Source organism: Enteroscipio rubneri (assembly GCF_963929405.1).
Classification (GTDB): Bacteria; Actinomycetota; Coriobacteriia; order Coriobacteriales; family Eggerthellaceae; genus Enteroscipio; species Enteroscipio rubneri.
This window is the reverse complement of sequence record NZ_CAWVIN010000002.1, coordinates 476,511-707,196: the sequence shown is the minus strand read 5'-3', so window position 1 is coordinate 707,196 and position 230,686 is coordinate 476,511. Positions and strand designations below refer to the sequence as shown.

Annotated in this window: 204 protein-coding genes, 9 tRNA genes and 1 pseudogene (2 of these 214 only partly in view); 84 read left to right on the top strand and 130 right to left on the bottom strand. The window is 62.3% G+C overall.

Annotated elements, in window-relative coordinates; all coding sequences use genetic code 11:
- The 6 genes in view from ABGT83_RS06525 to era are tightly spaced (at most 41 nt apart) and all read left to right on the top strand, a layout consistent with a single transcriptional unit that may run on beyond the window.
- Positions 1-365, top strand: partial view of an RsmE family RNA methyltransferase gene (locus ABGT83_RS06525; RefSeq protein ID WP_346686545.1) — the 3' end only. The gene continues 547 nt to the left of window position 1, outside the view; 365 of the gene's 912 nt are visible here — the last part of the coding sequence; its start codon lies beyond the left edge, outside the window; the stop codon is at positions 363-365.
- Positions 365-1,660, top strand: a complete 1,296-nt coding sequence (locus ABGT83_RS06520) for a MiaB/RimO family radical SAM methylthiotransferase (RefSeq protein ID WP_103264609.1) — start codon at positions 365-367, stop codon at positions 1,658-1,660. Before ABGT83_RS06525 ends, ABGT83_RS06520 begins: the two co-directional genes overlap by 1 nt.
- 41 nt (positions 1,661-1,701) lie before the next feature.
- Positions 1,702-2,658, top strand: a complete 957-nt coding sequence (locus ABGT83_RS06515; protein WP_346686543.1) for a PhoH family protein — start codon at positions 1,702-1,704, stop codon at positions 2,656-2,658.
- A 5-nt stretch (positions 2,659-2,663) separates the two neighbouring features.
- Positions 2,664-3,125, top strand: a complete 462-nt coding sequence (gene ybeY / locus ABGT83_RS06510) for an rRNA maturation RNase YbeY (protein WP_103264610.1) — start codon at positions 2,664-2,666, stop codon at positions 3,123-3,125.
- 21 nt (positions 3,126-3,146) lie between these two features.
- Entirely contained in the window at positions 3,147-3,632 is a 486-nt protein-coding gene (locus ABGT83_RS06505) for a diacylglycerol kinase family protein (protein ID WP_103264611.1), read from the top strand.
- 13 nt (positions 3,633-3,645) lie between these two features.
- Complete coding sequence (gene era / locus ABGT83_RS06500; RefSeq protein ID WP_346686540.1) at positions 3,646-4,557, top strand: GTPase Era; 912 nt, start codon at positions 3,646-3,648, stop codon at positions 4,555-4,557.
- A 148-nt stretch (positions 4,558-4,705) separates the two neighbouring features.
- Here era and ABGT83_RS06495 read toward each other — a convergent pair whose 3' ends face one another.
- Entirely contained in the window at positions 4,706-5,878 is a 1,173-nt protein-coding gene (locus ABGT83_RS06495; RefSeq protein ID WP_346686538.1) for a CapA family protein, read from the bottom strand.
- A 285-nt stretch (positions 5,879-6,163) separates the two neighbouring features.
- Here ABGT83_RS06495 and ABGT83_RS06490 point away from each other — a divergent pair, with 285 nt between their 5' ends.
- The 3 genes from ABGT83_RS06490 (at position 6,164) to ABGT83_RS06480 (ending at position 8,861) form a co-directional block, all read left to right on the top strand.
- A complete protein-coding gene (locus ABGT83_RS06490; RefSeq protein WP_346686536.1) occupies positions 6,164-7,759 on the top strand; it encodes a PASTA domain-containing protein in 1,596 nt (531 codons plus the stop codon).
- A 10-nt stretch (positions 7,760-7,769) separates the two neighbouring features.
- Positions 7,770-8,537 (top strand): DNA repair protein RecO, encoded by a 768-nt coding sequence (recO, locus tag ABGT83_RS06485; protein WP_103264615.1) that lies wholly within the window; start codon positions 7,770-7,772, stop codon positions 8,535-8,537.
- A 75-nt stretch (positions 8,538-8,612) separates the two neighbouring features.
- The gene (locus tag ABGT83_RS06480) at positions 8,613-8,861 is read left to right on the top strand and encodes a TIGR03905 family TSCPD domain-containing protein (protein ID WP_346686533.1); all 249 of its coding nucleotides are present in this window, start codon (positions 8,613-8,615) and stop codon (positions 8,859-8,861) included.
- Here ABGT83_RS06480 and ABGT83_RS06475 read toward each other — a convergent pair.
- A complete protein-coding gene (locus ABGT83_RS06475; RefSeq protein WP_346686531.1) occupies positions 8,846-9,655 on the bottom strand; it encodes a C39 family peptidase in 810 nt (269 codons plus the stop codon). The two genes, ABGT83_RS06480 and ABGT83_RS06475, sit on opposite strands and share 16 nt — an antisense overlap.
- A gap of 203 nt (positions 9,656-9,858) precedes the next feature.
- On the opposite strand from ABGT83_RS06475, the gene ABGT83_RS06470 reads away from it, so the two are divergent.
- The 21 genes from ABGT83_RS06470 (at position 9,859) to hflX (ending at position 35,903) form a co-directional block, all read left to right on the top strand.
- A complete protein-coding gene (locus tag ABGT83_RS06470) occupies positions 9,859-10,548 on the top strand; it encodes a response regulator transcription factor (protein WP_346686529.1) in 690 nt (229 codons plus the stop codon).
- A gap of 20 nt (positions 10,549-10,568) precedes the next feature.
- On the top strand, positions 10,569-11,720 hold the full coding sequence (locus ABGT83_RS06465) for a sensor histidine kinase (protein ID WP_103264618.1): 1,152 nt from the start codon (positions 10,569-10,571) through the stop codon (positions 11,718-11,720).
- 276 nt (positions 11,721-11,996) lie between these two features.
- Positions 11,997-12,284, top strand: a complete 288-nt coding sequence (gene rpsO, locus ABGT83_RS06460; protein ID WP_103264673.1) for a 30S ribosomal protein S15 — start codon at positions 11,997-11,999, stop codon at positions 12,282-12,284.
- 146 nt (positions 12,285-12,430) lie between these two features.
- Positions 12,431-14,659: a polyribonucleotide nucleotidyltransferase gene (pnp, locus tag ABGT83_RS06455; RefSeq protein WP_103264619.1), complete on the top strand. Its 2,229-nt coding sequence runs from the start codon at positions 12,431-12,433 to the stop codon at positions 14,657-14,659.
- Between the two features lie 169 nt (positions 14,660-14,828).
- The gene (gene dapB, locus ABGT83_RS06450; RefSeq protein ID WP_103264620.1) at positions 14,829-15,605 is read left to right on the top strand and encodes a 4-hydroxy-tetrahydrodipicolinate reductase; all 777 of its coding nucleotides are present in this window, start codon (positions 14,829-14,831) and stop codon (positions 15,603-15,605) included.
- 86 nt (positions 15,606-15,691) lie between these two features.
- Positions 15,692-16,585 (top strand): 4-hydroxy-tetrahydrodipicolinate synthase, encoded by an 894-nt coding sequence (dapA, locus tag ABGT83_RS06445; RefSeq protein WP_346686527.1) that lies wholly within the window; start codon positions 15,692-15,694, stop codon positions 16,583-16,585.
- 191 nt (positions 16,586-16,776) lie between these two features.
- Positions 16,777-18,654, top strand: a complete 1,878-nt coding sequence (locus ABGT83_RS06440; protein ID WP_346686525.1) for a ribonuclease J — start codon at positions 16,777-16,779, stop codon at positions 18,652-18,654.
- A gap of 96 nt (positions 18,655-18,750) precedes the next feature.
- Complete coding sequence (locus ABGT83_RS06435) at positions 18,751-21,294, top strand: FtsK/SpoIIIE family DNA translocase (protein WP_346686523.1); 2,544 nt, start codon at positions 18,751-18,753, stop codon at positions 21,292-21,294.
- A gap of 13 nt (positions 21,295-21,307) precedes the next feature.
- Complete coding sequence (locus ABGT83_RS06430; RefSeq protein ID WP_103264674.1) at positions 21,308-22,360, top strand: helix-turn-helix domain-containing protein; 1,053 nt, start codon at positions 21,308-21,310, stop codon at positions 22,358-22,360.
- 133 nt (positions 22,361-22,493) lie between these two features.
- Positions 22,494-22,991 carry a YajQ family cyclic di-GMP-binding protein gene (locus ABGT83_RS06425; protein ID WP_103264624.1) on the top strand — a complete coding sequence of 166 codons (498 nt, stop codon included), beginning with the start codon at positions 22,494-22,496 and terminating at the stop codon, positions 22,989-22,991.
- Positions 22,992-23,006: 15 nt separating this feature from the next.
- Entirely contained in the window at positions 23,007-24,404 is a 1,398-nt protein-coding gene (gene rimO / locus ABGT83_RS06420) for a 30S ribosomal protein S12 methylthiotransferase RimO (RefSeq protein WP_103264625.1), read from the top strand.
- Positions 24,405-24,408: 4 nt separating this feature from the next.
- The gene (pgsA, locus tag ABGT83_RS06415; protein ID WP_346686520.1) at positions 24,409-25,662 is read left to right on the top strand and encodes a CDP-diacylglycerol--glycerol-3-phosphate 3-phosphatidyltransferase; all 1,254 of its coding nucleotides are present in this window, start codon (positions 24,409-24,411) and stop codon (positions 25,660-25,662) included.
- 241 nt (positions 25,663-25,903) lie between these two features.
- Positions 25,904-26,962, top strand: a complete 1,059-nt coding sequence (gene recA, locus ABGT83_RS06410) for a recombinase RecA (protein ID WP_103264627.1) — start codon at positions 25,904-25,906, stop codon at positions 26,960-26,962.
- Position 26,963: 1 nt separating this feature from the next.
- Positions 26,964-27,623: a regulatory protein RecX gene (locus tag ABGT83_RS06405; protein WP_346686518.1), complete on the top strand. Its 660-nt coding sequence runs from the start codon at positions 26,964-26,966 to the stop codon at positions 27,621-27,623.
- A 372-nt stretch (positions 27,624-27,995) separates the two neighbouring features.
- The gene (gene rny / locus ABGT83_RS06400; RefSeq protein ID WP_103264629.1) at positions 27,996-29,528 is read left to right on the top strand and encodes a ribonuclease Y; all 1,533 of its coding nucleotides are present in this window, start codon (positions 27,996-27,998) and stop codon (positions 29,526-29,528) included.
- 13 nt (positions 29,529-29,541) lie between these two features.
- Positions 29,542-30,642: an ATP-binding protein gene (locus ABGT83_RS06395; RefSeq protein WP_346686515.1), complete on the top strand. Its 1,101-nt coding sequence runs from the start codon at positions 29,542-29,544 to the stop codon at positions 30,640-30,642.
- 197 nt (positions 30,643-30,839) lie between these two features.
- Positions 30,840-31,184, top strand: coding sequence for a stage V sporulation protein S (locus ABGT83_RS06390; protein ID WP_103264631.1), 345 nt, complete (start codon positions 30,840-30,842; stop codon positions 31,182-31,184).
- Between the two features lie 7 nt (positions 31,185-31,191).
- Positions 31,192-32,562 (top strand): tRNA (N6-isopentenyl adenosine(37)-C2)-methylthiotransferase MiaB, encoded by a 1,371-nt coding sequence (gene miaB, locus ABGT83_RS06385; RefSeq protein WP_346686513.1) that lies wholly within the window; start codon positions 31,192-31,194, stop codon positions 32,560-32,562.
- A gap of 12 nt (positions 32,563-32,574) precedes the next feature.
- Positions 32,575-33,555: a tRNA (adenosine(37)-N6)-dimethylallyltransferase MiaA gene (gene miaA, locus ABGT83_RS06380; protein ID WP_346686512.1), complete on the top strand. Its 981-nt coding sequence runs from the start codon at positions 32,575-32,577 to the stop codon at positions 33,553-33,555.
- Between the two features lie 532 nt (positions 33,556-34,087).
- Complete coding sequence (locus tag ABGT83_RS13450) at positions 34,088-34,432, top strand: hypothetical protein (RefSeq protein ID WP_103264636.1); 345 nt, start codon at positions 34,088-34,090, stop codon at positions 34,430-34,432.
- A gap of 157 nt (positions 34,433-34,589) precedes the next feature.
- Positions 34,590-35,903, top strand: a complete 1,314-nt coding sequence (gene hflX / locus ABGT83_RS06375; RefSeq protein ID WP_346686511.1) for a GTPase HflX — start codon at positions 34,590-34,592, stop codon at positions 35,901-35,903.
- Positions 35,904-36,090: 187 nt separating this feature from the next.
- Here hflX and lexA read toward each other — a convergent pair whose 3' ends face one another.
- On the bottom strand, positions 36,091-36,729 hold the full coding sequence (gene lexA / locus ABGT83_RS06370) for a transcriptional repressor LexA (protein WP_103264638.1): 639 nt from the start codon (positions 36,727-36,729) through the stop codon (positions 36,091-36,093).
- A gap of 777 nt (positions 36,730-37,506) precedes the next feature.
- Here lexA and nrdR point away from each other — a divergent pair.
- The 7 genes from nrdR (at position 37,507) to ABGT83_RS06335 (ending at position 43,020) form a co-directional block, all read left to right on the top strand.
- Entirely contained in the window at positions 37,507-37,953 is a 447-nt protein-coding gene (gene nrdR / locus ABGT83_RS06365; protein WP_346686509.1) for a transcriptional regulator NrdR, read from the top strand.
- Entirely contained in the window at positions 37,953-38,405 is a 453-nt protein-coding gene (dut, locus tag ABGT83_RS06360) for a dUTP diphosphatase (RefSeq protein WP_187143266.1), read from the top strand. The genes nrdR and dut overlap by 1 nt, the downstream gene beginning before the upstream one ends.
- Before the next feature lie 226 nt (positions 38,406-38,631).
- On the top strand, positions 38,632-39,066 hold the full coding sequence (locus ABGT83_RS06355; RefSeq protein WP_103264642.1) for a MerR family transcriptional regulator: 435 nt from the start codon (positions 38,632-38,634) through the stop codon (positions 39,064-39,066).
- Positions 39,067-39,211: 145 nt separating this feature from the next.
- Positions 39,212-39,724: a hypothetical protein gene (locus tag ABGT83_RS06350; protein WP_103264643.1), complete on the top strand. Its 513-nt coding sequence runs from the start codon at positions 39,212-39,214 to the stop codon at positions 39,722-39,724.
- A 393-nt stretch (positions 39,725-40,117) separates the two neighbouring features.
- A complete protein-coding gene (locus ABGT83_RS06345; RefSeq protein WP_346686506.1) occupies positions 40,118-41,008 on the top strand; it encodes a DUF5996 family protein in 891 nt (296 codons plus the stop codon).
- Between the two features lie 195 nt (positions 41,009-41,203).
- The gene (locus ABGT83_RS06340; protein WP_103264645.1) at positions 41,204-41,770 is read left to right on the top strand and encodes a hypothetical protein; all 567 of its coding nucleotides are present in this window, start codon (positions 41,204-41,206) and stop codon (positions 41,768-41,770) included.
- Between the two features lie 395 nt (positions 41,771-42,165).
- Positions 42,166-43,020 carry a Ku protein gene (locus tag ABGT83_RS06335; RefSeq protein WP_103264646.1) on the top strand — a complete coding sequence of 285 codons (855 nt, stop codon included), beginning with the start codon at positions 42,166-42,168 and terminating at the stop codon, positions 43,018-43,020.
- 13 nt (positions 43,021-43,033) lie between these two features.
- Here ABGT83_RS06335 and ABGT83_RS06330 read toward each other — a convergent pair whose 3' ends face one another.
- Genes ABGT83_RS06330 through ABGT83_RS06320 form a run of 3 tightly spaced genes read right to left on the bottom strand, consistent with a single transcriptional unit; the run spans position 43,034 to position 44,235 of the window.
- A complete protein-coding gene (locus tag ABGT83_RS06330; RefSeq protein ID WP_346686504.1) occupies positions 43,034-43,573 on the bottom strand; it encodes a phosphatase PAP2 family protein in 540 nt (179 codons plus the stop codon).
- A gap of 9 nt (positions 43,574-43,582) precedes the next feature.
- Positions 43,583-43,756, bottom strand: a complete 174-nt coding sequence (locus tag ABGT83_RS06325) for a hypothetical protein (RefSeq protein ID WP_204600457.1) — start codon at positions 43,754-43,756, stop codon at positions 43,583-43,585.
- The gene (locus ABGT83_RS06320; RefSeq protein ID WP_346686503.1) at positions 43,753-44,235 is read right to left on the bottom strand and encodes an acyl-CoA thioesterase; all 483 of its coding nucleotides are present in this window, start codon (positions 44,233-44,235) and stop codon (positions 43,753-43,755) included. The genes ABGT83_RS06325 and ABGT83_RS06320 overlap by 4 nt, the downstream gene beginning before the upstream one ends.
- A gap of 41 nt (positions 44,236-44,276) precedes the next feature.
- Here ABGT83_RS06320 and ABGT83_RS06315 point away from each other — a divergent pair, with 41 nt between their 5' ends.
- The 4 genes from ABGT83_RS06315 (at position 44,277) to ABGT83_RS06300 (ending at position 47,631) form a co-directional block, all read left to right on the top strand.
- On the top strand, positions 44,277-45,449 hold the full coding sequence (locus ABGT83_RS06315; protein WP_418762805.1) for an Mbeg1-like protein: 1,173 nt from the start codon (positions 44,277-44,279) through the stop codon (positions 45,447-45,449).
- Positions 45,446-46,378: a prenyltransferase gene (locus ABGT83_RS06310; RefSeq protein ID WP_346686500.1), complete on the top strand. Its 933-nt coding sequence runs from the start codon at positions 45,446-45,448 to the stop codon at positions 46,376-46,378. Before ABGT83_RS06315 ends, ABGT83_RS06310 begins: the two co-directional genes overlap by 4 nt.
- Positions 46,379-46,572: 194 nt before the next feature.
- The gene (locus ABGT83_RS06305) at positions 46,573-47,010 is read left to right on the top strand and encodes a lipocalin (protein ID WP_103264455.1); all 438 of its coding nucleotides are present in this window, start codon (positions 46,573-46,575) and stop codon (positions 47,008-47,010) included.
- A 138-nt stretch (positions 47,011-47,148) separates the two neighbouring features.
- Positions 47,149-47,631 carry a hypothetical protein gene (locus ABGT83_RS06300; protein WP_346686499.1) on the top strand — a complete coding sequence of 161 codons (483 nt, stop codon included), beginning with the start codon at positions 47,149-47,151 and terminating at the stop codon, positions 47,629-47,631.
- Here the strand turns inward: ABGT83_RS06300 and gluQRS are convergent.
- The 25 genes from gluQRS to ABGT83_RS06175 all read right to left on the bottom strand — a co-directional run bounded on the left by gluQRS (position 47,572) and on the right by ABGT83_RS06175 (position 74,134).
- The gene (gene gluQRS / locus ABGT83_RS06295) at positions 47,572-48,588 is read right to left on the bottom strand and encodes a tRNA glutamyl-Q(34) synthetase GluQRS (RefSeq protein ID WP_346686498.1); all 1,017 of its coding nucleotides are present in this window, start codon (positions 48,586-48,588) and stop codon (positions 47,572-47,574) included. The two genes, ABGT83_RS06300 and gluQRS, sit on opposite strands and share 60 nt — an antisense overlap.
- Before the next feature lie 411 nt (positions 48,589-48,999).
- Entirely contained in the window at positions 49,000-50,364 is a 1,365-nt protein-coding gene (locus ABGT83_RS06290) for a phenylacetate--CoA ligase family protein (protein WP_346686497.1), read from the bottom strand.
- Between the two features lie 5 nt (positions 50,365-50,369).
- Complete coding sequence (locus ABGT83_RS06285; RefSeq protein WP_103264451.1) at positions 50,370-50,804, bottom strand: amino acid-binding protein; 435 nt, start codon at positions 50,802-50,804, stop codon at positions 50,370-50,372.
- Positions 50,801-51,430 carry an indolepyruvate oxidoreductase subunit beta gene (locus ABGT83_RS06280; protein WP_103264450.1) on the bottom strand — a complete coding sequence of 210 codons (630 nt, stop codon included), beginning with the start codon at positions 51,428-51,430 and terminating at the stop codon, positions 50,801-50,803. The genes ABGT83_RS06285 and ABGT83_RS06280 overlap by 4 nt, the downstream gene beginning before the upstream one ends.
- Complete coding sequence (locus ABGT83_RS06275) at positions 51,423-53,180, bottom strand: thiamine pyrophosphate-dependent enzyme (RefSeq protein ID WP_103264449.1); 1,758 nt, start codon at positions 53,178-53,180, stop codon at positions 51,423-51,425. Before ABGT83_RS06275 ends, ABGT83_RS06280 begins: the two co-directional genes overlap by 8 nt.
- 142 nt (positions 53,181-53,322) lie before the next feature.
- On the bottom strand, positions 53,323-53,766 hold the full coding sequence (locus tag ABGT83_RS06270) for an FHA domain-containing protein (protein WP_103264448.1): 444 nt from the start codon (positions 53,764-53,766) through the stop codon (positions 53,323-53,325).
- A 24-nt stretch (positions 53,767-53,790) separates the two neighbouring features.
- On the bottom strand, positions 53,791-55,164 hold the full coding sequence (locus ABGT83_RS06265; protein ID WP_103264447.1) for a D-alanyl-D-alanine carboxypeptidase family protein: 1,374 nt from the start codon (positions 55,162-55,164) through the stop codon (positions 53,791-53,793).
- A 1-nt stretch (position 55,165) separates the two neighbouring features.
- Positions 55,166-55,594 carry an ACT domain-containing protein gene (locus tag ABGT83_RS06260; RefSeq protein WP_103264446.1) on the bottom strand — a complete coding sequence of 143 codons (429 nt, stop codon included), beginning with the start codon at positions 55,592-55,594 and terminating at the stop codon, positions 55,166-55,168.
- The gene (locus tag ABGT83_RS06255; RefSeq protein WP_103264481.1) at positions 55,591-56,901 is read right to left on the bottom strand and encodes a phenylacetate--CoA ligase family protein; all 1,311 of its coding nucleotides are present in this window, start codon (positions 56,899-56,901) and stop codon (positions 55,591-55,593) included. The genes ABGT83_RS06260 and ABGT83_RS06255 overlap by 4 nt, the downstream gene beginning before the upstream one ends.
- 75 nt (positions 56,902-56,976) lie before the next feature.
- Positions 56,977-58,902, bottom strand: a complete 1,926-nt coding sequence (locus ABGT83_RS06250; RefSeq protein WP_346686494.1) for a VanW family protein — start codon at positions 58,900-58,902, stop codon at positions 56,977-56,979.
- Positions 58,903-59,299: 397 nt separating this feature from the next.
- Positions 59,300-59,950: a CDP-alcohol phosphatidyltransferase family protein gene (locus ABGT83_RS06245; protein ID WP_103264445.1), complete on the bottom strand. Its 651-nt coding sequence runs from the start codon at positions 59,948-59,950 to the stop codon at positions 59,300-59,302.
- 107 nt (positions 59,951-60,057) lie between these two features.
- Positions 60,058-60,450, bottom strand: a complete 393-nt coding sequence (locus ABGT83_RS06240) for a 4Fe-4S binding protein (RefSeq protein ID WP_103264444.1) — start codon at positions 60,448-60,450, stop codon at positions 60,058-60,060.
- A gap of 6 nt (positions 60,451-60,456) precedes the next feature.
- Entirely contained in the window at positions 60,457-61,545 is a 1,089-nt protein-coding gene (locus ABGT83_RS06235; RefSeq protein WP_346686492.1) for a nickel-dependent hydrogenase large subunit, read from the bottom strand.
- 1 nt (position 61,546) lies between these two features.
- A complete protein-coding gene (locus ABGT83_RS06230; protein WP_103264442.1) occupies positions 61,547-62,260 on the bottom strand; it encodes an NADH-quinone oxidoreductase subunit C in 714 nt (237 codons plus the stop codon).
- A 1-nt stretch (position 62,261) separates the two neighbouring features.
- A complete protein-coding gene (locus tag ABGT83_RS06225; protein ID WP_103264441.1) occupies positions 62,262-62,705 on the bottom strand; it encodes an NADH-quinone oxidoreductase subunit B family protein in 444 nt (147 codons plus the stop codon).
- 12 nt (positions 62,706-62,717) lie between these two features.
- Positions 62,718-63,596, bottom strand: coding sequence for a complex I subunit 1 family protein (locus tag ABGT83_RS06220; RefSeq protein ID WP_103264440.1), 879 nt, complete (start codon positions 63,594-63,596; stop codon positions 62,718-62,720).
- An 18-nt stretch (positions 63,597-63,614) separates the two neighbouring features.
- Entirely contained in the window at positions 63,615-65,531 is a 1,917-nt protein-coding gene (locus ABGT83_RS06215; RefSeq protein ID WP_187143249.1) for an NADH-quinone oxidoreductase subunit 5 family protein, read from the bottom strand.
- A gap of 313 nt (positions 65,532-65,844) precedes the next feature.
- Positions 65,845-66,648, bottom strand: a complete 804-nt coding sequence (locus ABGT83_RS06210) for an RnfABCDGE type electron transport complex subunit B (RefSeq protein ID WP_103264438.1) — start codon at positions 66,646-66,648, stop codon at positions 65,845-65,847.
- A 14-nt stretch (positions 66,649-66,662) separates the two neighbouring features.
- Entirely contained in the window at positions 66,663-67,259 is a 597-nt protein-coding gene (locus ABGT83_RS06205) for an electron transport complex protein RnfA (RefSeq protein WP_187143247.1), read from the bottom strand.
- The gene (locus ABGT83_RS06200; protein ID WP_346686490.1) at positions 67,256-67,963 is read right to left on the bottom strand and encodes an electron transport complex subunit E; all 708 of its coding nucleotides are present in this window, start codon (positions 67,961-67,963) and stop codon (positions 67,256-67,258) included. Before ABGT83_RS06200 ends, ABGT83_RS06205 begins: the two co-directional genes overlap by 4 nt.
- A complete protein-coding gene (locus ABGT83_RS06195) occupies positions 67,960-68,595 on the bottom strand; it encodes an FMN-binding protein (RefSeq protein WP_239926294.1) in 636 nt (211 codons plus the stop codon). The genes ABGT83_RS06200 and ABGT83_RS06195 overlap by 4 nt, the downstream gene beginning before the upstream one ends.
- The gene (locus tag ABGT83_RS06190) at positions 68,592-69,596 is read right to left on the bottom strand and encodes an RnfABCDGE type electron transport complex subunit D (RefSeq protein WP_103264437.1); all 1,005 of its coding nucleotides are present in this window, start codon (positions 69,594-69,596) and stop codon (positions 68,592-68,594) included. The genes ABGT83_RS06195 and ABGT83_RS06190 overlap by 4 nt, the downstream gene beginning before the upstream one ends.
- A 3-nt stretch (positions 69,597-69,599) precedes the next feature.
- The gene (gene rsxC, locus ABGT83_RS06185) at positions 69,600-70,919 is read right to left on the bottom strand and encodes an electron transport complex subunit RsxC (protein WP_239926292.1); all 1,320 of its coding nucleotides are present in this window, start codon (positions 70,917-70,919) and stop codon (positions 69,600-69,602) included.
- Between the two features lie 243 nt (positions 70,920-71,162).
- On the bottom strand, positions 71,163-72,629 hold the full coding sequence (locus ABGT83_RS06180) for an MATE family efflux transporter (RefSeq protein WP_103264436.1): 1,467 nt from the start codon (positions 72,627-72,629) through the stop codon (positions 71,163-71,165).
- A gap of 242 nt (positions 72,630-72,871) precedes the next feature.
- Complete coding sequence (locus tag ABGT83_RS06175; protein WP_346686488.1) at positions 72,872-74,134, bottom strand: RidA family protein; 1,263 nt, start codon at positions 74,132-74,134, stop codon at positions 72,872-72,874.
- A gap of 680 nt (positions 74,135-74,814) precedes the next feature.
- On the opposite strand from ABGT83_RS06175, the gene ABGT83_RS06170 reads away from it, so the two are divergent.
- Positions 74,815-74,891 (top strand) — tRNA-Pro (locus ABGT83_RS06170).
- A gap of 552 nt (positions 74,892-75,443) precedes the next feature.
- Positions 75,444-76,499 (top strand): selenide, water dikinase SelD, encoded by a 1,056-nt coding sequence (gene selD / locus ABGT83_RS06165; protein WP_103264433.1) that lies wholly within the window; start codon positions 75,444-75,446, stop codon positions 76,497-76,499.
- A 265-nt stretch (positions 76,500-76,764) separates the two neighbouring features.
- On the opposite strand, the gene ABGT83_RS06160 is transcribed toward selD, so the two are convergent.
- The 6 genes from ABGT83_RS06160 to ABGT83_RS06135 all read right to left on the bottom strand — a co-directional run bounded on the left by ABGT83_RS06160 (position 76,765) and on the right by ABGT83_RS06135 (position 82,363).
- Complete coding sequence (locus ABGT83_RS06160; RefSeq protein WP_103264432.1) at positions 76,765-77,004, bottom strand: DUF3343 domain-containing protein; 240 nt, start codon at positions 77,002-77,004, stop codon at positions 76,765-76,767.
- 3 nt (positions 77,005-77,007) lie between these two features.
- The gene (locus ABGT83_RS06155) at positions 77,008-78,150 is read right to left on the bottom strand and encodes an aminotransferase class V-fold PLP-dependent enzyme (protein ID WP_103264431.1); all 1,143 of its coding nucleotides are present in this window, start codon (positions 78,148-78,150) and stop codon (positions 77,008-77,010) included.
- Positions 78,151-78,185: 35 nt separating this feature from the next.
- Positions 78,186-78,815, bottom strand: coding sequence for a sulfurtransferase-like selenium metabolism protein YedF (yedF, locus tag ABGT83_RS06150; protein WP_103264475.1), 630 nt, complete (start codon positions 78,813-78,815; stop codon positions 78,186-78,188).
- A gap of 309 nt (positions 78,816-79,124) precedes the next feature.
- Positions 79,125-79,868, bottom strand: a complete 744-nt coding sequence (gene fdhD / locus ABGT83_RS06145) for a formate dehydrogenase accessory sulfurtransferase FdhD (protein ID WP_157938922.1) — start codon at positions 79,866-79,868, stop codon at positions 79,125-79,127.
- 239 nt (positions 79,869-80,107) lie between these two features.
- Complete coding sequence (locus ABGT83_RS06140) at positions 80,108-80,944, bottom strand: formate/nitrite transporter family protein (RefSeq protein ID WP_187143245.1); 837 nt, start codon at positions 80,942-80,944, stop codon at positions 80,108-80,110.
- 159 nt (positions 80,945-81,103) lie between these two features.
- Positions 81,104-82,363 carry a glycosyltransferase gene (locus ABGT83_RS06135; protein ID WP_346686486.1) on the bottom strand — a complete coding sequence of 420 codons (1,260 nt, stop codon included), beginning with the start codon at positions 82,361-82,363 and terminating at the stop codon, positions 81,104-81,106.
- Between the two features lie 135 nt (positions 82,364-82,498).
- Between ABGT83_RS06135 and selA the strand changes: the two genes are divergently transcribed.
- The gene (selA, locus tag ABGT83_RS06130; protein ID WP_103264429.1) at positions 82,499-84,022 is read left to right on the top strand and encodes an L-seryl-tRNA(Sec) selenium transferase; all 1,524 of its coding nucleotides are present in this window, start codon (positions 82,499-82,501) and stop codon (positions 84,020-84,022) included.
- Positions 84,023-84,033: 11 nt separating this feature from the next.
- Complete coding sequence (gene selB / locus ABGT83_RS06125) at positions 84,034-85,968, top strand: selenocysteine-specific translation elongation factor (protein WP_103264428.1); 1,935 nt, start codon at positions 84,034-84,036, stop codon at positions 85,966-85,968.
- A gap of 160 nt (positions 85,969-86,128) precedes the next feature.
- On the opposite strand, the gene ABGT83_RS06120 is transcribed toward selB, so the two are convergent.
- The 26 genes from ABGT83_RS06120 to ABGT83_RS05995 form a co-directional block, all read right to left on the bottom strand.
- Positions 86,129-86,225, bottom strand: a tRNA-Sec gene (locus tag ABGT83_RS06120).
- Positions 86,226-86,396: 171 nt separating this feature from the next.
- On the bottom strand, positions 86,397-87,275 hold the full coding sequence (gene amrS, locus ABGT83_RS06115; protein WP_239926288.1) for an AmmeMemoRadiSam system radical SAM enzyme: 879 nt from the start codon (positions 87,273-87,275) through the stop codon (positions 86,397-86,399).
- A complete protein-coding gene (gene amrA, locus ABGT83_RS06110) occupies positions 87,268-88,689 on the bottom strand; it encodes an AmmeMemoRadiSam system protein A (RefSeq protein ID WP_346686483.1) in 1,422 nt (473 codons plus the stop codon). Before amrA ends, amrS begins: the two co-directional genes overlap by 8 nt.
- Before the next feature lie 191 nt (positions 88,690-88,880).
- Positions 88,881-90,089, bottom strand: coding sequence for a putative ABC transporter permease (locus tag ABGT83_RS06105; protein WP_346686482.1), 1,209 nt, complete (start codon positions 90,087-90,089; stop codon positions 88,881-88,883).
- 41 nt (positions 90,090-90,130) lie between these two features.
- Positions 90,131-91,624 carry an APC family permease gene (locus ABGT83_RS06100; protein ID WP_346686480.1) on the bottom strand — a complete coding sequence of 498 codons (1,494 nt, stop codon included), beginning with the start codon at positions 91,622-91,624 and terminating at the stop codon, positions 90,131-90,133.
- Between the two features lie 123 nt (positions 91,625-91,747).
- A complete protein-coding gene (locus ABGT83_RS06095) occupies positions 91,748-93,049 on the bottom strand; it encodes a serine/threonine protein kinase (RefSeq protein ID WP_346686479.1) in 1,302 nt (433 codons plus the stop codon).
- Between the two features lie 69 nt (positions 93,050-93,118).
- A complete protein-coding gene (locus tag ABGT83_RS06090; RefSeq protein WP_346686477.1) occupies positions 93,119-93,538 on the bottom strand; it encodes an XRE family transcriptional regulator in 420 nt (139 codons plus the stop codon).
- A gap of 101 nt (positions 93,539-93,639) precedes the next feature.
- Positions 93,640-94,137: a DUF5067 domain-containing protein gene (locus ABGT83_RS06085; RefSeq protein WP_346686475.1), complete on the bottom strand. Its 498-nt coding sequence runs from the start codon at positions 94,135-94,137 to the stop codon at positions 93,640-93,642.
- Between the two features lie 212 nt (positions 94,138-94,349).
- The gene (nudC, locus tag ABGT83_RS06080) at positions 94,350-95,411 is read right to left on the bottom strand and encodes an NAD(+) diphosphatase (protein ID WP_346686473.1); all 1,062 of its coding nucleotides are present in this window, start codon (positions 95,409-95,411) and stop codon (positions 94,350-94,352) included.
- Between the two features lie 41 nt (positions 95,412-95,452).
- Complete coding sequence (locus ABGT83_RS06075; protein ID WP_103264421.1) at positions 95,453-96,313, bottom strand: aldo/keto reductase; 861 nt, start codon at positions 96,311-96,313, stop codon at positions 95,453-95,455.
- Between the two features lie 224 nt (positions 96,314-96,537).
- A complete protein-coding gene (locus tag ABGT83_RS06070) occupies positions 96,538-97,392 on the bottom strand; it encodes an aminoglycoside 6-adenylyltransferase (protein ID WP_346686471.1) in 855 nt (284 codons plus the stop codon).
- A gap of 185 nt (positions 97,393-97,577) precedes the next feature.
- Positions 97,578-99,251, bottom strand: coding sequence for an AMP-binding protein (locus ABGT83_RS06065; protein WP_346686469.1), 1,674 nt, complete (start codon positions 99,249-99,251; stop codon positions 97,578-97,580).
- 235 nt (positions 99,252-99,486) lie between these two features.
- Entirely contained in the window at positions 99,487-100,038 is a 552-nt protein-coding gene (locus ABGT83_RS06060) for a helix-turn-helix domain-containing protein (RefSeq protein WP_103264418.1), read from the bottom strand.
- Positions 100,039-100,089: 51 nt separating this feature from the next.
- The gene (locus ABGT83_RS06055) at positions 100,090-100,626 is read right to left on the bottom strand and encodes a 2-oxoacid:acceptor oxidoreductase family protein (RefSeq protein WP_103264417.1); all 537 of its coding nucleotides are present in this window, start codon (positions 100,624-100,626) and stop codon (positions 100,090-100,092) included.
- Positions 100,623-101,462, bottom strand: a complete 840-nt coding sequence (locus ABGT83_RS06050; protein WP_103264416.1) for a thiamine pyrophosphate-dependent enzyme — start codon at positions 101,460-101,462, stop codon at positions 100,623-100,625. The genes ABGT83_RS06055 and ABGT83_RS06050 overlap by 4 nt, the downstream gene beginning before the upstream one ends.
- 1 nt (position 101,463) lies before the next feature.
- A complete protein-coding gene (locus ABGT83_RS06045; protein WP_103264415.1) occupies positions 101,464-102,528 on the bottom strand; it encodes a 3-methyl-2-oxobutanoate dehydrogenase subunit VorB in 1,065 nt (354 codons plus the stop codon).
- A gap of 3 nt (positions 102,529-102,531) precedes the next feature.
- On the bottom strand, positions 102,532-102,738 hold the full coding sequence (locus ABGT83_RS06040; RefSeq protein WP_103264470.1) for a 4Fe-4S binding protein: 207 nt from the start codon (positions 102,736-102,738) through the stop codon (positions 102,532-102,534).
- Between the two features lie 92 nt (positions 102,739-102,830).
- Positions 102,831-103,592, bottom strand: a complete 762-nt coding sequence (locus ABGT83_RS06035) for a ParA family protein (RefSeq protein ID WP_346686465.1) — start codon at positions 103,590-103,592, stop codon at positions 102,831-102,833.
- Positions 103,589-105,370, bottom strand: a complete 1,782-nt coding sequence (locus tag ABGT83_RS06030) for an AMP-binding protein (protein WP_346686463.1) — start codon at positions 105,368-105,370, stop codon at positions 103,589-103,591. The genes ABGT83_RS06035 and ABGT83_RS06030 overlap by 4 nt, the downstream gene beginning before the upstream one ends.
- 122 nt (positions 105,371-105,492) lie before the next feature.
- Complete coding sequence (locus tag ABGT83_RS06025; RefSeq protein WP_103264412.1) at positions 105,493-106,077, bottom strand: helix-turn-helix domain-containing protein; 585 nt, start codon at positions 106,075-106,077, stop codon at positions 105,493-105,495.
- Positions 106,078-106,230: 153 nt separating this feature from the next.
- On the bottom strand, positions 106,231-107,202 hold the full coding sequence (glpX, locus tag ABGT83_RS06020) for a class II fructose-bisphosphatase (RefSeq protein WP_346686462.1): 972 nt from the start codon (positions 107,200-107,202) through the stop codon (positions 106,231-106,233).
- Between the two features lie 56 nt (positions 107,203-107,258).
- Positions 107,259-108,614, bottom strand: coding sequence for a transcription antitermination factor NusB (locus ABGT83_RS06015; RefSeq protein WP_346686460.1), 1,356 nt, complete (start codon positions 108,612-108,614; stop codon positions 107,259-107,261).
- 103 nt (positions 108,615-108,717) lie between these two features.
- The gene (gene fmt, locus ABGT83_RS06010; RefSeq protein WP_346686459.1) at positions 108,718-109,671 is read right to left on the bottom strand and encodes a methionyl-tRNA formyltransferase; all 954 of its coding nucleotides are present in this window, start codon (positions 109,669-109,671) and stop codon (positions 108,718-108,720) included.
- 2 nt (positions 109,672-109,673) lie between these two features.
- Positions 109,674-110,228 (bottom strand): peptide deformylase, encoded by a 555-nt coding sequence (def, locus tag ABGT83_RS06005; RefSeq protein WP_103264408.1) that lies wholly within the window; start codon positions 110,226-110,228, stop codon positions 109,674-109,676.
- A gap of 183 nt (positions 110,229-110,411) precedes the next feature.
- Positions 110,412-111,341: an SPFH domain-containing protein gene (locus tag ABGT83_RS06000; RefSeq protein WP_103264407.1), complete on the bottom strand. Its 930-nt coding sequence runs from the start codon at positions 111,339-111,341 to the stop codon at positions 110,412-110,414.
- Positions 111,338-111,766: an NfeD family protein gene (locus ABGT83_RS05995; protein ID WP_103264406.1), complete on the bottom strand. Its 429-nt coding sequence runs from the start codon at positions 111,764-111,766 to the stop codon at positions 111,338-111,340. The genes ABGT83_RS06000 and ABGT83_RS05995 overlap by 4 nt, the downstream gene beginning before the upstream one ends.
- Positions 111,767-111,915: 149 nt before the next feature.
- Here ABGT83_RS05995 and ABGT83_RS05990 point away from each other — a divergent pair, with 149 nt between their 5' ends.
- Positions 111,916-112,704 (top strand): 5-formyltetrahydrofolate cyclo-ligase, encoded by a 789-nt coding sequence (locus ABGT83_RS05990; RefSeq protein WP_346686458.1) that lies wholly within the window; start codon positions 111,916-111,918, stop codon positions 112,702-112,704.
- Positions 112,705-112,775: 71 nt separating this feature from the next.
- On the opposite strand, the gene ABGT83_RS05985 is transcribed toward ABGT83_RS05990, so the two are convergent.
- From ABGT83_RS05985 to ABGT83_RS05970, 4 genes and pseudogenes are all read right to left on the bottom strand, one after another.
- On the bottom strand, positions 112,776-113,348 hold the full coding sequence (locus ABGT83_RS05985) for a hypothetical protein (RefSeq protein ID WP_346686457.1): 573 nt from the start codon (positions 113,346-113,348) through the stop codon (positions 112,776-112,778).
- Positions 113,261-113,689 carry a toprim domain-containing protein gene (locus ABGT83_RS05980; protein WP_346686705.1) on the bottom strand — a complete coding sequence of 143 codons (429 nt, stop codon included), beginning with the start codon at positions 113,687-113,689 and terminating at the stop codon, positions 113,261-113,263. The genes ABGT83_RS05985 and ABGT83_RS05980 overlap by 88 nt, the downstream gene beginning before the upstream one ends.
- Positions 113,690-113,735: 46 nt before the next feature.
- Positions 113,736-114,563: pseudogene (gene dnaG / locus ABGT83_RS05975) on the bottom strand (DNA primase); the annotation flags it as partial.
- A gap of 10 nt (positions 114,564-114,573) precedes the next feature.
- Positions 114,574-114,765 carry a hypothetical protein gene (locus ABGT83_RS05970; RefSeq protein WP_346686456.1) on the bottom strand — a complete coding sequence of 64 codons (192 nt, stop codon included), beginning with the start codon at positions 114,763-114,765 and terminating at the stop codon, positions 114,574-114,576.
- Between the two features lie 230 nt (positions 114,766-114,995).
- Here ABGT83_RS05970 and ABGT83_RS05965 point away from each other — a divergent pair, with 230 nt between their 5' ends.
- From ABGT83_RS05965 to yfcE, 3 genes are all read left to right on the top strand, one after another.
- The gene (locus ABGT83_RS05965) at positions 114,996-116,162 is read left to right on the top strand and encodes a hypothetical protein (protein ID WP_346686455.1); all 1,167 of its coding nucleotides are present in this window, start codon (positions 114,996-114,998) and stop codon (positions 116,160-116,162) included.
- 117 nt (positions 116,163-116,279) lie between these two features.
- On the top strand, positions 116,280-117,503 hold the full coding sequence (locus ABGT83_RS05960) for a deoxyguanosinetriphosphate triphosphohydrolase family protein (protein ID WP_346686453.1): 1,224 nt from the start codon (positions 116,280-116,282) through the stop codon (positions 117,501-117,503).
- A gap of 41 nt (positions 117,504-117,544) precedes the next feature.
- Complete coding sequence (yfcE, locus tag ABGT83_RS05955) at positions 117,545-118,090, top strand: phosphodiesterase (protein WP_346686452.1); 546 nt, start codon at positions 117,545-117,547, stop codon at positions 118,088-118,090.
- A gap of 67 nt (positions 118,091-118,157) precedes the next feature.
- Here the strand turns inward: yfcE and ABGT83_RS05950 are convergent, their stop codons facing one another.
- Positions 118,158-119,036, bottom strand: a complete 879-nt coding sequence (locus ABGT83_RS05950) for a type III pantothenate kinase (RefSeq protein ID WP_103264399.1) — start codon at positions 119,034-119,036, stop codon at positions 118,158-118,160.
- 139 nt (positions 119,037-119,175) lie between these two features.
- Here ABGT83_RS05950 and ABGT83_RS05945 point away from each other — a divergent pair, with 139 nt between their 5' ends.
- On the top strand, positions 119,176-120,882 hold the full coding sequence (locus ABGT83_RS05945) for an OPT/YSL family transporter (RefSeq protein ID WP_346686450.1): 1,707 nt from the start codon (positions 119,176-119,178) through the stop codon (positions 120,880-120,882).
- Positions 120,883-121,015: 133 nt separating this feature from the next.
- A complete protein-coding gene (locus ABGT83_RS05940) occupies positions 121,016-121,354 on the top strand; it encodes a transporter (RefSeq protein WP_103264397.1) in 339 nt (112 codons plus the stop codon).
- 51 nt (positions 121,355-121,405) lie between these two features.
- On the opposite strand, the gene ABGT83_RS05935 is transcribed toward ABGT83_RS05940, so the two are convergent.
- Positions 121,406-122,428 carry a glycosyltransferase family 2 protein gene (locus ABGT83_RS05935; RefSeq protein ID WP_103264396.1) on the bottom strand — a complete coding sequence of 341 codons (1,023 nt, stop codon included), beginning with the start codon at positions 122,426-122,428 and terminating at the stop codon, positions 121,406-121,408.
- Positions 122,429-122,432: 4 nt separating this feature from the next.
- On the bottom strand, positions 122,433-123,647 hold the full coding sequence (gene glf, locus ABGT83_RS05930; protein WP_346686448.1) for a UDP-galactopyranose mutase: 1,215 nt from the start codon (positions 123,645-123,647) through the stop codon (positions 122,433-122,435).
- A 204-nt stretch (positions 123,648-123,851) separates the two neighbouring features.
- On the opposite strand from glf, the gene pta reads away from it, so the two are divergent.
- On the top strand, positions 123,852-124,853 hold the full coding sequence (gene pta / locus ABGT83_RS05925; protein ID WP_103264394.1) for a phosphate acetyltransferase: 1,002 nt from the start codon (positions 123,852-123,854) through the stop codon (positions 124,851-124,853).
- Positions 124,854-125,004: 151 nt separating this feature from the next.
- Here pta and ABGT83_RS05920 read toward each other — a convergent pair whose 3' ends face one another.
- Entirely contained in the window at positions 125,005-125,493 is a 489-nt protein-coding gene (locus ABGT83_RS05920) for a DUF1269 domain-containing protein (RefSeq protein ID WP_103264393.1), read from the bottom strand.
- A gap of 314 nt (positions 125,494-125,807) precedes the next feature.
- Here ABGT83_RS05920 and ABGT83_RS05915 point away from each other — a divergent pair, with 314 nt between their 5' ends.
- The gene (locus ABGT83_RS05915; protein WP_346686446.1) at positions 125,808-126,167 is read left to right on the top strand and encodes a histidine triad nucleotide-binding protein; all 360 of its coding nucleotides are present in this window, start codon (positions 125,808-125,810) and stop codon (positions 126,165-126,167) included.
- Between the two features lie 156 nt (positions 126,168-126,323).
- On the opposite strand, the gene ABGT83_RS05910 is transcribed toward ABGT83_RS05915, so the two are convergent.
- From ABGT83_RS05910 to rnd, 5 genes are all read right to left on the bottom strand, one after another.
- Positions 126,324-127,565: an acetate/propionate family kinase gene (locus tag ABGT83_RS05910; protein ID WP_103264391.1), complete on the bottom strand. Its 1,242-nt coding sequence runs from the start codon at positions 127,563-127,565 to the stop codon at positions 126,324-126,326.
- A gap of 169 nt (positions 127,566-127,734) precedes the next feature.
- Positions 127,735-127,992 (bottom strand): exodeoxyribonuclease VII small subunit, encoded by a 258-nt coding sequence (gene xseB / locus ABGT83_RS05905; RefSeq protein WP_103264390.1) that lies wholly within the window; start codon positions 127,990-127,992, stop codon positions 127,735-127,737.
- Positions 127,989-129,449, bottom strand: a complete 1,461-nt coding sequence (gene xseA, locus ABGT83_RS05900) for an exodeoxyribonuclease VII large subunit (protein WP_346686444.1) — start codon at positions 129,447-129,449, stop codon at positions 127,989-127,991. Before xseA ends, xseB begins: the two co-directional genes overlap by 4 nt.
- 5 nt (positions 129,450-129,454) lie before the next feature.
- The gene (locus ABGT83_RS05895; protein WP_103264389.1) at positions 129,455-130,126 is read right to left on the bottom strand and encodes a zinc metallopeptidase; all 672 of its coding nucleotides are present in this window, start codon (positions 130,124-130,126) and stop codon (positions 129,455-129,457) included.
- A 262-nt stretch (positions 130,127-130,388) separates the two neighbouring features.
- Complete coding sequence (gene rnd / locus ABGT83_RS05890) at positions 130,389-131,537, bottom strand: ribonuclease D (RefSeq protein WP_103264388.1); 1,149 nt, start codon at positions 131,535-131,537, stop codon at positions 130,389-130,391.
- A 72-nt stretch (positions 131,538-131,609) separates the two neighbouring features.
- Here rnd and ABGT83_RS05885 point away from each other — a divergent pair, with 72 nt between their 5' ends.
- A complete protein-coding gene (locus tag ABGT83_RS05885) occupies positions 131,610-132,518 on the top strand; it encodes a diacylglycerol/lipid kinase family protein (protein WP_103264387.1) in 909 nt (302 codons plus the stop codon).
- A gap of 22 nt (positions 132,519-132,540) precedes the next feature.
- Here ABGT83_RS05885 and ABGT83_RS05880 read toward each other — a convergent pair whose 3' ends face one another.
- Complete coding sequence (locus ABGT83_RS05880) at positions 132,541-133,641, bottom strand: TerC family protein (RefSeq protein ID WP_346686442.1); 1,101 nt, start codon at positions 133,639-133,641, stop codon at positions 132,541-132,543.
- A 443-nt stretch (positions 133,642-134,084) separates the two neighbouring features.
- On the opposite strand from ABGT83_RS05880, the gene ABGT83_RS05875 reads away from it, so the two are divergent.
- From ABGT83_RS05875 to ABGT83_RS05850, 6 genes are all read left to right on the top strand, one after another.
- Complete coding sequence (locus ABGT83_RS05875) at positions 134,085-134,855, top strand: teichoic acid transporter (RefSeq protein ID WP_346686440.1); 771 nt, start codon at positions 134,085-134,087, stop codon at positions 134,853-134,855.
- A 269-nt stretch (positions 134,856-135,124) separates the two neighbouring features.
- Positions 135,125-135,733 (top strand): 4Fe-4S dicluster domain-containing protein, encoded by a 609-nt coding sequence (locus tag ABGT83_RS05870; protein ID WP_103264384.1) that lies wholly within the window; start codon positions 135,125-135,127, stop codon positions 135,731-135,733.
- 104 nt (positions 135,734-135,837) lie between these two features.
- On the top strand, positions 135,838-138,402 hold the full coding sequence (gene napA, locus ABGT83_RS05865) for a nitrate reductase catalytic subunit NapA (RefSeq protein WP_346686437.1): 2,565 nt from the start codon (positions 135,838-135,840) through the stop codon (positions 138,400-138,402).
- A gap of 5 nt (positions 138,403-138,407) precedes the next feature.
- Positions 138,408-138,740, top strand: coding sequence for a nitrate reductase cytochrome c-type subunit (locus tag ABGT83_RS05860; RefSeq protein WP_103264382.1), 333 nt, complete (start codon positions 138,408-138,410; stop codon positions 138,738-138,740).
- Between the two features lie 135 nt (positions 138,741-138,875).
- Positions 138,876-139,133 (top strand): chaperone NapD, encoded by a 258-nt coding sequence (locus tag ABGT83_RS05855; protein WP_346686436.1) that lies wholly within the window; start codon positions 138,876-138,878, stop codon positions 139,131-139,133.
- Positions 139,130-140,038, top strand: coding sequence for a 4Fe-4S binding protein (locus tag ABGT83_RS05850; protein WP_346686434.1), 909 nt, complete (start codon positions 139,130-139,132; stop codon positions 140,036-140,038). The genes ABGT83_RS05855 and ABGT83_RS05850 overlap by 4 nt, the downstream gene beginning before the upstream one ends.
- Before the next feature lie 61 nt (positions 140,039-140,099).
- Here the strand turns inward: ABGT83_RS05850 and ABGT83_RS05845 are convergent, their stop codons facing one another.
- A complete protein-coding gene (locus ABGT83_RS05845; RefSeq protein ID WP_103264379.1) occupies positions 140,100-140,744 on the bottom strand; it encodes a response regulator in 645 nt (214 codons plus the stop codon).
- Complete coding sequence (locus tag ABGT83_RS05840) at positions 140,741-141,937, bottom strand: GAF domain-containing sensor histidine kinase (RefSeq protein ID WP_103264378.1); 1,197 nt, start codon at positions 141,935-141,937, stop codon at positions 140,741-140,743. The genes ABGT83_RS05845 and ABGT83_RS05840 overlap by 4 nt, the downstream gene beginning before the upstream one ends.
- 205 nt (positions 141,938-142,142) lie before the next feature.
- On the opposite strand from ABGT83_RS05840, the gene ABGT83_RS05835 reads away from it, so the two are divergent.
- Positions 142,143-142,286: a zinc ribbon-containing protein gene (locus ABGT83_RS05835; protein WP_103264377.1), complete on the top strand. Its 144-nt coding sequence runs from the start codon at positions 142,143-142,145 to the stop codon at positions 142,284-142,286.
- Positions 142,287-142,448: 162 nt separating this feature from the next.
- On the opposite strand, the gene ABGT83_RS05830 is transcribed toward ABGT83_RS05835, so the two are convergent.
- Positions 142,449-142,523, bottom strand: a tRNA-Val gene (locus ABGT83_RS05830).
- Positions 142,524-142,849: 326 nt separating this feature from the next.
- Between ABGT83_RS05830 and ABGT83_RS05825 the strand changes: the two genes are divergently transcribed.
- From ABGT83_RS05825 to ABGT83_RS05800, 6 genes are all read left to right on the top strand, one after another.
- Positions 142,850-144,145: a CaiB/BaiF CoA transferase family protein gene (locus tag ABGT83_RS05825; RefSeq protein ID WP_103264376.1), complete on the top strand. Its 1,296-nt coding sequence runs from the start codon at positions 142,850-142,852 to the stop codon at positions 144,143-144,145.
- A 192-nt stretch (positions 144,146-144,337) separates the two neighbouring features.
- A tRNA-Gly gene (locus ABGT83_RS05820) sits at positions 144,338-144,413 on the top strand.
- Positions 144,414-144,478: 65 nt separating this feature from the next.
- Positions 144,479-144,552, top strand: a tRNA-Cys gene (locus ABGT83_RS05815).
- Between the two features lie 42 nt (positions 144,553-144,594).
- Positions 144,595-144,670, top strand: a tRNA-Gly gene (locus tag ABGT83_RS05810).
- A 235-nt stretch (positions 144,671-144,905) separates the two neighbouring features.
- Entirely contained in the window at positions 144,906-146,354 is a 1,449-nt protein-coding gene (locus tag ABGT83_RS05805) for a sodium-dependent transporter (RefSeq protein ID WP_346686432.1), read from the top strand.
- Between the two features lie 207 nt (positions 146,355-146,561).
- Positions 146,562-147,950 (top strand): radical SAM protein, encoded by a 1,389-nt coding sequence (locus ABGT83_RS05800; protein ID WP_346686431.1) that lies wholly within the window; start codon positions 146,562-146,564, stop codon positions 147,948-147,950.
- A 181-nt stretch (positions 147,951-148,131) separates the two neighbouring features.
- On the opposite strand, the gene ABGT83_RS05795 is transcribed toward ABGT83_RS05800, so the two are convergent.
- The 3 genes from ABGT83_RS05795 to ABGT83_RS05785 all read right to left on the bottom strand — a co-directional run bounded on the left by ABGT83_RS05795 (position 148,132) and on the right by ABGT83_RS05785 (position 150,876).
- Entirely contained in the window at positions 148,132-148,836 is a 705-nt protein-coding gene (locus ABGT83_RS05795; protein WP_103264468.1) for an HAD family hydrolase, read from the bottom strand.
- A complete protein-coding gene (locus ABGT83_RS05790) occupies positions 148,826-149,731 on the bottom strand; it encodes a cation diffusion facilitator family transporter (protein ID WP_103264373.1) in 906 nt (301 codons plus the stop codon). The genes ABGT83_RS05795 and ABGT83_RS05790 overlap by 11 nt, the downstream gene beginning before the upstream one ends.
- Positions 149,732-149,961: 230 nt before the next feature.
- The gene (locus ABGT83_RS05785; protein ID WP_346686430.1) at positions 149,962-150,876 is read right to left on the bottom strand and encodes a DMT family transporter; all 915 of its coding nucleotides are present in this window, start codon (positions 150,874-150,876) and stop codon (positions 149,962-149,964) included.
- 113 nt (positions 150,877-150,989) lie between these two features.
- Here ABGT83_RS05785 and ABGT83_RS05780 point away from each other — a divergent pair, with 113 nt between their 5' ends.
- Positions 150,990-151,883 (top strand): LysR family transcriptional regulator, encoded by an 894-nt coding sequence (locus ABGT83_RS05780; RefSeq protein WP_346686428.1) that lies wholly within the window; start codon positions 150,990-150,992, stop codon positions 151,881-151,883.
- A 110-nt stretch (positions 151,884-151,993) separates the two neighbouring features.
- On the opposite strand, the gene ABGT83_RS05775 is transcribed toward ABGT83_RS05780, so the two are convergent.
- From ABGT83_RS05775 to ABGT83_RS05720, 12 genes are all read right to left on the bottom strand, one after another.
- A tRNA-Leu gene (locus tag ABGT83_RS05775) sits at positions 151,994-152,082 on the bottom strand.
- Positions 152,083-152,164: 82 nt separating this feature from the next.
- A complete protein-coding gene (secG, locus tag ABGT83_RS05770; protein ID WP_103264370.1) occupies positions 152,165-152,422 on the bottom strand; it encodes a preprotein translocase subunit SecG in 258 nt (85 codons plus the stop codon).
- 46 nt (positions 152,423-152,468) lie between these two features.
- Positions 152,469-154,079: a 2,3-bisphosphoglycerate-independent phosphoglycerate mutase gene (gpmI, locus tag ABGT83_RS05765; RefSeq protein ID WP_346686426.1), complete on the bottom strand. Its 1,611-nt coding sequence runs from the start codon at positions 154,077-154,079 to the stop codon at positions 152,469-152,471.
- 32 nt (positions 154,080-154,111) lie between these two features.
- Positions 154,112-154,882 carry a triose-phosphate isomerase gene (gene tpiA / locus ABGT83_RS05760; RefSeq protein ID WP_346686424.1) on the bottom strand — a complete coding sequence of 257 codons (771 nt, stop codon included), beginning with the start codon at positions 154,880-154,882 and terminating at the stop codon, positions 154,112-154,114.
- 64 nt (positions 154,883-154,946) lie between these two features.
- A complete protein-coding gene (locus ABGT83_RS05755) occupies positions 154,947-156,134 on the bottom strand; it encodes a phosphoglycerate kinase (RefSeq protein ID WP_346686422.1) in 1,188 nt (395 codons plus the stop codon).
- Positions 156,135-156,317: 183 nt separating this feature from the next.
- Positions 156,318-157,319, bottom strand: coding sequence for a type I glyceraldehyde-3-phosphate dehydrogenase (gap, locus tag ABGT83_RS05750; protein ID WP_103264366.1), 1,002 nt, complete (start codon positions 157,317-157,319; stop codon positions 156,318-156,320).
- Between the two features lie 215 nt (positions 157,320-157,534).
- Entirely contained in the window at positions 157,535-158,398 is an 864-nt protein-coding gene (locus ABGT83_RS05745; protein WP_170042424.1) for a 4Fe-4S binding protein, read from the bottom strand.
- A gap of 34 nt (positions 158,399-158,432) precedes the next feature.
- On the bottom strand, positions 158,433-159,107 hold the full coding sequence (locus ABGT83_RS05740) for a 4Fe-4S dicluster domain-containing protein (RefSeq protein ID WP_103264364.1): 675 nt from the start codon (positions 159,105-159,107) through the stop codon (positions 158,433-158,435).
- A 1-nt stretch (position 159,108) separates the two neighbouring features.
- Positions 159,109-159,795, bottom strand: coding sequence for a TorD/DmsD family molecular chaperone (locus ABGT83_RS05735; RefSeq protein WP_346686419.1), 687 nt, complete (start codon positions 159,793-159,795; stop codon positions 159,109-159,111).
- 76 nt (positions 159,796-159,871) lie between these two features.
- Positions 159,872-160,750, bottom strand: coding sequence for a DmsC/YnfH family molybdoenzyme membrane anchor subunit (locus ABGT83_RS05730; protein ID WP_157938920.1), 879 nt, complete (start codon positions 160,748-160,750; stop codon positions 159,872-159,874).
- 2 nt (positions 160,751-160,752) lie between these two features.
- On the bottom strand, positions 160,753-161,331 hold the full coding sequence (locus ABGT83_RS05725) for a 4Fe-4S dicluster domain-containing protein (protein ID WP_346686417.1): 579 nt from the start codon (positions 161,329-161,331) through the stop codon (positions 160,753-160,755).
- Positions 161,331-164,468 (bottom strand): molybdopterin-containing oxidoreductase family protein, encoded by a 3,138-nt coding sequence (locus ABGT83_RS05720; protein WP_129588469.1) that lies wholly within the window; start codon positions 164,466-164,468, stop codon positions 161,331-161,333. The genes ABGT83_RS05725 and ABGT83_RS05720 overlap by 1 nt, the downstream gene beginning before the upstream one ends.
- A gap of 230 nt (positions 164,469-164,698) precedes the next feature.
- Here ABGT83_RS05720 and ABGT83_RS05715 point away from each other — a divergent pair, with 230 nt between their 5' ends.
- Complete coding sequence (locus ABGT83_RS05715; RefSeq protein WP_346686415.1) at positions 164,699-165,646, top strand: LysR family transcriptional regulator; 948 nt, start codon at positions 164,699-164,701, stop codon at positions 165,644-165,646.
- 87 nt (positions 165,647-165,733) lie between these two features.
- On the opposite strand, the gene whiA is transcribed toward ABGT83_RS05715, so the two are convergent.
- Genes whiA through uvrC form a run of 4 tightly spaced genes read right to left on the bottom strand, consistent with a single transcriptional unit; the run spans position 165,734 to position 171,239 of the window.
- On the bottom strand, positions 165,734-166,666 hold the full coding sequence (whiA, locus tag ABGT83_RS05710) for a DNA-binding protein WhiA (RefSeq protein ID WP_103264358.1): 933 nt from the start codon (positions 166,664-166,666) through the stop codon (positions 165,734-165,736).
- Entirely contained in the window at positions 166,645-167,778 is a 1,134-nt protein-coding gene (locus ABGT83_RS05705; protein WP_239926277.1) for a gluconeogenesis factor YvcK family protein, read from the bottom strand. The genes whiA and ABGT83_RS05705 overlap by 22 nt, the downstream gene beginning before the upstream one ends.
- Before the next feature lies 1 nt (position 167,779).
- A complete protein-coding gene (rapZ, locus tag ABGT83_RS05700; protein ID WP_346686413.1) occupies positions 167,780-168,808 on the bottom strand; it encodes an RNase adapter RapZ in 1,029 nt (342 codons plus the stop codon).
- Between the two features lie 4 nt (positions 168,809-168,812).
- On the bottom strand, positions 168,813-171,239 hold the full coding sequence (gene uvrC, locus ABGT83_RS05695) for an excinuclease ABC subunit UvrC (RefSeq protein ID WP_346686411.1): 2,427 nt from the start codon (positions 171,237-171,239) through the stop codon (positions 168,813-168,815).
- Between the two features lie 358 nt (positions 171,240-171,597).
- Here uvrC and ABGT83_RS05690 point away from each other — a divergent pair, with 358 nt between their 5' ends.
- Complete coding sequence (locus tag ABGT83_RS05690; RefSeq protein ID WP_346686410.1) at positions 171,598-173,676, top strand: FAD-binding protein; 2,079 nt, start codon at positions 171,598-171,600, stop codon at positions 173,674-173,676.
- A gap of 59 nt (positions 173,677-173,735) precedes the next feature.
- Positions 173,736-173,957, top strand: coding sequence for a 4Fe-4S dicluster domain-containing protein (locus ABGT83_RS05685; RefSeq protein ID WP_103264355.1), 222 nt, complete (start codon positions 173,736-173,738; stop codon positions 173,955-173,957).
- Positions 173,958-174,056: 99 nt separating this feature from the next.
- Here the strand turns inward: ABGT83_RS05685 and ABGT83_RS05680 are convergent, their stop codons facing one another.
- On the bottom strand, positions 174,057-175,487 hold the full coding sequence (locus ABGT83_RS05680) for a helix-turn-helix transcriptional regulator (RefSeq protein ID WP_346686409.1): 1,431 nt from the start codon (positions 175,485-175,487) through the stop codon (positions 174,057-174,059).
- A gap of 517 nt (positions 175,488-176,004) precedes the next feature.
- Here ABGT83_RS05680 and ABGT83_RS05675 point away from each other — a divergent pair.
- The 3 genes from ABGT83_RS05675 to gdhA all read left to right on the top strand — a co-directional run bounded on the left by ABGT83_RS05675 (position 176,005) and on the right by gdhA (position 179,859).
- Positions 176,005-177,405, top strand: a complete 1,401-nt coding sequence (locus ABGT83_RS05675) for an MFS transporter (protein WP_103264353.1) — start codon at positions 176,005-176,007, stop codon at positions 177,403-177,405.
- 245 nt (positions 177,406-177,650) lie between these two features.
- Positions 177,651-178,262 (top strand): hypothetical protein, encoded by a 612-nt coding sequence (locus ABGT83_RS05670; RefSeq protein ID WP_346686407.1) that lies wholly within the window; start codon positions 177,651-177,653, stop codon positions 178,260-178,262.
- Between the two features lie 265 nt (positions 178,263-178,527).
- Positions 178,528-179,859: an NADP-specific glutamate dehydrogenase gene (gene gdhA / locus ABGT83_RS05665; RefSeq protein WP_103264351.1), complete on the top strand. Its 1,332-nt coding sequence runs from the start codon at positions 178,528-178,530 to the stop codon at positions 179,857-179,859.
- A gap of 80 nt (positions 179,860-179,939) precedes the next feature.
- Here the strand turns inward: gdhA and ABGT83_RS05660 are convergent, their stop codons facing one another.
- Positions 179,940-180,590 (bottom strand): hypothetical protein, encoded by a 651-nt coding sequence (locus ABGT83_RS05660; RefSeq protein WP_346686405.1) that lies wholly within the window; start codon positions 180,588-180,590, stop codon positions 179,940-179,942.
- An 8-nt stretch (positions 180,591-180,598) separates the two neighbouring features.
- Here ABGT83_RS05660 and ABGT83_RS05655 point away from each other — a divergent pair, with 8 nt between their 5' ends.
- Positions 180,599-181,189: a hypothetical protein gene (locus ABGT83_RS05655; RefSeq protein ID WP_346686403.1), complete on the top strand. Its 591-nt coding sequence runs from the start codon at positions 180,599-180,601 to the stop codon at positions 181,187-181,189.
- Positions 181,190-181,266: 77 nt separating this feature from the next.
- Here ABGT83_RS05655 and ABGT83_RS05650 read toward each other — a convergent pair whose 3' ends face one another.
- Entirely contained in the window at positions 181,267-182,823 is a 1,557-nt protein-coding gene (locus ABGT83_RS05650) for a GGDEF domain-containing protein (RefSeq protein WP_346686401.1), read from the bottom strand.
- Between the two features lie 244 nt (positions 182,824-183,067).
- Here ABGT83_RS05650 and ABGT83_RS05645 point away from each other — a divergent pair, with 244 nt between their 5' ends.
- Complete coding sequence (locus ABGT83_RS05645; RefSeq protein WP_103264348.1) at positions 183,068-183,856, top strand: enoyl-CoA hydratase/isomerase family protein; 789 nt, start codon at positions 183,068-183,070, stop codon at positions 183,854-183,856.
- 15 nt (positions 183,857-183,871) lie between these two features.
- Here the strand turns inward: ABGT83_RS05645 and ABGT83_RS05640 are convergent, their stop codons facing one another.
- The 12 genes from ABGT83_RS05640 to ABGT83_RS05585 form a co-directional block, all read right to left on the bottom strand.
- A complete protein-coding gene (locus ABGT83_RS05640) occupies positions 183,872-185,227 on the bottom strand; it encodes a CaiB/BaiF CoA transferase family protein (RefSeq protein ID WP_346686399.1) in 1,356 nt (451 codons plus the stop codon).
- Between the two features lie 152 nt (positions 185,228-185,379).
- Entirely contained in the window at positions 185,380-186,012 is a 633-nt protein-coding gene (locus tag ABGT83_RS05635; protein ID WP_346686398.1) for a TetR/AcrR family transcriptional regulator, read from the bottom strand.
- Between the two features lie 24 nt (positions 186,013-186,036).
- A complete protein-coding gene (locus tag ABGT83_RS05630; protein ID WP_346686397.1) occupies positions 186,037-187,044 on the bottom strand; it encodes a hypothetical protein in 1,008 nt (335 codons plus the stop codon).
- A gap of 64 nt (positions 187,045-187,108) precedes the next feature.
- Positions 187,109-188,323 (bottom strand): 2-hydroxyacyl-CoA dehydratase subunit D, encoded by a 1,215-nt coding sequence (locus ABGT83_RS05625; RefSeq protein WP_346686395.1) that lies wholly within the window; start codon positions 188,321-188,323, stop codon positions 187,109-187,111.
- Entirely contained in the window at positions 188,310-189,506 is a 1,197-nt protein-coding gene (locus ABGT83_RS05620) for a 2-hydroxyacyl-CoA dehydratase subunit D (protein WP_346686394.1), read from the bottom strand. Before ABGT83_RS05620 ends, ABGT83_RS05625 begins: the two co-directional genes overlap by 14 nt.
- A complete protein-coding gene (locus ABGT83_RS05615) occupies positions 189,493-190,344 on the bottom strand; it encodes an acyl-CoA dehydratase activase (RefSeq protein ID WP_346686392.1) in 852 nt (283 codons plus the stop codon). The genes ABGT83_RS05620 and ABGT83_RS05615 overlap by 14 nt, the downstream gene beginning before the upstream one ends.
- A gap of 52 nt (positions 190,345-190,396) precedes the next feature.
- Positions 190,397-191,509 (bottom strand): TRAP transporter substrate-binding protein, encoded by a 1,113-nt coding sequence (locus ABGT83_RS05610; protein ID WP_346686390.1) that lies wholly within the window; start codon positions 191,507-191,509, stop codon positions 190,397-190,399.
- A gap of 69 nt (positions 191,510-191,578) precedes the next feature.
- The gene (locus ABGT83_RS05605; RefSeq protein WP_346686388.1) at positions 191,579-192,868 is read right to left on the bottom strand and encodes a TRAP transporter large permease; all 1,290 of its coding nucleotides are present in this window, start codon (positions 192,866-192,868) and stop codon (positions 191,579-191,581) included.
- Positions 192,868-193,485: a TRAP transporter small permease gene (locus tag ABGT83_RS05600; protein WP_346686386.1), complete on the bottom strand. Its 618-nt coding sequence runs from the start codon at positions 193,483-193,485 to the stop codon at positions 192,868-192,870. The genes ABGT83_RS05605 and ABGT83_RS05600 overlap by 1 nt, the downstream gene beginning before the upstream one ends.
- Positions 193,486-193,555: 70 nt before the next feature.
- Positions 193,556-195,637: an FAD-dependent oxidoreductase gene (locus tag ABGT83_RS05595; RefSeq protein WP_346686385.1), complete on the bottom strand. Its 2,082-nt coding sequence runs from the start codon at positions 195,635-195,637 to the stop codon at positions 193,556-193,558.
- A 48-nt stretch (positions 195,638-195,685) separates the two neighbouring features.
- Positions 195,686-196,468 (bottom strand): SDR family NAD(P)-dependent oxidoreductase, encoded by a 783-nt coding sequence (locus tag ABGT83_RS05590; protein ID WP_346686383.1) that lies wholly within the window; start codon positions 196,466-196,468, stop codon positions 195,686-195,688.
- A gap of 218 nt (positions 196,469-196,686) precedes the next feature.
- Complete coding sequence (locus ABGT83_RS05585) at positions 196,687-198,804, bottom strand: sodium-translocating pyrophosphatase (protein WP_187143253.1); 2,118 nt, start codon at positions 198,802-198,804, stop codon at positions 196,687-196,689.
- A gap of 296 nt (positions 198,805-199,100) precedes the next feature.
- Here ABGT83_RS05585 and ABGT83_RS05580 point away from each other — a divergent pair, with 296 nt between their 5' ends.
- Positions 199,101-201,251, top strand: coding sequence for an LTA synthase family protein (locus ABGT83_RS05580; protein WP_346686381.1), 2,151 nt, complete (start codon positions 199,101-199,103; stop codon positions 201,249-201,251).
- A gap of 37 nt (positions 201,252-201,288) precedes the next feature.
- On the opposite strand, the gene ribF is transcribed toward ABGT83_RS05580, so the two are convergent.
- From ribF to trpS, 9 genes are all read right to left on the bottom strand, one after another.
- Complete coding sequence (ribF, locus tag ABGT83_RS05575) at positions 201,289-202,212, bottom strand: riboflavin biosynthesis protein RibF (RefSeq protein WP_103264344.1); 924 nt, start codon at positions 202,210-202,212, stop codon at positions 201,289-201,291.
- A complete protein-coding gene (gene truB / locus ABGT83_RS05570) occupies positions 202,196-203,209 on the bottom strand; it encodes a tRNA pseudouridine(55) synthase TruB (RefSeq protein ID WP_346686379.1) in 1,014 nt (337 codons plus the stop codon). Before truB ends, ribF begins: the two co-directional genes overlap by 17 nt.
- Positions 203,206-204,252 carry a DHH family phosphoesterase gene (locus ABGT83_RS05565; protein WP_103264342.1) on the bottom strand — a complete coding sequence of 349 codons (1,047 nt, stop codon included), beginning with the start codon at positions 204,250-204,252 and terminating at the stop codon, positions 203,206-203,208. Before ABGT83_RS05565 ends, truB begins: the two co-directional genes overlap by 4 nt.
- Before the next feature lie 9 nt (positions 204,253-204,261).
- Positions 204,262-204,702, bottom strand: coding sequence for a 30S ribosome-binding factor RbfA (rbfA, locus tag ABGT83_RS05560; RefSeq protein WP_103264341.1), 441 nt, complete (start codon positions 204,700-204,702; stop codon positions 204,262-204,264).
- A gap of 334 nt (positions 204,703-205,036) precedes the next feature.
- Positions 205,037-207,793 carry a translation initiation factor IF-2 gene (gene infB / locus ABGT83_RS05555; protein ID WP_103264340.1) on the bottom strand — a complete coding sequence of 919 codons (2,757 nt, stop codon included), beginning with the start codon at positions 207,791-207,793 and terminating at the stop codon, positions 205,037-205,039.
- Between the two features lie 17 nt (positions 207,794-207,810).
- A complete protein-coding gene (rnpM, locus tag ABGT83_RS05550; protein WP_346686378.1) occupies positions 207,811-208,086 on the bottom strand; it encodes an RNase P modulator RnpM in 276 nt (91 codons plus the stop codon).
- 25 nt (positions 208,087-208,111) lie between these two features.
- Positions 208,112-209,332 (bottom strand): transcription termination factor NusA, encoded by a 1,221-nt coding sequence (gene nusA, locus ABGT83_RS05545; RefSeq protein WP_346686377.1) that lies wholly within the window; start codon positions 209,330-209,332, stop codon positions 208,112-208,114.
- Positions 209,333-209,359: 27 nt separating this feature from the next.
- Positions 209,360-209,830, bottom strand: coding sequence for a ribosome maturation factor RimP (rimP, locus tag ABGT83_RS05540; RefSeq protein ID WP_103264337.1), 471 nt, complete (start codon positions 209,828-209,830; stop codon positions 209,360-209,362).
- A 288-nt stretch (positions 209,831-210,118) separates the two neighbouring features.
- Positions 210,119-211,165, bottom strand: coding sequence for a tryptophan--tRNA ligase (gene trpS, locus ABGT83_RS05535; RefSeq protein ID WP_346686375.1), 1,047 nt, complete (start codon positions 211,163-211,165; stop codon positions 210,119-210,121).
- A gap of 291 nt (positions 211,166-211,456) precedes the next feature.
- On the opposite strand from trpS, the gene ABGT83_RS05530 reads away from it, so the two are divergent.
- On the top strand, positions 211,457-211,966 hold the full coding sequence (locus tag ABGT83_RS05530; protein ID WP_346686374.1) for a DUF6125 family protein: 510 nt from the start codon (positions 211,457-211,459) through the stop codon (positions 211,964-211,966).
- A 34-nt stretch (positions 211,967-212,000) separates the two neighbouring features.
- On the opposite strand, the gene ABGT83_RS05525 is transcribed toward ABGT83_RS05530, so the two are convergent.
- On the bottom strand, positions 212,001-214,370 hold the full coding sequence (locus ABGT83_RS05525) for a PAS domain-containing protein (RefSeq protein ID WP_346686373.1): 2,370 nt from the start codon (positions 214,368-214,370) through the stop codon (positions 212,001-212,003).
- A gap of 516 nt (positions 214,371-214,886) precedes the next feature.
- Positions 214,887-214,961 (bottom strand) — tRNA-Val (locus ABGT83_RS05520).
- 201 nt (positions 214,962-215,162) lie between these two features.
- On the opposite strand from ABGT83_RS05520, the gene ABGT83_RS05515 reads away from it, so the two are divergent.
- Together ABGT83_RS05515 and ABGT83_RS05510 are read left to right on the top strand one after the other, a co-directional pair.
- Positions 215,163-215,237, top strand: a tRNA-Ile gene (locus tag ABGT83_RS05515).
- Positions 215,238-215,389: 152 nt separating this feature from the next.
- Positions 215,390-216,088, top strand: coding sequence for a YczE/YyaS/YitT family protein (locus ABGT83_RS05510; RefSeq protein ID WP_346686371.1), 699 nt, complete (start codon positions 215,390-215,392; stop codon positions 216,086-216,088).
- 75 nt (positions 216,089-216,163) lie between these two features.
- Here the strand turns inward: ABGT83_RS05510 and rlmKL are convergent, their stop codons facing one another.
- From rlmKL to metK, 5 genes are all read right to left on the bottom strand, one after another.
- A complete protein-coding gene (rlmKL, locus tag ABGT83_RS05505) occupies positions 216,164-218,473 on the bottom strand; it encodes a bifunctional 23S rRNA (guanine(2069)-N(7))-methyltransferase RlmK/23S rRNA (guanine(2445)-N(2))-methyltransferase RlmL (protein ID WP_346686369.1) in 2,310 nt (769 codons plus the stop codon).
- A gap of 226 nt (positions 218,474-218,699) precedes the next feature.
- The gene (rpoD, locus tag ABGT83_RS05500; RefSeq protein WP_103264331.1) at positions 218,700-219,968 is read right to left on the bottom strand and encodes an RNA polymerase sigma factor RpoD; all 1,269 of its coding nucleotides are present in this window, start codon (positions 219,966-219,968) and stop codon (positions 218,700-218,702) included.
- Between the two features lie 256 nt (positions 219,969-220,224).
- Positions 220,225-221,184, bottom strand: a complete 960-nt coding sequence (locus ABGT83_RS05495; RefSeq protein ID WP_170042416.1) for an AEC family transporter — start codon at positions 221,182-221,184, stop codon at positions 220,225-220,227.
- A gap of 158 nt (positions 221,185-221,342) precedes the next feature.
- The gene (priA, locus tag ABGT83_RS05490; RefSeq protein WP_346686367.1) at positions 221,343-223,706 is read right to left on the bottom strand and encodes a replication restart helicase PriA; all 2,364 of its coding nucleotides are present in this window, start codon (positions 223,704-223,706) and stop codon (positions 221,343-221,345) included.
- Positions 223,707-223,824: 118 nt separating this feature from the next.
- Positions 223,825-225,090: a methionine adenosyltransferase gene (metK, locus tag ABGT83_RS05485; RefSeq protein ID WP_103264328.1), complete on the bottom strand. Its 1,266-nt coding sequence runs from the start codon at positions 225,088-225,090 to the stop codon at positions 223,825-223,827.
- 274 nt (positions 225,091-225,364) lie between these two features.
- Between metK and ABGT83_RS05480 the strand changes: the two genes are divergently transcribed.
- The 4 genes from ABGT83_RS05480 to ABGT83_RS05465 form a co-directional block, all read left to right on the top strand.
- Positions 225,365-226,735 carry a carboxylate--amine ligase gene (locus ABGT83_RS05480; RefSeq protein ID WP_103264326.1) on the top strand — a complete coding sequence of 457 codons (1,371 nt, stop codon included), beginning with the start codon at positions 225,365-225,367 and terminating at the stop codon, positions 226,733-226,735.
- Positions 226,736-226,830: 95 nt separating this feature from the next.
- Positions 226,831-227,616 carry a DUF1461 domain-containing protein gene (locus ABGT83_RS05475; protein WP_346686364.1) on the top strand — a complete coding sequence of 262 codons (786 nt, stop codon included), beginning with the start codon at positions 226,831-226,833 and terminating at the stop codon, positions 227,614-227,616.
- Between the two features lie 469 nt (positions 227,617-228,085).
- Positions 228,086-229,633 (top strand): glutamate--tRNA ligase, encoded by a 1,548-nt coding sequence (gene gltX, locus ABGT83_RS05470; RefSeq protein WP_346686363.1) that lies wholly within the window; start codon positions 228,086-228,088, stop codon positions 229,631-229,633.
- A protein-coding gene (locus tag ABGT83_RS05465; RefSeq protein WP_346686362.1) for a 4Fe-4S binding protein crosses the window boundary here: on the top strand, positions 229,626-230,686 show its 5' portion. The gene runs 76 nt beyond the window's last position; only the first 1,061 of its 1,137 coding nucleotides appear in the window; it begins with the start codon at positions 229,626-229,628; its stop codon lies beyond the right edge, outside the window. The genes gltX and ABGT83_RS05465 overlap by 8 nt, the downstream gene beginning before the upstream one ends.

Here is a 230,686-nt window from a genome sequence, read left to right as displayed (position 1 = left end):
CGAGCATCGACGAAGCCTTGGAACGCGCACTCGCGCGGTGCGGTGCTTCACCTGACGAGGCTCGCGTGGCGGTGGTCGTGGGCCCCGAGGGGGGCCTTGCGAAGCGCGAAGTGGAAGCGATGCTTGCCTGCAATTCCCGAGCATCGCTCGTCACGCTCGGTCCGTCTATCCTGCGCACCGAAACGGCCGGCATCGTGGCTCCCGCGATCGTCCTGCATGAGCTCGCACGTTCGACGCGCAAGCTGGATGCCTGGGCAGGCCGGTCGAAACGCGCCGCAGGGCGCGACGTAGACGCATCCTTCGCGCAGGAGGCCGGACGCATCCCGCGGCCTGCTACGATCAGCCGGCCTTTAGAGGGGATCTGATGAACTTCGCTGTCGTCAACCTAGGGTGCAAGGTGAACCGTGTCGAGTCGGACGCGGCGGCTGCCGTGCTTCTCGCGCAGGGGGCCTCGCCTGCGCGCGAGGAGGACGCCGATCTAATCGTGGTGAATACGTGCACGGTCACTGGCGAGGCCGAAAAGAAGACGCGCAAGGCCGTCCGCCGCGCATTGCGCACGAACCCGACTGCGACTGTCGTCGTCACGGGTTGCGCCGCCGCCGTCGACGCAGCGTTCTACGAAAGTTTGGACGAGCGCGTAGAATGCGTGGCCAAGGCGGCGCTGTCCGCTCGTGTGAGAAAACTCGCCAACGACATGGGCGCTCGCTCTCCGCTCGTCGCGTCGCTGCCGGTGGGCGCGGGTTTCCGCTCGCGCGTCGGTGTGAAGGTGCAGGACGGCTGCGACAACGCGTGTACGTACTGCATCGTGCACGTTGCGCGCGGTCGCGCGACGAGCAGGCCTGCCGACGAAGTGACGGCCGAATGCGTCGCTCTCGCAGCGGCAGGCGTCAGAGAAATCGTGCTTACAGGCATCAACCTGGGATCGTATTGCGATGGCGCGAAGCGCGATGCGTCCGCGATGCGCTTGGCCGGCCTGCTGCGCCGCTTGCTCGGCGAGACGGAACGCCTGCGCGCACCGGGCGAGTTGCCGTGTCGCTTCCGTATTTCGAGTGTCGAACCTCGCGACGTGGATGATGCGCTTGTCGATCTTCTCGCCACCGCCGACGGCCGCATCTGCCGCCATCTGCATCTACCGCTCCAATCTGGCAGTTCGAAGGTGCTGCGCGAGATGGCACGCCCCTACGATGCGGATCAGTTCCGCGCGCTCGTCGAGCGCCTCCATGCCGCCGTGCCCGGGCTCGCGCTATCCACCGATATCATTGCGGGATTTCCAGGCGAGACCGACGTCGAGTTCCAGGAGACGCTCGATGTGGCGCGAGCCTGTCGTTTCGCGAAGATCCACGCCTTTCCCTACTCCCGGCGCGACGGCACACCCGCCGCCGAGCGCACAGACCAGGTACCGCCCGAGGTTAAGGCTGCGCGTGCTGCGGCCTTGCGCTCCCTCGGCGACGAGCTGCGCACGGCCGAGCGAATCCGTCGCGTCGGAACCGTCGAACTCGCTCTGGTCGAGGAGGCCGGCATCGCGATGACGGAAAGCTACTTCGAGGTCGCGGCTCCCACCGGAATTCCGGTGGGAGCGCTCACGAAGGTGACGATCGATGGCGCATCGCCCCCGTCAGAAGCCATGCGCGTTCGCTGTTTGCCCTTGTCGGTTCAGTGACAAGGGCGCACGGCAGGAGGGGGCATGGTACAATGCTGCCTATGACAGATCAGACGCAAATTACTTTGACCGCCCCGCAGAGTGTGAACATGGCGCTTGTCGTGGGTCCGGCAGACGAGCTGCTCCATCTCGTGCAAGATGCGTTCCAAGCGCGCATCACCGTCCGTGGGGACTCTATCGTGCTCGAGGGCGACCCCCTTGAAGTGCAATCGCTCACTGCATTGTTCAGCGATCTTATCAAGCTGGTCGAAGACGGCGGCGAGCCGAGCGTTGGCTACGTGCGCCGTGCGATCGACCTGTTGCATACGGCCGAGTTCTCTCCTCAAGCATTGCGCGAGGACATCCTGCTCACGTACCGCGGTCGCGCTATCCGTCCGAAGACGGCGGGCCAGAAACGCTACGTCGACGCCATCCGCGAGAACACCATCACCTTCGGCATCGGGCCGGCGGGCACCGGCAAGACCTATCTTGCCATGGCTATGGCCGTGGCTGCGCTCAAACGCAAGGAGGTGGGGCGCATCATCCTCACGCGCCCGGTAGTGGAAGCGGGGGAGAGCCTGGGCTACCTGCCGGGGACCCTCACCGAGAAGGTGGATCCTTATATTCGGCCGCTCTATGACGCGCTGTTCGATATGACCGACATGGAACGCGCCCAGCAGCTCATCGAAGGCGGGGTCATCGAGATCGCTCCGCTCGCGTTTATGCGCGGACGCACGTTGAACGATAGCTTCATCATTCTCGATGAAGCGCAGAATACCACGCCCGAACAGATGAAGATGTTTCTCACGCGCCTCGGCTTTGGCTCGAAGATGGTCGTGACCGGCGACGTTACGCAACTCGACCTTCCAAAGGGCATTTCGGGCCTCAAGGGGGTTCGCAGCATTCTCGAAGGACTCGACGATATCGCATTCTGCGATTTCACCGGCAAGGACGTGGTGCGCCATTCGCTTGTAGCGGCCATCGTCGCCGCATACGACCAAGCGAGCAGAAAGGCTTGACGACAATGGATATCCAAATCAGCTACGACTACCGCAAAGAGGATCTTGAGAAGCTACCGCTCGAGGAGCTTACGCGGTTCGTGCTCGCACGCGAGGACAAACCCTTCAATACGGAGGTATCAATCAGCTTCGTCACCGACGAGGCCATCGCGGAGCTCAACGAGAAATACCGCGGCAAGACCGGCCCTACCGACGTGCTTTCCTTTGAATGCGACGGCGTGGACGACGACTTGTCCGCCATGACGCTGGCCGAGGACCCCATCTTCGAACTCGGCGACGTCGTGATCGCTCCCGATGTCGCCAGCCGGCAGACCCGCGAATTCGGCACCACGTTCGAAGAAGAAATCAGTTTGCTTCTCGTACACGGCCTTTTGCATCTCTGCGGCTACGACCATGTGGAGGACGACGAGGCGGAGGTCATGGAAAAGCGCGAGGCCGAGATTCTCGAAGCTTGGTCTAAGCGCTAGGTACGCGAGACGGGATTGGGGATGAACGCTTCAAACGCTGTGGGCGGAGAAAACCGTCCGGTCGGTGACCCCGAGGTCCGCGATGAGCCGGGTTTCGGCGAGGAAGGGTTCGTCCGAAACGAGGCGGACAAGGCATCACACTCAAGGTTTTCGCTGGTCAACGCTTTCGCCTGTGCGATAAGCGGGCTGTTATACGCCCTGAAGACCCAACGCAACATGAAAATCCACGTAGCTGCGGCCGTCTTGGCTGTGATCCTTGGCTTCGTCCTGGCCATCGACCCGCTCTCATGGGCTGCCGTCGCCGTGTGCATCGCACTCGTGCCGGCCGTCGAATGCGTCAACACGGCACTTGAATCCGTGGTGGATCTCGTATCTCCGGGTTATGCCGACCTTGCCAAACACGCGAAGGACTGCGCTGCCGGCGCCGTGCTCCTCTGCGCAATCGGCTCTCTGATCGTGGCTTGCGCCGTGTTCCTCCCGCCGGCGTTCGCTTTGTTCTGCCAATAACGAAAGGAATCCCTTGGAAGCTTCCGATCCCGATTTTCGTTCCGGATTCGTCACGCTTGTCGGCCGCCCGAACGCCGGCAAGTCGACGCTCGTGAACGCCATCATGGGCAAAAAGATCGCCATCACCTCCAATACCGTACAGACGACGAGGCATCGATTCCGCACGGTGCTCACGCGCGACGATTACCAGCTCATACTGGTGGACACGCCGGGTCTGCACAAGCCTCATGATGCCCTTGGAGAAGAGCTGAACACCTCCGCCTTGAAGGCGCTTGAGGATGTGGACGTGGCCGCCATGCTCGTGGATTCCTCGAAGCCGGTCGGCACGGGGGATGAATGGGTGGCAGCACAGCTTGCGCATGTGCGTGCCAAGAAAGTGCTCGTGCTGTCGAAGATCGACCTCGTGGACTCAGAGCGGCTGGCGGCGCAGCAAGAAGCGGCAACGAAACTCGCTCCATGGGACGCAGTCGTGGCCTTGTCGTCCGAGACGGGTGCGGGTGTTCGGGAGTTCGTCGACACGGTAGCCGGCATGCTGCCGCCAGGGCCGGCGTGGTTCCCGAAAGATATGGAGACTGACCAGCCTCTCGAAGTCGTCATCGCCGAGTTCGTTCGCGAGAAGATCCTGCGCACTTTTCGCGACGAAGTGCCGCATGCCATCGGCGTACGCGTCGAGGAGTTGGAATACGTCAAAAAAAAGGATCTCACTCGTATCTATGCCATCGTGTACGTGGAGCGCGACAGCCAAAAAGGCATCATTATTGGCAAGAAAGGCGCCGCTATCAAGCAAATCGGCATCGAAGCGCGCGCCGACCTCGAACAACTGCTCGGAACGCGCGTCTATTTGGATCTGTCGGTGAAAGTGAAGAAGAATTGGAGGCGCGACGCGAGTCAGATTCGCCGCTTCGGCTACGGCGAGGGCGCGTAATGGCCTGCGGCTATCCCGAAGCGGATGGTCGAGTGCTTTGCGGAAGAAGAGCTCTGAGGTTCTGAGGTTCTTTTCGATCCGCGTCCGAACGTATGCTCGCGCTGCAGGCGTGGATCTGCTGGACGTGAGGTGCCCCGGCCCGGATCGTCTAGTCTTGGAGCGCCGCCGAGCGTTCGGCAATGGCGGCGTTGCTTTCGCGTACCTTCGCTTCGATGCGCTCTTTCTCGGACCCTTCGGCCGGAGTGGGCTGGTAGTTATTGCGTTCGCTTGTCGAGGAGATGGAGCAGGCAATGATGTCCACAGCGTCGTCGTCCGCGACTTCATCACCGGCGACGGCGAACGTCTGCTGAAACATCAGGCAGTCCTTGTCGTCGGGGTCGCTGTTGCCTCCAAAGCAGAAGTTCCCCAGACTGTAGACAATGTAGCGCCCCTTGTATTTCTCATAGCCCTGGATGACGTGGGGATGCGAGCCTATCACAAGATGCGCGCCGGCATCGATGGCGCTGTGCGCAAGCTCGATCTGAACATCGTCTGGCACGTATTCCCGTTCGACCCCCCAGTGTGCATATACGGCTATGATCCGGGCACCCGCTTCTTGCGCTTCCCGGATGTTAGCCGTCATCTCGTCTTCGACATCGATTCCTAGAGCGAGTTCGTACGTGCCGATGAGGGCCACTTTTACGCCTTTCACGTCGAAGTAGGCGATGCGCTCGTAGCCAAACGTCGAAATGCCGGCACCCTCGAGCGTCGCGATCGTGTCGGCGTAGCTTTGCTCGCCGTAGTCTTTCGAATGGTTGTTCGCCATGGACGCTGCCTCGACATCGCCCTGAACGAGCACCTGAGCGTATTCCGCATCCCCTTTGAAAGCGAACGTCTTGTCCTGACGATCAGAGGATTCGGTCAAAGTCCCCTCCATGTTCACGATGGAGAGATCGTCGGCGGCGAAGATGCCCGCCACATTGGAGAAAAACCACGAAGGATCGTCCACGCTGTCGTAGCGCGCGTTGAAACTCGTGCTCCGATCGAAGCTCTCATCGGTGCCGAGCGTGCAATCGCCCGCGAATGTGAGGGTGATTGCAGTCGGATCCGAAGACGCCGTCTCGCCTCCGGTGTTATCCGCCGGTGCTTGCGCAGGCGCGCTCGAAAAAGCGCCTGCAGCGAAGACGACGAGAACGACGACGACCGCGATCAGGGCAACGCCGGCAACGACCCAGGTCGGATGCAAACCGCGGCGCTGAATGGATGCGCCCCCCAGAACGGCCGGCGTCGTCGATGCGCCCCTGCGCGACGGCTGCGAGCCGACGCGGCGCGCTGCGCGCACGGAAGGTCGCTTTATCGGTTTGGATCGCTCGTTTCTCATGCGAACAGAATACACCATGGCGAAGGCAAACAGAACTGGGCAGGAATCGCCGGCTGCTCGCGCTCTCGGACGGCTTTACTAGCTTCTTGAGCGTTCGCCGCAGCGCGATCGGCGAGCGCCCGGGAAGTTCTGCAAGTATTGTCATGAACCGGGGAAACGAGGGGTTGCACAGCGTCGAGCGACCGGTTTTCAGCTACAATCTTCGCATACCGCCGTTTCGAAGGAGCTTCGAGGGAGTATGAGAGCATGATCTGTCCGAACTGCCAATCCGATAACCGGGACAGTGCAAAATTCTGCAATGAGTGCGGGTTTCCGCTCTCTGGCAAGATCGCCGAAGTGGCGGCTGCGACTTCAGTCTCGGCCGCGCGCACAGATGCGCTGGAGCCTGAAAGCGACATCCGGGGCGCGGCGCAGAGCGACTCGGATGCGCCGCCGAAGCCCTCTTCCGCATCGGACGAGGCCGGCGGCGCATCCGAAGCCGAGGCGCGTTCCGCATCGCTCGATGCGCTCGAAGGGGACTTCGAGCCGGTCCCAGACGAAGATTCGCGGCCGTCTGCGAATGTCCGCCCGAACTCGTCGGGTCCTATTGATCCAGCGCAGCTCCCCGCCATCAATGTCGCCGGCATTAACGTCGACGAGAATGGCAACGCCTTCGACTTTTCCGACATCGAGGAGGAGGACGACCGGGAGGCGACCATTGACGAACATGCAGCGGCCTCCCAGGCGACGCGCGCCTTCGAACGGCCCTCCTCGACTGACGCCGCACACTGTTCTGAAGACGAGGAACGGCTTGTGGATTCCGACTACGTGGCGCCTCGGGCTTCATGGCTCTCGGGCGATACGATGGAGATGCCGCGCATCGACGGGGGGGAGGCACCGCAGCAGAAGGAGTATCGTGCCCCTGACCCCCGCAAGAAAAAGAACGGCAAGAAGAACGCGATCGTCATCATCTTGGCCGTACTGCTCGCGCTTGCGGCAGGTGCGGCGGGCATCACGTACTATCTTGAGCTGTGGGGCGGCAAGATGCTGCCCGACGTTGTGGGAAGAACCCAAGCCGACGCGACCTATCTGCTTGAGGAAAAGGGCTTCTCGGTGCGGGCTACGCAGGTGAAGTCCGATGAAACCGAGGGCGTTGTGCTGCTGATGGATCCGAGCGCCGGTGCTCGGCAGGAAGAGGGCACCGAAGTCGTGATTCACGTCTCGGCGGCCCGCTTGGTGCCGTCTGTTGTGGGCATGCAGCGCGACGAAGCCGCCGCGCTGTTCGAGCAGGAAGGATTCGACAACATCGAGTTCGTCACGCAGAAGTCTGACGAGCATGCGGGAACGGTGCTGGCCGTCTCACCCGAGCCTGAGACGAAGGGCAAAGCCGCGACTCCCATCACGATAACCGTCTCTGTTCCTTTCACGGTACCTGATGTCGTCGGTATGAAGTGGGACGAGGCAAAGGCGGCGCTCGAGGCGGAAGGATACGTGGCCGACGCAGCCTACGTCTACGACGACAGCGTGGAGGAAGGGACGGCCGTGGCCGTGGATCCCGGCGCCGGATCCGAGCTAGCTTCCGGTTCGACGGTGACCGTGTCGTTGGCGAAGTCGCGCGGCTCGGAACTCGAAAGCGCTGCGCGGAGCTACCTCGAGGGCGTCGGCACGGTTACTATCGACGGTGTTGCCTACGAGATCGAATCGGTGGACGGCGTCTCCTATGAAGGCAACGAGACCACTGCCTTCGCCATCACCGGACGCGCGGTCACAACGCTCGATGGCGAGACGGTGTACGGATCCTCGAAGCGGAAAACAGGCACGATTGTATGGAATGGCGACAACGAGATCGTCAGCTTAGGCTAGGCGCGCTTCTATGGCCTCCGCGACCTATGACGTGCGCGGCATCGTGTTGCGCAAAACGAAGCTCGGCGAGAGCGATCTCGTTTTGACGCTCATCGTCGAGGACGGCTCGCAGATTCGTGCGGTGGCGAAAGGCGCCCGCAAACCGACAAGCTTCGCGTCGCGCCTAGAGCTCTATTCCGCAGTGGATGCTCTCGTCGCACGAGGGAGAAGCCTCGACATCGTGAAGGAAGCGCGCCTCGTCGAAAGCAACGAACGGCTGCGCCGGGATTTGGAGCATGCGGCAGGAGCCGCCCCCATGGCCGAGCTGCTCGACCGTATCACTCAGCTGGGACTCGAGAACCCGCGTCTGTTCGATCTTTCCCGCACCGCGTTCCGAAGCCTTTGCCGCGTCACCGCTTCCCAAGTGCCTGCCATTACAGCCGCGCATCTACTCAAGACGCTCGCCTTCGCAGGACTGCGGCCCAGCTTGGATGTCTGCGTCGGCTGCGGCAGACCGCTCGAAGCTGATTCCATTGACAGCCTGGTGCCGGTTTCGTTCCGCGAGGGGGGCATCGTGTGCACCGCCTGCAATGCGAGCATCGAGACCGTGCTTGAGCCCATGCCTGCGATCGCCTGGTGCCGCACGCTCCTCGCGTCGACGTTCGCTGAGATCGAGGCTATGGACGCGGGCCCTGCCGCGGGGTTCGCGGCGCTCGGATTCTGCCGGCAATGGATACGCGATCACGTCGGATCCGACTTGAAATCCCTGAACTTCCTGTTCACCTGCGGGTTGTTCTAGGCCGTCTGCGCCGCTCCGCCTTGGCGCCCTCGCGGCGCTGTGGCAGAATACAGCCCGAATGAGAGGAGCGCTATCATGTACACGTACACTCCCCGCGGTGTCTGCTCGCGCGAGATCCACATCGAGCTCGACGGAGATCGCGTCTCCCACGTGGACTTCGTCGGCGGTTGCAACGGCAACCTGAAAGCCGTATCGAAGCTCATCGAGGGCATGAGCGTGGAGGAGGTGGCCGCCGTGCTTGAGGGGAACACCTGCGGACGGCGGTCGACTTCCTGCGCCGATCAGCTCGTTCGCGGCCTGCGCAAAGCTCAGGCCGCAGAATAGGCCCAAAGATTACGCGCCTGGCCGAGGATGTCGTCGAAGCTCCAAGTCCGATTCGTGCGCTCCGGGCTGTTGGGATCGCGGACGATGAGCTTGCCGTTCTCGTCGATCCCAACGAGAACGATGAAGTGACCCGTCGTTGTGAAATCGCCTGGTCCCATGCTGCAGATGACGTAAGATCCGCCGAGAAGGGCTTGACGGACACTCATCTCGTCCGCGGGCAGCTCTTCGGCCGAAAGGCCGATCTGCGCCGCTCCTTCGGTCATGAACGACCAGGTCGTACCTTCAGGCGTGATGCACCCCATGCGCTCCGATATCGCGCCAATGTCGGTTGGGAGCAGGTCATTGCGGCCCGTGAGCCCGATGTAGACCATGGCCATGCAGGTAGGTCCGCACCCTGATTCCGCGAAGCTGTCGTCGCCGTAGCGCGCGTCAGCCCAGGCGACGTCGCGTTGGTACAGCTTGGGAACGTCGCCCGCATGCCAGTCGCTCTTCGGCGTGCTCTGCGGCGCATTCGAGCTTGTGTCGGGCGCGCCGCCGGCATGCGCCGACGCAGATGAAAGGGCGAGCCACGTCGCAGACGCAAACGCGACGACAGCGAGGAGGGCGGCTGCGGTAGCGCCGATGCGCCGCAAGCTTCGGCGCCGCACGAAGCGACGGTACGTTGCGGAGCCTCGGCTGTATCCCGCTGCGGGATCGAAGAGAGCCTGCCTTCCGCGCTGGTGCGCGCCGCCGACCGTTCTGAGGTGCACGGTGCGACGTCGCGCCCCTGCGGCGAACCCGTTCGAATACGTCATGAGCCTCTCCCTTCGCGAATGTATTTTCCAAGCGGCGTCTTCGTATCCAGTATCGCCGCATGCATCGTTGCCGTCCCGGAAGAAGCGGGAACCGATTTCTGAAGGTTCCTCCTGGTCTCTTAAGAATTCCTTAAAGCAACGAGCGCTGCGGGGGCGAGGGCGCTCGACCTGATACCATAAAGGCGACGATAGCGAGAGGAGCGATGGTGGGAGAAAGCAAGCGCATCGCGGTATGCGATGACGAGACGGCAATCGCCGATCTGGTCGGACAGCTGCTTACGGAATCGGGATTCGAGCCGCACGTGTTCTATGCCGGCGCCGATCTGCTGGAGGTGCACGAGCGCGCGCCCTTCGACCTCGTCATCCTCGACATCATGATGCCCGGTCTCGATGGGTTTTCCTGCTGCCGCGAGATTCGCCGGCGAAGCGATGCTCCCATCATCTTCCTCACTGCAAAAGACGAGGAGATCGACAAGGTGGTGGGCTTCGAGCTGGGAGCTGACGACTACGTGGTGAAGCCCTTCAAGCCTCGCGAGCTTATGGCGCGCGTGAAAGCCCGCATTCGCCGCGCGTCCCGGCCGGCGGAGGCTCCCGGCGTGCTCGAAGCGCACGGCATCACCGTAGACGAAGGATCGTTCGAGGCGGCGCTGCATGGCGAGGCGCTCTCGCTCACGCCGAAGGAATTTGCCATCCTCACCTGCCTCGTCCGCCATGCCGGGCGCCCCCTTCCTTCGAAGGATCTCTTCGAAACCGTGTGGAAGGAAGAAGCGAACGCCCAGAGCGCGGGCACCGTCATGGTGCACGTGCGCCACCTCCGCAAGAAGCTCGCCGCCGTCGACTCGTCCCAAGAGTTTATCGAGACCGTGTGGGGCGTGGGCTACCGCATCGGATAGCGTATTCGGAAGGGAACCTCATGACCGCCGATTCCACTCAGAAAAAGCAGCTCGTATCCGCTGTACTCAAGCGGCAGGTGCTCTACATCGCAGGGTTCACGGCCGGTTTCGCTGCGGCACTCTGGGCCTTCCTCACGTTCTTCAAGCCTTTCGTGTCGGATATCCTCTACGCGTTCGTGGGACAGAGTTGGACGCTCTACAGCATGGTCACGGTGCTGTTCTGGCCGCTTGTGGTCATCTGCTACTTCAGCGGGATCTACCTCGTCGTCCGCGCCGGCGTTAACCAGGCGTTCAGATACTTCGATCTGCTGCTCGCCTCGGTCGAGAGCATCCTGGCCAAGCGCGACGAGCCCGTATCGCTTCCGCCCGAACTGGCCGCAACGGCCCTCGCGCTCAACCAGGTGAAGACGGAGCAGGACCGTGCGGAGCGCGCCGCGAAAGCGGCCGAGGAGCGCAAGAACGAGCTCGTCGCCTACCTCGCGCACGACATCAAGACCCCCATCACGTCCATCATCGGATACCTCACCCTGCTCGGAGACTCACCCGACCTTCCCGTGGACGTGCGAGCGCGCTATACGGGCATCGCCTTGGATAAGGCCTACAAACTCGAGGAGCTGCTCGAGGAGTTCTTCGAGATCACTCGCTACAATCTGCAGAGCATCCCCATTGAGCGCTCGCGCTTTGACGGCGCGCTGTTCTGCAACCAGGTGATCGACGAGTTCTATCCGCTCGCGGAGGGCAGGGGGCTGAGCCTGTCGTATGCCGGCCCCGCCGAGCTGGAGGTGTTCGCTGATGCCGGGCGGGTCGCCCGCATACTCAACAACGTAATGAAGAACGCCGTCGCCTATGCAGACGCCGGAACCGAGGTCGCAGTGCACACGGCGCTCGCCACCGGCGCCGACGGCTTTGTCTGGTGGCAGATCACGGTCACCGACCGGGGAAGGGAGCTGTCGCCTGCGCACCTCGAGCGCATCTTCGAGAAATTCTTCCGTGCCGACGAAGCGCGTGCTTCGTCGGCCGGAGGGGCGGGACTGGGCCTGGCCATCGCCCGTGAGATCGCCCGCGCCCACGGAGGCGACATCTACGCGGCGAGCGACGCTGGCCTCACGTCTTTCACCATCTGGATACCGCAGGGGCCGAGCGTGGCCGTCCGCGCGCCTTCGGCGAGCTAACGAGCGCCTCTTCGCATAGGCTCCGCTTCCGGGCGAGGCGAGAGAAAACGAGGTACCTTTGTGGGTAACCTGTGGCGCGCATGCTTGCGCGCTTGCCGGCATCCGGGCCTTCGCCTACAATAGGCGAGCTGCGAAAACGCAGGCGCTTCCCGCTTGGTCCGCATGTCTCACCGCATGCCCACCCAGAGGGGAGTACGAATGGCGCGCAGCCGGTTCGGGCAGCGCGCGAGCATGCGGCGCCAAAGAGGCGACCGCAAACGAAAGGTGGAGAAGCACATGGCAAGCAAACTGAGCATCACCAAGGAGCGCACGGCGGAACTCGTGAAAGAGTTCGGCAAGGGCGAAGGCGACTCCGGCAGTCCGGAGGTGCAGATCGCCATCCTCACGGAGCGCATCCGCAACCTCACCGAGCACCTCAAGGTGCACAAGAAGGACAAGCACACCCAGCGCGGTCTGATGATGCTCATCGGCAAGCGCCGCGGCCTCTTGAAATACGTCAAGAACCGCGATATCGAGGAATACCGCGCACTTATCAAGAAGCTCGGCATCCGCGATAACATCTAGCAACGAGGGCCCGCTTCGGCGGGCCTTTGTATAGCGGTCGGAGGCGCAAGGGCGCTTCTGCTCGCGGAGGCGCGAAACGTGAGTAGCCGCCGCCGAAGAAGCTTGAGCGCACTAGGGCGCCTAAGAGGAAGAGAAAGAACGAACGCATGGAAAAAATCGTCGAATCCTTCGAACTGTACGGCAAAGAGTATCGTCTTGAGACGGGCGAGCTCGCCAAACAGGCGACCGGATCGGTTGTCGTGACGCAAGGCGACACGACCGTCCTTGTGACCGCGGTCATTTCGAAGGAAGAGAAGGACTACGACTTCTTCCCGCTCACCGTCGACTTCATTGAGAAGATGTACGCCGTGGGACGCATACCCGGCGGCTACCTCAAGCGCGAGGCGCGCCCGTCCGACAAGGGCACGCTCACGGCGCGCATGGTCGATCGTCCCATCCGTCCCGGTTTCGTGGACGGTTTCAAGCGCGAAGTCCATATCGTGTGCACGACGCTCGTCGTCGACAGCGTCAACCCGCCCGACACCATCTGCGTCATGGGCGCAAGCGCGGCCCTCATGCTGGGCGCCGCTCCCTTCGACGGTCCCGCCGCCTGCGTGCGCATCGGCCGCGACGTCGAGACGGGCGAGTTCATCGTAAACCCGACGTTCGAGGAGTCGGAACGCTCCGATCTTGAACTTACCATCGCCGGCACGGCCGACTACATCTCCATGGTGGAGGCCGGCGCCGACGAGATCTCCGAAGAGGACATGCTGGCCGCCATGACGTTCGGCCAGGAAGCCATCGCCGCGTTCTGCGAGGCTCAAGCGCGCTTCCTTGATCGCGCGAACATCGAGCCGGTCGAGTGGCCCATCCATGTCGCCGACCCGGCCATCGCCGAGCGCGTCGCGCCGTTCATGGCCGAGATGTCCGCCGCGCTGCACGACGCCGACAAGCTGTCGCGCATGGGCAAGGTGGAGGAGCTCAAGGCCCGCATCAAGGAGGAGCAGTTCTCCGACGAGGAGCGCGCCGTGTGGAAGGGCGACATCGCCGCCGAGCTCAAGAAGCTCGAGAAGAAAGCCATGCGCGCCATGGTGATCGAGACGGGCGAGCGCGCCGACGGCCGCCGTCCCGAAGACATCCGCCCGCTCTACATCGTGCCGGGCTACCTGCCCCGCGTGCACGGCTCGGGCCTGTTCCAGCGCGGCCAGACGCAAGCGCTCTCCGTCTGCACGCTCGGCATGCTCAACGAGTGGCAGCGCCTCGACACCATCGACCCCGCCGAGGGCAAGCGCTACATGCACCAGTACAACTTCCCGCCGTATTGCACGGGCGAGACCGGGCGCATGGGCGCCCCGAAGCGCCGTGAGATCGGCCACGGCGCGCTGGCTGAGCGCGCCCTCATCCCGGTGCTGCCGAGCGAGGACGAGTTCCCCTACGCCATCCGCGTGGTGTCCGAGGTCCTCGAGTCGAACGGCTCGTCGTCCATGGCCTCCACCTGCGGCTCCACGCTCGCCCTCATGGACGCCGGCGTGCCCATCAAGGCGCCTGTGTCGGGCATCGCCATGGGCCTCATCAAGGAGGGCGACGACGTGGTCATCCTCTCCGACATCCAGGGCATCGAGGACTTCCTCGGCGACATGGACTTCAAGGTGTGCGGCACGGAGAAGGGCATCACCGCCCTGCAGATGGACAACAAGGCCCGCGGTCTGTCCGTCGACATCCTCGCCCGTGCGCTCAAGCAGGCGAGCGAGGGCCGGGCTTTCATCCTGAACGCGATGCTCGAGAAGATTGCCGAACCGCGCGAGGAGCTTTCGCAGTTCGCACCCCGCATCGAGACCATCCATATCCCCGTGGACAAGATCCGCGACGTCATCGGCAGCGGCGGCAAGGTGGTGCGCGGCATCCAGGAGGAGACGGGCGCCAGCATCGATATTCAAGAAGACGGCACCATCCACATCGCGGCTATCGAGGGCCTGGCCGGCGATGCGGCGAAAGCCATGATTCTCGGCATCGTGAAAGAGCCCGAGGTGGGAGAGGAATTCGACGGCGAAGTCGTAGGCATCAAGGACTTCGGCGCGTTCGTCAAGCTCACGCCGGGCAAGGACGGTCTGCTTCATATCTCGCGCGTGGCCAACGGCCGCGTGGGCAAGGTTGAGGACGTCCTTAGCCTTGGCGATATCGTGAAGGTGAAAGTGCTCGAGGTCGATCCGAACTCGGGTAAGATATCGCTCGACCGCCTTGACAAACCGGATGCTCCGGCCGCGCTGCCGACCGCCGGCCATGGCCGTCATGGCTCCGAGCACCCGACGAGCGACCGCGACAACCGACCAGGCCGCAGTGGCCGCTCTGAGCGCGGCGGCAACGGACGCACGCCGCGCAGGCGCCACGAAGGCTAGCACGTAGCAGCAGGGCCGCGTTCGCGCGGCCCTTTTCATGGGCGGTGGTAACGAGGGGCGCCGCCTCCACTTCCTAGAGCGGCGAGTGCCGATCACGTAACAGCCAATGCTCGCTTCGGCTGCAGCGTGTTAAGATTATCGGCACGCTACACGAAAGGCAGGGAGCATCATGATCAGAGTTGCAGTGGCGGGGTGCGCAGGGCGCATGGGCACGGCGGTTGTCGAAGCGGTTGGCACCGCGGACGATATGGAACTCGTCTGCGGCATCGATCCGCACGCCAGCGGACAAGGTGAAGCGTATCCCGTGTTCGCAACGATTGCCGAGGCCCTCGAGAACGCGGACTTCGATGTCGTAGTCGACTTCACGCAGCCTTCCGTCGTGGCCGACAACCTGCGCGCGGCGCTGCCAGCAGGAGTCGACTGCGTCGTGGGCACAACCGGACTCTCAAACGAGACGCTCGAAGAGCTCGCCGCGCTTGCGTCCGAGGAAACCTGCCTCTTCTACGCACCGAACTTCACCACGGGCGCCGTACTCATGATGGAGTTCGCGAAGGCTGCAGCACCATATTTTCCCGAGGCGGAAGTCATGGAGTTCCATCATTGCAACAAGAAAGACGCTCCTTCTGGCACAGCCGTGCGCACGGCTCAGATCATCGCCGAGGCGCGCGAGGGTCGCGCAAGCGAGGCGCCGGGCAAAGAGACCGAAATCGAAGGGTGCGAGGGAGCACGCGGCGCCCTCGTCGACGGCGTGCCGGTGCATTCGGTGCGTTCGATGGGCTACGTAGCCAGCCAGGAGGTGGTATTTGGCTCGTTCGGGCAGACGCTCTCCATCCGCCACGACAGCTGGGACCGCGGCTCCTACATGCCGGGCGTGCTCCTGGGCATTCGCAGTGTGGGCTCGCGATCGGGCCTGATTGTAGGTTTGGAGAACTTCATGGCGCGTTAGGACGCGTCATGGCATAATATCCGTACGAGTACGATTGTTCGATGGGTGCGGCGCGGCGCTGCACCGGTGGAAGGCAAGGTGGACGCATGTCGCAAGAGCCCCGTTTCGGCCGTATGATTCCGGCCATGGTCACGCCGTTTGACGAAAACCGGGAGCTCGATCTCGACAAAGCTCAAGCGCTCGCCGTGCGCCTCGTCGACGGCGGCAGCGACTCGCTCATCATTAACGGCACGACAGGCGAGAGTCCGACTGTGTTCTACCCGCAGAAGATAAAGCTGTTCAGCGCCGTGGTGGAAGCCGTTGGCGACCGCGTGCCCGTCATCGCGAACGTCGGTGACAACTGCACAGCCGACACGGTGGACTTCGCCCGCGACGTGGCCAAGCTCGGCGTCGACGGCTTCATGTGCGTGGTGCCCTACTACAACAAGCCTCCGCAGGAGGGCATGTACCGGCATTTCCGCACCATCGCCGACGCGGTGGAGCTGCCCATCATCCTGTACAACATCCCGGGCCGCTGCGTGGTGAACATGGAAGCCGAGACCACGCTGCGCCTGGCGCGCGATTGCGCTAACATCGTGGCCGTGAAGGAGGCGTCCGGCAAGATGGACCAGGTCAGGACCATCGTAAACGGCGCACCTGAAGGTTTCGCCGTGTACTCCGGCGACGACTCGGCCACGTTCGACATCATGAAGCTGGGAGGCGCCGGAGTCGTCTCCACCATCGGCAACGTAGCGCCCGCGCGTATGAAGGAGATTGTGGATTTGTGCGCCGCAGGCGACTGGGAGGCCGCAGCCGCGGCCAACGAGCGCTTGATGCCGCTTATGACAGGGCTGTTCGAGACCTCGAACCCCATCCTCGTCAAAGAGGCATTGAAGCTGCTGGGCTTCCCTGTGGGAGGCGTGCGCCTGCCACTGGTAGACGCTACGCCGGCGCAGTCCGAGCGTCTCGCGCAGACCATGCGCGACGTGGGAGTGCTTTAAAACACCGCCGCATCGCGGAAGCGCAGCATCAAAACGGAAGGAAGCGTCGCGCAGGCGACGCATAGACATATAACCGCGCGGAGCGGATCCCCGGATGAAACGCGCCGAAGCGCAATCGACGGGCCGAGGGCAAGCCGGATCGCCGGCTCCCCGTGCATAGGCAGCCGTTCCCGCCCGAACGAAGGAACGATATGGAAGAAAGAACCCCGCGATCTCAGCGCGGAACTGACCGTACGCGCAAAAGCGCCCCGAAAAACGACCGTTCTAGCCAAGCGTCCGAGGGAACGCGCTCGTACAAGCATGTGAAGCTCGAGCATAAGCGCCCCCAGCTCTCGAAGGCGGGACAGAGCGGTCAGCAGCGCCAAGGCGGTCAGCAGAACGCTCGGCGCAGCTTCGCCTCCCCTCAGAAGGATCCGAACGCAACACTCAAGATCATACCGCTCGGCGGCCTCGACGCCATCGGCAAGAACATGACGGCTTTCGAATGCAAAGGCGATATGATCCTCGACGATGCAGGACTCATGTTTCCCGATGACAACCATCCTGGCGTCGATCTCATCCTGCCCGATTATACGTATGTGCTTGAGAACGCTGAAAAACTGCGCGGCATCATCATCACACATGGTCACGAGGACCATACCGGCTCGCTGCCCTATCTCATGAAGGATCTCGACCGGCAGATACCTATCTACGGCACGAAGATGACGCTCGGGCTTATCGAGGGCAAGTTTGCCGAGCACAAGATCAAGAACGCAAAGCTCGTCGAAATCAAACCCGGAGACCAGGTGAAGCTCGGCTGCTTCACCGCAGAGTTCTTCGCCGTGAACCACTCCATTCCCGGAGCGGTGGGCGTGTTCTTCCAAAGCCCTGCCGGCAACGTTTTGCATACGGGCGACTTCAAGCTCGACCAGACGCCGATAGACGGGGTGACGACCGATTTCGGGGCGCTGTCGAAGTTCAGCGGCATCGGCGTGGATCTCATGATGAGCGACTCCACGAACGCGCAGAACCCCAATTTCACGCCGTCGGAGGCCGAGGTGGGCAAGGAGCTGGCGAAGATCATCGCGCAGGCGAAGGGGCGCGTCATCATCGCGTCGTTCGCAAGCCACATCCACCGCATGCAACAAATCTGCGACGCGGCGGTGGCCAACGGCCGCAAGGTAGTGGTCACGGGCCGCTCGATGATCCAGAACACCGATATCGCGCGGCGCTTGGGCTACCTGAGCATCAGCGACGCCGACCTCATCGACGCCTACGATCTCAAAGGCATACCAGCAGATCAAGTAGTCATTATGTGCACGGGCAGCCAGGGCGAGCCGCTGTCGGCGCTCGCACGCATCGCCAACGGCGAGCATCGCACCATCCAGATGGACGAGGGAGACACGGTCATCGTGTCGGCCACGCCGGTTCCCGGCAACGAGAAGGCGGTCACCCGCGTCATCAACGGTCTGGCCAAGATCGGCGCCGACGTGTACGACAAGAGCCGTGCGCGCGTGCACGTATCGGGGCATGCCGGCGCTGAGGAGCTGAAGCTCGTGCTGTCCATCGTGCAGCCGAAGGCCTTCATGCCAGTACACGGCGAGGCCACGCACCTGCGCGCCCACGCGAAGCTTGCTGAAGCGACCGGCGTTCCGCATGAGAACGTGTTCATCTGCGAGAACGGCGAGAGCCTGGAGCTTTCCGCGCGGGGCGTGCGCCGCGGCGCCGTCGTGCAGAGCGGCATCGTGTTTGTGGACGGCCTCTCGGTAGGGGACACCTCGCAGGGCGTGCTCGATGAGCGCAGCGCCCTCGCAGCCCAGGGTTTCGCATCCGTAGCAGCCGCCATCTCGGGAAAGCGCAAGAGCCTTGCAGGAGCCGTGCAGCTCGAGATGCACGGCATCACGGGCGGAGACGACGAGTTCCTCGTGCATGAAGCACAGACTTCGGTAAAGAGCGCGCTTGAGAGATCGCTTGGCAAAGGCGGCGGTTCGAAGGAGCTCAAGAAGGCCGCCCGCGACGCGCTGCTGTCGCTGCTCTGGGAGCGCACGAAGACACGTCCGATGGTCATCGTGAACTTGCTCGAAGTTTAGGCTATAATGGCCGAAACGCACCCTGGAGGAGCCTGTTCGGCGTCGTGGCGCATGGCTTCTCGAAACGCAGATCAAACGCAGCAAAAGGAGTAGGGCGTGGCCCGTCAATCAGCATCCGCTACCAAATCGAAGGCGAAAGCGCGCCCCTCGTCGCCCGCCAAGCAGAAGGGCCGCGCGGCGTCGCCTTCCGAGAAGGCGACGAAGAACGGAAAAGGCGCGCGCCCGGAAGTCGAGGATCGGCGTCTGCTCGATGAGCGGACCCGGCGTGACATCGCGGGCGTCGCCTTCGCTGTATTGGCGGTTGTGCTGTTCGTGGCGGCCGTGCTGCCTGCGAATGCGCTCGTCACGTCGTTCGTCTCGACCGCCCTGCACCTCACGCTCGGACTGGGCGCTTATCTGTTGCCGTTCCTGCTCCTCATCGTCGGCGCGAGCTTCCTCGCACGCTTTGAGCGGGAACGTGTTCCTTTGCGTGTGGCCGTGGGTCTCGTCTTGATCTTTGTCGCTGTGCTCGCGCTGCTGGCGCTGTTCACCCCCGAGGGCGGTTCCGATCCGGCCGCGCTCCTGTTCGAACCCGATCAGCTGTCCGCGCGGGGCGGCTACGTGGGAGCGGGCATCGCCTGGGCGGGCCTGATGCTGTTCGGCCAGGTCATCTCATGCATCATTTTGTTCGGTGTGATTGCAGTTGGACTTCTTGTCATCGGTTTCTCGCTTTCGGGCCTTGTTGAGCGCGTGCAGGACGCGCGCCGGGCTCGGGCCGAAGACGGCGACAGCGTCCTCCCGGCGCCCCCATTCGCCCGCGTAAGCCGCTCGGGCGCTGCGAAACCCCCTATCATTCCCATCATGGGAGAAGCGCAGGAAGCGGCAGCGACAAGCGCGCTGCCACGCGGCCTCAACGCAGGCGACTCCTCGGGTCGCCGCTCCAAGCCGCGGCGCGCATCCCAACCGCTGGCGACGCAGGAGCTGCCCGGCCGTGCAGCCCGAAGCGAGGAAACGGAAGCTGAACCCGCACAGATGCTTACGCGCAAGCTCGGAAGCAAACGGGGCGAATCCTCGAGCAAGCCGGAGAAGACTGCGGCCGCCCCGTCGAACTCCACGCCGCTCGCAGCGCCGCGACCTGCCGACGGGTTCGAGCTACCTCCCCTGGATCTGCTAGCTACCTCCAAGAACACCAAGAAGGATCAGGCTTCCGACGCCGAGCTGAAAGAAACGGCGGCCTGCTTGCAAGAGACGCTCGAAGATTTCAGCATCATGGCCGAGGTCGTGGGCTGGGTTGCCGGGCCGACGGTCACTCTGTTCAAGGTGGATCTGCCTGCAGGCGTGCGCGTTAGCCGCATCACGGCCCTCGAGGACGACATCGCGCTCGCGCTCGCTGCTCCCGGAGTGCGCATCTTTGCGCCGATCCCCGGTACGAACTATGTCGGCATCGAAGTGCCCAACCGAACGCGGCAAAACGTGCTTTTGGGCGACGTGCTCAAAGATGCAGGCGCCGGCCCGCTGCAAATCGCCATCGGAAAAGACGTCGAAGGACGCTCTATCGTATCCGATTTGGCAAAGATGCCGCACCTCCTCATCGGCGGTACCACCGGATCCGGCAAATCGGTGTCCATCAATGCCATGATCATGTCTATCCTCATGCGCGCCACCCCCGCCGAGGTGCGCTTCATCATGGTTGACCCCAAGCGCGTCGAGTTCACGCCCTACAACGGCATCCCGCATCTCTATGTGCCGGTGGTCACCGAACCTCGCGAGGCCGCGAGCGCGCTATCGTGGGGAGTGGCGGAAATGGAGCGGCGCCTTAAGGTGTTCAGCAAGGCGGGCGCACGCAATATCGGGCAGTACAACGCAAAGGTCCAGGCAGAAATCGCCGCACAGGAGAAGGCGCGCGAAGCCGACGAAGAGCCTCCCGCGGGCGAGCTGGGCGCGGAACTGCCTTACATCGTTATCATCATCGACGAGCTTGCCGACCTCATGATGAACGTCGGCAAGGAGGTGGAGTTTTCCATCAGCCGCATCGCGCAGCTGGCGCGCGCGGCTGGCATCCATCTCATCGTGGCCACGCAGCGCCCCTCCACGAATGTGGTGACGGGTCTCATCAAGGCGAACATCACGAACCGCATCGCGTTCAACGTGGCCAGCGGAATCGACAGCCGCGTGGTTCTCGATACACCGGGTGCAGAAAACCTCATCGGGCTGGGCGACCTTTTGCTGTCGAAGCCCGAATACGCCAAACCTCAACGCATCCAGGGCTGCTACGTATCCGAAGACGAGATCAATGCGGTCGTCGGCATGCTCAAGGAGCAGGGCGAACCCGAGTACCACTCGGAGATTCTTGCGACGAACCTCATCACGCTCGGAGCGTCCCAGCCTGACGGCAGCGGCGGGTCCGGCTCTTCGGACGACCCGCTTATTTGGGAGGCAGCCGAGATCGTCGTCTCGAGCGGCTTGGGTTCAACATCGAACATCCAGCGACGCCTCAAAGTGGGCTATTCGCGCGCAGGGCGTATAATGGACATGTTGGAGGAGAAGGGCGTTGTGGGCCCGCCGAACGGCAGCAAGCCCCGCGACGTGCTCGTGGACGCCATGGAACTCGAGACGCTGAAGGCCTTCGAGGCCAACGATGGTTCGGGACCGGACAAGTGACGAGGTGGCGCAGGTGACATTCGGAACGATTCTGCGGGACGCCCGCGAACGCAAGGGCTACGACCTGGCATCGGCCGCTCGGCGGCTGCGCATTCGCCCCGATATCCTCCGTGCCATCGAGGAGGGCGATTTCGCGTCCATGCCCCCGCGTGGCTACACGCGCAACATGGTGAACGCCTACGCTCGTCTCGTCGGGCTTAACCCGACCGAGCTTACGCGTATGTACCTCGATGAGGCCTATGCATATCAGGTAGGAAGGGCTCGCAACCAAGCACAACCGGCCACAGGCTTCAATATGGGCGGATCATCGCGCACGAGGGCATCCCGCCAGCGCGACCACGGCGCAGAGCAAGAGCGCGAGCGGGAACCCCGGCAGAACGCATTCGGACGCACGCTCTACGATGACCGGCACGACTACGGGACGCGTGCGGGAGGGTCTTCGCGCCTGTATTCCGAGGACCGCACACATCCTAGCCGCCATGGGGCGCTGCCGAGCACCCAATACACGAACTTTTACGCGGGGCCGAAGGCGACAGGCGCTGTGCAGTCGAAGCTTCCGTTCATCGTAGCCGGTGCTGGCGTGCTCGTGCTGCTTCTTGTCGTACTGCTGCTCGTATTCAGCTGCGGGAACAAGGAGTCCGAGTCGGATGTTCCGAACGTCCCTATCACCGGGTTGACCGACACGACGCAGCAGGGTGGAGGCGACGAGGGCGGTGAGCCGCAGCCTGCTCCGGTCGCAACACCGCCATCGAAGGCGACGTTCTCCTATCAGGTGGCCGACGGAAGCACCGCATACATCGAAGTGTACGAAGGCGACGGCGGCGCCACGGTAGCCGAAGACATCTCCGGCCCGGCCGAGCGTTCGTTCGACGTCTCCAGCACGCTCAAGTTCGTCACCACCAATCCCGAGGCAGTGACGATATCCGTCGACGGGGCGGAGGTCGAACCGACCGACGAGCGGGGATCGGGCGTCTACAGCTACACGGTAGACTTCGCCGCTATCCTCGCCCAATGGAACGAAGAGCACGCCGGCGACGACGGAGGAGCGGATCCTGCGGCGTCCTGACCGAATCTCGCCGCCGCTGCTGTGGAACCCCTCTGAAAGAGCGGGTCGGAGCCTCGAAAATGCGCTATGCTGTGCGCGAGCAAATCATGAGCGGCCCGCCAGCGCGGGCCGCCTTGTACGGAAGGGAGCACTCATGGCGAAGGAATCCAGTTTCGACGTCGTATCCACCGTGGACATGCAAGAGGTTGACAATGCCTTCCAGCAGGCTAAGAAGGAGTTGTCGCAGCGCTACGACCTCAAAGACTCGGGTGCAGAGATATCGCTCGATAAAGCGGGCAAAGCCATTACGGTGGCGGCGCCGGCCGATTTTGTAGCGAAGCAGGTCATTGACGTCATCAGCTCGAAGTTCGTGCGCCGCGGCATCGATCTAACCGCTGTCAAGTGGAGCGATCCAGAAGCGGCTGCCGGTCAAAGCGTGCGCCAGAAAGCCACCATCGTCGAGGGCATCGACAAGGAGGTGGCAAGCAGGATTAACAAGGATATAAAAGCCACGAAAATGAAGGTGAAGGTGCAGATCGAAGGCGACAAACTGCGCGTCAGCTCGCCGTCGCGCGACGCGCTTCAGGAAGTTATCGCCTTTTTGAAAAACAACGACTACGGTCAGCCGCTTCAGTATGTCAACTACCGCTAGGACGGTCGCTTCATCATGATACCTTCACCTGATGCGACACCCGAATCGCCGCGCGTCGCGTTCGTCACGCTCGGATGCGCAAAGAACGAGGTGGATACGGAACACATGCGCACGCAGCTTATCAGTGCAGGATTCATGATCGAGGACGATCCGGCCTGTGCCGACGCTGTAGTGGTGAACACCTGCTCGTTCATTCAGAGCGCCACCGAGGAGAGCCTCGAAGCCATCTTCGATGTGGCGGGACTTGCCAACATCGCAGCAGGTGCCCCGCTCATCGTTGCAGGATGCATGCCTGCACGTTATGGTGACGATCTGGCTGACGAGCTTGTCGAAGCGCAGGCGTTCGTCCCCTGCAGCCGCGAGGATGACATAGCCTTGGTGCTCGCGAAAGCCTTGGGGCGCCAGCTCGAGCATCGCGCATTGTCCTGCTCGCCGCGTTCCGTCACACCGTCAAGCGAAAGCGCTCCTGTCATCCCGGATGGAGCGTTTCCAGACGCGCAAACGGATGACTTTTCTTGGGCAGCGCATCGAAGAGCGCCCTTTGCCTACGTGAAGATATCCGACGGCTGCGACCGCTTTTGCTCGTACTGCACCATCCCGTTCATTCGCGGTCGCTATCACAGCTTCCCCTTTGCTCACGTACGTGCGGAGGTTGCAGCGCACGCCGCCGCAGGTACGCGCGAAATCGTGCTCATCGCGCAAGACACGGGGCGCTGGGGCGAGGACTTCGATGACGCCTCGTCGCTTGCCGAACTCGTATCCGCGCTGGCGGAGGAGTTTCCCGACGTGTGGTTCCGCGTCCTATACCTCCAACCGGAAGGCGTGACCGACGATTATCTTGAGGCAGTCGCGTCACACGCCAACGTGTGCCCCTATTTCGACATTCCGCTCCAGCACGTCGATGCGGGCATCCTGCGCGCTATGAACCGCACAGGATCGCGCGAGGAGTTCCGCTCGCTTGTGGAGCACGTGCTGTCGCGCGTGCCGGACGCCACGCTGCGCACGACGCTCATCGCCGGCTTCCCCGGCGAGACGGACGAGCAGTTCGAAGAGCTGTGCGCTTTCGTCGAGGAAGGCCTGTTCGACTACGTGGGCGTATTTCCGTTTTCACGAGAAGAGGGCACGCGCGCCTTCGATCTGCCTGGCCAGGTGGATGAGGACGAAAAGGCCGACCGTGCGCAGCGTTTGCGCGATCTGGCCGACACCGTCTGCTGCCCGCGCATTGCCGCGCGCGTCGGACGCGAGATGGACGTGCTTGTGGAAGGCGTCGAAGAAGACGGCCAGCTGTTCGGACGCGCTATGTGCCAGGCTCCCGAAGTTGACGGCGTCACGTACCTCGCTGCAGGCGAAGCGGGAGATATCCGCCGCGTCGTCATAACCGACACGCTGCTCTACGAAATGGAAGGGGAGTGAGGCGATGACTCCGAATGGCGCTGCGCACGAGCGGCTTTGGACTCCGGCGAACATCGTCACATTGCTGCGCATCTGCCTCGTGCCCGTGTTCGTCGTCGCCATCATTAGTCCGTGGCCGGCCTACTTCCCGTTCTGGCCGGATGCCGAGACGGCTAAGCCATGGGTTGCCGCTGGCATCTTCATCCTCCTGGCCGCCACCGACGGGCTCGACGGGTATCTGGCCCGCAGCCGCGGCGAGGTGACGAACTTCGGAAAGTTTATCGACCCCCTGGCTGACAAGATCCTTGTGGCAGCGGCGCTGCTCGCGCTGATCGAACTGGGGGTTCTGCCCTCATGGGTGGCGCTCGTCATCCTCGCGCGCGAGTTTATCGTCTCAGGCATTCGCATGGTTGCGGCAAGCCAGGGCGTGGTCATAGCCGCCAGCTGGTACGGCAAAGCGAAGACGGTCACGCAGATCGTCGCCATCGTCTTGTTCATCGTCAAGGACAGCGTGGTCATCACCGATCCGCAGGGTGTGCTACACAACCCTCTCTACCTCTTCTCATGGGCTGTCATGCTGGCAGCGCTCGCGCTTACCATCGTCTCGATGCTCGACTACTTCGTAAAGGCCAAGGAACTGCTGGGCTTCACTCCGTCGGGTCGGCGCGCTGCGCGCGTCGAGGAACATGACGCCGGACAACCCGATTCGATATTCCTCGACGAGGCCGAGCAGCGGGTTCTTTCTGACGACATGGTCGCGAGCATCGAACCCGAGACACTGAATGCGCTGGCGACGACGGTGCTCTCGGCTGCATGTGCCGCCGGCAGGACCATCGGTACCGCCGAAAGCCTAACCGGCGGTCTGATCGCCGCTACGCTCGTCAACGTGCCGGGAAGTTCCGAATCCGTAACGGGGGGCGTGGTGAGCTACACCGAGGACGTGAAACACGGGATTCTCGGCGTTGGCCGCGAGACGCTTGCACACTGCGGCCCGGTCAGCGAGGAGACTGCTTGCGCCATGGCTGAGGGGGCCCGCCGCCAACTTGGCTGCGATATCGCGGTTTCGGCGACCGGAATTGCCGGTCCGGGAGGAGCCGAGCCGGGCAAGCCGGTGGGAACCGTGTGGATCGGCCGTGCCGATACGGCGCTCACCTGCGCCCGCTGCTGCCATTTTCCCGGCACGCGCGAGCAGGTGCGCCTGCTCACCGTGCGCGCGGCGCTTGAGTTTCTGCTGGAGGTCCTCGAGGGTGCGGCCGCAGATAGCCTGCGCGATCGTTGAGCCTTTCCTTCGCCGATAATCCGCTAGCTGCGCGCTTGATGTGCGCTGGAAGCGCATTCGATTCCGACGGATCAGCAGGCAATACATGCAAGATGCCGGCCATCTGCGCGCTGAGAGGACACGCTATGCTGGTTTGGCAAGCTCGTTTCGCGAAAATGCTTGACGCTCAAACATATGTTCGTGTACTATAGATACTGGAATCAGGCCGCACTGCGCATACGGCAGGAAGAGAAGGAAGCGCATGAACGACGAAAAATCGAAGATGCTCAAACTCACGACCGACCAGATCGAAACGAAGTTTGGCAAAGGCTCGATCATGAAGTTCGGCGAGGGTGGACATGACCTAAACATCGGAGTCATTCCCACGGGAGCCCTGCCACTCGATGCAGCGCTCGGCATCGGGGGCGTTCCCCGCGGACGCATCGTAGAGATATACGGCCCCGAGTCAAGCGGCAAGACAACGCTCGCCCTCCAGATCATTGCGGAAGCGCAGGCTATGGGGGGCATCGTGGCCTTTATCGACGCTGAGCATGCGCTCGATCCCGTATATGCGGCGCGGCTCGGCGTGGATATTGACGAAGTGCTCATCTCCCAGCCCGACACAGGCGAGCAGGCGCTCGAGATCTGCGACATGCTCGTGCGCTCGGGTGCAATCGATGCAATTGTCGTCGACTCCGTCGCAGCGCTCGTGCCCCGCGCAGAGATCGAAGGCGAGATCGGCGACACAACGGTAGGCCTGCAGGCGCGCCTCATGTCCCAAGCCCTGCGCAAACTGGCCGGTTCGCTCTCGAAATCGAATACCACCTGCATCTTCATCAACCAGCTACGCGAGAAGATCGGCGTAATGTTCGGCAACCCGGAAACGACAACCGGCGGTCGCGCGCTCAAGTTCTTCTCGAGTGTGCGCATCGACATCCGCCGTATCGACTCCATCAAGAACGGCGGCGAGATCGTGGGCAACCGCGTGCGCGCCAAAGTGGTGAAGAACAAAGTGGCGCCGCCGTTTCGCCAAGCTGAGTTCGACCTCATGTACGGCGAGGGCATTTCGAGAGAAGGCTGCATCGTCGATATGGCCGTTGAAGCCGGCGTAGCCAAGAAGAGCGGCGCGTGGTATACCTACGGCGAGGAGCGCCTCGGCCAGGGTCGTGAAGCAGCAAAGCAGACGCTGCGCGAGAATCCCGACTTGCGCGATGAGCTGGAGACGAAGGTGCGCGAAGCCTTCGAAATCCCCATCGTCACGCGCACGACCGAGGAAGCCGATGCTTTGACGCCTGTCGCCAAGCCAACCAAGAAGAAGTAACATGGCCGATGACGAGGTGAAAGCCCGCCTACGCGCTCAAATCGCAGCTATCGAAAGTAGCGGCCGCGCGGCGGGCGAGGGCGGAAGAGAGCGCAGCCTCGAACCTGCCGTGTCGGCTCGTTCATTGCCGCTCGATGGCGAGGACGCGTCCGATAGGGGGCATGCGCAGGTCTCCCGCCCCCCGAAAGCCGGCGAGGATGGCACGGAGAGCGAGCAGGAGCGGGCCTTCCGCAAAATCGAGCGGCTCGCCTGCCATCGCGAGCAGGCGAGCGAAGCGCTGCGACGTCGACTTACGAGAGAGGGCTTTGAAGCCGCAGCCGTCGACGAGGCCCTTGCGCGTGCCGAGCGTTGCGGGCTCGTGGACGACTGCCGATATGCGGAGGTGCTCGTTCGCAGCCGCCTTGCGCAGGGACGAGGTCGGCGGGGCATCGCAGCCGAGCTGGCTGGTCTCGGCATCGATGCGGAGGTGGTCGCGCCGCTCTCGAACGGCTCCATGGAGGACGGCGGCGAGGTCGAGCGTGCGCTCGACCTTCTTCATCGCAAGCCCCCTCGAGCGAAGAACCGCCGGGAAGCCGCCTACCGTCGACTCATACAGAAGGGCTTCGCCGCAGACATCGCCGTAACGGCCGCGCGCTTGTGGTGCGACGAAAATCCTGGTTGATATGCGCAAGTTCGCTCGGAACGTCCAAATGGTGCAGCTGAGGAGCGCTTTCCGCATATTCCGTTTTGCCGACCGGCTCGACCGCCGGCGGCCGAATAGGCGCTCTTATCGCATGCCCGACTTCGTCAGCCTTGCTTTGCAGCGGCGGTTTTCGGGTAATTTTTTGTCAGGGCTTTTACAAACCGGTCACAAGCCCTATCATATGTTATAGCTTGAGTGATACGTGCCCGAACGGGTACTTCTAGTATAGATAAGTTCATAGACGTCGCTTGTTTTGCGCGCGTTCGCTCATGCCCGGTTTTGCCGGGATTTTTTATGCCTTTACCGAACGAACAGAACAACATCGAACATGCGAAACGAAAGGGGGAGCGTATGCCCGAAGCAATCTGGCTTCTTGTCGGGGCCATCATCGGCATCGCCCTCGGCTTCGTCATCACCCGCTTTTTGGTCAACGCGTCCACCAAGCGTGCGGCCCAAGAAGCGGAATCAGTGGTTGCCGATGCCAAGCGGCAGGCCGAGACGCTGCGCCGCGAGGCCGTCGTCGAAGCAAAGGACGAAGCTCTGAGAATCAAGCAGGAAGCCCAAGCGGAAAACAAGGAACGCATGCGCGAAGTGCGCACGGCAGAGAACCGTATTTCCCAGCGCGAGGAATCGCTCGACCGTCGCGTCGAATCGCTCGATGCGCGCGAGCATCAGATCTCGTCGATGCAAGGCCAGCTCGAGCGCCGCGAGCGCGACCTCGATGCGCTCGAGCACGAGGTGGGCCGACGGTTGGAACGTGCGGCCGGCATGACGCCCGAAGAGGCGAAGGCCGAGCTGCTCAACACCCTCAAGGACGAAGTGGTTCACGAGCAGGCCTCCATCATCCGCGACGCCGAGGCGCGTACCAAAGCCGAAGCGGACAAGAAAGCGCGCTCGATCTTGAGCCTCGCCATCCAGCGCGTAGCAGCCGACCACTCAGCGGAGACCACCGTATCCACCATCCATATCCCCTCCGACGACCTGAAAGGACGCATCATTGGCCGGGAGGGGCGCAATATCCGCTCGTTCGAACAGCTGACTGGGACGAACCTTATCATCGACGATACGCCCGAGTGCGTTACAATTTCATGTTTCGACCCAGTTCGACGCGAGATTGGTCGCGTGACGATGGAGAACCTTGTCGCCGACGGCCGCATCCATCCTGCGCGCATCGAGGAGATGTTCGGCAAAGCCGAATCCTTCGTCAACCAGCGTGTTCAGGAGGCTGGCGAGCAGGCAGCCTTCGATACCGGCATCCATGATCTGCATCCGGAGATCGTGCGCACGCTCGGCCGCTTGCGCTACCGCACCTCCTACGGACAGAACGTGCTTAACCATTCCCTCGAAGTCGCCTACCTCGCAGGCGTCATGGCCGCAGAACTGGGCCTTGATCCCATACCGGCGAAGCGCGCGGGACTTCTGCATGACCTCGGCAAGGCCGTCGACCACGAAGTCGAGGGCAGCCACGCCGTCATCGGCGCCGATCTTGCACGCCGCTTCGGGGAGAAAGCCGATATCGTCCACGCCATCGAGGCGCACCACAACGATGTCGAACCTTCGAGCGTGCTCGACGTGCTCATCCAGGCCGCCGACGCCGTGTCCGCCGCTCGTCCCGGTGCGCGCAAGGAAACGCTCGACGCCTACGTCAAGCGTTTGGAGAAGCTCGAGGAAATCGCGAATTCCTACAAGGGCGTCGAGCGTACCTATGCCATTCAAGCGGGCCGAGAGGTTCGCGTCATGGTAGAGCCCGATACGGTGGACGAAGCGGCTACGACCGTGCTCGCCCATGACATCGCTCAACGAATCGAGAACGAGATGCAGTACCCTGGCCAGGTGAAGGTCGTGGTTATTCGCGAGAGCCGCGCGGTCGGCATCGCGAAGTAAAGGCGCGTTCGGCATGGCCGATAAAGCGCTCGAGAACTTTATAGAAAATGTCTGCGGCGATAGCCATCTCCGGGTCGAGGCCGACCTCGGGGATGGCTTTGTCCGTCTGAGGAGCGCCGAAGCCGAGCGGCGCCAAGCCGTCCACGACATCCGCTCCACTGAGGATGTCGTGATCGAGTTGCTGCGCAACGCGCGCGATGCCAATGCTCGGAGCATTTTCGTGGCGGCGACGCGAGAGGAACGACGGCGGCGCATCGTCATGGTGGACGATGGTGACGGTATACCGCCTGCTATGCATGAGCGGATATTCGAGCCGCGCGTTACGTCAAAACTCGACACCATGCATATGGACAAGTGGGGCGTGCACGGTCGGGGCATGGCGCTGTACTCTATCGCCGTGAACGCCGAAACAGCTCGGATCGCCGCATCGGATGTCGGCAAGGGCTCTGCATTCGTGGTGGAGACCGATCTCGATCGGATAGGGGAGAAGACCGATCAGTCTACGTTTCCCATCTTCGAGCGCATGGAATCAGGCAGTGTGGCCGTGCGCGGCCCGAAGAACATCCTGCGTACCGCATGCGAGTTCGCGCTCGAGAGCCGCCGGTCGTGTACGGTCTACCTCGGATCGGCAACCGACATAACAGCCACGCTCTACGAGTTCGGACTGTCGTCACTTACCTCCGCCATGCGCGCTTTCTGCGCAGATACCACCCGGCTTCCTGTCTGTACACGTCTTGCAGCGGCGCCTGACCCGGCCGAACTTGCTGACGAGTCCGCCAAACTTGGTCTTGCTATCTCCGAGCGCTCAGCCCGACGCATCATGGATGGCGGCATCGCCCCGCTTGAGCCGCTGCTTGCGCGCGTTCGTATAGGCGAAGACGGCGAGGAGAAACCGCATCCGGCGCGCATTCTTTCAGAGGCATCCCCATCTGCTGACGCCGATCAACGCGGTCTGAAGCTTTCTCAGGACGATTTGGCTGCGTTTTCTGATCATATTCGCGCCGCTTACGCCGAACTAGCACGCGACTACTATCTGGAGCCGGAGGTTCGTCCAGAGGTCAAGGTGGGCAAAGACGCCATTCGTATCTCCATCCCCGTCCAGAAACTCCGCTGAAGTCGTCGAAGCTGCGCAGGGGAGGCTCTCGGCCGGCCTTGCGACTCTCCTCAATCTCACCATATGCGCAGGTTGCGAACGATACGTCGAATAGGTAGAATAACAGAACGAGATCTCACCTCGAGACATGCGGCACACGGCATAGTACCCGCACTACAACAGAAGCTCATTCGAACCAGCAACGACGAAGGATATGCATGCCAACAACTGATCACAGGCCGGAGCCCGGCTGCTTGAAGGTTTCATCGAAGTCTTCCCCCGCATCTGTCGCCGGCGCCATAGCCGGCATGATCAAAGACGGCGTTTGCGTGGAGATACAAGCCGTTGGCGCCGGGGCGGTGAATCAGGCAGTGAAAGCCATCGCCATATCACGCGGCTTTCTATCTCCGGTCGGCATTGAAATATCCTGCGTGCCCTCGTTCACTGACATCGTCATCGACGGAGAGTACCGCACCGCTATCCGTTTCACCGTCGAACCTCGTTACACGCGCGGCGTCGCTTCCGGCATTTCCGATGGCCCGGACACGACCACGAATCTCTAGTACGCTTATGCAGACCCCGTTCATGAACCTCACGTTCTGTATTCGCACGTTCGGATGTCAGATGAACAAACACGACTCCGAGCGCATCGCGGGCATGCTCGAAGGACTTGGTGCGTTGGCGGTCGAATCGGTCGAGAAGGCCGACATCGTCGCGTTCATGACCTGCTGCGTGCGCGAAGCAGCCGATACGCGTCTCTACGGTCAGGTCGCATCGCTCAAGAACATACCTCTGCGCTCGGGAACGCCGCTTTCCAAGCGTATCGTAGCCGTGGGAGGGTGCATCGGCCAACGTGATGGGGAGCGCCTTGTAGAAAAGCTTCCTCATCTTGACGTGGTATTCGGAACGCACAACCTCGCCTCGTTGCCGCGCCTTCTGCAGTCGGCGGTGGAGAAGGGCGGGCACCATGTGGAAGTGCTCGATGCGGCTTCATCGTTTGCATCAGAGCTGCCCGCTTCGCGCGAACATGAGTGGGCCGCGTGGCTGCCCATCACCATCGGCTGCAACAACTTCTGCACGTACTGCATCGTACCCTATGTGCGCGGTCGGGAAAAGTCGCGCCCACTCGAGGATATCGTCGAGGAAGCTGAGCGCTACGTAGCCGCTGGCGTCAAGGAAATCACCTTGCTCGGACAGAACGTGAACTCCTACGGGCGCGACTTGTACGGTTCCCCCCGATTCGCTGCAGTGCTTGACGCACTCGACGCGACTGGAGTGGAGCGCCTTCGTTTCGCAACGAGTCATCCGAGGGATCTTACCGACGAGGTCATCGGCAAGTTCGCTACGCTTCGCTCCCTCATGCCCGCATTGCACCTGCCCGTACAGTCGGGTTCGGACACCGTGCTGGCCGCCATGAACCGTCGCTACACGCGCGACCATTACCGCGCCCTTGTCGCGAAGCTGCGCGATGCAGTGGGCGACATCGCATTGTCTACCGACGTCATCGTCGGATTCCCGGGCGAGACGGCAAAAGACTTCGAAGACACGTATCGCCTCGTTGACGAAGTAGGATACCACCAGGTTTTCACGTTCATCTACTCGAAGCGAGAAGGCACGCCTGCTGCATCAATGAACGATCCGACTCCGCGCGAGACCATCCAGGCGCGCTTCGACCGTCTGGTCGACATCGTGCAGAAGCGCGCCTTTGAGGCCAACCAACGCGATCTGAACACGGTTGTCGACGTGCTCGTCGAAGGCGCTTCGAAGCGCGATACGGGGCTGCTATCGGGTCGCAGTCCCAAGAATCAGACTGTCCATGCGCCGCTGCCTCCAGGCGTCTCTGCCGAGGATCTTGCTGGCAGCATCGTGCGCGTGCGCGTGGACGAGGCCAAGACATGGTATCTTGCCGGCCGCCTCCTCGATCCTCCGACGCGCCCCTGAACGGCGTCATCCATGCATTCTGACCAGACGAAGGCGTCTGCTTCACTCGACCTCTCCGCACCTGTTGTCTGCATTGTAGGCCCTACTGCTTCAGGCAAGACCGCGCTCGCACAAGCGCTTGCGCTCGAGTTGAACGGGGAAGTGGTGAGCGCTGATTCCATGCAGGTTTACCGAGGTATGGATATCGGAACGGGCAAGCTTCCCGTCCCTGAGCGCCTCGTGCCGCATCACGGTTTCGACCTTGTGGATCCGGGGCAGCCATACTCCGCAGCCCTTTTCCAGGATTACGCTCGCGAATGCTTCCGCGACATCGATGCGCGGGGCAGGCGCTGCGTGCTATGCGGGGGTACGGGCTTCTACGTACGTGCCGCGATCGACGCATACGAGTTCCCAAAAGGCGAACAGGTGGGCAATGCGGTGCGCGAGCGGCTCAACCGGTTCGCCGAGGAGCGTGGAGCCCAAGCTGTATGGGAGCTTCTTCGCGACCGCGATCCTGAAAGCGCGGCCCTCATTCCGCCAGCCGACACCAAGCGCGTTGTGCGCGCCTTCGAGCTGCTCGACGAGAACGAAAGCTACGCTGCACAACGTGCAAAACTAGCCGCTCTCCCGCAACTCGTGCCCGCTTCTCTCATCGGCTTGGCGGTCGATCCCGACATCCTTCGCGAACGCATTGACGCGCGGGTGGACGCTATGGTGCAGGCGGGACTCGTCTCCGAGGTTAAAGGTCTGTTAAACCACGGCTTCCGCACGGGTGTCACCGCGCCCCAAGCGATAGGATACAAGGAGATCGTCGCTGCGCTTGAACACGACACGACGATGGGGGAGGCAATCGAGCGCATCAAGACGGCCACACGGCGCTACGCTAAACGCCAGCGCACATGGTTCCGCAAGGACAAGCGCATTCGCTGGATCGACGCAAACGAACAGGAAGTCGACCCGCTTGTCGAACAAGCGCTTGCTGCTCTCAGGGAAGCAGACGCCAGCCGAACATAAAGGAGCAGAGAGACAGTCAATGGAACTCGAATTCGCCAGACTACGCGGACTCGGCAATGACTTCATCTTCATCGACGATCGTCCATGCGCTATAGAGCTCACTGTAGAGCAGGTCGCATGCCTGTGCGATCGCCACGTCGGAATCGGCGCGGACGGAGTGGTGCTCGTACGCCCTCCCGCCATCCCAGCTGCGCGGCCTTATGCATTACATTAACGCCGATAGCACGCTGGCGCAGTTGTGCGGCAACGGCATCCGATGCTTTGCGAAATATCTCGTTGATCGCGGCCTTATTGCCGCGGCGGAGGACCATCTGACGGCGAGGCGCTTTCCAGGTCGAAGCCCATCAGCTTTGAGGTCGACACGCAGAAGAAGCTGGAGCGTACGACTGTTGATATGGGCCGGCCCCTTCTCGATCTTACCATCATACCGGTCACGGCCAAGGCGAATGCCGTAAGCTCGCAAGGCTCCGCATACGTCTGCGATCTGCCGATGGAATCTCCCTAGAGAACATTCGCATTCACGTGCGTATCGATGGGCAACCCGCATGCCGTCTGCTTCGTCGACGATTTTCTTTCATTGTCGGACGAGCTGTTCGCCGACCCTGCATCCAAAGGTCTCCGCACCTTCGTCGTTGCGAGAGTCGGGGTATTCTTCGAATCCCACCGGCTTTTCCCGGAAAAGTCGAACATCGAGTTTGCCGTCATACAAGCGAACAACATCGTCATGCGCGTATTCGAGCGTGGTTGCGGCGAGACGAAAGGCTGCTCGAAGCCGTACGTCGCATCAAGGAAACAATGCTGTATCGTTTATAGCTCTAGCATCGGATATGGTATGATGAGCGACAAGGGCGATCATGCCCGTATCGCGCCCGAGTGACGATGAGGAGCAGCCGCATGCAGACAAAACCGGCCTTTGCATAGAAATTCTTCGATGCGACGTACCTGATCAGGGCGTCGCCGCATCGGTTACGATGCATACCATGCACGCGTCATCCTCTGATGACGCTGAGGTCTGTTTTGAAAGGATTGCCCCCATGTCCGAATTTGAATCCGTCATCACGCGGGGGATGACCCCCATCTCCGAGCAGCATCGCGAGCGAGCCGTTCTTGTTGGCGTCGACCGACCGGGCGCCAACTGGCCGATCGATTCGTCGCTTGCCGAACTCGAACGCCTTGTCGATACAGCCGGGGCCGATGTTGTAGCCACCACGATCCAAAAACTCGACACGCCGAATCCGCGTACCTTCGTGGGCACGGGAAAAGCCGAGGAAGTTGCTGAGCTTGCTCGAGCTCATAGCGCCGATCTTGTTGTGTTCGATGACGAACTCTCGCCGTCGCAGCAAGCCAACCTTGAGAAGACGGTGGGCAAGCCTGTGAAGATAATTGACCGCACAGCGCTTATCCTCGACATCTTTGCGCTTCATGCCAACAGCAAGGAAGGCCGCTTACAGGTGCGCCTCGCACAAAACCAATATTTGCTGCCGCGGTTGCGCGGTATGTGGGCGCACCTTGCTTCGAACCGAATGGGCGGTGGCGTAGGCTCCCGCTTCGGAGAGGGGGAGAGCCAGCTCGAGGTTGACCGGCGCATGGTGCGCAAGCGCATCACCTCCATCAAGCGCGAGCTCAAGCATCTGGCTGAGGTTCGGGCCGTACAGCGTGAGAGCCGCTACGAAAGCGGCATGTACAAGGTGGCTCTTGCCGGCTACACCAATGCCGGCAAGTCGAGCTTGATCAATCGACTGACGAATGCCGATGTCCTCGCCTACGACAAATTGTTCGCCACGCTCGACTCGACGACCCGCAGGTTCGAGCTGCCGGAAGGCCGCGAGATCACAATTACCGACACTGTTGGATTCATCCAGAAACTCCCCACGACGCTCGTCGAAGCGTTCAAGTCGACACTCGACGAGATTACGGGGGCTGATCTCGTCTTGCACGTTGTCGACGCCTCTTCCGACCAGTACGAAGCCCAGATAGCTGCTGTCGAGGATGTTCTCGGGCAGATCGGGGCCCAGAACATCAAGCGTGTGCTGGTGTTTAACAAGTGCGATGTGCTTGATAACGAAGGACTCGCGGCACTGCGATCTCGTTACGCACAGGCGCAGTTCGTCTCGGCGGCAACAGGAGAGGGAGTTGACGAGCTCGTTTCCCATATAGCCCGCGTCGCGTCGTCGCACGACACGCATATGAACGTGGTCATACCTTACGATCGCGGGGATTTGGTATCCGTTGCCCACGAGCGTTGCCGTATTCTCTCGGAAACGCATGAGGAAGCCGGCACGCACATTGTCATGCTGGCCGCTCCTTCATACGCCGGCCTATTCCGCGCGTTCTCGGAAAGCAACTGAAGCATTCGACGTATTCAGAAGGCGAGCTTTTCGACCAACACGCATCCAGTCTCGCTGGACTATGCGGCCAACCTATCAAGTCGACCACATGCACGCACCGACCCGGTTGATCGAGCGCATTCAGACATCGACTCGCCGATTGCAAACCGGCGAGTCGGCTTCTTTCATGCAATATCGACCAAGATTATCAAAGCCGACGGAACACCGCGACAACCTTGCCAGCAATCGAGCAATCAGTCGTGATGATAGGCTCCATCGTGGAGTTCTCCGGCTGCAGACGTACGTGCCCCTGTTCTTTGTAGAACCGCTTGACCGTTGCACCGTCATCGACCAGAGCGACCACGATATCGCCGTTGTCGGCGACAGGCTGCTCCTTCACGACCACGTAGTCGCCATCGTTGATGCCCGCTTCGATCATCGACTCGCCGCGTACCGACAGCAAAAACGAAGGGGAGTCGCCCACGATATCGGTCGGAAGCGAAAGCGTGTCGGTTATGTTCTCTTCGGCAAGGATGGGCGAACCGGCCGCAACGTTACCGACGAGCGGAACGTTCACGATCTTGCTGAACGAAGGTTGGATGACATTCGTGGCAAGCGCCGCGTCCTCAAGCGGATACGTGAGCGCTATCGAGCGCGATTTGAGCGGATCGCGCTTGATGAGTCCCTTCTGTTCGAGCGCCTTAAGATGCACATGGACGGTTGAAGGGGAGGAAAGCCCGAGGCTCTGGCATACTTCGCGCACGGTAGGACCATACCCCTTCTCCCTGATGCACTCCTCGATGCAGTCGAGCACCGCTTGCTGGCGCTTCGTTACCTTCTCGGCCATAGGGTCGTCCTTTCGTCGTCCGATACTACTAGCGAACAAATGTTTTAAAGTCTCTTGACATGAACCTTTGTTCGACCTATTATATACGCGAACAAAGGTTCTACGCAAGAGCAGGAGGGTAAAAATGAAGAAATATGCGACGAAATATCTTGTCGAGGGAACGTCCGCTCTTCGCTTGGAAGCGATCGAGACCGCCGAGCATGAGGCCGAGATTATCGTATTTCCCGGGCCGTACCAAAGCGATCGTCCATCGAGCCCAAGTTCAGACAGTTCCTGCTTCGGATATCATAGTAAACTCGGTCGAATCGATAGGAACGTTCTCAGATCGCAGTTCGTTACAGAGCTGCGATCAGGAGACGCAGCGGGAAAACCCTTCGATCGTATGAACCTCCTGCAGGCGACCGTTGGCGGATTCACGCTCTGCGCAACGGCGTTTTTTGGGTTGTTCCTTGCTTTATAACACACCCTCATGGAGGACATCAACAAAAGCCTTCCGTCGCTCTGCTTGCGATGATCGAATCGCTTTTGATATTTCCCCTCCGAGGTTCTTGAAGTCGACCAGCCCCATCGGCCGGCATCGACTACGCGAGGGCGATGCGCGCCCGACCTTCTCATAAAGGATCGGGACATAGCCGCAGGCACCGACATGAACACATTGGGTATGGACATGTCCGAACCATCATCGGCCTTGACGCTCTTTCCAATGATTTCATCGATTTCATTGAACCACAATATCTAGTATGTTAGGGTGGAAAAAACGCTGACAGAAGGAGTGCCATGCGCTGTCCATCCTGCGGTCATTCCGAATCGAAAGTTGTCGATTCTCGACCATCCGAAGACGGTGCGACCATTCGTCGGCGCCGTGAATGCCTCGAATGCGGTCATCGCTTCACTACCTATGAGCGGCTTGGCGACACTCCGCTTATAGTCATCAAGTCCGATGGATCGTCTGAAGTCTACGATCGCGAAAAACTTATGAGAGGCCTGCTTATCGCCTGTGCAAAAAGACCTATTTCTCCAGAACAGGTAGCGACGCTCATCGAGAGCATCGAGTCTGAACTCCGCAATGCATCAAAGAACGAGATCAAGTCCAAAGAGCTCGGCGATATGGCTCTTGTCCGCCTTGCAAAGCTCGACGATGTCGCGTATGTACGCTTCGCAAGCGTATACAAGGACTTCCAGAACATCGAGGAATTCGCTGCCGCATTGGAAGGGATGAGCTGATGGAGGGCATTGCCGTGCCGCTCAAACAGCTCGATCCGGAGCTGCCAATCCCTGCATACGCCTATCCCGGCGATGCTGGTGTCGATTTGCGCTCAACGATCGATCTGGTTCTGCATCCGTTCGAACGAGCACTCGTACCCTGCGGCATTGCCGTGTCTATTCCGAGAGGGTACGCTGGTTTTGTCCTGCCCCGAAGCGGACTTGCTATAAAGCATGGCGTTTCGCTAGTAAATGCTCCCGGTCTTATCGACAGCGGTTACCGAGGCGAGCTGCAGTCTGTTCTCGTCAATCTGGACGCGCACAAGCCTTTTGAGATCAAGCGCGGAGACCGCATCGCTCAACTCGTCATTATGCGCGTATCCGAGGCAACGTTTGAACTGCACGAGAAACTTCCTGAAACGAAGAGGGGATCTGGGGGCTTCGGCAGCAGCGGAGTAAGCCTCTCGGTATAAACCGATGCCGTACTCTACTGAGAGCTGCTTACAACAGTATGACTGAAATCGAGGCCGGTCTTGGGGGTGTCTATTGACTTAGAGTAACTCTAAGTCAATAGACCAAGAGATTCCGTATCCATTCTCGAAGGAACGATGAGATCGTCGAGCATAACCGAACGCTTGATCCCATGCGCATAAGCACATAAGATATCTTAGAGTTACTCTAACCGAGGAGGCGCCGGCGATGTATTACGAAGAACATCGGTGCAAAGAGCACGAAGAAGATGCGGACGCGGTTGCGCGTTATGGCATTGCCGATGTTGTCGATTCGACGGGAATCTCAGCATACACCATACGCTATTACGACAAATGCGGGTTTTTTCCGGACTTGGCGCGGGATCACCGTGGCGTTCGGTCTTTCTCGCAAATCGATATTGCCCAATTGCACTTTGTTGATGCGTTGAGAAAAAGTGGGCTGTCAATCGAGGGCATCCAATACTATGTGCGCTTGCAGAAACGTGGTGCATCGACTCGTTCTGAGCGTCTCGAAATCGTGCGCGCACAAGAAACGGTGCTTGAATACCAGCGCGCCGAGCTCAATGAAAGTCTCAAGCGGCTTCATGCCGCAGGTATGGAATTGTCTGCAAATAAAAGCTCCGATGAACCCTCCGTGGTATAGTTATCGCTCGAACTGGTCGAAAAACCCTTGTTTTCGACGACCTAGGAGCCGTCGGAGGACAAAACGGGGCCTTAGAACGGCTCTCAGAGCTTTGTATTTAAATCACCAGGTCAGAAGGCTATAAATGAATTGAGGAGCATCAGGTATGACCGAGGACAAACATAGGCCGCCCGAACCTCCACCCGCACCCTCGCAAGAAGGGACCGATAACGGCAACCAGGATACCAGTGGGTTCCGGCGACCGACCGACCTCGATTCCCGTGACTTGCAAAGTCCCCGTATGCCTCAGCCGAACATGAACGATGCCCGGGAGTTCAAAACTGCTCAGAATTTCATTCTCGCTGCAAGCATCATCGGCCCCATATCCTTGATTCTTGCAAGCCTGCTATTCAGCGCGATAGGCATCGTATGCGGCTACATTGGATTCAGAAAGCTGAAAGCCCTCGAGGCCAAGCGTTCTGAGATCAGCGCTGCCGCTGGACGAATGAAGCGTTCGGCGATCTTCGCCATGGCCGTCTGTGGCGTGACTGGAGTCCTCAATCTGGCACTGGTTTGGATGCTCTTCCCGACGTTCATGGGCATGGTGGAATCAGGTGATTATGGCGGGCTGCTTCCAGGTGGTTCAACGGGCGCAGAAACGAATTCAACCTGGGGCTAATATGATTTTGATTGCATAGTGCTTATATGCAAATGCAATCCTGCACCATTTCGAAGCTCCGCACCTCAAGTCCTGCAACCATGGACGGTTGCAGGACTTGTTTTATAAAAAGAACCAGACGAATAGCAGGACGCCGCTTTCGATTTTACTCCTCTTCGGAGCACTCCCCCTTTTAAGATCCTGATTTATTGATAATGCATCTTATGTAAAGTTAGATGGATTCTACTCGGGTCCTCTTGCACCCCATGAGTCGATACATGCATGCCAGCCCCCATGCCAAACTTCCTATGGTATTCCGCAAAGGTATCGAAGCGTCCGTCAAACGGTAACGAATATCAAGCGGAAGGATCCCTCGCTCCAATGATTCGCTAGGATCGCCGACGAGGTGATCGCATGAAGGTGTTGAAGTATAAGGAATGGCGCGAGACGTGCATCGCACTGCATATGATGCTGCAGATGATGGGCAAGGTAAAACTGGAGACGATGCCGCCGCAACCAGAGTGGCGACACGTCGTGCTCTTCGCTGAACCCGACGGATTCACAACAGGACTCGTTCCAGCCGGCAAAGACGGATTCGAGATCCAACTCGATCTCGCCGATGCCTGCGTAAAAACGACTACGGCGAGCGACGCATCTGCCTTCTCATTCTCCGGTGTCGTATCCGTGGCCGATCTGTACAAGCTCTTCAAGTCGATGCTTGCCGATGTCGGCCATCCGTGCGAGATCAACCCCATTCCCCAGGAGATGTTCACTGCAACTCCTTTCGACGAGCAGCATGCAAGCATCGATTTCGACATTCCCTGCGCACGACGCGCCTTTCATCAGTTTCTGTTCGCCCGAAACGCCTTGGAGCGTTTCTCGGCGCCCTACCGAGGAAAACGAACCCATCCCGCTTTGTACTGGGGCACGTTTGACATGACCACCACCCTGTTCTCGGGAAAGCCCTGCCCTTATCGCACGGACGCCTCCCTCGTTGAGCGAGCGGCTTTCGACGAACAGTTCATCGAATTCGGATTCTGGACGGGCGACGAGAGCACGAATGACCCTTCGTTCTTCGTACTCGCCTACCCGTTCCTCACCGACGGCTCGTCTGATGAAGTGCGCCCTCGCCAAGCATTCTTCGATCCGGAACAAACGGAATACTTCCTTCGACTTGAAGACGTCTTGAAAGCCGACGACCCGCAGGAAACCGTTGTCCGCTTCTGTCAGGACGCGTTCAGGAACATTGCAAAACGCCAGCAATGGGATGACGCCGCATGGCTCTTCAAGCCCCTTTTGACCTGACAAGCATGCAGAAGCGTATCGGTCTGCCCATGATTCAAGATCCAGCTTAGAGTTACTCTATGGACTCTATCCCCTCCTGTCGCTTTCGGGCCGTGAAGACAACCCGTCTCCAGGCTCGCTAGCCGATTATCCATCGACGAAAAGGAGTACATACCGTATTCTGATTTGATCAGACAAGGAGAAAGGGAGATTCCAATGGCTTGTATCAAGAAAGTCGCCACGACGTTTTTTGCGTCGATCCTGCTTGCCATGGGCGCAATGGCGCTCGTCGGCTGCGGGCAGAACGACGAGGAGATCATTCGCGAAGGGGTATCGGCTGAACTCGACAAACTGAAGAACCTCGACGAAGAAACGCTCAATCTTCTTGCCTCGGAGGCGGGAGCGGACGACCTCTCAAGTTACGGCATCGATGCGAAGGAATTCGTGTCGAGCTATTTGGCGGGTTTCGACTACCGCATCGAGAGCGTGAACGTCGACGGCGATAATGCGACAGCAACCGTAGTGCTCACGTGCAAGAGCTTCAGCCAGTACACGAACAGCCTGGAGGAAGCCGTTACGACGCTCGCCGAAGATGAAAGCATCCAGTCGATGAGCACTGATGAGCAGAACATGAAGTTCGGCGAAACGATCATGAGTTCGCTGAACGAGTTATCGGCCGTCGAGACTAGTCCGATCGAACTAGCCTTCGCGCGAGAAGGCAATTCCTGGAGCACTACCCAAGAAGCCGAGCAGGCGATTACGAACGCACTGTTCAATAACTAGCGTTCTGCGTTACAGTTCGAATACCGATCGGCAACCATTATGTCTGCTGATAGCAGTGGATCAAAATCGGTGATAGAGTCATCTGCGGACGGTAACGCGTCAGAATTTGCAAGGAGGAATCATGGGGTACCTGGTTTCCCTGTTGTGCTTCGCGGGCGCCCTGCTGTGCGCATCGCTCGTACGGCGCCTTGCATAGGACGAACAGGAAGTATGGAACGAGCCGGCGATAAGCCGGCTCGTTCCATATGCGCTACTCACTCCCCTGCCTGCAGAGGTGCGCATCCAGCTAACAACACCTTAATAGCGATTCCCTTTCGAGTTCTCCAGCCAAGCCCTGCCGCCATCCGAACACGCTAGCATGCAGACTTCGGAACATCCGAAGGATAGGAGCTTTTATGGCCGCTCGGAAAGGTGCGATCGCTTTCGGCCTCGTATACATACCCGTCGAACTCTACGCGGCGACGCAAGATGATGCGGTGCGATTCAATCAACTCGCCAAGGACAGCATGAAACGCGTGCGGTACGTCAAGACGTGTCCCGACTGCAAGCGGGAGCTCAGGCCCGAGGACATAGTGAAGGGCTATCAGTACGAGAAGGGCAAGTATGTTGTTGTCACCGACGAGGAACTCGAAGCCATCAAAACCTCTGCAGATCGTGCTATGAAGATCGTGCAATTCTCCGACATCGAAGAGGTTCCACCCCTCTATTTCGAAAAACCGTACCAGGTCATTGCTCAGGCCGGTGGAGAAAAACCGCTCGAACTGCTGAGACGCGCCATGGCAGACGAGGGGAAAATCGCCATCGGCACCACGGTGATGGGCAACTCCGAAACACCCATCGCGCTCATCCCCTACGAAGACGACCTCGTCATGATGACGCTCCATTTCCAAAGCGAGGTCAAAGATATTCCGAAGTCATTGCAGCATCCCGACGTCGCCGACGAAGAACTCTCGATGGCCCGCAAGCTCATTGAGAGCATGACCGAGCCATTCGATCCCGCGCGTTTCAAAAACTCGTACCAAGAGAAGCTCATGGATCTCATCCAGCGTAAAGTCGCTGGTCAACAAGTTGTAACCGAGAAACCAGCAGAGCAGCCTTCAAACATAATCAATCTCATGGACGCTCTTTCGGCAAGCTTGAAAGCCCGCGAAGAAGCTGAAACCTCCCCAGTCGACGCCGATGACGCTACGAACAAAGAACCGCCTGCGAAAAGGCCTCCCCGACGACGTGCCCCGAAAAAGACCGCATAGATCGACGGCGACCTCAATCCGGCTGCTGCGGCACAAGCTTCTTTGCGATGACCACAGCGGAAACGCCGACAACAATGCCGATCACTGCGCCAACAAGGATGTCGCTTGGATAGTGCACGTACAGGTACAGACGCGAAAATGCGATCAGACACGCGGCGGCTACAGCAGCCGCCTTGAACACCGTGGCAAGCCGTCCCTTGTCCGGCAAACAGCACAACGCAGCAGCTGCGGCGAACGATACCATGGAGTGGTTCGACGGAAACGACGAACCTAACGGTGGCGGTATGAGCAAGCCTAGGAACTCGTAGGCTACGAAAGGCCTCACACGGCCGAACAGTGGCTTCAGCACGAGGGCGCCGAGAACTGCCGACGCAACGATGGCGAGGAGCACCCCGATACCATAGACGCGCCGCTTCGGCTGAGCAATGAGAACGACAGCCGCCGCAAACCAAATGACCGCAAGATCACCGAGATGCGTGGCGAAGACCATGAAGGAATCCATGAACGGCGAGCCCAAATGCTCCTGTATGGCATCGAGTATGGCGCTATCCATTCGAAGCCCCTAGACGATCCGACCACGAGCATCGGGACCGAGCCACGCGAGCAGCCATGCACAACCGGCTTGCACGTCATCGTAGGTTGCTTCGAAGTCGCCCGTGCACCAGGAGTCGGCGACATCGCACCCGCTCCCAGCGAACTCAAACAGTTTGCACAGTCTTCGATGCGGCACGCTCATCGCACACCCCTTTCGCCGTTCTTGCGAACAGAGGGCGCGGCCGCATCGTCTGGTTCGAGCACCTCGCCGTAGCGCGCGTACAGCTCCGGAACGGCACGCTTCACGCTTACCGGCTTAAACGTCGTCGCATCGACGAGGCAATGGGTGCTCCGTCCTGTGCAGCAGGGCTTCGCAACATCGGGGTCCTCCCCCTTTCGGAACACCTCATAGGCGTAAACGGTCTTTGTGGGACGCGAAGAAACCACGCGCGTGCGCACAACGGCCGTCTCGCCGTAGCGAAGCGGTTCGCCGTATTCAACTGAAAAGCTCACAACCGGCGAGAGATAGCCCGCTTCTTCGATTACGCGGTACGGAAATCCGATCGCCTCCAAAAACGCAGTCCGCGCATCCTCGAAGTACAACAGGTAGTTCGCATGGTAGACAATACCCATCATATCCGTCTCCGCATAGCGTATGGTGATTGGCGTGCAAACTCGCATGGTCCGGAAAACCATCCTTCCCGATCGGCTACAATAGCTACATGAGGAATATCGTAACGTATATGGCCGAGGAGCAGCGCACCTTCGCGGAATCCCCGTTTAACCCCGTGGACTCCCTTGTGTTCTCGACACTTGCGTACTTCAATTACGAAACGGCCCCTCCTATTGATCTTTCGTCTCCCGAGGGCATCCTGCTGCACGACGCGGTGATGCTGTCCGATTGGAAGGCGCTCACCGCGCACAGCTGGATGGAGGATGCAAAGGACACCGAGGCTTTCCTGCACGTCCTGTCCGCAAGCCGTCGCATGCGCGATGTGCGCGTTTCGTTCTATGCCAATGAGCGCTCCGAAGCGGTAGAAAAGCAGTTCTCCGCCATCACGCTTTCCTTCCCTTCTGCCGATGGAATCGTCGCCTACCTGGCGTTCCGCGGTACCGACGGCAGCTTTGCCGGCTGGAAGGAGGATTTCAACCTTTGCTTCAAGAAGGTGATCCCTTCGCAGTGCACCGCAGCAGCCTACCTGTCGGGCGTCGCTTCGGCCCTTTCGTGCCCGCTCATCGTGGGAGGTCATTCGAAAGGCGGCAATCTCGCCGAATACGCGGCGCTCGTGACCGACGAGCGTGCTTTCGAGCGGTTGCGTGGCGTGTTCAATCACGATGGCCCTTCCTTTCTGGATAGCCCGTCGCCGCGTATCGACGACGAGCGATTCTGCCGGCTACTGCACAAGACGGTGCCCGAATCCTCGGCGTTCGGCATGATCCTCGAACGACGCGCCGACTACCGCGTAGTTCAGTCCTCGGCTATGTCGGTATTCCAGCACGAACCGTTCACCTGGCTGACCGAGAGCGACGACTTCGTGTACCAGGATGCCCTCAATCCTTCCGCCGTATTCTTCGACGAAGCGCTCGACACGTGGCTGCGCAGCAAGACGGCTGACGAGCGCGAGCGCTTCATCGACGCCATCTACGACCTGCTGGCTTCCACCGAGGCGAGCACCTGGAGCGAATTCCAGGAGAAGCTGTTCGCGAACACGCGGCGCATGCTGGGCGCTCGCACGAAACTCGATGCCGAAACGAAGAGATTCATCTGGCAAACGCTCGGCTCGCTCGGCGGCATCCTGAAAAACGAAACCGTCAAGCGCTTCAAACCCTCTCCACCCCTATGGCTTCCACGCCGACGTGAGACATATGATCCCGAGAAAGGAACCAAGGCATGAGCGCACCCGCTGCATATGGAAAGCTGACCCTTCGTCTAGCTCTGCAGTTGGCCGCACCGCATACGTGGCCCGCTGCTATCTTGCCCGTTTTCATAGCTGTTGCCGCGGCAGCCGTCACCACGCCCTCGATATCGGTGCTCATGACATGCGTGCTTTTGATCATTTGCATACTCATGCAATCAGCAGTAAACACGTTCAACGATTACTACGACTACGTGAAGGGAGCCGACTCAGCCGACGACAACGTAGATCCGACCGATGCCGTTCTCGTGTACAACAACGTGAACCCACGTTCCGCACTCGCGCTCGCCGTCGGATTCCTTGTGGCGGCCTTTATGCTAGGCGCGTACGTGATCTGGGTTGCAGGATGGATCCCGCTTGCAATCGGCGCGGTGGGAGCCATCGTCGTGGTGCTGTACTCTGCAGGCAAGACGCCTATCTCATACGTGCCCATCGGAGAGGTGGTCAGCGGCCTCGTAATGGGCGGCCTCATTCCCCTTGCATGTTATCAGGCACTCACGGCCATATTCGATCCTCGCGTTCTGCTGTGGGCTGTACCCACCATCCTCGGTGTGGGACTGATCATGTTCACGAACAACACGTGCGACCTCGAGAAGGATGTGGAATCGGGCCGACGGACACTGTCGGTGCTGCTGGGCCGCAAGCGGGCACGTTCGCTCTACCACGGCGTCGTATTCGCGTGGGTAGTGGCTATCGCAGCGCTCGTTGCCGCATTCTTCGCACAAGGTCTCGTCGTGTTGCCATTCATGCTTTTAGCTTCTTATCCTCTGATCAAAGCTCTACTTGACAATCCGCTAGCACCACAAACCCGCATCGGCGCCATGGCGCAGGTATGCAGCGTGAACATCGCGCTCGGCGCCTTCTATGGCGCCGCAATCCTGGCGAGCACCGTCGACCTCGTGCTCTAGGACGAGCGAGCGCATCATGCTCGAAGCATGCTTCCCGGCATGGATGCCATTTCGGTCATTCCCAGCACGCGTGCGTACCCGTCGAAAGCCGTGTCTTCGGGCAATCGAGCAGCCGCTCATGACGTATACTTCCAGGAGACGGAAACAGGGGCGGTGCGCATCGCGCATTGCACCGCCTTGGAGAAGGGATTCTCATGGAGATCGCACGCTTTGTGCTGGGCACGATTCTGCTGGCAGTCGCAGCGCTCTTAACGGTGCAGCTCTACAACGGGCGCTGGCTGTCCCTCATCGCTCGACCCAAAGAGACGAAGAAAGGGACGTACTATCCCGAGGGCACCATCAACACGGGCAAGCGAGCAGCATGGGTTATGGTGGCTTGCTTCGCCGTGGTGGCCACCCTCATGGCCTATGAGATGGCGATGCTGACCGGCATACCGGTCTTCGTACAAGCTGCAACTATCGTAAACAATGTCGCTCTTGTGGCGTACTTCGCGAGCCTGCTGTATACCCTGTTCGCTGGCCGCGCAGATCAGAGCTACCAGGATCGTTTCAAGAAGGAAGGCGCGCGCCTCCTCCTTCTCTTATTGGGAAGCTGCGTCGTCATGACCGCGGTATCGGTGCTGTTCGCATGAGAGGCGCCGAATTCGATCGCCGATCTCCCAACCGCGCACTCTCCCCATTCGCCTCCGACCTACGCCGGGCGAATCGCTCTTCCTTCGCATGGCCAAGCGGACTATACTGAGCAAAACGTCAGTCGTAAGGAGCGCGCCATGGATGGATACGGAAAGCTGATCGTTGGGTGCGTCATCCTCATTCCCCTTATCGCGCTGGCGTTGCTTGCCTCATGGAAGAACTGGCATGGACGATGGCTGGCACTCGCGGACTTCACGTATATTCCCGGCGAAGGATCCGAGAGTCTGCATAGACGCAAAGGCAAGCGTGCGGCTCTGTTCAATCTTGTGCTCGTATCCGTTCTCGTCGGGATGCTCGGCAGCTCCACCCTCAGCGCGGTGGAAGGACTTCCTGTGAACGCCGAGCTGTGGACGGCTACCATGATCGTCGTCCTCGCAGGAGGCACGCTCTGGATAGGCGCGGCTTCACGACGTGACGCACAAGCGGTCGCTCGTACGTCGGCAACCGGAGCCCCGGGGCATGCCGAGGAGTATAGGCTTGATGCGCGTCATGTTGTCGTGCTAGCCATCGTCGTTATCGCCATCCCGATCGTCGAGATCGGAAGCTCCTTCATCGCTTGAGCAAGGCCGATCCCACTGCACCTGCACGAGATCCGGGAAGGTCGTCGGAAGCGCGGCAAGGTCAAAGGTTCGCAGCAGCTCCTCGGGCGTGACCGGATCGTCTGTGGGAGCGAGACCGGTGATGCCGGCGATGCGGCCGATCACAGCCTCGGGCGACTTGAATCGCGCAAGCAGTTCATCGAGTGCGGCATCCTTGTCGCGCTTCGAGAGGCGCCGGTCGCGCTCGGCCACAAGCAGCGGGATGTGCGCATACTCCGGCTGCGGCAGGCCAAGAAGGCTTTGCAAATGGATTTGCTGCGGCGTCGAACACAGAAGATCCACGCCGCGCACGACTGAGCTCACGCCCTGTGCGGCGTCGTCCACGACAACGGCCAATTGGTAGGCGAACGCGCCGTCAGACCTTCGCACAAGGAAGTCGCCGCAGTCCGTGCCGAGATTCTGAGCGTAGAACCCCTGCACCTGATCGACGAACGCCACATCCTCGTCGGGTACAGCGAGTCGCTGCGCAGCCGAGCGCTCGAGGGCACGGAAGGCACGTTCCTCGTCCGTAAGATTGCGGCACGTGCCGGGATACACCGGTTTCTCACCGCGATGCGGCGCCGAGACCGCATGGAGATCCGCCCGCGTGCAGAAGCAGGGGTACACGAGGCCTCGCTCAGCAAGGGAGTCGAAAGCCGCGCGGTAGGCCTCCTCGCGATCATGCTGGAAGTAGGGCCCCTCGTCCCACGTGAGTCCGAGCGCCTCGAAGTCACGCTGCACAGCATCGATGAACTGCGGTTTTGATCGCTCTGTGTCCAGGTCTTCGATGCGCAGCACGACTCTGCCGCCCTGCGACTTCGCCACAAGCCATGCGACGAGCGCCGCGAACACGTTGCCCGCATGCATTCGTCCTGTCGGGGACGGCGCGAACCGGCCAACTACGGGGCCTTGTGCCGGGGTCTCCCCAGGGGGTGCCATGCTCAAACAGTCCTTGCTTAGGAGGACGGTCCGCTGAACCGTCCTCGTCGCTGCTGAACTGCGCGTAGCGCCCCCTGAGGAGACCCCGGCCGCATGGCAAGCCTTGTCCGGTTCTTCGCACAAGCCCTTTTCGCACATCGCGACCTTCTCCTTCAAGGGATATTGCAACAAGTTTGCGAACCAGCGGCATCGAGCGCCCCCGCAGGTCGAGCGCTCGATGCCGCGGAAGCCCCGAAGCCGAGGGCCGCCCGGCGTTGTCGCGGCGGCACCTCTGAACGCCAACCCCGCGCCCGTAGGGCGCAGCATAAAGCATGAAGGAGCGAAGCGCACGAGCGGACGCGTTGCGTACGCGAGCAGCGGAGCGGGAAGCCGCCACGACAATGCCGGGCGGCCCCTCCCGTGCAGGTCGTGCTATTTCCGCAGGTCTTCCACGTGCTTGGTCTTGCCGAGCGAGCGCTCGATGCCGCCGGGCTCGACGAGCTTCACGCGCACGCCCACAAGCAGCACGCCCTTGAGCTTCTCCTCGATGGAGCGGCGCAGGTTCTCCATGTCCTCGAACGAGTCCGAGAACGCTTCGGGCTTGAGCTCCACGTGCACGGTCATGCGGTCGAGGCCGCCCACGCTCTCCACGACGATGCAGTAGTGCGGCGTGACGCCGTCGATGCCGGCCAGCACGTCTTCCACCTGCGAGGGGAACACGTTCGTGCCGCGGATGATAAGCATGTCGTCGGAGCGCGCGCGCACCTTCTGCATGCGCGCCGTGGTGCGCCCGCAGGCGCAGGGCTCAACGATCACGCGGGTCAGGTCGTGCGTGCGATAGCGCAGCACGGGGATGGCCTGCTTGCCGAGCGGCGTGAGCACGAGCTCGCCCATCTCCCCGTCGGGCACCGGCTCGCCCGTCTCAGGGTCGACGACCTCCCACAGGAAATGATCCTCGGCAAGGTGCTGCATGTCGCGCGAGGCGAGGCATTCCCCCGACACGCCCGGGCCCATGACCTCGGTGAGGCCGTAGTTGTCGGTGCACACGATGTGCATGCGGCTCTCGATCTCGGCCTTGAGGCCCGGCGGGCACGGCTCGCCGCCGAACAGCCCCACGCGCAACGGCGACTTCGCCCAGTCGTAGCCCATGCGCTCCCCCACCTCGCACACGTGCAGCGCGTAGGAAGGCGTGGCCACGAGGACGGTGGTGCCGTAGTCCTCGATCATGGCGATGTGGCGCTCGGTGTTGCCCGAGCCGGCGGGGATCATCATGCAGCCGAGCTTCTGCAGCCCGTAGTGCAGGCCGAAGCCGCCCGTGAACATGCCGTAGCCGAACGCCATCTGCGCGCGGTCGCCCGGCACGACGCCGGCCATCTGAACGAGGCGCATGATGCAGTCGGCCCACATGGCCATATCGCTTTCGTTGTAGCCCACCACGATGGGCTTGCCCGTGGTGCCCGAGGACGCGTGCAGCTCCACCACCTCGTCGAGCGGCACGGCGAACAGGCCGTACGGGAACGTGTCGCGCAGCGCGGACTTGTCCGTGAACGGGAGCTTGCGCACGTCGTCGAGCGTCTTGATGTCGGCAGGCGCCACGCCGAGGGCGTCCATGCGCGCGCGATACCACGGGACGCGCTCGTAGGTCCAGGCCACCTGCGCGATCAGCTTCTCCAGCTGGATGGCGCGGATGCGCTCGCGCGAGGCGCACTCGATGGAGGGGTTGTGGATGGGCAGGTCGGAAAAGTCGCCCGCCGCCGCGGCGGCCAGCGCCGCGCCCTTCACGGTCATGTCCGCCATGCCGCTCACACCCCTTGAGGCGCCAGTGGCGCAGCCAGGTCGGCCTGGGACATAAGCTCCACCGGTTCGCCGGAGAGAAGCTCCTCGGCACGGTCGAGATCGGGGGTGGACAGGGCGATGTACGTCGAGATAAGCGAATAGCTGTACGAGACGTTGATGCCGCAATCGGCCATGACGCCCATGACGCGCGCAAGCTCGCCGGGCTCGTCATCCAAGCGCACGCACAGCACCTCGCTCGAGGAGCAAGCGGCCCCGATGTCCGTGAGCACCGCGAGCGCACGAACAGGATCATCCACGACGAATCGAACAATGCCGTAATCTCCCGTGTCGGAGGCACTGTAGCCACGTACATTCACGTCCGCGTCCTCGAACGCATCGAGCACGCGGCGCAGATGCCCGGGGCGGCTCTCCAGAAACACGCTGACCTGACGAACGCTCATGACGCTCCTCCCTCATGTTTTGAGCTGCACGCAGTTACGGCGGCCGCCTCCCGCGCAAACGCGAAACCGGCGCGGAATGCGGCGATGTTGGCATCGACCGTCTTCGGCGGCACGCGACGAGCGATGACGCGCTCCCAAGCATCCGAGGAGAAATCCAGGCGCGTGGCAAGCGCGCCGAGCAGCACCACGTTCACCGACTTCGGAGAACCGGTTTCGCGGGCGATATCGCCCGCAGGGATGAGCGTCGCCCCGAGCGTTGCGAGCGTGCCCACCGCATCCTCGGGCATCGAGGCGCGACCGATGAGGACCGGCAACGGCTGGATAGACTCGTCCGCCACCAGCAGATAGCCGCCCTCGCGCACGTTGGGCAGGTTGCGCAACGCCTCGGTGGTCTCGAACGATACCACGCAGTCGGCGCAACCCTCGTCAGACACCATCGACTGCACGCCTTCGCGCCCGAACCGCACAACGGTGGTCACCGCGCCGCCGCGCTGCGACATGCCGTGGATCTCGGACACCTTCGCGTCGTATCCCGATTCAAGCGCCGTGCGTGCCAAGAGATCGGCGGCAAGCACGGTCCCTTGGCCGCCGACGCCGCATAACAGCACGGTGGTCGCGTTACTCATGAGAGACTCCTTCCTCCGAGACGGCGGGCTGCACGATAGCCTTGAACGCGCAGTACTGCGCGCACTGGCCGCAGCCGATGCACGAGTCGGCGTCGATAACCGCATGCCTCTCGGCGTCCGTTGCGATAGCCGGGCACCCGAGTGTCGAGCAGACGCCGCAGGCGGTGCACGCGTCGGTCACACCGTAAGCAGGCTTGCGTACGCGGTCGATGAGCACGCAGGGACTGCGGAATACCAGTACCGAAAGCTCCGGGCTGGCCACAGCCTCTTTCAGAGCTTGGCGCGTCGCAAGCGCGTCGTTCGGATCGATTGTGCGCACGTCTTCAACCCCGATGGCGCGCACGACCCCCTCGAGATCGAGTTCGCGCGAAGGACGCTTCTGAAGCGTCTCGCCGTTAAAGGGATTGCCCTGACGGCCCGTCATGGCTGTCGTACGGTTATCGAGCACGCAGATGGTGCCGCCACCTTGGTTGTACACGGTGGAGATGAGCGCTGAGAGCCCCGAATGCGCGAATGTCGAATCGCCAATGACGCCCACGACCGGACGATGCGATGCTTCGCCGGCCCACGCCAGCTCGAAGCCGTGCGACATTGACACCGATGCGCCCATATCGATGGTGGTATCCATAGCCGAAAGAGGAGGAAGGGCGCCCAGTGTGTAGCAGCCGATGTCACCCGTGACCACAGCTTTCATACGCGAAAGCTCCTTGAACACAAGACGGTGCGGACACCCCGCACACAACGCCGGCGGACGGCCCGGAAGATTTTCGGGCAGCGGCTCGTGAGACGGCGCGCTGCCGCCAAAGGCCGCCCGCACGAGACCGGGAGTCAACTCGCCGTCACGCGGCAGGCGCCGTTCGAACGGCGTCGTCTCTATGCCGAGAGCGCGCACGCTGTCGGTGAGATATTCCGAGGCCTCCTCCACCACGTAGAGCGCCTTCACGCTATTGGCGAATGCGCGTAGCGCCTGCTCGGGCAGAGGCCAGGTGAGCCCGAGCTTGAACACGGATGCGTCAGGCAGCGCCTCGACGACATGCTGGTACACAGCGCCCGCGCACACCACGCCTACCGCATCTCCCCTACGATCGATACGGTTGTACGGACACTCCTCGGCCCAAGCGCGCAACGCATCGATGCGCGCAAGCTGATCTTTGCGCCGCGGCTTGGCAAAGGCGGGCATCATGACCCATTTCGCCGGGTTGCTTTCGTAGGGCTTGAGCGCAGCTTCAGCGCGCTCGCCGGGCTCCACCGGCGTCTTCGTATGCGACACGCGCACAGTCGAACGTATGAACACCGGTACGTCGAAGCGCTCGGATACATCGTATGCCTCGCGCGTGAACACGAGCGCCTCGGCCGAATCAGCTGGATCGAGCATGGGAATATGCGCGGCGCGGGCGTACCAATGGCTATCCTGCTCGTTCTGAGACGAGTACATACCCGGATCATCGGCGGCGAGTACCACCAAGCCGCCGCCAACGCCCGCATACGCCGCAGTGAACAACGGATCGGCGGCCACGTTGACACCGACGTGCTTCATCGTGGTGAGCACGCGCGCCCCTGCAGCCGACGCGCCGATGCCAACCTCCACGGCCACTTTCTCGTTGACGGCCCACTCGGCGTACACGCCTTCCTTCTCCGCGAACGCTTCAAGCGTTTCGGTCGAAGGCGTTCCGGGATAGGCCACGCCGATGCGGGCGCCGGCTTCCCATGCTCCTTGGGCAATTGCCTCGTTTCCTGACATCAATTCCATGAAAGGTTCCTCTCCTTTAGCACCTCAGGAATTATACGGCAACGCGCGCAGCCCGAGCCGGTCAAAGAAGATCGACCGTCCCGAACGGCGCGCGGAATGCACTCGCAGGCTGTCGAAGCCGCTTCGATGGCGGCCTTCGAGCCTAACCTTCTTGGTACAGCAGCAGGAAGGCGCCGATCTGAATGATGTCGCCCGACGCGAGGCGATGCTCGTCAATGCTGTCGTTGCTCACCCAAACGCCGTTGAACGAGTTTTCGTCGCGTATAACGTAACCGCCGCCGTCTACCGGCTCGATAACGGCATGTTCTCGAGAGACGGTCATGTCGTTCAGGAAGATATCGCACTGCGGGCTACGCCCGACGGTGAGGCCCCTGTCGCCCAGTTGGAATGCCACGCCCGTCTGAGGACCGCGCACCACGCGCAGCTCGGCCTGTTGGGTTTGAGGCACCTCGGGCTCGATAGTCTCATCGGCCAGCAGCACAGGCTTGAACTGCTGCGTTGATCCGAGCAGCTTGAAGCCGCAATGCGGGCAAAACGACGCGTCCTGTTCGATTGGGTTGCTGCATACAGGGCATACAGTACTCATGGCATATCCTCTCCGCGGCGCGCCTCAGGCGGCTGCCGTCTTGTCTACGACAAGGGGTGTTTCGTTCACAGTCGTGGACTGAGCGGTCTGCGGCTGTCCCGAGAATCCACGGAACAGACGGTCCCACCAGATGCCGATGCCTTCAAAGAAATCTGGGGCGTCTACGTCTTCGCAGGCCACCAGATCCATCGTCGCAATGACGGTGTTGCGCTGCTTGAAGGTGGCTGTACCCACCTTGTCGCCCGCCTTCACATCGCCTGAAAGCTCGTCGAATTCAAACGATTGGCTCACATTGCCGTTGAGATCGAAAATGTCCACCGTAGCCGCAGGATCGGCGAACGTCGCCTCGACCGTCTTGTCGATCCACGCCGAATGCGCGACTTCGGCCACGAGCGGCACCTCCACTGCCTGCCCATCCGCATTCAAAGTCGTTGTGCGGGGACTATTCGCCAGCTGGTAGGATACCCGATGCTCGTACACCCACTCGCACAACGTCTTCGCGTCCTCGAAGCGTTGCTGCTCAGAACTCGAATGGATAACGACCGCATACACTTCTAGCCCGTCCTTTTCGGCTGCGCCGGCGAACGAATTGCCCGCAAGCTCAGTGAACCCCGTCTTGACGCCGATGGCAGGATCGTAGATATCCATGAAGCGATCAGTCGACTCGAGGAAAATATCGGCCGTCGCGCCCGCGCGCATCACTTGAACAGTGGCGTCACCGCCCCCGACAGCAGCACGGAACGACTCGTCGCGCATCGCATACTGTACGATCTTCGCCACATCGGCAGCGCAGCTATGCTGGTCTCCCGCGAACTCTCCAGCATCCAGTCCATGCGGATTCGCGAAGACAGTATCGACGCAGCCCAGCTCGGCGGCTTTCTCGTTCATGCGAGCCACGAAAGCCTGCTCGCTCCCGGACAGCGATTCGGCAATGGCTATCGCCGCGTCGTTGCCCGAAGGAACCATGAGGGCCAGAAGCGCTGTTTCGAGCGTCATCTCGTCACCGGCAGCGAGTCCCGCACTCGACTCTCCAACGTGCGCCGCGCGCTCGCTCACCGTCACCTTTGTATCGAGCGTGGCCTCGCCCCGCTCGACTGCATCGAGCGCCACCACCGCGGTCATGACCTTGGTGATGGAGGCGATCTGCGTGGGGCTTGTCGCATTTCGCTCGAAGTACACGGTTCCCTCCGAATCCATGACGAGCGCATACTCGGCATCGATGCTGGGGCACTGTGCAATGGAAAGCCCTCGCGCATCCACCGTTTGGCCGAGCACGACGTCGGCTTTGCGCACGTCTGCAAGTGCCGCACCAGGTGCGAGCGCGAGCGAGAAGGCAAGGGCTGCAGCGAGGACGCATGAGAGAATCCGCGCCCTCGCCGTGCGCGATTGTTGTTCCATGTTAGCCAAGGCGGTAGACATCCTCCGGCTTCACCGGCTTGAAGCCTGCCTCGACGAGCAGCTGCTCGATGGCCGGCTCGCCTGCCACCTTGAGCACATCAACCGCCGTCTCCTCATCAACGGAGAAACAATAACCGTACTCGATGTTGACGTCGTGCTCGTCCAAAAACTCGAGCAGGGTTGCCAAACCGCCCGGACGGTTGGGCACGCGCACGCCCAGCACCGGCGTGACCGTAGCACGGTAACCGACTTTGCGCAGAGCCTCGGCGGCCGCCTCGGGAGCGTCCACAACCACGCGCGCCACGCCAAAATCGGCGGTGTCCGCCAGATTCAGCGCATGCATGTTGATGCCCGCGTCGGAAATGGCGCGGCAGGCGGACGCGAGGCGCCCTTTCTCGTTCTCTAGGAACACGGTCAACTGTGAAATCATGCGCGGCCCCCTTCTCTCAGATCGATGATGCGCTTCGCCTTGCCCTCGCTGCGCTCGATGGTCTTCGGCTCGACGATCTTGATGTCGACAGCGATCTGCAGATTGCTCTTGAGCTCGGCGGCCAGGTGCTTTTTCAGCTCCTCGAGCTTTCTGATCTCGTCGAACGGGAAATCGGGTACCGTCTCCACGTCGAGCTCAACACGATCGAGCGGACCTTTGTTCGTGAGGATGATCTGGTACTGTGGCGCGATCTCCGGGAACGCGGTAATGACCTGCTCGATCTGTGACGGGAACACGTTCACGCCGCGAATGATGAGCATGTCGTCGGTGCGGCCGACAATGCGATCGATCTTGCGGTGCGTGCGCCCGCAGCTGCATTCCTCTGCGATGATGCGCGTGACATCGCGCGTGCGGTAGCGCACGAGCGGGCAGCATTCGCGCACGAGCGTGGTGAACACGAGCTCGCCGTACGTGCCGTCGGGCACGGGCTGCAGCGTCTCGGGATCGACGATCTCCGCATAAAACTGATCTTCGGCCACATGCAGACCATGCGCCGCTGCGCACTCCATAGCCACGCCTGGTCCCATGACTTCGGACAGGCCGTACACGTCGCAGTACTGCACGCCCAGCTTGTCCCGAATCTCCTGACGCATGTTCTCGGAAGCCGGCTCGGCACCCAAGATGACGCCAGAAATCTTGAAGTCGCTTGCCGGATCGTACCCCATTTCGATGGCCGTATCGGCAATGAGGAGCGCGTATGAGGGCGTGCAAGCGAGGATGTCGGTGCCGAGATCCTTCATCATCTGGATCTGACGCTTGGTGTTGCCCGAAGAGGTGGGAATGACCGAGCAGCCCACGGCCTCGCCGCCGGCGTGCGCCCCCAGACCGCCTGTGAACAGGCCGTAGCCGTAAGATACCTGAATGGTCGAACTCTGGTCGCCACCCACCATGTAGATGCCGCGCGCGAAACAGTCCCCCCAGTTCTTCAGATCGTTTGCCGTGTGCCCGACAACCGTGGCCTGACCCGTCGTGCCGGAAGACGCATGGATGCGGGCCACGTCCTTGCTCGGCACGGCGAACAGCCCGTAGGGATATGCGTCGCGCATATCCTGCTTGACGACGAACGGGAACTTCGCCAGATCGTCGAGGGACGCAAGATCACCCGGCTCGACGCCTGCATCCTTGAACGACCGCTGATAGAACGCCACGTTCTCGTAGGCATGGCGCACGCTCCACTGCATGCGCTCGAGCTGAAGCTCGCGCAGCTGTTCGAGCGGCATGGTTTCAATGTCCGGTTGATAATACACCTTGGGCTTCACCTTTCCTCTGATCACGTCCGCTCCGTGCGGGCGCTGTCATCGCTTCCTCATCGATCCGCTCCGCTAGTCTGCGCTCGGGCCGTCCTTGCCATCCTCGGCGCCATCAGGCGCAGTCGCATCCGGGGCAGCGACGATCACCTCTGTGATCGGGGCGTACTCGGACGAGAACACGTCTTCCCGCACAACGGCGCCCTCGCGATCCTTCACGACGCGGACGATGGTGATTTTTCTCCCATCGGTTCCGCGCGTCTTGACATGCCTCTCGCCGGAAGAGAGCGAATCGTCGACTTCCGTCCGAGTCTTATGCTTCTCCCCCTCTTCCCATTCACCCACTTGCGTGCTCGTGCGGTAACCGGGATCGACACCATATAGTGTAGCAGTAACCGTGGAATCTGTACAAGTAACCCGCATCAAAACTGCGCTATCGGTGTCGTTTTCCCATACAAGGTCGAGATCCGGCCAACTGACCGCCGCGTCTCGGCCCGCCGGATAGCTGCCGATATAGAGCGAATGGTTCCGGCGCTTGGTGATGGGCAAGCCCGAGTCGTACACCGCGTTGAAGACGGTAGTCGCCACCTGGCAGACGCCGCCGCCCTCCTCGTCGACGTACTCGTCGTTCACAATGGCGCCAGCCGCCAAAAACCCTCGCTCCGCCGTGCGCTCTCCCGACGTCTCGTTAAACGACCAGCTGCCGTGCGGCTCGACGATGGAATTGTCGAGGAATTCGGATACGAGCGCGATGTTGCTCTGACGGTTCTCGGTTCCCGATCCGGTCGAGAACTCCGTCGTATACGACGAGATGCCCTCGATGACCCCCCGCTCGAGCGCCTCGTCGAACGAAAGCGTCTCGGGCATCGGGCCGACGACGACGTCGACCGCGACAGGCTCGGCAGCGGGCTCTTGCCCGGCTCCTTCGGCGTACGCGCGCGCCTGGGCCGCTTTGCCTTCGGGTCCGAACAGCGCATCATCGAGTTTGGCAACCGTGTCTGCAGCGAGCGGCACCTCGTCCATACCCTGAGCGCGAACGGAGATCGAGCCATCCTGCGAAGACTCGAACGCAACGGAGTGACGAGCATCGCCGCGCTGCTCCTTGAAAAAGGACACGATCGATGGTTTCGCCCGGGCCTCGTCGACAGAGGGCGCCAGCACGAATCCTCCATCGCGTTCCTCGACGGTACCGACAATCCAGTCCCCCAGCGCGGTCGCATCCGCATCCCAAGAACCCTCTCCGCTGATAAAGCGGGCGCCATCCGCAAGTGCGGCATTCACGTCGTCGCAAGCCCTCTGCGCCGCCTGTCGATCGATACGGACCGGGGCATACTCGGCATGTGCTACGAACGAACCTGTACCTGGTTCGGAAAGGAACACCTCGTCGAGCTGGCTCTCGAAAACCGCACGGTCGATCATCTCGCCGTCGCTGCCCTCGGTGACCTCGGCCGCCCCATCGATCACGACGAACCCGTAGTCCAAGCGCGGCGTGCCGATCGTCTCGTCAATGTCGGTGGCGAGCGCTTCAAGCTCATCGGCGTCGTAGACGACGCGGACCCCGATCTCATGCCCTCCGACCGCAGCCTCGATGCGCGCAACAAGACCACCTTTTTCGCGACCTACGGAAAGGGCTTCATCAGCAAGTTCATTGGCGGGCAAAGTCGCAGAGAGGGAAGCGGCATCGGCCGTCCATGACGTGCGGGAAGCCTTCGCCTCCTCGGCGCTCTGCTGCTCAGCAATAGAGGGCGCGCCTTCGTCGAAGTCTGCGGCGGCCTCGTCACTCGCGTAGATGACGACCGACCCCTGCGCAATGCGCGGTCCGTACGTCTCTTCGAGCAGCGCTGCGATCTCCTGGGAGGTTTTACCCGACGCATCCACGTTTCCCACGTGCACGCCAGGATACGCCTTGCCGGCGTTCAATCCGAAATCGACGAGGCCGACGAGCAGCAGCATCGCAACGAGTACCGTGCCGACAAGCAGGGCGCGGCTGCGTTTGAACAACTCCGAAACGGCACGTCCGATGCGCGCGATCCCGCGGCCCAGCAGAGCGAAGCCTGCGAGCAGGACGCGTATGAAGGCGCGTGCTGCTTCGGCAGGCTTCGATGAGGACCGCGATCCGTCCTTGGTCCAGACGGCTGGAGCAGCATAGGAGCGCCTTTTCGCGCGATCCCGCTCACGGCCGCGAGCGGCGGCGGGCTTTTCTTTCGGCGATCCCGGGCGCATGCGCACACGCGAACGGGACGAGCCGGCCGGCGGAACCGCATGACCTTTCCTGCCGTCGGCAACGCGGTGCGAGGCGTTCCGCCCGTCCGTGTGCGCCGGACGGGCGTCGTCTGGTCGGCCGGAAGGCCGCGTCCGACGGGGCTGCCCGGCGCCGGGCCGGCGCTCGGCCATGGCTTCAGCGCCCTTCGCCGGCGGCCGCCGCGCGCTTCGCGGCGCGGAGCTTGACCGCCGCGGCGGTCACGTAGTACGCCGTCGTGACGAGCGCGAGCGCGAGGCCCGCGTAGGCGAACCAGATGCCCCACGACACGGGGTCGCCGTTGAAGCCGGGGAGCCAGGCGGCGTCGACCAGCCCGAGCCCGGGCAGCAGCGGCCAGTTCAGAAGCAGGCCCGCAAATCCGATGAACAGGAACGTCGTTGCGACCTTTCCGGGAAAGATGACGGCGACGCGGATGCGGTAGCGCTTGACGAGGTACGCGCCGCCGGCGAGCAGCAGCAGGTCGCGCGCGAGCACGACGAGGATAATCCACAGAGGAAGCCGACCGACAAGGAACAGCCCCGCGACACCGGCGATCATGAGGATGCGATCAACCGCAGGATCGAGTAGCTGGCCAAGCTTGGACACCGTATTCGTGCGGCGCGCGATCTGCCCGTCGATCCAGTCGGTGCCCGCCGCGAGCGCAAACATGCAGGCGGCCATGACGTCAAAGCCGTTGAAGAGCAGGACAAGGTAGACGGGCACGAGACAGAGGCGCACGACCGAGATGAGGTTCGGTAGCGTGAACACCCTGTCGGTAGCCTGCGCATCCGCTCCCTTGGTTTTCGCCATATCCTCTTCCTCTGTCGCCGGTGCACCGTCCATGCAAAGACCGGGCCGCCTTGTGCGGGCCCGGTCCACTCGAATCCAACGACTATTCTAGCAAATATCTACCTGCTTCACGCCTCATCGACGACTTCAACGGGTTTTTCACGTTTCGACGTGTTCGGCTGCTCCGGCACTTCGAATTCGTCGACGTGCTTTTGCAGCGCGGGCGGCGTATAGGCCGGGTCCATGGTAAGGCAATCCTTTGGACAGGCTCGCACGCAGCTTCCGCACTGTACGCAGCGGAAACGGTCGATCGACCAGATGCGGGACGGCTTGTCGACCGTAATGGCCGAGCACGGGCAGCGCTTCTCGCAGATGCCGCAGAGGATGCAATGATCGACATCGTTCACGATGTGGCCCTTGAGACCCGCAGGAGGTGTCTTTTTCTCGATGGGATACATGATGGTCTCAGGCTTCTTGAACATCGACCCGAGCGTCATTTTCCCCAGTTTGAATCCACCCATGTCCTCCTACCTTTCCGTGCAGCTGATGCAGGGGTCGATGGTGAGCACGATCATGTTTACGTCGGCCAGATCGCATCCGGCCAATGCCGTGGCCATGCCGGCCAGGTTCTGCGACGTGGGCGTGCGCATGCGCATGCGCTCCAAAAACTTCGACCCGTTGCCGCGCGCATAGTAGTAGCACTCGCCGCGGGGCTGTTCCACAAGATTTGCCGTTTCGGCGCCGGCGGCCGGCGCGCCCTTGACGGGCACAGCGATATCCCCCGCCGGGATTTTCGAGATCATCTCTTCGATGATATCGATGGATTGCAGCACTTCGAGCGCACGTACCTTCACACGGGCGTAGCAATCGCCCTGCGCATCGAGCACAGGCTGGAAATCGGCCAGCTTGCCGTAGCCGCCGTTGCCCAGGCAGCGCGCGTCGTTGTTCACGTTGGAAGCGCGTGCGAACGGTCCCACCATACTCATGGCGAGGGCGTCCTCATGGCTGATGCAGCCCACGCCCACCGTGCGATTCTTCACCGAGGAGTCCTTCAAAAACGCATTGCATATCTGGCGATAGTCGTCTTTAATGCCCTCGAGCACGCGCTTCATCTCAGCGAATTGCGCGTCATCGATATCGCGGACGACACCGCCAACCTGCACGACCGAGAAGATGACGCGCCCGCCCGTAGTCTTTTCGAAGATGTCGAGCACGCGCTCGCGCAAGCGCCAGCAGTGCATGAACAGGCTCTCGAAGCCGAATGCGTCGGCGGCAAGTCCCATCCACAGCACGTGGGAGTGAATACGAGAGAGCTCATGCCAGATAACGCGCAGATATTCTGCTCGCTCGGGTATCTGCACGCCCATAAGCCGCTCTACCGTTTCGGCATAACCCATGGAGTGCCCGAATGCGCAGATGCCGCATATACGCTCCGCCACGTAGATAAACTGGTTGTAGTCGCGTGTCTCGACAAGCTTCTCAAGGCCTCGATGGATAAACCCGATTTGGGGTATTGCCTCGATAACAGTTTCGTCCTCGACCACGAGATCGAGATGCAAAGGTTCGGGCAGCACCGGATGCTGGGGGCCGAACGGGATGACGGTCGCCTTTCCCATGCTACTCACCTTCCTCCTCTGCCGCCGCGCCGGCCTCGTCGGCCTCCGCTTCAGCGGCTTTCTTCTTCGCAGCCTCGCGGGCGGCCTTCGCCTCGAGCGCGGCCTTCACCTTGGCGGCTTTCTCAGGATCGAGGCCCGCGACCTTCTCGTCGACGGCAGCCTGCTTCGCTGCCGCCTCCTTTTTAGCTTTCGCTTCCATCGCGGCTCGCACCTTCGCGGCCTTCACGGGATCCATGCCCGCAAGCTTCGCCTCCAAAGCGGCTGCGTCGTCGGCAGTCTTCGGGGCCTGTTCGCCGGCGGCCTTCTCTTTCGCGGCCTTGGCGGCAGCAAGCTTCTTGGCCTTCTCGCGCGCAGCCTGTTGTTCGGGCGAGATGACCGTCATGGGCTCCTTCTGCGCGAGCGCATAGAAGTTCCCGCCGAAGTCGATAGCGATATCCGTGATGTCGACGCCGAACAGGTCATGGGACTCGTTCTCGAATACGAACGCCTCAAGGAACTCGCCGGTAATGCTGGGGATGGCCGTTCCCTTCTGCACGCCTTTGATCTCGTGGTTCTCCAGCAGATCGTCCTTCATGAACGAATAGATCATATCGATGCCGTCTTCAGTGTTCACGCACAGCATCTGCACAAAACGCCAGCCGTCGGCCTTCTTCGCAGCGGCAAGCGCCGGCAGCTCCTCGACGGTCAGCGGCGCGAACTTGATTGCAAACGCCATGTCACGCTCCCTTCTTCTGCTCCTGGAGGGCCTTCGACTTCTCCTCCAGGATGCCGAGCCCCTGCACGACCGCATCGATGATGGCCTCGGGCCTTACGGCGCAGCCTGGCGCGTACACGTCTACGGGGATAGCTTTATCCACGCCGCCGATCACGTTGTAGCAATCGTGGAAGATACCGGCGGAGCATGCGCAGATACCGCACGCGATAACCACCTTCGGCTCGACCATCTGGTTGTATATCTCCTGCACGACCGAGATGTTCTGCTCGTTCACGCTGCCGGTGACGAGAAAGATATCGGCGTGCTTGGGATTGCCGGTATTGATGATACCGAAGCGCTCGACGTCGAAGCCCGGGCAAAGAGCCGCGAGCACCTCGATGTCGCAGCCGTTGCAGCTTGAGCCGTCGTAGTGGATGACCCACGGTGATTTGGTTGCATACGTCATGTTGCAGCTCCTTTACAGATACGGCAGGAACGTGAGGACCGCGATGTTCACGCCTCCGGCGACGAGCGCCACGATCCAAGCCGATTTGAGCAGGGCCTGCCACTTCACACGCGCGAAGTTGTTGTCGATCCATATCTCGAGAAAGTACACGAGCAGGACGACTGCGACCGCCAGAATGAGCGAGAACGGGTTGCCCCATACGAAGAACAGGCCGATCCATCCGAGGAATAGGATGTTCTCGTACCAGTGCATGATCTCGACTTTCGCAAGCGTCTTGCCGCTCATCTCGGTCGTGATGCCCTTCACGATCTCCTGGTGTGCGTGATGCGAATACGACAGATCAAACGGCGACTTGCGCAGCTTGATGGTAAGCACGAACAAAAAACCCAAAAATACGAGCCAGATGGTCGCGATCACCGGGGTGCCGAGCTCGAATACGCCAGCGGTATCGAACGTGCCGGCTGCCAGGTAGAACGCCACCGCCATAAACAGCACCATGGGTTCGTACGCCATGACTTGCAACGTCTCGCGGTTCGCACCGATCTCAGCGTAGGGGCTGCGCGTGGAATAAGCGGCCACGATGAAGAACAGACTGGACAACGTGATCACGAACACGCACATTAGCAGGTTGCCACCGGAGAAGAATATACCACCTGCAATGATGGCGAACACGAGCGCGCAGGTGACGTACACCCCTTCGGTCGAGTTCACCGACACGTTATCCTTCTCGATAAGCTTGCGGACGTCGTAGTAGGGCTGCAGAAGCGGAGGGCCAACACGGCCCTGCATGCGCGCTGAAACGATGCGGTCGACGCCGGCGAGCAGACATCCCAGAACAGGTGCCACGAGAGCGAAGGCGAGGGTGCCGATGAGTATGGCGAGCATTGACATATCAGACCACGCCCTTTCCTAAAACAGTCCCGGCAGCGCTACGGCAGAGGCTGCAAACGCGACGACGATAACAACCGAGCACATAGCCGTCCCGATCGGCGAGATGCGCCGTTCCCCGAAGATGCCCTCGAGATACCAGTTGCGCGCCGAGGCCGTCGACTCGCCCGAGAGCGCATTCGTGAACGTGCGCTCGGCGTTGTTGCGGCCCACGCCCGCCAGGTAGACGTCGGCCTTCTTCGCCTTGCTGCGCCGACCGACGCCGGCGAACAAGACGATGACCACGAAGGCAGTGAGGATAGAGGCAATCCACAGGTTGGTGGACGAGATGTCCTGGCCAAGCGTCGCATACACGCTGTACACGTAGGGCTCCACCACGTACGACGATATGAAGGGCAAAAGCACGCAGCACAGCACCACAAGCACGGCCATGATCACAATGGCAATCCATTCGCTGGGATGCACCGTCGTCTCCACGTTCTCACGCTCGGCAGCGATGCCGGAGAGCTTGCCGAGCCACTTGGCCCAGAACATGAACGTGGCGGCCGACCCAAACCCCAGGATGACTATGAGCGCCACTTGGCCAGTGTCGGCGAAGGACACGAGCGTAGCCCACTTCGCCACGAGCATGCCGAACGGAGCGATGAACATGACCATGATGCCGAGCATCATAAAACGCGCAAGACGCGGCATGCGCTCGAAGAGGAGGTCCATATCCTCGATGTCGCGACTGCCGATATGATGCTCAGCCGTGCCGACGCACAGGAATAGAAGCGATTTCGCGATAGCGTGGAACAGCACGAGGAACGCGGCGGCCCATACGGCTTCGGGCGTGCCGACTCCGGCACAGGCCACGATCAAGCCGAGGTTGGCAATGGTTGAGTACGCAAGCACGCGCTTGGCGTTGCTCTGCGAGATAGCCATGAACGAGCAGAACAGGAACGTGAGTCCGCCCACCAGAACGACCATGACGGCCGGCACCGTGCACACGAGCATAACCGGTGCCAGCTTCACCAGCAAGAAGACGCCTGCTTTCACCATGGTGGAGGAGTGGAGCAGAGCCGACGTGGGCGTGGGCGCCACCATAGCGCCGAGAAGCCAGGTGTGGAACGGCATCTGGGCGGCCTTTGTGAGGCCGGCGAACGCGAGCGCCGTCACCGGCAGCACGACCAACGTCGGGTTTTGAACGCCGATCTGCAAAAACTCGAGGAACGACAGCGTGTTGAACTGGATGGCGCATACATAGAGCGCCCCGAGAAACGCGATGCCGCCGAGCAGGTTCATGATGATCTGGCGGAAGGCATTCTTAATAGCCTCGTCGGTGCGAGTGTAGCCGATGAGGAGGAACGAGCACACGGTCGTGACTTCCCAGCCGGTGAACAGCCACAGCATGTTGTTCGAGAACACGATGAAGAACATGGCAGAAAGGAAGGCGAACATGAGGGCGAAGAAAGTCGGTCGACGATCCTTTGCGCCTTCGGGCTCGTGCGCCTGAAAATCCTCCATGTAACCGAGCGCGTACACGCAGATGCCACTTCCGATGACGCCAATGATAAACGCCATGAGCAGCGACAATGAGTCAAGGTACAGCCCCTCGGTCACAAGGATGCCATGAGCGAACGCAAACTCGAACACGAGCGATCCGACGAGCTGGACGGTCGCGAGTACGCACGCCCACACGTTTTTGTACTTGATGCCGAAGTACAGGATGGCCACCGCAATGAGCACGCTCACGGCCATGCAGACATAATCGACGGTTGGCGAATAGAACTCGAACTGCACCCACGGGGCGCCCAGATAGGACACTGCCAGCCATATGGATGCCACGCCTATGACGAGCCCCGAGGCTCCGACAATCGCGTTTCTCGCCCGGTTGTTGCGCACGACCAGCAGGACGCCAGCAACAACCAGCGGGAAAAGGATTAAAAACCCGAGCATAGCCACGTAGCTTCTCCCTTCGCTTTACTTGCAGGAACACGGATGCGAAGCAGCGCAGTCGCCCGATTGGTTGGAGCGGGCAGCTGCGCTGCGGCTTGCTGCACTGTATCAAAGCGGGGAGGACGAGGGGGTCCGAAGCTGCACCCGAGGAGCACGAACGGCTTGATCAGGCCGCGTGCGGCTGCTCGCTGGACGAGAAACGCTCCGAATGCTCGGCGAACGGTTTTCAGCTTCCCAGCACGAAGGGCTGCGGTTCGATGCGGCTGTGTAGCGGAGACTGCGGCGCACCGCACAGCACGATGCGTCGGAAAGGTTATGAGAACGAAAGCGCGCCCAGCGCGCCGGTAGGACACGCCTCGATGCACGCGCCGCAGCCCGTGCACGCGCCGGCCTCGACGCGCGCGAGGCCGTGTTCCACCGAAATGGCTCCGGTCGGGCACGCCTTCACGCATTTCGAGCAGCCGATGCAACCTGCAGAGCACACCTCGCGAGTCCTGCGACCGCCCATCGTGTTCATGCAAGCGACATACGCGGCGATGCTCGCCTCCCCCTCTCCGACGAGCTTGATGACGTGTCGCGGGCACAGGTCGACGCAGGCGCCGCATCCGGTGCACGCAGTAGCATCAATGCTTGCGATGCCGTCCTTGACGGAGATGGCGTCGAATGCGCACGCCTCGCGGCAGTCCCCGAAACCCAAGCAGCCAAAAGGACATGAGAGGCTCGTATACGACATCGTGCTGAACACGCGGCAACTCGGCACACCCTGAAACTCGAATGCAGGATCGATTTTATCCCGCGAGCCCTTGCAGGCCACATACGCGGCGCGCCGCACCACCCCAACAGGCTCCACGCCAAGAAACGCAGCCAACTCGACCGCAACCCGATCGCCGCCGACCGTGCACGCGTTCGGCTCTGCCCCCGCGAGCAAGGCGCGCGCATACTGCTCGCAGCCGGGATGCCCGCACGAACCGCAGTTCGCGCCCGGCAGAATGCGCGCGAGATACGCCAGGCGCTCATCCTCGCCAATGGCGAGCTTGCGGGACACGATCGACAGGAGCACCGAGCCCACGAGCCCGACAGCCGCCATGAGAACTACGGTCCAAAGAATGCCGTCCATTGCCCGCTACCCCCTTACAGCACGCCGAATAGATTATCAACCACACCGGCGAAGCCCATGAAGCTCAGGCTGACGAAGGCCGCCGACATAAGCGTGATGGGCATGCCCCGAAATGCCCGAGGGGGATCTGCTTCGTCAACACGGCGCCTTACACCGCTGAACAGCACCATCGCCAGCAGAAAGCCGAGGCCTGCGCCGAGCGCGCATACGAGCGCCTCGGGATAGCCGTACCCTTCGTCCACCGCAAGGATGGCCACGCCGAGAACCGCGCAATTCGTGGTGATGAGCGGCAGATATACGCCGAGCGCCTCGTGCAAGGCAGGTAAAAACCGCTTGACCGTGATCTCCAACATCTGCACGAGCACGGCTATCACGAGAATGAACGCGATGGTTTGCAGATATCCCAATCCGAGCGCATCCAGCAGCTGCTGCAAGGGCCAGGTGACAGACGTAGCCAGCACCATGACGAGCGTTACGGCACAGCCCATGCCCACCGCCGAATCGAGTTTCTTCGACACGCCGAGGAACGGACACACGCCGAGGAACTTCACGAGCACATAGTTGTTGACGAGGATCATGCTGAACAGGATCGCGGCGAACTCGGCCATCATGCCTCACGCTCCTTCAAGTCGCACATTCCACATGCGGCGCATGCATCCTCCGGGAGCATCGCCTCCTTCGTTTCGCTGCCATCCGCGCGCCGGCGAAGGGCCTCGACGGCCACGGATCCGGCGATAAGCACGCCTAAGACGGCAAAGCCGCCCGGAGGCATAACGAACACGGTCATGGGCTCGATGAAATCGGGGAGCACCGGGATGCCTGCGAATGTGCCGGCGCCGAGCACCTCGCGCACGGCCGACATGAGAATGAGCGCGACCGTGAACCCTACGCCCATTCCGAAGCCGTCGAGCGCAGCTTCGCGCACGGGATGTTTTGAAGCGAATACTTCGGCGCGCCCGAGCACGATGCAATTCACCACGATAAGCGGCAGGTAGATGCCAAGCGCCGCATTCAGCTCAGGCAAGTACGCCTCGACGATCATCATGACGAGCGTCACGAACCCCGCAATCACGGTGATGAAAGCAGGAAGGCGCATATTCGTCGGGATGACTCCGCGCAAAAGCGATACCACGACGCCCGAACATACGAGCACGAACGTTGTGGCCGCGCCCATGCCGATGCCGTTCGTCACCGCCGTCGTCACGGCAAGCGTGGGGCACAGGCCCAGCATCTGTCTGAGCGCCGGATTTTCTGCGAGGATGCCTTTCGAGAACACCGTGAACATGCTCTTTCCTTTCGCCATCCCGCTCATCATGAGGCCTCCTTCCCGCTCTCGGCGGCCGGCACTGCAGCATCCTGCCCCATTGCGATCCCGCGATACGCTTCGATCGCTTCGTTGACGGCGGTAAGAGCCGCCTTCGACGATATGGTCGCGCCTGTGACGGCATCGATATCGCTTATCGTCAAAGGCTCGGCCGCACGGCCGACAAACTGGGAGGAGAACTCCTCATCGGCCACCTTCGTGCCCAGCCCGGGCGTCTCAGTGTTTTTCAAGCCGACGACGTTGACGATGATGCCGTCCGGTCCGAAGGCAATCCCCATGGGCACCGGGCCGCTGTAGCCCTTTGCTTGCGCCGTCACAACATAGCCCGTGCCTCCCGCAGCCTCCATGCACGCCGTCACCCCCGGCACATCGCACGGCAGCGCTGAAAAATCAGGTGCATCGGGGATAAGGGACGAGTAGGTAGCCCAGGCTTCCGCCTCGCGATTCGCCGTGATGACCGGCAACGTGAGATTGTTCACGGAGCCCAACAGGAGGCCAACCGCGGCGCATATCACCACCAGGACAGCGATCGGCTTGGCCGATGCCGTCCAGAGTTCACGGTTGACCATCTCTTCTTGCGGGGCGTCGCGCCGCTGTTTCGTCTCCACCGTTTTGCCCATCATTCGCTCCTCCCCTCTCCCCTGCCGCGCAGTACGAACCTGCGCTTCTCGCCGCCCAACGGAGCCGGGCGCGTGAGCGCATCGATGTAGGGCACGACGAGGTTCATAATGAGGATGGCGTATGCCACACCCTCGTTCATATTGCCCCAGAACCTGATGAGGCAGGTGATGAGACCGAGTCCCAGACCGAAAACCACCTGGCCCTTGAACGACGTCGGCGATCCTACGTAGTCGGTGGCCATGAAGATGGCCCCGAGAAGCAGGCCGCCTGAGAATACCTGGGTGGCCACGTCGTTGCCGGTGAGCACGCTGAGCGCGACGACGGTGCCTACGAATACGCCGGGGATGGTGAACGTGACGGTACGCGTGACGAGCAGCCACACGAACCCGAGCAGAAGCGCCGCACCACACGTCTCGCCGAGGGCACCAGCATGCACACCGAGCACAAGGTCGAGCAGCGACAACGACGCCGCAGCAGGAGCAAGCGGCGTGGCTGAGCTCACGGCGTCAACGCCAGATGCCGCTAAACCCGCTATCTGCGGTGCCGCAAAGTCCGTCATCGCCGCTGTAAACGACACCGACAGCACGATGCGGGCGACAATGGCCGGATTCGCGAAGTTGCGGCCGATGCCACCGAACAGAGCCTTTGCCACGATGATGGCGACAAACGAACCGATGACCGCCATGTAGAGCGGAATGGTGGAAGGTAGGTTGAACGCAAGCAGAAGCCCGGTAACGACCGCGGATAGATCGCCCACCGTCTGATCCTGTTTGCGCAGCGCGCACCACAGAGCCTCGAACGCCACGCACGAGCACACCGTCACAGCGACAACGAGCAGCGCCCTCGCTCCGAAGATGATCCCTGAAGCCGCAAGCGCAGGCATGAGGGCGATTACGACGTTGAGCATGATCTTGCGTGTCGTGAGGCCATCGAACACGTGCGGTGCCGTCGAGAGGACGAGCGGGCGCTTCGAGACGTTCTCCGCGCGTTCCACGTTCTTCATCTGTTACCTCCTCTTCGCCATCTCGGTGCGCATAAAGTCGCGCGCGAGCTTGCTCGTCTGCGAGAGCGGTTGCTTCGCAGGGCACACGAACGAACACGTGCCGCAGCCCATGCACAAATCGGCCATCAGCGCGTCGAGCCGCTCGATATCTTCAACGGCGTAGGCCTTCTTGATTTCAACGGGAGAAAGGCTCATAGGACAGGCTCTCGCGCACCGTCCGCATCGTATGCAAGGGGTGGTGGCCGGACGGGTCATGCCCTCCTCGCCGAATACAAGAACTCCGTTATTCTGCCGAATAACGGGATAGTCTAGATCGATCTGGGCGTTGCCCATCATGGGGCCGCCCAACACGATTTTTCGCGGCTCTTTTACGAGTCCCACGTACTCGATGACGTCGCGCACACGCGTGCCTACGATGATGTCGTAGTTGCCGGGACGGGCTACGGCATCGCCCGCGACGGTGAAGCGGCGCCTTACGAGCGGCATGCCCGTCGCCAAAAAGCGGCCGATGGCGGCCATGGTGGTCACGTTGTTGAGCATGACACCCACGTCGGTCTGGCGCTTGCCGCGCGGCACGACACGGCCCGAGGCGTTGTGCACGAGCACGTTCTCGGCACCTTGCGGATAGCGACTCGGCAGCGCTTTCACCTCGATAGCCGGATCGTCGGCCGTGAGTCGGCGCAGGTGCGCGATGGCTTTCGGTTTATTGCTCTCGATGCAGATGAGCGCCTTCGGGATTGCGAGGTACCGACACGTCTCGCGCACCCCGAAAAGGATATCGTCGGCGCACTCCATCATCTCGCGATAGTCGGTGGACAGGTACGGCTCGCACTCGGTGCCGTTCACTATGTAGAGGTCGATGTCATCGAGGTTGGGGGGATCGAGCTTGACGTCGGTGGGAAATCCCGCGCCGCCGAGTCCGACGATCCCGCTGCGTCTGATGGCGACCAGAAACGATGCGCGATCCGACACGTCGGGCGGCTGCACCGCATCGGCAACCGTCTGTTTCCCGTCAGATTCCACGATCACGGCGGTATCGCTTTTGCCGGAAGAGTAGTACACCGGTTGGATAGCCGTCACCGTGCCGGAGATGCCCGAGAAGATATCGGCGGACAATCCGCGAGGCGCATGTCCGACGAGACTGCCCACGTCCACATGGTCGCCCTTCTTCACGACGGGCTCGCACAGAGCGCCGATATGCTGCTGCATGGGGATCATGATCTCCCCCGGCACGGGCATGGCCTGCGTCGGAAGCTCGGCTGTATCTTTGCGATGGGGCACGACGGCCCCGCGTGCGCGGCTGAACAGCGATACCCGTGCCATGGATCGTCCCCTCCCCCTTCGCCGGACACAGGTCCGGGGCGTTCCGCGCATCCCGCCGACGTCGCGGCAGCGGGATCGACGGCCTTTCGCGGAACGCAGCACGCCGACATGATCGTCCCATGGTAAGACCTGTACGCCAAGCTGCGATAGCGAAGAACGGCCAAAGGGGAAATGGTCCTTGGCGACTGGCAATTCCCGCCCTTGGACGGGCGCCGTGAGAAGGCGAACGGCTTGGTCCGACGCTCAGCGCGCGCGTTCCGCATCCTCGCTTTCGAGGCGTCTGAGGCGTCGGCGCTCTGCGGCAAGAAAGCCGACGACGATCAGCGTTGACGTGATATCCGAGATGGAAGGCGCAAACCACACGCTCTCCAAGGGCGTCAAGGGCAGCACCTGCGGCAGCACCATGGGACATACCACAAGGAGCGGGATAAGAAAAAGTATCTGGCGCGTCAACGTGAGCACGGTGGCCTTGAGCGCCTGGCCGGTCGCGTCGAAGTAGTTCGCCCCGATGGTCTGAATAGGCAGGATGGGGATGAACATGAGGTAGAGGACGAGCGCCCATGCGGTTTCGGCAAGGTAGCTTCGGGGCAATCCGAACAGGTGCGCATACATGTCCGGCGCACAGACTACGGTTACCCATAACGGCGTCGTGATGGCAATACCCAGCACGATGGCCTGCCATAGCACGCGCTTCATACGATCGAACTGGCGCGCGCCGTAGTTGTAGCCGATAATGGGCTGCGCTCCCATGGCGATGCCCATAGCGGGCATAAAGGTGAACAGGCCCACGGCGGATAGCACGCGCATAACCGCGAGCGCACCGTCGACACCGAGCGGATCTGATGCACCGTAGAACACGAGCAGGTTGTTCTCGATCATCGACGATACGGCAAAGCCCAGCTCCATGACGGCGGGGGCGATGCCGAGCGCGCAGATGCGCAGGGCCACGCGCGGCTGGAGCATAAGCGAGGGCACGCGCAAGGGCATCGGAGAACTCTTCTTCAAAAAGAACTGCATGACAAAGATCGCCGAGAGCGCCCAGGAGCACACGGTTGCAAGGCCGGCGCCGCGCATGCCGCCTTCGAGCACGATGATGAACAGATATCCGAACACCACATTCGCCGCCGTGCCGATGAGCATCGATCCGAGCGCGCGGTTCGGATGACCTGCCGTGCGGATGAAGTTGTTCATGCCGAATGCGATGAACTGCAACGGTGCGCCCGCGACGATGACCGTCATGAAATCCATGGCCAGCGGAAGCACGTCCCCGTCGGCACCCGAATAACGCAAGACAGGCTCGAGCGCAAAAAAGGAAACGACCCAGAGCACGGCTGCAGCTGCGAGCAGTAGCACGAGGCTGTTGCCAAGCACGCGCTCGGCAACGGCTTTCTTCCGCTCGCCCAGCTTGATAGCCGCCAACGCGTTGCCGCCCACGCCTACCAGCATGGCGACAGCGACCATGGCCGTCATCATAGGATTCGCCACCGTGGTGGCGGCAAGACCGTCCGCACCGACCGCATGGCCCACGTACACGGCATCGATGACGTTGTAGAGCATCTGCACGAGCACGCCGACGACGGCAGGAATGGAGAACTCGAGCAGCAGCTTGAACGTGCTCTCGACACCCATGCGGTCGATCTTGTGGTTATTCGAACGTCGCCGGACCTCATCCTCGGTCGGCGCGCCCAGCGTCTCCCTTTCTTCTTGCATGATCGAGCCTATCGTTCTCGCAGCGCGATCAGGGCGAGGACGGCTATGCCCTATCGAAGCGGCGCGCCGTGCCGTGCGATCGCGGAGTTTCCCGGGTTGTCCCGGCGAACAAGACCCATCGGCGGAACATTCCAGGAATCGGAGCTGGACGCCGTCGGGATTCGGGTCATCCCGAACCTTGATAGTATACGAGAGCCGCCACCCGAGAGCAAGGCGGGCGACGGCTCTCAACGCAGGAGGCACTACGCGATCGGCGGCGTTCCTTCGGCGTTGCCGAAGATGGCGTCGATCTGCACGAGAGCATCCTTCGGAAGGGACGAAACGCCCACCACCCGTCGTGCAGGAGTTCCGACGAAGTACTTCGCGTATACGTCCTCGAGAGCGTCCATGTCCTCGAGGTCGCGCAGGTAGATGTTCGCCTTGACCGCGTCTTCCATCGTGTGACCCACACTCTCGATGATGGCCTTGATGTTCTTGCACGCCTGCTCGGCCTGCTCGACCGCTCCACCGGACACCAGCTCGCCCGTTGCAGGGTCGATACCGAGCTGGGCCGAGATATTGTTGTAGTGCGAGAACGCCACGCTTTGACTGGACAGGGCGTCCTTCGGAGCGTCGGCTGCGTCGGCGGCCTCGATGATGAGGCCGTGACGGTCTTCGACCAGCTGCGGGGGCGTGCCGTCGCCATGCGACACCACGGCCTCCATCTGCACGAGCGCGTGCATGGGCAGACCGGCAACTCCAACCACCGTGCGCGCGGGCAGGTAGCCAACGGCGCGTGCGATGCCCGAGTCGGGGAAGAAACGCGTATAGACCTCGTTCACCGCTTCAAGATCGGAGAGGTTCTTGAGGAAGACCGTGACCTTCACGATGTCATCAAAAGGAACGTCGATGCTCTCGAGGATGGCCTTGATGTTCTTGAGGCACTGGACGGCTTGCTCCTGCACTCCGCCGACGACGATCTGACTGCTCTTGGGATCGATGGGCAGCTGGGCGGAGACGTTGTTGTAGTGCGAGAACGCCACGCTTTGACTGGACAGGGCACTCATCGGAGCCTCGGGCGTGTCGTTCACGTACTTGAGGATGTCGCCCGCCTGCGGCGCGTCCGGAATGGTGCCCTCCCCGTTCGAAACAAGGGCCTCGATCTGCACCAAGGCGCCCAGAGGCAGCGCGTCGACCGCAACGACCGTACGCGCGGGCACGTAGGTCGGGAAGAAGGACCGGTACGCCTCGTCGACCGCGTCCATGTCCTGGATATCGCGCACGAACACCGTGACGCGTACGATATCGTTCATCACATGGCCGATGCTCGTGACGATGGCCTCGATATTCTCAAAGCACTGCAGCGCCTGCTCCTCGATGCCGCCCTTCACCAACTCCCCCGTGGCGGGATCGATGGGCAGCTGGGCGGACAGGTTGTTGTAGTGAGAGAAAGCCACAGTCTGCGCATGCCGAGGGCTCTTCGGCGCCTCGTCGGTATTCCTTGCCAGCACCACGTTGTCTGCCATATCGGTTCTCCTTCGTTCGGATTCCTGCATCCTTCGCTCGCGCGTCCTGCGCAAGCATCCCCGACGGCTCGCCTCGGCGAAATCCTCCGCTTCTCGGGAAGGCTGCAGTATAGCGTTTTGTGCAGTTGCACAAAACATCGTTCGCACATTTAGCGACCAGCGGAAAGGCTCACGGCGAACCGTTCGCCGATGTTTCTGAAACCCCTTCGAGGCCGCCATGCAGAAAAACAGATGATAGAGTCGCGATTCATACAGGATACTCGATCCTACCGCTCACCGATTAGCCTTCCACTCTCTGCGCGCGTTCACAAGAAGGCGACAATTGCAGCGGCAAACCCGTCTTCCATACGGCCGAAACCGGCTGCGCTCGAACGACGCCAGCCTGAGCCCCGATTCGCGATGACGGCATGGACGCCGGCAAGGCTTGCCGAGAAGCCCCCCGTTCATCGCCGAATTGCGATCGAGGGGATCTAATATCTGCATCATCATCCGTCTTTCAGCAGTGCGCATGCCGACATGACGGCAGACAAGCAGTCCGCGGGCGCGATCGGCGATGCGCGCGGGCTGGCGACGTCGAGCGCCGTCTTCAATGGTCAAATTCTTCTTGCAAACGGAATCGGTTACCGTTAATATAGTCAACGCTGTTTGGGTAGCCGGCAGAGGCCGCCGAACGCATGCAACGGGTTGTGGCGCAGTTTGGTAGCGCACTTGACTGGGGGTCAAGGGGTCGCAGGTTCAAATCCTGTCAACCCGACCAGCAATTCAAGCAGGTCATCAGGCAATTTGCTTGGTGGCCTGCTCTGTTTTCAAATACCGTACACGATTCTACCCGCACATCGCCCGCAAATGGGCGCAACCGATACGGCACTGTTCGGAACACATGGCGGTCATTCCTTTATCTCGGGCGTATCCGGGATCGAAGTCGCGGACGGTTCTTGCTCGGCACTCCCGCCCTCCTGCTTCTCGGATGGCTCCTCTGTTTCCATTTTTGGTCCTGGTAGATTTGATTCCGATGGCACCGGTTGGGTCCGGCGGCACCGGTCCGACAGGCGCATACTTCATGATACCTTTATGCGAACCGCACGGATGGTAGATGATACCGTTCGATACGTAACCTCCGCTACCATCATGAAGTCACTCCTTTTCCGAGGGATGCGACGGAGGAGCCGTTATCGCATCGTATGCCACGCTGGCACAGACGGCAGCGGGATGCACCCGATGCGCGCCGGCTGCTATACTTGCTGGCAGATCGTGGAAAAGAACGCGCAAGCGGACCGTGAAATCCAGTCGAACGCGGAAAGGAACGGCCATGAGCGAGACCGAGCGCATACGCCTCACCCACCTCACCGAGAAGGGCGGTTGAGCGGCGAAGTGGGGTCCGGGCGACCTCGAAAAAATATTGAAGGACATCGCGCCGCCTCCCGACGCCGACCTGCTGCTGGGCTTCGACACGTCCGACGACGCCGCCGTTTACCGGCTGAACGACGAGACGGCTGCCGTGCTGACGCTCGACTTCTTCACGCCGGTGGTGGACGATCCCTACGAGTTCGGCGCCATCGCCGCGGCGAACGCACTGTCCGACGTGTTCGCCATGGGCGCAAAGCCGCTGACCGCACTCAACATCCTCGCGTTCCCCTGCAGCCTCGGCACCGACGTGGTGGGCGAGGTGCTGCGCGGCGGGGCCGACAAGGTGGCCGAGGCGGGCGCGTTCGTGGTGGGCGGCCACTCCATCGAGGACGACGAGCCCAAGTACGGATTGTCGGTGTTCGGCACCGTGCATCCCGACCGCATCGTCAGAAACGGCGGCGCGCTGCCAGGCGACGCGCTGTTCTACACGAAGACCATCGGCTCGGGGCTCATGAACTCGGCGTTTCGAGCCGGGTTCGAGGACGACGAGAGCATGCGTCCCGTTATCGACTCCATGATGGAGCTCAACCGTGCGGGTGCCGAGGCGATGGCGAGCGTGCACGCGCGTGCCGCCACCGACGTGACGGGCTTCGGGCTGGCGGGCCACCTCCACGAGATGCTCGACGCCTCGGGCGTCTCGGCCGAACTCTTCTGGGACGACCTGCCCCTGTTCGAGGGCGCCTACGGGTACTCGTGCGACTTCTGCCGCCCCGCCAAGACGTTCGGCATCGTGGAGTGGGCGCGCGCCTTCGTGGAGCAGGGCACGCTCGACGACGAGGAGTTCGAGAACCGCATGGGCGTGCTGTGCGACCCGCAGACGTCGGGCGGCCTGCTCGTGGCCGTGGCGAGCGAGGAGGCCGACGCGTTCGCGGAGGCGTTCGAGCGCGCCGCTAGGCGCCGCCCCGCGCTGATCGGGCGCGTGGGCGCCGGGGGCGCCGGGAAGATCCGAATGCGGTAGCGACCGGGCGCTCGCCGAGCGCCCGGTCAGATCACAGCTGGCACACAGTCTACCGCGCTGCCTCGCGCAGTCGAACCGTCGGAAAGCCGCTGAATCTGGCAGGATGAGCGCACACCGAGACGAGCTCGGGGCGCGTCGCAGGAAACATGCCTCACCGCGATCTGATACCATGCGAGGCACGGTGCTCCGAATGCGCTCGCGCCAATTCCACGCGCTCCTAGCGGGGAGCGTGGGCGTTTCCGCCATTTCGGCTCCGTCTGGACGCTCAGTACAGCTCCGCCTCGTGCACTTCCTCGTACGCCAATCCGCCGCTGGCGAGGGCGCCGAGCAGCGCGTCGCGTTCCTCGGCGGGAACGCACCAGGCGAGGCCGCAGCCGGCGGATATCTCGGACGGTATGGGGATCATCCTGCCCGGAAAGCCCGCCTCGCGCGCGGCAGCCTCTACGGCCATCGCATCGCTCGCAGAAGCGAACGTCACCACGGCTTTCAGCGTCTTCCTGCGCACGGATCAGGCTTCCTGGGCGATGGCCGCCACGGCGGCGATGCCGGCGTCCACCTCGTCTGCTGTGTTGAAGCTGCTGAAGCTGAACCGCACCGCGCCCTGGTTCTGGGTGCCCAGCGCCTCGTGCATGAGCGGCGCGCAGTGGGCGCCGGCGCGCGTGCAGATGCCGAACTCGGCGTTGAGCGCATCGCCCACCGCCGCAGAGTCCAGCTCGCCCACGTTGAGCGCCACGATGCCGCAGCGACCTACGTCGCCGCCCCCGCCCAGCACCCGCACGCCCTCGATGCCGCGCACACCGCGCTCGAAGCGCTCTGCCAGGGCCCGCACTCGCGCGCCTATCTCCTCGACGCCGCGCTCCTCGATGTAGGCGAGTCCCGCGCCCAGGCCGGCGATGCCGTGGGCGTTGAGCGTGCCCGCCTCCAGCCGCTCGGGCATGCGCGCGGGATGGCGCCGGTTGTAGCTATGCGTCCCTGAGCCGCCCACCTTGAGCGGCTCCACGTCCACGCCCTCCGCCACGACGAGGCCGCCCGTGCCCTGCGGGCCGTACAGGCTCTTGTGCCCCGTGAACGCCACGAGGTCGAGTCCGTCGCGCCCCATGTCGATGGGCACGACGCCGGCTGTCTGGGCGGCGTCCACCAGCAGCAGCGCACCGCGCTCGCGGCAGATGCGGGCGATGCGGGCGATATCGTACACGTCACCCGTCAGGTTTGAGGCGTGGGTGACAACCGCGAGGCGCACGCTCGGCTCGAGCGCTGCGTCGAACGCGTCGTAGTCGAGCGCCCCGCGCGCGTCGTGCGGCACCACGGTCAGCGAGCATCCGCGCTCGTCGACCGCGCGGTACAGCGGGCGCAGCACCGAGTTGTGCGACGCGGCCGTGGTCACGAGCGCGTCGCCCGGGCGCACGAGCCCGTTGACGGCCGTGTTGAGCGCCTCGGTGGCGTTGCTGGCGAACGCCACGCGCGCAGGGTCGCCCGCGCCGAGCAGGCGCGCGAGCTGCTGGCGCGCATGGAACACGGCCAAGCCCGCGTCGAGGGACGCCTCGTGCACGCCACGGCCCACGCCGCCGAACCCGTTGATGGCGCGCGCCACCGTCTCGGCCACCGCCGGCGGCTTGGCAGCAGTGGTGGCCGCGTTATCGAAGTAGATCATGGCTCCACGGTCCTTGTCCTCGCGCGTCTTCGACCCTACGGGCGGATGATGCCGCGCGCGTTCGCCTGCTTCTCCACGATCGCGTACATGTTCGTGGCCTCGCCCGCTTCCAGCTGTTCGGCCAGCCCGTAATGGGCGAGACACGTGCCGCAGCTCATGACCTCCACACCGGCCTCGGCCAGCGCACGCAGGTCGTCGAGCGACGATGAGCCGGCGCATGCCAGCTTCACGCCGCTGTTGTACATGAGCACCGTTTCCGGCAGCTCGTCGAGCTGGGTGAGGGCGAACACGAAGCCCTTCATGAGCACCGCCCCCAGCTCGTCGTCGCCCGATCCCATGAACTCGGACGGAATCACCGCCACGACGCCGCCCGTCGGCGCCGCCTCGGCGACGGGATCCGCGCCGACCGTCGTGGCATCCGCGCCGTCGGCAGCCCCGCCGCCCGTCGGAGCGTCCTTCGCGAACGTCACCGCGAACGTCGACGCCCCGCGCTCCTCGCCAGACGCTTCCACCTTGAGCGTCTTGCCGAGCGCCTCGAGGTTGCGCACCGCGGTCTCGTTGTCCACGAGCACCTCGAGCACGCCCTCCCCCATAGCCGCAAGCGCCTTCTTGGCACGTACCACAGGCAGCGGGCACGCCTGGCCCCGCGCGTCGATCTGCTCCATGTCGATACTCTTCAACAGGGGACGATAACCGGTCATGCTGAATCTCCTTGCCGACCTTCCCGTTCTATATTCTTTTCCATATGCAGAAAGCATTGCAACACTGTTGCAGAATCGAACCCGTGCGCCGCGCACGAAAAAGCGCGCATTCGGAACGCGCACATCCAGACGAGGCCTGCTTCGCAGAACGACGCGCCCTGCAGAAAGGCGGCCGATACAAGCCTCGTGCCGTCATACTATCGAAGCGCTCCGCAGGCTGCAGCCAGCATCCGCCCGGCTGCCGGAACCGCCGGCGAACGGCACGGCGAGCGTTCAGCTGATACGCTCAGGGTGAGTGTAGACGGTAAAGCGGTTGCCTCGTGCAAAAGCGGCGAGCGTCACGTTTGCCTCCACGGCGTAGTCGAGCACAGCCGATGTCGGGGCAGACACGGTCGCCACCAGCGCGACGCCGAAACGCGCAAGTTTGTTAACAAGCTCGAGCGCGCAACGGCTCGACAGATAGGCGAATCCGTCCCTCGGGTCGACGCCTGCGCGCGAGAGCGCTCCGACGAGCTTGTCAACCGCATTATGACGTCCAACGTCCTCCCTCATGCAGACGAACCCGCCGGTGCGATCAACGAACGCGGCCGCATGCGTTGCGCCCGTCTCCCGATGCATGCGCTGGCGAGCAGCCAACCCTTCAGCCGCCCTCCACACGGCCTGCCGGGCGAACGGTTCTCCGTCGGGCAGATGCACCATATGTGCAGGAAAGTAGGGCGGCAGCGCTGCGAGGGACCCTTTGGTGCGCGTCGCTTCCCTCGACGAGCCCAGCGGTGCACCGCGATTGAGACGAAGGCCTTCGCGCAGATGCACGTCGGCGCCGTAACACTCGCCGAGCTCGCTGACGACGATGCCGGCTACGTCTTCAGGGCCTTCCACAACGCCCTTGGCGAAGGCATAGCCGAACGCAAGATCCTCGAGATCGCGCGGCGTGCAGGACAGCACATCGCAGAACGCGCCGTCAATGCTTACCGCGAAAGGCACCTCCAACGCCACCGTTTCGATGCGTTCCTGCACACCATCTTCCGCTATACGCACGCAACCTCCCACTGCACGGGAAAAACGCCCGCCGTCGGTCCCAGTTCGCATATCCGCCGTTTCGCCCATCGCAGCCTTCTTCCTCTTTTCGCCAGAAACGTGTCCCGAGAGCCGCTCCCACCGTCTTCAAACCTGCCGATCTGCAAAAACCGGTGCCGCGCAGGACCCCCACGCCGGTTTTATCGAGACGCTCCGCACCCGGCACAGCCGCCGCGTCGTCACTTTCCAGCCGCTTTGCTCCTGCGGTAGATGAACCAGTAGGCAAGGCCGACCAAGACACCTCCGACGATATTGCCGAGCGTGGCAGCCGAGAGGTTGTAGAAGATGCCGCCGAATGTGACGGCGTCGACAGCGCCCACGCCCAGCGCGTTCAAAAGGCAGCCCATCGGCAAGAAGAACATATTCGCCACGCAGTGCTCGAAGCCGGCAGCTACGAATGCCGAGATGGGCAGCAGGATTCCGAGCACTTTATCGGCAACGGTACGCGCGGAAAACCCGATCCACACGGCAAGGCAAACGAGGATATTGCACATAATGCCCTTGAAAAAAAGCGTAACCCAGTCCGGCGATACCTTGCCCGCAGCCACACTCACCATCGCCTCGCCCACGGCCCCGCCGTTCATACCGGCGACGCCCGCCATGAAGACGAGGAACACTGCCGCGAGCGCACCGATCAAGTTGCCGACCCATACCACCGTCCAGTTCTTGAGCGTATCGGCCCAGCATATTTTCCCAGCTGCTTTCGCGCAGATCAAAAGCGTGTTGCCGGTGAACAGCTCGGCGCCACAGCACAACACGAGCACGAGTCCCAGACAGAAGCATATGCCCCCAACCAGGCGCTGCACCGCGAACGGCATGGTCGGGTCGCCCAAGAACACGCAGAAATACATGGCCCCGAATGCAATGAACGCGCCGGCGAGCATTGCGGAAACAAAGCATTTCGCAAAGGGCATGGCCGCTTTCGTCTGGCCGAGCGTCTCGGCTTTCTCCGTCGTCTCGGCCGGCGCCAGAGCATCAGGTTTGAGGGCTTTTATCTCGTCTTGCGTCAGAGCCATGCTATATCCCTTTCCTCGTCGCACACCGCATCTCGTCGCGATGCCCCAGAACGCAGTATCATCGCACATTCAACGGCGCTCGCCTAGAGCGGAAAGCGACCAGCTGCGAGCGATCCGCAACGTAGGGGCTTTTCGCCTCGAAGGGAATCCGCCGAGACATCAGCGGACAAGATCTGCGCAGACGTCGAGGACGCGTGCAGCCAAGGCGTCCCACGACAGATGCGCAAGATCGCAGCGCCCGGGCGGCACCCGAAGAGCGCTCTCGATGGCTTTGGCGAGGCGCCGCTCAAAAGCGGGAAGATCCTCGGCCACGGGCTCGTCGGCGTTGACGATGCGCGGCGGCTCGACGAAGATCACGGGCGCATCGGGCGCTTGGGCCTCGATCCAAGGGCGAATGCCGGGCAGGTCGGTGACGACCGCCGTGCAGCCGCAGGCGAGCGCCTCTACGACGACGAGCGGAAGCCCCTCGAAAAATGACGGCAACACGAACACATCGGCTCGTCGATACTCCTGTGCGAGATCGGACTGGGCGAGTTTGCCGAGGAACTCGATCCGATAGCGACTTTGCTCCGCCTGGGCGAGCATGCGTCGGTACTCGTCCTCATTCGTATGCCCGCCAGCAAGCCGCAGCACAAGGCCGTCAGGTTCAACGGAGAGTTCGGCGAGGGCAGCAATGAGACTCGAAACCCCCTTCTTGCGCCATATCTTGCCCGCGTACACGAGGTTTGCCGCACGGCGGGCCTGAGCGGGCAGCTCTTCAGCACCTGCGCTCACGGCCGAACGAGGTCCTAGATCGTTGTGAACCTCGTCGTCGGTTCGAAACACGGCATGATTGTAGCCGGTACCCACCACGCGAATGCGCTCCTCGTCCACCCCATAGACCTCTACGATGTCGCGCTTCTGGGCTTCATGGAGGGCGAACACTACATCGAGAGCGCGTACCGCATGCGCAATGCGGTCCCGCGCAAGCCCGTGCTGGCGCATCTGGCGCACGTCGGTGGAATGGCAGACCGCGACAACAGGCACATCGGGCAGCAGTGTGCGAACAAGCGAGGTGACGAGGTAGAGATGATGGCATACCACGGCATCGGGTCGCAGTTCGTCGACGGCGGCCCGTACGGCACGCGCAAACGCAGCATCGAAGCTCGCCACCATGGCAGGCGAAAGATCTCGGTAACGCGTTGCTTTATAAGGCATTTCGTCGGACATGCCGCATACAGGAAACGGCAGCTCTCCGGTTTCGAAGCGCACGGGAAAGAAGGCCGCACCGTCCGGGACGACCGGATCGTCATCGGGGCCGATGCCGGCGACGATAGCCTGGACGCAGCCGAGGCGCGCGCACGCCCCCGCAAGCTCGGCGAGGTAAACGCCGCTTCCGGTGCTGTCGGGCTTCTGGGCGGTGATATGAAGGAGTCTCATAGGCACCATGGTAACCGAAGCCGCGAACCAGTTTGCGACAGAATTGACCGCGGGCGCGCAAAATCGGCTATGGTGGATACGGTCGCGCACAGCGCGCTTCCTCGAACACGAACGAAAGCAGGAAGGCTCACACCTATGGCACAATCTTCGCAGCGCGAGCGGTTGCGAGCGCTCCCTCAGATCGAAGAGCTGCTGCACGATCCGCGCATCGAAGAACTGCTCGCACGGCTCGCGCGTCCCGTCGTCGTGGATGCGGTGCGCCAGGCGGTCGATGCGGCGCGACAGGCCATCTTGGCCGATGCCCCCTATGCCGTGGACGCGGACGCCATCGCATCGGAAGCCTGCGTACGTGCGGCGCGGCTTGAGAAGCCCTCGCTCAGGCGCGTGGTGAACGCCTCGGGAGTGATTGTGCATACGAATCTCGGGCGCAGCGTGCTCGCCGAAAGCGCCGTCAAGGCCGTAACGGAGGCGGCGCGCAGCTATTCGACGCTCGAATACGACGTCGACGCAATGGCGCGCGGCAGCCGTCATGCGCATTACGAGCGGCTTATCTGCCATCTTACGGGAGCCGAGGCGGCCCTAGCCGTCAACAACAACGCCGCCGCCGTCATGATGGTGCTCTCCGAGTTCGCCTCCGGCCACGAGGCGATCGTATCCCGCGGCGAACTCGTGGAGATCGGCGGATCCTTCCGCATCCCGGACATCATGGCGCTCAGCCACGCCGCCATGGTGGAAGTCGGCACGACGAACAAAACGCATCCTGCCGACTATGAGCGCGCCCTGACGCCCGAGACGGCCATGCTCCTCAAGGTGCACCCTTCCAACTACCGACTCATCGGTTTCACCGAAAGCGTGGGCGTGCGAGAGCTGCGCGCGCTGGCCGACGAGGAGAATGCACGCCGCGCCCGGAGAGGCGTCGGAAACGGGGACGTGCTCGTGTTCGAGGATCAAGGCTCAGGCGCACTCGTCCGCCTCGATTGCTTCGGCGAGTACGCCGAGCCCACCGTAGCAGAGTCCCTTCGCGCAGGTTGCGACCTCGTCTCGTTCTCGGGCGACAAACTTCTAGGTGGTCCGCAAGCGGGCATCATCGTGGGAGCGAAGCGTCACATCGATCGCCTCAAGCGCAATCCGCTTGCCCGCGCGCTGCGTTTGGACAAGATGGCGCTTGCCGCGCTCGAGGCGACGCTTCGGCTCTATCTGGACGAGGAGCGCGCACGTTCTGAAATACCCACGCTCGCCATGCTTTCGGCGCCCGTCGAGGACCTGCTTCCCCGTGCCGAGGCGCTGTGCGCGGCTATCAAGGGGCGGATACCGAAAGGCTTCGCGTCCCTCTGCGTGGTGCCCGAGATTGCGCGCTCCGGCGGCGGCGCGCTGCCCATGTGCAACATCGACACGTTCGCCGTACGCGTCGAGTTTTCGCGCGGCGACGCGCTCGACTGCGAGCGCGCACTCGTCCGCGAGCGCGACGTGCCGGTGATCGGCCGCATCAAGAAAGAAGCGCTCTTGTTTGACGTTCGCACGCTTGTCGAGGACGCTGAGATCATCGAAATAGCCGATGCGCTGGCGGCATACTTCGCACGGGTCGCCTCCCAGATCAAAGAGCCGCCCGCATCCCGAGCATTCTCCGAGGATACCGCTTCCCCGTCCGCTTCCTCCTGAAGGAGCCTTCCATGACCGACACCGCACCCGCGCTCATCCTGGGCACCGCAGGCCACATCGACCACGGCAAGTCCTCGCTCGTGCTCGCGCTCACCGGCACCGATCCCGACCGTCTAGCCGAAGAGAAGCAACGCGGCATCACCATCGAGCTGGGATTCGCGCGCCTCGAGCTTCCCGATAAAACGATCATGGGCGTCGTGGACGTGCCAGGCCACGAGCGCTTCGTACGCCAGATGATCGCGGGTTCGACAGGCATCGACATGGCGCTCCTCTGCATCGCCGCCGACGACGGGGTCATGCCGCAAACCATCGAGCACGTTGCCGTACTCGAACTGCTCGGCATCACCGCATGCGTCGTCGCGCTCACGAAGGCGGATCTCGTGGACGAGGAGTGGACTGGCTTCGTGGCCGACGAAGTGCGAGCGCGCCTCGCTTCGACCCCCTTCGCCGCAGCTGAAATCGTACCCGTGTCAAGCCGCACGGGTTCGGGCCTTGACGAGCTGCGATCCGCCCTCGCTCGCTCGGCAAAGGGAGCGAAGCGCACGAAGCGCGAAGCGCCCCTGCGCCTGCCGATCGACCGCGCGTTTACCGTGCGCGGAGCGGGCACGGTGGTCACCGGCACGCTCTGGAGCGGGACGGCGTCGGTCGGCAGCGAGGTCGAGATCCTCCCGCACGGCCTGCGCGCTCGCATACGCGGCGTGCAAGTGCATGGACGACCTGTCGAGCGAGCGGAAGCGGGCCGCCGCGTCGCACTCAACCTACATGCAGTCGGCGTAGACGAGGTGCGCCCGGGTGATTTCGCGGCGGCGCCGGACTCGATCTCGGTCACCGACCGTTTCGACGCATCCGTTTCCTTCCTTGGTGCGGCAGGCTGGAGCAAGCCCCTGGAAAGCGGCTCGCGCATGCACGTGGCTCACGGAACCCGCGAGGTGACGGGACGCGTCTTGCTCATGAATGGCCGCGCCTCCCTCGCGCAGGGTGAGACGGCCTACGCCCAGGTGCGTCTCGATGAGCCATTGCCGGCAGCCTGGGGCGATCGCTTCGTGCTGCGATCCTATTCGCCAATGCACGTTGTGGGCGGCGGGATGGTGCTGCGCGCGCATCCGCGCAGAACATCAACCATGCCACCAGCGGACGAGGCGCTGCTCGACGCGCTGCGCAACGGCAGCGAGGCCTCCATCGCGCAAGCTGCCTTCTCGCTCGCCTCTCTCCCCGTCACTCCGATCGAGCTCGCACAGACTTCGGGGCTCGATGAGAAGACCGCCCGACGCGAGCTCAAGTCGCTCGAAGCGGCAGGAGGCGCCGTACGCCTCGAAGGCGAAACAGGAACGGAAGACCGCTGGGCATCCCGTGCAGTGCTCCAAAGACACCGCACGGCCATCGAGAACGCGCTGTTGAGATTTCATGCCGAGCAGCCCTCCCAACCTGGCATCGCGAAGGAGGCGCTCAGACGCCGCTGCATGCCTCGCGCCACACCCGCCTGTTTCGATGCGTTGCTGGCCGATGCCATCTCCCAGGGAGTGGCGGTCGTCTCCGGCGGCGAGGCGAGCCACCCCCGGGCCGGAGCCGGCGCGAAGCGCCTTGAGGAGCAAGCGACCGAGCTGCTCGCATCGACACTGCAGGAGGCGGCCGGCGCGCCCCCGATGCTCGACGAATTGGTTGCCGGAAGCGGCTTGGCGCCTTCGCTCGCCTATCGCGCGCTCAACACCCTGGAGCAGCAGGGACGCATCGTGCGCATAGGCCAGGTTTTCTACTTGGACGTCGCCGCCCTCGAAAGGTTCGAGCAAGCCGTGCGCGCAAGACTCTCGAACGACACCCCGGCTGCAGCGGCCGAGCTCAAGGACGCGATGGGCACAAGCCGCAAATACGCCATCCCCTTGCTGGAGTATTTCGATGCGACGGGCCTCACCCGGCGCATCGACGATAAGCGCGTGCTGAACGCCTGAACAAGGCCTCGCTTTTGACTGCCTGCGAACCGGGCAGATCGGGAGATCGCGGCACGCACCTGGGCGCTTTTCATCGTAGCGCCCCGCATCCGCATGCGCCTTCCCCGCATCCTGCGTCAACAAGGCCGCCGTATGCGCGGCGGCCTTGCGTCATTCGTTCTGGCGGAGATGCATGCGAATCGAACGCACCCGAGACGTTCTGCGCGCCTCACAGCGGCTTTGAAGGCCGCGGGGCCCACCAGGGCCCATCCATCTCCGTGCTGGAAAGGACATCGGATTTCGATGCCGGTTCATGATAGCGCATCCCCAGGCGAAATGCCTCGACTTTCCGCTGCCGCACTCGGAATGCCCGCCTTGCGTCAGCGGGCGTCACCGGCCCCGCGCTGCCTCGGACGGTCACAGAGCAAGCTGTGGCGCCGCATTAGTCATCAGCAGTTTCCCAGCAGCACGTCGTCAAGATGACGGCGCGCAACCGTGGCCAGCGATCGAAGGGCCTCAAGCGGCGTGGGCTGCTTGTCAGCCATGCGATGGCAGGGAAAGAAGCGTGTGAGATGGTACGGAATCGACGGGTCGATCGAGGCCAGCCATGCCGCCGCCTCCTCGATCTCGCGCTCGTCGTCGTTCATGCCGGGAATGACGAGCGTCGTCACCTCCAGATGACAGGTCGGACAGGCGGCCATGAGCCGGATCGTCCGTTCGACCGTCTCCAAATCGCCGCCCACGATGTCGTAGAAGCGTTGCGAGAACCCCTTGAGGTCGACGTTCGCCGCATCGATGAGGGACAGCACCTCCCGAAGCGGTCCCTCGTTCACCATGCCGTTCGTCACAACCACATTCGCCAAGCCAGCATCATGCGCCAGGCGGGCCGTATCGCGCAGATACTCAAAGCCCACGAACGGTTCGTTATAGGTGTAGGCGATGCCGATGCTGCCGCGCGTGCGCACAGCAAGATCGACGAGCGCCTCGGGCGCCACGAAGCGCCATCGGACGTCGTCGAGTCCTGCACAGGCGATGGAAGCGTTCTGGCAGAAGGGGCAGTGCAGGTTGCAGCCGTACGACCCCACCGACGTCACGAACGCGCCGGGCCGAAAGCGCGCGAGCGGCTTCTTCTCGATGGGATCGAGCGCGATGGAGGTAAGACGGCCGTAGTTCTCGCTCGCCACCTCCCCGCTTTGGGCAATACGCGCGCGGCAAAGCCCGCGCTGCCCCTCCGACAGGGAGCAGGCATGCGGGCAGACCGGGCAGACCGTCCGGGACTCGTCTGCGCGTATGCTTTCTCGTCCGCGGTTCCTGCAATCTTCATCCACGGCGGGGGCCGCCTCCCCGCTCGTGGCGCACCACCTCGAAACGTTCGAGCGCAACGTCGGAGTCGGCAGGATCGATGCCCGCCTTGCGCTTGGCAATGGCAACTTGCTCGGCCGCCGTGTCTACGCCGTCGAGATTCGGCAGCAGCAGGCCGCGCCGCGTATCCTTCGTCACGATCACGCCGTAGCGCGACGGATCGAGCTCGTCGACGGAGGCGATGGGCATAGGTGTGAACAGCACATCCACCGAATAGGAGAGCGCATCCAGCTCGTCGGCGCGCACCGGGAGAAAACGCGGGTCTTCGACGGCCGCGGCAACGGCATTGCGGACGATCTCGTCGGCCACGTTCCCGGTTGTCGGCTCGATGGTGCCTATACAACCTCGTAGATCGCCGTCCTCGTGCAGCGATACAAACACGCCTGCGCGGCTTTCGACGAGTTCTGGAGGCAGGCCATCGGGCCGTGCGATGGGGCGACCCGTGCGCACGTAGCCCTCGACACTCGCGCGCGCCAGCGCGACATACGGGTCGACGGCGCCTTGCGCCGCTCTATCGTCCGACGCGCGGGCGTCGGCCTCTTCGTCGATCCCCGCCGCTACGGCCCCGTCGCCCTGCACGCCCTCGACCTCGAACGCCGCCACGGCGTACCCCACACCGAAGGGCCCCTCGTAGCTCAGCAGCTCGTGCGTGACGGGAAGCCCTTCCAGCGCTCCAACCATCACCTGGAACGAGCGCAACCCGCACTCCGCGGCCTCCTCGAGGAAAGCTTCGTCAAACTTGAAAAGGCCTTCGAAATCGCCCGCATCGAGGAGAGCCGTCACATCGTTGTCGAATACGGGACCCTCGGGCGCGTAGCCGTACGGCCCGTCTGGTTTGAGTCGATGGGACAGATCGCCGCTGGCCACGAGCACACAGCGCCGATGCAGATCGACTGCGGCCTCCGCGATGCAGCGACCGAGCGCGCGGTGCGCTTCAGAAGCAAGACCCGAAAGCCCTACGCGCACGAGTCGATAACCGTTGTAGACCTCGTTCACGAAGAAGAGCGGAACGAACGTCGCGTGGTCGAGCTCGCCGTCGGCCATGCCGCTGCCGCAGATGGGCGCGCCGTGCTTGCGGGCGCAGGCGGCCACCGATGCGGCGAAAGCCGCGTCGTAGGGCACGGTCATGGACGTTTCCCACGCGCCGAACCGCCCCATGTCCCCACGGCCGGCGTCGCCGGTGGATACATGGAAGCAATCCCTGAAAAGCGGCGCATGGGGCGAGACGACGACGATGGTGTCGGGGGCGTGCGCGGCAATACGACGCGCCACCTCCTTGTAGGCGGCGACGGTTTCCGAAACGGCACGCTCCTGACCGCGGCCAACCGATGGAACGATGAGGGGCGGATGAGGGACGACGTAAGCGGCTACGATGCTCATTGGAGGCTCCTTCCGCGGATGGACTCCCGCCGTTTTCGAAACGACAGGCTGATTTTATTGTACGCTCTTGCGCGCACGGCCGCGAGCCAGCATCCGCTCGACCGGAAAACCGATACGCAAGCGTTGCCCCGTCTCCGCGCCTAGCGCGTAGCCGACCGTCGAGCGCCTGCGAATAGGACGGCAGCAGAGGCTTAGCGATCGACGCGAGCCGCTTCGTGGACATGCATCGACATCGACTGAAACCTGCTCTGCATGTAGGCATCGTCGAAATGCTCTGCATAGAACCGCTCAACCGGCGTGTCGATGGGCGCACCGGCCTCGCGCTCGTACCAGCAGTCGACGGACTGCACGGTCATGATACCGTCGACCAGCAGCAGTGCGGCACACACCGCCGTTACCCCGTAACGCCACCGCCAAGGTATGAGCCTGACAAGCCGCAGGACGAGCGGCAGGAAAAGCTTGACCCACAACACCCCCAGCACGCCCCACATAGCCATGAACATGCCGTTGGTTCGCCCGTCGATGGACAGGAACGTGCCCGAGTAGTCCCAAGCCACAAGCCCAAAAGCAAACTGCATGATCCAGCTGACCACGAACTCGAACGCACCTCCGATGACGGCGCTCACCAGGAAAATCAACACGACGCTCCTGCCATGGAAACGATTGAGCGCCACCGTCATGAGCACTGCGCCGAACCCATAGATGGGCGAGAACGGTCCGAACAAAAGACCTGCCCGGTCCTGGTAGTGGCCGGGTTGGACGACGAGGAAGTGGTAGGCGGTCTCTACCGCGAGACCAGCTATGCTGCATATGAAGAACACCCAGAAAAGGTTGAAGAAGTTGAGCTTGACAAATCCATGCCCGCCGTCCTGCCCTTCCTCGCCGTTCCGCGCACTGCCTCCATGAGGAGGCTCAAACCCTCCCGTCGTCCCGCGTTCGCGCTCGCGCCAACGGGCACGCTCATGGGCGAGCAGCGGATCAAAGTAGCTCGCCACCGTCGCAGCGACGACGAATTGGACGAGGAACCCCGCATGACGCGGCGTCAGTCCGTACAACATGAGCGTGACGACGGCCTGCAGCACGGAAAGAACCACCAAAATCCATGCGAGGCGTTCCGCATGCAGGCATCTTCCCGCGAACAACCGCGCCGCCAGAAGCGCGAACAACGCGCCTGAAGCGAGGGAGGAGGCGACGAGCGCGATGAAGATGGTGGCCGACGCCGGGCCGGCGGCGCCTGCGAAAGCCGCTTGCACGAACGTGCACGATGTGAATGCGAGCACGCCGAAGGATGCCGCGCACGCTATCAGGCCGAAAACGGCAAGCAACCGCTGCGAAAGCGGCGTGCCGCCCTTCCCGTACCCCGACGGATCGCATCGGCACCCGACGTCCTCCGTGCGCACGACGCCAGGGGGCCCTCCACGGCCAGGCCGACCCATCCCGCCTAATCCCCCACCTTCACATCGTGTTTGAATACGTAGCGAAGCACGACGTAGTAGACGATGCCCGCCGACATCCATGCCAGACCGAGGATCTTCGCCTGGATGTCCAGGCCGAGCCACGTATAGCCGATGACGAGCAGGCCGGCCAGAGGCACGAGCAGATGCGCCCCCCACCGCCCATCGCGCTTTTTGATGAAGAAGTACCAGATAACGGTCACGTGTAGCAGCAAGAACGCGGTGAGCGCGCCGAAGTTCACGAACAGCGAGATAGTGTCGGTGCCCAGCTGCCCGAACGTCAGGACGACCACGAGCGTAAACACTCCGACGAACAGCGTGGCCACGTAAGGCGTGCGGTACTTCGGATGGATCTTCGCAAGCGGCCGCGGCAAATTCCCATCTCGGCCCATCGCGAACAGGATGCGTGATACGGCTGTCTGCGCGGCAAGCGCCGTGAAAATACCCCACGAAAGCGCGGTCGCAATCGCGCATACCACGTAGAGCCATCGTCCGCCCACCACTTGCGCGACCAGGTAGAAGGCATTATTCGGGTCGCTCGCGAACACTGCGCCGTCAGGGCTCACGCATCCCGCCAGATACGTCTGCAGAGCGAACAAGGTGCCGATAATGGCGAGTGAGGCCATCATGGCGCGACCGGGTCCGCGCCGGCCGTCCTTGGCCTCCTCAGACAAGGTTGCGATGCCATCGAAGCCCAGAAACGAGAGCACCGCAAGCGACGCCGCGCTGGCCACGACGGCCGGATCGAATGTCTCGGGATTGTACAGCGGGGCCAGCGTGAAGCCGTGCGATGCGGGATCAGTGGCGAGCCAACGCACGGCGAGCACGACGAAAACAGCGAGCACGAGGGTCTCGAGCACGAGCGCGACCTTGTCCACGACATTGGCAAGCTGCACGCCCCGCACATTGACGAAGGTGTTGAACACGACAAAGGCCACTGCGAACGCCCACGCTGGCACTTCGGGTACGATGCCCGAGAGCGCCGTTGACGCCACAACGTATAGGAGCACCGGCGAGAGGATGTAATCGAGCAGCAGCGTCCAGCCTGACACGAAGCCGATACCCTTGCCCATTCCGCGCGTCGTATAGGCGTACACCGAGCCAGATGCAGGAAACTCCTTGATGAGCATGGAGTACGAGAGCGCTGTGAATACCATAGCTCCCGTGCCTACGAGATACGCAAGGGCGGGCATGCCGCCGGAGTCGTGGAACACGCCGCCGTAGATGCCGAAAGGCGCGATCGGCACCATGAAGATGAGTCCATACACGATGAGATCAGGGACTGTGAGCACGCGCTTGAACTGCTGCGATGAGTTTCTCGGTATGTCCGAGCCGTCATTTGGCGCCATCTCGAAAGCGGCAGCATGCTTTGATGGCGGATGCTTGGTCCGCGCCCCCTCAACGGCTCTGCGCGGCTCCGGCGCGGCGCTGCCCTTCGTTTCCATGCGCGCGCCTTTCGGCTCCTTCACCTCGTTTCCCATGCAGCGGCTCCTTCCAGGTTCGGTCGTCGCGCGCCACGGCGCGCACCGTCCGACCTACTCTAGACGCAGCGCATGAGAACAAAAGCAGGCGGATGGGAACGTAACCCGCGCGTGGGAGGGCCGTTAGACCGGTGGGAAGAACTGGCTCGAAATGCCGACGGCGAAAAAGCCTACGATCATAATGAAGATGCATACGACAAGCTCGCGCTTGAGCGTGCAGGCGCGTAATGGCGGCAGGAGCCTGCGCAGGGGCCGACGGTCGGCGAGCAGGTAGAGGATGGGACTTACCAGCATAAACAAAAGCGCGTAATAGGAAAATGCACGCAGAGGAAGCGGTGCCGCCGCCCCGCTCGCGCCAGGCTCCGGAGCGAACACCATCTCCGTGGTAACGACGAAAAACAGTATGAATACGAGGAGTAGAACGATATCCCAGATAATTCCGACCCTGTTCGGGATACGGGCCAGCAATCCCGTGCGAGGAGAGGAGGCGAACGCGGCGACGCTCGGGCGCGCGGCGTATGCCGGCATCGGCGCACCGACGGCGGCCGCTGGAACGCGGGACTCCGGCGAGGGAGCAACGGGTTCCTGCGACTCAGACACCTCGCACGGTGCAGGCGCACTGCGCGCGACGGCCTCGAGAAAGGCGCGCTTTACCTCGGCGGCTCCGGCGTAACGATCCGCGGGGTCAAACGCCGCGGCGCGAGCGATCACCTGGCGCATCGGCTCTGGAACATGCTCCGAAGCGTACCCCTCCCTGCGTGCCTTCGCGTCAGGCGTTTTTTCGGTCAGGCAGAAGTACAGCAGCATGCCAAGTGCGTACACGTCGCTGCGCACATCGGTCTGTCCGAAGCCGAACTGCTCCGGCGGCGCGTAGGCGCGTGTGCCGAAATGACGCGTGTCCTCGTCGGACTCCTCTTTGAACGCACGCGCTATGCCGAGGTCGATGATGGTCATGCTGTCGCGCGATAACATGATGTTCGATGGCTTTAAGTCGCGATGGATGAGCGGTACGTCGAAGCCCTCGTGGAGTTCGCCAACAGCGTCGCAAAGCCGCGGAAAGACATCGCGGGCCAAGCTTATCGATGGATCATTGCGATAGACGATGTCGGCGAGCGTCTCCCCCGCCACGTACTCCATGATGACGACCAGGCGGTCTCCCACATCGTAGCAATCGATGATGAGCGGAAGGTGCTCGAAGCGCCGACCGGCGCGCTGCGCGTCCCGGATGCGCTCGTAAGCGCCGCCAAGGCCAGCGTCGCGGTCGATGCTCTTGCGGACGAACGGCCCGAGCTCGGCGCCGTTCTCACCGCGAAAGTACACGCGCTCGGTTGTCTCGTATGGGCTTTCTTTCAATACGGCGTCGACGCGATAGCAATCATCGCGTTGAAGGGCATTGAGATGTTCTGCAAGTTCATCCAGCATCATAGGTTCATGGTAGCAGAAACGCGAGCGAACGCGCGTCACGAGCATCGATCGAATGCACGAACGACGCGTTCAGCAGATGGTGTCTTCGCCGAACCGATAGAGTTCTTCGTCAGTCTTCTGCAGATCGTATCCTCGATCGAGGCAGAAGATGATGATGGCATCGCGACGGTTCTTGCAGTACAGCTCGTTGACACCCGCGGCCTGCAGCAACCGATCCGCTTCCTTGAGCGTAAGCTTCATTGCGAACGCTAGCTGCAGGACCTTGTTGCGCGAGGCGCCGCGCTGTCCCATGAAAATCTGATAGCCAAACGTCTCGTTCAGCCCCGCACGTCGGATGACCTCGGCGCGTACGAGACTCTTCTCATCGAGGAGCTGCTGCAGGTAGTTGGACATGCTCCGCACACCGATATTGCGCGCATTGGCAAACGTCTGGGGATCGGGTGCGCTCAGAAGCTCGTCGAGCAGCTCGTCGGTCAAAGGCTCTTCCACGCGGCGCTTCCTTCTTCTTCTCTTTGGCTTGGAATGCATGGTATCAGATGGCGCGACCGTCTCGTGAGGAGTTTGCCCGCACGAGACGGCCGCATCAACACCTACGCGACCGAGAACGTCTTCTCGGCGAGGATCTCGTTATCGAAGCTGATAAGCTCGGAGCACTCCACCGTCACATCGGACTGGTCGTCAAGCAGGTAGGCCTTCTGGACCGTCGTGGAGGCGCCAGGCTTGACGTCATTCATGGTGCTCTGCGCATCGATGTCGTCAACGATGGCGGTGTCCAGCTGCACGCCGTTTTGGAAGCACTTCGCCGAAATGGCCACCATGAAGCTCTGTGCCTCGTCCGAAGCGTTCTCGAACGTGTACGTCACCACGATTGCCGACTTTCCCGAGTAGTCCGTCGTCGTCGTGCAGTCGTCGATCGTGACCGCATACTTCGCCTCCTCGGCCGGAGCTTCCTCCGCCTTCGATGCCTGCTGCGGCTCTTCAGGCTGATCAGTAGCCTCCGGTTCCGAGCCGCCCGACGAGCAGCCGAACATGCCCAGGCACCCTGCGACGGCGCAGGCCGCCGCCATCATTGCGAAACGCTTCTTCATTGTTCCTCCTTGTTCGTTACATTCATTGAGAACCTGAACAAAGGGTATAAGAACGCACTTCGCAAAACATTAGCTACCAGCTAAGTTCCCGCAGACGGAAGCAGGACTAGCGAACCCCCCACGATTGCGCGACATGCGCTCTGACGGATGCCGCGGTCAGAACGCGCTAAGCGGCTATCCGAACGCACCTTCGACCAACGGGGCCTCGCCCCTCAGAAGGGCAAGGAAGTCGCAGGGAAGCGCTCCTCGCTGCGCTCGCGCAGCACTCGCATCATGTCGCGCGTGAGCGAGTGACCGTCGTCGGCAGGCAGATCGGCACGGTCAAGCCACTCGGCATGCTCGAGCTCGTGTTCGTCGAGCGTTATCGCATCGCTGCCGTCCAGATCACAGAAAAAGCCGAACAGCAGCGAGGAGGACGGCGGCCACGGCTGGCTCCGGTAGTAGCGCAGGTTTTTCACCGCAAGGCCCACCTCCTCCTTCACCTCGCGATGCACCGTTTCCTCGACGGTCTCGCCCATCTCGCAGAAGCCGGCTATGAGTGCGTAGCGCTTGTACTCCCGCCCAGCGTAACGCGACACCAGGACGCGATCGGTTTCACGATCCACGATGCCCACGATGACGGCGGGAAACAGCTTGGGGAACTCCATGCAGCCGCATTGCGGACAGCGCACCATGCGCTCGACCAGGTCGTGGACGAGCGCAGCGCCGCAACGCCCGCAGAAGCGCCTCGTCGCGTACCAGGAATCGTACTCGTAGCCCACGAAGCCCGCGAACGCGCGGCTGCGCGAGCCGTGGTCGCGCAGCTCGGAGATCGGCACGAACCGCCATGCCGACGCACGATCGGAATCCCCGGCGGACGCATCCGACAGTAGCTCATCGAGCGCCTCGTCGTCCACCTCGCAACGGAAATAGGCCTCGTCTCCCACGGTGAACAGGAAGAGAGCGGACGGATGCTCGCCATCCGCGCGGGCGATGCCCCCCTCAGCGCTGTCCGGGCCGATCGCGCCCGCGTCCTCGAGCAGGCCGTACGTCGGGAAGACGAGCGTCTGCCCGACAGGCGCGCTTGACGCGGTGTCGCCCTCGACCCGGTCGGCCGATGCGGGCGCAGCGCCCGCATCGGCCCGAGGCGCAGGCGCCGCCAGTACGGAGGCACCCCGATAGACAAGAACGCGATCCTCCGGGTCCGGCTCGACCCAAGCGAAATCGTTGCAATACGAATCCGGCTCTATATCCTGGAACACGTCAGCCCGCCTTTCCCGCGAAGTAGCAACCATCCTATAGTAGCCCTTTCGGCGGCCCCGTGCGAGGAAGAAGGTTAGAAGTCGACCGTGTCAGGATCGAGGCCGGACTGCCCGAGCGGATCAAGCTCATCAATGCGCTGCATATCCTCGTCGGTGAGGTCGAACCAGAAGATACGGGCATTCTCGGCGATGCGGCCAGCATCGACCGACTTCGGCAGCGGAATAGCGCGACGCTGCAAGCACCAGCGCAGGCACAGCTGCGCCACCGTGCATCCGTAACTGGCCGCGATGTCGATAAGCAGCTGGTTCTGGAGCACCCGCCCACTCCCGAGCGGCGACCATGCCTCCACCACGATGTCGTGGCGATTGCAGAATTCGCGAGTGACCTGCTGGTTGCAACCAGGATGCAGCTCGATCTGGTCCACCATGGGCAGAATCTCAGCCGCATCCATAAGAGGCTCCAGATGGTGCGGCTTGAAGTTGCTCACGCCTATGGCGCGCACCTTGCCGTCGAGGTAGAGCGTCTCGAGCGCACGCCACGTCTCCTGGTTCGTGCGTTGCCAGTCGGCATCGGCGCCGCGAGCCGCCGGCCAGTGTATGAGGTACAGGTCTACGTAGTCAAGGTGGAGCTTCCTGCGCGACTCCTCGAACGCCTTGAGCGTCGCATCATAACCGCGGTCCGAGTTCCACACCTTCGTGGTGACGAACAGTTCCTCGCGCGGGATACCCGCCGTGGCGAGCGCCTTACCCACTGTTTCCTCGTTGTCGTAGGCTGCCGCCGTATCGATGTGACGGTAGCCGTCAGAAAGCGCTTGATGAACAGCTTCCAAACCCGTCTCGCCATCCGGCATCTTCCACGTGCCGAATCCGATGCAGGGTATCTCGTATCCGTTGCGCAGCGCGATCGTATCGCGCGGACTCTGCAGGTTTGCCATATGCGTCCTCCTAATTCGCCACCTCGCCGCGTGGCGGCCTTGGTCGTTTGACAGATCAACCTTACCCGGCTCGATTCGCGCATGATAGCACCCGTCTCGCATTGTTGCATGATCGTAGGAGGAAGCGCACGAGGGCGATATGCGCCGAGTACGCGTTCGACAATACCTTCTTCCGATAGGCAGGCGGAAACGCAAGCGCACGTGCAGCCGACATGCGCAGCAGGCTATTGAAGGCCCTCCAGTGCGTCGATGTACACTGACGTTTTCGAGCCGTCGTCCGGACGATCGTAGCCGAGCGAGTCGCATGTCTCCACCATGGCGCGCTCGAACAGGTCCATCGCCGAGCGCAAAGCATTCCATGTCGCGTCGACAGAATCGAGTCGGTACGTCGCGAGCAGGCCCGCTTGCTCGTCGGCCGTCAAGAACCGGGGCAGCCATTTGTCGTGCTTGCCCGTGTTCAGCGGGAAGCCGTTGCGCGTTCCGGCAACGTACTCGAGCATCCGTAGCAGCTCGATGCGCAAGATCTGCTCGAACGTCCAATTCGCGAATAGCAGCTCGTCGCGCAGCAGCCCCCGCGCCGCATACGTGCAAGCAAAATAGAACTCGTTTGCGCAATCGCGGACATGCGCCGAAGGCGGCTTTTGCAACCAGAACCGCTCATCCGTCGGTTCTGGCAGCGACGGGCAGATCCCGTCTTTGTCGTATAGCACGCGGATCAGCGAGTCCGACGCGAAATACTCGCTCCAATCCTCGCAGGGAATCAGGGTGAGGTCGATCTTCACTCCATCCGAGAACAACATGAGGTACGAGAACCACCCTGTGGGGAAGTCGGGCGGGAACAGCTCCATCGCCTCCGGTTTCTGCATGAGCACGATGTCGCCGAAACGCGCGAGCCACTCATCGGAGCGCGTGAAGCTCCCCACGTCCGTCACCAAGAACGTGAGATCGTAATCCTGCCACGCATCGGGTGTCACGGCGGGGTCAACGCGACTCCCTTCCAACGTCATGGCGCGAATCCGCTCGTCAGACCGTACGACATCCTTGAACAAGGCGAACATTTCCACAGAATCCCTCATCATCCGCCCTTCTTACAGCCACGTGCGTGCATTGTCGCCCGAAGCGTACAGTTTTCGTCCCCGAAACGCGCCTTCTGAATCATCCTTGCGACGCGCAGCCCCTCCGTCATGGCGAAGAAGGAGTCGGAACGTTGGGTTCGAAAACAAATGCGCCGCCAGCGCTGGGGGCGCCCGCAGGCGCCCTCTCGCTAGTCCTCGATGCCGTCGTTGTTGCGGATGAGCTTGCGCTTGATCTTGCCGCCGATGGTCTTCGGCAGCTCGTCCACGAACTCGACGATGCGCGGGTACTTGTACGGCGCCGTCGTCTTCTTCACGTGGTTCTGCAGCTCCTTGACCAGCTCGTCGCTCGGCTCCCAACCCTTTGCCAGCACGATTGTGGCCTTCACCACCTTGCCTCGGATGGGGTCGGGCGCGGCCGTGACGGCACATTCCACCACGGCGTCGTGCTCGATGAGCGCGCTCTCCACCTCGAAGGGGCCGATGCGGTAGCCCGAGCACTTGATCACGTCGTCGTTGCGGCCCACGAAGAAGCAGTAACCGTCCGAGTCGCGCCACGCCATGTCGTGCAGGTTGTAGTACTCCCCGCCCACGGCCTCGCGCGTGCGCTCCGGCTCGCGGTAGTAGCCCGTGAACAGCCCCGGCGGGTACGCCTCCTTGAGGCCCGTGACGCAGATGGCGCCCTCCTCGCCGTCGGGCACCTCGATGCCCTCTTCGTCGAGCAGCTTGATGTTCAGCAGCGGCGAGGGCTTGCCCATGGAGCCCGGGCGCGGCTCGATCCACGGGAACGTGGCCAGGAGCACCGGGCCCTCGGTCTGGCCGAAGCCCTCGCGGATGTTCTTGCCCGTCAGGCGCTTCCACGCGATGGTCACCTCGGCGTTCAGCGGCTCGCCCGCCGTGGCGAAGTTGTGCACGCTCGACAGGTCGTAGGCGCCCACGTCCTCCTGCAGCATGAAGCGGTACATCGTCGGCGGCGCGCAGAACGTGGTCAGCCGGTAGTCCTGAATCTTCTGCAGCAGCTTCGTGGGCACGAACTTGTCCATGTCATAGGCGAAAATGGTGGCGCCGGCGATCCACTGGCCGTATATCTTGCCCCAGCCGAACTTCGCCCAACCGCTGTCGGTCACGCTCATGTGCAGCGTGTCCTCCTCCACCTGCTGCCAGTACTTCGCCGTGATGATGTGTCCCAACGGATGCGCGAAGTTGTGGCACACAGCCTTCGCCATGCCGGTGGTGCCCGACGTGAAGTAGATGAGCATGGTGTCCTTGCTCGTGACGCCGGCCTCGCCGCACGGGCGCTCGAGCTCGTCGGACTCGCCGACGATCAGCTCGTCGAACGGCGTCCAGCCCGGGCGCTCGCCCGCCACGATGATGCGGTTCTCAATGGAAGGCGATTCGGGCAGCGCCTCCTCGGTCTGCGTGCACACGTAGTCATCGTCCACGCACACCATCATCTTCACCTGCGCAGAGTTGGCGCGGTACGCGATGTCCTTCTTCGTGAGCTGCAGCGACGCCGGGATGATGGTGGCACCCAGCTTGCACAGCGCCACGGCGCACACCCAATACTCCCAGCGGCGGCGCAGGATCATCATCACCACGTCGCCCTTGCCGATGCCGAGCTTGCGAAATGCGTTGGCCGCCTGGTTCGACAGGCGCGACAGGTCGGTGAACGTGAACGTGCGCTCATGGTCGTGATCGTCGCACCACACGAGCGCGCGCTTCCCGGGCTCGACGCGCGCCCACTCGTCCACCACGTCGAAGCCGAAGTTGAACGCCTCGGGCACGTTTATCTGGAAGTTCTCGAAGAAGTCCTCGTAGGAGTCGAACTCGATGCGAGGGCAGTACTTTTTCAGGATATGGTTCACGATCGTATCTTTCTCTCTCATCTCGCAGGTCTGCAAAAGGGCTCAAGAACCGCCCGACAAGTTCTCACCATCGCTTCTGGTCAACCGAACCGGCACGCCGGGACGGGAGGGGGCGAGGGCGCCGTGCGCAGTTTCGCACGAGCCGAAAGCCTCTGCGGGAACTTTCGCGCGAGTTCAGGACCGTTCGAGCACGGCACCCCTGGCCGCCTCCCGTCCCGAACTCGCATGTTGGATCTTACTCCGCAATGATGGTTACGAACTTGGCGGGCACATCGCCACCGCAGCGCTGCCCGTGCGGATGCTCGGGATTGAAGTAGATGCTGTCGCCGGCGTTCAATTCGAACTCTTTGTCCGCCCACGTGACCACGACCGTGCCCTCCAGCACCAAGTTGAACTCCTGACCGGTGTGGGTCACGAGCTTCGCTGGCTCGTCGGTGGGATCGAGCACCACCAGCAGCGGTTGCATGATCTTACCCGAGTAGCGCCAGGCCAGATCCTCGAAATGATATCCCGGATAGCGATCGACCTCGCGTCCCTCGCCGTTGCGCACAACCTGATAGGTGTCCAGCTTGGCCGCTGTGCCCGTGAGGATCTCGGTGAATTCAACGCCAAAATGATGCGCCATATGATAGATCGCAGAGATGGGCACATCGTCGCCCGTCTCTTCCCAGTGGATGTACTTCTCAAGCGGCACGCCCAACTCGCGCGCCATCTCCTCGCGCGTCACATCGCATGCCTCGCGCAAGCCTTGGATGCGCAGGCCGATCTCGACAAGTTCAGCTACCATGTTCGTCCTTTCACCCGTCCTGCTCGCAGGTCCGTCTGCAGAAAATGAACCCTACGCGTTCATGCCGATCTCCAGTGCCGCGAGGTTAGACGGCAGCTTCGCTTTCTTGCTGGCGGGTACGCACTGCTCGACGGCGGCACGAATGGTCTCCTCGGAACAGAAGTGCGTCTCCGCGAACAGCTTGCCCACCAGAATCACGTTCGCAAGGGCCTTGTAGCCGTTTTCCTCGGCGAGCTTCGTCGCGGGCACGGCACATACCTTCACGTTGGGGATGGCGGGAATGCGTTGTACGAGCGTCGAGTCCGCTACAACGATGCCACCAGGCTGCACGCTACCCTCGAATTTGTCGAGGGAGGGCTGGTTCATGACCACGAGCACGTCAGGACGCAGCACGAGCGGGCTGCCGATGGGGTCGTCGGCCACGCACACGCTGCAGTTCGCGGTACCGCCGCGCATCTCGGGCCCATAGGAGGGCAGCCACGACACCTCGCGATCCTCGATGAGTCCCGCTATGGCGATGATCTTGCCGGCGAACAGGATGCCCTGGCCGCCGAAGCCGGCGAGAACGGCGTTCATGGTGCGGCTCATCGCAGGCCCCCTTCCGTCGCAGGGTGCGCAACCGGACAGTCCGCATTGCGCGCTGCGGCCGCTTCGGCGGCGTTGGCGAAGCCGTCGGCTACGACATCTTTGTACACGCCCAGCGGGTAGTACGGAAGCATATTCTCGCGCATCCAATCGAATGAATCTTGCGGCGTGAGGCCCCAGTTCGTTGGACAGGTGGACACAACCTCAACGAGCGAGTATCCCACGCCGTCCACCTGGTTGCGGAACGCCTTCATGATGGACTTTTTCGCCTTGCGCACGTTCTTGGGACAGTCGACGGTCACGCGCTCAAGGTAGGCCACGCCGTCGAGCGAGCTCAAAAGCTCGCACACCCGTATAGGATAGCCCGCCGTCGCCACATCGCGCCCGTAGGGCGAGGTCTGCGTCACCTGGTTCGGCAGGCTTGTGGGAGCCATTTGACCACCCGTCATACCATAGATGGCGTTGTTGATGAAAATGACCGTAATGTTCTCGCCGCGCGTGGCCGCATGGATGGTCTCAGCCATGCCAATGGAGGCGAGATCTCCATCGCCCTGGTAGGCAAACACCACATTGTCCGGGTGCACGCGCTTCACGGCCGTTGCGACCGCCGGCGCGCGCCCATGCGCAGCCTCGATCATGTCGCAGCCGAAGAAGTCCGGCGAAGTGACGGCGCAGCCCACCGGGGCGATGCCCACGGTGTCCCCCTCGACGCCGAGCTCGTCGATACACTCAGCCACAAGCCTATGCACGATGCCGTGCGGGCATCCGGGACAGTAGTTCGTCACCACGGGAAGCAGCGCGTGCGGGCGCTGGAACACAACCTTTGCTTCTGCGCTCATGCTACGCACCAACCTTTCCTGAAAGCTCCTCGATCCTGGCCAGCACCTCCACCGGCGTGGGGATGATGCCGCCCGTGCGGCCGAAGAACTCGACCGGCACCCTTCCTGCAGATGCCAAACGCACGTCGTCCACCATCTGGCCCATGCTCATCTCGACCGTAAGGAACAGCTTCGCATGAGACATGACCTGCTCGAACGCATCCGTCGGGAACGGCCAGAGGGTAATGGGGCGCACAAGGCCGGCTTTGATGCCCTTCTCGCGCGCAGCGACGACCGCGCTGCGAGCGATACGGGCGGACGCGCCGTATGCCGCGAGCACGATATCGGCATCGTCCGTCATGAACAGCTCGGCTCGCTGCTCGTCGCGCAGGATGCTCTGATAGCGCTCGAAGCGCGCAACGTTGAGATCTTCAAGCTCCTCCGCCGTCAGGTAGAGCGAGTCCATGATGTTGTGAGCACGCTTGTTCTTGTGACCGCTCGTCGCCCACGGCTTCTCGGGCAGCTCCCCCTTCGGTTCGGGCAAAACCACCGGCTCCATCATCTGGCCGAGCATGCCATCGGCCAAAAGCATGACAGGGATGCGATATTCATCTGCCTTGTCGAAGGCGAGGAACGCATAATCGGCCATCTCCTGCACCGTTGAGGGCGCGTACACCATGACGTGGAAGTCGCCGTGGCCGGTCGCGCGCGTGGCCTGCCAGTAGTCTGATTGAGACGGCTGGATGCCGCCGAGCCCCGGGCCCCCGCGTTGGACGTTCACGATCACGCCCGGCAGATCGCAGCCGGCCATGTAGGAGATGCCCTCTCCCTTGAGCGAGATACCCGGCGAGGAGGAGGACGTCATCACGCGCGCGCCGGCGCAGGAGGCGCCGTATACCATATTGATTGCCGCGATTTCGCTCTCGGCCTGCAGGTAGGTGCCGCCTACCTTTGGCATGCGCTTGGACATGTAGGCCGCAAGCTCGGTCTGCGGCGTGATGGGATAGCCGAAGAAGAAGCGACATCCTGCGCGGATGGCGCTCTCGGCCATGACCTCGTTGCCTTTCATCAACACTTTCTCAGCCATGATCTACCTCTCAACCGTAATCGCGACGTCCGGGCACATGAGGGCGCACGACATGCAGCCCGTGCACCGCTCCTCGTCGATCAACGTCGCCGGATGGTAGCCCTTGGCGGTGATCCTGGCTTGATCGAGCTCGATGATATGCGTGGGGCATGAGTCGACGCACAGACCGCACCCCTTGCAGAAATGATCGTCTACTATGATCCTCGGCATTCTGGAACCTTCCTCGTCTTCGTGCACCTGCGCGGCGGCGCAGGCCCCGCCCGCGATCGCTCGTCGCAGCGAACGCGGAATGCAGCCCTGCGTCATTCCCAGGGCGTGCGTACATATACTTGCACAGGATAGAGCGTTTCCGGAGTCTTATTCGGCCCAAAGAGCCCACTTTCCCGGTCGACGAGCCGAGTGGGCACAGTGGTGCACGCAACCGGCAGGCCCAGCTTGTCGGCCACAGCACGCGCGAAGGGCACCCCGCGCGCAATCGTCTGCTCGTCGGTGTCCTGCTTCAAATGCGTGTTGTTCACGACGGCGGTGGCTGCGAGACGCGCCTTCGCCTCGATCTCGCGAAGCACGGCCGCAGCCTCCTCGGGCTGCTGCGTGAGGTTGCGTCGAGCATTGACCACGTAGAGCATCTCGTATGGAGCTCGGTCGATGGCGGGCGCAAACCGACCGAGCGCCGTTGCCCCCGCATCGTCGCCTCCCGCGTCGATGATCAGCACCCGCTCGCGCAGATGACGGGCTGCCGCGGCCGGATCGTTCGACCTGCAAAACTCGGCGGCCTCGGGAAGTCTCGAAGCCTGCGCCTGCTCGATCTCGGTCGACACCCGGCCGGATATGCTCGGAGCGTCCAGCGTAGTGCCCGCCATGACCGGTGCGACCACCTGCACGCCGCGTCCTTCCAGCAACGATCGATAATCGCTCGAGCGAAAATACGGGTTCACCACGTCCAGATCGGCCAACGTCACGTCATGCCCGTCCGCTGCTGCATCGAGCGCCAGGTTGATGGCAAAATTGGTCTTGCCCACCCCATAGTGCCCGCACACGACAATAACGGGAGCAGACGCGATCACACCAGACCCTCGGGGGTTTTAGCCGCTTCGTCTTCCTGGCGGATGGCAGCGCGGCGGATCTTGCCGTTCACGGTCTTGGGCAGCGCGTCTACATACTCCACGATGCGGGGATACTTGTACGGCGCGGTCCGGTGCTTCACCCAAGCCTGCAGCTCGCGCGTGAGCTCGGAGGAGCCGGAGAAGCCCTCGGCCAGCACGATGGTGGCCTTCACGGCCTTGCCGCGCGTGGGATCGGGCACGCCCGTGACCGCGCACTCGCGCACGGCCTCGTGCTCCAGGAGCACGCTCTCGATCTCGAAGGGGCCGATGCGGTAGCCGCTCGACTTGATGACGTCGTCGTTTCTGCCCACGTACCAGAAGTAGCCGTCCTCGTCGCACCAGGCGGTGTCGCCGGTGTGGTACCAGCCGTCGCACATGGCCGCCGCGGTCTTCTCCGCGTCCCGGTAGTATTCGAGCATGATGCCGGGGGCCTTTTCGTGGATGTCGATGCACACCTCGCCGGTCTCGCCCGTGTCGCAGCGGCTGCCGTCGTCGCGCTGGATCTCCACGTTGTACAGCGGCACCGGCTTTCCCATGGAGCCCGGGCGCGGCACCGATCCCGTGAGGTTCGCAATGGTGAGCGGCGTCTCGGTCTGGCCGAAGCCCTCGTAGATGGTGAGGCCCGTATGCTCCTTCCAGAAGTCAAACAGGTCGGGGTTCAGCGCCTCGCCCGCCGTGGTGGAGTACACGAGCGTGGACAGATCGAAGGCGTCCACGTCTTCGGCCATCATCATGCGGTACATCGTGGGCGGACAGCAGAGTGTCGTGATGCCGTACTTGCTGATGAGCGAGAGGATCTCGGCGGGATGGAAACGATCGAAGTCGTACGTGAACACGCACGCTTCCATGAGCCACTGGCCGTAGTACTTACCCCACACGGCCTTGCCCCAGCCCGTATCAGCGATGGTGAAATGGAGTCCGTCAGGCCGCACATTGTGCCAGTGCTTGGCTGTCACGAGGTGCGCGATAGCGTACTCGGAATCATGGAGCACCATCTTGGGATTGCCCGACGTGCCGGACGAGAAGTACATGAGCATGGGATCGGCCGCCTTCGTCTCCACGCGCGCGAAGTCGGCCGAGGCCGCGCGCACGCCCGTGTTGAAGTCGAGCCAGCCCGCGCGCTCGGCGGGCGCGGCGCAGACGCCGTCGGGGCCGGAGAGCGCGGGCCCGAGCGGCAGCCCGTCGTCGGGGAACACGAGGTTGCCGTCCGCGTCCTCGGGCGTGAGCCCGCCGCCCGCTCCATTCACGAGTATCTTCGCCTCGAGCGTCGGGCATGCCGCATCCACGTTGTCCACCACGTCGGCGATATCGCCGAGAGAGGTGGCGATGATAGCCTTGATCGACGCGCCGTTCAAGCGATATTCCAGATCGTGTTCCTTGAGCATGAAGGTGGCCGGCACCATGACGGCACCCAGCTTCGCGAGCGCCGTCGCCACGAACCAGAACTGGTAATGGCGGCGCAAGATGACCATCACCATGTCGCCGCGGCCGATGCCCGCTTCGGCCAAGAAGTTGGCCGTCTTATCCGACCAGCGCTTCATGTCGGCGAACGTGAAGACGTGCTCCTCGCCCTCGGGGTTGCACCACACCATGGCGCGGCGGTCAGGATCGTTCTCGGCGATGTCGTCGACCACGTCGTAGCCGAAGTTGAAATTCGCAGGGCACTTCACGACAAAATCGACGAGCAACCCTTCCTCGTCGTAGGTTTCTTCGACGAAGCGGAGATTGATGTCTCTCATATTGGTTTCTTCCCTCTGATATGCGATGCGGCAGCACGGCCGCTGGACGGATAAAACGATACGGTATACGGCGCTAACCGAAGGCCCGTTGCGCACCTGCGGAACGGAAACGGCGGCAGCGCCTAGATAATCGTCTCTCCATGGGGCTTCATGACGATGGCGAGAAACGTGCACGGCTCGCCGCCCGTTGCGATCATGCCGTGACCGCGGCCCGAATCGTACATGAGCAGATCTCCCGCCTCGAGCTCTTCGATATGATCCTCGTAGGCGAAGCGCATCTTGCCGGAAATGATGAAGTCGAGCTCCTGGCCCACATGGTAGGACAGGTGAATGGGCTCGTTCTGCTCTTCCTCCAAAAACGGAGCCGTGACCAGAAACGGCTCGGCAAGCTTGTTCTTGAAGTGCGGGGCCTTATGCAGGTACTCGAAGCCCGCACGGCGCTTGATAGACAGACCATCGGCGGCACGTGTGAGCGAGTATCCCGACAGATGCGGATTCTCGCCGGTCAGAAGCTCGATGACGTCAACGCCCAAACGGTCGGCGCATTTGTATAAAAACGTGAACGACAGATCCTGCTCGCCCGACTCCTGAGCGGCGTATTCAGAAACGGACCGCCCCGTGGCGTTGGCCATTTCCTGCATGGTGATGTCGAGGTCCTCGCGCAGCGCCCGAATGCGCCCCGCCACCTCTTTGATGTTCGGCTCCACAGTCGCTGGACCTCCTTCTCATAGCTCGCGAAGACACCGATGTTCAGGCGCCTCCTGGTGAAAAAACGCTCCTATTGTATAGCAAACTGCTCCCATTCGAGCGTTTTTGGAGAAAATACCCGCACTCTCCGCGAGCGGCGGTTCCGCTCGCGGCTACCTGAATCGTACCGCGCCGGTTTCTCCGCGATGGCACGTCTTGACAAAACGCACAGTCCGATCAGCTGCATTCATGAGAACGCACTCGGTGACGATCGAACCGTCAGCCCTCGTCACCCCAGAAACCATTTCGCCGTCAGTCACGCCGCACGCGACGAAGGCCGCATCGTCAGATCGCACAAGCATATCCATGGTCAGCACGCCGTCAAGGTCCACCTCGGCCGTCTGCTCGGCCCGACAGCGCTTCTCCTCGCCGTCCTCGTCCAGGTCGAAGCGCAAACGCCCTTCGAACACGCCGCCGATGGCTTTGAGGCCCGTACAGGCAAGCACTCCCTCGGGAGCGCCGCCCGAACCAAGGTACAGATCAATGCCCGTCCCCGGCACCGCCGTCGCGATGGCTCCGAATACGTCTCCGTCGTCTATGAGGCGTATGCGCGCGCCGGCTGCGCGCACGGCGGCTATCAGATCTTGATGGCGCGGGCGATCGAGAATGCATACGACCACGTCTTCCACGGACTTGCCGAGCGTTCTGGCAACGGCGGCCACGTTCTCGGCCGGCGCCTTGTCAATACCGACTACGCCCGTACAGGCGGGCCCGGCGGCGATCTTGTCCATGTAGGTGTCGGGCGCGTACAACAGCGTTCCTCGTGGCGCCACCGCAACGGTCGTGAGCGCGTTGGGCTTGCCGAACGCGCACAGATTCGTGCCCTCGAGGGGATCGACCGCAATATCAAGTTCTTCCCCGCCAAGCCCCAGCTCCTCGCCGATGAAGAGCATGGGAGCCTCGTCGCGCTCGCCTTCGCCGATGACGATCCGCCCGCATATATCAAGGTCGTTGAAGGCGTCGCGCATAGTTGTCGTGGCCGCTTGATCTGCCGCCGTCTTATCGCCTCTCCCGATCCAGTTTGCCGAAGCGATGGCCGCTTTCTCAGCGACGGCGAGCATATCCAGAAGACGTGCGGGATGCATGGGGCTCCTTCCAGCGGGGTTTACCGTCCTCACATCGCGGCGATTCTACCACGTCGCTACGTGCGAATGAATCGAACTGCGAAATGGGCGTCCGAGGATCCGGCGAGCAGCCGCGTCGCCACGCACGAGCGGCCGGCGATAGGAACAAGCTTGAACCTCGCACCCGCTTCGCTCGAAAGGAACGACTGCACCACGCCGCTGTTCTCCTCGTTCGTCACCGTGCACGTGGCGTAGGCCAGCATGCCGCCGCGTGCGACATGCCCAGCAGCCTCTTCAAGCAGCGCGAGCTGCGTGCGGGCGAACGAAGCGATGGACTCAGGCTTCAGACGCCAACGGATCTCGGGATGGCGGCGCAGCGTGCCCAAGCCCGAGCAGGGCGCATCGACGAATACGGCATCGAAGAGCCTCTCGCCCACGACCGCTCCCAAATTGAGTGCGTTTCCCGTCAGCGCCTCGGATACCCGAACATCGTACTGCGCAACGCGATCGAGCAGGATCCTCGTCTTGAATTCGTGGTTATCCAGCGTCGCATACCGCTCTATCTGAGCGCCGTACGTGCGACAGGCGTCGCTTTGAAGCAGAATCGTCTTCGTGGCGCGGCCGGCTCCGACCTCCAAAAACGAGCCAGGCTTTATCTCCGGCAGCACCGAGGAAGCCACGAGCTGGGAAGCGGCGTCCGACACGAGCAGCCTGCCCTGCGCGAGCAGCCGTCGAAGCTCTGGCACGAGCAGCGAACGGCCGTCGGGCACGAGATAGCAGCCCGGCACGCTCACCTCGCCGATGCTGGCAGGCTCGATGCCTTCTCCAGCTTTTTCAAAGACTGCCAGCACATCTTCGTCGCACGTCTTCACGGCGTTCACGGCCACAAACAACGGTGCAGGCTGGTTCGAGGCCCGCATGAAGGCAAGGGCGTCCTCAAAGCCGAGATCGGCGACAAGCCTGCGCGTCAACCATGCAGGAAACGCATGCAGGCGCGCGAGCGCTTCTGAATCGCGCGCGGGATCGCCGAAGGGAAACGACGCCTTCAGCATGACGATCTTGCGCAGCACTGCATTGGCGAGACCCGCCGCTCGCGGCGCAATCGAGCGCACGAGCTCGACGCCTTGATCGACAGCCGCATGGGGCGACTTGTCGAGGAATACGATTTCATAGGCTCCCAGGCGCAGGGCATCGCGCACGTCGGGCTGCACGTCTGACGGACTTCGCAGCGCTCGGTCGACGATCTCGTCGAGAGTCCCTTGCGCGCTCACCGCTCCCAGCACAAGCTTCGTGGCGAACGCACGATCCTCGGGCTCAAGATCGGAAGAATCGATGCGCTTCGCAATGATATCCTGCGCGAATGCATCGCGTTCGCGCACCAGGCGCACCGCTTCGAGCGCCGCGAGGCGCGCCGGACTCACCTTCGAGTGCATGGCGGAACGAGGCGCGCGTTGCGCGTCCTGCGCGCTTTTCGAGGGCCGGCCGCCACGGGGGCGCGATGCGCGGGGCGCGTCTGCGCGAGAGGCATCGCGGTGATCAGCCATGGAGGCCCTCCCACGTCGAGCCGGTCTTGATGCCCTGTATGCCAGCCGCAAACGCCTTCGCGTCCATCTCCTGCTTGCCATCCGGTTTGAGAGACAGGACCTCCACAGCACCGTCCGAGGCGCCCAGCAGCAACCGCCTCGCAGCGAAGCGCACCTCCCCCGGTTCCATGCCAGCGGCAACCCGGCGGCCTTCCTCGTCTCCTGGTTCGCTCAGAGTCCGCACGGTCACCGCGCGCCCCGCGACGACGGCGCGCGCCGGGTGCGCCTCACTCGAGGCGCGTACTTTGCGGACCAGCACAGCCGCCCCATCGCCAGGGTGCAGATCGAGCTCCCCTTTCTCGATCTTGGAGGCGTAGGTCGCCTGCGTCTCGTCCTGTTCCTTCCAGTCGGCCGCCCCTCGCTCCACATGGACGAGCGCCGTCAACAGCGCATGCGATCCGAGATCAGCCAGCTCATCAGTCAACTCCCCCGCGCTCTTATTGGCAACATCGGCTTTGCGGCAAACGCAGTACGCTCCCGTATCGAGACCTTCCTCCATGCGCATGATGCACACGCCGGTTGCCTCGTCTCCTGCGAGAACGGCGCGTTCGATAGGAGCGGCTCCGCGCCAACGGGGCAGCAGGGATGCGTGTACGTTCAAGCAACCGTACGTGGGAATAGCCAGCACCTCGGGTGGCAGGATGGCGCCGTAGGCGGCCACGCAGATGACGTCCGGCTCAAGCGCGGCCAGCTCGCATTGAACGTCGGCAGCGCGCAGCGTGCGCGGCGTGCGGACTTCGATCCCATAGCGGAGAGCCGCTTCCTTTACCGGCGAAGGCGCCAGACGCCTGCCGCGGCCGCGCACCGCGTCGGGACGCGTGTAAACAGCCACAACCTTGTGCTGCTGCACAAGGTTGTCTAGAATCGCAGCGGCGAACGCAGGCGTGCCCATGAACACGACGCGCATGATCAGCGCACCTGCGGATCGAGCGACGTCTCGCCGGGGCGCGCCCCAGCCGCAAGCGCCACCTCGTAGTCGCGCAGCGCCTGCAGACGCGTCACGGGGTCGCACCGCTCGAACATGGTGATGCCGTCGAGATGGTCAAGCTCGTGCTGCAGACAGCGCCCGAGCAGCCCGTCGCCTTCCACTTCCCATTCTTCTCCATCAAGGTCGAAATAGCGTACGCGCGCAAAGGGCGGGCGGGCAATGGACACCGAAATACCGGGACAGGACAGACACCCCTCGCCCAGCACGATCGGATCGCCTTCGGTGGACACGAGTACAGGGTTCACGAGCACGAGGGGGTTCTGCGCACCCGTTTCGTCCTGGTCGCAGTCAATAACCACGAGGCGCTTGGTCACGCCCACCTGCGGCGCGGCGATGCCGCAGCCGTCGTTCTTATACATGGCCTTGGCCATCTGCTTGGCCAGCTTCTTGAGGCCTCGATCATCCAGATCACACGGTTCGCACACCGTGTTCAGCACCGGATCGGGCGATTGCACGATAGTGATCACGTTCAGCACGTCCTTCGCTCTTCATAAGGAAACGCGGCGCCGTACGCGCCGCGGATGCGGTCATGGCCCCATTGTCCGTTCTTGAGTGAACATTGTCCAGTGGCCTGCGGAAAAGCTCCATAGAACGCGAGGTCAGAAGGCAGGCGTACAGGCGTGCACGACGCTTTCCGCGCACACCTGCAATCGCTCGTCCTACTTGCCCTGCTCGTCGTCGACGACGATCTCCTTGAGGCTGGCGGCCAAACCCGCCATGCCCTGGATCTCGGAGGGGATGATGAGCTTCGTCGCCCGTCCGTTGGCAACGCTCTTCAGAGCCTCGAAGGCCTGCAGCGTGAGCACTGCCGAATCGGCGCCTGCCTCGCGCACCATGCGGATGCCGTCGGCGGTAGCCTGCTGCACGTTCAGGATGGCCGACGCCTCGCCTTCGGCCTCGCGAATCTGCTTCTCCTTCTCGGCCTCGGCGGCCAGGATCACGGCCTGTTTCTCCGCTTCGGCAGCCAGGATCTGAGCCTGCTTGTTGCCCTCGGCCACGGTGATGGCCGACTGCTTCTCGCCTTCTGCCAGAAGAATGGCCTCGCGCTTCTCCCGCTCAGCTTTCATCTGCTTCTCCATGGCCTGCTGGATGGCGGCCGGCGGCGTAATGTTCTTGACCTCCACCCGGTTCACCTTGATGCCCCAGGCATCGGTGGCCTCATCCAGGATGGAGCGCATCTTGGCGTTGATGGTGTCGCGCGATACGAGCGTGGTATCCAGCTCCAAGTCGCCGATGATGTTGCGCAGCGTGGTTGCCGCCAGGTTCTCTATGGCGACGAGCGGGTTCTCCACGCCGTAGGTGTAGAGCTTCGGATCCATGATCTTGAAGAACACGACCGAGTCGATGGACATGGTCACGTTGTCCTTCGTGATGACGGGCTGGGGAGGAAAGTCGGCCACCTGCTCCTTGAGGGTCACATAGGGACGCACCCGGTCAATGAACGGCACCTTCACATGCAGGCCGTTGCTCCAGGTGGTCAGGTACGAACCCAGGCGCTCGACGACGGCGGCCTCGGCCTGCGGGACAATCTTGATGCACGTGACGCTGAACAGCACCACGAGCACCACGAGCACGATGAGAAAGATCATGACGGTTTCCTTTCGACGATGAGTTTGACGCTCTCCTGCCCGACCACCACCACATTCTCGCCAGCCGGGATAGGCATCCCATCGGCTGAGCGAGCAGCCCAGGTCATGTGGTCGGCCGTCTCAACGCGGCCGACGAAGCGGTCGTTATCGACAGCCTCTCGCACGACGGCCTCCTGGCCGACGACGGTGGGCTCTTCGAGCTTGCCGCGGTCACGGTATTTCACGAAGACGGGCCGCAGCACGACCAGGCACAGCACCGACACGGCTAAGAACACCGCGATCTGAACGAAGGGATCGACGGCGCACAGATTCGCCGCGAAGGCGGCAAGCGCGCCGACGACGAACCACATGGTTATAAGGCTGAGCGAAGCAATCTCGACCACAGCCATAACCGCGGCAACGATCAGCCAAACGAAGGGGCTCATGGCGCCTCCTTTCTGTCGTGCTAGAGCATACCATATCCCACCGCCGACCAAGGCGGGCTGCCCGGGCCTTCCGCTGCTCATGGCACTCGTGCCGCACAGAGGCGTCCCCGCGTCCAGCCGGCGCGTGCGCCGTGCGGATCCGGCGCCGTATGCCGTTTCGAAGACCGCTTGCTGCTATACTGGCCGACATGAACAGACCTGCCGAAACATCGGATGCAGCAACCCGGAAGAAGGCGGGCGCCCGCGCCCGCGCGCTCGCCCTGCGCGACGCCATACCTCCCGACGAACGCGCGCGCCGAAGCGAGGAGCTGTGCACACGGCTCACGACATGCTGCGCGCAGGCCCTGCGGCCCGGTGCGCTCGTCGCCGTATACTGCGCCATGGGAAGCGAGCCCGACCTGGCGACCTTCGTGCACGAAGCGCTTGAGCGCGGCTGCCGCGTGTGCGTGCCCTGTATGATGCGCGCCGCCGAGGCCGCCGGCGCGCCCGATCCGACCCGTCCGTCAGCCACATCCGCCCGGGTCCGTATGACGTTCTTCGAAGTGGACCGGGCGACCTTCGACGCGCGCGAGGCGGCGTTCATCGCAGCGCCCGCCAAAGCCATCGCCTCATGCGATCCTGCTCTCGCGCCGTTGCGGGCCGTCGACCCCTGCGACATCGATGTGATGGCGGTACCGCTTGTCGCCTTCGACGACAACGGCTGCCGCCTTGGATACGGCGGCGGGAATTACGACCGGTTCCTTGGGAATCTGCGCGACGACGCGATCGTTATGGGCATAGCGTTCGCCGAGCAGAGGTTCGACAATCTGCCCGTCGAAGCCCCACGACCGTGCCGCTCCCCCGCATCGAATTCTGTTGAGGTCGAAAAAGCGAGCACGTCCCGCAGCCCGACCGAGCAGCTGCCTTTTACGAGGAAGCGAAGCGGCCGGTGGTTCTGACGCCGACGCCCTAGATCCTTCTGCATGGCGGCCACGGCCTCGTAGAGCAATCTCGTACTCGTCGGCGGGCATTACGCGCAGGATCGGCGAGCCGGGCCTTCAGCGCGGCTACAGCATCTTCGACATCGCCGATGGCAAGCTCCTCCACAAGGAAGGCCGCCAATATATCGGGCTCGGCCGCATCGGTCATGGATCCCGAGGTCAAGATGGCTCGCGGCCGCAGGAAGCGCCTGCGCCGCCCTCGTGACAACAAGCGCGGCGGGGGCGGCGGGGTTCTCCGCAAGCGTGTCGAGCAAACTCTGCGCGACGAGTGCATGCGCCCGTCCATGCCACTGCGTCTGCGCCAGCGCATCGGCATGGCGCAGCGCGAGGTCGGGGCGCTGAGCCGCAAGGCTCAGCAATTCGCGCTCGAAGCGGAGCCGGTTGAGCTCGGCCCGAGGCAGATCTGCGCCAGCCTCGGCAACCGATCTCGGATCCGCCGCCGGCCCGTCAGAACGCTCCTCCGCAGGACCGTCGTCCTCCGCGCGAGGAGGCTTGAGGCGCGCCAGCTGGTCGATCACATCCTGCTCGCGAGCCCGCACGCTCGTGGCGATCTGCACAGCATAATCGCGCGCGAGCATGGAGTCCTTGATGGGGGCCAGCACCTGTAGCGCATCGACCAGTGCCGCAGCGCGCCCTTCAGCACGTCCGAGGTCGTGGGCGAGCCAGGCGGCGCTCGATGCCGTACTTCAGCAGCGGTTGGGCGCATGCGATGAGCTCCTGCAGTTCGTCGGCACCGCGCTGAGCCACAAAGTCGGCCGGGTCGAGGTTGTCCGGCATGCGTAACGGCAGCCAGCTCGATACGGCTCTTGCCCGCTTCGGGCGTCATGGAATCGTCGATGAACGCGAGCGCGCGATCGGCGGCGCGCTGCCCCGCCTCGTCGCCGTCGAACAGGTACACGATACGGTGCCGAGCATGACGCGACAGCAACCGGATATGGCGCATGGTCAGCGCGGGTGCCGAGCGTCGCCACGGCGTTCTTCACGCCCGCCTCGTGCAGCGCGATCACGTCGGTGTAGCCCTCCACCACCACGGCCACGCCCGTCGATGCCATGGCGGCTTTCGCCTTGTCCATGCCGTACAGAACCTGCGACTTGTGGAACAGGGGCGTCTCCTGCGAGTTCAGGTACTTCGGCTCGCCCTTGCCCACCACGCGGCCGCCGAAGGCGATGCACTCGCCCTGCGGGTCGTTAATGGGGAACATGATGCGGTTGTAGAAGCGGTCGCGCAGCTTGCCGTCGCCTTTGCCGACAAGCGCGACGTTGGCCTGCGACATCTCCTCGGCATTGAATCCCGCCGCAGAAAGGTGCCGCACGAGCTGGCCGCGACCAGGGGCAAACCCAAGCTGCCAGGTTTTCGGCACGTCGCCGCCCAAACCGCGCGCGCTCAGGTACCTGCGTGCCGACGAAGCGTCGGGTCCGGGGTCGCGCATAAGCTGGCGATGGTAGAACGCGGCCGTCTCGGCGCAGACCGCCTTGAGGCGCGCCTTGCGATTGCCGCCGATGCCCGGCCGGCCGTCGGCGACGGCGATGTCGATGTGCGCTCGATCCGCCAGCCGCCGAACCGCCTCGGGAAACGACAGATCCTCCGTCTTCATGATGAAGGAGAACACATCCCCGCCCTCGCCGCAGCCGAAGCAGTGCCACAGCTGCGTGGAGGGGTCGATCTTGAACGAAGGGGTCTTCTCGTTGTGCAAAGGGCAGCAGCACCAGAAGTCGCGTCCGCGCTGCTTCACCGGAGAGCGCTCGCCGATAACCGCCACGAGATCGGATGCCTCGCGAACCTTCTGGATGTCCTCCTCGCTGATGGTTCCCGCCATGAAGAAGCCTCTACCTCCGCCTATTCTGCTTCGAGAGCACAATATTCGCCAAGAACAAGACCCCCAGGCCAATGGAGGGCAGCAGCTCTCCCAGGCCAACACCGCCCTCTCCCGCGTTCGCGTACGCCCATGCCAAGCTGACCGCCATCATGATGAAGCTCAGCACCGCGATGGCCGCGTACACTCCGCTCCGATCCTTCATGCGCCGCCCTCCCTTCATCGTGCCGCACGGTTTCGCACAGTATAGCGCAAGCCCGCACGCTTCCAGCCGAACCGTCGGGCGAAAGCGGCGACCTCAATGCCGGGTCGCCAACCGCGCGCTGACAAGAAGGCTGCGGGTGCGCTCGCATCCGAGTCCGCTGGTATGCTGGAAGCCTGCGAACACGGCGCGGCTTCTCGACGCGCACGGCACCCGACACGGAGGTTACTACAATGGAAGACGGCATTTCGACACTTGCGAATTTCGACTCGGCCCTCTTCGAGCATGCGAATCCCCCGCTTGCATCGATCTACCTGCCCCTACACGGCCGCGCCGGCGCCGAGGAGGATCGCGTCCAGTTCAAGAACCTCGTGGAAGAGGTGCGCAGTAAACTCGCCCAGGAGTACGAGCATCGCGAGCACGCCAACCTCGATGGGCGTCTCGACGAGGTCGCCATGCACCTCGAAGACCTTGCAGGCGGCGCGTCCGGCGGAAGCCTTGCCGTGCTCGCTAGCAACGACCAAGTCTACCTGTACCGAATGGACTACGCTGCAGGTCCGCTCGTATTCGTGGGCGAACGATTCTACACGCGCCCCTTGCTGCGCGAATTACAGTTCGGTTCGCGCTACTTCCTTCTTGGACTGTCGGCCGACCGCTTCGCTTTCGTGCGCGGCGACTTCGGCTCACTCGACCGCGTGGAACTTCCCGCCGATGTGCTCGATGAGTTCAGCGAAGAGTTCCCGCTCGTGTACGACGGCCATGAAGGAGCGCTGGACTACTCATCGCTTGAGAACCATCTGCCGCCCTACCACGGCTACAAGTCGCGCAAGGAAGTACGCAAGGAGGAGGCGGGCAAGTTCTTCCAGCATGTGAATGAAGTGGTGACCGACCATCTTGTGCGAGGAACCGATCTGCCCGTGATCCTCGTAAGCTTGCCCGAGCATCAAACCGCGTTCCGCCGCATCTCAACGATCCCTCATTTGCTCGACGAAGGCATTGAGAAGGACATTGGCGGACTCGAGGCGCCCGAGCTGTTGGATGCAGCGAAGGGCGTGCTCGAGCGCGAACGCGCCGCACGAGCAGGCAGACTGCTGAACGGGTTCGGCGACGCAGAGGCGCACAACCGCGCAACGACCGACCTCGAGACAATCGGACTCGCGTTGGTCGAGCGTAAGGTACGGGCGCTGTTCTTGGCCGAAGGGGCCTATATTCCTGGCGGTTTCAATGACAAGACCGGCGAGGTGTACCTGTTCGAGCGCGAGCCACACGGCCGCTTCCAGGGACCCGAGCTGGCCGACGGCTTCGTGCGAGCCGCGCTCGCGCAGGACGCCGAGGTTTACGAGCTTCCCCCCGAAAACGTCCCTGGCGATAGCGGCATCGCAGCATTGTATCGGTATTGAGTGGAGCAGGCCTCCCGAACGCCCGCAACCGGCTCTTCGGGCGCTCTCATGCTCTAGCGTCCCAACGGGAGCCGCCGTGCGCTACAATGTCCTCGATCGCAACGAAAGAGGCGCCGCATGGAACACGCACCCATCCCGTACCGCACGCTCGACCCCGAGATCGAAGCAGCCATCCGCGCCGATCGGACCTCGGGGCGCGCGAATCCGCACGCTTTCGACGATGCGGACGTCGTGCGGCGCGAGCCCAATCCCCACGACGATGCGACGCTCGCTCGGCCTGCGTTCGCGCGCGATATCGAGAAGATCCTGAACGTGCCGGCCTACAACCGATACGCTGGCAAAACCCAGGTGTTCTCCTTCGTTGAGAACGACGACATCTGCCGACGGGGCCTGCATGTGCAGCTCGTGAGCCGCGTCGCACGCGGCATCGGCTCGCTTCTGGGTCTCAACTGCGAGCTCATCGAGGCCATCGCCCTCGGCCATGACGTGGGCCATACGCCGTTCGGCCACGCCGGCGAGCGTTTCCTGAGCAAGTGCTACCATGAGCGAACGGGACGTTATTTCAACCACAACGTGCATTCCGTGCGCGTGCTCGATCGACTGTACCGTCGCAACGTGAGCTTGCAAACGCTCGATGGCGTGCTGTGCCATAACGGCGAGTTCGCCCGACAGGTGCTGCGCACCGGCGATACGGCCGCCTTCGAGCAGCTTGACGCGCTCGTGGAAGCCTGCGCGGCCGACGAGCATGCCATCAAGGAGCTGCGCCCCTCCACGCTGGAGGGCTGTGTCGTACGCGTCTCCGACATGATCGCCTACGTGGGCAAGGATCGTACCGATGCGCTCGATATGGGCGTGCTGGACTCGCTTGACGCGTTCGAAAGCGACTACATCGGCCGCGACAACGCGCGCATCATCAACAACCTGACCGTCGACATCGTCAACAACTCCTATGGAACCGATCGCATCGCTATGAGCGAAGAGGCGTTCGCCGATCTCAAGCGCGCCAAGCGCCAGAACTACGAGTTCATCTACGAACGAGAAGGCATGGTGTGCGGCGCGGGCAACATCGTGGAAGAGATGTTCGAAGAACTCTACGACCGGCTGCTGCGCGATCTGGAAACGGGCGACGAAGCCTCGCCGGTATTCAGGCACCACGTGGCGAGCCTATGCGCGAAGTCGCGCAGCGTGACACCCGAAGGGTATCTGCGCACCGAAGCGAATCAGATCGTCGTCGATTACTTGGCCTCCATGACCGACAGCTACTTCATGGCCCTCTACGCGCACCTGTTCCCACGAAGCGACAAGCACATCATCGCCAGCGGCTACTGCGCCGACCTGTAGCATTCGCGCCCACCTGAAGCCCGACTCGAGGAAGGAGCACCGTGAAGCTTGTTATTGCATCCGATCTGCACGGATCGGCATCGGCCGTGCGCGCACTCGCAACGCGCGTCGAGGCGGAGACACCCGACCGCATCGTGCTTTTAGGCGATCTGCTCTACCATGGCCCCCGCAACGACCTGCCCGATGGATACGCTCCCAAGGAGGTCGTACCGATCCTGAACGAATGGGCGGATCGCATCGTGGCCGTACGCGGCAACTGCGATGCCGAAGTGGATCAGATGGTGCTCGCCTTTCCCTGCATGGCCGACTACGCCCTCATGGAAATCGACGACCACGAACTGCTCCTCTCGCACGGCCACGTGCCGCGCTTCGCACCCGACGAACCGCCCGCGCTCGCACCCGGCAGCGCGCTTCTGACCGGCCATACCCATGTGAAGTCGCTCGATCGTCGCAACGGCGTGCTTTTCGTCAACCCGGGCAGCACATCCATACCGAAGGATGGCTCAGCGAGCTACGCCGTGTACGATCATGGCGCGTTCGCCCTCAAGTCGCTCGACGGCGTGACCCTGCGCGAAGCCGGCTGGTAACCACGCGGACGCGGATACCGTCACGCAACTCGGCGAACGCTCGCTCGCAGCGGCTTCGCGCACATAGTCAATCACGGCGGTTCATGGCATGCAGCAAAGCAAGACCTCGCAAAGTGAGATGCTCGTCCACCCTGCGGATGCGCTTCGAGAGCGCCGCGAGCATGTCGGCATCGGATCCCGTCGCCACCACGTCGGTCTCGTACCCCAGTTCGCCCCACATCAGGTCAATAAGGCCGTCGATGCGGGCGATCTCACCCATGACGATGCCTGCCTGCATTGCTTCGCGTGTGTTCTTCCCCACCATGGAGGCTGGGGCGATGAGCTCCACCACGGGAAGACGCGCGGCGGCGTCGGCAAGGGCCTTCGCGCACAGCTTTAAGCCGGGCGCGATAGCGCCTCCGATGAACGCGCCTTCGGGATCGACGACCTCGAAATTAGTCGTCGTGCCGAAATCGACCACGATCAGAGGATGCGCATAAGAACCCTTGGCGGCCACGAGGTCGGCGATGCGGTCGGCGCCCAGCTGACCAGGGTCGTTGTAGCGCATTTTTAGGCCGGTTTTCAAGCCGGGACCCACGACAAGGGGCCTGCGCCCGCTCATCCGGCTGATCGCAGTTACCCATGAGTCGGTAAGATCAGGTACGACCGAGGCGACGATGCCATCGCGCAGACGCACCGCCCCGCCGATCTCGGACAGCGCTCCGTCCTCGACAAGGCGCAGAAAGGACGCTGCAATCGCCCAGGCCTCATCGGTCGTGAGGAGTTCGGAGGTAGTCGCAGTCCATGTCGCAGCCAGCTCCCCGCCCTCGAACAGGCCCAGGTTCGTCACCGAGTTGCCCACGTCCACGGCGAGCACGGGACCATCGGCCGTCCGCCGAGGCCGCTTTGCCTCCACCACGGCCTCCGGGCAATCCGCGTCGGCCACCGCCTTCCGTATGCCGCCCATCGCCACCGCCTTCCGTCGCGCGTCCTTTTTCGAAATTGCCGTTGTGCCGGCACCTGCGGATGATTATACTGTATGCGCCCGTTCAGTAACCCGACTTCCCGAGACAAGGGGAAGCGGATATGCGAGAAGGAGCTCGAAAATGGATTCTGTCAAAGGGCAGCTGACGCTGCGCGGTCTGCTTATCGGCTGCGTCGGTTGCATCATCATCACCGCGGCGTCGGTGTACACGGCCCTCAAGATGGGGGCGCTTCCTTGGCCCATCGTGTTCGCGGCCATCATATCGCTGTTCTTCCTCAAAGCGATCAGCCGCGGACGCGCCAGCCTCAACGAGGCGAACGTCACCCATACTGTCATGTCGGCCGGCGCCATGGTGGCAGGCGGACTTGCCTTCACCATACCCGGCATCTGGATGCTCGGCTTCGCCGATGCGACAAGTATCTTCGAAATGCTGCTCGTCGCTCTGGCGGGCGTGGTGCTCGGCCTGGTGTGCACGGTGCTGCTGCGCCGCCACTTCATCGAGGACGCGGAGCTTGAGTACCCCATCGGCGAAGCGGCTGCTCAAACGCTCATCGCAGGCGACGCCGGCGGCAAGACGGGTTGGAAGCTGTTCGGATCGATGGGCCTGGCCGGCGCGTACACCGCGCTGCGCGATTGGTTCGGCGCCATTCCCGCGATGCTGCTTGGCAACGTTTCCATTCCCGGCGTCATGTTCGGCATCTACAACTCGCCGATGCTGCTCGCGGTAGGCTTCCTCGTAGGAACGGGCGCGGTGACGGTGTGGTTCGCCGGTGCGCTGCTGGGCAATTTCGGCATCATCGTGGGCGGTTCGGCTGCGGGGCTATGGGATGTGGCAAGCGGTCAGGGCATCGTCTCAAGCCTCGGCATGGGCGTCATGATGGGTGCAGGACTGGGCGTCATCTTCAAGAACATCCTGCCGAAGGCCATCCGCATGCTGCGCGACACGAAGGGCTCCGTCTCACTGCGGGCAGTCGACGATGACGCGCCCGCAGAGGGCGGCTCGAAGCTCCGTCGCTTGCGCGTGAGCGCCGGCATCGCTGCCTGCGCCGTAGCTGCCGTCGCTCTCGTCATCTGCTTCGGTCTGGGCCTCGGCCCCCTGCCGTCCCTCATCGTGGTGCTGCTGGCCTGGGTAGCCACGGCCATGAGCGCTCAAAGCGTCGGACAGACGGGTATAGACCCCATGGAAATATTCGGCCTTATCGTGCTTCTCGCAGTGGCGGCCGTCTCCGATCTGCCGCAGGTGCAGTTGTTCTTTGTGGCCGGCATCGTGGCCGTGGCGTGCGGTTTGGCCGGCGATGTTATGAACGACTTCCACGCAGGCCATGTCCTGGGCACCTCGCCGAAGGCCCAGTGGATCGGCCAAGCAGTCGGCGCGGTGCTCGGCGCCTTCGTGGCCGTCGCCGTCATGGCCGTGCTTTTGGGCGCATACGGCCCCGAGGCGTTCGGCCCCACCGCCTCGTTCGTGTCGGCGCAAGCGTCAGTCGTGGCCACCATGGTGTCGGGCATTCCCTCGGTTCCCGCGTTCGCTATCGGGCTTGCTGGCGGATTTCTGCTCTACCTGGTCGGTTTCCCTGCGATGATGTTGGGGTTGGGCATCTATCTGCCGTTCTATATGTCCCTCACCGCATTTCTGGGCGCCATGGCAAAGGTCGTCTACGACGCCGTATGCAAACGCCGGCGCGCAAAGCTCGCACCTGAAGAGCGCGCGTCGCGCGAGAAGGAGCAGAACGAAACAGGACTCGTCGTGTCGAGCGGCCTTTTGGGCGGTGAATCCATCATCGGCGTGCTTGTGGCCTTCGCAGCCGTGGCCACGGGCCTCGGAGCGTAGACGAGCTGCCGAACAGCCCCGAAGATACGCCCCGCCTGCGATACGGCTCACGGAGCTGGGGTGATTCGTGATACCATGCCGGGACGAGCGCGCCGCGCTCGTCCCGAGCCTACAGTGAGCGGAGTTCCCGTCCATGCATGTGATCATTACTCTTTGCGCGGCTTTGTCCGCCGGCACCGTCCTCGGCGTCGCTGCCGGCGGAATGAAGTATCGGCTGAATCGCACGCGATCCTATTCGGAAAAGACGATAGTCGGCTATCAACGGCTCTGGAAGGCCGGCTCCGTAGCCATGCGGTTCATCACCGGCACGATCCTTGCCCTCGGACTCATCTGGTGCACCGGCTTCCTCGTCGTCGGCGCGCTCTACCCCGACCAGACCGACTACGCGAACAACATGGCGGAGCTCATCGTGTGCGTGCTCACCGTCGTCTCTATCATCTTCGCCTTTTACGAGTTCGTCCGCCGGAAGTAGCGCCGCGCTCCCCCGGGGATGGGGGAAGGCGGCCCGCGGGCCGCCTTCCTGCTAATTGAACTTGAAAATCTTCTGGGCCATGCGGTAGCCGGTGATGCCTATCTTGCGGCCGAGTCCGGTGGGCAGGTTCGTGCCCATGTTCAACACGCTGCGGCGAATGCGCCGGTACACCTCGGGGTTCTTCTCCTTGAGATAGTCCCAAATGCCCTCGCGCTTGTCCTCGGCTTCGTCGGTGTCGATCATGCGCAGGAAGATGGAGCAGATGCACATCATCATGGACAGGTAGTTCTCCATGTAGCGCTCGAGGCGCTTTTCGGGAACTGCGTCGGGCAGGCGCACCGCATCGATCATGAGGCGCGTCACGCGCAGCTGCTGGTCGATGCGGCCCTTCATGACGCTTTCGTTCACGCTTTGGTCTTCGCGGCCGATGAAGTAGCGGTACATGTCCACATCGCGATAGTAGATGGTCCTCACGTGCGGCAGCGGCACGTACACGAAGAGGTTGTCCACGTAGAACGTGTGCTTCGGCAGCTGGAGACCGATTTCGCGCAGAAGCTCGGCGCGGTAGATCACCGAGTGCATGAGCAGGTACTGGCTCTGACCGAAGTGCCCCACCTCGTCCCAGCCGAACTCGCGGCCCTCGGGGAACACGTTGCGGTAGTGCATGACGGTGCGCGAGCCTTCCGACACCTTTTCGTACACGTAGTTGCCGATGACAAGGTCAGTGGGGGCGGGCAGCTCCGCCTGGCGGCGCAGATACGCCATGATGTCGCGCATGGCGACCTCGTCGAGCCAGTCGTCAGAGTCGACCACTTTGAAGTACAAACCGGTCGCATTCGCAAGACCCGTGTTCACCGCTTCGCCGTGGCCGCCGTTTTCCTGGTGCACGGTCTTGACGATGCCCGGATGCCGCTGCGCCCATTCGTCCGCCTTGGCCGGGGTGTCGTCCTTCGTCGACCCGTCATCGACGATGATGATTTCGATATCGTCGCCGCATTTCAAAAGCGATTCGATGCATGCATCCATATATGCAGCCGAATTGTAGCAGGGCACCGCGAACGAGATGGTCTTCACGATCCTACCCCACCAGCTCGTCGGCAAGCGCGAGCGCTCGCCCGATGATGACGTCCATGTTGTAATACCGGTACTCGGCCAAGCGTCCGAGCGGGTGGAAGTTCGGCAGCGACTTCGTAAGCTCGCGATAGCGCTCGTAGTGAGCGGCGTTCTCATCGCCGACGATGGCGTAGTACGGGATCTGCCGCTTCGGATCGTCGTAGGAGCGGCTGTACTCCTTCATGATGGTGGTCTTGTCGCTCTTCTGGCCCGTGAGGTACTTGAATTCGGTGATGCGCGTGTAGTCCTCGGTCACGGTGAAGTTCACCGTGCCGCAGGGCAGCATGTGCTCGGCGTCGTGCGTCTCGTACACGAAGTCCAAGCTGCGGTACGGCAGACGGCCGAAGCGCGACAGAAACAGCTCGTCGAGCGGACCGGTGTAGACGATGGGGCCCTCGAACGGCGCGCCCTTGATGAGGATCGCGGACAGCGGGGCGCTCTCGTCGCTGCTCTCGAACTCCAGCTCGAACACGTTCTCAGCTTCGGTGTCCAGGCACACCTGGATGTTCTCGTGATCGAGCATGCGCTCGAACAGCGGCGTATAGCCCTCGGCCGGCATGCCCTGGTATGCATCCTGGAAGTAGCGATTGTCGCGTGACACAAACACGGGCACGCGTGCCGTGACGGAGGGGTCGACCTCCTCGGGCGTAAGGCCCCACTGCTTCTGCGTGTAGTAGAGGAACACGTTCTTGTAGATGAAGTCGGCGATCTCGGACAGCTCGGGGTCGTCTTGGGCGCGCAGCTCGGTGATGGTCACCTTGCGCTCGTCGCCGAATGTTTCGATGAGCTTCTCCGTGAGGCGCGCCGCCTTCTCCTTGCCGAAAGCAATCTCCATCGAGTTCTTGTTGAACGGCACCGGCAGGTACGTGCCGTACCAATCGGCCAGCACCTCGTGCTGGTAGTCGCGCCACTCGGTGAAGCGTCGGACGTAGTCGAACGCACGCTTATCGTTGGTGTGAAAAATATGCGGTCCGTAGCGATGGACGAGGATGCCGGCATCGTCGGCCTCGTCGTACATGTTGCCGCCGATGTGGGAGCGCTTCTCGATCACGAGCACCCGCTGGCCGCCGCGCTCGGCCAGCTCGCGCGCCACCACGCCGCCCGCAAACCCGCTGCCGACGACCACCGCGTCGAAGTCTCCCCTGTCAATATCCTTGAAGTCGCAGTACCGAACTCCCATGAGGCAACCTTCCTCGTCCACGGCAGCTTCGAAGCTGCCCCTCTCTCTCAAACGTATAAGCAAGCAGGCTTCTTGCCCGCCGAAACGCGCCGGAAGCTATTTTACCGGCAAGCGAACAGGGTGCGTGGATTATCATACAAAGTGGACAAAACCAGGAGCGAATGCACAGGTAGCGTCGCCCAGTCGATGAGAGAAAGGCTTTCCATGAGTTCATTCCTCGATTCCATGCTTGCCCGCGCCAAAGCCGACCGCCAGACGATCGTCCTGGCGGAAGGCGATGACGAGCGCACGCTCGCCGCGGCCGAACGCATCCTCGCCGACGATGTGGCGAACCTCGTCATCCTCGGCGATGCCGCCGCCATCGAGGCCAGCAGCTACGCGCTCGACGGCGCGCGCATCATCGATCCTCGCACGGCCCCCGAGCGCGAGGCGTTCGCCGCGGCCCTCTTCGAGTTGCGTCGTGCCAAGGGGATGACCGAAGAGAAAGCGCTCGGCCTCGTCGACGACGTGCTGTACTTCGGAACCATGATGGTGAAGCTCGGGCATGCCGACGGCATGGTATGCGGCGCCTGCCATGCCACTTCCGACGTGCTGCGCGCTGCGCTGCAGATTCTCAAGACCGCGCCGGGCGTGAAGCTCGTCAGCTCGTTTTTCGTCATGGTCGTCCCGAATTGCGATTTGGGACAGAACGGGACGTTTCTCTTCAGCGACTGCGGACTGGAGATCCAGCCCGACGCCGAAAAGCTCGCGCACATTGCCGTCAACTCCGGCCGCTCGTGGAGCACGCTCATGGGCACCGAGCCGGCCGTCGCCATGCTCTCCCATTCTACACATGGCTCGACTGTGGCCAACGCCGACCGCGACAAGGTGATCGAGGCGGTCGCGCTCGCAAAGGAGCTCGCGCCGCAGATGGCCCTCGACGGCGAGTTGCAGCTCGACGCCGCCATCGTGCCCTCCGTGGGCGCCTCGAAGGCGCCGGACTCACCTGTAGCAGGCCGCGCCAACGTGCTCGTGTTCCCTGACCTTGACGCCGGTAACATCGGCTACAAGCTCGTGCAGCGCCTCGCACATGCCGAAGCCTACGGTCCCGTCACGCAAGGCATAGCCAAGCCCGTGAACGACCTGTCGCGCGGCTGCACGGCCGACGACATCGTGGGCGTCATCGCCATCACCTGCGTGCAGTGTCAGGCTATGAAAGCCGAATAGCGGCCAAGACGAGCCGGTCCGATCTGCTCGCTGCCGCGCCGGCGCGGTGCGGCGCCGCAAGCGAAAAACAAAGGCGGGACTGGAAATCCTCGTTCCAGTCCCGCTCGTTCGTTTTGCCGGAAGGCCCAGCCATTCGGCTGAAAGCCGTTACCTACCCCTTGAACAGGGCGTGCTTGAGCTCCTCTTCATCCTTCACAGAGAGAGAAGTCTGCAGCACCTCGCCGCCGAACGGCTTAATGGCGTCGACGAATTTATCGGTGGTCATTTCGTCGACCACCATGAACACGGCAGCGCTGTCATCGGAGGAAAGCAGGTTGCGGACGCGCTCCTGGAAGTCCTTGTCGACGCCGCGCTTCACGATAGCGCCGGTAAGCGCCCCGATGCCGGCTCCGAGCGCAGCCCCGAAGACCGGCACGAAGAACAAAAGGCCGAACAGGGCGCCCCAGAACAGACCCCAAACGGCCGAGGTCCCCACCTTCGAGCCAGGCGTGACGACGTCGTACTTGCCGTCGGCGCGACGGGCCACGACGGCGATCGATTGCAGGCTTACAATAAGGTTCTTGTCAAGATCGAGGATCTTTTGATAGGCGGACGTTGCTTCCGCCTCGCTCGGGTATCCGAGCACTAAAAGCGTACTCATGCGGGACTCCTTTCGATGGTTCGCAGATACCGCAACTCTACCGTCTTGGAGATCTGGAGCGCGCTGGAACCCGCATCCGCAATCAGCCTGGCATCGCCATGTAAGCGCCCTGCGGTGTTCGCATCGCCGGGACAACAGAGCGCTATGCTCGGTCCCGCTTCTGCGGCGAACGCCGCACAGGCGGCTCTATCGACCCTCTTTTCAGCACGCAGCAAGCGCAAACCGGAAACCGACTCGTCCAGCGCTGCGAGCCGGGGTACAATATTCAGGCGCCCCCGAGGCACGCCCTATCGCGAGAAGAAAGGTTTCGGACCATGAGCGACTGCTTGTTCTGTAAGTTGATTTCCGGTGAGATACCAGCCAGAAAGGTGTACGAGGACGATGTGTGCTTCGCGTTCGACGACATCGAGCCAGAAGCCCCGGTGCATACCTTGATCGTTCCCAAGAAGCACTACGACAACCTTCAGGACGACGTGCCCGCCGACGTGCTGGGCCACCTTCTGTCCGTCGCGCCGAACGTGGCCGATCTCAAAGGCGTCGGCGAGTCCGGCTTCCGCTGCGTCATCAACACCGGCGAGGATTCGGCGGCCACGGTATCCCACCTCCACATCCATCTTCTTGGAGGCGTGAAGATGGGACGCTTCACCTTCGAGAACTCCCAGCGGGCGGAATAAGCCGCAGAAGAGCCGCATCGAGCGGCTCCGAAAACTGGAAACAGAGCACGAAAACAACCATCGGCGACCGTATGGCCGCCGATGGTTGTTCGAACGTTCGCTCGCGCTTCTTCGAAGGCTTACAACGCGCCCTTCGCGCTTCTCCGTTCCAGCCGCCTATGCAAGCATCGGCACCTCATCCAAGACGCCGCCCTCGACACCCACCTTCTCATGCAGGATGTCATAGGTGTCGCGTGCGATCATGTACTCTTCGTTCGTGGGGATGATGATGATCTTCACCTGCGAGTTCTCCGATGAAATCTCGCGCTCGAAACCGCGAGCGCGGTTCTTTTCCTCGTCAAGGATAATGCCGAGCGGCTGCAGGCCCGAGAAAATCATGCGGCGCATCTTCTTGCAGTTCTCGCCGACGCCAGCCGTGAGCACGATGGCGTCCACACCACCCATGACCGCTATGTAACTGCCGATATACTTCTTCACGGAGTTCGAGTACATATCGTAAGCGAGCATGGCGCGCTCGTCGCCCTTTTCGGACGCGTCGCGAACGCTGCGCAGATCGTTGGAGATGCCCGAGATGCCCAGCAGGCCCGATTTTTTGTTCATGAGATCGTTGACCTCGGCAGTGGAAAGGCCTTCGTGCTCCATGATAAACGGCACGATGGCCGGATCGATGGCGCCGCAGCGCGTGCCCATCATGAGGCCATCGAGCGGCGTCAGCCCCATCGAGGTGTCCACGGCCACACCGTGGTCGATTGCCGCCATGGAGCATCCGTTGCCCAGGTGGCACGTGATGAGCTTCAAGTCCTCGATCGGCTCGTCGAGGACGGCGGCGGCCCGCTCCGCGATGTAGCGGTGCGACGTGCCATGCGCACCGTACTTGCGAATGGCGTACTTCTCGTACAACTCGTAGGGCAAGGGGTACATGTACGCCTTCGGAGGCAGCGTCTGGAAAAACGACGTGTCGAACACGGCCACCATGGGGACGCTGGGCATATGCTTCTGGCAGGCGCGTATGCCCATCAGCGCGGCTTTGTTGTGCAAGGGGGCGAGTTCCGCGAGTTCGTCAATCTTCGCAACGACGTCCTCATCGATGAGCACCGAGCGATCGAAGTACTTGCCGCCCTGCACGATGCGGTGCCCCACCGCATCGATCTCGTCAAGCGAGTCGATGGCTTTTGCAGATCCGCTCGTGAGCGATTCCAGCACGAGGGCGATGGCGTCATCGTGATCCGCCATCTTGGCATCGATAACCACCTCGTTCTCGTCGAGGCCATGCTTGTGGAAGGCGCTGTTCGATCCGACGCGCTCGCAAATGCCTTTCGCGATCAGTTCTTTGCGCTCCAGATTGACCAGCTGGTACTTCAAGGAAGATGATCCCGCATTGATGACAAGTACGTTCAACGGCCTGCCTCCTTAACCTGTCGTTCGCTCGAAAGACAATTGTAGGTAAGGCCTGTGGTCGTTAAAAGGCTTCCACCACTTGATTCGGTCAGTGGCATGCCGCTCACCGAAAAAGCCCGGTTAGCACGCCCTCTTTCTCCTCCGGCAACGGCCCCGTGGACGAGGAAGCTTACGAAAGCGTAGCATCCCGCGAGGCGTCGTCGGCATCGGCCGCGAGCTCGCCCATCAGCACGTCCACCTTCTGCTGGGCCTCGGCAAGACGGCCTTGCAGCGACGCGAGCAAGGCCACGCCGCGCTCGTAGCTTTGCAGGCTGTCTTCCAGCTCCAGCGTGTTACTCTCGAGCACGCGCACGATACCATCCAACTCGGCCATAGCCTCGCGAAACGTCAGCTCATCGATAGGACTCGCGTCCTCCTGCTCCTTCATACGGCATCCTCCCACTCGACTGTTTCCGTATCGACACGCCGCGTACGCTCGACGCGGCAATTCAGCACGCCATCGGTCACGGACACGTCCACCGTGTCGCCCGCAGTAACATCCTCCACGCTCTTGACTACGGTCCCGGCAGCCGTGCGCGCGACGGCGTAGCCGCGCGCGATCACGGCGAGAGGCGAGAGGTCGTGCAAGCGCGCGGCGCCCACAGCCGCCTGCTGCGAGAACCGCGGCACGATCGAACCCCCGCAGGCGACCAAACGCTCGCGGCAGCGCGCCATTCGCGCGCCTTCGCGCTCCACTGCCGCCGGCATGACGCGCGCAAGCCGCTCGCGCTGACGCACGACCAGCCCTCTGTCGCGCTCAAGATTTGCGGGCAGCGCCCTGGACAGGCGGTCGCCCATCATATCGAGCGTCTGCGCTTCGGCGGCAAACACCGTTTGTGCATCGCAGAACAGCGGTCTCGTCACGCAACGGCGCACGTCTGCGCCCGCACGTTCGACCGCACGCCCGGCACAGGCGGCAAGCGTTCGCGCCCGCGCTGAAAAATGCCGTTCGAGGCTCTCGCGCGCAGGGCTGACGGCCTCGGCTGCTGCGGTCGGCGTCGAAGCACGCACGTCGGCTACCATATCGGCGATGGTGGTGTCCGGCTCGTGCCCGATGCCCGTCACCACCGGCACGGGGCAGCGTGCGATGGTACGCGCGAGCCGCTCGTCGCTAAACGTCATCAGGTCCTCGAAAGAGCCGCCGCCCCTTACGACGAGCACCACTTCGGCCCCGGCTGCCACCACCTGACGCATCCCCTCCATGATGCCCGCAGGCGCGGCGGCGCCCTCCACGGCCACGCCTGCCAAAAGCACGCGCGCAAGCGGAAACCGGCGGCGCAGCGTGCGCAGCACGTCGTGGACGGCGGCACCGCGCGGCGATGTGACCAGTCCGACGACGTCCGGATAAATCGGAAGCGGCCGCTTACGGGCTGCGTCCATGAGCCCTTCGGCCTCGAGCTTTCGCGCGAGCTCGGCAACCTTGAGCCGAAGATCGCCCTCGCCCGCCAGCTTGAGCGAGACCACGTCGAAATTCATGCGCCCCTTGGGTGCGAACAGCGTGAACTGTCCGGCCAGCTCCACAAGCTGCCCTACGCGCAGCGGCACTCCCGCAGCCCGGAACCGGTTGTTCCACATCATGCAGGGAAGCGCCGCGCTCTTGTCCTTCACGGTGAAGTACACGGCCTTGTACCCGGGCTTGTTCGACACCTCGGACACCTCGCCCACCAAACGCACGGCCACGCCCTCGAGCGCGCCCTTTGCAAGCGCCATCGCCGCCGACACGCTAAGCGGCTGATCGGACCTGTCGTCGACGACTGCGCCGCGCGAGGTTGCCGCCCGCGCGCGTGCGAGCGCGTCGCCGAGCGCCGCCGCCCGCTCCCCTTCCTCCGAAGCCCTCGCAATCACGCCTGCTAGTCCTGACGCTGGCCGAGGAGCCACAGCAGCTGCAAGATGGAGGTGAGAGCAGCGGCGACGTAGGTGAGCGCGCAGGCGCGCAGCACGCTGAACGCGCCGCTTTGCTCCGCCTGAGGCAGAGCCGTCGCCTGCATGTAGACCATTGCGCGGCGGGAAGCGTCGAACTCGACCGGCAGCGTGACGATCTGGAACAGCACCGCGAACGCATAGAGAATAATGGCAAGGTCGATGAGGCCGGTCAACTGCATGACGATGCCAATCAGCAGCAGGAACATCCAGGCGTTCGAGGCCAGATTCACCACGGGCACGAGCGCGCCGCGAATCTTCATGGGCGCGTACCCCTGGGCGTACTGGTAGGCATGTCCCACTTCGTGGCACGCAGTCGCCGTCGCCGTGATCGATCGGCCTTCGAAGGAATCCGGCCCGAGCGTAACGGAGTTCGTGCGCGGATCGAAAAAGTCCTGGCCGGGTCCGCCACGGCGCACCTCCACCCCCGAGATGCCATAGTACTGCAACATGCGGCGCGCCGCCTCGGCGCCGGTCATCCCCGTGGAGATGGGCACCCTTTTGTACTTTTTGAGTTGAGAGTTCACATACCAGGTCGCGAAGCCGCCGATGGCCAACGTCACCAGGATCAGCAGCAGGTAGCCCGAGCTCAATCCGAACATAGGTCGAACACTCCTTCAAAGGGGTAGACTCCGCAGCCTCTCGGACTGCATTCCACGTACGATTCCGTATTATACTGGAGCGCCGCACAGGCCCCCGGGAGGCCGGGCCTGAGCGTCAAACTTCCGTAACTTTCGTTCACGAAACAGCCACGATTCGGCATCGCGGTGGCAACGCGAGGCCCCTCCTATCGACGCGGTTCTCGAAACTTGAACGACACCGCCCGGCGCGCATCGGCCGCAAGCTCCCGGCCCGCCGAACCGATCACGCCTCCCGACGCTCCACGTTCAGCTCGGCGCCGTCCAGGCTCAAGCGAATCTTGCCGTCGAGGAGATCGAGCAGCTCCTCGCCCACCAGCGAGCGTCGCCAACCGCGCAAAAGGTCAACGCCCTCGCGGTAGCCTCGCGCGACGCGGGCCAGATCATCATGGCTTGCAAGGGTCGGGATCGCCACCCCGCTTTCCTTAGCGCGCAGACGCACGATGGCGGTCATGAGATCGAGCTGCGCATCGACGTTCGGCTCGCTCTTGGCGCACCGATCGGGTTCGGGCCAGGTCTCGGGCGGAGCGTCGAGCGCCGTAACCATGAGCGCCACCACCGCACGCGCATCGCGCGTGGACAGTCGCTCGCGCATGCCGCGCACCATGAACAGCTCGTCGATGGTGCGCGCTTCGCGCTTGCAAGCCTCGACGATCTGCTCGTCGGTGATCACCCACTTGCGCGGCACGTCTCGCCGTTGGGCTTCCAGCTCCCGCCATGCCGCCACTTCACGCGCAGCCGAGAGCTGACGGCGAGACAGCTGCGAGACGCGCTTGAGGCGTCGATAGCGGCCGCGCTCGTCGGCTGCGTATTTCGCCGGGTCGCTCATATCCTCGAAGTCTCGCGCCAACCATGCGAGCCGGCCCCTGCGCTCGAGTTCTGCGCGCATGCGCTCGTACATGCGCGGCAGATACACGACGTCGTCGGCGGCGTAGTCGAGCTGTGAATCGGAGAGCGGCCGACGCGACCAGTCGGTAAACGAGTCGATTTTCTTGAGCGTGACCCCGCATTCGGCATGCACGAGGGCCGCATATCCGATCTGCTGGGTATGGCCCAGAAGCGCCGCCGCCGTCTGCGTGTCAAAGATGGGCTTCGGCAGAACGCCCACCTCGCGCAGTAGAATCTCGAGATCCTGACTGCCGGCGTGGAATAGTTTCACGACGTTCTCGTTCAGGAGCAGCGGGGCGAGTATGCCGAGATCGTCCACCGCGAACGGGTCCACGATAGCCGTCTCGTCATCGGTGGCAAGCTGGATGAGGCACAGCTTTGCATAATAGGTCTTCTCGCGCAGAAACTCCGTGTCGATTGCGAGCACGCTCGAACGAGCGGCGCGCTCGGCGAACGCCGCAAAATCTTCCTGGTTTGCTATGTACACCGATTGTTCCTTACCTTGTGCGACTCTCGCTCCATGTTGTACCATGCCATCATAGCAACTGAAAGGGAATCTGTGAAACTGCTCGTCATCAACAACCTTGCATCGGGCTTCGGCGAAGGGGCCGTCTACGACTTCGTACGATCCTTCGCCCGTGACGGCGACGAGGTGTGTCTGCGCTCAACCGACGGCACAACCGACGTCGGCGCTCTGCTCGCCGGTGCCGAAGGCTTCGACGCCGTGGTGGCAAGCGGCGGAGACGGCACCGTGGCGACGGTCAGCTACCTGTTGGCAAATTCCGGCATCCCCATCCTTCCGTTCCCCGCCGGCACGGCAAATCTGCTAACGCTCAACCTCGCCTCGCCGATGGAACCCCACGCCCTGGCAAAGATGGTTCGCGAGGGACGAACGCTCGACTTCGACCTCGGCGAGATCGAAGTGGCTGGCAGAAGGTTCGGGTTCGGCATCATGGCCGGAGCCGGCTATGATGCCGCTATCATGCACGGAGCCGAACCGGCCAAGCGTCTGTTCGGTCCAATGGCCTACCTCTCTGCAGCCATCGCGAACCCTCTGCCGCAGAAATCCCGTTTCTCCATCGAGCTGGACGACACCACCATCGAGAGCGAAGGACTGGGCATCTTACTTGTCAACTTCTCGAAAATTCAGTTCGACATCACGGTCACCCACGAGAACGAACCGCGCGATGGCGTATTCGACGTCGTGGTGCTCAAAGCCCAGAACGCCTTCGAGCTCATCCCCGCAGTGCTTGCCGGGCTGCTCGACCGCGGCGGCGACTTCCCCGACCGCACCGAAGCCCTCGAGCTGCACCGCGCCCGCACCGTGCACGTTGTAGCCGACCCGCCCATGGAAGTGCAGTACGACGGAGAAGCCACACGGCTTACGACGCCCTTCTCGGCTCGCATCCTTCCGCGCGCCGCGCGCTTCTTCGTCTCCGAGGAAGGCTACGAGCTCTTCGGAGCGTGACGGAGGGCCCCATCCGGACAACTCACTTCTTCTCGGGCACCTCGTACGACGGTTCCGAACCCGCATCCTCCACGGTCTCGGCTTCGATCTCAAGCGGATCGGCGAATGCACTCGTAGCTTGAGCAGATTCGAGCATGAGCTGTTTGAACGAGGCGGCGTCCTCCCCGTCCATAGGCATCATGACGTACACGTTGTTGCCGATGATGACCGGTGTGATGCGCTCGGCTCGCCCATCGGCCTGCTTCGAGACCTTGTCCTGCTCGGCAGCGTCGCGGCGCAGCTCCTCGAGCATCCCGGTGCGCACGCTTTCGATCTGCGCAGCCGTCTCGTTCTTCCAACGCTCCTTGCGCCATGCGAGAACGTTCGCATTGTAGCGCATCTGGATGAGTTCAAGCACGATGCAGAACACCATGGCGAAGTACACAATAAGCTTTTCGAGCGGCATGTGAAGCAGTTCGATACCGGTGTGGAACCCGGCTGCGTCCATGACCAGAAGCGCACCGATAGCCACGATAAATGTGAGAGCGAGCATCTTCATTTCGGGATGCCCGTTGATGAAGTCGGAGATAGGATCAATAAAAATCATCATGAGTATCACGGCCAGCATGACAGCGATGATCATGATGATGAGGTGGTCGGCCAGTCCCACGGCCGTGATGACCGAGTCGATTGAGAATACCAGGTCCATGACCATGATGGTGCCCACGGCCTGCGGCAGGCCTATCATGTGCAGCGCCTTGTGCTCCTCGCAGTGCTCGGCCTTGAGCTCGGTGAGCTTGAGCGTATCGCGCAGCTCATCGATGCCCTTGTATATGAGGTACGCGCCACCAGCAAGCAAGACGAGATCGCGCACCGAGAAGCCGTGCTCATATGCGCCGAGATTCACGGAGAACAGAGTCGTTGTCATATGCACAAGATACGAGGCAAAGCACAAGAACAGGATGCGCATGAGAAGCGCGCCGGCAAGGCCCAGCTTACGGCCGATATGCTGCTTGTCCGCCGGCAGGCGGTTCGTCGTGATCGAGATGAACACGAGGTTGTCAACCCCGAGCACGATCTCGAGGAATAAAAGCGTCACCAAGCTGATCCATGCTTCAGGCGTCGTGAAAATCGAAAGGTCCACCGAATGCTCCTTCTGTCTTGTCCGCTTCACCGCCGGGGCATCTCCATAAAAAAAAGACTCACGGCGCCGCTGCACGATCGTGCAGCGGCGCCGTGAGTCTCGTTATTTCAGACACGCCAGGCTGTTCAGGCCATGATGTTGAACGTGCCGCATGCGCTCTGCGCCGCATGCCAACTACTCCCCCACGGGCGAGACGTATCCTAACACGAGGCGAGCAGCTCCACAATGCGGAACCGGGCAAAGCACACAACCCCGTCTCCTTTCGCGGCGATCTCGACCTGCCAGGGCATAGACCCTTGCAGCGCCCACGTCGTCCACCGGGCATCGGAATGCGCCCGGCTTTGGCTGGGCGCATTCCGCAGAAGGGCTTCTGCCCGGCAATGCTATAATGCGCAGAACGCACGACGTGCCCACACGAAACGAGAACCGCAGCAGGAGTCGCAATGCTATTCGAGCCACAGAGAAAAGAATACATCGACAACGAAGGACCGATTCGCTACCTGGACGGCAGCGGCCTGCTCAGACCGCTCGATATGCCCCGACGCCAGCTGGCTCTCATGGCCGTTTTTGTAGCGGTCGCCGCTCTCATTGGCGGCGTGCTGCTGTTCAACGTGCTGGATTCCATACAGGGCAGCGCGGCGCGTTCCCAGGCGAGCGTTGAGGAGAACCTCGCACGCGAAGTGACCTACGATCTGCCGAGCTTGCCGTCACTCATCCAGCTTGACGACGCCTCGATCAAGCAGTCCTTCGCCGATGCAGGTTTCACCACCTACGAGCCCTCGCCCTCGGAGGACGGCGCCGGTTTCGAACTCGTCAAGCTGCCTTCCGATGTGAGCTTGGCGGAAGCGGGCCTGCTTTACCAGCAAGGCGTCGCGAACCTCGATGCGCCCGACGCCGCGCGCCTGCTCAACGGGTCATGGACGTTCACGGTCGAACGCGAGAACGCGTTGGGCATGCGCCTGCGCTACACCGATTTTTCATCTGGAGGCGTCGATGCCGCTGTCGAAGCCGCCATCGCGGCGGAGGGCTTCGACGCATCCACGGCGAGCGAGACGGCTGTTGACGAGGCGGGCAACACCTTCCGCACCGGATCCATCGACGTGAACGGCACGACGTACTCGTGGCGCGTCTCGGCCATCGCGCTTTCCGAGGTCTACAGCATATCCGGACTGCCCGAAAGCGCCACGTATGTCGGCGTGCGCATGACCGCGTAAAGCCCTCTACGACTCGACCGGCAAAACGCCGGACGCCTCGGCGAGTCCGGCGTTTTGTGTGCTTTCATGCGAAGATAACCTGCACTGCACGATCCTCCTCGTTCCGCCCTGCAGATAGCCTCGCCTCTTTCCACGTCAATATTATTCTTAACTAAAAATAGAATAAAACCCTTCCCCTATGAAGGGTTTTGCCTTCTCCTTCCCCGCGCATACCCCGATAGGCGCAAAGCGCCCGCAGGTGCATGATTCATTTCGACAAGGAGGAGTGCATGAGGATATCGAGCATCGTAGCAGGCGCATCGGCAGCAATGGTCGTGCTCCAAGCCGCATACTGCGCAACGCGCGGCGAGACCTTCTTGCTGCGGCCCCCCGGAGCACACGGAGAATCGGATTTCTCGGCGCACTGCATCAAGTGCGGCGCATGCATGCAGGCCTGCCCCTACCTCGCCATCCGGCCCGCCGGCAGCGACGTGGGCATGGCTGTGGGCACGCCGATCGTCGATGCACGTTCTCAGGCCTGCCGCCTCTGCGAGGACTTCCCCTGCGTCGCAGCATGCCCAACCGGCGCACTGCGCGACATCGACGAGCGTTCCGACGTCCGCATGGGCGTCGCCGTCATCGACGAGGACGCCTGCATCGCTTTCCAGGGCATGCGCTGCGAGGTGTGCTATCGCGTCTGCCCCCTTATCGACAAGGCCATCGCAATCGACTATCGCCTCCGCGAAGGCGACGCCATCCATTCGGTGTTCGCCCCTGTCATCGACGAGAAGCAATGCGTTGGATGCGGGTTGTGCGTGGAGCGTTGCGTGGTAAGCGAACCCGAGGTACCCATCCGCATCGCAACGGATGCCGAACGTGCGGACGGAGGCGAGGCTTGACGGCCGCTGCGCAGCGAATCGCGGCCTGCAAGAACGGCTCAGAACCGTTGAAGGACGAGGAAACCATGGACGAACAGAACGACGGGAACAGAAGGAGGGGTGTCATGGACATCTCAAGACGAGGATTCGTCAAAGCGACGGCCGTCGCGCTGGCAAGCGCCGCAGCGGCGGGAACGATGTCGTCGCTTATGGGCTGCTCAAGCGGAAACGCAACGGCGGGCGCGGCAGGCGAAGGTCAGAAGTACACGGCCGTTTGCCGGTTCTGCGGATGCGGCTGCGGCGTCATCTGCGAGGTGAAGGACAACAAGCTCATCAGTGTCACGGGCGACCCGGACAACCAGTCGAATCGCGGCCTCAACTGCGTCAAAGGGTACTACTTAGCGAAGATCCTGTACGGCGAAGACCGCTTGACCGTACCCCTCATCCGCGATGACAGCTCCACAAAGGGCACCGACGAGGGTTTGCGCGAAGCGACGTGGGACGAGGCACTCGAACTCGTGTCGTCCAAGCTCAAGGAAACATGGAAGAACGACAAGAACCGCCTGGCGTTCTGGGGAAGCGGCCAACAGCCCATCACCGAAGGCTACTGCACCGCAAAGTTCTGGAAGGCGGGACTGCTGTCCAACAACATCGATCCCAACGCGCGTTTGTGCATGGCCAGCGCCGTCGTGGGCTTCATGAACGTGTTCCAAACCGACGAACCCGCCGGCTGCTACGAGGATTTCGACAACGCCGACGTGTTCGTTACCTGGGGCGCGAACATGGCCGAAGCACATCCGATGCTCTACTCGCGCCTGACTGCCCGCAAGCTCTCCGGCGAGGGGGTCAGGCATTACGACTTGGGCACCATCAGAACCCGCACGAGCGAGAGCGCCGACAAGACCATGCTCTTCAAGCCCAACACCGATTTGGCCATCGCCAACTGCATCGCCAACTACCTGGTGCAAAACAAGCTCTACGACGAGGCGTTCGTGAACGACCACCTCCAGTTCAAACAAGGCACAGAGAACATCGGCAATGCCACCAACGACGGCTACGACGCCTCCGATGTCGGCAAGACGGTGGACGATGTCGCCCCTATCACGTTCGACGAGTTCGCGGCACGCCTGGCGCCTTACACGTTCGAATACACCTCCGAGCTCTCCGGAGTGCCCGTCGAGGACCTCGAAGAACTCGCCAAGGTGTTCGCGGACAAGGATGCCAAAGTCATGTCGCTGTGGACGATGGGCGTGAACCAGCACAATCGCGGCACGTGGATGAACCACAATCTGTACAACATCCACCTGCTTTCCGGCAAAATCGCCAAGCCGGGTTGCGGGCCCTTCTCGCTCACCGGACAACCCTCCGCTTGTGGAACGGCGCGCGAGGTGGGCACGTTCTCGCACCGTCTACCGGCCGACCTCGTGGTGAAGAACCCCCAGCACCGCCGCTACACCGAAGCCATCTGGGATCTTCCGGAAGGCTACCTTGACGAAATTCAGAAGCCCGGCATGCACACGGTGAAGATATTCCGCGAGATGTCCAAGGGCAATCTCGACTTTCTGTGGACGGCACACAACAACTGGGCCCAGTCCATGCCCAACCTCACGCGTTTCCTCGGCAAGGGCGAGGACAACCAGGGCATCTTCGACACGTTCATCGTGGTGAACGAGGTGTATCCGACGATGTCCACCAAGTACGCCGATGTGGTGTTCCCCGTAGCGCTGTGGGTCGAGCGCGAGGGCCAGTTCGGAAACGCCGAGCGTCGCAGTTCTGTATTCGAGAAGGCCGTCGATCCTCCGGGAGAGGCCAAGTGGGATCTGTGGGCCATCATGGAAGTGGCGCGCCGCGTCCTCGACGGCGAGCAGATCGACGGCGAGGACGCCTTCGACCACCTCTTCGGCTTCATCTACGACAAGGATGCCGCTGACTTCAAGGGCGACGATCGCGAGACGAACCGGGCTATCTGGGAGGAGTACCGCATCTTCTCGAACCCGAGCATGAACGAAAAAGCCAAGGCTATCAACGACAATGCCGACGGGACGTTCGAAGGCAAGCTGAAGATGGAGGCCAAGCAGCTTGCTCCCTATGACGAGTACCTGGCCCACCACGGCCTTACCTGGCCCGTGCGCGAAGTCGACGGCACGTGGCTGCCCACGAAGTGGCGCTTCTCGAACGGGGCGCAGGAAGACGGCTTCGACGAGGTGGGCGTCGCCCAGTATGGCACCCCCGGACTTGCGAACGACGTCAGCTTCTACAAATCCGCAAAATCCAAGCCCTCGGTGGTGTTCCGCCCTTACGAACCGCCAGCGGAAACGCCCGACAGCGAGTTCCCGTTCTACTTCGTCACCGGCCGTTTGCTCGAGCACTGGCACACCGGCACCATGACGCGCCGCATACCCGAGCTTGACCGAGCGCTGCCCGAGGCACTGCTCAACATGAGCCAGGAGGACTGTACTGCACTGGGCGTGAAGGACGGCGACATGGTCAAAGTGACATCGCGGTTCGGAGAATTCGACATTAAGGTGTCCACAGCCGGGCGCACCCAACCGCCAGCAGGCACGGTGTTCGCTCCCTTCTTCGCAGAGGAAACACTTATCAACCTGGCCGTGCAGGACACGTACTGCCCGCTGTCCAAGGAACCCGACTACAAGAAGACCTGCGTGTCCATCGCGAAGATCGAGGGGTGAAACCGATGAAGAAGTCTTTGATTACGGCGGCCCTCGTCATGACGATGGCCGCGGGGCTGGGCGCCGTGGCAGGCTGCAGCAGCGAGCCGGCAAAAGCGGACGTCAACGCAAGCATCCCCGAAGGGGCCGCGCCGCTCATGCCCGCCACGCACGATGGACGCTTCGACAGTCTCGGCGCGAACGGATGCTATGGCTGCCACGGTGCGAACGATCAGGCGAATCCCATGCTCAACGGATCGGTCGCGCTGCCTGAGGACCATTACGCGGACGGCGGTTCGAATTCGAAGGAACTCGAACCCACCCGCACGCAGTGCATTACCTGCCACGTGCAGGGATAGCGAGAGCCCGAGCGCCCCATCGGCCCGAAGGCCTTTGGACGCGCAGACCGGGAGGGCGCACAACCCTCCCGGTCCTTCCCTCTCCGGTCCGACCCACGGATACCGGAAGCAACAAGTACGAAGGCGAGGAGCATCATGGTAATATCGAGTCTGGTCGTGGAGACGAAGCCCGAGTGCACCGACGAGGTGTCGGCCGAGCTCGCAGAGCGCGCGGGCGTCGAGGTGCACGAGACGAACGGTTACAAGATCGTCGTCACCATCGAAGCTGAGACCGTCGATGATTCGCATGCCATCGCGAGCGGTTTCATCGACATTCCCGGCGTCACGGGCATCAACCTCGTGTACGCCAACTTCGAAGACGACCCCACCCTCGCCGAGGCCGGATCGCGATGAGCGCCACCCCGGATGCGTCTCGCTCGTTTCGCTGGACCTGGTTCCGCCACATCGTGCAGGTGGCGGCAATAGCGCTGTTTGCCGCACCGGTGCTCATAGCGGGCTGGAGCCTGTTCGGGGCTTCCGTCGGCGGCGACGACCCGCTCTCCACTCCTGCCGACCTGCCCTTCTTCGGCAGCCTTTCCTCCTCCTCCGTCGGCGGGCTCGCCCTTCTAGACCCATTCGGGGTCCTGCAGGTCATCGTCGCCTCGAAGACTGCACCGGTCGAGTGGCTGCTGGCCGCGCTGCCAATAGTGTTAGTATACGGCCTGATCAGAGGACGAGCATTCTGCGGATGGGTATGCCCGGTCAATCTCGTGCTGGAGATCGAGGACGCATTCAGACGCAAGCTGGGCATCGAAGTGCGCGAGGCGCCCGTTCCACGCCGGGCTAAGCTCTGGATCGCATTGGGCGTGCTTGCACTCTCGGCCCTCACGAGCGTTCCCGTATTCGAGGCGTTCTCGCCCATCAGCGCGCTCAACAAGGGGGTGCTGTTCGGCGCCGTCACGGGACTGTGGATGCTGGCCGCCATCATGCTCGCTGAGCTGTTCTGGGGTCATCGCGTATGGTGCCGCGCGCTCTGTCCGCTGGGAGGCTTCTACGAGGCGCTTGGACGCGCAGGCCTGGTGAACGTCAAACTCGATCAGGAGGCCTGCATCCACTGCAACGCCTGCAAGCGCTCCTGCCTGGCGGATCCGGTCATCCTCGAGCCCGTGCTCGCAGGCGAGGATGCAGTCGTCCGCGCAGGAGACTGCATGGCATGTGGCGCCTGCATCGACGCCTGCCCCACCAAAGCGCTCTCCTTTGGGCTCGGCCGCGGTGCGAAGCCTGCGGAGACGGAGGAACCCGCGGCCGAGCATGCGTAAAGGCCGCATGCTCCCGTAACGGGCAGAGGCGGAGACCGGATGCGCGTGCTCCTGAGCGTTTTTACACGTTGAGCAGCTTGTGGCGCAGCGCGTAGTCTACGAGGTCGGCTCGGGTCTTGAAACCGAGTTTTTGGTAGATCTTGCTGCGATGCGCCTCGACGGTTTTCACGGATAGGTAGATTTGCTCCGATATCTCCTTGTTCGTGAAGCCCTTGGCCAACAGCTGCAATATCTCCAGTTCGCGATTCGATAGCTGCTGGTACGAGCGATCATGCTCTTCGCCGCCGTCCACGAGGTGCTTTGTGAGGAGAGCTGCCATCTTAGGATGGATGTAACTGCCTCCGCCGGCCACGGCGCGAACCGCAGCGATAAGCTCCTCGGAGGTTGAGTTCTTCAATACGTAACCCGATGCGCCACCGCGCAGGGTGTAGAAGAGATACTCCGGCTCGGCGAACATTGTGAGAACGATGACCTTGGTTGCAGGAAAGTCCTTGGCAATCTTTTCACATGCGACAAGCCCGCTCTGCCCCGGCGGCATGGAGATATCCATAAGGAGGATATCGGGCTTCTCGCGCGCCGCCACCGCGTACGCTTGGGCTCCATCGGCGGCCTCTGCCACCACTTCGAGCTCGGGATCTTGCTCGAGTATCATCTTGAAGCCCGCACGCACCACCTCGTGGTCGTCGGCCAGCATGATGCGTATCATGCCCCCTCCTTGCCTTCCGTCGCATGCATCGGAGCAACGAGCGTAACCTTCGTCCCATCCTGCCCCGACGCAACGTCCAACGTCGCTCCTATTATATTGGCGCGCTCCTGCATGCCGAGCATCCCGCATCCGCTCCCCTTGATCTCAGGCTCATCGGCATTGAACCCGCAACCATGATCCACCACGCTCACGTGCAGCCAACCATCGGAGTCCTCAAGCGTTACATAGATGCGATCGGTGTCGGAATACTTGCACGCGTTCAGAATGGCCTCTTGGCAAATGCGGTACGCCTGCGTCTCAAGCGCCTGGTCGAACCGGTCGCACGAGAGACCACCCGCGAACAAAATCTCAGCACCGTAAGTCTTTTCGAATACCGCCGCCTGGGAACGCAACGCCGCAACGAAGCCCAGATGATCGAGCGCCAAGGGCCTGAGCTCCACCGATATGTTATGCAGTTCATCTAGAATGCGATCGATGTCGTTCGCCGCGTTGAAGACGAGCGCGGCACCTTCGCTGTCAACGTGGGCATCAAGACGCTTGAGCAAAAACGAAACGGCCAGCAACTCCTGAGCGATGCCGTCGTGCAGTTCACGTGAAATACGCTTGCGCTCATCCTCCTGCGCGGCGATGACGCGCGAGAGCTCCGAACGAACGTATATGGGGTTACGCGCGGAATCCGCACGTTTCCCGGACGCGATGCGCTCGAAATCCATGAAGTCGGCGGACACGACGTCCAGATCGCACATCTGACCGCCCAGATCTTCGATCAGCCGCCGGTAGGCCTTTTCGTGACGACTGCTCACCGAGCGGTACGCGCAGAGCAACGCGGCGACCACGCGTCCTTCCTGCATGAGCGGCAGTGCGCAGAAGCTGCGCAAATCCTCGGCGAAAACGATGGGATACGACGAGTATTCCCGCGGATCGATTTCTTCATCGATGTCGATGAACATCATCGGCTTGCCCGCTTTGATCACGATGCCGCCGATACCGTGACCGGGTGCGAGCACGATGCGACGATAGCGCTCCCCTGTCGCGCCAGCGCTGTACACCCATTTGAGCGGCGCGCCGATGAATGCTGTAAGGCCGAGCGCGACAAAATCGAAACCATGGCGCGTCCTCAGGGCAGCGACCGCCTCCGCATACGTCTCATCTTTACCCGCCAGGACATAGTCGCTGAAATTCGAGGCGCCCACCTCGCCCTCCTTCCCTCTGTCGCAGCACAGGGTATGTCGCGCTCCCCTTCGACAACCCATTATCCCCCAAGTCGAGCTGTTTTGCACGGTCGGCCAGGATCCCGCCGTCAACAAACCGTCGCGCATCCGGGTTCCGACCGCTGCCCGACGGGAATACGAGCGTGATAGTCTTTCGGCTGCACGCACCCGATGAAAGGAGCTTTTCATGGAGTACAAGACTGGAGACAAGCCGGGCGAGGGATCGTACCGCTGCAAGAACTGCGGGTACATCGTCCGCATCACAAGCGAGACCGAGGCGTTGCCCGCCTGCCCCAACTGCGGGCACCATGAGTTCGAGAAAAAGGATTAGCCGACACCTGAGCGGGCGGTTGCAAGCCGGGCACTTCGAGTCCATCCGGACAGAACGATGCTCGCCTCCGTATCGAATTCGCTTTTTGCCGCCGGAGGCAAACCGCCCAGGGTTCGGCCGATAAAAAAGCCGGGAACCTGAGGTTCCCGGCTATCATATGCATGGTGGGCGATACAAGATTTGAACTTGTGACCCCTACCGTGTCAAGGTAGTGCTCTCCCCCTGAGCTAATCGCCCATGCTGATGAAGTGCGATGCGTTTTCGCATCAGCAAGAAGACAGTCTACCAGAACGAAGCCGCGCGGCAAAGACCGTTTTTAAAAAATTCAGCAGCCACCTCGCATGCCGCAACGCATCATCCCTCTCCCCGATTCAACAACGCAACGATCGGCCGCATGCAGATCCTTTGAAGCTCGGGATGCCCTGTGCGCCTCTCACGAACCTCGAACTCGCTCGTTGTCGAGCTTCCGGAGAGATCCAGCCATCTCTCAGAGACGTGGCGCCGCCCCTCGCCTATACTGTCTCCATGGTTTAGAAACGTGTGCCAATGCAAAGGAGATGGACATGACCGAACGACCAGAAACCGTCCCTCGCGGTCTCGAGGGCCTCGTCGTCGTCGAACTGGGCGATTACGTTGCCATGCCAGCTTGTCCACGGCAACTCGGCGAACTCGGAGCCACCGTGTACAAGGTGGAGACGCTTTCGGGCAACCTTCATCGCATGGACGGGCCGGGCTTCGGCATGCCCGAGCTCGGCATGGACAACCCCGCTTTCGATATGAGCAACGCCAACAAGCGATTCCTTTCGCTCGACATGCGCACGGAAGGCGGACGAGAAATCATGTCGAAGTTGTTGGACAAAGCGGACATCTTCGTGACGAGCCTTCGCAATCCGTCGCTCCAGCGGCTCGGCTACGACTACAAGACCCTGCATGAGAAGTACCCCAAACTTGTTTATGGCCAGATGCGCGGCTACGGCGAACGCGGCCCCATGAAGGACGCCAAGGGTTTCGACGCCACCTGCTACTCGGCACGCGGTGGGCTTTTGATGTCCATTCCGCAGGATGACGAGCACTTCCAGCCCGGCAATATGCCGGCGGCGTTCGGCGATTGGAACGCGAGCATCGCGCTCGGCATGGGCCTTATGAGCGCGCTCTGGCGTGCGGAAAAAACCGGCGTCGGCGACCTGGTCACCGTGAACCTGCACCATATGGCGCTGTGGGCCATGCAAGTACCCGTCGTCTCCCAACCCTTCGGCGTGCCGTTCCCGAAGAACCGCAAAGAGGCCCCCTGCCCCACCAACAACGCCTACCAGACGTCCGATGGCGTGTGGTTCCTCATCTGCTACGGATCGTACGATGCATGGTATCCCTTCGTCATGCGCCTGATCGGCCTCGAGGAGTACGCCGAGGACGAACGCTTCGCAAACTGCGCCCACATCAATGCAAACGGAGAGGTGCGCACCGTCATCCAAATGATGGCCGATGCCTTCTCGCAACACGACTGGGCGTACTGGGAGGCTCTTTTCAAGGAGAAAGACGTCCCCTATGCGATGTGCAACACCATGGACGACGTGATGCGCGATGAGGAGGCTTACGCCAATGACATCCTTCGGCCCATCCGCTACGACAGCATCGGCGAGCATGCCATCACCACGACGCCCGTGCGACTGAAAAGCGTGGGCGACCCGGTCATCACGCGCGCGAAGCCAGTAGGCTACGACACCGCCGCCGTCATGGAGGAACTCGGCTACAGCAGCGAGGACGTCGAGCGCTTTGTCGAGATGAACTGGGTCCGCTGCTTCGATGGCGAAGCTCCCGAGTCCATCGAAGAGCCCTCCTTCGGTCCTGCGGGGCTATAGTTGTGGATAGGTGCGGCCCTGAACCGAAACGCTCTCGCCGAAGGCGAACCGGCATCAAGCCCAAGCCAGAGCACGTTCCGCCCGACTGCCGCACCGACGACACACGGACCGGCTCCGAAACCTGATTTTCTACCGAATTGAAAAAAGGACTTGCGCGCCCCGGTACGTTCGGATATCATATTTCCTCGCGATGCGGACGTGGCTCAGCTGGTAGAGCACGACCTTGCCAAGGTCGGGGTCGCGGGTTCGAACCCCGTCGTCCGCTCCATCGTCAGTGCAAGGCCGGTCATTCGTACTTGGTTTGACCGGCCTTTTCATGACGGATCGCTGCGTGGCGACGTGGCCAAGTGGTAAGGCAGAGGCCTGCAAAGCCTTCACCCCCGGTTCGAATCCGGGCGTCGCCTCCATTCGCTTTCCTTTGTGCCTGCGAATGTTGTACAGCCCTATAAGCGGACGTGGCTCAGCTGGTAGAGCACGACCTTGCCAAGGTCGGGGTCGCGGGTTCGAACCCCGTCGTCCGCTCCACGAAACCATGACCCGCCATGCGGCAACGCGCGGCGGGTTTTTCTTTCATTCCGTCGTTCTCGAACCATCGAGAAGCTTCTGACTGATATGCGAGCGAGAAGCCCCCGTCCTCCCCGACTCCGCCGCTCCCCGTCCTTCCCCTATCCGCCTCCCCTTCCGAATCTGTTTGCTGTACAATTGCAACGTTTTGCCAACAGGGCAATCTTGTACAAGACAAGCTGCGAAGGGACGTGGTATGGCGAGAGCAGAAGCCGCCGGAGCCGAGAAGATCGAGACGACCGGCGAACGGGAGCGGTTCGGGTCGCGATTGGGATTCATCCTGATATCGGCAGGATGCGCTATCGGCCTGGGCAACGTGTGGCGCTTCCCCTACATCACGGGGGAATACGGCGGCGCGGCCTTCGTGCTCATGTACCTCGTGTTCCTTGTCATCCTGGGGCTTCCCGTCATGGTAATGGAGTTCGCCGTGGGGCGCGCCAGCCAAAAGAGCGCGGCGAAGGCCTTTGACACGCTGCAGCCGTCAGGTAGATGGCACTGGTTCTCATGGTGGGGCTACATCGGGTGCATGGTGCTCATGATGTTCTACACCACGGTGGGCGGCTGGATGCTGTCGTTCGTGGTGAAGATGGGCACGGGAGCGTTCAACGGCCTGGACAGCGCGGGCGTCGGCGCCGTGTTCAACGGCATGCTGGCGAATCCCACTGAACTCGTGGGATGGATGCTCGTGGTCATCGTGCTGGGCTTCCTCGTGTGCAGCCTGGGACTCCAGAAGGGCGTCGAGCGCATCACGAAAGCGATGATGGTGTGCCTGCTGGGCATCATGGCGCTGCTCGTGATACGCGCCGTCACGCTGCCGGGAGGGTTGGAGGGCCTTGCGTTCTACCTCGTTCCGGACTTCGGCAAATTGTTTGCAGGCGCAACGGCTGCAGAACAATGGGCCACGTTCGGCAACGCGGTATTCGCAGCCATGGGCCAGGCGTTCTTCACGTTGTCGCTGGGCATCGCCGCCATGGAGATCTTCGGAAGCTATATCGGCAAGGAGCGCTCGCTCACCGGCGAGGCGCTGCGCATCTGCGGGCTGGACACAGCCGTAGCGCTCATGGCTGGCCTCATTATCTTCCCGGCATGCTTCGCATTCGCGGTGGAGCCTGACAGCGGGCCGGGCCTCGTGTTCGTCACGTTGCCCAGCGTATTCAACCAAATGCCGCTCGGCCAGCTGTGGGGCGCGTTGTTCTTCGTGTTCATGAGCTTCGCCGCGCTGTCCACCATCATCGCGGTGTTCGAGAACCTCATAAGCTGGTCGATGGACAAGTGGAGCTGGACGCGCCGAACAGCCGTTGCACGCACGGCCGGTATCGTTACGGTGCTCAGCTTGCCGTGCGCCCTCGGATTCAACGTGCTCTCCGGCGTGACCGTGCCCGCTCTTGGCGACATCCAATCCATCGAGGACTTTATCGTCTCAAACAACCTGTTGCCGCTCGGCAGCCTGTTTTTCGTCTTGTTCTGTGTCACAAAGAGCGGTTGGGGTTGGGATAATTTTCTGGCTGAAGCAGACGCCGGCAAAGGCGCAAGATTCCCAGCCTGGTCACGGTTATGGCTTAAATTCGGCATCCCAGCGCTCATCCTGGCGATTTTTGCGATGGGCTACGTTCCGAAGATCGCCGTGTGGCTCGGGATGGTCTAACGCAGACGCATCTTCACGTGCGCGTTACGATTCGTTGAACGATCCGCCTTTGCAATGCTCGTGTAAAACATCGTTTTTATACTGCTGTATCGAAAAACCGACGTGCCCGGTCGATATTGAAGGCCGCCGTTTACGGCGGCCTTCGCTGCGACGGGCGCGCAGCACGGCCCTTGGGGCGAACGGGGTTCTACAACAAAGGAGCGGTACATGGCGGAAACGAAGAAGACGCTGGCCGAAAGCGCGCAGGCAGCGATCGCGCGAACCATCCTCGGATACGTGCAAGGGGGCGACCCGGATGTGCAGCTGCCCAAGATCCTCAGGGCCGTGGACGTGCTGATGCCCAACGATTACCTGGTGGAGCAACGTGCTTTGTTCCACCAGGTAATCGACGATCCCGACAACAACTGGATGACGTTACTAAGAAGCCTGTGGACCGATATCGATCCCGGCGTGCGCGAGAAGGCGATCGAGAACTTCCTCGTGAACGCAAGCCTCATCGGCCTGCGCCGCCAGGACGCCGCAGCGGCCGAGCACGGCTGCAACGTGCCGTGGGCCATGCTCGTGGACCCCACGAGCGCCTGCAACCTGCACTGCACCGGCTGCTGGGCTGCCGAGTACGGCGATCGGCTGAACCTCTCGTTCGAGGAGCTGGACTCCATCGTGGAGCAGGGCAAGGAGCTGGGCGTGTTCTTCTACCTGTTCTCGGGCGGCGAACCGCTCGTGCGCAAGCGGGACATCATCCGGCTGTGCGAGAAGCATGACGACTGCGCGTTCACGGCGTTCACAAACGCGACCCTCATTGACGACACGCTGGCCGAGGACATGCTGCGCGTGGGGAACTTCATACCCGCGATCTCGGTGGAGGGCTTCGAGGAGGCCACGGACGCCCGCCGCGGCTCCGGCATGTACCGGGCCGTCGTGCACGCCATGGCCGTGCTCAAGCGCCACCGCCTGCCTTTCGGCGTGTCATGCTGCTACACGCACGAGAACGCCGCCTCCATCGGCAGCGAGGCGTTCATCGACGACCTCGTGGCGCGCGGGGCAAAGTTCGCCTGGTTCTTCACCTACATGCCCGTGGGGGCCTCGGCGCCGACCGACCTCCTTGCCACAGCTGAGGACCGTGCGTTCATGTACCGCCAGATCAGAGCCTTCCGTAAGACGAAGCCCATCTTCACCATGGACTTCTGGAACGACGGCGAGTTCACGCAAGGCTGCATCGCCGGCGGGCGGCGCTACCTGCACATCAATGCAAACGGCGACATCGAGCCCTGCGCGTTCATCCACTTCTCCGACGCGAACATCCGCACCACGCCTATCCTCGAAGCGCTCAAGCGGCCGCTGTTCATGGCCTACCACGACAACCAGCCGTTCAACGACAACCACCTGCGCCCCTGCCCCGTGCTAGACAACAAAGACCGCCTGGCCCAGATGGTGGCTGCCTCGGGCGCGCACTCTACCGACCTGGAAGAGCCGGAGGACGCGGCAGCGCTCTGCGCCAAGACGCACGCTACGGCCGACCACTGGGCGCCCGTAGCGCAGAGCCTCTGGGAGGAGGGGCACTGGACGAGCGGCCCGAACGCGGGAAGGCGCAAGTAGACCTGCAACCTACGAGGCGACTCTCGCAGGGAGAGGACGTGCGGAGCCGCCGAGCAGGTGCGAAAGCCCCTCATCCCATGCGCCTCCGCCCGCAAGAGCCGCCTGCTCGTTGGAGCTCTTTCGCTGCCGGCGGGCCCGGGCGTCCGAACCGGCCGGGGGGCTTCGACGTGTGAAGCATCACCTACAGCAAGCTTGGAATGTCCGAAAGGGTTCTCACGCGGACGTGAGGACAGTCGGTTTCCGCATCGCGACGGTCGATGATGATGGGGCGGATTCCTGCGGCTGAAGCCCCGTCGCCGTCGGCGTCAGGACGGTCGCCGATATGAGCAACATGCGCCGCCCCGACACCCAAGCGCTCGCATGCGAGATCGAATATGACGGGATCGGGCTTGCGGTAGCCCACGACTGCCGATGACACCACTTCGTCGAAGTACGGCAGCAGCTGCATGCCACGCAGCAGATCTTCTAAACCCGCGTCCCAGTTCGAGACGACGGCAAGCAGCAACCCGAGTTCCTTGAGCGCGCGCAGGCATCCCAGAACATCGGGATAGGCTTCCCAGTGGTCGGAACGTTCGAACGCCGCATGGACCTCGCCAGCCATGCCGTCAGCATCGTGTCCTATGCCGACCAGATGGCACACATAGCGGTACTGATCGAGCCAGATGGCCGTCGACCCTTCGTGCGAACACCAGAAGTCGCCATCGCGCAAGTATTCGGCCTCGTAGTAGGCGTCCATCGCAGGCATATACGGCTCGAAATCGCGCACCGTGAGGTCATGACCGCGCTCCGCCGCCACTCGCGCCATCGTCTCAGCCACCGAGGGACACGGTCTGATGAGCGTCGAGCCCACGTCGAAACACACCGCTTGTATCGTCCTACTCTTCATGGCCGTCATCGGGTTCGATGTGCACGAGGACCTCTACCACATTCGGATAGCGCCGCTGGACAGAGCACTCGACCGCTTCCGCCAGCTCATGGGCTGCAACCACCGTCATGTCAGGAGCCACAAGCACATGCAGATCGGCGTACACCTCGCCCTCCGTGCCGCGCGTGCGGATTCGGTGGGCGCCCCGCACACCCGCAATCGACATGGCCGTCGCCCGAAGATCGTCCTCGGGAATGCGCGCATGATCTGAAAGCGTGGCGAATGCATGCTTGAAGACATCGTAGGCGGTCGCGAGGATGGCAAGCGTGACCACCAGCGCCATGATAGGATCGGCTATGGGAAATCCGAGCGAAACCGCGACGAGTCCAACGATAACCCCCACCGATACGAGCGCGTCGGAGAGCGTGTGATTGGCATCTGCCGCAAGCACTTCGCTTTTAAGCCGTTTCGCGCAGCGGCGCTCGTACGTCGTCACGCCCAGGTTCACTGCAAGCGTTCCTATCATGACAGCGAAAGAGATCGGCGTGACCTCGACCGTAAAGACCCCGGAAACAAGCTTCGCGATCGCGCTCGAGCCTACTTCGAAGGCAGCCAGAAGCAGCAATGCGCCGATGGCGAGGCTCGCATAGGTCTCGAACTTGGCGTGACCGTAAGGATGCCCCTCGTCCGCCGGGCGCACCGCGAGCGCGATGCCTACCAACCCAACGACGTTGCCGGCAGAGTCGAACACCGAGTGAATACCGTCGGCCTGCATGGAAGCCGAACCGCTGATCACGCCGTAGACGTACTTCGCCGCAGCGACGGCAAGGTTGAGCATGAGGACGATCCAGAGCACGCGCCTGATGGAGCGCATACGCTGCGATACGGGATTTTTCGATGCGAACGCCTTGGCCATGGCGCGTCCTCTTTCGTGCTCGAACGGAATAATCGCCGTCCCTCGCAAGCGGCCGGCCCTCCGACAGGCTGCCTGCACGGGTTGCGCGACGCTCTTTACCTCGAAGGCCTCATGCGGGCGGATCCGACCATCATAGCGCACTTTCGAAACCGTCGGATAAAAATGAGGCTGTCGGCGACAAGCCGTCGCCTGCTCCTTGCCGCCGCCCTCGCCGCTCTTCGGCCAGTCGATCAACGCGATGCTTCGGCGCCGTCGGCCGCACTGCACGCGGTCGGGGCGCGCAGCCGCATTCGCACTCGATCCCAATCCGTCAAGGCGATCGCCACACCGGACATCATGAGCGCGGCACCGAGGTAGTTGAGCGGCGCAAACCGCTCGCCCAACAAGACGAACGCGAACACCGCCGAGAACAATGCTTCCGACGACCAGATGATGCCCGCGCGTTCAGGCGTCGAATTCTGCTGCGCGACGGGCTGCATCACGAAGCAGTATGCGCTGCACAGAAGCCCGAGCCCGAGAACGGCGATCCACTGCTGCGGCGTCGCGGGAAGCACGATCGTTTCGAAGCATACCGTCCCTGCGCCTGCAAGAAGCGCCGCGACGCCCAGCTGCAACGCCCCAAGCTGAAAGGAGTCCACCCGATGCGAGACGGAGCCGACGAACACGATGTACACCGCATTGAGGGAAGCTGCAAGCAGTATCCATAGCGAGCCGGCATCGAAGTCGAGCGGATTCGCATCGGTGAGGAAGCACACGCCCGAGATGCAGAGTGCGGCCGCTATCACAATCCCCAGCCGCGGCAGCTTCCTGACGAGCACGGCTTGAAAAACAGCGACGAACACCACCTGGATTGAGATTATGAAGCCGCCCGTGGAGGCCATGGTGGTGCCGAGTCCGTACAGGACGCTCGTACACACCCCGAAAAGGACGGCTCCGCTCGCACAGGCGCAGAGCGCCGTGGAACGCGAGATGCCGCGCAGCCGGCGGCGAAATACGACGGCGACCGCGATGAAGGCGACGGAGAAGCGCAGGAACACGATATCGAGCGGCGAGAGTCCCTCGATGCCCATCTTCATGAACAGCCACGAAAGACCCCATGCCATCGCGATACTGATAAGCACAAGCTCGCTCTTCCTCTGAGACATGCTGCTGCTCCTTTTTTCGATAGACCGCATCTTTGCCAAACATATGGTAAGCGGCTGCTGTATATTTGTGAAACGCATGTTTATAATTTTATTCATGAGAAAGCTGCATGCTTATGAGCAGACGCTATCGCACGCTTATCGAAGTCGTGAGGCTCGGAAGCCTCACGAAAGCCGCAGAGAAGACCGGCTACACGCAATCGGGCATCACCCATCTTCTGAACTCGATCGAAGCAGAATGGGGCGTGACCTTCGTCGCACGTAACCGCAACGGCGTATCGTTGACGTCGGACGGCGAGAGGCTGCTTCCGTTCGTCCAAGACCTCGTCGCAGCCGAAGAAGCGCTTCATGAGCAGATCGACGCCTGCAAAGGCTTGGAAACGGGACTGGTGCGTATCGGGTCGTTCAGCAGTATTTCCACCCACGCACTCCCCCGGATCATCGGCTCGTTCAAAGCAGACTATCCGGGGATCGACTTCGAAATACTGCACGGCACCTATTCCGACATTGAGACTTGGCTGCATGAGGGCCGTGTCGATCTTGGCTTTCTCGTCGATCCGGTCGATGCTAAGTTCGAAAGCCGGTTTTTCTTCCGCGACAAAATCGTCGCGGTGCTTCCCGAGCATTTCGACGGTCCGACAGACTGCCCGCTCCCTCTTTCGGAATTCGAAAGGCATCCTTTCATTATGATCGAAGAGGGAGACGGCAATCGATTCAGATCGTACTTCCGCGCCTATGGCATTCGCCCTCGCATCGACTACAGCGTGCGCGAGGACGCTGTGGCCGTAGCCATGGTGGAAAGCGGACTCGGCATAAGCCTCGATTACGAGCTGAGCCTGCTGCGCGCCCCATACCGGGTCGTTACAACCGACCTCGAGCACCCCGCATATCGAGAGATCAGAATCGCCTGGAACCGACGACGCAAACCGTCTCCGATCGTCCGCACGTTCCTCGACTTCGCGACTGACGACGGAAAGCCGCACCAAACCCTATCGGAAGATACGCGGTGATGGACCGAATGCACCAGGCGGCAGAACGCAGGGCGGACCTGAGGCTGCGATGCAGGAGTTTTGGGCCCGAATGCAAAAAACACCTGCAGAAGCAGGTGTTTCGATTTTGCTGGTGTCGGAGGCGGGATTTGAACCCGCACACCCGTTGTGTGGGCACTAGCACCTCAAGCTAGCGTGTCTGCCGTTCCACCACTCCGACATTGCTCGCGCTTTGCGCAACGCAGATTATTCTACCCGAACTGACTCCCCTTGTGAAGAACCTTTTTCGTCAATTTTGCCGTCTAGCTCGATGCGATCGTGCCATGCGGGTAGATGATCATGAGCACAATGAGCGACAGCATGAACACGATCGCGAACACGATGGTGATGCGGTCGAGGTTCTTCTCGACGATGCTCGTGCCGGTCTGCGTGGAGTACACCGAGCTGGCGATCATATCGGAGATTCCCGTGCCCTTGCCGGAATGCAACAGGATGAATACGATGAGGCCGACGCCCGAAACGACGAGCAGAATGAGCGTGATGATGAGAAGCGGGTTCAAGGTTGGTCTCTTCTTTCGTTCAAAGTGATATCGGTATGCGAGTTATTCAGTATAGCGAAACGTGCGGATCGGGGCAAGCATGCGCCGACACGAGAAGGCTTCTGCCCGTCATAGCAGCCGGAGCTTCGAGACCTACAAGGTCCAGAAGCGTTGGTGCGATGTCGCAGAGCGCGCCCTCGGAGCCGTCGAGCGTTCGTCCCCGTCCCGAAAAATCGACGAGCGCGAGAGGCACGAGCGCCGTCGTATGAGCCGTGAAGGGACTGCCGTCTTCGGCGATCATCTTGTCGGCATTGCCATGATCGGCTGTGATAAGTGCCACGCCGCCCGCGCGCTCGAGCGCTGCGAGCACCTCGCCCACGCCCGCATCCACCGCCTCCACGGCGGCCACGGCGGCCGGGATGACGCCCGTATGGCCCACCATATCGCAGTTCGCAAAGTTCACGATATAGACGTCGGCCACGCCGTCGTCGATGGCCGCGGCCAGCGTGGCGGCCACATCGGGCTCGCTCATCTCGGGCTTGAGGTCGTACGTGGCCACTTTAGGGCTCGGGATGAGCGCACGCTCCTCCCCCGCCTTCGGCTCTTCGCGGCCGCCGTTCAGGAAGAACGTCACATGAGCATACTTCTCCGTTTCGGCGATGTGGTATTGGCGAAGACCCGCTTCGGCAAGCGTATCGGCCAAGACGTTTTCGGGAAACTCCTTCGCAAAGGCGACCGGCGCGGGAATCTCTGGATCGTATTCGGTCAGGCACACGAAGCTCACCTGCGGGTACGCGCCGCGATCGAAGCCGGCGAACCCGGGGTCCACCAGGGCGCGCGTGATCTCGCGTGCGCGGTCGGGACGGAAGTTGAAGAACACGACCGCATCGCCCTCGCGCATCCCGCGGTCGGAGAGCGCCGTGGGCACGACGAACTCGTCGGTGACGCCTTCGGCATAGGAGGCCGCCATGATCTCGGCCGGCGTTGCATCCGTGCACGGCTCGGCGGCCACGACGGCGCGCCATGCCCGCTCGACGCGTTCCCACCGGTTATCGCGATCCATGGCGTAGTAGCGTCCCGAGATACTGCCAATCTCGGCCTTGCAACCCTCGTCCGCGAGCTCGGCCAGCACGGCCTCGAGCTCCTCCAGGTAGCCCGCGCCGCTCTTCGGCGGCACGTCGCGGCCGTCCATGAAGCAATGCACCACGATATGCCCGACCTCGGCCTCCTTCGCGGTGCGCGCGAGCGCGTAGAGATGCTCGTTGGAGGAATGGACGCCGCCGTCGGACACGAGCCCCATGAGGTGCAGCGCCGCGCCCGGCTCGCGTGCCGCAGCGAACGCGTCGTTTAGCACGGTGTTCGCCGCCAGCGAGCCATCGGCGCAGGCGCGGTTGATGCGGGTGAGCTCCTGGAACACCACGCGCCCCGCGCCGATGTTGAGGTGCCCAACCTCGGAGTTGCCCATCTGTCCTTCGGGCAGGCCCACAGCCTCACCCGACGCCTCAAGGCGCGTCCACGGGCGCTCCGCGAACATCTTATCGAGGTTCGGGGTGTCGGCGAGTGAGATGGCGTTGCCGGAACCGGGCCGAGCTAAGCCGAATCCGTCCATTATAATGAGGCATGCCGGCAAGGCGAGATCGTCGACCGAAGCCGCATGGGATCCTTCGATTGCATTCACTTCGTTCACTCCGCTCAGAATGAAAGGCGGGACTACAGACACGCTTCGACGAGCTGGGCGAACGAGGCGGCATCCAAACTTGCGCCCCCAACGAGCCCCCCGTCGATATCCGACTTCGCCATGAGCCCCTCAACATTGCCGGGATTGACGGAGCCTCCGTACAGGATGCGGACGCATTCCGCAGCCTCAGGGCCGAACTGTTCGGCGAGCGTGGCGCGGATGGCGGCACACACGGTCTCAGCCTGCTCGGGCGTCGCCGTTCGTCCCGTCCCGATGGCCCAGATGGGCTCGTAAGCAACGATGCTGCGCGCAACATCGTTGGGCTCGACGCCCGCGAAGGCTGCGCGCACCTGCGCGGTGACGTACTCGTCAGTGGTGCCCTCGTCGCGCACCGCAAGTGATTCGCCCACGCACACGATGGGGGTCATATTGGCCGCGAGCAACGCCTTAACCTTACGATTGACGTCCTCGTTCGTCTCGCCGAACAGCTCGCGGCGCTCCGAGTGGCCAACTATGCAGTGCGTACAGCCGATCTCCTTGATCATGGGAATGGATATTTCGCCGGTGAATGCGCCCTTCGGCTCCCAGTATACGTTCTGCGCGCCCACCGCGATTTTCGTCTTGTCGAAATCGAGTACGGTCACGGCCGGTTTGAGGTCGACGTACGGCGGGCAGATTACCACCTCGGCGCGGTCGGACCATGACCCTTTGTAGCGATTGGACAGCTCCTGCGTGAGCACCACAGCTTCCGCCACGGTATTGTTCATCTTCCAGTTGCCCGCCATCATGGGTTTGCGTGCCATTAGGTCTTCCTTTCCATCGAAACATCCCGCATGGGGGGGGGCAAACCCCCATGCGGGACATCTTCTACTTCTTAAGCGCTTCCACACCCGGGAGCGCCTCGCCCTGCACGAGCTCCATGGAGGCGCCGCCGCCGGTCGAGATGAACGTCATCTTGTCGGCCAGGTCGAACTTGTTGACGGCGGCCACGCTGTCGCCGCCGCCGATGATGGTGTCCGCGTCGGCGTTGGCGGCCACGGCGTCGGCCACGGCCTTCGTGCCGGCCTCGAACGGCTGCATCTCGAACACGCCCATGGGGCCGTTCCAGAACACGGTCTGGGCCTCGGCCACGGCGTCGGCGTAGAGCTTCGCCGTCTCGGGCCCGATATCGAGGCCCATCATATCACCGGGGATGTCGTCGACCGAAACCGTGAGCGTTTCGGCATCTTCGGCGAAGCGGTCGGCGCACACGACGTCCACCGGCAGCAGCAGCTTGACGCCGCACTCCTCGGCTTTGGCGATCATGGCCGCCGCGCGCTCGACCCACTCCTCTTCCTTGAGCGACGTGCCCACGGCCTTGCCTTGCGCCAGCAGGAACGTGAAGCACATCCCGCCGCCGATGATGAGCGTGTCGCACGTGTCCATGAGCGCGTCGATGACTTTGATCTTGTCCGACACCTTCGAGCCGCCGAGGATGGCGGTGAAGGGACGGCGCGGCTCCTCGAGCATGCCCGAGAGCGTGCCCACCTCGCGCTGCATGAGGTAGCCCGCGTACGCCGGCAGCAGCGCCGCGACGCCGGCCGTGGAGGCGTGGGCGCGGTGCGCGGTGCCGAACGCGTCGTTGACGTACACGTCGCCGAGCGCGGCCAGTTCCTCGCAGAACGCGGGGTCGTTCTTCTTCTCGCGCGCATCGAAGCGCAGGTTCTCCAGCACGAGCACGTCGCCGTCGCGCAGCGACGCGGCCTTCGCGCGCGCGTCGTCGCCCACCGTGTCGGTCGCGAACACGACGGGCTTCCCCAAGAGCTCCGAGAGCTTCTGGGCGGCAGGGCGCAGCGAGAACGCCTCTTCGCAGCCCTCGCCCGCCGGTCGGCCGAGATGGCTCATGAGCACGACGCGCGCGCCCTGAGCGACGAGCTTCTCGATGGTGGGCAGCGCGGCGCGGATGCGCGTGTCATCGGCGACGGCGCCGTCCTTCACCGGCACGTTGAAGTCGACGCGCACGAGCGCGCGCTTCCCGGCGGCGTCCAGCTCGTCGATGGTTTTGATATCGGCCATAGGGCCCTCCTAAAAGTCTTTCTTTTTGTCGAACAGGTTGGCGTAGTAAGACAGCGAGGGGCGCTGCGGTGCCCGAGATTCGCGGGATGGCGCGGGCGATGCGTACTTGGGTACGCGAGTCCGCGGCATCGTGCGAAGATCGGGTGCCCCAGCGCCCCGCAGCGTCGACAGAGATTTTGCTCGTTAGAGCAAAATCTTCACCAGATCTTTAACCCTGTTCGAGTAACCCCACTCATTGTCGTACCAGGAGATACACTTGACGAAGTTGCCCTCGCCGCCCAGCACCATGGTGAGCTTGCTGTCGAAGATGGAGGAGTGCGGGTTGTCCACGATGTCGATGGAGACGATCGGGTCCTCGGTGTACTCCAGGATGCCCTTGAGCGGGCCTTCGGCGGCGGCCTTCATCGCGGCGTTGATCTCCTCGGCGGTGGCGTCCTTCTCGAGCTCAACCGTGAGGTCGACCATCGAGCCGTCCGGCGTGGGAACGCGGGTGGCGAAGCCGTCGAGCTTGCCCTTGAGCTCGGGCAGTACGAGCGATACCGCGCGGGCCGCGCCCGTGGTGGTGGGGATCATCGACATGGCGGCCGCGCGGGCGCGACGCAGGTCCTTGTGGGGAAGGTCGAGGATCTTCTGGTCGTTCGTGTAGGAGTGGATGGTGTTCATGTAGCCGCGCTTGATACCGAAGTTGTCCATGAGCACCTTCGCGAAGGGGGCCAGGCAGTTCGTCGTGCAAGAAGCGTTGGAGATGATGTTGTGCTCGTCCTTGTTGTACTGGTCGTCGTTCACGCCCATGACGATGGTGATGTCCTCGTTCTTAGCCGGCGCGGAGATGACGACCTTCTTGGCGCCCGCATCGAGGTGCGCCTTGGCCTTCGTGCCGTCGGTGAAGAAACCCGTGGACTCGACGACGACGTCGACGCCCAGCTCGCCCCAGGGCAGGTTTGCCGGCTCGCGCTCGGAGAGCACCTTGACCGCATGGCCGTCAGCCACGAAGCCGTCCTCGGTGACCTCGACCGTGTCGAAGGCGCGCCCGTGGATGGAATCGTACTTGAGCAGGTGGGCCATCGTCGGAATGTCGCCGAGGTCGTTGATGGCAACGACGTCGATCTCCGGGTCGTCCACCATCGCGCGGAACGCCAGGCGGCCGATGCGACCGAATCCGTTAATGCCTACTTTGGTTGCCATGCGTATCCCCTTTCATAAAGATACTCTTACTCAATTACGGCATGAATACGATGATACAACACGAACGCGCACCATTCTAGCCGCGTCTCTCGATCGCCACCTGCCCGATATGTCGAGCACGAAGGTGAACGGCCGATTTCAGCCGTAAAACCGCTGTCTGCGCGTATGCAGACAGCATGCATGTATGGATTTATGGCGTTTGAGCGGACAGCGTCTTAAGGACGTGGCTGCTTCGTCTTGCCGAAACTGATGGCGCCGACCGGGCAAACCGACGAGCAGTCCTTGCACTTCGTGCATTCGCACAGGGGCCTTGAATGGTCAACGTCGTGCAGGTTGATTTCCTCAAAGCAGACGTCTTTGCATCGGGTGCAGGCGATGCCCTCGGTGGTGCGCAGGCACTTGCTTCGATCAACATGGGGCCGCAGCCGCGTGTTCAGACTGCTCGCGAGCGACATGATCGCGCCCAGGGGGCATATCTTATGGCACCACCTTCTGAACACGAACAGCTCGAGGGCGAGAAGCAGCGGGAACACGATGAGCAGCCAGGATGGCTCGTTGAAACCAATGAGCCGCCACAGCCCGATGACGAGGCAAAACGTCAGGCCGATCGGGCACACAAGACAGAAAACCGGAAATCCGAACACCGCCGTTGAACCCAGCGCACCCAAAAGCACCGCGAAGCGCGAATCAAAACGAGGGCGCGCCCTCGTCTCGGGATGAGGATGCGACAAGACGGGGTCGCCGTCCTCGTCGTCGGCCTCGCGGGAAAGCTCGCGCTCCTTTTTCGGGGCGAGCAGCAGGGACAGGGGCACGGGACAGACCCAGCCACAGAACACCTTGCCCAGCACGAAGGCGATGATGATCAGGCACGCCAAGGAGGCCACCGCCAGCGGGATGAACGTCTTCGATGCGATGAGCACCTCAAGCGAGCCGAGCGGACATATCGCCGCGATGCTGCCGAATCCGAACGAGGACGGGGTACCCGGCGCAAGGTTCGTCGCAAGCCCGACAAGCACGAGCGCAAAAAACAAAAGCATGGCAGCCACGCGGAGATACGTCACCGGAATCTTTCTTTTCATGACACGCACTCTTTCTCGAAGGAGAGGTGCTCCGTCAGCGCACGAGCGCAGGCTCCACCTCGATGCCGCGCACATCCCCTCCCCCATAGCTCAACAGCCTGGAGGACGGACAGCGGTTTTCGCAGACCCCGCAGCCGTTGCATGCGTTCTCATCGACCACAGGCCTGTCGTACTCGTCAAGCGATATCGCTTCGTAGGGACACGCCTGCGAGCACAGAACACATGCGCTCTGCCCCTTCCAGGCGATGCAGCGGTCTTCGTTGACAACCGCATGCCCTAGCACGAGCGACGTTTCGAAGAACTCGTCATCGGGCATCGGATCGAACGCGAAGCGCGCGCCGCCCGACGTCGCAAGCGCGCCGGTCGGACAGACTTCGGCGCACGCCCCGCAGAAATTGCACCATCCCAACTTGAAGTTCATCTTGGGGCTTCGAATTGAGAGCAGTCCGTCCTCGAGCGTCGCCGGCGCGATGACCCGGGTGGGACACGCGCTGCGGCAGCGATCGCAGCGCGTGCACCGGGCAAAAAACTCCTGTTCGTCGCCGCCTCCCGGCGGTCGAATCAGACTCTCGTCTCCGGGCGCGAGTTTCGCGGCGCCGCCCACGCACGCCAATCCCGCTATCGCGCCGGCTGCGTACACGAAATCCCGGCGGCCCATGCTCGGGCCATGAGGCGCCTTCGGCTTCGCCGAGCCCGCTTCGCCAGCCATGCTAGCACCGCTCCGCGCTCGCGAATGCGCCCGCCGTCTCCTTCAATGCGGCAAAATCCCGCTTCACGTAGGCCGCCGTCAACTGCGCCAAGCCGCGATAGAAGTCCGTCTTCGCTCGGAGGTTCACGTGCCGGCAGAACGCCGGCACCCAATTGACCAGGTGTCCCTGCATGAAATCCCGCTGTGCGGCCAGCAGCTGTTCGGCCGAGGCCGCTTGCCCGGACGCGGACGCATCGAGATACTTGCCGATGAGGAATGCGAAAAACTCGAACTCGAGCGCAACGTGGTCCTCGCACTCGTGATACCGTTCGCTTCGCCCGAGGCCGTAACGGTGGTACCACGCAAGCACCTCGTCGCGAGCCTCCTGCATGAGAAGGCCCTTCTCGCTCGTGAAGACCGACTCGTAGGGATAGGCCGCGGTCTTGTTGGTCGAAGCGGCGCCGCAGAATACCTTGGCGTAGTCTTTCGCCAGATCGAGCGTCGATGCATCGAACGATGCGAGATAGCGCCGCATGAGATACAATCCCTCGTCAAGCGATGCGTCCCCAGAGACCGTCACGCCGCCTTCCTGCAGCATCTGCAGAAGATCCCCGTCGACTTCTTCGCGGTACAGGCGCGCCAGCAAGGCGTACATCTCCATACGATGGCGCATGGCGTCGTCAAGCTCCGCCAAATTCGTTGCTTCCATAACTGCATCCTCTCAGGTGCCGCGCGTATCCGCGCGCCCGTGCGCGTGGCAGGCGGGCGCGCGGAATCGCTCAATGTCAGTAAACCAGCAGGGAGGCGCCGGCGCAGTAGAGCAACGCGCGGAAGGCCAGCCCGCCCAGAAGAACCAGGACGACCGCCGTCGCCGTCGCCCCAACGCTTGCCCGGGGTGCCTTGCGCGAGACGACCAGGGCCGCCAGCGGAAGGACGAGTCCCACCGCCACGACGCCGCCCCAGAACAGCATGGCAAGATCGCCCGAGAGCATCCGCTCGCCAATCGAGGCGGGATCGACAGGAGGCACCGTCAGCAGATCGACGTGCATCGCCTGCGTGTATCCGGCGCCGGCAAGCGAGCAGAAAAAGACAGCGAAGGCCACGACTGCGAGCGCGAGCAGGACGACGGCCGCAATCGCGACGACGATCGCCTTCGAGCAAGCCGTGTCATCCTCCGTGCAGACGGCCATGAGCAGCGCCATGACAAGCGCTCCCAGCGAGGCGGCATCCAACAGGTAGTACAGCGGCAGCAAAATGGTGTTCCATGCGGGCATGGACGCCATCATGTAGGAATGGCTCATCACGAGCACGAGCACGACCGAGAGCAGCGCCGAGACGACTTTGACCGCCCTTCCGACATCGCCCTTTCGCCTGAGCCGCACGAAGTAGACCACCATGGTGATGGCAACCAGGCCAAGCGCGATGAGCTCCTGGTTGATGCCCGACGTGATATTGCCGAACTGGCCGAAGTAGCGCGCCGGCGTCTGGAGGTGCAGAACGCTTGCCAGTCCTCCGATCACGAGCGCGGCAAACGCCGTAATGAGGCCGGGGAGCTGTATGCGCGCATACTCCTTCTTCATCGAGGCGACGGAGATGAACCCGAACGTCCCGGCGGAAAGGCATATGAATGTGGTGAAGACTACGAGAGGCCACTGGAGCTCCATGTTCACAGCCTCCATTTCTGCTTGTCGAGGATATAGATGTTTGTCGGCCCGTTGCCGACGTCGGGCAGGGTATGGGCCCTGTCGCCCGCCTCGGCGACCAGCTTTGATACCTCGCTCGACGCGTCATCGAGGTCGCCGAAGTGCAGGGCGCCTCCGGTACAGGCGCTCACGCATTCCGGCTGCCCGCCGGCCGCGATCAGCTGCTCGCACATCGTGCACTTCTCGACGACCTTCGTTTCCTTGTTGAGCGCGCGCACAGCATAGGGGCACGCCATCACGCAGAATTGGCATCCGATGCACTTCTCTTTGTCAATCTGCACGGTGCCGTCTTCCAGCTTCTGCGAGGCGCCCGTAGGGCAGACGCTCACGCATTCCGGCGTGCGGCAGTGCTGACACTTCATCGGCAGGTAGTACATCTCCACGTCGGGAAACGTATCGCCTTCGTTGATGGGATTGGGGCCGACGCGCAGGATCTTCGTCCAATGGTTGCCCAGAGGCGGGTTGTTCTCCACTTTGCAGGCAACCGTGCATGCATAGCAGCATACGCACTTGTTGCATTCGGTTACGATCGCATACTGCATTACAGCGCCTCCTTCTCTTCTTCGGTCAGGGGCATCCACTCCCTCAGACGCGGATCGTCGCCCGAGGTGATGATCTCGATCCCGGTGTCGGGATCGCGCGGCACCACATGGCCGTCCGGGCAGTTCTCCGGCGTAGCCTTGTAAACCTTCACCAGATAGGCGCGCAGAGTCGTGCTGCCCAGAACGGGGTCCTGGGCGTACTGATCGACCAGGACGTTGACGTTCGAGAGATCCCAGCCGTGTTTCGGCGCGGGCAGCTCGGGATACCACCAGCCGTGATCCGCCTCGATGATCCTCGGGTCGATGCCGGCGAACAGATCGGCCGTCTCGCGGACCCTTCCGCGGCGCGACTCGATCCAGCACCAGTCGCCTTGCTCGATGCCGAGCTGGGCGGCCGTGTCGGGGTGAATCTGGAAATGCGGCACGGGGTAGAGCTCGCGCATGTAGGGCTGCTGACGGCCTTCGCTATGGAAGTACAGTGGGTTGCGGTGCCCGGTGGTCATGATGAGCGGATACTCCTCGTAGACCTCGGGGGTCTGATAGGGACTCTCGTAGGGCTCGCGCACGATCGGCAGAGCCGCCAGGTAATCGTCCTCAAGGCCGACCTCGCGCTCCACGCCCTGCGTGTCGGCGGGGTATGACTCCAAGACGGTCGACCACAACTCGAACTTGCCCGTCGGCGTGGGGAATCCGAGCGGACCGGGCTTACCGGTCACCATGAAGTCCTCGCTCTCGGAATCGAAGTACCCCTCAACCGAGCGCAGCCAACCCCACAGATAGCGCTTGTAATAGCCAAACGGCGACATTTTCTTGAGCGACCACTGCCCATGCTCCTGGAACTTGTCGCAGAAATCCTGGTAGCTGTCGAACTGCAACGGGGCGCCGTCAAGCCCCAGCTCGGTCGGGCCGCCCGCCTGCATGACGTGTCCACCCATGAAGTCCATGGGCTTCATGGTGATGACCGACATGTCGAGCGCCTGCTCCTCGGTTGGCCATTGCGCGTCGCCGAACTGCCCGAGGAACGGGACCTGCGACTTATCCGCGGGCCACCAGGGTGCGCCGAGCGCGGGAGCCAGCTCGTTGATGAGGGAGAGGCTGTCCCACTTGCTTTCAGCCATCGGCTCGACGATCTTGACCATGGCTCCGAAACCGCCCTCGCCGTTCTGCGAAGCGCGCACGCACGTATTCTCCAAGAAGTGGCGCGCCGGCAAGACGATGTCGGCAAGCTCGATGGTCGGCGTCCACCACAGCTCCCAGCCCAGGTAGAAATCGAGCGTCTTGAATGCCTCCCAGTTGGCAACGGCGTTGCCGGAATGGAAGTGGCTGCCCGTGCATGAGATCATGCCGCGGATGGGATAGGGCTTGCCCGACATGATTTGGTCGGTGCAGGTGGTTTGATCGTGGAAGATAGCTGCGTTGCCCACCTGGCCGGCCCAGGGGATGAGCGGGAAGCGCCCCGCGCCCGGCGTGCCGTCCTCGCCCACCGCGCCGGCGCACTGGCCCGATTGGTCCGGCGTCAGTTTATTGTCGACAAAGGGCGTATGGTACTGGAAATAGGTGTTGTACAAGAAGTAGAGCAGGTCGCTTCCGCGATTGCCGCCGAACGTGTCGATATTGTTGGTGACGCCGCTCAGGCACAAGATGGTGCGGCACGTCTCGGTCGCGTTGCCAGTATGCTCGATGGGTAGGTTGTACATGATGCCGCCCATGCCCGGCTCCTTGCTGTAGGCAAGCGCCGTCTCGCGGATCAGGTCGGCGTCAAGCCAGCAATGCTCGGCGGCGCGCTCGGGCGTCCAGTACGCCACGCGCTGGGCGAACCGCTGCCACACAGGGACGGCCCTGACCGTCCTGCCGTCCTTCAGCGTGACCTCGAACTCCCCCTCAAGCGCCGGGTCGAGGTTAAGCGCCTCGGGAAAGCCCGGATCGATCGTGTTCAAAGCAGCGGTGTCGTCGTAGTTGTCGTCCTCGGGAGTCAGGTAGCTGGGATGCAGCACCTCGCAGTCCTTCTCCGGGTCGGGATACGTCGGGCCCGTCTCGCCTTCCCACAAACCCGACGGCGCGTCGAAGAAGGTGACCTTGCCCTGCCTGGCGTTCCACACCGCGAACTTCTGCGGCGAACCGCCCTCCACCATATCGCTCTCCTTGAGCAGACGGGTGCGTATATTGAGTGGATAGGCGCCGGGCATCTCGTACTTGTTCGTCCATGCAAACCCGCTCGGCTCGAGATCGTCCACCACGAGCATGGGGCCGTTGGTCCAGCGCTTGATGAACAGCTCGTCGTAGGTTTTATTCTGAATGATGACGTTGATCAGGGCCTGCGCAAGTGCATCATCGGTGCCGGGCCGAAGATGCAGCTGATAGTCGCACTCCTTGCCCAGATTCTGCAGCCGCGGGCCAACGCAGATCGACACCTCGGAATTGGACTTCATCTCAGCGGCCACCTTGCCGGCCGTGTCGTAGTTCGAAACCTCCTGGTTGGTACCCCATTGGAAGAAGCACTTCGCACCATCGTTGCTGGCCACCCAGTGCGGAGATGCATAGGCGATCATCGCGCCGCTTGCAATACGCGGACCCTTGCATACCTGCCCCGCGGTCGAGCCCTGATTGGAAGTCCCCACCACCGCCGGCAGACTCTCGGTGGCGTATGTGGTGGTACGGCCGGTGCCGTGCAGAATCTTAATGGAATGCCACCCGTTGTTTTTCGGATCCTCGACGATTTTCCTCAGCCCGTCGGCCGCTTGCTGGATGGCCTCATCCCACGAGATGCGCACCCAGCCGGGATCCTCACCCTTGGGATTCGTGCGCTTCATCGGGTACTTGATGCGGTCGGGATGATATAGTGCCTGCATGGCGCCGCGGCCTTTGCAGCAGCAGTTGCCATGCGACGAAATAGCCGACTCGTCCCCCTCGATCTTGATCACACGCCCGTTCTTCACGCTGACCCAGATCGGGCATTCCATCTTTCCGCAGGCGCGGCAGTGGCTGCGGATGCGCTTGACCTCTCCGTTGTCGGCATTGAGCTCTTCGGCGCTCGCCTGCTCCAATCCGGTCAGTGAGCCCGGAGCCAGAACCGCGGCGAGGGCCGATCCGACGCCCACCTTGGCGAATGTGCGCCGACTCATGGTATTCGTTGACAAGTTGCATCTCCTCCTCTTCGATCGACGGCTCAGAGCGCCTCTCGAATCCCCCCGAGCCTCAAGATTGCTCGTATTCGCTGTCTTTTGGCACGTCCCCCTTTCACGACGATGCCTCTGAAATCATTTATACTTACCAGAAGGGGAATCAAAGACATGACGATTCGAGCGCAATGCGATCGCGCAATGGAATCATGCCATTCCAAAACGAAGCGCCTCGCGGGGAGAGGGACATGAATTCAAGCTATCTGAACGAGTTTCTCGTCGTTGTTCGGCATATGAATTTCACCGCAGCAGCCAAGTATCTCAATCTCACGCAGTCCTCGTTGAGCAAGCACATGGCCGCGCTTGAAAAGGAATTCGGCTGCACGCTGTTCAAACGCAACCTCCAGGGGATCGAACTGACCTCGCAGGGGCGCGTCTTCAGCATCGACGCGCAGAAGATGCTCAATCTCTACGATGAGGCCAAACGGCACGTGAGATCCGCGACGCGCGAAGTCCGCCTGGCGGGGAGCATCGAGGACGACGCTATGGTGAGGTTGGTGTCCGAGGCGAAAGCATATCTGGCTGCGCACGATCCCGGCTTCACGCTCTCCTTGGCGCATTGCGGCACCCAGTCGCCCTTCGATCAGCTTGCGTCGAGGCAGATCGATCTGTTTGTCGAGGTCGCCCTGCAAGACGAAGAGACCGATCCGCGCTGCGATTCGTGCATTCTGGCAACGGTGCCTTTGGTGGCCATCGTGAGTCGCCAGCACCCGCTGGCGGATCGCGAAGCAATATCCGTGCATGATCTGGAGGGACGGTTGGTCGTACACCCCATCGGCGGCCTCGGCTTCGCGCGCGGAACCCTTGCCGTGGACGAGTTCTTCCGCCGCCATGGCGTCGTTGTCGAGCAAGAGCTTATCTTCGCCGACTCAACGCGCGATTTCTCGTTCTCGAATCTGGAGGAAAGCATCTTGGTGACCCCGCGCTCGAATTTCTCCAAGCGGCTCTTTCCCGGCTCGCTGGATGACTACCTTCCCCTGCCCATCGAAGAGCCTGACGCGGCTTTCCCCTACCACCTCATCTGGCGCAAGAACGAGCAGGCCGACCAGATCACGATCTTTCGGGAGGTACTGCTGAACATCTCGGAAAGCATCTGTCCGATCAACGCTCATTGGCTTGCGCGTGGACGTGTGTGAGTTGCGGGACCGGCGGGCTCGGCGTACGGCGAGCCCGCGCGTGCGCCGCCTCGCCGCATCAAGTCCGTCGGTATCCCGAAGAGCGCCCTACCCTCGCGCCTCCTTCGCCATCTGCTCGATGCGGCGCACGCGATGGTAGACCGCCGATTTCGACAGCGGCGGGTTTGCGCGTTCACCAAGCTCTTTGATCGTGGCATCGGGGTACGTCACCCGCAACCTGATGAACTCCTGCAAGGCGGGCGGCAGGTTCTCCATACCGTGAGCCTCGAGCACGACGCGTATGGCGAACAGCTGATCCACCGACGCACTCGCGGCCTTTGCCTGATTCGCCACTTCGGCATTCGTCATGCGGTTCACATCGTTGCGGACGCTTTTGATAACGCGCGCGTTTTCCATAGCGAGCGCGCTCTGATGTGCGCCCGTAAAGGCAAGGAACTCCAGAATGGCGCTGCCGCTTTTGAGGTAGACCATGTAGGAACTGCGCCTTTGCATGATGCGCGCCTTGATGCCCTTCTGGTCGAGCAGCTCCACGATGCCTTCGGCTAAAGCCTCGTTTTCGACCGTGATCTCGAAGTGGAAATCGCCGCGCGGATCGGCGACGAACCCGCCGCCTAGAAATGCACCGCGTAGGTAGGCGGCCGAGCAGCACTGCTTCTCGACAAGGTCGGGCTTGACCCCCATCTCGAGTCCGCCGTCGTCGGCAAGCACTCCCATATCCGCGAGGGACTCGGCCAGATGCAGCTGCGACGGCACCTCGATCAAGTAGTTCGGGGTCTTGTGCAGCACGCTGCGACGCACGGTGAGATGGGTCTTAACATGGTAGAGTTCGTGAAGGAGTCTGATAATCAGACGTGCGACGCCGGGAGCGTCGGTGGCCACCTCAAGCCGATAGGCACCCTGCCCGCTGAGGAACAGTGTCCCCTCGATGCGCACGAGTGCGGCAAGCGCCGCTTTCTCGCAATGCGTGCACGCCGGAGGAACGCGTGCGAGCTCGTCTTTTACCTCCGACGTGAACGACATAGCTTCAACACCCCCGAGAACGCGTCGCGCAGAGCCTTCGGGTCGTGCCACGTCGGACGGATCGGATCCACCAGGTTGCGAGCAATAACGACCGGTCCCTGCGCCTGAATGGCCTGCACGTCATGATAGCTCACGCGTACAGGGCGAATGCGCCCGGACAGCACCGCATCGTCCATCCCAGATGTCGAGGCATGCTCTGGTTCTGCGCCCGTGACAGCGCTGAACAGACCCGTCGCCGGGCTATCGGGCCGGAGGGGTACGACAGTATGAACCAGCATGTAGTCCACGAGCCCCTGCATCCCGTGATCCATAAGAGCCTCGACATGCTCGCGTGCCGTCAGACCCCACGTCTCGCCTTGCATATCGGCGAGCGAGCACACGAACAAGGTAGCGCCTTTCGAAGCGCGAATGGCATCGACGACGCCAGGTACCAGGAGGTTCGGGATGATGGATGTGAAGAGCGATCCCGGACCCAACACGATGAGGTCGGCCTCGCGGATGGCTGTGAGAGCCGGCGCATAGGGAACGATGCGATCGGCAGCGCTGAGCGCCACTTGATCAAGCGCCGTGCGGGAATGGCACGCGACCGCCTGGCCCTCGATGTAGCGGCCGTCGCGCGTTCGCGCGACAAGGGTCACCCGATCGAGCGTGGAGGGGTACACGTGCCCGCGCGCGTTCAGCAGCCGCTCGCAGATGGCGACGGCTTCGGGGAACGATCCTGCCGCATCCTCGAGCGCCGAGAGCATGAGATTGCCGAGCGTATGGTTGCGTGCGAAGGAGAATCGGTACTTGAATGCGCGCGTGAGCGGATCGCTCGCATCGGAGGCCATGGCGGCGATACATTTGCGCACGTCGCCCGGCGGCGTCACATCGGCCTCCTCGCGCAGGATGCCGGTGGAGCCTCCATCGTCGGCCATCGCCACGACGGCGTTCGTCTCCAATCCCATGGACAAAAGCGTCCTGATGGATACCGGAGCGCCCGTGCCGCCACCTATGACGACAGCACGGAGGCGCTCGCCAGGCACGACGACCGAACGCTCGGATTCGAGCGCCGCGAACGCAGCGGTAGCTGAAGGATCATGACTGAATGCAGGCATTTCCATCGTCGACATCCTATGCCTTCGAATCCGGCGAGGGCACGCGACTCGCAGAATCGTCCGAGGCCGGCCCCGTGGAGCACGGATCCTCGAACGAGCCGGGCGCCGCTGCTCGCGGATCGGCGACAAGGCGCCCGTCGGCGCCCTCGGCAAGCGCCAGGTCGCGATGCGCGATGCTCACGCGGTAGCCCTTCGTCTTCAGGTAGTCGCCTGTAGACTCCGCGAGCGCAACAGAGCGGTGCTGCCCACCGGTGCATCCCACAGCGATGGCGAGCTGCTGCTTGCCCTCGGCAACGTAGCCGGGCATGACGCAGTCGAGCAGCGCCCGCCAGCGCGCTTCGAACTCTTCGGTCTCGGGACGGTACAGCACGAAATCGCGAACCGGCTTATCGAGGCCCGTGAGGCCACGCAGCTGCGGCTCGTAGTAGGGATTCGGCAGAAAGCGAACGTCCATGACGAGGTCGGCGTCGAGCGGCGCACCATGCTTGAACCCGAACGAGTAGACGGTCACCGACAGTCCCTGCTGCTCGGAACCGGGTGCGAACAGAGCCCGAATGGTCGCGCGGAGCTGCGCAGGGAGCATGTCGGTGGTGTCTACCACGTGATGGGCGCTCTCGCGCAACTCGAACAGCAAGTCGCGCTCGCGCTCGATACCCTGCGCGATGGAGGAGCCGTCCGTGCAAAGCGGGTGTCGGCGGCGGCTCGACTTGTAGCGCGCAACCAACTTCTCGTCGTCAGCATCGAGGAAGAGCACCCTATAATAGATGCCGAGCGCTTTGAGCTTCTTCAGCTCGCTGTTCAAGTTTGTAAAGAAATCGCGATTGCGAGCATCGCACACGACGGCCAGACGGCGCTTTGCATCAGGCTGGCCCGGCATTCCGGTGAGTTCAAGCAAGTTGCCGATAAGACTCGAGGGCAGATTGTCGACGCAGAAGTAACCTAGATCCTCAAAAGCGTGCATGGCCTCGGTGCGCCCCGCTCCGCTCATGCCGCTCACTACAACCAACTCGGGCATGTCCGCCAATCCGGCATTCACATCAGCCATACCGTCATCCTTCCATGTCTTCTTGCTCGCTGCGACCCTGCACGGCAACCCGTACCGCCTCGTCCACGACAGGCGACCAGGTGCCGGCCGGGCCCTCGCCTGCGGGCGGGCAGGCGGCCGCACGCTCGTCGAGCGCATCGGCAGCGTCCAGGCCGTCAGTCGCATCGATGGCGGGCGCGCGGACGACCTCGTCGACCTCGCCTCCCACGACGCGCTCGTCCTTCCGCTCGTTATTATACTGCTGCAGCACGCGGTAGAGCTCCTCGGCCACCTCGTTCGGCACGACGCGCGCCTCCTTGATCTCCTCGAGCGTGGCGCCTTTCAGGTTCCTGAAGGACTTGAAGTGCTTGAGCAGCGCCTTCTTGCGCACCGGGCCCAAACCCGTCACGTCGTCGAGGATGGAGGCCGTCATGCCCTTACCGCGCAGCTCGCGGTGGAACGTGATGGCGAAACGGTGCGCCTCGTCGCGGACCTGCTTCACCAGGTAGAGCGACGCCGAGCCGCTGGGCAGCACGACGGGGCCCGTGTCCTGCCACGGCACGAACAGCTCCTCGTCGCGCTTGGCCAGGCCGCACAGCGCTATGTCGTCGATGCCCATCTGCTCGAACATCTCGAGCGCCGCCGACAGCTGCGGCTTGCCGCCGTCGAGGATGATGAGGTCGGGCTTGCTGCCGAAGCGCTCGTCGGCCATGCGCTCGGGCGCGTAGCGGCGGCTCATGACCTCCTGCATGGACAGGAAGTCGTTCGCCTCGTCGAGCGGCGTCTTGATCTTGAAGCGGCGGTACTGATTCTTGTCGGGCTTGCCGTTCGTGAACACCACCATCGAGGCCACCGTGTAGGAGCCGTGGATGGTGGAGATGTCGAAGCACTCGATGCGCATGGGCGGCTCGTCGAGGGCGAGCGCGCTCTCCAGCTGCAGAAGCGCGTTGTTGATGCGCTTGTCGTCGTAGTTCGTGCGCACCTTGTAGCGCATGAGCGTGTGCTTCGCGTTCGTCTCGGCCATGCCAACGAGCTCGGCCTTCTCGCCCTTCTGCGGAGCGCAGATGCGTACCTTGGCGCCATGGGGGCTGGCCAGCTTCTCCGTGAGCCATGCCTCCATGGCGTCATTGTCCTCGGGCTCATCGCGCAGGATGACCTCGTGCGGGATGGAGGTGGTGGCGTCGTAGTAGCGCAGGAGGAACATGTGCAGCAGGTCCTGGTCGGGCACGTCCTTGCCGCGGTTCAGCACGAACTCGTTGGAGTTGATGATGCGTCCCTCGCGCACCATGAACACGTGCACGCCCGCCACCGTCTCCTCGCGGAACAGGCCCACGACGTCGGCGTCGAGGTTGCGCGTGGACACCGCGTGCTGCCTGTCGGTGAGGCTGTTGATCGTGTCGATGCGGGCCTTGATGCGCGCCGCGCGCTCGAAGTCGAGCTCGGCGGCGGCGGTCTGCATCTCCTCGGTCAGCTCGTCGACGAACTCGCGGTGCTGGCCCGCAAGGAAGCGCTCGATGCGCTTGACGTTGACCCGGTACTCCTCGGGCGTGATGCCGCCGCAGCACGCGCCGGGGCCGAGGCCCACGTGCGCGTCGAAGCACGGGCGCGCGTCGCGGTCGAGCAGGGCGAGCGGGTCCTTGTCGAGGCGGCGCTTGAGCCCGCGCCAATCGGCGCACGACGTGGCGCACAGCGGCACGACGCGGCGGGCGATGTCCACCATGTCGCGGGCGGCGCGGCTGTCGGTGTAGGGGCCGAAGTACTTGGTGTCGGGGCGGTGCTTCTCGCGCGTGTACTTGATGGCGGGAAAGACGTCGCCCTTCGTGAGCGCGATGAAGGGGTAGGACTTGTCGTCCTTGAAGTCGGCGTTGAAGAACGGGGCATGCTGGTTGATGAGGTTCTTCTCCAGCACGAGCGACTCGTGCTCGTTCTCCACCACGAGGTAGTCGAAGCTGTCGATCTGGTCGACCAGAAGCGGGATCTTCGCGCGCTCGTCCTGGTAGTTCACGTACTGGCGCATGCGAGCGCGCAGCTGCTTCGCCTTGCCCACGTAGATGACCTGGCCGGACTTGTCCTTCCACAGGTACACGCCCGGCAGCGTGGGCACGGCGTTCAGCTCCTGCTTGATGCGCTCGAGCTTGGCGGCGAGCGCATCGTCGGCGGAGCCATCCCCGCGCTCGCGCACGGCGCGGTTGAGCGCGGGCCGGCGGCGGCCCTCGCGCTCGAGGCGCTCGGCGGCCTCGGTATCGGCTGGTTCGTCGGCGTCCCAGCGCTCGAAGCCGCCCGCATCGGAGGCTTCGATGCTGCCGTCGGGAACGCTCGCTACGACATCCGGGAAGAGGCGCTCCACGCCGCCTCCGCCATCGCTCACGAAGCCGCCGCCTCCCAGGATGCCGCCGCCGTGTCCCTCTTCTATCGACTCGCCTTCACAGGCGCTCTCATGCAGATCGTCCATAGCCGCCAGTATAGCAAACCCTCGACGCGTCGCCTTGTGGCTCCTCATTCGGCAAACAAATGTTTCACGTGAAACACGCGATCGGGGATCATTGCCTCCTTTTCTCGGCCCGCGGGCTTCGCCGCAATCGCGACCTTTCGCCGGACAAGCCGCTTCCTTGCTACACGCACAGCAGCGAGGAGTCCGCCGCACGCACGCCTCGGCAGAAAGAAGCGCTTCGACGCCATCCGCTTTGTATAGGATCGCGAAATATACGAAACGTATATTCCCCGCTTGAGCCGCTTTTCCTATGGTTGCACTGCGGCGAGGGGGTTCGCGCTCCAACGCAGCGGAAAGTCGAGAAACGAAAGGGATCACTATGAAGAAAACCGTTCAACCACTAGAAACGCCGGGCGGCTCAGGCGTGCCGGGCGGCTCAGGCGTGCCGGGCGGCTCAGGCGTCTCAAGGAGGGCGTTTATCCGCAATGCGACCGTGGCAGCGGGTGCGATCGGAGCGATGGGAACGCTCGGCCTGGCCGGATGCGCTCCGCAGAAAAGCTCCGAGGCGGACGGCGCCGACTCCGATGGACCGGGAACATTCGCCAGCGATACCCGCATGACCGCAAGCGCCGATGGGCTTGTTCCCGACACCACCGCCGATATCACCTACCTGCCGCGACGAGGCGAGTACCCGACACCCGCCGTCGAGGCTCCACCCACCACCGAATACACCTGCGACGTACTCGTGGTAGGCGGAGGCCTCACCGGCCTGAATGCCGCCTACGCCGCGGCTTCAGCGGGCAAGAGCGTCATCCTCGCCGAAAAAGGCACTCCCGGCTATTGCGGGCTTTCCGCATGGCCCAGCTGCACGGCCTATTACGATCCCGAGCTGGACGCCGATATGGATACCTGGGATCACTACATGCGCAACAGCTGCGATTGCTTTGCGAATCTGAATTGGGAGGATGCGTGGTGCGCGGAGTCGAAGGAGGCGTTCGAACGCCTGCAGCAATGGGGTTGGATCCAATCCTACGACCGCGCCGCCGACACCGAATTCTGGGTTGACGGTAACATCTACCACGACGACCTCAAGGGCTACAAGAATTCCGTTCCCGACCGTCGCCGCGTGTTCTGCCAGGTCCTCGACGACAACGGGGTGACCACCCTCGATCACATCATGATCACCGACATCGTGGAGGAGAACGGAGTCTGCATGGGCGCCGTGGGCCTGCACTACCAAAGCGAGACGTTCGTCTCCATCGCCGCGAAGGCGGTCGTTCTGGCCACGGGCAACGGCGTGATCAAGCCCATGGGCTATCCGATAGGCTCCGACACCTATGATGGCGTGTGGATCGGCTACAACCACGGCCTGCCCATCACGGGTCTGGAGTTCGAGGATTTCCACATGACCACGAGCTACGCGCCTTCGAACTCCCTCACCAACAACGCCTACCCCTACCTCGAGCCCGTCTGGCCGACCGGCGGCACCGTGAGCGCGGAATCGATGAGCAAGCAGAAGAAGGTGAACGAGCGCTACACCGAATTCGCGAACGGCTTCAACCTGGAATACAACGACATCACGCTCATGGACGGCGAAGAGAGCGGGGCGGCGGCATCGGTCGCCAGCACCAACGGCAACGAGAGCGATCCGCGCAAAGGCAAGATGACCAGCCCCCTGCCGAAGGGGCACGTCTACGGAGCCGCCGTCGGCATGAGTGTGCACACGGCGGCGGGCATCTGGTGTGGCGTGGACGACCTCACCTGCGCGACCGGCCTGCCCGGCCTCTATGCCGCCGGCGACGGCACCAACGGTTGCTACGTCGGAGGGCCCTGCTACGGAGCCCAGCGCGGCTCCACTTCCAGCTTCATGAGCGTGCAGGGCTTCCATGCCGGAACCTACGCCGCCCAGTACGCCGACGGCGTCGGCGACGTGACGCTTCCGCAAGCCGCGGTGGATCAGCTCAAGGAAAAGGCGCTGCAGCCCACCACATTGGAGCGCGGCTACCATCCCGAATGGATCAAGGAAGTGCTGCACTCTATCATGGCTCCGGGATGGATGAACTGGGGAGGTGCGACCGAAGAGACCCTCAACGCGGCGCTGACGAACATCACCACGTTGCGCGACCTCGTTAAAGACAAGATTTACGCCCAGTCCGGACACGCGCTGCGGCAGGCTCACGAAGCCGAGCACCTGCTGCTCGCCATGGAGCTGAAAGTGCGCGCGAAACTCGAGCGCAAAGAATCACGCGGACACCATTACCGCAAAGATTATCCGTCGCGCGACGACAAGTACCTGTACTTCCTCACCATGACGAAAGGCGAAGACGGCAGCATTTCATGGGGCAAGGTCGATCTGCCCGAACGTTGGACGGGCGACGTGAACGCAGACTACCTCGCCCGCTATCCCGTGCCGCAGAATCCCCTGGACGCCAAGCTGCATTACCCCGAGGCAAACTAGCCTCTCCGGTTGAACCGATCCTCACACAAGAAGAAAACCACGAACGAAAGGATGGCCTGATGTCAGTCATTCGTCAAAACCTCGACTCATGCATCGGATGCGAGACATGCGTGAACGTGTGCCCTATGGACGTCTTCCGCATGGACGCCGACCATATGAAGTCGGTTATAGCCTACGTGCAAAGCTGCCAAACCTGCGGCCAATGCTGGCTCAACTGCCCCACCGATTCCATCGGCCTGCAAGATGCCGAAGTAAGCTTCGGCATCAACTACGGCAGATAATCGAACAGACGCGAGGCGAACGGGCCGCAGGGCCAAACCGAGGCTCGGCGGCCCGTTCGCCTCACAGAACAGCACCGGCGCGATACGAGAGAGGACGCGCTACATGAAAAGATCCCGCCCATCCACGAAGCCGATCAGCTCCTGCTTCGAATGGACGCCGATCTTGCGATATACGCGCGACGTGTAGCTTTTCACCGTCGGCTCAGAAACGTAGAGCATCTCGGCAATCCGCTTCGCGCTGTAGCCGCGGTAAACTAGGACCCCCACCTCCAATTCCCGTTCCGTCAGTCCCACATTCGCGAAAGCCCTCTTTGCGGCTTCGTTGTGCGAAGAATGAGCATCCTCGGAAGCTTTCCGGGCGATTTGCAGCGCATACACGCTCAGGTACGCGATCGTTCCCAAGGCTGTCACGCACAACGCCACCGTCACCACCGAATTGAGGGCATCGCTCGATACGACGCTTTCCGCGATGGGCACGAGATAGCGGAAATCGAAGGAGAGCATCCACGGCAAAGCAACTAAGAGAATACCGAGGATGCCGAATGCGAGGACCGCGGACAAACGCTTGCGGGCGGCGGCGTAAGCGAAGGTCATCCAGATGAAAACCTCCACGCAGTGCTCACCGGCAATCAACACGCGCCGCGCGAGCACGCTTCCGTCGTCGGGGAAGAGGGCGACCATCAAAAGGCCTACCATATACACGCTGGCCAAGATGATGAACACCACAACGAGCCCGCTCTCCGGATCTGCGAATCGTCGGAGACAGAGCACCACTGCGGAAAAAGTACACAAGCACAAAACCGATGCGAACAGCTTGCTGGACATCGACGCATCCCCCGAGAACTCGGGAATCCGCAGACGGACGTAGACGACGCAAAAGTAGACGAGCAGCATCATGAGCGCAGCCATGCGCCATGGAAGCTGTCGCATGGACGATAGATCGAACGTGCGCGACAATGACGCGCCACGCGCCGAAAAAGCCGCGCACATTCCCGTACAAACCGCGCACACAAGAAGAAACGGCGCATAGGGCAAAAAACCGCTGCAAACCACGATCAGCCCCAGCTGCGATGCCGCGAACGAGATGGCAATACCGAGCACCGCCCGGCCTCCGCCATCGCTTGAGAGCCGACACCCCCAGAGCAGTACAAACGCAGCTTCGAATGTCGCGACAAGCGGCATGCCCGCCATAATGAGAATGCGCGAAGAGGAGGACCCTGCTTCGCAGGCGATCAGGAGAGCGTGACCGACCGCGCCAAGGAACCCGCCGAGCACGGGGATCGTCCGACTCGATCGGAACAGGGCTTCGAGCCGCCTTCGAAGCGCGATCATCACGGCGAAAGCGACGATCAACTCGATGGAATAGCACAGATGGAAAAAAGCAACCGTCGCAGCATCCATCGACGCTATCGATGGAACCACCGATAGCGGGTAGAAACCCGAGGACTGCAGACACGGCCACAAAAACGCCAATCCGGCAAGCTCCCAAGCCCGCGTCGAATTGAATGCGGCCTTACTCGTCGTCGCCAAAACCCCTCCAACTCCCCCTCGGACACTTCATATTGTAGCACGCCCGAAGATGAGCCCCGCCCCTGCACCCTCCTTGGCGGATCGAAGGAGGCTTCTGCGGCGGCGACCCTGCGCAAGCGATGCGGTAACGGCGTGAACGCTTTGCGCAGCCAACGACAACCTGAAGCCCCTCGAGGGCGTCCCCTCGGGAAACGCATTCAATCGGAATGAGATGCTGATTCAAGAAATCACCCAAAACGTTCTAAATGTCCGTAAAGGTGTTGATAATCCTTAGAATCTCCCTATAATACACTGCGGTTCGCGATCACAAATAAGGGGAGGAAGCAATCTTTGTTGCGAAACTGTTGCGAGAGACGCAGTACCCTCAATTCGGTCGGAGCCGTACCCGGAGACGTTTCAAGAGGATGAAACTCCCACTCCCATCTTGCATCCCCGCTCCCTGCGACGGTTGCAGGAACCCCATCCCCCGTGCCCTGTCGTTGCGCCAGGGCGGATTTTAGAAAGGAAGGTGATTGTAATGGCTTCAGCTGATGCGAACACTTCGTTCCACGGAATCGCAGCGCGTCTTGACCGCATCCCGATCTCCGGCTTCCACAAAAAGGTTATGTGGTTGCTTGCCGGCCTCACGTTCTGCGACTCTGTCGATATGGGTGTCGGCGGACCCATCGGCATGGTCCTGCAAGATCAGGGCTTCATGACGCTTGAACAGTTCGCTTTCTTCAACTCCATTACGATGGTCGGATACCTGATCGGCGGCCTGTTGGCCGGCGCCATCTCCGACGGTATCGGACGTCGCAAGGCGGTTCTCGTCTGCGGCAGCCTCTTCACCGTATTCTGCTTCGTGGCAGCCGCCTCTCCCGACGCGAACTTCCTCACCGGATGCCGTTTCTTCATGGGCGTCGGCCTTGGTGCCGCGTTCCCGGCGGGCTATTCGGCGCTGACCGAGTTCACGCCTCCACAGAAGCGCGGCAAGTACCAGTCCTACGTCGGCCTCATCGCCAACTGCGGTACGCTCTTCGCTTCTGTGATGAACCTCATCATCCTGCCGATCGCCGGCTGGCGCGAGGTGTTCGTTTTCTGCGGCGTCCTCGGTGCAGTCGTGATGGTGCTGTGCTTCTTCTACCTGATCGAGTCGCCTCGTTGGCTCGCCCTCATGGGCCGCAACGAGGAAGCTGGCAAGATCGTGTCGAACCTCGAGAACAAGATCGCCTCCAAGGGCGTGGCGCTTCCGCCAGTCCCCGCCGAAGAGATCGAGCGCCGCGAGCATGCCGAGAACGTGACGCAGCTGCCGTGGAAGTTCCTCTTCACCAAGAAGATGATCACCCGCACGCTCACGGCCATGTTCCTCTGCTTCGTCATGAACGTCCTGGTGTACACGGTCATTTCCTGGACGCCGACCATCCTGAAGGCGAACGGCTTCGACACGGGCCTCTCCACGCTCATGACCGTTGTCATGCAGCTGGGCATCCCGGTGGGCGTCGGCCTTCTGACGTTCTACGTCGAAAAGGTCAACCGCAAGACCATCCTGATCGTGACCTTCGTTCTGATCGCCATCCTGGGTCCCATTTGGTCCATGCTGCCGACCGACCAGCCTGCTCTGGTCATGTTCTTCGGATTCCTCGTGTGCGTGTGCACGTTCACGAACTCCGTCACCACGTCGGCGATTTATCTGTCCGAACCGTTCCCGACCGCCTGCCGTATTCGCGGTGCCGGTGTGGCGAACGCCTTCGGTCGTCTGGGCGGTATCTTCAGCCCGATGTGGATCGCGTTCTTCGTGGCAAGCCCCATGGGCACGCTCGGTGCGTACGTTATCAACTCCGCGCTGGCCATCTTCATGGCCATCTGGCTTGCGATCTTCGGCGTCGAGACGCGCGGTCGTACGCTTGAGGACATCACCAAGGGTCTGCTGGACAAGTAAACGTTTTTTCTTCATCCTCGAACAACGTTTCCCAGAAGAGGGCTTCGTGCATCGAAGCCCTCTTCTCTTCCCCGGACAGCCGAAAGCGCCACGGCGCCGCAGGACACCAGATAGAAAGCTGTCGTTTGTGCGGTGAACGCGCCGCAGAATGCGATCGCGCACCGAACAACCTGCGCCTTTTGGTACCATGATCCCTGTTAGCACCTATTCCGAAACCTCGGCGACAAGAAGGAAGGCCGCCTTCTATGGCACGAAAGAAAAAGAAGACCGGGCTCGTTGACGAGCCGAAGCCCGAGCGCAAACCGCACATTGTCTGGTTCGATGCCGACGGTGTCGAGATCGGCGATGACGGTTACCCTATGACGCGCATCCGAACGAGGATGCATCGCCTGTTCAACGCTCTGTTTGTGTGGGCTATCATCGCCGTGCTGATCGGCATTTTCTGCACGGTTTTCGCCTACGCACAGAATCAGGAGTTCTTTCTTGTCGGCAACCTCGACGTGGAAATGAGAGGCGGAACACAGCTGAACGGCTACGATTTCGCCTTCCTGCTCCGGGTCGAAGGCTTGCTCTGCCTCTTCACGGCGCTTCTGAGCTTCTGCGCCAATTTCATCGGTTTCAACTGGATGTACGATAAGCGCAGCCCGCGAGCTATCACGAGTATAATCGCGGTGATCGGCATCGGCTCGATCCTCTACGAGCTCGCAGCGCTTTTGGTCGTGCACGTGCCCGACCCCGTATCCGTGGTCAACATCGTCCTGGCGGCGCTTGTTTTCACCACGATGGCTGCGGTCGAACGCGAGAAGCCCACGCTCAAAAAGGCGAAACGCGTCACGAAGGTCATCAAGAAGAGATAGCTCGGCTTACAAGCAACCGGACATGAGTACATGTTCTCGTCCGCATGAATTGCACGATCCCACGCATCGAGCTCTCAAGCGCAAGCCGCAAAGCCACACGACTTGCAGTCGGGCGGCTTTGCGGCTTGCGCGACCATCGTCCTCCACATCCACAACCGTTCTCGAATCTTTTTGTTTCAAGTTCTTTAAATAACGATTTCCCGACCGTCCCCCTCTTTATAATAGAGTGGTTAGCGCATTTCCCCCTGAAGGAGGTCCCACGAAGATGAGTTATGTCGAACGCGTCATCGAGCAGGTGAAGGCCAAGAACCCCAACGAGCCCGAGTTCATTCAGGCCGTCACCGAGGTGCTCACCTCACTCGAGCCGGTCATCGAGTCGAATCCCGCCTACGAGAAGGCGGCGCTGCTCGAACGCATCGTCGAACCCGAGCGCGTCATCATGTTCCGCGTGCCCTGGACCGACGACGCAGGCAACGTGCACGTCAACCGCGGCTATCGCGTGCAGTTCAACAGCTGCCTGGGGCCCTACAAGGGAGGGCTTCGCCTGCACCCATCGGTGAACCTCGGCATCATCAAGTTCCTCGGCTTCGAGCAGATTTTCAAGAACAGCCTGACCACCCTGCCCATGGGCGGCGGCAAGGGCGGTTGCGACTTCGACCCCAAGGGCAAATCGGACATGGAGATCATGCGCTTCTGCCAGAGCTTCATGACCGAGCTGTTCCGCCACATCGGCGCCGACACCGACGTGCCGGCCGGCGATATCGGCACAGGCGCCCGCGAGATCGGTTTCATGTTCGGCCAGTACAAGCGCATCAAGAATGTGTGGGAAGGCGTGCTCACAGGCAAGGGCCTGTCCTACGGCGGATCGCTGGCGCGCACGCAGGCCACCGGCTACGGGCTCGTCTACTTCGTTCAGGAGTATTTGAACTGCCATGACGACTCCTTCGAGGGCAAGACGGTTGCCGTGTCCGGCTCGGGCAATGTCGCCATCTACGCCACCGAGAAGGCGCAGCAGCTCGGCGCGAAAGTGGTCACCCTCTCCGACTCCACCGGCTGGATCCACGACCCGGCAGGCATCGACCTCGCGCTGGTGAAGCAGATCAAGGAAGTGGAGCGCGGCCGCATCTCCGAATACGCCGCGCGCAAGGAGGGCGTCGTATATACACAAGGCCGCGGCGTGTGGAGTGTACCTGTTGACATCGCCCTGCCCTGCGCCACGCAGAACGAGCTTTTGATCGACGACGCCAAGCAGCTCGTGGCCAACGGCGCGAAGATCGTCGCCGAGGGCGCGAACATGCCCACCACGATGGACGCCACCGACTACCTTATGGACAACGGCGTGGTCTTCTGTCCCGGCAAAGCTGCCAACGCCGGCGGCGTGGCCACCTCCGGCCTCGAGATGTCCCAGAACTCCGAGCGTCTGTCCTGGACGTTCGAGGAGGTTGACACGAAGCTGCAGAGCATCATGAAGAACATCTACCACGCGGCCGACGACGCGGCCCGCGAGTACGGCCACGAGGGCAACTACGTCATGGGCGCCAACATCGCCGGCTTCAAGAAACTCGCCGACGCCATGATGGCCCAGGGCATCGTGTAGGACAAGCGGAATACAAGGCGAATACGAGAGCGGCCCGCCAGTTCGCGGGCCGCTCTCGTGGTTCCGGTAGCGCAGGAAGCCTAACCTTGGCGCTTCCGTGCCGGCGCGCAACTTTCGGGTTTATCGCGCTCAAGCAGCGATATCGTGCGCTCCACAAGAGCGGTCAGGTCGGCGCCATCCTCTGGATAGTATACGGCCGCCGACCGCACGCGGCAGAACGTCTTCTTTCCGTCGATGCGGACCTTCCACATGAGAGCCAGCTCGAGCGCGCGCATTAGGTCCGCGAGCGCATGCGTTTCGATCCGTTCGCGAACGGCAACGACAAAGGCTCCGCTGCCGATGCGGGCTTCCACATGGTTGCTGTGCACGACGGCATCGATCTCCTCACGCACCTTCCCCAGATAGCAGCGGCGCGCTTCCCAACTGATGGCGAACGCCGTTTTCTCGAAATCGTCCACCATCAGGCAGATCAGTGTGAGCGGCTCCCCCGAGCCGCCCGCTGCCTTATCGAACGTCTCGACAAAGCCGTCGTAGGTGAACATCCCCGTCTCCTGGTCGATGCGCTTCTCTCTTTCGATCCGCTGGCGCATGCGGCGTATGCGCAGAGCCATGAACGCGGCGACGACGACGAGCAGCGCGAACCCGACCGAGCACGCCGCAATGCAGAACATCCACGACTGCGGAACCCAGCCGTCTGCCGGCATGATGGACAGCGTCCACTGGGTGGGCATGTCGAAGGATGTCTTGGCCCCGTGAGAGAAATCATGCCCCCGTTCGAAACGGCGATGATGTCTTTGCGACCGTCCTGAGGGCTGACCGCCCACAGTTCATAGAGGTAACCTTCGTCTTCAAGCATCGAAAGATCGAGCTGGTCGATGACGTACTCCGCCTTCAAGCCAACCGCGATCTCACCGTAATACGCACCATCGACGTCCACTGGTTCGATGAACAAAAACGCCTGCATACCGTTCGAGAGCTCGACCGGGCCTTCGACAACGAATCCGTCGATCCACTTGGCAAGCGTATAGACATAGGTGAACTGGGTAAGATCGCGTCCCACCAAGTCGGCGAACCGATCCTCAGGAAACGCATAGCGCATCGTCTCGTCCACCACGTATCCCATGTAGATCGCCTCGTCGCGTTCGAGCAACTCGGCCGCCGAGGCGGCCAACCAAGATTCATCGTCGGGATCCACCTTGAGAGCGGCGACGAAATCGCTCGTCTGGCTCAGATCGCCGCGCAGCTTCAAGGTAATGGTCTGCTGGAAGGAAGCCAACACGTTGTCCGCATCGTGTCTGCGGGCGTTCTCCACTTCTCCATAAACGAATAGTCCAAGCGCAGCGCACGCTGCAATCACCACAAGAGAGAACGCCGCGAACTCAACAGCGCCGCGAAGGCCTTTCCGTTTCATGACCGTTCCTCGTCCTGGTAGATGCAGAACGACTCCTTCCCGCGCTGCTTGACGCGATACAGCGCGCTGTCGGCTTGTTTCATGAGCTCGTCTGCGCTCGCCTGATGATCCCATACCGACACGCCCACGCTGCAGTGAACCGAGAATGCGGAGCCGGTGGTTTGGACGTCTGCATGCAAGCTGCTCGTGAGCTCCTCGAGAACGCGATACAGCTCGCTTCTATCGTCGAAGTCGGTCATGAGCAGCGTGAACTCGTCTCCGCCGTAACGCCCCACCAGCCCGTCGTAGCGACGCTCATACTCCCGTAGAAGGTACCCGACGCTCTTGAGTGCAACGTCGCCGGTCGCATGGCCGAACGTGTCGTTAACATGCTTGAAATCGTCGAGATCGATGAAACAAAGCGCGTAGATGCCGTCGTCGGCGTTCTCCAGCACGTTTTGCAAACGGCTGGCGAACACGGAGCGCGTCATCGTGCCCGTCAGGCCGTCCGAAAGACCCGAAGAAGTGAGCTCGAGGATGTCGGCTATGCCGGCGTCGGCGGGCTGATCGTCGCTATAGAGCTTCTTCTGCAGTTCCGACACCGACCTTTCCAACGTGCGCGCTTCTTGCATCTGCCGCATGAAGCTGCGCCTCATGATAAGGAAGGCCGTGGCTATCAAGACAACAGCCACAAGCGCCAGGGGAGAGATAGCCCACATGACCTTGGAGTAGGCTTCCCAGAAACTCGTCGCGCACACAGCATCCCACTCGGTCTCCGCGATGGGAGCGACCGTGTAGTACTTCACATCTAAGCCGTTTACAGTCCAGAAGCTCACCGGATTCAACGCGAGCAGCTCGCTCTGCACGGTGTCGGCCGTCATCCCGAAGGCGATAGAGTCACGGATAGGATCGAGGAAAGGGTCGTCGTACACGAAACCCGAAGTGGCGGACATAACCTGCCCTTTACCGCCGATCACCAGGGATTTCACATAGGAGCTGGCAAGGCTGTCGTCGAGCATGGCCATGATCTCGTCGAAGTATATGGACGCGAACACCGAGCCCGTCATCGCGCCCTGCTCGTCGCGCAACGGCACGATGATGGTGTAGTTGAGCGTCGTTCCGTCCGCGCCCGCCACGAAGCTGTCGGTGACGTAGCGTTGGCCGGTGGAGTACACGCGCTGCATATGCGAACGGCTGGCCAGGCTAGCGGCTCCCGTGGCATCCCACACGTTGATGTCTTCGTCGACATAGCACAATAAAAAGAACCCGAAATGCTCGTTCACTGCGTCGACCAGATTCACCTTCTCCATGACATCGACGTCGGGATCGGAGAGCGTAGGATGTTCGGACAGTGTCTCGAGCAGCTTGAACGTTTCATCGATGCGGTCTTCTATGCGAGGTTGGGCTGCCGCAAGCGTCACATCGGCCTCGTGCTGCATATCGTACACCGCAATAACGGCACCGGTCAGACACACGGCCACGACGGAAGCGAGCGCAAGCAGAACGCCGCATACGGCCATCCGCCTGAACGAGAATCGCGAACGCCCTCGTGATGTGCTGGAATCTTCCGCCATGCAGCTCCTCTTCTTCTGAAGGCAGATAAGATCAGCATACCATAACAGCACCCCCCCCCCGGGGTCACCCCCTTGCATCGAGAACCGACGACAGGGCGGGGTCGCCGGAGTCCGGACGATCGCGTCGCAAGCCGCTTTCGACCCGCAGGTCCACTCCGAATCCGAGACTGCAGCCGGCTTGTCATAGCCTTGTCGGCTGCCTTGACCTACAATAAAGGACACAAACGAGGGGGAAGGAACGGCTATGGCATATGAGACGATACGAACCGAGGCACGCGATGGGATGCTGACCATCACGTTGAACCGCCCTGAGGCGCGCAACGCAATGAGCTCGCTCATGATGCAGGAACTTTCCAACGAGCTGGAGCGCTGGGACGACGATCCGACGCAGCGCGTCTGCATTCTCACGAATGCTGGCACGTGCTTTTGTGCAGGCGCCGACTTGAAAGAACTCGCTGCAGGCACCTATCATCTGCCGCCTGGCAAAGAGGACTGGGGGCTGCTCGGCATGTCGAAGCATGCGTTCAAAAAGCCGCTCATTGCCGCCGTAAACGGCGTGTGCGTCGGCGGCGGCATGGGCCTTGTGCTTGCCTGCGACATCGCCATCGCCAGCCGGCACTCCGTCTTCGGGCTTCCGGAGGCGCGCCACGGCCGGGCATCCACCGGCGACGGCGCCATCCTGCGGCTCATGCAGCAGATCCCCCATAAATACGCTGCCGAGCTGATCCTGGTGGGCGACAACATTGATGCGGCACGAGCGTGCGACTGGGGACTCGTGAGCCGCGTCGTCGATGAAGAAGAGCTCATGCCTGCGGCACGCAAGCTTGCCGCAGGCATCGTAAAGAGCGCGCCTTTGGCCGTGGAATACTCGAAGGCCGCCATGAAGGAGGCGGCGGCCGAAAACGACCTATGCCCTGGCAAAGGCTGGGCGATCATGGATCGCTACCAAGAGCTCGTGAACGCAACCGAAGATGCGCAGGAGGGCCCGCGAGCGTTCGCGGAGAAGCGCGAACCCTCCTGGAGCGGCAGATAGCCAGCGAGGCGCCTGCTAGCGCGAGGACGCCTCCTCGGCCGCACGGGCGGCTGCCATCTCGGCGGCCTCGGCGGCGTTTGCGGGGCTGATGCCGTAGCTGGGTGCGAGCACGCTCTCGGGCATGGGCGCACCGGCATAGCAGCGAACCGCTCCTTCGGCATCAGCCTCATCAATCTCAGTATTGGAGAAGCCCAGCTCCTCCAATACCTCGCGCGTGTCATAGCCCACGGGACGAGACCGGTAGAGCACCGGATCCCCAAGGCTCGCCAGACGCACGGGAGCAGTGGTCACAGTGTAGGAGTTGTCGGAGCCGTATCCCTGATCGTCGTACTGCACGCGACGCAGCTGGTCGTTGGCGAACGCCTCGGGATCTTCCAGGACATCGGCCACCGTTCGGCATCGCTCGCACGCCAGCTCCCGCTCGACGAGCAACGGCTCCCACTCCGCCCAGGTCCTCTGCCTGAAGATTCGCTCCATCTCGGCGATGACCTCGACGTTCTTGCCGTTACGAGCGAGAGCTTCGAGGCTGTTGTACTCCGGATCCTCCCAGTAACGCGAATCCATTCCAATACTCTCGAACACCTTGCGGTGGAACTTGTTGTAGTTCCCGAAGCACATCACGAACCACACGCCGTCGGATGTAACGTAGCTATTGTTGGTCGGACAGGGAGCCTCGGCGCGGTTCTTCGGGTGGGGCTGCCCCTGCTGCTGAGCGCAGATCGCGCTCATCATGCCCCAGTTGGAGACATGGTACAGGCTCGTCACCACCTTGTCCCCCACCCCGGTGCGCTCGGCGTTCCAGAGCGCCGCCAAAACGCCCACGGCAAGCGCGTTCGAGGAGTTCCAATCGCCGAAAGCAACGGGGCAGTTGCCCACCTCGAAATGCTCGCCCGCGTTCGGAAAGCTCATGGTTACTCCCCCACGTGCACCGTATGTTATCGCGTCGAATCCCTGCTCGTCGGCCATCTCGCCGCGTTCGCCGTACCCACGCAGCTGCGCCCATACGAGCCGAGGGTATTTCTCGTGGAGCGTTTCGTAGTCAAGTCCCAAGCGGCGGAGCGCCGGGGTGCGATTGCTCGTGATGAACACGTCGGCGTCAGCCAGAAGGCGCATCATGACCTCCATGCCCTTCTCGGTCTTCAAGTTCAACGAAACCCACTTACGGTTGAAACCGCCGCAATCGAATGCTGCGTCATCGGCATCGGTCTTGAACTTCATGCCCCACGACACACCCTGCGTCCTCTGGTCATCGCCGATCTCGCGCTCGACTTTGTATACTGTCGCCCCCAGCTCGCCCAACAGACGCGCGCACCCTGGCGCCGCCGCGAACACGGTGAGGTCGACTACCTTCAGCCCCTTCAATCCACCCATAGCATCCTCCTGTTTGCATCTCCGATTAGCATTCGCCTCTGCGCTGCGCAGCAGCCCGGCTTGTCCGTTTGCAGGATGCGGAACCAAGTTCGGGCCTGCCGATCGCAGCCGAGTTTTCCAAAATCAACAGCAGACACCCCCAGGGAACTGCTTCAGTTTTTCACCTCGATCGTTGACAAGTAGCTCGCAAGTTTTCGATCGATCAAACTTGCAGCATCCAAATCGCCGTGAAATGCGCACCAGTAGAACATAACGCCCGTAGAAATCGAAGCGATCTCGATCTTCACTTCCTCGAAATCAAGATCAGGAAGAATGGTTCCTTCCCGTTGTCCCTCGACCAGATACTCGCATGCTTTATCGAGCACCACAGCATTTTCTTTGGGTCGATTCCGATAATCGAGCACCGGATTGGTCGGCGTATAGAACGCCGTCATAAACTCCCAACCCGCCTCTTCGTAACATTTCACCATATGCTGGTATATATTGCGCACCTTCTGCGATGCTGTCATGTTTTCGATGCCGACGAGCGATTCAGCCTCGTAGCGCCTGAAGGTGTACACCAGATAGTATCCGATCACTTCTTCTTTGCTGTCGAACAGGTGGTAGAACGCTCCCGTCGAAAGACCGGCTTCTTTGCAAATGGCACGCACGTTAAGACCTGCAATGCCCTGAGTCTGGACGATTCGGACAACAGCTTCCATCAGCTTCTGCCTGCTGAGCGCAGAACGCGCATCCTGTTTGGAGAGAAACGTCGTGGGCTGCTCCATGAACGCCTGTTTTGCCACTATGCAACAACATCCTTCTTTGGCTCACTCATTCGCCAACGCGCAGTCAATCTCCGAGACAAGCCTCCGAGTACTCGCAGCATCTTCGCGCAACGTCCTCAAGAGAGGGGCGAATTCATTTTCGATTCGATCGATTTTACCGTTCAAACAATCGATCTGCGCCTTGATTCTGTGTTTTTTCATGAGATTAAGTTCTTTCAATACGGAAAACCGCTGTTCGAGTTCATGGATCTGCTGTCTGTAATAGCCTGTATCGGCTAAGCCTGCAATCGACCGAATATCCGCTTGCAATCGAGCGGCATCACCGATCAGGCGCTCGCGCCGAGCCTCTAGGTCCGGCTGCTCGCAGTCCGTCCAGGCCTGATACGAAATCCTTCGATGCATTGCGCGATCCCGCGCATCCTTCTTGAGAGCTTCCTTGCGAGCATGACCTTCCTCGATCCTCGCATCAAGCGCTCGATGGAACGTCGCCCCATAACCTTCCTTGCGATTGAAGGAGGCGTATGCGACATATACCAGCCGATCAGCCGGAACGACGCTTTTCCGAGAGCGGGCGCACATCATGTCGCAGAGCGCAATCTCGTGTTTGACGATGTCGCATCTAAGCGGAGATGTTTCCTCAAGCAATCGCAACCATGCAAGCATAGTCTCGTGCACATGCTTCGCGCTCTCGTACGAAGGCATCATCGAATGAGCCTCGAGCATCAAGCCGATTTGGCTTTTGCGAGCATGATACACGTGCGCCGCCAAGGCCGCTCCTCCTTCGGGATCCGCTGCTAAAGCGCGTCGGATCGCCGTCGTCGCCTTATCGAGATCCAGTGTGCACATTTTGGAATCCCAACCCGCATGCTCGGCCAACATCGCCCATGTCTCTTCGTTGCGGGAATCGGCCGAGGGCGCCTTGCAGCTGCATTCCGCACCCATCGCCCTGTCGTCGTTAGAACAGGAGGCAGCTGCTTTTTCCAGCCGATAGCCCATCGCGCCCGCATCGACGCGCCCATCCAGTGTTCGATTGTTCAGGATTGCAGGCATTATGTCCCCCTTTGATCGAATGCGTTATCCGGCAGCGCAGCGACCGTGTGCCGCCCGCCCCTTATCAGCTGCGTGCCTCCATCGCCTCCTGAAGCCCCTGCAGTCGGGTTTCGAACTGCGCTTCCGAGAACACGCGCGGGTCTGCCTGATCTGCATCGAACATGGTATACGGCAGCCCGAAGCGGTTTCTGAGCTGGCGCTGCATCTCGAACATGATACCCACCCACGGCTTGCAGCTGCGCATAACGTTGCACAAAACGCCGTCGCATTGATAGCGATCCAACAGACCGCTGCGGTAATCCGCTCCGATCTGGACGCCCGTTGCGTTGTTCGTGCTGGAATACGACACGCACAGCTCGTAAAGGTCTTCGAACGTGGTGCCGTAGTTGCCGGTATACGGCGTTCCCACCATGTTGATACCCTTTTCGGCAAGCGAAGTCGAATTCTGGCGCAAATACGGCCAGCAGCACAAGCCGTCCCACATGATCCGATACCGCTCTTCGCCTGGAAATGTCGTCTCGTCCGCCGCGATGCGCTCCTGCAGCTCCCCGATGAAGAGTTTCAACGCCTCGGTGGTCTCTTTCTTGCCGCGGGCGACAATCATCAGCGCCATAAAGTTGTACTCGTCGAACGCGCTCGCCGGCGACGGAACGGTCTGACCGATGAGATCCATTGCCTCTTGGAACAAACGTCCGTTCTCGCTCGAAGTCTCGAGAACCTCTTGAAAACGGTCGTAATCGAAGGTTCTGCCGGTGACCTCTTCAAGCCGTTCGACGATTCCCTGCAATTGGCTTTTCACGTACTCGATCTTCGCCGGCTCGTAGTCGGCCTGCGTGCTGTAGGGAACATCGAGCATGATCATCGGAATATCGTATTTCCATGCTAGGTTCTCGTACCACTTGTTCACCGTCGAACAAATGTTGTTGCTCACGCACAGGAAATCCGGTGCTGGAATATCAAGGCCGTGCCCGAAATCCTCATCGCGCTCGTCAAACCCGATGCTGATGCGCGCATACGAGCAGAGATCGGAAGAATACCCCAAGCTCTCCGCCTTTTCGCAAAACAGTTCGGCGCCCTTCTTTGCCGCAACCGCAGCAGCATGGTTCTCGGGATAGACCACCTTGATGCCCATCACCTCAAACAGCTCCTTGGCGAAGTTGGAGGTCGAGTAGCAGATGGGATCTCCCGCCGCTTTGGCCACGCGAATCTCCTCGTAGATATCGCCCATCTGAGCACGCATAAGCTCGCGCGCGCGACTTTTCGTCTTAACCGTTTTCATGAGTCCGTGCACACCCCTCCCGTGAATCCGCTGCGCAAAAGCCCGTGCCCGAGCGATCTCCGAGCATCTCGGCGAAAGCCTGTATGCGTGTCGCGGCCTGTTCGCTTGCAACTTCCTGCGACTCCATTTCCAGCACAAGCAATGCGATGTTTTGGGCTTCAAGCTGCTGTTTCATAACCGGCACGTCGAACTCTTCCGCCTCGCAGAACTTGACCGAACACATCACGACCCCGTCTGCGCCGCGCTCGCGCACGAGCGCGGCAAGCAGCTCGCCTCGTTCCTTGAGCGGGTCGAGCGCGACGGACACGCCCCGGACGCGCTCCCAAAGCGCGGCAAGCGAATCGAACGGGTCGACGCGTCCGGGAACATCGTGGCTGTAGCGAGCCGACTCGGAAATCGTGAGATCGCCCACCACCGCGATCCCGTTCTTCTCCAGCTCGACGAGCAAAGAAGGCGAATCGACGAGCACTCCCGTCAGTACGACCTTAATGCCCGGAAACTCATGCACGGACAGCGCCGCCAGCGCATCGTCGAGCTGTTCGACCAGTGCCGTATGTCTTTCTACAGCCATGCTTCGAGCAGCCGCGAAGACCGCCTGCCGCATACACGGAGCGATGCTGTCGGCATGCCGGGCGGCAAGCGCAGAGAACCGTCGCAACGCTGCACGCTGGCGATTGTACAGAGCGATGCTCGTACGCATTGCCCGCTCCGTGATGCGGGAACCCGTAATCGTTTCGAGTCGCTCGGCCACGCGATGCAGCTGCTGCACCATATATGCATGGGCCTCAGGCGTAGTGCGAACGGTCGGTTGGACAACATCGATGATGGCCGCATCGGGACGCGCGAACTTCCAGTTTTCTTCGAGGTTTCGCAACCCATCACACGTAGTGGGAACGATGACGCAGTCCAAATCGTCGTAGCTACCATCGAGCACCCGCTCCATCAGGGTGAACAGGAGAGAGCAGTAGAACGCCGGGTAGTAGCTTCCAGCGGCACCCGTCGACGAGCCCCCGCCCCATAGCTCGATCGGGTGCATGCCGGCGGCGTGCACCAATTCAAGCGGAAAGAAATAGGGCACGCATCCTGCCACGGCCCGTCCTTCGGCCTTGGCCTGCTCGACCGCACGCCAAGGATGCTCCGCACCCTCGCGCAATTGCGCAAGGATATCCTCAATATCTGACATCGTATAGTCCTCCTGCTTCCCTGCCGGCGACGGGCCCTGCCGCCACCGAGCGGATCCTACCCTTGCCCAGCGCTTCGATCGCAAACAGAGCGGCCCCCAACGCACCGCTCAGTTGGCAGCTATCGGGAATCTCTATAGCTACCCCGAGTTCGTTTTCAAGAGCCCGAACCGCACCTTGGTTGCGGGCCACGCCGCCGCTCATGGCGACCGGGCCCTCGACAGGACCCAATCGGCGGACGAGGCTTGCCGCCCTCCTCGCCACCGATCGATGAATGCCCGCCACGATGTTAGGAATGGGCTCGCCCTCCGCAAGGCGCGATATCACCTCGGACTCGGCGAATACCGTGCACGTCGAGCTGATCTCCACCGGCAAATCAGCCTGCCCGTCAAGCTCACTGAGCAACGACACATCGCTCTCAACGACGCGCGCCATCACATCGAGGAACCGACCCGTACCGGCAGCGCACTTCTCGTTCATGATGAACTCGTCAAGTGCGCCGTCCGCTCTCAGGCGCAGCGCCTTGGCGTCCTGTCCCCCAATATCAATGATCGTACGGACGCCGGGCAGAAGCAGGCTCACGCCTTTCGCATGGCAGCTAATCTCGCTTACCTGCTTATCTGCCCGGTTGAAACGTTGCCGCCCATAGCCAGTCGCGACGCTATAGGCTATGTCATCCCAAGCAAGGCTCGTTTGCTCGAACAGAGCGGACAACGCCTGGTCTACGCCGCTGGTGCCAGCGCCCAAAGCACATACCGACGAACCGACCGTTTCGCGCCTCTCGTTGACGATGACGGCTTTCGAGGCGGTGGATCCTATATCAATTCCCAATCCGTACACAGCACCGTTCCTATCCGTACGACTCGACCTGTTTCACTTCATCGCGCGAAGCCTAGCTTTTCTCAAGCTCGGCGACGAGCATGTTGCTCACGCCGTTGGTCTGCTCGCTGATGCTCTTATACAGATCCCGCACCCCATCGAGAGCCAGGACGTCCTCGAAGAACCTGTCGTCATATTCGATAAGCTCCATACCGGCATCGAGCATTGTCTGCGTGCTCGTGGCATCAAGGTCGCTCAGCTGCGAACCGATCTCGCGCGTGGCTTCTTCGAATGCCTGCTTGACAGCAGCCTGGTACTTCGCATCAAGAGCATCCCATGCTTCCTTGTTGATGCTCATGTTGTACGAGGACAAGATGTGGTTGGTACGGCACAGATAGCCCTGAACCTCCTGAAGACTCGCGCCAACCGCCGTGTCGGTGGGGTTCTCCTGCCCATCTACCGTGCCGTTCTGCAGGGCGAAGTACACCTCGCTGAACGCAAGCGGAGTCGGCTCAGCGCCGAGAGCCTGCCAGAACGCCATGTGGTTGTTGTTCTCCATCGTGCGAACCTGGAAGCCCTTGAAGTCGTCCAAGCTGTTCAGGGCCCTGTTCGATGTTGCCAGGCGGAAGGTCGCGTCCTGGAGGAAGCCCAGGTTGTACAGCCCGCCCTCGCCATAGGCCTTCTGCAGCGCCGTTGTGAAATCGTTCTCGCCGTTCAGCACGCCCTCGATGCGTTCGGCCTCGCTTGTCGCGAACACCATCGGCAGATCAAATGCAGCAAGTTCGGGGATGAACGACACAATCGGGGCAGGCTGGGAGACGACCATCTGGATGTCGTTGCTCTGCTCTTGGCGAATCAAATCGACGTCGCCGCCGAGCTCGCTGTTGCCATGGTAGTCGATTGTGAGCTTGCCTTCTGTGATCTCGCTTACCCGACCGGTAAACTCTTCAGACCAGAGATTGCCCGCGGATCCGGGACTTGCGCAGTCGGCGAGAATCAAGGTCGTCGGTGCAAGATCGGCGTATTCACCTTCCTCGGAAGATGCACCGCTCGTTTGCGAACCCCCCTTGTCGCTTGCGCATCCGGCAAGACCCAACGCTCCCAATGCCAAGGAGGCGGCCAGCGCCGAAGCGACGCCAATTTTCGCCATACGACCACTTCGCCGGGCTTTCTCAATCGTTTGCATTTCCCCACTCCTTTCAATACCCTTTCCAACCGTTCTATCTCATTGGCTTTGAACCAACGAAACCAAGCCTTAGCTCAAAAACCATGTCGAGAGCCAAGGAACGTACACGATCACAATGAGCGCGATCAGAAACGCCGCGATGAACTGCACCGAGCGACGCGCGATAGCCATCGGCTTTTCGCCCGCGATATTCGAGACGACGAACAGGTTGAGTCCGAATGGCGGCGTTGCAAGGCCGACGGACAAGCAGCACACCAGCACAACGCCGAAATGCACCGGATCAAGACCCATCGCCTGCATGGCAGGCAGCAGGATGGGAGCTAGGATGATGATGGCCGGACCTGTATCCATCACCATTCCCAAGATCAGGAACAGAACGGTCAGCACCGTCAGGGCGACCCACACGTTACCGAACGTGCTCGTGATGAATGCAGTGATAGCCGAGGAAGCCCCCGTCAGTGCAAGCACGCGCCCGAATGCCGTGGCGAACGCAAGCACAAACGCCAAACCGCCGTATGTGCGTACCGCGGTGACCATAATGTCTTTGATTTCGGATATCTTGATGGTCTTGTAGATGCACAGCGAAACGAATAGCGCGTAGAACACGCTCACGCAGGCCGCTTCGGTCGGCGTGACGAAACCGGCGTAGATGCCGCCTAAAACGATGACCGGACACAACAGCGCCGGCACGCTATCAAGGAACAGATGGATGAAGCCCTTGCCCTTGATCTCCTCCATCGCGCTTTCGATGCGTTCGCGATCTTCGCCTTTGCGCTTGCAATAAACGATGCTGTAAATCATCATGCACAAGCCGATGAGGATACCCGGGAAGATACCGCCGATGAAAAGAGAACCGGTCGAAACGCCTGTTGCCAACGAATACAGAACGAACGGAATCGACGGCGGGATAATGACGCCCAAACCGCCTGCCACCACAATAATCGCAGCACTCCATTTGCGGTCATAGCCCAAGCTGATCAAAAACGGCACGCACATGGCGCCTACCGCTGCAGCCGTTGCGGGACCGGAACCGGAAATAGCTCCGTAAAACAGACAGGTTAGAATAACCGCGCAGGGCACGCCGCCAGGGAAGCGGTCCACAAAGAACGCGAAGAAGTTAAACAGCTTCTTCGAGATGCCGCCCTCCGCCATGATGATGCCGCCGAAGATGAAGAGCGGCACCGCGAGGATGGGCGTGGAATTCGCTCCCGAAAAGGCGTTGTTGATCAACTGAGGGATGCTTCCTCCGGATCCCGCGAACACGATGGGCGCGAGCGATCCCGCCACCATCGCAATGCCGATAGGCACCGCCAACGCGGTGGCGATTAGAAACACTGCAAATACAAGCACTGCCGGCATTACCCTCGCCCCCCTTCGATAGCCTCAGTGTCCGCGCTGGAAGGAGCGGTACGCAGCCCCGCAGCCGCTTCCTGCTCTGCCACCTGTTCGACGCTGCTTACGGGAGGCACCTTTATGCACCTGAGATGAATGACTGCCATCTGAAGACTGCGCACCGCACCGAGCACGAAACCAGCCAAGACGATGACGTACATAATCCACATGGGCAGCATCATCGCAGGAGAACTCTCTTCGCTCGCAACGATGCTTTCCAGAACGCCCGCACCGCCCCACGAGAGCACCGCAAGCATCACAAACGTAAAGACATCCACCAGAAAGGTGAACACGTTTTGGGCCTTCCACGGCATCAGCTCGATGAGAGCGGTGACCCGAAGTGTCGTGACCGTGCGGATGGTATAGGGAAGCGACAGAAACACCGTAGCGATCCAGGCAAAACGGCAGAACTCCTCAGCCCAGGTGAGCGTTGGCATGAACGGCACATTCCTTGCAATGACCTGCAACAACTCCACAATGCAGATAGCGATCAGAAGCAGTATGAGGATGGCCTCCTCGAAGTGGCCATCGATCCATGCGAGAGGAGCAAGCTTCTTCTTGGATGTAACATTTGCATCTTCCATTGCTGCGTCCTTTCCAAAAGGCACTCCCGTGATGCACAAGGGCCCTTTTCTTCCTTGTTTCAAGCTGCGATCAGCAATCCTGATCATCGCAGCTCGACACGGCCAATCCGGCTTCGCGACCGTCGCGGATAGCATCGACAATGAGATCATTCCCGTCATCGCGCGCAGATCCTGCAATGTGCGCCTCGATGCCGAGAGCGCGAACAGCCTCAAAGAGCTCTCGTGCGGCAGACATACCGGGAAGGGACAGCGCCGTATCGCACGCGACAACCCGCGTGCCCGCTTTCGAGACCAGAGTCGCCTTTTCGTTCGAGAGTTCAATACTCGACACCCCAGTGATAACCTCGACGCCGTTTTTCTCGAACCAGGGCAGCAGTCGATTGCGATAGCGCGGCGGCATCTGCTCAGCCACCTCCTCGCCCGACGTTACGACCGTTACCGAGCGATTTCGCTTTTTGAGCCAAAGTGCCCCCTGCAACCCGGGCATGCCGGCCCCGATTACGACGACGTTATTTCCCACGCCAGGCAGAAGCATCTTGGAAGCCGCGCCGACGAAGCTGGCGCCGAACAGGCGAAGCGGCAGGTCGGACATCCTTTGAAGCTTATCGACGTCCGTGCTGTTGCGCCGTGTCGCCCCTTTTGGACTCACGATCTCATATCGTCCACCGCACGCAACGATTACCGCGTCGGGCGCTTCGACTACAAGAGTCTCCGCTGTCGCCTCGACGCCGGTTTTCACCGTGATGGAAAGCTTATCGACCATGTGGACAAGGTGATCGAGTATTGCATCGACGTTGTCCAAAGAAGAGCCCTTGATCAGGGAAGCCAGGGGCAGATGACCGCCGATTCTCGATTTCCTCTCGTACAGCACCACCTCGTGCCCGCAGGCGGCAGCCGTGCAAGCGGCCTCCATACCCGCAGGGCCACCGCCCACCACAACCACCTTCTTTATTACAGCAGCAGGCTTGGGATCCCGGTCGTAACGGCCAAGAGCAGGGTTGACGCGACAAACGCGCGGCCCCATTGTGGCGATCTTCCCCCCGCCTTCGCACGTGCCGCAACGCGTGCAATGCCGGATGTCTTCAGGACGTCCCTCGATGAGCTTGCGAGGCATCTCAGGATCTGCCCACAGCGCGCGATTGAAGCCAGCCAAGTCGGCCTTGCCCTCGGATAGAATTATCTCTGCCTTCTTTTCATCGAGGCGGCCCACGCATACCACCGGCACATGTACCGCTTGCTTTATTGCCGCGGCAGCAGGAATGAGCGTTCCTTCGCCCTCGAAATCTTTCATGTACGGTTTCATGAACTCGTCAGGCTCCGGATAGGGAAAATAGTCAACGGGCAGATAGAGCATCGGAGAGAGCATCCGGCCGAACCCTTCTCCGGTGACAGAGATGTAATCGACGCCTTCAGCCTCGAATAGCTTGGCGATCTGACAGGACTCTTCGATGGTCATGGCACGCTCGTGACCGAATTCGATACCATTGAAACGCACCCCCATCAAAAAACCCTCGGGGCTGTTTGCGCGGACGCCGCGCATGATCTCGCGCGGCAGACGGGTTCGATTTTCGAACGAACCGATACCGTAGCGATCGGTTCGCTTGTTCCATACCCGGGTCAGAAAACTTGCCATGAAGTAGCTGTGCGCAGCATGAACCTCCACACCGTCAAAACCCGCTTCCACAAGCCTGCGCACTGCGGCAAAATAATGCTTTTTCATGATTTCGATCTCTTCGAGCGAAAGAGCCCGCGGAACAGGGTCATTCAGAGGCATCTCCTCATCGGTCAGCGCAGAAGGGCCGACAGGGTCCGTGAAGTCCGCCGGACCTGGATGATGCAATTGCCCCACGACGAGCGCTCCATTTGCATGGACAAGGTCGACGAGCTCCTTCAATCCGGGCATGAACTTGTCATCGAATACGCCACCCATGGTAAACTTCGCATCTCCCCAGGGCATGAACGACATCGTGTCCACGCAGACCAATGCCGTGCCGCCCTGGCTGATCTTGTCATACAAAGCCTTGACTCGATCGGTGACAAAACCTTCGCTCGACCAATACCTACTGCCTGCAGCCGTTTTAACAATGCGGTTTTTAAGCGTCCTGCCCCCTACCTCGATCGGCGAAAGCAGCATGTCGAATGTCGTCCTCAAGACAGATCCCCCTTCTTCGCACAACCGGCCGATAAAAACACAGCTGCTTTAGAATGCGGACATCAGCGGGGCGAGCGTGTTGACAGTCATGCCGCCGTCCACCACGAGAACTGCGCCTGTGATATAGTCAGCCTCGTCACTGGACAGGAAATATATGGCGTTGGCTTGATCGACAGGCTCGCCCACGCGCCTGAGCGGGGTCATGGCGTTGCGCTTTTCACGAGCACCGGGCTTGTCGATGCGCTCGCGGTTGATATCGGTGTAGGTGTGCCCCGGAGCGACCACATTAACGCGGACCTTGCGCGGGCCCCACTCGCCCGCAAGCTGTTTCGACAGCATGATCACGCCAGCCTTGGAGGGGCTGTACGATCCCGAAAGGAATATCGGGTTCAGACCTCCCATCGAGGAGATGTTGACGATCGAGCCGCCTTTGTCGAGCATCTCGCGGCCGAACGCCTGGCAGCAAAAAAACGTGCCGTTCAAGTTGACGTCAACGCATGCTTTCCAGCTTTCCGCGGAGAGGCTTTCCAGAGGAAGGCTTCCGGGACCCTGATATGCCGCACCGCACACTAAAGCGTCCACCTTACCAAAACGCTCGATAACCTGATTCTTTGCAGAAACCACGGACTCTTTATTGGAGACGTCGGTGCGAATGCTCGTCACGTTCTCGTGTGCCGAAGCCCACTCCTGCACACGATCCTCCAAGATGTCCAGAACAACAATCTGGCAGTCGGGCTCTCGTTCGATAAAGAGTTGGCAGGCCTTAGCTCCGATGCCGTCAGGCTTCGAAGCACCGGTCACCACGATCACGCGGCCCTCTAGTTCTCCCATCTTCGCCCCCTTCGATTTGGTATAACAGAACATGTTACGTAACATGTTCTAAAATACACACGGGGAGACAGGACGTCAAGGCGCGGAGCTGAAGCAACCGTTCACCAAATGGCAAGATTTGACCAGTCCGGTTCGAGCAAGGATTGCAATGCGTCGTTGCATAAAAAAGCCCCGGCGCTTTGCCGGGGCTCGTTAAACCAGATGAGAAGGCGTTAAGCCTAGAGAATACCCTGGATCATGATGAACAGCGGGGCAAACGTCAACGACACGATGGTCATCAGGTTGATCAGGATGTTCATGGACGGGCCCGAGGTGTCCTTGAACGGGTCGCCCACGGTGTCGCCCACGACGGCGGCCTTGTGGGCCTCGGAGCCCTTGCCGCCGTGATGGCCCTGCTCGATGTACTTCTTCGCGTTGTCCCATGCGCCGCCGGCGTTAGACATGAAGATGGCCATGAGCATGCCGGTAGCCACGGCGCCTGCCAGGAAGCCTCCGAGCATGGCCGGGTTGAAGCAGCCGATGGCGACCGGCACAATGATGGCTAAGATGCCGGGCAGCATCATCTCGCGCAGCGCCGAGGACGTGGAGATGGCCACGCACTTGTCGTATTCGGGCTCGGCCTCGTAGGTCATGATGCCTTTGATCTCACGGAATTGGCGGCGCACTTCCTCCACCATCGCGTGGGCCGCACGCGACACCGCGCCCATGGTGAGGGCGGCGAACATGAACGGCATCATCGCGCCGATGAAGATACCTGCCACAATGAGCGGGTCGGTGAGCGTCAGTTCGAACTGAGGGATGGCGTGATGCATCGTGGCCTGGTAGGACACGAACAGCGAGATAGCCGACAGGCCCGCGGATGCGATGGCGAAGCCCTTTGCGATGGCGGCCGTCGTGTTGCCCACGGCGTCCAGAGCGTCGGTGCGATCGCGCACTTCCTCGGGCAGGCCCGCCATTTCGGCGATGCCACCCGCGTTGTCGGCCACGGGACCGTAGGCATCCACGCCGATGGTGATGGCCGTGTTGGACAACATGCCCGTCGCGGCCAGGCCCACGCCGAACAGGCCCACGGCGATGCCGCCTTCGGCGGAGGCAAGCGGGAATGCCATATTGCCGAACGTGAACGCGCCGATAATAGCGAGCGCCACCAATACGATGGGCGCGATGGTGGAGAGCATGCCCGTGCCGATGCCCTCAATGATGACCGTCGCCGCGCCGGTATCGGCCGCGTCGGCGATCTTGTGCACCGGCTTGTACTTATCGGAGCAGAAGTACTCGGTGATCTTGCCTATGGCAAGACCTGCGACAAGGCCGCACAATACCGAGCCGAACAGCCACAGAGGCTGCGCCTCGACAGACTGGGTGCTCCAGATGTAGAACAGGCAGAAGATTACGATAATCTCGATGCCGGCAGCCAGATACGTACCGCGGTTGAGCGCCTTGTGCAACGCCGCGCCCTCCTTGGCACGCACAGCGAACAGGCCGATGATGGACGTGATAATGCCGCAACCCGCGATGATCACGGGCGTGACGAGCGCCCACACGAGGTCGCCTGTGGCGAAGTAGCCGCCCAGCGCGCCGAACGTGGCCGCCAGGATAGTGGGGGCGAGGATCGCGCCCGTATAGCTCTCGAACAGGTCGGCGCCCATGCCCGCAACGTCGCCCACGTTGTCGCCCACGTTGTCGGCGATGGTGGCAGGGTTGCGAGGGTCGTCCTCCGGAATGCCCGCTTCGACCTTGCCCACGAGGTCGGCGCCCACGTCGGCCGCCTTCGTGTAGATGCCGCCGCCCACACGGGCGAACAGCGCTACGGCGGAAGCGCCGGTAGCGAAGCCCTCCACCATGCCGATGTTCGTGTGCATGAGGTTGGCGAGCTCGGCGTTGATGTCCACGCCCATGGCCAGTCCGAACACCATGGCGATGAGCCACAGGGACAGGCCCAGCAGCGCGAACGACGCCACGCACAAGCCCATCGTAAGGCCGGACTTAAAGCTGATGTTCAGCGCCTTGGCCACCGACTCCTCGGCGGCGTACGCGGTGCGCGTGTTTGCGCGCGTGGCCACGTGCATGCCGACATAGCCCGCGGCGGCCGACATGACGCCGCCCGTGACGAACGCGAGCGCCGTGATGGGCGACAGTGCCACAGCCATCACGACGGCCACGATCACCATGAAGATGACGAGCAGCTTGTACTCGCTCATGAGGAACGCCTTGGCGCCCTGCTGGATCTTGATAGAGATGTTGTTCATCTTGTCCGGACCGGGGTCTTGCCGAAGCACCCACGATCCGAGGTAGCCCGCCATGCAGATGCCTATCAGGGCGCACACGGGAGCCATCCATGCGACTGCAGTAGTCACGTGATTCCTCCTTGATTTGACCGACACGAACCGATGCGGCCTTCGCACCGGGCATTGAGGTGGGAAGATCGCAACTGCCTCATTTTAGGGGATTTGCAGGTAATGTGAAGTCCGAATCGCAGTTTTTTGGGCTGCAGAACAAAAACCCCGGTCGGCGCACCGGTGCGAGCAACCGCTGGCATGCGGACACGAGCGCACACGCCTGCCGAACGGTTATACTGTGCACTTCGAAAACGAAACAGCAGTCTTTCCGCACCCAGTTCGAGGAGCGTTTCATGTCATCATCACCGGGCAGCAGCGCAGCGTCCGCTGCGAACTCGGCATATGGAGCCAACGCCGCAACAACGAGCCCCCGACCCGCGCGCAATTCCATCGCCGCCGCGGTCGCCTGCTTCGTCGTAGCGGCGTCGATCGGCTTGTACGCGGCATTGGGAGGCGTGGACGCACCCGTCTTCGGCACAGCGGCGTCCATCTTCTGCCTGGCGCTCTGCGGAGCAGCCCTGCTTCTGCGCGAACGACGCTCCACGCGCGCCCTGGCAGGCTGGAAGCGAGCGCGACCCCTTCTTATCGCGTTCGCCGTGCCCTTGAGCTTCTACCTTATAGAGCGACCGTCGAACGAGGGGTTTTTAAGCATCGACCCGTACTATATCCTCGTCAACCTGTGCGTGCTCGCCGCGCTCTTCGCGCTCGTCTACGCGCTCGGACAGCAATCGCGCGCCGCAGTGGCCGCTTTCCTCGCAGCCTGCTTCATCGCGGGCGCGGCAAACCACTACGTCATCCTGTTCAAAGGTCAGCCCGTGGTGCCCGCCGACCTCTTCGCCCTCTCGACGGCGGCATCGGTGGGCTCAGGCTATTCCTACCTGCTCGACGCTCGTCTCCTCGAATGTATCGTCATGCTCGCGGGGTACTGCACGCTGCTCGCGTTCGTACCAAAAGTGCGGCTTTCCATTCGACGTGCAGCCCTCAGCACAACGGCCGCCTTCGTGGTGGCGGCCGGATTCGGAATATGGATCACCTCGTGCAATCTGGAGGATGCCTACGGCTGCACCGTGGACGTCTGGGGCGTGAAGGAATCCTACGCCGAGCAGGGAACAGCCCTCTGCTTCCTCAAGCGCGCCCAGGACCTCTCCCCCACCCGCCCCGAAGGCTATGACGCGCAGACCGCCGACGAGCTGCTAGCCGCCCACGCACCCGTGCCGGCGCAGCGCGTATCCGATCAAGAACCGCCTTCCGTCATCGCCATCATGAACGAGACATTCGCAGATCTCTCGCGCTACCCCGGACTGGCTGGAACCGAGGCACGGCCCGCTGCGTACTACGACATCGCGGCATCGGCCCTCGATGCAGGCGAAGCATATGTCTCGGCGCTGGGCGGCGGCACATGCAACAGCGAGTTCGAGTTCCTCACCGGCTCGAGCATGGGCCATCTCGGCGGCGGCGTGTATCCGTACGTGCTCTACGACCTCGACGGCACGGAAAGCCTCGTGTCGTATCTGTCGGCGCTCGGCTACGGCACCCACGCCGTCCATCCGGCCGAAGCCGAAAACTGGCGCCGTGACCGGGTGTATGCGCAGCTCGGCTTCGACGAGTTCTCCGACATATCAGTGTTCGGCGGCGCGGACACGCTGCGCGGCCTCACCACCGACCGCGCGACGTACGACTACGTGCTCGACCTCCTCGCCGAGGAGGTCGGACCGCAGTTCGTGTTCGACGTCACCATCCAGAATCATGGAGGATACGACACGGGAGGGATCGGCGAGGAGCTGGCCGTCTCCGTGCCGCTGGCCGACGGATCGGAATCTACCGACCTCGACGAATACGCAAGCTGCATCCGTCAGGCCGATCAGGATCTGGCGTATTTGACCGAGCGGCTCGACGGGCTTGATCGTCCCGTCGTGCTCTGTTTCTTCGGCGACCACCAACCCGGATTCAGCGACTGGCTATTCGAGGCCACCCATGACGGCTCCACCGCCGATGAAATCGGATTGGAAGCCGTGCAGGAACGCTATACTGTCCCCTATTTGATATGGGCAAACGAGAAGGCGCTCGAGAACGGCGCTGCTCCGCTCGCCGCAGAGCCCATGGACGCGAACGACAACCCGGCCCCCGACGATAAAGGCGACGCCTGCACAGCCCTCGCCCCGTGTGGGCAGCGCACGAGCCTCAACTACCTGGGAGCGCGCCTTGCAGGAGTTGCCGGCCTGCCGCTGACGAGCTACCAGAGCTTCCTGCTGACCACGAGCGAGCGCATACCCGCCATTAACCTCAACGGCTTCCTCACAGCCGACGGTTCTTGGCACTGGTTTGGCGAGCAGACCGACGTCGACGATGCCCTGAACGCCTACGCCATCGTGCAATACGGCAACCTGTTCGAGAAATCTTCAGAACGCTCCCCCCAATGGCTGGACGCCGTCGGACCTTCGTAAAGATCCTTCGGCAGAAGCCGAAAGCGGAAAGGACGTTCTACAGGTTCTCCTTCACCCAGGTTATGTTATCCTTGACCGTCGCGATAAGCTCGTCAAGGTCGTCGAACTTGCGCATGGGGCGCAACCAGTGCGCAAACTCCACCTTCACGCGCTTGCCATAGAGATCGCCGTCGAAATCGATCAGATGCACTTCGCAGGTCGCCGTGGCACGATCGGCGAACGTCGCCGCCACGCCGACGTTCACAGCAGCCTTGAATCGGGCGCCGTCGACATCGGCCCAGGCAGCGTAAACGCCATCGCTGAGCGGGCGCAACTGATCGGGCACCGTCAGATTGGCCGTGCGGAAACCGAAGTCGGCCCCTTCCCCGCGTCCCGGAGAGACCGTCCCTGTCATGAAGTACAGGCGACCCAACAGGCGATTCGCTTCCTCGATATCACCTTCCGCCAAAAGCAGGCGAATGCGCGTGGCCGTGATGGGCGCGCCATCCTCGCTCTTGAGGCCATGCGCGCACACCTGCGTTCCCATGTTCGAAGCCCACGCATCAAGATCCCGGACCGTGCCCGCAGCACGAGCGCCGAATTTGAAATCGAATCCTACATGCAGGAATGCAGGAGGAGTACCGTCGAACGTCTGCAAAAGGAACTCTTCAGGACTCGACGCAGCGAACTCCCGTGTGAACGGAAGTATCACAACAGCATCGACCCCCGTCGTTGCAAGCATGGCGAGACGCTCGTCGTTTCCCATAAGCTTCTTCAAGCGCTCGGGATGGAAGGTCTCGTCGGGGTCAATATCGAACGTGAGCGCAATGCTCTTTCCGCCGCTCTCGCGTGCTGTTTTCTGCGCGCAGCCAAGCAGAAAACGATGCCCCAGGTGCACGCCGTCAAAAACGCCGAAGGCACACGACGAGTCCTTGAAAAAGCTGTGGTCGAACGATGCGTCGACTCTATAGATCTCCGCCACGAGACACCCCCGTCTGAAACACACACCGCGCCCGGTACCAGCCGAGCGCCTCATCGTACTCGTACAACGCCGCAAGTCGGTTTTCCGCGACAAGTGCGACAAGCTCGCCATCTGCAGGAGGCTCGAGGCTCTCCCGCACACCCGCCGTGCAGGCGCAGAACTCCGCGGAAAGCGGCGATGTCCTTCGCTCGAACAGCTCCAACGCGGCTGACGGCAGCTGCGCTCCGTTCGCGGCCTTTCCCGCCAGGTCCTTCGATGCGAAGGCGAAGCGAACGCCCAGCAGACGCACCGGATCGAGCGCAGCACGATCCTTCAGCTCGGCAAGAGCCTCGAGGCTCGCGCACTCCTCGAGTCCGAGCATGCCGATTGCCGTGCGCTCAAGCGCCTCAACGTGCGCCGGACACCCGAGCGCCAGGCCCGCATCGCGGGCAAGCGCACGAATATAGGTCCCCTTCGACACGTGGAATTCGATGTCCCACACGGGATAATCGCGTGCACCGACCTCCCGCACAGCCAAGAGCCGCGCATCGTACACGGTGATATCGCGCGGCGCAAGGTCGATGATGGTGCCGGCCCGGGCAGCTTCGTACGACTTTCTGCCGCCCACTTTGACGGCGGAATAAGCAGGAGGCATCTGCTTGCGAGAACCTACGAGCCCGGCGACGAATGCAGCGGCGAACCCCTCGTCAAGCACGCGCCTCGGCACCGGCGCCGTCCGCACCACGGCACCGTCGGCATCGTCGGTGTCGGTGCCCGCACCGAAGGCGACCGCTACACGATAGCGCTTGTCGTGGCCGGTCAGATACGGCCCCAGCCGCGTCGCCGGGCCAACGCACACGGGAAGCACACCGGTCGCCATGGGATCGAGTGTCCCCGTGTGCCCCACGCGCCGTTCCTCGAAGATCGATCGGCAGCGGTTCACAACATCATGCGAGCTCATGCCGGCAGGCTTGTTCACTCCGACGACAAGCGAACGCCCCGACGTCCCCCTCTTCACGCCCGGCGCGCCTCCTCGGATGGACGGACTGCATCAACCGCCCGGTCGCAACCAGCGCCGACAGCCTCGACGAGCACCCTGCGCACGATGCCGCGCGCTTCCTCGAGCGAGCGCTTGAGCGTAAAACCGGCGGCAGCCCGGTGGCCGCCTCCGCCGAAGTGCCGAGCAATGGCGGCGACGTCGGTATCATCCTTCGCGCGGATGCTGCCGCGTACGACATCGTCCTGCTCGCGCAGCACGCAGGCAACCCGCACGCCAGCCACCGAGCGCAGCGCATCGATGACGGGCTCTGCATCAGCCTTGACCGCGTCCAAGGCAGCGAAATCAGCCAATGAGAGCCAGCTTAGCGCGACGGAGCCGCCAGCCTCCAGCTCCATGCGATCGACAGCAATGCTCTCAAGGCGGATGGACGCCAAGCTGCGGTTCTGAAAGACCTCGCGTGACACTGAAGACGGATCGGCGCCTGCGCCCACCATGTCCGCAGCAGCAGCGAGCGCTGCGCGGTCGGTGTTCTGATACTGGAAGCGGCCCGTATCGGTCACAAGGCCTGTATAGCAGCACGTAGCCACATCGCCCACGCGATCCGCTCTCATAAGGCGCGCAACTTCCCACACGAGCATCGTAACGGATGCAGCTTCCGGATCAACGTACGCCAATTCGGTCATCGCGGTATCGGCAGCGTGGTGATCGAGCGTGAGCGATGCAGCACAGCGGTCGAGCAATGCCGCAGCGGCCTCTCCCATGCGCTCGCGCGTGGGCACATCCACCGCGACAAACGTGACCGCCTCGCCCGAAAACGACGAGGCCGGAACCATATCCGCGATGCCGGGCAAGAACCCGAGCCGCGTATCGACGGGTTCGTCCTTCGCCAGCAGACAGGTCGCACGTTTGCCGAGCGAGCGCAAAGCGGCGGCCAGCCCCAACTGAGAGCCAAGACAGTCCCCATCGGGGCTCACATGCCCGCAGATGACAAAATCGTCGCGGGACGCAAGGAAACGCGCAACGGAGGGAAGATCAATGTTCGTCTGGGGCGTGACCGCCATCGGCGCCTCCTATTCGTCACGCTCGGCCGAAGCCTGAGCTTCGACCTCATGTTCGGCGAACGCATCGGCATCGGCCGGCACATCGCTTTGAACGTCGATGGGTTTCCTGTTGCGCACCGCATCCCGCTCAAGCGCCGTGGCAATGCGCTCGGCCTGATCCACGCTCGTATCCAGTAAAAAACGCAGCTCGGGCGCAACCCTCCACGAAAGCTTTTTCGCCATCAACGATCGGATAGCTCCCGACGCCTTCTGAAAGGCTGCCGCCACGTCGTCATAACGCTCCGGCTCGGTGGTATAGAACACGTTGCATACGCTGCGATCGTAGCTGACCTCGCAACCCGTAATGGTAACCAGCTCAAGACGCGGATCGGATATCTCGAACAAAAGGATGCTCGCAATCACTTCGCGCGCTTGCTCGTTGACCTTGCGGTTCGATGAACTCTGCTTCATGGTCCCATCTCCTTCCGAAGAGGCATTTCGTTTCCAGTCAGCGCTGCGCTGGATCCTTCGCCTCGCTTCACACGATCAGGATGACAAAAAGGGCTTCTAGCTAACCGAGCGACCTCGGCATCCAACGTCAGCCCTTAGGTCCAGCATACCGCGAGGGGAGCGGTCGAAAAGGGACGCCCCGTCACGGTAACCGCAAAGTTGCCATAGCGGGGCGTCCGGCGGTGCCCACCAAGCGAGTTCCGCACGAGTCGAAACGTCCACTAGAGGTTTCGCGCGAGCAGGACTGCCGAGCGACTGAGCATTGCTGGGCGCTTCGCGGAGCAGGTCCTTCTCGCTATTCCGTGCGCTCGACTTCTTTCACGACGTACCCCTCAATGGTGTCGCCCACCTTGAGGTCCTGGAACTTCTCGATGCCGATACCGCACTCGTAGCCCTGCTTCACGGATTTCACGTCGTCTTTGAAGCGGCGCAAAGATGCCATGACGCCCTCGAAGATCACGGTGCCGTCGCGTACGATACGCACCTTGTCGTCGCGGTGCAACTCACCCTCGACGATGTAGCAGCCGGCCACGGTGCCCACCTTCGGCACCTTGAAGGTCTCGCGCACCTCGGCGATGCCGGTATCCTCTTCCACGATGTCGGGGGACAAGAGGCCCACGCGCGCGGCGTTGATCTCCTCGATAGCCTGATAGATGACGCGGTACAGGCGGATGTCCACCTTCTCCTTCTCGGCCTGCACCTTCGACTTGCCCGTGGGGCGCACGTTGAAGCCGATGATGATGGCGTCGGAGGCGGAGGCCAGCGTGACGTCGGTCTCGGTGATGCCGCCCACGGCCGAGTGCACGATGTTGATGCGCACCTCGGACTGGTCCATCTTCTCGAACGCGTCGCGCAGCGCCTCGATAGAGCCCTGCACGTCGGCCTTCACGATGAGGTTCAGGTCGGTCTGCTTACCCTCCTCGATGCGACTGAACAGGTCGTCCAGGCTCACATGAGACTTCGTCTCCTGCTCGGCCAGGCGGGCGCGCAGCGCGCGCTCCTCGGCCAGCTTGCGGGCGTCGCGCTCGTCCTCGAACACCCGGAACTCGTCGCCGGCGGTAGGAACACTGTTGAGGCCGAGGATCTCCACCGGGTCGGCCGGTAGCGCTTCGTCCACATGCTTGCCGCGCGGATCGATGAGCGCACGGACGCGGCCGTAGGAGGCGCCCGCCACCACGACATCGCCCGGATGAAGCGTGCCCCGGTGGACGAGCACGGTGGCCACCGGTCCGCGGCCCTTGTCCAGATTCGCCTCGATGACGAAGCCGGAAGCCTCGGCGTCGGGGTTCGCCTTGAGTTCGAGCACATCCGCCTGCAGAAGGATGGTCTCCAGCAGATCGTCGATGTGCAGCTTCTGCTTCGCGGACACCTCGACAAACATATTCTTGCCGCCCCACTCTTCGGGAATGACCTCGTATTCAGTCAACTCCTGACGCACGCGGTCGGGGTTCGCACCCGGCTTGTCGATCTTGTTCACCGCCACCACGATGGGCACGTTGGCCGCCTTCGCGTGGTTGATAGCCTCGACGGTCTGCGGCATGACGCCGTCGTCGGCGGCCACCACGAGCACGATGACGTCGGTGACCTGGGCGCCGCGGGCGCGCATGGCCGTGAACGCCTCGTGTCCCGGCGTGTCGATGAACGTGATCTTGCGACCGTCGATGTTCACAACCGACGCGCCAATGTGCTGCGTGATACCGCCGGCCTCACCCGCGGCAACGCCCGTGTCGCGGATGGCGTCCAGAAGCGACGTCTTGCCGTGGTCGACGTGGCCCATGACGGTGACGACGGGCGGACGGGGCTTGAGGTCCTCATCGCGATCGTGGTAGACGACTGCGTACTCCTCTTCCGGAGACACGACACGCACCTTGCGGCCCATGTCGTCGGCGATGAGCTCCACCAGCTCGTCGCCCATGGATTGGGTGAGCGTAAGCACCTGGCCCAACATGAACAGGCGCTTGATGACGTCGTTGGGTTGTACGCCGAGGATCTCGGCAAACTTCGCCACCGTAGCGCCCTGAGGTATCTCCACGACGGAATCGTCGAGGACGAGCGTGGGATCGAGACCCTTCTCAATGGCCTCGAGCTCGAGACGCTCGCGGTTCTCGGCTTCGCGCTTTTCTTTGCGCTTCTTGCGGCGGCCCTCACCTTCGTGCGAGGTGGCGGCAGCTACGGCAGCGCGAGCCTCGGCCAGCACCTTGTCCCGCTGCAGCTTCTCGGCCTGCACGGCCATCTGGGCGTAGCGGTCTTCGCCTGAAACCTGCTGCATCTCCAGCTCAGGAACAACCTGCTCGAAGTGCGATGCGCCCTTCTTGCCCTTCTTTGGACGCTCGGGCTTGGCGCCGCGGCGCGCGCCGGCGGCGGGATGCGCCTGCTTCTGGGCTTCGATACGCTGCTTCTCGGCCTCGATCTGAGAAAGCAGCGAGTCGAATGCGGGCTTCTTCGCGCCCAAGACCGGTGCAGGCTTCTTGGCGTTCTGCACTGCTGTTGCGCTTTTGGAGCCCTTTGAGCTGCGGTTGCGCAGCGCCTCCTCCACCGCCTGCTTCTTGGCGACCTCGGCCGCCATCTTGGCGGCTCGGGCTCGGGCTCGGGCCTCGGCGGCCTCGCGGGCGACACGCTCCTTCTCGCTCTCGATCTGGCTTGCCAGGCTCTCGAACGGCGAGGATGCAGGCGCCTTCTTCGGCTTGTCGGAACCATCGGCTCCCGCGCCGCTCTCATCGTCGGACGAGCCCTCGGCGCGCTGCGCGCGCTCGGCCTCGCGGGCGGCACGCTCCTGCTCCACGGCTTCGCGACGGGCGCGCTCCTCCTCGGCGCGCTTGCGCTCGGCCTCGGCCTGCTCTTCAGCCAGCTTTCTGGCCTCTTCATCCTCCAGCTTGCCCGCGCGCTGCTTGATCTCGGGCTCGAGGTTCTTGCGTATCTTATCGACGTAAGCGTCCGCGAGCATGCTCGCATGGCTCTTCGCGGGGATCTTCATCTGCTGCAGCTTGTCGAGCAGCTCCTTGCTCGACATATCGAATTCCTTCGCCAACTCATGTACTCGCATGCTGGCCATATACCACTCCTCTACTTCTATCTCGCTTCGCGCGCGTGCGTTGCGACGTCGGCGGCGATCCTGTCGTACTCGTCGCTGCCGAGCGTCGCCTTGAGCGCCCGGTCGAGCTTTTTCTTCTTGCATGCGGCGGCGAAGCACTCCTCGGAGCAGACGTACGCCCCCCTGCCCGGCGCACGGCCGGTCTTGTCAAACGACACGACGCCGAACGGGTCGCGCACGATGCGCATGAGCTCGGCCTTGCCGGCCAGCTTCCCGCATGCGATGCAGCTGCGCTGCCGCTTCGTTGTCGCCATGGAACCGCCCCTCTCCTGCTTCGACCTATGCCTCGTCGAACTCGGCGTGCACGCCGCAGTACCGGCTGCCCGGACGAGCATGGTTGCGGCAGCGGACGCCGTCTTCGCCCACGAACGCGCACACCCCCGCTTCGTCATCGTCGATCTCGGCCTCATCGATGAGCATATTGCCGTCGGATGCGGCGAGCGGCTCGCCGGTGAAACTCGTGCTCTTGATGTCGATATGCCATCCTGTGAGGCGCGCGGCCAGACGCGCGTTCTGCCCCTCCTTGCCGATGGCGAGCGACAGCTGATCATCGGGCACGATGACGGTGGCGTAATGATTCTCCTCGTCCACCATCACGCGCGTGACCTTGGCCGGCGACAGCGCGTTCGCCACGTAGACGGCCGGATCCTCGGCCCACTGGATCACGTCGACGCGCTCGTTGCGCAGCTCTTCAACCACCATGCGCACGCGGCTGCCCTTGGGACCCACACACGCGCCCACCGGATCGAGATTCGCCTCACGGGAGGCGACGGCCACCTTCGAGCGCGCGCCCGGCTCGCGGGCGATGGACTTGATTTCCACCATCCCGTCGTAGATCTCGGGCACTTCGATCTCGAATAGGCGGCGGATAAGATCAGGGTGCGTCCTCGACACGACGATGGGAGGCCGCGCCTGCTCGCCACGCATCTTCGGCGCATCGGAATTCGGATCGCGCACTTCGATGATGAGCACCTTCAGGCGCTGGTTGTGACGGTAGTGCTCGCCGGCCGGGCGCTCGTTGCGCTCGTTCGGATTGCGCTTCACGTCGTAGTGCGGAAGCTCAGCCTCCACGCCATCGCGGATCTTGATGATGGTGAAGTCGGGCGTGCCCTGCAAGACCGTGCCCGTCACAAGATCGCCCACGCGGTCCGAGAACTCCTCGAAAATGGACTGACGGCCGGCCTCGCGCACGATGGATGCGATAACGCCCTTGGCGTTCTGAGCGGCAATGCGACTCACATCGGCAGGCGTGACGTCGCGTTCTTCGTATTCCTCGTACTCGCCGGTCTCCTCGTCGGGTTCGCCCACGGGCACCAGTTCATACACATAAATGCGACCCGTCTGGCGGTCGATGGTCACGCGCGCGTCCCACTCGAGATCCAGAATGCGCTCGTAGCTTTTCGCGAGCGACTGCTCCAGACGCTCGATGAGGTAGAACTCGTCGATCTTGCGTTCGTGGGCCAGCGCCTGCAGCGCCTCAATCAGTTCTGAACTTGCCACGTTTTCGCTTCCTTTCCTCCGAATGCTCTAGGAGCCGAAATCGATCGCGCCCTTCAAGCGGGCACGTTTGATGGTATCGAACGGTATCTGAACGGACTCGCCGTCCACGTCGAGAACGACAAGCCCTTCCTTCGCGGAAAGGATCGTCCCCGTCCAGGAGCTGCGCCCCTCGCAAGGCTGGGTGGTCTTCACTACGGCCGTCTCGTTCGCGAACCGGGCGAAATGATCGAGCGTGCGCAGCGGGCGGTCGATGCCCGGCGAGGATACCTCAAGGGTATACGCTCCGGGAAACGGATCGAGCTCGTCCATGATGTCGTTGATCCACGCCTGCGCGGTCGACAGCTCGTCAAAGCTCACGCCGTCGGGCGTGTCTATAAACACGCGTATCGTCGGCGCCTTCTTCGCCCCCACAATCTCCACGGTGACGACTTCGACGCCCTCGGCCTCCGCGCGGGGGGCCAGCGCATCGAGCAGCTGCTGTTCCTTCTTGCTGAGCACGCCTTCTCCTTCCCCGCCGCACGCTCGTTCCTCGAGCGAAGCCGGCGTCTTCTTCCATCCTGCTGACCCCGTGCATCCGGGGCCCTACAAACAAAGAAAGCGGGGCAAGCCCACTTTCTCATGTCTCGAAAGTATGGTGCGCGCCACATCCAACCCGTCCCACGCGCATTGCTTCGTAGTTTATACCATATTCAGCATGACTTGCCTAGAGATGCGATCGGGCTGCCCGCAATCTCCTCACATTTTCGGATCGTCCGAGCAACACCTCGAAAGCGCTCGGAGCCTTGCTCAGTACACCATGCCCATCGCCTCGCGCACCTCGTCGAGCGTTGCATTCGCAATCTCGTTGGCGCGGCGGTTCCCCTCGTGTAGCACGTCCTCGATGTAGGCCATATCGCCTTCCAGTTCGCGTCGACGTTCGCGAATGGGCGCCAGAAAGCCGTTTACGCTTTCAGCGACGTACTTCTTGAGCGCGCCAGCGCCGGACTCGCCAATCTCGTCGGCAATCTCCTGCTCGGTGCGCCCGGTGCAGAGGGCGGCCGTGGTCAGCAACGCCGATACGCCGGGCCGGCTCTCCTTGTCGTAGGTGATCATGCGGTCGGCGTCGGTCTTGGACTTTTTGATGAGCTTGGCCGTCTCCTCGTCGGTCGCCGACAGCGCAATGGCGTTGCCGTAGCTCTTCGACATCTTGCGCCCGTCGAGTCCGGGGATCTCCACAGCGTCGTTGAGCACGCCTTCAGGCTCGGGGAACACCTGCGCGTAGCGTTCGTTGAAGCGGCGCGCGATCATACGCGTCTGCTCGATGTGGGGAAGCTGGTCTTTGCCCACCGGCACGATATTGCCCTTGCAGAACAGGATGTCGCACGCCTGATGCACGGGATAGGTGAGCAAAAGGCCCGTAAGCGCATGGCCCGACGCCTCCATCTCGGACTTCACCGTGGGGTTGCGCTGCAGCTCGGCCTCGGTTACGAGCGACAGAAACGGCAGCATGAGTTGGTTCAGGGCGGGCACGGCCGAATGCGTGAATACGATGGTCTTGTCCGGGTCGATGCCGCAGGCCAGGTAGTCCACAACCATGTTGCGAACGTTGTCTGCGATGTGCTCGGTGGTGTCGCGATCGGTGATCACCTGATAGTCGGCAATGATGATGCGCGTGGCGATGCCCATGTCTTGGAGCGCGACGCGCTCGCGAATGGTGCCGAAGTAGTGGCCCAGATGCAGCCGACCTGTCGGGCGGTCGCCGGTCAGCATGGTGTAGTTCTCAGGATGGACGGATAGATCGGCGCGGATCTCGTCCGAGCGCTTGCGGCTTGCCTCGAAGCTATCGATACTCATTGCGTCATTCCTTACCTGCGGTGGGTCACGGGCGCGGCCACGTCCTGGCGGTGCCGCGCATCGGCGGGCCGGAGCACCCCGATCCGCACCGCAACAGTATAGCGGTTTTGGACGCGCGCCCCGCAAAAACGCCCGAATCGGGAAGCCTCGGCGCAAGCCTCGGGAGCCGAGCGCTATAATCGTCGCCCAACGGAACCCGTTCGGGGCCCGGATGAACCGAACGACACGATCGGGCGCCGCCACCTACCCGCCGCAGGGAACCGGCGAACGCCTCCTGCAAGGAGTTGAGCCATGAACGACGTCATCGAAAGCCTTACGCACGACCAAATGGTCGAGCTTTTGGAGATCTACGCCAAGAACCTTGTCGCGCTGGACGGCACTTGGTTCCAATCGGTCGAACGCGACGACGGCATGGACGCAGCCATGCACCACGACCGAGAAGCCTGGCGGCGGTTCAGCGTGTCGGAGGCGCGACGCATCAAGAGCTTCCTCGGACTGTCCGAGCATCCCGGACTCGAAGGGCTCGCGCAGGCACTCCCCCTGCGCTGCCAGTCGGCCGCAAATGTCGACGAGATCATACTGGAAGAGGGCGAGTTGCTCTACCGCATCGTCGATTGCCGCGTGCAGAACGCGCGCGACCGCAAGGGTATGGGGTTTCACCCCTGCAAGAGCGTGGGCATCATCGAGTACGGGGTGTTCGCCGAGAACATCGACGATCGCATCGCATGCGAGTGTCTGAGCTGCTATCCCGAGATCGAAGATGAAACCTGCAACTGCTCGTGGAAGTTCACATTGAAGTAGATACGTTTCCGCTACTCGGGCAGTTCGACAACGATCAGTCGGCGCTTTGCCGCACGCGTTGCTTTTCGTCGTACATGGCCTGGTCGGCCCGGCGGATGAGATCGCCCAGTGCGAGGGGCGCACAACTCCACGTGCTCCCGATGGCGGCCGTGGCCGCCACTCCCCGATCGCTGGACAGCGCGCGCATGGCCTCCTTCCATCGCACTGCAAGCGCAGGAAGCTCAGCCTCGTCGCCGTTGCACGCCACCACGAGGAACTCGTCGCCGCCGTAGCGGTAGCCGTGTATGCGCTCGTCGGTGACGGCCCGGATGCCGTCCGCCACCAGCTTCAGCAGCACGTCGCCCTGCTCGTGGCCTTGTGTGTCGTTCACGGTCTTCAGGTGGTTCACGTCGAAGAACAGCACGCCGCACGACGAAAGCTCCTGGTAGGCGCTCGCCTGCATGCGGGCGAGCCTCGTGCGGTTGAACAGCCCCGTGAGCTCGTCGTGCTCGGCCATTTCGCGTTCCCTGGCGGCCAATTCATCGGTCAGGTCGGTGTAGTAGCCGCTGAGCAGCAGGTTGCCGTCGCGATCGTCGGTCACGCGGTAGAACACCTGCATGGGCACGTAGCTGCCGTCGCCGCGGATGAGGCGCAGTCGTAGCGTGATGGTCTCGCGGGTGGCGACGAGCTTCTCCAGCGCCAGGCGCGCCATCTCCTCGTCGTCGGGATGCACGCCCGTGAAGCCGTCCGTGCTGTAGAACCTGACGCACTCGTCATGGCTCATGCCGCTTATGCGACAGAACTCCTCGTTGATGAAGATGGGCACGGTCCTGCCGTCGGGAGTCACCAGCTGCTGCACGAAGCCGCCCGGCATGTCGTTCATGATGTCGCGCAGCACCCGGTTGTCGCGCAGTATCTGCTCCTCGTTGTCGCGACGCCGCAGCATGGCCGTCATGTAGTCGCCCAGAGCCATGAGATGACTCACGTGGGAGGCGTTGCGCATGGGGTTGTCGACCCCCATGAAGCCGACAAGCTCCGTGCCGCTGCGCAGCGGCACGAGAATGAGGCGCTGGATGCCTTGGTTGGTGATGATCTGGCCCGCATCGATACCGCTGTCCGCAATGCCGCGGGAGTCGTTCAGAAAGATGCTTTCGCCTTTCCTCAGAATGCCCAGAGCGTACTCCTGCAACGCATAGGGAACGTGCTGCAGGTTTTCCTTCTCCGGAACCACTCCTGGAGCACAGGTCTCATAGGTGTTGTTCGACTCCTGCCGCTTCTCGTCCAGCTCGAAGACGTAGGAACGATCGCCGTCGAAGTACTCGCGCATCTTCTCGAGCGCCAGGCGGATGGAGTCGTTCGGGTCGGATCCCACCAGCAGGTAGCGCGAGACGTCGTTGAGGAAGCTCAGCTGCTCGTTGATCTCCTGCGCCTGGCGCTCCGCCCTCCGCTGGTCGGCCAGGGCGACGCTCAGTGAGCGTGCCTCTTCGCTGATGGGCGTATAGGTGGTGTACATGACACTTTTGATCGGGCCCTTTTCCACTACGCGCCCCACAAGATGGAACGGCACATAGCTGCCGTCTCCTCTGAGCGTGCGGATATCGCATTCCATCTGGCGGTCTTCGAGCACGGCTTCGTCGATGGCACGCATCAGGCGCTCGCGATCATCGACGTGGACGGCCCGGATGGCGTCGTGCAGGCGCAGCTCGGCAGCGTCCCGACCGACCAGCTCGATGTAGCGTTTGTTGATGTGGGGGCAGTCGATGGTGCCGTCCGCGGCTATCTCGAAGATGATCGCGCCGCACGGCAGGTTGTCCAGAAGCTCGCGGCGGCGTTCCTCGCGCTCACCCTCCGACGTGATATCGGCAAAGTAGGCGTTGATGCACCTCGAACCATCCGCGTCTGCCGTTGCGCGGTAGAACGCCTGAAACAACAGGTAGCCCTTCTGCTTGTGCAGAAAGCGCGCCCGAGCCGAAAAGACGGTACGCTTCTCCATGGCCTGCGCGATCGCCTGTTGAAGCGCCGCCACGTCGTCCGGATGCACACCCGCATAAACGTCCGAGACGACGAGCAGCATCGCCTCGGCACGGCCCATGCCCATCATGCGGCAGAACCCGTCGTTCACGAACACGGGCACAACGCTGCCATCGGGCGCCATCCTCATGCGGATGAAGCCGCCGGGAGCTTCGTTGATGAGCTTCAGAGCGAGATCGCTCGCCTTTTCCAGCGGCAGGCTTTGGACGTCGCCTTCCCGCAAGCGGGCCTCGGGCGCGTTCCGGTTGCACAGAGCTTTCTTGAGGCGCGCGCGGACAAGGCGCGGATGAGCAGGTAGTGCGATGACATCCTCGGCCCCCTGCTCGAGAGCGGCCGCCTGCGCAACCTCGTCGTCTTCCGGCGCGAGGGCGAGCACGGCGAAGCTCGACGTCATTCCACCGTCCCGCAACCGCCCGAGAAGATCCCCGGCACCCGGCGCAGCGAAATCGCATAAGATCGCATCAGGAACGGAAGCGTCGACGAGCCGCAGGGCGTCTTCAACCGACGTCGCAAACTCGAAACAAAAATTGTCTTCGGCCGCTGCGCAAAGAGCATTGCGCTCAGCAGGCGCGATGTAAACGCCCAACACTGTTTTCGGTTGTTCTCCCATCGCGCTTGCGCCGCTCATGCCCGCCTTCTCTTTCCGTCGCGTATACGTTGCAGTATACCGAGTTCGACCGCGATATGGTACAAGAGGTTGCACGTGCCACGATGCTTCGCATAGTATCGCCAGATGCGCATGCCAAAGCGGATCGAGAAGAGTGGAAACGCGTCCAAAGCCCGCATATCATGCCGGCAGCCCGGCAGAACCCCAGCAGCGAAGAGGACGGAGCGCAACCGAGGAGGGAACCCGGCAACCGCGCAAAGACGAAGCGGGCCGTCGGGTTGCCCCGACGGCCCGGATGGTTCATGGTGGTCGCTACAGGATTTGAACCTGTGACCCCCGCCGTGTGAAGGCGATGCTCTCCCGCTGAGCCAAGCGACCGAATACGTTGATGCGTTCCAACGTGCTGGAATATTCTAGCGGCATTTCGCATTTCGCGCAAGGGAAGATTCCCCGAATCACGAAATTCGTTTTACGGGCGCACCCGCATGCATCCGACCATCGTAGACGCTCCTCGCAAACCGCACATACATCCAACTGGCATCCATGCGCGTTTTGGGATAGAATAGCGGAGCGCTTGAGGGGCCTATAGCTCAACGGTGGAGCAGAGGACTCATAATCCTTTGGTTGCAGGTTCGAATCCTGCTGGGCCCACCACGATACAACCGCCGTCGATCGCACAGATCGACGGCTTTTTTCGTCAAGCAGCCAATCGCGAGCCCCGTCGATACGATCGCATTGGAGCAGGACGGTACCCGAACGGGACGGCCTCTCCATCATCATCGCAAGACTCGATCCGGAAGTGGACCATGAAACAGATAGCAGTGCGCTCCTGCCTGCTTGCCGCAGGCATTGTCATTATGGCGGCCGGTATCGTCATCGTCACGAAAACGAGCCTGGGCACCTCCCCCATATCCTCGCTCGGCTACGTGCTGAGCCTATCGTTTCCGAACATGTCCTACGGCGCGTTCATGTTCGCTTGGAACATCGCGCTGCTGCTAGGACAGATCGCCGTGCTCCGGCGCGACTTCAAGGCGATCGCACTGCTCCAGATCCCCATCTCCGTGGTGTTCAGCTTGGGTATCGACGCGTTCAACAACCTGTTCGCCCTCTATGAGCCCTCCTCCTATCCAGAATCGCTCGTGCTGCTCGCGATCGGGGTGGTCGTGCTCGCATTCGGCGTGGCCTGCACGGTGGTCGCCAACGTTGCCATGAACAGCGGCGAAGCACTCGTCTGCGCAGTCGCGGGCAAGGCGGGCTGGAACTTCGGACGTACGAAAGTGGGCTTCGACCTCGTATGCGTCTCCTTGGCCGTGGCGGCTTCGCTCGTTCTGCTTGGGGGCATCGAAGGCGTGCGCGAGGGCACGCTCGTCGCCGCGTTCGCCACCGGGCTGGTCGCGAACGCTTTCATTGATCTCATGGGCGGCGCACGTCCGCCGCTGGCCGAGCCTTCGAGCGGAAGCCGGAAGACGGGGAAAGGCGAGCGCGCGCCCGAAGCCGGCGCATGATCACCGGCATGCGAAGCCGACGGCGGGCGAGCGGCCTCAAGCCTTCCTGCGCGAAGCCTGCATCTTGCGCTCCGCTTAGGGACGTCTCGCAAGATAGCACTGGTGGATGCGCGGATTGCGCTCGAAGTCGTGCGGAATGGTCTGCGCCGTGATGTTCTCGAGGACCACGCCATATCTGGCAAGCGCATCGACATCGGGCTTGAAGCTCCGCAGGTTGCAGGAGAACACGATCTCGCCGCCTTCCGTCAGAAGGCGGGACGCACCGATGAGGAGCTCTACGTGGTCGCGCTGCACGTCCCACGTACGCTTGCCCATGGCCTTCGAATTCGAGAACGTCGGCGGATCCGCGAAGATCAGATCATAGCGAAGGGGCTTGCGCCGGCATTCGGTGATCCAGGCCATGACGTCCGCGCGCTCGAAGGAGTGCTCCGGACCGTCGAAGCCGTTGGCCTCCATGTTGCGCCGGGCCCAATCCAGATAGGTCTGCGAAAGATCCACCGTGGTGGTCTCCACCGCTCCCCCGCCGGCCGCATGCACGGTGGCCGTACCGGTATACGCGAACAGGTTGAGGAAGCGCTTGCCAGCCGCCTTCGAGCCCACCAGCTGGCGCGTGATGCGATGATCGAGAAAAATGCCCGTGTCCAGGTATCCCGAGAAGTCCACTTCGAGCAAATAGCCGCCCTCGTCGATATGCGTGACATAGGAACGGCTCCCCGCATCACGGTACTGGCTTCCGCCCTTGTCGCGACGGCGCGTCTTCGCGAATACGTGGTCCGGGCGCACGCCGAGCGCCACCGGCGCGATGGCTAGCACATCGTCGAAGCGGCGTTGGGCCTTGGCAGGATCGACCGAGGCGGGCGGCGCGTACTCGGCAACATGCAGGAAGGCAGTACCCGCAGCATCCCCCGCTCCCGCATACACGTCGACAGCGACCGCATAATCGAGCAGATCGGCATCGTACACGCGGTAGTTTTCCACTCCCTCGCGTCGCGCCCATTTGCGGCGCTCCTTAGCCACTTTGAAAAGGCGCGCAGCGAATTGTTCCGATGCAGGCTCCAACACCTCCACGCGATGTTCCGCTCCGCCCGCCAGATCGGGCACTGTGACCGACGTCGCTTTGATGGGCGGCGTATCGAACACGAGCGCTTCGACAGCGACGCGGTCGCGCCCGAGCACGACCCGCACGTGGGGCGGCGCCCCAAAACGCGCTTCGACAGCGGCTCCGCCCGCCTCGGCGAACGTCGAGCCTGCAGGCGCCGCAGCCGCCGCAGCGACGAATGCAGAAGCATCGGCCTGGGCGCTCGCCTCGGAAGATCGCTCGCGCGCGCCCAGCACGCTGGCCACGAAGCCGACCGGGGCTTCGTGGCCCAAACGCTCGCCCGCACGCGCAGCGGCGGCGCCTACGCGCTCGACGAGCCCAACCACGCCTTCTGCACCGAACGCCTCGATACTGACCGCCTGACGCAAACCCGCGCGCTTGGCGCGACCGCGAGCCCGGGCAATGGCCGGCGACGAGGTGGACGCGCCTGCGAAGCGCACGACGTCCAGGTTGGGTCGGGCCGAGCCGGGGTCGTCAATCGTCCCCTCGACCGCGGCCCCGGCCAGCCCGCGCTCGAATCGCTCATCGGCTTCAGCCAGCAAGTCATCCCACACATGCTCGTCGAAGCGCGCCCATCCGAAGAAGCCCCATCGATCGCGCGTAAGCCCGGGCGCCAGATCGCACGCTACGCTCGCCGCCTCGACGACCACGGAACCGTCGCCACACGCAGGATCGACCAGCGATGCGCCCGCATGCGCGATTTCATCCCATCCGGCGATCGCCAGCAGACCGGCAGCCAGCGCGCATTCGAGCGGCGCTTCCGCCCCATCGTCGGGAGCGAGATACGCGCGCCGGTACAGCGATGCGCCCGATAGATCGAGCGAAACGGTGGCGCGCTTGTCGCGGATGCGCACATCGATGGCCGCATCGGGATTCTCGGTATCCACATCGGGACGAAGTCCTCGCACCTCGCGCAGCCGATCGCACACAGCGTCCTTCACCTTTAGCGCCGTGAAGCGCGTGTTGCGCAGCTCGTCGTTCGAACCGTGCGCCGACACCGCGATGCTGGCGCCGGGCGCGATGACGTCCTCCCAGGGAATATCCAGCACATCGTCGAAAAGGAGATCAGCCATACGCGCGTCGACGCGTCCCACCACGAGCATGATGCGCGAGGCCAGCCGCGACCACAAACACGCTTCGAGCGCACGTCGCACGTCGCAATAGAAGGCCACACCCCCACCAAGCGGACGCACGCGCTTGATCCCGAGCCGTTTCAGTTCCTCGGCGAGCGGTGACTCCAACCCGGAAAGACAGCTAGCGAAGAATTCGAGGTTTTCCTTGTCCATGAAATGCGGTCCAATCGGTCATGCGGCTGGCAGCGCCTCGCAGTCCAACAGGATGCGAAAGCATCGGTTGGTGCATATCGTATCCGATCAACCTAAGGGGGATCAGACCAGCGCCCCAATATCCATAAACGATCGGGCCCGACGATGCCGGCCTCTCAACGGGAAGTAAGTCAATGACGGCAGAAAAGGTATCGACCCGCAGAAATTTCTGCGGGTCGATACGGTTCTAATCTTCCAGGTAGTCCTTCAGCTTGCTCGAGCGGGACGGGTGGCGCAGCTTCGCGAGCGTCTTGCTCTCGATCTGGCGGATTCTCTCGCGCGTGACGCCGAACTCGCGCCCCACTTCCTCCAGCGTGCGCGGATGGCCGTCCTCCAAGCCGAAGCGCAGGCTGATGACCTTGCGCTCGCGCTCGGCCAGGCCGTCGAGCACCTTCGACAGCTGCTCCTGCAGCATGCTGAACGAGGCGGCATCAGGCGGCACCACCGCAGCGTCGTCCTCGATGAAGTCACCCAGCTGGGAGTCTTCCTCCTCGCCGATGGGCGTTTCGAGCGACACGGGTTCCTGCGAGATCTTCTGAATCTCGCGCACGCGCTCGGCGGGCAGGCCCATCTCCTTGCCGATCTCCTCGGGCGTGGGCTCGCGGCCGAGCTCCTGCAGCAGCTGGCGCTGGATGCGCACGAGCTTATTGATGGTCTCCACCATGTGCACGGGGATGCGGATGGTGCGAGCCTGGTCGGCGATGGCGCGCGTAATGGCCTGGCGGATCCACCAGGTGGCGTACGTCGAGAACTTGAAGCCCTTCGTGTAGTCGAACTTCTCCACCGCGCGGATGAGGCCGAGGTTGCCCTCCTGAATGAGGTCGAGGAACAGCATGCCGCGACCCACATAGCGCTTGGCGATGGACACGACGAGGCGCAGGTTCGCCTCGATGAGCTGCTGCTTCGCGTCGATGCCCACCTGCTCGATGCGGCCGAGGCGGCGCTTCTCGCGGCGCTCGAGCTCGATGCCCTCGTCCTCCGCGCGCTCGAGCTCCTCCGTGGCGGCCACGCCGGCTTCGATCTTCATGGCGAGGTCGATCTCCTCCGCCGCGGTGAGCAGCGGGACCTTGCCGATCTCCTTCAGGTACATGCGAACGGGGTCGCCCGTGAGCACCGTGATGCCCGCATCGGCGCCGCGCTTGCGCGCGCTGCGAACCTTGCTCTTGCTCACCTTGGGCAGCGGCACTTCAACGGTGGCTTTCAACTCTTCTTCAGGAATGCCTTCGAGCAGATCCTCGTCGTCGCTGTCCTCCGTCAGCCCGTCGGCGAGCTTGTCCTCGATGGCGGAGGAATCGGATCCGAGGTCGTCCGCATCGACGCCGGGCTCCGCGACGAGGTCGTCGGAGCCTTCGTCGTCGAGTGCATCGTCTTCTAGTATCTCTTCGGGTTGAACCGGGGCTTTCGCAGTGTCGTTCTTCTCAGGGGCTGATGCTTTTTTCTTCGAAGCTTGGGCCACGTGATCTTCCTTTCCTGCTGTGAGCGCGGGCACGGCAAAACTCACGCACCGGGCGCAAAGATACAGCTGAACAATATACCACAAGTGACGAAGAACATGAACCCTCAATCGAATCGCGGATATATCCGCCATCCTTCTCGCGATTCTCGCTCCTTGCATTCCGCCTGACGCAAAGAGCGGATACGGCCGATCGGCACCCCCCCCCGAACGAGAAGGATGAAGCGCTTCATCGACGTAGCTACCCCTCGGACGAGCGCTACGCCACGATGAGGGCAATGATCGGCAGCGTGACCAGCGAAAGCACCGTGGTAAGGAAGGTTCCTCGCGCCATCGCCTGCACATCGCCTCCGTAGGCGAGGCACATCATGGTGCCAGAGGATGCCGCGGGCATGCCCGACAGAAGCGCGGTGATCGCCAGGATATAGGGGTCCTTAATGAATATCCCGCCCACCACGAACACCAGGAGGGGCACGCCCACCAGGCGCAATGCCGTCGTCACGTAAGCCCAGCCGTCGGATATCATGTCCTTCAGCGGCATCTTCGCGAGCGTCGAGCCTATGACCAGCATGGCCGCGGGCACGGTCATCTGCCCGAGCAGCCCGCATGCCTGCCCCACGAAGCCCGAATCGGTGACGCCCAGAAGCGCAAGGGCCATGGCAGCAAAGCAACTGAGCAGGCACGGGCTCACCAACTGCTTAGCGATCAGCTTCAACTGGTACGCGGCGCCCGGCCCGCGGCCGCCCGCATCGTCGGAACTCATGATAAACAGCAGCCCGACGGAATACAGGAAAAGGTTGTAGGGAATGTTGTAGATCGCCCCGTAGAGCACCGCGTCAGCCCCGAACACGGCATCGAGCACAGCGAAGCCGATGAACCCCGTGTTGCCGAACGCGATGAGGAAGGCGTGCGCGCCCCGCGCGCTCTTGGAGACGCCCCGGTACAGGAAGCGGACGATGAGAAAGGCAACCGGGCACACGATCACGTATACCGCCGTCGAGCAGGCCATCATGACGAGGATGGTCTCGGAACTTGGAAGGTTCTGGTTGCCCAGCACCGAATCGAGAATCATGCCCGGCAGCGCCACGGTCATGACCAAGCGCGACAACGTCGAATCGAACGTGTCGTTCATCAGATCCCGTTTGCGCGCCACGGCTCCGAGCAGCACTATAGTAAACAGAACCAGCATCTGAAAACCCGCGTGTCCCAATACCTCCATCGTGCGATACCTTCGCTTCCCCTTCTCCGTCGGCGATCCCGCAACGCGGCATCGCCGACTATGATACCCTTTCCCACATGCGGGCGCTTCGGCGTCCCATGAGATGCCGGCACAGCTTCCAAGCCGCGACATGCAGCAAGTTCATAGGCGCAGCCGTCTCACAGCAGATCGTCCGGATCAATATCCACCGCAACGTTCACGTCGCGCTCGGGTTTGCGCTTCCGAAAGAACGGCAGCAGCGCTCGCGAAAGATCGTCTTCGACCGGACACTTCACCACAATATGCCAGCGATAGGTTCCCCGAAGCTTCGCGAGCACGCACGGCGTCGCAGGCAGCACGCTCCATCCATCGCCCCCAAAATCGCGCACCGCGCTTGCAAGGCCATCATGCAACGAACATGCGGCGAGGCGTACGGAAGGCTCGTCTTTGCCCCACACAAGCACATTGGCCATGCGCACGTAGGGAGGATATCCCATAAGCCGACGCTTCGGCAGCTCGTCGCGCAGAAACAGCGCGCGGTCGTAGCGGGCGGCGGCGCGGATGGGGGCCGCGTCGGCCTCATAGGTCTGCACGAGCACCCGTCCCGGCAGCTCGGAGCGCCCAGCCCGACCCGCTACCTGTTCGATCAGGTCGAACGTGCGCTCGGCAGCGCGATAGTCGGGCAGCTTCAATATGGTGTCGGCGTTGACGACGCCCACGAGCGTCACATCTTCGAAGTCGAGCCCCTTCGCGATCATCTGCGTACCGAGGAGCACGGCGGCATCCGCGGCGGCAAACTCTTCGAGCAGCCGTTGATGCGCGCCCTTGCCGCTTGTAGTGTCGGCATCCATGCGAACGATCGGCACGCCGGAGTCCGTTCCGAACATGCCGTCGAGCAGCACCCGCAGCTCCGCTTCGACGCGCTGGGTGCCGGCGCCGAACTTCTTCAGGTAAGGGCTGCCGCACTCGGGGCAGACGGACGGCGCCGCCTCGCGATAACCGCAATGATGGCAGATGAGGAAGTTGCCGCGCTCATGGAACGTGAGCGAGGTCGAACACGAGGGGCACTCCGGCACAAACCCGCATTCCCGGCACAGCAGAAAACTCGCAAAACCGCGCTGATTGAGCAGGAGCACTGCCTTGTGCCCGACGCCAAGCTCCTCGGCGAGCGCGCAGACGAGCGCGTGCGAGAACATCGAACGCGAGCCGCCGCCGAACTCCTTGGCCATGTCCACCACCTGTATGGCGGGCAAAGGACGCCCGTTGGCTCGCTCGGGCAGCACGACATGATGCCAGGCGGGGTCCTGAGAACAGGTAAAGAGCGCCTCGATGGAAGGCGTGGCCGAACCGAGCACCACGGCCGCACCGGAGCGGCGGGCCATCCACACGGCCACGTCGCGCGCGTGGTAGCGCGGAGCGCTGTCCTGCTTGTAGGAGCCCTCATGCTCTTCGTCGATGACGATGAGGCCCACGTCGCGCAAAGGCGTAAACAGCGCCGAGCGCGCGCCCACCACCACACGCGCTGCTCCCGAGCGAATGAAGTCCCACTGGTCGAAGCGCTCACCGGCGCTCATGCGCGAGTGCATAACGGCCACGGTGTCGCCGAAGCGCCCGCGAAAGCGCGCCACTGTTTGCGGCGTGAGCGATATCTCCGGCACGAGCACGCATGCCGTGTGCCCTGCAGCGAGTGCTGCCTCGATGGCCTGAAGATATACCTCGGTCTTGCCCGAGCCGGTGACGCCGTCGACGAGCACCACCTCCCCCGTCTCGCGTGCACGCGCTGCGTCGATAGCCGCAAGCGCTTCGGCCTGGCCCTCCGTAAGCGGCGGCTTGCGGCTGGGAATGAAGAACGGTCCCGCAGGTTGGGCCGATTCCGCACCGTCGGCCGGTTCCGGCGGCCGGCGGGCCGGCGGAACCGCGAAGCCCCGCATCCTCCGGCGGCGCTCGATGCGAACGACGCCCTTGCCCTCCAGCGTCTTGAGAGCGACCGACACCGCGCCGAATTCTGCAGCGAGCTCCGCCACGCGCAGCTCGCCCGCGCGCAGCGCCGCCACGATGGAAGCCTGCTTGACGGCATTCTTGCGGGGCTCGAACCCATCGAATGCCGGACCCGGCACCACCCAGCGGTCGTCCACCTCGCCGACGGCCGGTTCCTCGAGCCGCCAGTAGCCCGCGTTCGCGCGCACCATGCGCGGCACGCCTCCAGGCGGCGTGAACAGGCGCACGCACGATGAAAGTGGCGCAAGATAGCGCTCCGAAAGCCACTGCGCGCAGGCGGCGCCCTCCTCATCGAAGTACGGGCGACTCACCGCGCGCGCGATGGGCTTAATCTTCGACGGATCGAGGCCGTCCGGCCATTCCTCCGCGATACGCTCCTCGATACCGATGACGAAGCCGACGGCCTGTCTATGCCCGAACGGCACGACAACGGCACAACCAACCTCGATAGGCTGGTCTCCGCCTGCGTCGTCTGGCACGGCATAGGTATAAGGCGCGTCCAGCGCCTGCGTGGGTATGTCCAGGATGATCGATGCGAGTTTCATGGCCTCAAGTATAGCGCACACCCGTGCGGACCCGGCCCGACCGAGCCCTCTGTCGCAAGAAATCCCCGCGCTCCTGCTCGAGCCCGCAGGCCCGCCTTTTCGCGCGCGGTTTTGGCGCCTACGCCAGACCGCACGCTTTCCGCAGATCGTCGGCCTTATCGGTGCGCTCCCAGGTAAACTCGGGAAGCTCGCGCCCGAAGTGACCGTAGGCGGCGGTCTTGCGATATATCGGGCGGCGCAGGTCCAGCTCGTCGACGATGGCGCCGGGACGCAAATCAAACACGGCCTCGATGGCGGCCATGATGTCAACCTCGGGAACCTCGTTGGTGCCAAAGGTGTCCACCATCACGCTCACGGGTTTCGCCATGCCGATGGCGTAGGCCACCTGCACCTCGCAACGCCGCGCGAGACCGGCTGCAACCACGTTCTTCGCCACCCACCGGGCAGCATAGGCAGCCGAGCGATCCACCTTTGTGCAGTCCTTGCCGCTGAATGCGCCACCCCCGTGACGGCCCATGCCGCCGTAGGTATCGACGATGATCTTGCGACCGGTAAGACCCGCGTCGCCCATGGGGCCGCCGATCACGAAACGGCCCGTGGGATTCACATGAATCTCGGCGTCCTCGGCGAGCGCCACGCCCTCGCGCGCGAGCACCGGGTCGATCACGTTCTCGATTATCTGCGTACGCAGATCATCGTGCGCTATCTCTTCGGAATGCTGCGTGGATACGACCACCTTCTCCACGTGCACGGGGCGTCCGTCCGCATAACGCACCGAAACCTGAGTCTTGCCGTCAGGGCGCAGATGAGGCATGCTGCCGTCTTTGCGCACTTCTGTCAGACGCTCCGCCAGGCGATGGGCCAAATACACCGGCATGGGCATGAGCGTGGGCGTGTCGTCGCACGCGTAGCCGAACATCATGCCCTGGTCGCCCGCGCCGACGCGCTCGTAGGGATCGTCATCGGCCAGGCCGTGCTGAGCCTCCCAGCTCTCGTCGACGCCCTGCGCGATGTCGGGACTCTGGTCGTGAATAGCGTTCAGCACGCCGCATGTGTCGCAGTCGAAACCGTATTTCGCACGGTCGTAGCCGATGTCACGCAGCACCTCGCGCACGATGGCCGGCACGTCGACGTACGCCTGCGTGCGTATCTCGCCCGTGACTATGACCATGCCCGTCGTTGCCATGGTCTCGCAGGCGCACCTCACCTGCGCAGGATCGGCCGGCTGTCCGCTCGGAGCGATGTAGCCGGATGCAGCCAACTCGGTCTCCTTCGCCAGAATGGCGTCGAGTATGGCGTCCGAGATCTGGTCGCACACCTTGTCGGGGTGACCTTCGGTCACGGATTCGGACGTGAACAGGTACGAATCATGCAGGTCGTCCATGTGGCTCTATCTCCTCGCAACGTGCAAGGCACACCTCTTCGAGCATGCCCTCGGTTTCGGATCAATGTATCACATTCTCGCCGTCACAGAGGAAAAGATGCATGCCGCTGCGGTTGCTCCGCAGAATATCCCCGCGTACGAAATCGGGCGAAACGGTTTAAGGCTGTTTACCCTTGCATGACGGCGCGGCGTTTCCCGGATGGGCGCATGTGCACGAGTTTTCGGTCATGGTACACTTTTCTACATCATGCCCTGGATGAAAGCAGGATCGCCCATGCCAACCAACGCCGACTACACCCGCGAATACTTCGACATCATGGAATCCCTCGGCGGCGACGTCGAAAGCCGCCGCTCCGCCTACGATTACATGCGGAATTCGACCGCCATCGTCCACCATCAGGTGGTAGCTTCGAGCTTCGTGCCCCGGCTGTTCAACGCCGAAACCTACACCGTGATGAAGAAGACGGCCGAAACCGCCCACGGCATCCTCTGCAAGGTCATCCAGCACTATCTGAACGACCCCGCCTATCGCCGCGCGTTCGACTTCGACCCGCGCCTTGAAGAACTCATCTTGCTGCCGCGGGGCTACGATTCGCTGCTGCCGTTCGCACGCGTGGACACGTTCCTCGACGAGGACGACTACCGCGTGAGATTCTGCGAGTTCAACGGCGACGGGTCGAGCGGGATGAACGAGAACCGCGAGATCACTCTGTCGGTCGCGCGTTCGCGAACCTTCGAGGAGTTCTCGAAGCGCCATCGCGTCGAAGGCTGCGAGCTATTCGAAAGCTGGGTGGATGCGTTTATGGACATCTACGCAACCTACACGCGACGCGTCGACAACCCGCGCATTGCCATCGTCGATTACCTGGAGAACGGCGTGGTGGACGAGTTCCGCCTCTACGCAGAGGCGTTCGAGCGTCGCGGAGTGCCCTGCGCGGTAGCCGACGTACGCGATCTGTCCTTCGACGGCGAGGTTCTGCGCGATAGCTCCGGAGAGCGCATCGATGCGGTATGGCGACGCTGCGTGACGAACGACGTGATCGATCATTGGGACGAGTCTCAGCAGCTCGTTGATGCCGTGCGCGCCGAGTGCGTTGCGCTCATCGGCAGCTTCGCGGGACATATCGTCCACGACAAGCAGATCTTCTCGGTGCTGTTCGACGAACGCACGACCGCCTTCCTCGATGCCGACGAGATATCCTTCATCGAAGAGACGGTGCCCATGACAGCCTTTTTGGACGACGAGCACGTAAACCTGCCGCAGATCCGCGCGAACCGATGCGAATGGATCATCAAGCCGACCGATCATTACGGCGCCGACGAGGTGTACGCTGGCGCCGCTGTGTCGCAGGAGCGTTGGGAGGAGCTCGTCGATCGCTATGCAAACGGCCGAGCCGGCTACCCCTTCATCGTGCAGCGCTACATCGTCCCCTTCAAAACCGAGACGCTGCCGCCCGACACGGGGATCGACAAGCTCCCCGATGACGAAGTGCCATGGGATCCGAAGTCGTACAACAATCTGAACGGCCTGTATCTGTACGACGGCGTCTTTCAGGGCGTGTTCAGCCGTCTGGGGCCCCTGCCTACCATATCGAAGGACATGCAGGGCATGACGGCAGCCACCATCTGGGTGGATGTAGACTGACGAAGCCGCGTCGCCCCTCTTCGCAAACGCATCGCGCGGGGAGGGGCGCAGGTGCCAGCGCGGGGGCGGCCGGCTTCCTGAGAGAGGGGATATGCATGAATACACCGGGCAGCGACGCGCCGTTCGCCGAAGCGCTCAATACCGCGGCCGCCATTGCAGCGGCAGTTTCTCTCGCGATCACGCTCGTCGCAGCAGGATTTGCTGTATGCGCAGCGTTTCCACAGACCACCGGAACGCTCGCCGGCGCATTCTCGGGCAACGACAATCCCGACACGCCCTTTTCTCACGACGAACTCGTGCAGGCCGCCGTTGCTACTCGCGATTACACGGTAGGATCGAACGACCGTGACAAGCTATTCTCCACGCTGCATGCAATCAATAGGAGCGCGGGCACGCCCTACGCGGAAGCAAGCCCCGACGAGCTGGCTGCAGCTCCCGAAGAGTACACGTTGCCCGCTGACGCCCTGTCCCACCTCGACGACGTGTACCGCGTCGTCGTCGATGCGCGAATCGCGCTCGTCATCATCGCGCTTCTTGCCGTGGCGGCAAGCGCTCACGTGGCTTACCGCAGAGGTCGTCGCGCTCTCGGCGGAATACTTCTTGCGGCAGGCATCGCGGTAGTCGCAGCGTTCGCATTGCTTGCCGCCTGGGTGGTCACGGACTTCAACGGCTTTTTCGCCGCCTTCCACTCGCTGTTCTTCGCGGATGGAACCTGGACGTTTTCCTATGATTCGCTGCTCATCACCATGTATCCGCCCGAATTCTGGATGGGGATGGGCGCGGTGTGGCTCGCCATCACCTTCACGCTCTCGCTGACGGCGATCGTCGCAGGCATCCTCCTGCGACGCCCAGGCCGCATGGCGACGATCCGGCACGGATAGCATCCGGAGCCTGAATATATCCAGACTCCAATGAAGCGAATGGCCTTCGTTGGGATCCAGCGGGTTTCCGACGAGGGCGCAGCGCGGTTTCTCCGGGAATCCAGCGCTGCACTCGCGCTGATCCAGCGTGCATCTATCACGGCCCAACATGAAAAATGCATTGTCTTCGAGTCTTGCGCGCATCAAAGCGCCCATCACAATGCACGGAAGTACGCAGCCCCCCGGATAATCGGCTACCCGACGCACCTACAGTCAGCACGCAATCATCCCTCGCAAAGCCCAGCAAGCCCTCTCTCGATAATTTGAATGGGAATGGAAGGGGTCTGGCTTGCGACGACCGCGTTGTTGTCTATACTGGCAATCGTGATCGACGCGCATCTCCGCTGCGCGCGGCAAGCCCCTCAAACGGGCCTACGCAAGGTCACCGATGACGAAACCACCTCTGACGACGCGAAGGATCATCACTGCCATGACTGGTGAGAATATGGACAAAAACGTACGCGTGCGCTTCGCACCTTCCCCCACCGGCCGCCTCCACGTGGGCGGCGCCCGCACGGCCATCTATAACTGGGCGTTCGCGCGCGCCATGGGCGGCGATTTCATCCTGCGCATCGAGGATACCGACCCCGAGCGCTCGACCGAGGAGAACGTGCAGGTCATCCTCAACGCCATGAAATGGCTAGGGCTCGATTGGGACGAGGGCCCCGAGGTGGGCGGCGACGCCGGCCCGTACTTCCAGACCCAGCGCATGGACACGTACGCCGAGGCGCTCGAGCGCATGAAGGAGCGCGGCAGCGTGTACCCCTGCTTCTGCACGAAGGAGGAGCTCGACGCCAAGCGCGCCGCGGCCGAGGCGAACGAGGGCGGCTACGCGGGCTACGACCGCACCTGCCGCGACCTCGACCCCGCCGAGGCGGCCCGCCGAATCGCCGCGGGAGAGCCGCACGTGTGGCGTCTGCGCGTGCCCGAGGACCACGCCGCCATCGAGTTCGACGACGCCGTGTACGGCCACGTCAGCTTCCCGGCCGAGGTGATGGACGACATGATCGTCGTGCGCACCGACGGCTCCCCCACCTACAACTTCGCCGTAGTGTGCGACGACGCGAACATGGGCGTCACGCACGTCATCCGCGGCGACGACCACCTGTCCAACACGCCCCGCCAGATCCTCATCTACGAGGCGCTCGGCTTGCGCGTGCCCACGTTCGCGCACCTGTCGATGATCCTGGGCCCCGACGGCAAGAAGCTGTCGAAGCGCCACGGCGCGGCCTCGGTGGAGGAGTTCTACGAGCGCGGCTACCTGTCCGACGCCATGGTGAACTTCCTGGCGCTTCTGGGCTGGTCGCTTGACGGCGAGACGACGCTCATCGACCGCGCCACCCTGTGCGAGAAATTCGGCCTCGACCGGGTGACGAAGAAGGACGCCGTGTTCGACGAGACGAAGCTCGACTGGATGAACGGCCAGTACATCAAGGCCATGGACGCGGGTGCTTGGGTGCAGGCGTCGATGCCGTGGCTCTTCCGCGCGCATGCGGGCGTCGCGGCCGTCGGCGAGCTCGCCGACGAGGCTCGCGACGCGGCGGCGGCCGACCTGGGCGCGCGCCCGGAGTGGTACGCCCAGCTCTACCCGCTCGTGGCCGAGCGCCTCGTGCGCCTCGACGAGATCCCCGCCAAGCTGGCGTTCATGTTCTGGGGGCCCGAGGTGCGCGAGCTCGACGAGAAGAGCGTTAACAAGGTACTGAAGAAGGAAGGCGCGCGCGCCGACGAGGCTTTGCGCGCCTGCCGCGGCGTGCTGGCCGACGAGGGAGTCGCGTGGGAGGCCGAGGCGCTGCAGGAGGCGTGCCGCGCCCGCGGCGAGGAGCTGGAGTTCAAGCCGAAGCTGCTGTTCCAGCCGTTGCGCGTGGCGGTGTGCGGCAACATGGTGTCGCCGCCCCTGTTCGAGAGCATCGAGCTTTTGCCCCGCGAGGACGTCCTCGCCCGCATCGACCAGGTGACAGAAGAGGTGTTCGGTGGCTGACGTGCCTGAAAATGACAAAAACGCACAGGAGTCCGGGGCTGATCCGAAGTTCGAAGATTCCTCAATCCGCAGTAGTGAAGGACAGATCGCCGTACTGCGGGGATTCTGCATGCGCGCCCAGGGCGCCGCATGTTCGCGCTGCGCGCTGGCCTGCCCTGCCGAAGCCATCTCGTTCGAAGACGACGGCCGCCCGTCGATCGATGCCGATGCCTGCACGCGCTGCGGCATCTGTCTGGGGATATGCGATGCATTCGCCTCTCCCCGGATCACGATGGACGATCTGCACGAGCGATTCAAGCGCATCGCCGAGCGAGGCGAGGACGTGGTAGTCACCTGCAAGGAGAACATCTTTCCCGGCCTCGAGCCGGCGGCAAATGTCGTCGTGCTTCCATGCCTGGCAAGCCTCTCTCCCGAATTCTGGACGCTCGTGCTAGCCGAAAACATCCCTGTGAAGTTGGCGGCAGACCTATCCTACTGCGCCGACTGCGACCGCGCTGGGGAGATGGGCGAGATGCTGTACACGCATGCCATCGAATCGGCTGAAGCCGCTACGGGGCGCACGGTGGGCTCCCTTGATTCGATTCCCGAGAAGGAAAACCTGCTCAAGGACATGGCGAACCCCGTCGGCGTCGACCGTCGCAGCGCGTTCGAAAACCTGGTCGGCGACGTGGGCGACATCGCATCGGGCAAACGTCGGCTGCGCAATTCCGAAGTTCTGCACGAATTCTTGGAGCGCCGCGAAAAAGCGCGCGCGCAAGCGCGGCTCAACCTGAGCGATGGTATCGACTTCGAGAATTTCGTGCCGCAAGGCCGCACGCGCAAGACGATGTGGCCGCGGCGCAAGATGCTGCTCGAGGCCATCAACTGCGACCCCTCCATAGCAGATCATGCATCCGTAACAGTGTCACGCACTGACTGCGCGCTATGCACGAACCTTCTCGCCTGCGCAGACGCCTGCCCAACCGGCGCGCGTCATCGTGATTCCACGACCGGCCAGCTCGCCTACGACGTACGGTACTGCAGCGGATGCGGACTCTGCGTCGCCGCATGCCC

Bases quoted from the DNA above. Each gene is read 5' to 3' on its own strand.
- ABGT83_RS06200 (WP_346686490.1), bottom strand. From the start codon at position 67,963: ATGATGAGCGGGATGGCGAAAGGAAAGAGCATGTTCACGGTGTTCTCG.
- whiA (WP_103264358.1), bottom strand. From the start codon at position 166,666: ATGTCGTTCACGTCGGAGGTAAAAGACGAGCTCGCACGCGTTCCTCCG.
- pta (WP_103264394.1), top strand. From the start codon at position 123,852: ATGAGTTCATTCCTCGATTCCATGCTTGCCCGCGCCAAAGCCGACCGC.
- ABGT83_RS06285 (WP_103264451.1), bottom strand. From the start codon at position 50,804: ATGAGCGTTCGTCAGGTCAGCGTGTTTCTGGAGAGCCGCCCCGGGCAT.
- ABGT83_RS05675 (WP_103264353.1), top strand. From the start codon at position 176,005: ATGGCTTCAGCTGATGCGAACACTTCGTTCCACGGAATCGCAGCGCGT.
- ABGT83_RS06275 (WP_103264449.1), bottom strand. From the start codon at position 53,180: ATGGAATTGATGTCAGGAAACGAGGCAATTGCCCAAGGAGCATGGGAA.
- ABGT83_RS05585 (WP_187143253.1), bottom strand. From the start codon at position 198,804: ATGGCTCCCGTGTGCGCCCTGATAGGCATCTGCATGGCGGGCTACCTC.
- miaB (WP_346686513.1), top strand. From the start codon at position 31,192: ATGCAGACCCCGTTCATGAACCTCACGTTCTGTATTCGCACGTTCGGA.
- ABGT83_RS06205 (WP_187143247.1), bottom strand. From the start codon at position 67,259: ATGATGGCCGAGTTCGCCGCGATCCTGTTCAGCATGATCCTCGTCAAC.
- yedF (WP_103264475.1), bottom strand. From the start codon at position 78,815: ATGGAGCAGATCGACGCGCGGGGCCAGGCGTGCCCGCTGCCTGTGGTA.
- ABGT83_RS05685 (WP_103264355.1), top strand. From the start codon at position 173,736: ATGTCAGTCATTCGTCAAAACCTCGACTCATGCATCGGATGCGAGACA.
- ABGT83_RS06490 (WP_346686536.1), top strand. From the start codon at position 6,164: ATGATCTGTCCGAACTGCCAATCCGATAACCGGGACAGTGCAAAATTC.
- pgsA (WP_346686520.1), top strand. From the start codon at position 24,409: ATGACTCCGAATGGCGCTGCGCACGAGCGGCTTTGGACTCCGGCGAAC.
- ABGT83_RS05795 (WP_103264468.1), bottom strand. From the start codon at position 148,836: ATGAAGAGTAGGACGATACAAGCGGTGTGTTTCGACGTGGGCTCGACG.
- ABGT83_RS06210 (WP_103264438.1), bottom strand. From the start codon at position 66,648: ATGGACGGCATTCTTTGGACCGTAGTTCTCATGGCGGCTGTCGGGCTC.
- infB (WP_103264340.1), bottom strand. From the start codon at position 207,793: ATGGCCAGCATGCGAGTACATGAGTTGGCGAAGGAATTCGATATGTCG.
- gap (WP_103264366.1), bottom strand. From the start codon at position 157,319: ATGGCAACCAAAGTAGGCATTAACGGATTCGGTCGCATCGGCCGCCTG.
- ABGT83_RS06345 (WP_346686506.1), top strand. From the start codon at position 40,118: ATGAAGGTGTTGAAGTATAAGGAATGGCGCGAGACGTGCATCGCACTG.
- ABGT83_RS06395 (WP_346686515.1), top strand. From the start codon at position 29,542: ATGGCCGATAAAGCGCTCGAGAACTTTATAGAAAATGTCTGCGGCGAT.
- ABGT83_RS06310 (WP_346686500.1), top strand. From the start codon at position 45,446: ATGAGCGCACCCGCTGCATATGGAAAGCTGACCCTTCGTCTAGCTCTG.
- ABGT83_RS05950 (WP_103264399.1), bottom strand. From the start codon at position 119,036: ATGGGCGGCATACGGAAGGCGGTGGCCGACGCGGATTGCCCGGAGGCC.
- amrA (WP_346686483.1), bottom strand. From the start codon at position 88,689: ATGAGCATCGTAGCCGCTTACGTCGTCCCTCATCCGCCCCTCATCGTT.
- ABGT83_RS05660 (WP_346686405.1), bottom strand. From the start codon at position 180,590: ATGCCCACCCAGTGGACGCTGTCCATCATGCCGGCAGACGGCTGGGTT.
- ABGT83_RS06520 (WP_103264609.1), top strand. From the start codon at position 365: ATGAACTTCGCTGTCGTCAACCTAGGGTGCAAGGTGAACCGTGTCGAG.
- ABGT83_RS05860 (WP_103264382.1), top strand. From the start codon at position 138,408: ATGAAGAAGTCTTTGATTACGGCGGCCCTCGTCATGACGATGGCCGCG.
- hflX (WP_346686511.1), top strand. From the start codon at position 34,590: ATGTCCGAATTTGAATCCGTCATCACGCGGGGGATGACCCCCATCTCC.
- ABGT83_RS06070 (WP_346686471.1), bottom strand. From the start codon at position 97,392: ATGATGAGGGATTCTGTGGAAATGTTCGCCTTGTTCAAGGATGTCGTA.
- selB (WP_103264428.1), top strand. From the start codon at position 84,034: ATGACCGACACCGCACCCGCGCTCATCCTGGGCACCGCAGGCCACATC.
- uvrC (WP_346686411.1), bottom strand. From the start codon at position 171,239: ATGGACGATCTGCATGAGAGCGCCTGTGAAGGCGAGTCGATAGAAGAG.
- ABGT83_RS05755 (WP_346686422.1), bottom strand. From the start codon at position 156,134: ATGGCCGATATCAAAACCATCGACGAGCTGGACGCCGCCGGGAAGCGC.
- ABGT83_RS06280 (WP_103264450.1), bottom strand. From the start codon at position 51,430: ATGAGTAACGCGACCACCGTGCTGTTATGCGGCGTCGGCGGCCAAGGG.
- nudC (WP_346686473.1), bottom strand. From the start codon at position 95,411: ATGGTTGCTACTTCGCGGGAAAGGCGGGCTGACGTGTTCCAGGATATA.
- ybeY (WP_103264610.1), top strand. From the start codon at position 2,664: ATGGATATCCAAATCAGCTACGACTACCGCAAAGAGGATCTTGAGAAG.
- ABGT83_RS05495 (WP_170042416.1), bottom strand. From the start codon at position 221,184: ATGGAGGTATTGGGACACGCGGGTTTTCAGATGCTGGTTCTGTTTACT.
- ABGT83_RS05740 (WP_103264364.1), bottom strand. From the start codon at position 159,107: ATGGCTGGCGAAGCGGGCTCGGCGAAGCCGAAGGCGCCTCATGGCCCG.
- fmt (WP_346686459.1), bottom strand. From the start codon at position 109,671: ATGCGCGTCGTGTTCATGGGCACGCCTGCGTTCGCCGCTGCGATTCTA.
- ABGT83_RS05825 (WP_103264376.1), top strand. From the start codon at position 142,850: ATGACCGAACGACCAGAAACCGTCCCTCGCGGTCTCGAGGGCCTCGTC.
- nrdR (WP_346686509.1), top strand. From the start codon at position 37,507: ATGCGCTGTCCATCCTGCGGTCATTCCGAATCGAAAGTTGTCGATTCT.
- dut (WP_187143266.1), top strand. From the start codon at position 37,953: ATGGAGGGCATTGCCGTGCCGCTCAAACAGCTCGATCCGGAGCTGCCA.
- ABGT83_RS06155 (WP_103264431.1), bottom strand. From the start codon at position 78,150: ATGATCTACTTCGATAACGCGGCCACCACTGCTGCCAAGCCGCCGGCG.
- ABGT83_RS05920 (WP_103264393.1), bottom strand. From the start codon at position 125,493: ATGAGTACGCTTTTAGTGCTCGGATACCCGAGCGAGGCGGAAGCAACG.
- ABGT83_RS06230 (WP_103264442.1), bottom strand. From the start codon at position 62,260: ATGGCGTTTGCAATCAAGTTCGCGCCGCTGACCGTCGAGGAGCTGCCG.
- ABGT83_RS05980 (WP_346686705.1), bottom strand. From the start codon at position 113,689: ATGCGCCATATCCGGTTGCTGTCGCGTCATGCTCGGCACCGTATCGTG.
- ABGT83_RS05745 (WP_170042424.1), bottom strand. From the start codon at position 158,398: ATGAAAAGAAAGATTCCGGTGACGTATCTCCGCGTGGCTGCCATGCTT.
- ABGT83_RS05605 (WP_346686388.1), bottom strand. From the start codon at position 192,868: ATGCCGGCAGTGCTTGTATTTGCAGTGTTTCTAATCGCCACCGCGTTG.
- glf (WP_346686448.1), bottom strand. From the start codon at position 123,647: ATGGGAGTTCGGTACTGCGACTTCAAGGATATTGACAGGGGAGACTTC.
- ABGT83_RS06265 (WP_103264447.1), bottom strand. From the start codon at position 55,164: ATGGAACAACAATCGCGCACGGCGAGGGCGCGGATTCTCTCATGCGTC.
- ABGT83_RS06075 (WP_103264421.1), bottom strand. From the start codon at position 96,313: ATGGCAAACCTGCAGAGTCCGCGCGATACGATCGCGCTGCGCAACGGA.
- ABGT83_RS05850 (WP_346686434.1), top strand. From the start codon at position 139,130: ATGAGCGCCACCCCGGATGCGTCTCGCTCGTTTCGCTGGACCTGGTTC.
- pnp (WP_103264619.1), top strand. From the start codon at position 12,431: ATGGAAAAAATCGTCGAATCCTTCGAACTGTACGGCAAAGAGTATCGT.
- ABGT83_RS05915 (WP_346686446.1), top strand. From the start codon at position 125,808: ATGAGCGACTGCTTGTTCTGTAAGTTGATTTCCGGTGAGATACCAGCC.
- ABGT83_RS06325 (WP_204600457.1), bottom strand. From the start codon at position 43,756: ATGAGCGTGCCGCATCGAAGACTGTGCAAACTGTTTGAGTTCGCTGGG.
- ABGT83_RS06475 (WP_346686531.1), bottom strand. From the start codon at position 9,655: ATGACGTATTCGAACGGGTTCGCCGCAGGGGCGCGACGTCGCACCGTG.
- ABGT83_RS06015 (WP_346686460.1), bottom strand. From the start codon at position 108,614: ATGCACTCGAAGGTGAGTCCGGCGCGCCTCGCGGCGCTCGAAGCGGTG.
- ABGT83_RS05620 (WP_346686394.1), bottom strand. From the start codon at position 189,506: ATGTCAGATATTGAGGATATCCTTGCGCAATTGCGCGAGGGTGCGGAG.
- recO (WP_103264615.1), top strand. From the start codon at position 7,770: ATGGCCTCCGCGACCTATGACGTGCGCGGCATCGTGTTGCGCAAAACG.
- rny (WP_103264629.1), top strand. From the start codon at position 27,996: ATGCCCGAAGCAATCTGGCTTCTTGTCGGGGCCATCATCGGCATCGCC.
- selA (WP_103264429.1), top strand. From the start codon at position 82,499: ATGGCACAATCTTCGCAGCGCGAGCGGTTGCGAGCGCTCCCTCAGATC.
- ABGT83_RS05800 (WP_346686431.1), top strand. From the start codon at position 146,562: ATGGCGGAAACGAAGAAGACGCTGGCCGAAAGCGCGCAGGCAGCGATC.
- ABGT83_RS06355 (WP_103264642.1), top strand. From the start codon at position 38,632: ATGTATTACGAAGAACATCGGTGCAAAGAGCACGAAGAAGATGCGGAC.
- ABGT83_RS05655 (WP_346686403.1), top strand. From the start codon at position 180,599: ATGTCTTGGCCCCGTGAGAGAAATCATGCCCCCGTTCGAAACGGCGAT.
- ABGT83_RS05640 (WP_346686399.1), bottom strand. From the start codon at position 185,227: ATGGGTGGATTGAAGGGGCTGAAGGTAGTCGACCTCACCGTGTTCGCG.
- ABGT83_RS05855 (WP_346686436.1), top strand. From the start codon at position 138,876: ATGGTAATATCGAGTCTGGTCGTGGAGACGAAGCCCGAGTGCACCGAC.
- glpX (WP_346686462.1), bottom strand. From the start codon at position 107,202: ATGCATCCCGCACGTCTTCTGGATATGCTCGCCGTCGCTGAGAAAGCG.
- ABGT83_RS05625 (WP_346686395.1), bottom strand. From the start codon at position 188,323: ATGAAAACGGTTAAGACGAAAAGTCGCGCGCGCGAGCTTATGCGTGCT.
- gluQRS (WP_346686498.1), bottom strand. From the start codon at position 48,588: ATGGCACCCCCTGGGGAGACCCCGGCACAAGGCCCCGTAGTTGGCCGG.
- ABGT83_RS06045 (WP_103264415.1), bottom strand. From the start codon at position 102,528: ATGGCTGAGAAAGTGTTGATGAAAGGCAACGAGGTCATGGCCGAGAGC.
- ABGT83_RS06330 (WP_346686504.1), bottom strand. From the start codon at position 43,573: ATGGATAGCGCCATACTCGATGCCATACAGGAGCATTTGGGCTCGCCG.
- ABGT83_RS05960 (WP_346686453.1), top strand. From the start codon at position 116,280: ATGGAACACGCACCCATCCCGTACCGCACGCTCGACCCCGAGATCGAA.
- ABGT83_RS06425 (WP_103264624.1), top strand. From the start codon at position 22,494: ATGGCGAAGGAATCCAGTTTCGACGTCGTATCCACCGTGGACATGCAA.
- ABGT83_RS05525 (WP_346686373.1), bottom strand. From the start codon at position 214,370: ATGACGTCGAGCTTCGCCGTGCTCGCCCTCGCGCCGGAAGACGACGAG.
- ABGT83_RS06405 (WP_346686518.1), top strand. From the start codon at position 26,964: ATGGCCGATGACGAGGTGAAAGCCCGCCTACGCGCTCAAATCGCAGCT.
- ABGT83_RS05940 (WP_103264397.1), top strand. From the start codon at position 121,016: ATGCATGTGATCATTACTCTTTGCGCGGCTTTGTCCGCCGGCACCGTC.
- gdhA (WP_103264351.1), top strand. From the start codon at position 178,528: ATGAGTTATGTCGAACGCGTCATCGAGCAGGTGAAGGCCAAGAACCCC.
- ABGT83_RS06505 (WP_103264611.1), top strand. From the start codon at position 3,147: ATGAACGCTTCAAACGCTGTGGGCGGAGAAAACCGTCCGGTCGGTGAC.
- ABGT83_RS06190 (WP_103264437.1), bottom strand. From the start codon at position 69,596: ATGAAGAACGTGGAACGCGCGGAGAACGTCTCGAAGCGCCCGCTCGTC.
- ABGT83_RS05730 (WP_157938920.1), bottom strand. From the start codon at position 160,750: ATGGAGCTCCAGTGGCCTCTCGTAGTCTTCACCACATTCATATGCCTT.
- ABGT83_RS05995 (WP_103264406.1), bottom strand. From the start codon at position 111,766: ATGAGCCCCTTCGTTTGGCTGATCGTTGCCGCGGTTATGGCTGTGGTC.
- lexA (WP_103264638.1), bottom strand. From the start codon at position 36,729: ATGGCCGAGAAGGTAACGAAGCGCCAGCAAGCGGTGCTCGACTGCATC.
- ABGT83_RS05870 (WP_103264384.1), top strand. From the start codon at position 135,125: ATGAGGATATCGAGCATCGTAGCAGGCGCATCGGCAGCAATGGTCGTG.
- ABGT83_RS05650 (WP_346686401.1), bottom strand. From the start codon at position 182,823: ATGGCGGAAGATTCCAGCACATCACGAGGGCGTTCGCGATTCTCGTTC.
- ABGT83_RS06055 (WP_103264417.1), bottom strand. From the start codon at position 100,626: ATGAGCCGCACCATGAACGCCGTTCTCGCCGGCTTCGGCGGCCAGGGC.
- rlmKL (WP_346686369.1), bottom strand. From the start codon at position 218,473: ATGGACAAGGAAAACCTCGAATTCTTCGCTAGCTGTCTTTCCGGGTTG.
- ABGT83_RS06390 (WP_103264631.1), top strand. From the start codon at position 30,840: ATGCCAACAACTGATCACAGGCCGGAGCCCGGCTGCTTGAAGGTTTCA.
- recA (WP_103264627.1), top strand. From the start codon at position 25,904: ATGAACGACGAAAAATCGAAGATGCTCAAACTCACGACCGACCAGATC.
- ABGT83_RS06175 (WP_346686488.1), bottom strand. From the start codon at position 74,134: ATGGCAGACAACGTGGTGCTGGCAAGGAATACCGACGAGGCGCCGAAG.
- rimO (WP_103264625.1), top strand. From the start codon at position 23,007: ATGATACCTTCACCTGATGCGACACCCGAATCGCCGCGCGTCGCGTTC.
- ABGT83_RS05970 (WP_346686456.1), bottom strand. From the start codon at position 114,765: ATGAAGGATCGGAGCGGAGTGTACGCGGCCATCGCGGTGCTGAGCTTC.
- ABGT83_RS05610 (WP_346686390.1), bottom strand. From the start codon at position 191,509: ATGCAAACGATTGAGAAAGCCCGGCGAAGTGGTCGTATGGCGAAAATT.
- ABGT83_RS05530 (WP_346686374.1), top strand. From the start codon at position 211,457: ATGAACGACGTCATCGAAAGCCTTACGCACGACCAAATGGTCGAGCTT.
- ABGT83_RS06095 (WP_346686479.1), bottom strand. From the start codon at position 93,049: ATGATGCTGGATGAACTTGCAGAACATCTCAATGCCCTTCAACGCGAT.
- ABGT83_RS05705 (WP_239926277.1), bottom strand. From the start codon at position 167,778: ATGTCGACGATGGAAATGCCTGCATTCAGTCATGATCCTTCAGCTACC.
- dapB (WP_103264620.1), top strand. From the start codon at position 14,829: ATGATCAGAGTTGCAGTGGCGGGGTGCGCAGGGCGCATGGGCACGGCG.
- dapA (WP_346686527.1), top strand. From the start codon at position 15,692: ATGTCGCAAGAGCCCCGTTTCGGCCGTATGATTCCGGCCATGGTCACG.
- ABGT83_RS06315 (WP_418762805.1), top strand. From the start codon at position 44,277: ATGAGGAATATCGTAACGTATATGGCCGAGGAGCAGCGCACCTTCGCG.
- ABGT83_RS06290 (WP_346686497.1), bottom strand. From the start codon at position 50,364: ATGGCGGACATGACCGTGAAGGGCGCGGCGCTGGCCGCCGCGGCGGCG.
- ABGT83_RS05805 (WP_346686432.1), top strand. From the start codon at position 144,906: ATGGCGAGAGCAGAAGCCGCCGGAGCCGAGAAGATCGAGACGACCGGC.
- ABGT83_RS05565 (WP_103264342.1), bottom strand. From the start codon at position 204,252: ATGGCGGTCACGCCCCAGACGAACATTGATCTTCCCTCCGTTGCGCGT.
- ABGT83_RS05735 (WP_346686419.1), bottom strand. From the start codon at position 159,795: ATGGAAGCAACGAATTTGGCGGAGCTTGACGACGCCATGCGCCATCGT.
- ABGT83_RS05475 (WP_346686364.1), top strand. From the start codon at position 226,831: ATGAATACACCGGGCAGCGACGCGCCGTTCGCCGAAGCGCTCAATACC.
- ABGT83_RS05895 (WP_103264389.1), bottom strand. From the start codon at position 130,126: ATGTTCGGATTGAGCTCGGGCTACCTGCTGCTGATCCTGGTGACGTTG.
- ABGT83_RS05690 (WP_346686410.1), top strand. From the start codon at position 171,598: ATGAAGAAAACCGTTCAACCACTAGAAACGCCGGGCGGCTCAGGCGTG.
- ABGT83_RS06270 (WP_103264448.1), bottom strand. From the start codon at position 53,766: ATGAGTACTGTATGCCCTGTATGCAGCAACCCAATCGAACAGGACGCG.
- ABGT83_RS05480 (WP_103264326.1), top strand. From the start codon at position 225,365: ATGCCAACCAACGCCGACTACACCCGCGAATACTTCGACATCATGGAA.
- ABGT83_RS06235 (WP_346686492.1), bottom strand. From the start codon at position 61,545: ATGGGAAAGGCGACCGTCATCCCGTTCGGCCCCCAGCATCCGGTGCTG.
- tpiA (WP_346686424.1), bottom strand. From the start codon at position 154,882: ATGGCACGCAAACCCATGATGGCGGGCAACTGGAAGATGAACAATACC.
- ABGT83_RS06085 (WP_346686475.1), bottom strand. From the start codon at position 94,137: ATGAAGAAGCGTTTCGCAATGATGGCGGCGGCCTGCGCCGTCGCAGGG.
- ABGT83_RS06245 (WP_103264445.1), bottom strand. From the start codon at position 59,950: ATGGCGAAAACCAAGGGAGCGGATGCGCAGGCTACCGACAGGGTGTTC.
- ABGT83_RS06350 (WP_103264643.1), top strand. From the start codon at position 39,212: ATGACCGAGGACAAACATAGGCCGCCCGAACCTCCACCCGCACCCTCG.
- ABGT83_RS06300 (WP_346686499.1), top strand. From the start codon at position 47,149: ATGGATGGATACGGAAAGCTGATCGTTGGGTGCGTCATCCTCATTCCC.
- miaA (WP_346686512.1), top strand. From the start codon at position 32,575: ATGCATTCTGACCAGACGAAGGCGTCTGCTTCACTCGACCTCTCCGCA.
- ABGT83_RS06465 (WP_103264618.1), top strand. From the start codon at position 10,569: ATGACCGCCGATTCCACTCAGAAAAAGCAGCTCGTATCCGCTGTACTC.
- ABGT83_RS06195 (WP_239926294.1), bottom strand. From the start codon at position 68,595: ATGATGGGCAAAACGGTGGAGACGAAACAGCGGCGCGACGCCCCGCAA.
- metK (WP_103264328.1), bottom strand. From the start codon at position 225,090: ATGGACGACCTGCATGATTCGTACCTGTTCACGTCCGAATCCGTGACC.
- ABGT83_RS06050 (WP_103264416.1), bottom strand. From the start codon at position 101,462: ATGAGCGCAGAAGCAAAGGTTGTGTTCCAGCGCCCGCACGCGCTGCTT.
- ABGT83_RS06100 (WP_346686480.1), bottom strand. From the start codon at position 91,624: ATGGGAAACGAGGTGAAGGAGCCGAAAGGCGCGCGCATGGAAACGAAG.
- ABGT83_RS06260 (WP_103264446.1), bottom strand. From the start codon at position 55,594: ATGATTTCACAGTTGACCGTGTTCCTAGAGAACGAGAAAGGGCGCCTC.
- ABGT83_RS05600 (WP_346686386.1), bottom strand. From the start codon at position 193,485: ATGGAAGATGCAAATGTTACATCCAAGAAGAAGCTTGCTCCTCTCGCA.
- ABGT83_RS05845 (WP_103264379.1), bottom strand. From the start codon at position 140,744: ATGATACGCATCATGCTGGCCGACGACCACGAGGTGGTGCGTGCGGGC.
- ABGT83_RS05670 (WP_346686407.1), top strand. From the start codon at position 177,651: ATGGCACGAAAGAAAAAGAAGACCGGGCTCGTTGACGAGCCGAAGCCC.
- ABGT83_RS05780 (WP_346686428.1), top strand. From the start codon at position 150,990: ATGAGCAGACGCTATCGCACGCTTATCGAAGTCGTGAGGCTCGGAAGC.
- ABGT83_RS05725 (WP_346686417.1), bottom strand. From the start codon at position 161,331: ATGCAGTATGCGATCGTAACCGAATGCAACAAGTGCGTATGCTGCTAT.
- ABGT83_RS05645 (WP_103264348.1), top strand. From the start codon at position 183,068: ATGGCATATGAGACGATACGAACCGAGGCACGCGATGGGATGCTGACC.
- ABGT83_RS06030 (WP_346686463.1), bottom strand. From the start codon at position 105,370: ATGAGAGACATCAATCTCCGCTTCGTCGAAGAAACCTACGACGAGGAA.
- napA (WP_346686437.1), top strand. From the start codon at position 135,838: ATGGACATCTCAAGACGAGGATTCGTCAAAGCGACGGCCGTCGCGCTG.
- ABGT83_RS06140 (WP_187143245.1), bottom strand. From the start codon at position 80,944: ATGGCTCTGACGCAAGACGAGATAAAAGCCCTCAAACCTGATGCTCTG.
- ABGT83_RS06240 (WP_103264444.1), bottom strand. From the start codon at position 60,450: ATGGGTGGATTCAAACTGGGGAAAATGACGCTCGGGTCGATGTTCAAG.
- ABGT83_RS05835 (WP_103264377.1), top strand. From the start codon at position 142,143: ATGGAGTACAAGACTGGAGACAAGCCGGGCGAGGGATCGTACCGCTGC.
- ABGT83_RS05630 (WP_346686397.1), bottom strand. From the start codon at position 187,044: ATGCCTGCAATCCTGAACAATCGAACACTGGATGGGCGCGTCGATGCG.
- ABGT83_RS05790 (WP_103264373.1), bottom strand. From the start codon at position 149,731: ATGGCCAAGGCGTTCGCATCGAAAAATCCCGTATCGCAGCGTATGCGC.
- ABGT83_RS05785 (WP_346686430.1), bottom strand. From the start codon at position 150,876: ATGTCTCAGAGGAAGAGCGAGCTTGTGCTTATCAGTATCGCGATGGCA.
- ABGT83_RS06225 (WP_103264441.1), bottom strand. From the start codon at position 62,705: ATGACGTATGCAACCAAATCACCGTGGGTCATCCACTACGACGGCTCA.
- ABGT83_RS05990 (WP_346686458.1), top strand. From the start codon at position 111,916: ATGCCGTTTCGAAGACCGCTTGCTGCTATACTGGCCGACATGAACAGA.
- gltX (WP_346686363.1), top strand. From the start codon at position 228,086: ATGACTGGTGAGAATATGGACAAAAACGTACGCGTGCGCTTCGCACCT.
- rapZ (WP_346686413.1), bottom strand. From the start codon at position 168,808: ATGGCTGATGTGAATGCCGGATTGGCGGACATGCCCGAGTTGGTTGTA.
- ABGT83_RS05715 (WP_346686415.1), top strand. From the start codon at position 164,699: ATGAATTCAAGCTATCTGAACGAGTTTCTCGTCGTTGTTCGGCATATG.
- ABGT83_RS06340 (WP_103264645.1), top strand. From the start codon at position 41,204: ATGGCTTGTATCAAGAAAGTCGCCACGACGTTTTTTGCGTCGATCCTG.
- rsxC (WP_239926292.1), bottom strand. From the start codon at position 70,919: ATGGCACGGGTATCGCTGTTCAGCCGCGCACGCGGGGCCGTCGTGCCC.
- ABGT83_RS06335 (WP_103264646.1), top strand. From the start codon at position 42,166: ATGGCCGCTCGGAAAGGTGCGATCGCTTTCGGCCTCGTATACATACCC.
- ABGT83_RS05590 (WP_346686383.1), bottom strand. From the start codon at position 196,468: ATGGGAGAACTAGAGGGCCGCGTGATCGTGGTGACCGGTGCTTCGAAG.
- ABGT83_RS05510 (WP_346686371.1), top strand. From the start codon at position 215,390: ATGAAACAGATAGCAGTGCGCTCCTGCCTGCTTGCCGCAGGCATTGTC.
- ABGT83_RS06470 (WP_346686529.1), top strand. From the start codon at position 9,859: ATGGTGGGAGAAAGCAAGCGCATCGCGGTATGCGATGACGAGACGGCA.
- ABGT83_RS05580 (WP_346686381.1), top strand. From the start codon at position 199,101: ATGTCATCATCACCGGGCAGCAGCGCAGCGTCCGCTGCGAACTCGGCA.
- rpsO (WP_103264673.1), top strand. From the start codon at position 11,997: ATGGCAAGCAAACTGAGCATCACCAAGGAGCGCACGGCGGAACTCGTG.
- ABGT83_RS06515 (WP_346686543.1), top strand. From the start codon at position 1,702: ATGACAGATCAGACGCAAATTACTTTGACCGCCCCGCAGAGTGTGAAC.
- ABGT83_RS05965 (WP_346686455.1), top strand. From the start codon at position 114,996: ATGGAAGACGGCATTTCGACACTTGCGAATTTCGACTCGGCCCTCTTC.
- priA (WP_346686367.1), bottom strand. From the start codon at position 223,706: ATGAAACTCGCATCGATCATCCTGGACATACCCACGCAGGCGCTGGAC.
- ABGT83_RS06320 (WP_346686503.1), bottom strand. From the start codon at position 44,235: ATGCGAGTTTGCACGCCAATCACCATACGCTATGCGGAGACGGATATG.
- rnpM (WP_346686378.1), bottom strand. From the start codon at position 208,086: ATGGCGACAACGAAGCGGCAGCGCAGCTGCATCGCATGCGGGAAGCTG.
- ABGT83_RS06180 (WP_103264436.1), bottom strand. From the start codon at position 72,629: ATGCAAGAAGAAAGGGAGACGCTGGGCGCGCCGACCGAGGATGAGGTC.
- ABGT83_RS06440 (WP_346686525.1), top strand. From the start codon at position 16,777: ATGGAAGAAAGAACCCCGCGATCTCAGCGCGGAACTGACCGTACGCGC.
- ABGT83_RS06480 (WP_346686533.1), top strand. From the start codon at position 8,613: ATGTACACGTACACTCCCCGCGGTGTCTGCTCGCGCGAGATCCACATC.
- ABGT83_RS13450 (WP_103264636.1), top strand. From the start codon at position 34,088: ATGGGCAACCCGCATGCCGTCTGCTTCGTCGACGATTTTCTTTCATTG.
- ABGT83_RS06220 (WP_103264440.1), bottom strand. From the start codon at position 63,596: ATGTCAATGCTCGCCATACTCATCGGCACCCTCGCCTTCGCTCTCGTG.
- ABGT83_RS06305 (WP_103264455.1), top strand. From the start codon at position 46,573: ATGGAGATCGCACGCTTTGTGCTGGGCACGATTCTGCTGGCAGTCGCA.
- ABGT83_RS06040 (WP_103264470.1), bottom strand. From the start codon at position 102,738: ATGCCGAGGATCATAGTAGACGATCATTTCTGCAAGGGGTGCGGTCTG.
- ABGT83_RS06060 (WP_103264418.1), bottom strand. From the start codon at position 100,038: ATGGTAGCTGAACTTGTCGAGATCGGCCTGCGCATCCAAGGCTTGCGC.
- ABGT83_RS06000 (WP_103264407.1), bottom strand. From the start codon at position 111,341: ATGATCTTTCTCATCGTGCTCGTGGTGCTCGTGGTGCTGTTCAGCGTC.
- ABGT83_RS06215 (WP_187143249.1), bottom strand. From the start codon at position 65,531: ATGCTCGGGTTTTTAATCCTTTTCCCGCTGGTTGTTGCTGGCGTCCTG.
- ABGT83_RS06135 (WP_346686486.1), bottom strand. From the start codon at position 82,363: ATGAGACTCCTTCATATCACCGCCCAGAAGCCCGACAGCACCGGAAGC.
- ABGT83_RS05945 (WP_346686450.1), top strand. From the start codon at position 119,176: ATGGATTCTGTCAAAGGGCAGCTGACGCTGCGCGGTCTGCTTATCGGC.
- rbfA (WP_103264341.1), bottom strand. From the start codon at position 204,702: ATGAAGCAGAGTTCATCGAACCGCAAGGTCAACGAGCAAGCGCGCGAA.
- trpS (WP_346686375.1), bottom strand. From the start codon at position 211,165: ATGAGTATCGATAGCTTCGAGGCAAGCCGCAAGCGCTCGGACGAGATC.
- xseB (WP_103264390.1), bottom strand. From the start codon at position 127,992: ATGAAGGAGCAGGAGGACGCGAGTCCTATCGATGAGCTGACGTTTCGC.
- ABGT83_RS05875 (WP_346686440.1), top strand. From the start codon at position 134,085: ATGCTATTCGAGCCACAGAGAAAAGAATACATCGACAACGAAGGACCG.